Raw genomic sequence first — 224,776 nt, 5'->3', positions numbered from 1 at the left:
GCCGTCCGGGGTCGGATAGTCCTCGCCGTAGACGTTGATCGCCTCGCGCTTGCCGAGGGCGACCTGGAGGACGAGCGGGATGAGGTGCGACTCGGGGTCGTGCCGCTCACCGGCCACGCCGTAGGCGCCGGCCACGTTGAAGTAGCGCAGCGAGACGGCGGCCAGGTCGTGGGCGGCGCACTCGCCGCCGATCATGTGGTCGACGGCCAGCTTGGAGGCGCCGTAGGGGTTGGTGGGCGCGGTCGCCGCGGTCTCGGTGATCGGCACGGACGCCGGCTCGCCGTAGGTGGCGGCGGTCGAGGAGAACACCAGCCGGCGCACGCCCGCCTCGCGCATCGCGGCGAGCAGGGCCATCGTCCCGCCGACGTTGTTGTCCCAGTACTTGGAGGGGTTGACGACCGACTCGCCGACCTGCGAGAAGGCGGCGAAGTGGAGGACGCCGTCGTAGGAGGAGTCCAGCCAGCGGGCCGCGTCCTGGATGCGGCCCTCGATGAAGGTGGCCCCGGCGGGGACGCCTTCGCGGAAGCCGGTGGAGAGGTCGTCGAGAACGGTGACCTCGTGGCCCGCCTCCAGCAGGTGGGTGGCGACGACGCCGCCCACGTAGCCCGCTCCACCCGTCACCAGATATTTGCTCACTTGCTCGCAACCTCTCGAAGTCTGTCGGCCGCGGACTCCGGTGGCACGTCGTTCATGAACGCGCCCATACCGGACTCGGTGCCCGCGAGGTACTTCAGCTTGCCAGAGGCCCGGCGGACGGTGAAAAGCTCCAGGTGCAGCGCGAACTCCGCACGCCGCTCGTCCGTGAACGGCGCCTGGTGCCAGGCGGCGATGTAGGGCGTCGGGGGCTGGTCCGGTCCGAAGAGCCGGTCGAAGCGCCGCAGCAGTTCCAGGTAGACGTGGGCGAAGTCCGCGCGGGCGGCGTCGTCGAGCGCCCTCAGGTCGGGCACGCGCCGGACGGGGTAGAGGTGGACCTCGTACGGCCAGTGCGCGGCGTAGGGGACGAAGGCGATCCAGTGCTCGGTCTCCAGGACCACCCGGACACCGTCCGCGCGCTCGCGGGCGACGACGTCGTCGAAGAGGTTCCGCCCGGTGCGGGCCAGATGCTCGGCGGCGCTGCGCTGCATCAGGGCGGTGCGGGCGGTGGTGTACGGGAAGGCGTAGATCTGGCCGTGCGGGTGGCCAAGGGTGACGCCGATCTCGGCGCCCCGGTTCTCGAAGCAGTAGACCTGCTCGACCCCGGGCAGCTCGGCGAGCTCGGCGGTCCGGTCGGTCCAGGCGTCGAGGACGAGGGCGGCCTGTCCGGGGGCGAGGTCGGCGAAGGAGGCCTCGTGGTCGGAGGTGAAGCAGACCACCTCGCACCGCCCGGCGCCGCCCGAGAGGGAGGGGAAGCGGTTCTCGAAGACGGCGACCTCGTAGTCGGGGGACGGGATCTCGCTCAGCCGGCCGTCCCGGGAGGGGCACAGCGGGCACGCGTCGGCGGGCGGGTGGTAGGTCCGTTGCTGCCGGTGGGAGGCGATGGCGACGTGGTCCCCGAGCAGGACGTCGTGGCGCAGCTCGGAGGCGGACGCGACACGGTCGAGGGGGCGTGCGTCGACGGCGTCGCGCACGGCGTCGTCGGCCGCGTCGTAATAGATGAGCTCGCGTCCGTCGGCGAGGGTGGTGACGGTCTTCTTCACGGGGTGTCCTCAGGCGGGGAACCAAACAGAACCACGCACAAGGAACCACAATCAAACATAGGAGTCAACGCCGAGCACCGGACCGGGGCGTCGTCCCAGGTCCGGTGGGGTGAGAAGGAGGGACGCGCGCCCCATCGCGCCCGTATCGCGCCCTAGCCGTTCAGCGGTCCCCGGGGGCGCGGCGCGTGGTCGAGCAGGCCGGTGCGGGCGGCCAGCGCCGCCGCCTCCAGGCGGGAACCCACCGAGAGCTTCATCAGCACCCGCTGCACATGGGTCCGCGCCGTGCTCGGGGCGATCCCCATCCCGGCCGCGATGCCCCGGGTGTCCTCCCCTTCGGCGACCCGGACTAGGACCTCCACCTCCCGGGGCGTCAGCATCCCGAGCAGCCGCTGCCCCTCGTCGTCCGGCTGCGCCGCCGGGTGGAGCAGCTCCATGAACGCGCCCTGCAGCAGCTGCGGCGCCACGGCCGCCTCCCCCGCCCGCGCCTTGACCAGGGCGCGCTCGACGTTCTCGATGCGCTCGTCGTGCCGGACGTAACCGGACGCGCCGGCCGCGAAGGCCGCCGCGATCCCGCGCGGTGAGGGCACCGGGCCGAGGACGACCACGGCCACCTGCGGCCGCTCCCGCTTGATCCGTACGATCGGGTCGAAGGCGCCCGGTTCGGCCGGGGCGGCCGTGCCGAGCAGGCACACCTCCGGCGCCCGGCTCACCACGAGGTCGGCCGCGCCCGCCACCGGGGCGGCCGCCGCGAGCACCCGGTGCCCGCGCAGTTTCAATGCCGAGGCGAGCGCCTCGGCCAGCAGTCGGTGGTCGTCGACCACCATGAGCCGCACGCCCATGGAGCAACCCCTTTGTCCCCCCCCTGGAGCCGTCCCCGGCCCCAGCCAGCGTTGATGACCCGGCAAGTTACACGCTCGTGCCCCGGGACTGTCGAATTCTTCGCCCTTCGGGGCCTGCGCAAACGGCCCGGCGCGTCGAGTGAGTCGATGCGCCGGGCCGTCCTGGCCCCCGCCCCGGGGGCCCGCGGTCCGATCAGCGGATGACCGGCAGGTGATCAGCGGGTGATCAGTGGGTGGTGAACGCGAGCGCCAGGTACTCCTTGGTGGAGGAGGACGCCCGCGGCTTGCTCAGCATGGTGTCGGAGATGAACATCCGCCCGTTGCCGTAGAGGATCTCGGCGTAGTCCGTGCCGAAGCTGTTCTCGGCGTCGCGCACGGAGTCGTCCGAGGGGTTCTCCATCAGCGTGGTCGCCTGCATCGTGCCGCCGTCGATGGAGACGACCTGTCCGCCCTTGTCGTACGGGGGGATCTTGTACGCGATGAGGTTGCCGCCGTCCATGCGCAGCGGGACGAGGGTGTACTTGTCGCCCGCGTCCGCCTTGCCGGTCATCGGCTTCCCGGTGGCCAGGTCGAACGAGACGATCTCGTTGGTCTCGTCGCCGTACTCGCCGCTGCTGCCCTCGTGCTCCTCGGTCGGGACGTAGATCCGCCCGTTGCCGACGAGGACCTTGGTGCAGCTCTCCACCTCGGTGGAGCGGCAGCGGGCCGCGTACCGGTCGGCGTCCGCCGTGATCTTCGCCTTCAGCTTGCCGGTCTTCTCGTCGATGGAGAAGAAGTCGGAGATGCCGCTGCCGTCGCCCGCGGTGTCGCCGACGTCGGCGGCCACCACGAGCGGCTTGGTGGAGACGATCGACGCGTACTTCACGCCGGGCGGCATCTTGAACTGCGAGACCGGCGCGCCGGTGAGCGGGTTGAGGTTCTGGATGACGACGTACTGGCTGTCGTACGGCCCGCACTTGCGCGCCGCGACGAGGCCGGCGCCGCCGCCGTACCCCATGTCGTAGCAGTCCTGGGCGTTGGGCTTCGGCGACCAGCGCGGGTTGCCGTTGGCCACGTCGAAGGCGGCGCCGCCGTCGGTGCCGCCGGCCGCGACGGTGGTGCCGCTGAGCGTGACCTCGCTGAACCGGGCCTTGGTGTCACCGGCGGAGCCGCCGGTGACGGACTTGGACCACACCAGCTTGCCTGCCGTGAGGTCGATGACGCCGACCTCGGTGCACGGCTGGTAGAAGCGCGGTCCGACCCGCTTGGTCGCCTCGAAGAGGACGGCCGTCTTGTTGTCGGCGGTGACGTGCCGCGAGGCGCCGCAGACCTGTCCGGGCAGGGCGAGGGTCCAGGCCGCGGCGCCCTTGTCCAGGTCGTAGCCGACGATCGAGTCGACGCCGGTCTTGACGTACGCCTTGTCCGTCAGCCAGGAGCCGGACACGTCGGTGATGTCCTGCACCTTGGGCTGGGGCAGCTGGAAGGCCAGCTTGGCCTGCGGGTTGGCGGGGGCCTTCTCCTTGCCGTTGCCGCCCACGCCGTTGCCGCCGCCCTTGCCCTGGCTCGCGCCCGAGGTGGCGCCGGCGGTGTCGTTCTTCTCCTCGCCGCCGCCGGAGCTCGCGTACCAGATGCCGCCGCCGACGATCAGGGCGACGGCCACCACGGCCGCGATGATGATCTGCGCCTGCGCGGACAGCTTCTTGCCGCCGGAGGGCGGGGGCGTCTGCGCGTACTGCGGCTGCGTGGGATAGCCGTACGGCGGCTGGCCCGGCTGCTGCTGCTGCGGGTAGCCGTACTGCGGCTGCGTCGGCGGCTGCTGGGGATAGCCGTACTGCGGCTGGGTCGGAGGCTGCTGCTGCGGATAGCCGTACTGCGGCTGTCCGGGCTGCTGCTGGGGGTAGCCGTAGGGCTGCTGCGGCGGGGGCGTCGGAGCGCCGAAACCGCCCGGCGGGGGGTCCTGGGGGGCGCCGAAACCGCCCTGGGGGTCCCCAGGGGGAGGACCGGGCGGCTGGTTCGGCGGGGGCGGAGGTGGCTGCGTCATGGCGTGGGTACCTCTGAGTGTGGAAGGCGGGCGGGAAACGGTGTCACGTGCCGAAGGCCAACAGCGTCTCCCTCTTCATCTCCTCGGCGTCGTTCGAGCCGGCGACGACGTTCCGCACCAGGATGTACCGGCCCTTCACGTACAGCGCCCTCGATTCGTGGAAGCGTGACTCGAGGCGCCCGGTCACGCGCGGGAGGCGGAGCAGTTCCACGGGCCGCGTCGTGCCCGGCGCGACGGTGGCCAGCGAACCGGGCTCGTCGAGCAGCGCGGCCCGCCGGACGATCAGCGAACCGCCCTCCATCCGCAGCGGCCGGATCATGCGGTTCCGGAGCCCCGGGATGCGCCGCACGATCTCACCGGTACGGAGATCGAAGACGGCGATCTCGTTGGTCTTCGTCTTCGCGTCGGGCCGGGTCGCCAGGTAGGCGGTGTCACCGTCGGCCACGACCTGGCAGCGCTGGAGGTTGCCCTGGTGGGCGACGTCCTCCGTGCACCCCTCCTCGTACCAGCCGTCGCCCTTGAGCGAGGTGCGCTTCGTCCCGTCCTCGTTGAGGACGACGATGCCGTGGAGGCCGCGGGCCCGGTCGGTGGCCGAGACGATGAGCGGCCGTACGGACAGGACGTGGTCCACCCGGTAGCCGATCGGGAGGGGGTACTTCCAGCGGGACGCGCCGGTGACCGGGTCGACCTCGTGGATCTCCTCCTGCGGCTTCTTCTCGTCGGAGGTCGGGCAGGAGACCGCGGCGACGAGCTTCGGTCCGCCGGCGTAGGCGTACGGCTGGCAGGGGCTCTTGTCCCACTTGCCGAACAGCTGCTTGCCGTCGCTGAGGCGGTAGCCGGTCGAGTACTGGTGCCGGCCCGCGGTGACGGTGTCGCCGCTCATGGCGAGCGAGTAGTCGTTCATGAAGTCGAAGTTGCCCTCCTTCACGATCTTCCGCTGCCAGCCGGACGTGCCCGTGCGCAGGTCGACCGCCTGGAGGTTGCGGCACTCGTCGGCGTCGGAGTGGAGGCGTTCCTTGCGGGCGAGGACGATCTTCCCGTCCTGCGACACGTCGTTCGACGCGCGGCAGATCTCCGTGTCGAGCGTCAGTCGCCACTTCACCGTGCCGTCGGCGACCGAATGGGCCGTGACCGTGCGGTACATGGCGGTGACGACGGTGTCCCCGAACTGCCAGGGCCCGTAGACGTCGCCGGTGAGCGTGGTGACGTCGATGTCGTTCTTCCGGAGCCACAGGACCGAGGCGTCGCCGGGGGCGCGGCCCTTGTTGTAGGCGGCCGCGGCCGCGGTGTCGGGAGGGGTCGGACCGGCGGGCCCCGTCGGGCCGGTGGCCGTCGGCGGCACGGACGGGCTCGCGCTCGCCTTGCCGTCCGCACGGCCGCCGTCACCGGTCCCGCCGAGGGCGTACCAGGTCACCGCGCCGACGGTGAGGAGCGCCGCCACGGCGCCGGCGACCACCGCCCCGGCGCGGCGCGGGCCGCGCGGGGACGGCGGGGGCGGGGCGGTGTGCGGGGGCGGCGGGACGGGCGGTGCGCCCGCCGGGCCGGCGGGCCCGCCGCCGTACGGATTGATCGTGCCGTAGGGCCCGTACGACGGCGGGGGCGGCCCGGGTTGCTGCGGTGTCGTCATCGGAGTCGGACGGCCCTCACTTGCTGAAGGCCATCATCGTCTTGGTCTCCTTCTCGGCCTTGTCATTGCTGGCGCTCACCCGGCCGGCGGAGATGACGAAGATGCCGTTGCCGTAGGCGTAGCGGGCGTTGTAGAAGCTGCTCTCGACCTGGGCGGTGGAGGCCTGGTGCTGGAGCAGGGTCTTCGGCGCGCCTCCGGTGGGGGCGATGGTGGCGACGGTGCCGCCCTTGTCGTACGACGGCTCGGCGTACACCAGCACCTCCGAGCCCTCCATGCGCAGCGGGATCATGGTCTGCTCGCCGGGGGCCTTGGAACGCCACTTCGGCTTGCCCGTGTTGAGGTCGAAGGCGACGACCTCGTTCGGGGTGCCGTAGCTGGTCTCGGTGGCCATGTAGAAGGTGTTCGCGTCGGCCGCGACGCCGACGCACCCCGAAAGGTTCTTGCCGAAGATGACGAACGATCCGCCGCACTGGGGGGCGTACTTGTCGGTGCCGCCCTGGATCTGCGAGCGCAGCTTGCCATTGGCGGTCAGCGCGAAGATCGTCCACTTCTTCTCGTCGCGCTGGGTGGCGGAGATGACCAGCGGGTTGATCGAGTAGACCTTGTCGACCTCCCAGTTGGGCTGGAGCCGGAAACTCCACCGGGGCTTGCCGGTGTTCGGGTCGACCTCGCTGACCTGCTGCTGCTTCTTGTCGACGTCGCCGGTGGGGCAGCTGTCGGCGGCGATCAGCTTCTCGCCGCCCGCGTAGGCGAAGGCCTTGCAGCCGCTGGCGGGCGTGCCGAAGAGCTGCTTGCCGTCGGCGAGGGAGAAGCCGTACGAGCTGCTGGTGCCGGCCGCGGTGACGGTGTTTCCGCTGATGGCGAGGGTGTTGTCGTCGAAGGCGAACAGACCGGTGGCCTTGGGGACGGACCGCTTCCAGCCGGCCTTGCCGGTCTTGAGGTCGATCTTCTGCAGCGTCGTGCACTTGGCGCGGTCGCCGGCCTTGTCGTGGACGCCGATGACCATCGAGCCGTCGGCGGCCGGCGCCGACGGGGCGGCGCACATCTCGAAGGGCAGGTCGAGGTGCCACTTGAGCGCGCCGTCGGTGAGGCCGTAGCCGTCGAGGCCCTTGTACATGCCCTTGACGACGACATCGCCGACGACCCACGGGCCGTAGACGTCGGCGCCGTTCTTGGGCAGGTCGACGTTGTTCTTGAGCAGCCAGTTGATCTTCGCTTCGCCGGGCTGGCGCCCGCCGTTGAGGTCGTCCTCGCCGTTGCGGCCGTCCCCGTCACCGTTGCCGTCGCCCTGATCGACGGAGGGGGAGCCGGTCGGGGCGGTCGGGGTGGCGGTCGGCTTGGCGACCGGCTTCTCGTCGTCGCCGCCGCTGAGGGCGAACCAGGTGCCGCCGCCGATGACGAGCAGGGCCGCGACGGCCGCGGCGACGATGGCGCCGGGCTTGCCCTTGAAGGGGTTGTTGCCACCGGGCGGGGTGGGCGCGCCGGGGTACTGCGGCTGGCCGGGGTAGCCGCCGTAGGGGCCGGGCTGCTGGCCGTACGGTCCCGGCTGCTGGGCGTACGGGCCGGGCTGTCCCGGCTGCTGGGCGTACGGGCCCGGCTGGCCGGGCTGCTGCGGGTAGCCGTAGCCGGGCGCGGGGGCCTGCTGCGGGTAGCCGTAACCGGGCTGCGTCGGCTGGCCGTACGGGCCCGGCGCGGCCGGCGGGGACTGCGGCGCCGGCGGGGACTGCGGCGGGACGGGGGGCATCGGCGGGACGCCTTGGTTCCCCTCGTTCGGTTCCTGTGCGCCGAAGCCCGGCGGCTGGTTGCTGGGCGGCTGGGTCATCAGCGTTCCCCCTTGACGTGAGCGGGTTTTCTTTCTACCACTCGGGGGATGGCGCAAAAGTGACCGGTCCGCCCGTTGTACCCAAGGGAGGACCGGCCCGTGATGCCTCCGTTACGCGTCCTCGGCCAGTTCGAGCCAGCGCATCTCCAACTCGTCGCGCTCGACGACCAGTTCCCGCAGCTCCGCGTCCAGCTTCGCCACCTTCTCGAAGTCTGTGGCGTTATCGGCGATTTGCGCGTGGAGCTTCGTCTCCTTGTCCGAGATCTTGTCCAGCTGACGCTCGACCTTCTGCAGCTCCTTCTTCGCGGCGCGGGTGTCCGCGGCGGACACCGTCTTCGCGGCGCCGGCCGACTTCGACGCCGGGGCGGCGGGCGTCGGGACCGACGCCTCGATCATGCGCCGGCGCCGCTCCAGGTACTCCTCGATACCGCGCGGCAGCATCCGCAGGGTCTGGTCGCCGAGCAGCGCGAACGTCTTGTCGGTGGTCCGCTCGATGAAGAACCGGTCGTGGGAGATGACGACCATCGAGCCGGGCCAGCCGTCGAGGAGGTCCTCCAGCTGGGTGAGGGTCTCGATGTCGAGGTCGTTGGTGGGCTCGTCGAGGAAGAGGACGTTCGGCTCGTCCATGAGCAGGCGCAGGAGCTGGAGGCGGCGGCGCTCACCGCCGGAGAGGTCGCCGACCGGCGTCCACTGCTTCTCCTTGGTGAAGCCGAACTGCTCGCACAGCTGCCCCGCGGTCATCTCGCGGCCCTTGCCGAGGTCGACGCGGTCGCGGATCTGCTGGACCGCCTCGAGGACCCGCAGCGTGGCGGGCAGTTCGGTGACGTCCTGCGAGAGGTAGGCGAGCCGTACGGTCTTGCCGACGACGACCTTCCCGTCGGCCGGCTGGGTCTCGCCCTGGGTGACGGCGGCGTCGGCGAGGGCGCGCAGCAGCGAGGTCTTCCCGGCGCCGTTGACGCCGACGAGGCCGATCCGGTCGCCGGGACCGAGCTGCCAGGTGAGGTGCTTGAGGAGCGTCTTGGGTCCGGCGGTGACGGTGACGTTCTCCAGGTCGAAGACCGTCTTGCCGAGCCGGGCGTTGGCGAACTTCATCAGTTCGGAGGTGTCGCGCGGCGGCGGCACGTCGGCGATCAGCTCGTTGGCGGCCTCGATGCGGTAGCGGGGCTTGGAGGTACGGGCGGGGGCGCCGCGCCGCAGCCAGGCCAGCTCCTTGCGCATCAGGTTCTGCCGCTTGACCTCCTCGGTCGCGGCGATCCGCTCCCGCTCGGCGCGGGCGAAGACGTAGTCGGAGTAGCCGCCCTCGTACTCGTGCACGTCGCCGCGCTGCACGTCCCACATGCGGGTGCAGACCTGGTCGAGGAACCACCGGTCGTGGGTGACGCAGACGAGCGCCGAGCGGCGCGTCTGGAGGTGGCCGGCCAGCCAGGCGATGCCCTCGACGTCGAGGTGGTTGGTGGGCTCGTCGAGGACGATCAGGTCCTGGTCGTCGATGAGGAGCTTGGCGAGCGCGATGCGGCGGCGCTCACCGCCGGAGAGCGGGCCGATGACGGTGTCGAGGCCGTGCTCGAAACCGGGCAGGTCGAGGCCGCCGAAGAGACCGGTGAGCACGTCGCGGATCTTGGCGCTGCCGGCCCACTCGTGGTCCGCCATGACGCCGATGACCTCGTGGCGGACGGTGGCCTTCGGGTCGAGGGAGTCGTGCTGGGTGAGCACGCCGAGGCGGAGCCCGCCGCTGTGCGTGACGCGGCCGGTGTCCGCCTCCTCCAGCTTGGCGAGCATCCGGATGAGGGTGGTCTTGCCGTCGCCGTTGCGCCCGACGACACCGATCCGGTCCCCTTCGGAGACGCCGAGAGAGACACCGTCCAGCAGGGCACGGGTGCCGTACACCTTGCTGACAGCCTCGACATTGACCAGATTGACGGCCACTTTGACTCCTGTACGGGGGGATCGATCGACGTCCAAGGGTAGACGGCCCGGCAGGTGGGCCGGTGTGCGTGATCGTCCGGGGCCGCGCGGGCGCCCGCGGCGGGCGGGTGATCCCTACCGGTGGGTCCGCCCCGCCCGCTCGACGAGGAGCCAGCCGAGCAGGGCCGTGGCCACCGCGACGGGGGCGGTGACGGGGACGGCGACCAGGGTGGCCGCGTGGCCTTCCAGGAGCCCGCCGAAGCCGGTCATGGAGAGGCCGAGGACGCCGAAGAGGGCGAGGGTGGCACCGAGAGCGGCGAGCGGGGCGCGCCGGGGGCCCCTCGCCGGGGCGGAAGCGGAGGCGGTTGGGGCGGAGGCCCGGGCGGGCGGGGCGGAAGCGGAGGCGGCCGGAGCGGAGGCGCCGGCCTTCGGGGCGGAGGCGCGGGCGGGCGGCGAAGGTCGTTCGAAGCCGCGGAAGGCGGCCACCAGCAGGGCGGTGAGCAGTGCGGCGGCGACGATCCGCGGGGGCACCTGGGCCCACCAGGCGGCCGTGGCCGGCTCCGGCGGCTCCACGCCGAGCGCGAGCATCGCGCCGTACACGCCGAGCATCGCGGTCAGATGCCAGAGGAACGCCGTCATCGCGACCCCGTTCGCCAGCACCACCTTGTGCCAGACGCCGGCCCGGGCGGCGAAGCGCGCCCCGGGGCCCCGGCACAGCTCGACCGCGCCGACGAGCCACAGGCCGTGGCAGAGCAGGGCGAGGGTGGGCGGCGCCATGTTGGAGACCTTCTCCCCGGGCATCCCGACCATGGACAACGGATACGGCCCGAGGGCGACCAGGAGGCCCGCGCCCACCAGGCCCGCGGTGGCGAGGACGGCCGGGCGGCGGATCCGGCCGTCGGCGCGCAGGAAGCCGAGCTGGTGGACGGCGAGCCAGACGAAGGCGAAGTTCAGGAACTCCACGAACGGCACCCCCGCGGCGAACCGCAGCACGTCGACGGCGACCGCCCCGCCGACGAGGAGCGCGAACGCCCCCCAGCCGTACCGCTCGTGCAGCCTCAGCAGCGGCGGGGTGAGGGCGACCATCGCGAGGTAGATGCCGATGAACCACAGCGGCTGGGCGACCAGTCGCAGCGCGACCCCGGTCAGCCCGTCGTCGCCGCCGACGAGTGGGAGGAGGAGGGCGGCGGCGCCCCACACCCCGACGAAGACCATGGTGGGCCGCAGCAGCCGCTGCAGCCGGGCGCGCAGGAAGGCCGCGTACCGGGGCCGGGAGCGGTAGGCGAGGGCGTGCGAGAAGCCGCCGACGAAGAAGAACACCGGCATGACCTGGAGCCCCCAGGTCACCCCCTGGAGCCAGGGCACGACGGCGAGCAGGTTGTTTACTTGCCCGTCGGCCCCGACGACGGCCATCAGCCAGTGCCCGAGGACGACGACCCCGAGCGAGGCGACCCGCAACAGGTCGACGTACCGGTCCCTGGACGCGGGTGTGGCGGCGGCGAGCTCCCGAGCGCTGATTCCCATGGGGGTACGGTCCCGCGCGGCACCGGCGGCCCGTGAGGGCGCGGATACTCAACCGCCGGGTGAGTATCCACGCGTACGGGGCGGGGGCGGGGGCGTACGGCCCGGCCCGCGGCTGGTCAGCGCAGGATCGTCGCGCCCGGGGCCGGGGAGGTGGCGGGGCGGGCCGTACGGCAGGTGCCGGAGGCGAGCAGCGCGGAGGCCACCGCCTCCGCCGCCTGGGCGTCCTTGACCAGGAAGGCCGTCGTCGGGCCGGAGCCCGAGACCAGGGCGGCCAGGGCGCCGGCCGCCGTGCCCGCCTCCAGGGTGGCGGTCAGGGAGGGGCGCAGGGAGACGGCGGCCGGCTGGAGGTCGTTGGTCAGCGTCGCGGCCAGGGCGGCCGCGTCGCCGGTGCGCAGCGCCTCCAGGAGGGCCGGGGAGGCGACCGGCTCGGGGACGGTCACGCCCTCGTTGAGGCGGTCGAACGCGCCGTACACCGCCGGGGTCGACAGGCCGCCGTCGGCGACGGCGAAGACCCAGTGGAAGGCGCCGCTCACCGGCACGGCGGTCAGCCGCTCGCCGCGGCCGACGCCCAGCGCCGCCCCGCCGACCAGGCTGAACGGCACGTCGCTGCCGAGCTCCGCGCAGATCTCCAGGAGGTCGGCGCGCGAGGAGTCCAGGCCCCACAGCGCGTCGCACGCGAGGAGCGCGCCCGTGCCGTCGGCGCTGCCGCCCGCCATGCCGCCGGCGACCGGGATGTCCTTGGCGATGTGCAGGTGCACGTCGGGCGAGAGGCCGTGGCGGGCGGCGAGCAGCTCGGCGGCCCGCGCGGCCAGGTTGGTGCGGTCCAGGGGGACCTGGTCGGCGTCCGGGCCCTCGCAGGTGACCGTCAGCTCGTCGGCGGGGGTGGCCGTGACCTCGTCGTAGAGCGACACGGCGAGGAAGACGTTGGCCAGGTCGTGGAAACCGTCGGGCCGCGCTCCGCCGACCGCCAGCTGGACGTTGACCTTCGCGGGCACGCGGACGGTCACCCCGCCCGCCGGGCCTGACGTCCCGCCCGTCGCCGGGCCTTCCGCGGTGCCCGCCGCCGCCCCGTTCCGCGTACCGCCGGTCACTTCTTCGCCTCCGCGATCCGTGCGAACTCCTCCACCGTCAGCGCCTCGCCGCGCGCCTGCGGCGAGATGCCGGCCGCGACGAGCGCCTCCTCGGCGGCGGCGGGCGATCCCGCCCAGCCGGCGAGCGCGGCCCGCAGGGTCTTGCGGCGCTGCGCGAAGGCCGCGTCGACGACCGCGAAGACCGCCGCCTTGGAGGCGGTGGTCGCCACCGGCTCCGTGCGGCGCACCAGCGAGACCAGGCCGGAGTCGACGTTCGGCGCGGGCCAGAAGACGTTGCGGCCGATGGAGCCCGCCCGCTTCACCTCGGCGTACCAGTTCGCCTTGACCGACGGCACGCCGTAGACCTTGTTCCCGGGCCGGGCCGCGAGCCGGTCGGCGACCTCGGCCTGCACCATGACCAGCGTCCGCTCGATCGAGGGGAAGCGGTCGAGCATGTGCAGCAGGACGGGCACGGCCACGTTGTACGGAAGGTTCGCGACCAGCGCGGTCGGCGGCGGCCCCGGCAGCTCCTGGACGTGCATGGCGTCGGAGTGGACCAGCGCGAAGCGGTCCTTCTTCCGCGGCAGGCGGGCCTCGATGGTCGCGGGCAGCGCCCCGGCGAGCACGTCGTCGATCTCGACGGCGGTCACCCGGTCCGCGGCCTCCAGGAGGGCCAGGGTCAGCGACCCGAGTCCCGGGCCCACCTCCACGACCACGTCGTCGGGGCGCACCTCGGCCGTCCGGACGATCCGCCGGACCGTGTTGGCGTCGATGACGAAGTTCTGGCCGCGCTGCTTGGTCGGGCGTACGCCAAGCGCCGCTGCCAGTTCACGGATGTCGGCGGGGCCGAGGAGGGCGTCGGGATCGGTGGTGCTCACCGGTACAGCCTACGGCCGCAGTGGGGCCAGGGACTCGCCCCCCGCTGCACGTAGAGCTTCTTCGCCCGGTACGTCTGTTCCGAGGCGGACGCGTCCTGGGCGACCCCACTGCCGCCGAGCGAGCGCCAGGTGCCGGGGTCGAACTGGTAGAGCCCGCCGTAGGTCCCCGACGGATCGACGGCGTTCGGCCGCCCGCCGGACTCGCAGGCCGCGAGAGCGCCCCAGTCGAGCCCGTCGGCGCCGGCGACCGAGGCGGGCAGCGGGCGGGTGCCGACCTTCACCTGCTGGGTGACGGGCGCCCGGACGATCTCCTCGCCGATCTTCCTCGGCTTCTGCCGGACGCCGTTGACGGTCCGCAGCGCGTACGTGACCCGGCGCACGCCCTGCACGCCCTGCCGTTCGACGACCTCCGTGCCCGCGAACAGGTCCGGGTCGCGGACGCGCTCCACGGCGTACGGGACGGCCTCCTCCCGCACCTCCTTGCCGCCGGTGATCCGCATGACGGTGATGGTCTGACCGTCGCGCGGAAAGGAGTCGGGCGGTACGGAGGTGGTGTCCTGGCCGGAGAGGGTGATCCCGGCCTGCTCGACGGCCTCGCGGACGGTGGCGGCGTTGGTGCGCAGGGTCCGTTCGCGGCCGTCGGCGAGGAAGGTGACGGTGCGTTCGGTACGGACGTCCAGGGCGAGGCCCCGCCGGGAGATGGGCGCCGAGCGGGAGACGGAGAGGTACGCCCCCTCGGCCCGGACCCCGAGCTGGCGCAGGGCGCCGTCGACGGTGCGTGCCGTGGTCCACACCTGGCGGCGCTGCCCGTCGAGGGTGAGGGCGACGGGCCGGCCGTACCGGACGACGACCTCGTCGCCGCTGGCCAGCTCCTCGCCGGGGGCGGGGGCGACGATGTCGTGGGCGCCGACGGCGAGGCCCTCGTCGGCGAGGAGTTCGTCGACGTCGTCGGCGAAGGTGTGCAGGGTGCGCGGGACCCCGTCGACGGAGAGCCGGACGGCCTTGTCGCTGGCGACGAAGGCGCTGGTGCCGCCGGCCAGGAAGGCGACGACGAGGGCCTGCGGGACGATCCGCCGCAGGCCGTCGCCCGCGGGCGGGGCGGCCTTGCGGCGGCGGGACGCCCGCCGCGCCTCGGCCCGGGTCGCCGGCGGGGGCGCGGGGGCCGGGCCCTGGCCGGGCACGAGGGGCGCCACCACGGTCGGCTGCTCATGGAGGGAGATGTCCGGCCGGCGTCCGCCGCGCGCGGCCCGGTGGCTTCCCTGCGAGGTGCTCACGAGGCCGGGACCCTAGCGGCAGCGACGGTCACTCTCCAAAGCGCCTCGACCACGAAACGTAACCGTTACCGATCGGTGATCGGCACCGGCCCGGCGTTCGACAGGCGAAGCCAGGGGTGCCGTCGGGGGGCCGCCGGGGTCAGTAGTCGAAGGCGGTCGCGGTGTTGACGGCGATCGCCGCGCACAGTTCGTCCTCGCCGGTCCCGCGGACGGCGGCCATCGCGCGGACGGTGACGGGGATCAGGTAGGGCGCGTTGGGACGCCCTCGGTAGGGCGCCGGGGTGAGGAACGGGGCGTCCGTCTCGACCAGGACGAGCTCGGCCGGGGCGACCGCCAGGGCGTCGCGCAGCGGCTGGGCGTTCTTGAACGTCATGTTGCCGGCGAAGGACATGTAGTAGCCCTTGGCGGCGCAGATCCGGGCCATGTCGGCGTCGCCGGAGTAGCAGTGGAAGACGGTCCGCTCCGGGGCGCCCTCCTCGTCGAGGATCCGCAGGACGTCGGCGTGGGCGTCCCGGTCGTGGATGACGAGGGCCTTGCCGTGCCGTTTGGCGATCTCGATGTGGGCGCGGAAGGAGCGCTCCTGGGCGGCGACGCCGTCCGGCCCGGTGCGGAAGAAGTCCAGACCGGTCTCGCCGACGGCGCGGACGTGCGGCAGGGCGGCGAGCCGGTCGATCTCGCCGAGCGCGTCGTCGAGGGCCGCGTCCCCGCCGCCCTCGCGGGCGCCCTGGCGGGACCAGCCGTCGGGGTCGCCGAGGACGATCCGGGGGGCCTCGTTGGGGTGCAGGGCGACGGCGGCATGCACGTTGTCGTGTGCGGCGGCGGTCTCGGCGGCCCACTGGGAGCCCTTGATGTCGCAGCCCACCTGGACGACGGTCGTGACACCGACGGCGGCGGCCTTGGTGAGGGCCTCCTCGACGGTGCCGGACTGCATGTCCAGGTGGGTGTGCGAGTCCGCCACCGGCACGAGAAGCGGCTCGGGCAGGGGCGGCGGGGCGTCCTTGGAACTCATGCCCCGATCGTACGAGGGGCCGGGTGATCGCTCACGGCGGCCCGGGACGGCACAGCAGGGTGCGGTGGGATGCGGTGGCTCCCGGGGGCCGGGAGGCACCCGCCGGCGGGGAGGCGGCGGCGGGTGGCCCGCCCGGGCTCCGGGGTGGCGGACCGCCCGTCAGGAGGCAGCCGGGGGCTTGCGGTGGAACAGGTCCGAGAAGCGCCGGTGGCGGGGCTCCTCGGGGGCCCCCGGGTCCGGGAGCTCCGCCGGCCGCAGCGGCTCCTCGTGCGCCTCCGCGCGGACCGGCCCCGGAGCGTCCCGTCCCGGCCGGCCGGCCCGTTCCGTACGCCCGGCGCGGCCGGTCCGTTCCAGGTCCTGCCCGATCGGGCCCGCCAGGCCGATGGGTCCCGCGGGGGCGACCCGCCGGCCGGCCCTGGTCTCGTCCCGGTGGTGGGCCTGCTCCCACGAGTCGAGCACCGAGGACACCTGCCCCGCGCGCATGATGCGGACGACGTGTCCGCCGCAGTTCACACAGGTGGGACTGGACAACGGTGACGCGACCCGCTCCCCGTTGGCCTTGTAGACGACGAATTCCTGGCCGGTGGCGTCGACGTGGTGCTCGATGTCGTACGCCTGCTCCCAGCCGTATCCGCAGCGCATGCACGCGAATGCGTATGCCTCATGCGCGACGGTGATGCCGGTGCCGGTGATCTCGCTCATGCCAGCTCCTCTCCACTGATTCAGTGGACGCCTTTCAGGGCCGGAGCGCATCAGCGCCGGTCGAACAATGGAAAGCTCTTTGGCGTTCCCTTGCCCGAAGGCCCTCAGGAGGCCCGCCGCGCGGGTTTGGCTTTGCCTTTCACGATAGACCTTTACCGTCCGGAGGGCTTGACGCGGCCGCGTTCTTCGCGGCGACGACGGCGTCGAAGACCTCGCGCTTGGGCAGGCCGGCGTCGGCGGCGACGGCCGCGATCGCCTCCTTGCGCCGCTCCCCCGCCTCCTCGCGCACCCGCACCCTGCGGACCAGCTCCTCGGGACCGAGCTCGGCGGGGGCGGCGGCCGGGGCGCCCTCGACGACGACGGTGATCTCGCCGCGTACGCCGTCGGCGGCCCAGGCGGCCAGCTCGCCCAGGCCCCCGCGCTTGACCTCCTCGTACGTCTTGGTCAGCTCCCGGCAGACGGCGGCGCGCCGGTCGGCGCCGAAGACCTCGGCCATCGCGGCCAGGGTGTCGTCGAGCCGGTGCGGGGCCTCGAAGTAGACGAGGGTCCGCCGCTCGTCGGCGACCTCGCGGAGCCGCCCGAGGCGCTCGCCGGCCTTGCGGGGCAGGAACCCCTCGAAGCAGAAGCGGTCCACGGGCAGCCCGGACAGGGCGAGCGCGGTCAGCACGGCGGAGGGGCCGGGGACGGCGGTGACCTTGATGCCGGCCTCGACGGCCGCGGCGACCAGGCGGTAGCCGGGGTCGGAGACGGACGGCATGCCGGCGTCGGTGACCAGCAGCACCCGCGCGCCGCCGGTCAGCGCCTCGACCAGCTCGGGCGTACGGGCGGACTCGTTGCCCTCGAAGTAGGAGACGACCCGGCCCGAGGTGTGCACGCCGAGGGCGCGGGTCAGGCCGCGCAGCCGCCGGGTGTCCTCCGCGGCGACGACGTCGGCGGTCTCCAGTTCGGCGGCGAGCCGCGGCGGGGCGTCCGCGATCTCCCCGATGGGTGTCCCTGCAAGTACCAGCGTTCCTGTCACACGGGTCATCCTCGCAGCCCGGACAGGCGACTCGCACAGGCGCGTTCCCTACGATGGCGCGGTGACCAGTACCGCACCTGAGGCCCTGCAGGGTCCGCACGCCGTGGAAGAGCCCCCGCCGTGGCAGCAGCGCCTGCGGCGTTTCGGCTACACGCCCCTGGCCGGGGGCGCCGCCGGGCACGGGCTGCGGGAGCGTCTCGTACCGCCGTACACCCGGCCCTCGCGGCGGACCTGGTCGCTCCTGGGGATCTCCCCGGGCGGCGGGGACCGGCTGTGGCGGCTGGCCGGCTGGGGCGGTCCGCTGCTGGTGGCGCTGTTCGCCGGGGTGCTGCGGTTCTGGAACCTCGGCAAGCCGCACGCGGTGATATTCGACGAGACGTACTACGCGAAGGACTCCTGGGCCCTGATCAACCAGGGGTACGAGGGGGCATGGCCGAAGGACATCGACAAGACGGTCCTGAAGGACCCCGGTTCGGTCCTGATCCCGACGGATCCGGGCTATGTGGTCCATCCCCCGATGGGCAAGTGGGTCATCGGCGTCGGCGAGAAGCTCTTCGACTTCACGCCGTTCGGCTGGCGGTTCATGGTGGCGCTGCTCGGCACGCTGTCGGTGCTGATGCTCTGCAGGATCGGGCGGCGGCTGTTCCGCTCGACGTTCCTGGGCTGTCTGGCGGGCACGCTGCTCGCGGTGGACGGCCTGCACTTCGTGATGAGCCGGACGGCGCTGCTGGACCAGGTGCTGATGTTCTTCGTGCTCGCGTCCTTCGGCTGTCTGCTGGCCGACCGCGACTGGGCACGGCGACGGCTCGCGGCGGCGCTGCCGACGGGCGAGGACGGCGGGCTGCGGCCGGACGCGACGGTCGCCGAGACGCTGCGGCTCGGGTGGCGGCCGTGGCGGCTGGCGGCGGGGGTGATGCTGGGCCTCGCCTTCGCGACCAAGTGGAACGGCCTCTACATCATGGCCGCGTTCGGGCTGATGGCGGTGTTGTGGGACGCGGGCGGGCGGCGCACGGCGGGTGCGGTCCGTCCGTACCAGGCGGTGTTCAAGCGGGACCTGGTGCCGGCGTTCGTCTCGGTGGTCCCGGTGGCGGTCCTCACGTACATCGCCTCGTGGACGGGGTGGATCGCCTCGGACAAGGGCTACTTCCGCAACTGGGCGGCGGAGCAGGACAAGCTGACGGGCGGCGGCTTCTGGTCGTGGCTGCCGGACTGGCTGCGGAGCCTGTGGCACTACGAGACCGAGGTCTACGACTTCCACGTCAACCTGACCTCGCACCACACGTACCAGTCGAACCCGTGGAGCTGGATCGTCCTGGGCCGCCCGGTCTCGTACTTCTACGAAAGCCCCTCCCCCGGCGAGGCGGGCTGCCCCGCGGACGCCACGGAGAAGTGCGCCCAGGAGGTCCTGGCCCTCGGCACCCCGCTGCTCTGGTGGGCGGCGTGCTTCGCGATCCTCTACGTCCTGTGGCGCTGGCTCTTCCGCCGCGACTGGCGCGCGGGAGCGATCGCCTGCGGCATCGCGGCGGGCTGGGTGCCGTGGTTCCTCTATCAGGAACGCACCATCTTCCTTTTCTACGCGGTGGTGTTCGTGCCGTTCCTGTGCCTCGCGGTGACGATGATGATCGGCGCGATGGTGGGGCCCCCGGGCTCCTCGGAAAGACGCCGGACGTTCGGTGCGGTGGGGGCGGGAGTTCTCGTTCTGCTCATCGTCTGGAATTTCATCTACTTCTGGCCGATCTATACGGGGACGTCGATTCCGATGGACCAATGGCGCGGCCGGATGTGGCTGGATACGTGGGTCTGAGAGCCGGCGGGCCGGGGGTGGGGCGGTGAGGGGGGTCTCGCATAGCGTGGCCGTTCCAGCCGACGCCCCGTGACGAGGATCAGCCCATGCGCAGCAGCACCGCGATCCGCCTGATAGAGCCCGCCGATGCCGCCCCGATCGCCGCGCACCGGGTGCGTGACGTGGAGGCCTTCCGGCCGTGGGAACCGGCCCAGCCCGCCGGCTTCTTCACGCCCGAGGGCCAGGCGGAGCGTATCGACGGCCTGCTGGCCGGGCACCGGGCCGGCACCGTGTGGCCCGGCGTGGTGCTCGCCGACGATCAGGTGATCGGGCAGGTCACCGTCGGCGGCATCCTGCCGCAGCCGCACCTGCGCCGCGGCTCCGTCGGATACTGGATCGCGAGCGTCGCCCAGAACCAGGGGCACGCCGGGCGGGCCGTCGAGCTCGTGCTCCGGGTGATGCGGGACGAACTCCGACTCCACCGCGCCGAGGCGTCCACCAATCTGGAGAACCTTCCGTCGCAACGGGTCCTGCGCCGCAACGGGTTCACCCCGTACGGCGTCGCGCACTCCTCGATCTTCCTCGACGGGAGCTGGCGGGACGGCCTGCTGTGGGAGCGGATCCTCGGCGACTGACCCGCCCCTGAGCCGGGCCGGCGGGGCGGGGAGGCCCGGTGGTCACGGCTCCTCGGGGGCGACCGGGGTGATGTGGCTCAGGACGCACCGCCAGCGGCCGTCCCGTCGTACGAACACGTCCGTGGTCCATTCGTCCGCGTCGTGGCGTTCGCCGCGGTAGTGGGCGGTGTTGGTGACCCGGCCGGTGAACACCGCCGTGTCGCCGTAGACCCGGACGCGGGGCGGACTGATCAAATCCATGGCGGAGTGGGTGAGGTCCCCGGAGGAGACGAAGGAGAGGAACTGCTCCTTCGTCGCGATGCCCGACTCGGAGACGATCACCCACTCGTCGGCCATGAAGGCGCCCATGCGGTCGGCGTCGTCGGAGGTGATGGCCTCGGCCCACTCCTCGGCGAGGGCGATGAAACGGGCCTCCGTCGGGGCATCGGGACGGGGGTCCGGCGGAACTGCGGGGCGGGGGCCGGCCGGGGCGCCGGAAGGGGCCTCCGTCCGGGCGTCGGTACGAGCCTCCATCGGGGCATCGCCCTCGTCCGGAGGCGGCGGGTCCGGGGGTCGTGTGGCGTCCACACGTCGAACGTAGCCCCGCCGGGGCGGCTCGGCGAGTGGATCGCGGAACGGTAACAAGCATCCCCGTGGTCACACCTGTCACCTAGGTTGGGGGGATCGCCGGGGGAGGGGAGGCGCAGCCATGCGCAGCGGGGTGAAGGTCGCGATCGTCGGGGGCGTATTCGTCGTCGTGGCGAGCGGGGTGGGGTACGGGGGCTACAACCTCTGGAGCGGGATCAGCGGGGGCGCGGAGACGACGTCCCGGTCGGCGCCCCAGGAGAAACGGTCCGGCCCCGTCACCGGCGAGGAGGTGACGAACACGGCCGAGGAGTTCCTGGCCGCCTGGGCCGCCGGAGAGTCCGAGCGGGCGGGGCAGGCGACCAACAACCCCGTCGAGGCGGGTCCTGCCGTGATCAACCATCGCGAGGGGGCGAAGGTCTCCCGGGCCGTCATCACGCCCGGCGTGGCCGTCGGCGCGCGGGTGCCGTTCACGGTCAGCGCCACCGTGACGTACGAGGGGCGGTCGAAGCCCTGGACGTACGCCTCGGAGCTGACCGTGGTGCGCGGCCTGAGCACCGGCCGGCCGCTGGTCGACTGGAAGCCGTCCGTCATCCACCCCAAGCTGACCAAGGGTGCGACGCTGCGGACCGGCGAGGCGGAGACCGCCGCCGTGAAGGCCGTCGACCGCCGGGGCGTGGAGCTGACACCGGAGAAGTACCCCTCGCTCGGGCCGGTCCTGGACCAGCTGCGCGAGCGGTACGGGGACAGGGCCGGCGGCGAACCCGGCGTCGAGACCTGGATCGAGAGCGCCGGGGGAACCGCTCCCGCCACCACCCTGCTGACTCTCGCCGCCGGCAAGCCGGGCGAGCTGAGGACGACCCTCGACGCGGGCGTCCAGGCGGCGGCCGAGCGGGCGGTGAAACGGTACGCCGGGGCGTCGGTGGTCGCGATCAAGCCGAGCACCGGGGAGATCCGGGCCGTCGCCAACAACCGCGCGGACGGCTTCAACGCGGCCCTTGAGGGGCGGCAGGCGCCCGGCTCCACGATGAAGATCGTCTCCGCCGCGATGATGCTCGAGCGGGGTCTGGTCGACGGCCCGTCGAGCACGGTCGAGTGTCCGTCGACCGTCGACTGGGACGGCCGGACCTTCCACAACCTCGACGACTTCTCCCTGCCCTCCGGCACCACCCTCCAGCGGGCCTTCGCCCGCTCCTGCAACACCACCTTCATCAAGCCCGTCAAGCCGCTCGGCGCGGAGGCCGGCACCGCGCTCGGCGACACGGCCCGCACGTATTTCGGCATCGGCCTGGAGTGGAAGACGGGCGTGGTCTCGCAGGACGGGTCCGTTCCGCCGTCGACGGGCATCGAGACCGCCGCCTCGTACATCGGCCAGGGCAGGATCACCATGAACGCCCTCAACATCGCCTCGATCACCGCGACTGCGAAGAACGGTTCCTTCAGGCAGCCGATCATCGTGGCCAAGGAGCTGGACGGCCGCGAGCTGGCGAAGGCCGAGCCGCTGCCCGGCTCCGTCGGCAAGACCCTGCGCGAGCTGATGCGCGCGGCCGCGCGGGGCGAGGGCACGGGCGCCCGCGCGATGGCGGGCGTGGGCGGGGACAAGGGCGCCAAGACCGGTTCGGCGGAGGTCGACGCGGCGGCCTCCTCCAACAGCTGGTTCGCGGGCTTCGCCGACGACCTGGCGGCCGCCGCGGCGGTCGAGTCGGGCGGCCACGGCGGGGACGCGGCCGGACCGATCGTGGCGAGCGTGCTGAAGGCCCGCTAGGGCATGTCGACTAGCGTGCGCCGTTGTGATCCTGGCGGTGCCGGAGTCGGTGGGGTGAGCGCACGATCGGTCGGCCTGAGCGTTCGCGGTCCCCCTACAACCTCAGGTCGGCCCGAGCGTTCGCGGTCCCGCTCAGGCAGCCCAGAGGGGCCCGACTCCGGCGGCGAACTCAGTCGAGAACAGGCAGCTGCCGCGCGAAGCGACGGACAGCGTCGGTGAAGGCGTCCGGATCGTCGAAGTTCGCGAGATGTCCTGCCCGCGGGATCAGTTCGACGCGGGCGTGCGGATGCGCGCGGGCGAAGTCCGTCTCGCCGGAGCGGAAGACCGTGTCCTTCTCGCCGTTCAAGATCAGCACAGGAGCGTCCACATGACGCATCGCACCCGCGTCGAAGCGGCCCAGCACCTCACCCCAGGCAGCCGGCAGCGTGTGGAACGCGTAGCCGGAGGAGATGGTCGCCTCCACCACCTCGCGAGGATAGAGCCGGCGCAACAACCGGTCGTTCCATCGGGCCAACCGGTCCGCCGGGAGACGAGGGACGAGCCCGGCGACCCACCGGTACGGAGTTGCCCACGGGCCACGAGTCGAGGCGCTGGCCCCCGCGAGGACCAGCCCCCGCAGCTGCTCGGGACAGCGCCGCGCGAACTCCAGCGAGGCGTATCCACCGAGCGAGTGCCCGACGACGAGCGCCGGTCCACGGTCGAGCGAGTCCACCGCGGAAGCGATGATCTCCGTCGCCGCGTTCAGGCTCCAGGGTTGAGCGGAGCGGGCACCGTGGCCCGGGAGGTCGACAGCGGCTACCGGGAACTCCTCGGCGAGTGCGGCGAGCTGTGGGCTCCACTGTCCCGCGCTGAACCGCGTCCCGTGTACGAAGACAATGGGCGGCGCACCCGCTGCAGTCATGAATCCCCCAGATCAGCACGGTCCTCGAACCGACTCTACCGGCGGGCCACCGGCGTTGAGAGGCGGAGCCGCTGACCGGCGAGGACGCTCGGTCACCGTGTGACGCGCCGTCCGGGAGCTGTGCCGGGTGACGCGTGACCGTCATCCCGTCCGGGGCGGCAGGCGGGTCCGGGAGACGGCCGGGGGGCCACGAGGGGCGCGGCATGACGAGGTCGGAGGCCTTCACGACGTCGCGCGGCCCTCAGCCGGTCGCGTGGCTCATACACGTACCGGTACGGTGCGGGGCATGACCACATCGACCGCGCACGTCCTCGCCGCCGAGGCCCCGCGAGAGCGGGGCCCGGCCGTCGGGATCCGCCGCTTCCCGGACGAGGGCCGCACCGCCGCCGAGACCGTCGGTCGCGCTGTCTCGGACCACGAGGTGGTGCGGGCGGCGGCGATCCGGGTGCGGGTCGCGCCCGTCCGCGGGCGGGCCGCGTGACCCCGCTGGTCGCGGCGGCGGTGCTCACGGCCGCCGTGACGCACGCCAGTTGGAACGCGATCGCGCACCACATACGCGACCAGCTGCTCTCCTTCACGCTGATCGCGGGCGGCGGCGCCCTGATCGGCACGGTCCTCGCCTTCTTCGCACCGCTGCCGGCGGCCGGCGCGTGGCCGTACCTCGCCGCCTCCGCCGTGCTCCACGTCGGCTACTACGTCCTGCTGATGCGGTCGTTCACGCTCGGCGACTTCGGCCAGATGTACCCGATCGCGCGGGGTACGGCTCCGCTGGCGGTGACCCTGCTCGCCGCGGTCTTCGTCGACGAGATCCCGGACGGATGGCAGCTCACGGGCGTCGCGTTCGCCTGCGCGGGGCTGACGGGCCTGGCCCTCTGGGGCATCCGGGGCTCGGGCCGCCGCCCCGACTGGGCGGCCCTGCTCGCCGCGGGCGCCACGGGCCTGGCGATCGCCGGCTACACAGTCGTGGACGGCGTCGGCGTCCGCGCCTCCGGCACCCCGCTCGGCTACATCGCCTGGCTGATGATCCTGGAGGGCCTGGCGATCCCGGCGTACGCCCTCTACCGCCGCCGCTCCGCCCTCCTCCCCCAACTCCGCCCGCACGCGGCCCGCGGCCTCCTGGGCGCGGCCCTCTCGGTCGCCGCCTACGGCCTGGTCCTCTGGGCCCAGACCCGCGCGGCCCTGGCCCCGATCGCGGCGCTGCGCGAGTCCTCGATCATCGTGAGAGCGGCGATCGGCACCCTCTTCTTCAAGGAACGCTTCGGCGGCTCCCGGGTGGCGGCGGCGGGCCTGATGGTGGTGGGCATCGGGCTGATGCTGCACACGTCCTGAGTCCGGCTCCGACCGGGCCGCGCCCGGCAGCACGCTTCGAAACGGTCCGTGGCGGCGTAGGAATCGCGCAGCTCCAGGTATACGGCGGACCGCTCGCACCGGCCGAGCAGCTCACCGAAGCCGGGCACGCTCGACGGCATCACATGCCTCCCTGATCAACGGAATCGTGCGGGACGGGATCCTGACGATGGCCTCACCGTCGGGGGCCCCGGCGCCTGTGGGACGAGGTGGAAACGGCCTGCGCGTGGTGGACCCTGCATGGCCGCCCCGGGCCCGAACGGTTCGGGCTGACCGTGGCCGCGGAGGGCGAGACTCCGTGGCGCACGGTCACGTCACTACGGCGCACCGCTCACGGACAGCTCTGCCCACACGAGTTTGCCGGAGCCACGGCGGTCGTCGATGCCCCACTTCGCGGCAAGGGTGTCGACCAGCGGAAGCCCCCAGCCGCCGCAGGCGCCGTCGACCGGCAGCGCCATCAACGGCCGCCGCTCGGATGCGTCGTGGACCTCGATGCGCAACGCGCCCGGCACGCGGGCGAAGTGCGTCTCGATCTCCCGGCCTGGCACCCGGCCGTGGCGTACGGCGTTCGTCAGCAGCTCGGAAAGCACGAGCGAAGCCGCGTCCTCGACGGCCCCCCACTCCCACCGAGCCAGCGTCCGTCGCAGCTCCCGGCGGGCACGTGGCACGCTCCGTGCGGTCTGGGCCCAGCGCAGGACGACGGTGCCACCGTCCCGCGGGGCCGTCCCTGCGGACTCCATCAGGCCACCTCCACACCATGGATCGACCGTGGCCCTACGTCGACGCCGTGGACGGCCGGCCACAGAGCCCGCCGCCGCTGCCGCTGCGTTCGGCTTCGCTGCCGGGAGACTTCGTGGACGTCAAGGTAGGGACGTACAAGACGACTGTCCTCGCCCCGGAGCAGAGGAACTCGGGGGCGGCGAGGGGCCGTCGCCACAGCTCCGCCGCATGTGCGGAGGAGCGCTACGGGCAAGGGCTGATTCCCAGCCGACCGACGGCGGCCCGACGGCGGCAGTAACAGCCCCAGGGCCAGTGCAACCAGGCGGAGGATAGGGTTGATCACGTCGACGCTCCTTGTGCGCGTTGGCCATGCCCCCGGACCGGTCGCTCGGTCGCGGGGGTACTGCGTCATCACAGGGCGCTGTCCCAGGACTACGCTCCGCCGCCACACGATGGCGCACGGTCTTGAGCGTGTCAACAGTCCTGGGACTGTGGTTGACTTGGGTTCAGGGAGAGGAGCGCATGCATGGCAGCCAAATGGCGGGAGCTGGCAGACAGCCTGGCCGAGCGCATCAGCAACGGCGAGTACGCCCCCGGCCAGCGGCTTCCGCACATCCGAGACTTGGTGGAGGCCGGTGAGGGATCGAAATCCACGGTGCATGCGGCCTATAAGGCACTGGAGGCCGCGGGGCTGGTCACCTCGTCCCGAGGTCACGGCACCGTCGTGAGACAGCAGGCGCCCCTGAAGCGGCTCGGTATCGCCCGGTACGACAAGGCGAAGTGGCGTGACGGGGACGAAGTCGCGTTCATCGCGGACCGCATCGCCTCGGGCCGGGCGCACCGGAGAGGCGACCAGACGCAGACCGTCAGCCTCGTGACCGCACCCACGGTCGTCGCATCGGCGTACGGTCTGCCGGAAGGCGCCGAAGTCTACGCCCGCGCCCGGTTGGTCAAAGAGGGTGACGACCCGACACATACTCTGACCAGCTACTACCTCCCCGCGCACGTCGAAGGTACGCGGATCGTCGACCCCACGCCCGGGCCGGCGGGAAGGGGCGGCGGCTTCCGGGTGCTCTTCGAAGCAGGGTACGAGATCGACCACATACGAGAGGAACTGTTCGCCCGGGCGGCGAAGCCGGAGGAAGTCGCACAGCTCCGCTTGGCACCGGGCGAGTGGGTGGTCGAGCTCCACAGGACCGCGACCACGGCCGACGGCACCGTCGTGGAATTCGCCATAGGAGTCCACGCCGCCACGAGGTTTGCGTGGACGTACGACTTCGAGGTACCCGACACCGCTCGAAAGGAGCCCTCGTGATCTCCGCCCCGTCCTGGTCCGACGCCCGGCTGCTCTGGGACTTCCAGCGGATGGGGCATGAGCCGCGCCCCTGCTCCGTGGGCATCGGGCTCGGGAGTCACGATCTCGGGGTCGCCGATGTGGCGGTCGGGCTCTACCGGCGGGGGATGTTCCCGCTGATCGTCTTCACCGGGGCCACCAGCCGGACGACCCGGGAACGCATGCCCCGGGGGGAGGCGGAGCACTACCGGGAACGGGCACTGGAGTCGGGGGTGCCGGCGGACGCCGTCCTCGTCGAGCCGGGGGCGCGCAACACCGGGGAGAACGTCCGGTTCTCGCGGGCGTTGCTGGAGGAGCACGGTGTCGACGTGTCGTCGGTCCTGCTCGTCAGCAAGCCGTACGAGGAGCGCCGGGCGTACGCGACCGCCCGGAAGCTGTGGCCGGAGGTGGAGGTCGTCAGCGCCTCCTCCCCCATGGATCTCGCTGAGTACGCGGACTCGATCGGGGACCCTCGACTCGTCCTCGACATGCTCGTCGGGGCGCACCAGCGGCTGCTCGTCTATCCGGAACGGGGGTTCATGATCCGGCAGGAGATCCCCGACGCGGTCCAGGCGGCCTACGACCGCCTCCGCGACCAGGGGTTCACGGGCCGTCCGGTCGGCGCCTGACACGCGACGAGGCCCCGTCCCCCCGCGTGAGCGGGGGAACCGGGGCCTCGTCGCGTTCTTCCGGTGCGCTTACGAGTAGTAGCCGAACAGGTCGGCGATCACGTGCGCGCTGCCCGCGTTCGGGCGGAAGGCGATCTTGCCGTTGACGACCGGGACGGTGACCAGGTTGGCCACGGTCGCGCCCTTCGTCCAGTTGAGGTTGGACGCGTTGGGGAGCGGGGTTCCGTCCGGCCAGACCGTCAGGAAGCCGTTGCTCGTCGGGGCGGTCACGGTGACGTTGAGGACCACGGCCTTCGCCTTGGACAGCGTGTGGCCGTCGTTCAGGCTGAGGATGAGGTTCGCACCGCCGGGGACCGGGGTGTTGCGGGCCGTGCCGAGGGCGTAGCGGGTGTCGAGGAGACGGCTCGGGCCCGCGGTGTGGAAGGTGCCCCCGTCGGAGGTGGCCGTGTAGTAGCCGAAGACGTCCGCGATGAAGTGCACGGTGCCGAGGCCGGCGTTGTGCAGGTTCACCTTGCCGTCGGTGCCGATGGGCAGCACGACCATGTTCGGACGCGTCTGGCCCTTGAGCCAGTTGATGTTCGACGCGGTCGGCTGGGCGGTGCCGTTCGGGTACGCGATCAGGTGGCCGGTCGAGGCCGCCGCCGTGGCGGTGACGTTGAGGACCACCGCGGTCGCCCCCTCGGCGGGGACGCCGGCGGCGCCCGCGACCTTGAGGGAGACGGTGCCCTTGCCCGCGACGGGCGCGGTGCCCGGGCGGCCGGTGCCGTTGCGGGTGTCCAGGACACGCGACGGGCCCTTGGGCACGTAGGTGCTGCCGGCGGTGCCGGTGGAGAAGTAGCCGGAGACGTCGGCGACGAAGTGGGTCGTGCCGCCGCCCGCGTTGAAGAGGTCGACCGAGCCGTCCTTGCCGACCGGGACGGTCACCAGGTTCGGGACGATCTGGCCCTTCAGCCAGTTCATGTTGGACGAGGTCGGACGGGTGGTGCCGCTCGGATACGCGATCAGGTGACCGGTCGCGGAGGGCGAGACGGCCGTGACGTTCAGGACGACGGCGGTGACGCCGGCGGCCGGGACGCCGCCGTTGCCGGCGACCTTCAGCTTGACCGTGCCGTTGGCGGCGACCGGCGTGGTGCCGGGGCGGCCGATGGCGTACCGGGTGTCGAGGACCCGGCTCGGCGGAAGGGCGTCGAACGTGCCCGCCGGGGACTGCGGGACCGCCTGGCACAGGCCCTTGACGATCTCGCGGCCGTTCGGGGCGCCGAGGCCGGTGGCCAGGTCGTAGCCCGCGCCGGCCTTGTAGAGGCCGCTGTAGTTGCCGGACGCGGTCAGGTTGTTGTGACCGGTGGTCACGTCACGGAACGCGGTGGCCGGGAGCTTGTACAGCGCCTCGTGGACGTAGCCGACCGAGCCGTTGGCCTGGCAGGCGAGGTCCTGGTTGGCCTGCGCCATGAGCGCGGCCCAGACCGGGGCTGCGCCGCTGGTGCCGCCGATGATGTTCCAGTACTGCAGACCGTCGGCCTCGCGGCCGAAGGCGACCGGGTAGCCGGTGTTCGGGTCGCCGACGCCGGCGACGTCCGGGACCTGGCGGCAGGCGTTGCCGGCTCCGGCGACGCAGAGGTCGCCGTAGCCCGCGCCGGTCCGGCCGGTCTGGAAGCCGTCGGTGGGCACCTCGAAGAGGCGGGAGACACCGCCGCCGGAGCCGGTCCAGGTGGTCTGGCCGGTGATCGAGCCGCGCATCGTGGTGCCGCCGACGCCGAGGACGTACGGCGAGGACGCCGGGTTGTCGGTGTACAGCGTGGAGGCGTTGGAGTCGGGCTCGCCGTAGTAGCAGCCGGTGGAGCCGCTGTCGCCGGAGGCGGCGACGATGGTCTGGCCCTGCGCGGCGGCCTGCTGGAAGATCAGCTCCTCGCGGTCGAGGACGGCCTGCGGGGTGTACAGCTCGCAGCTGCCCCAGCTGACCGAGACGACCTTGGCGCGGTTGTCGTTGACGATCCGCTGGAAGACGTCGGTGCCGTCCTCCCAGGTGTTCTCACCCTGGTAGACGAGGATCTTCGACTGCGGGGCGAGACCGATGATCGTCTCGACGTCCAGCGCGGTCTCCAGACCGGCACCGGTCTCGATGCCCGCGGGCTCGGAGGGGCCGCCGTTGACGCGGACGGAGCTGACCGGGACCTTCGTGCCGTGGCACGCCTGGTAGCTCGCGATGTCCCGCAGGTCGTAGTTCTCCAGCGAGTACACGGCGATCGTGGTGCCGTTCTGCACGTTCGGCTGGTCCGCCATGCTGTACTGCGCCGCCAGGGACCTGGCGCTCCAGTAGTCCTGCTTGTCGTAGGCCGCCGGGTAGCCGGGGCCGGCGGTGGCGTACAGGTCCCGGATGCCGGCGCACATGGTCGGCGTCGTCCCGGTCAGCCGCGGCTGACGGGCGCCCTGGCCGGCCTCGGCCGTCTGCTGCTTGCGGGGCTTGCCCTGGGCGCCGCCGGTGTGGCGCGGCTCGTACGTCGACAGCGTGTTGAGGCCCACGACCGCGCGGACGGCGGCCGCCGCCTCGCCGCCGAACTCGGGGGCGCGGGTGTTGGTCACGCCCGTCACGCCGTTCGCCAGGCGGTAGCCGTCGAACTCGGTCTTGAACGCCTCCGCCGCCTCGCCGACCGTCGCGGTCACCGGCAGCGTGAGGCCGTCGGCCTCCAGCTCGCCGACGGTGAGCCCCTTCGCCTCCAGCTCCGCGCGGACCTTCGCCACCGCGCGCGGGTCGGCGCCGAAGGCGGTCGCGAACTCGCCCGTACCGAGGTACTGGCGGTACAGCGGCGACTTCGGGTCGGAGACCCCGGCGACGAAACGATCCAGCGCGGCCTGGTCGCGCGGCTCCAGGACGACGCTCAGGTCGAGCGTCCGGTCCGCCGCCGGGTCCGCCTGGCGGACGGCGTCACGCGGGACCTTCGGCGCGGAGCCGACCCGCTGCGGGGCGGGCTCGTCCGTGCCGGCCGCGTACGACGCCGGCATCCCGGTCGCGGTGACGGCCAGGGCGACGACGGCTGCCGCGCCCCATCTGCATGCCTTCTCACGGGCGGTTCGGCCCATGCACACTCCCTCTCACGATCCCCGTCGTCGGGGCCGCGAGGGCAAGGTGAGACCGCGGAAGGGTGCGGCCGCGCGCACGGTGTGCGGGTGCGGCGAAGCGAGGTGAATGCGTTCGTGGGGTCCCGGGCACGGCCCGGGGCCCGATGCGTGAGCCCCCCCGGCGGTGTCACCGCCCTTGCGCGGCGGACGACGGCCAGATGTGAATCTTTATCAGGCGCCGAAACGTCTCCGCACAACGGGTTCCTGTATTTATCGGACCGTGACCTTCACATGTCCTTCACACGGGGGACATTGAGGGATCTTCAGGTCCTTCCCGGCGGGGGGCGCCGTCCGGGGCGGGTCACAGCGACGCGCGGACCGCCCGTACCAACGACTGGGCGCGCGGGTCGGCCGTCACCGTCTTGCGCATCCCGTTCGTCACGTACCCGAAGGCGACGCCCGACTCCGGGTCCGCGAAGCCCAGCGAGCCGCCGCGGCCGGGATGGCCGAAGGAGGTGGGGCCGAGCAGCGGGGAGGCCGGGCCGTGGAGCATGTGGCCGAGGCCGAACCGGGTGGAGACGACGAGGACGCGGTCGGGGCCGGTGGACTCCTCGGTCCGGGCGAGGGTCAGCGTGGCGGGCGCGAAGAGCCGGACGCCGCCGTCGACGGGGCCGAGCGTCGAGGCGTAGAACCGGGCCAGCGCGCGGGCGGTGGAGACACCGGCGGAGGCGGGCAGTTCGGCCGCGCGGTAGACCGGGTCGTTCTCGTCGGGCCGGGGCTCGATCGCGGCGAAGGCGCGCCGGGTCAGCGAGCCGGGGTCGCGGTACGCCTCGGTGACGGACCGCTTGGGGCGCAGCTTCAGGGCCCCGCCGCCGGGCGGCTCGACCTCCTCGACCGGGCCGATGCGGCCGACCCGGTGCGCCTCGTCGGACGGCAGCCCGATCCACAGGTCGAGGCCGAGCGGGCGGGCGATCTCCTCGGCGACCCAGCGGCCGATGGTGCGGCCGGTCACCCGGTGGACGAGGCCGCTGAGCAGCCAGCTGAAGGTGTGGGCGTGGTAGCCGTGGGCGGTGCCGGGCTGCCAGACGGGGGCCTGCGCGGCGATCGCGGCCGTGGCGGTCTCCAGGTCGACGGCCTCGGCGAGGGAGAGCGGCCGGTCCAGGACCGGCACTCCGGCCTGGTGCGCGAGGAGCTGCCGTACGCTCACCCGGTCCTTGCCCGCGGCCTTGAACTCCGGCCAGTACGTCCCCACCGGGGCGTCGAGGTCGAGCTGTCCGCGCTGGTGCAGCAGCAGGGGTACGGCGGCGGCGACGCCCTTGGTCGCCGAGCGGACCACCTGCGCGGTGTCCACGGCCCAGGGGGCCTCCCCCGCGACGTCCTTCGTACCGGCCCACAGGTCCACGACCTTCACGCCGTCGCGGTAGACGGCGACGGCCGCGCCCCGCTCGCCGCGCTGTGCGAAGTTCCGCAGGAACGCGTCCCTGACCGGCTCGAATCCCGCCGCCACCGTGCCCCGGACGTCCACGTTCCACGCTCCCTCTCGCTCGCTGCTCCCGCACCGCTCCCGGTCCCGGTCCCGCTCCCCCATGGTGCAACGCGGGCCCTGAGTCCCGGATTCCGGGTGCCGGTTCCGGCCGTACGGGGGGCTGCGGGCGTCCGCGTCAGGTGACGGACTGCGGGACGAAGCCGTACGGCAGCTCCAGGCGGTTGCGCTCCATCAGCTCCGCGTCGGCCAGGATCCTCGCGGTCGGGCCGTCTCCGGCGATCACCCCGTCGCTGAGGATCACCGACCGGGGGCACAGCTCCAGGGCGTACGGCAGGTCGTGCGTGACCATGAGGACGGTGACGTCCAGGGAGCGCAGGACGTCGGCGAGTTCGCGGCGCGAGGCGGGGTCCAGGTTGGAGGAGGGCTCGTCCAGGACGAGGATCTCCGGCTCCATCGCGAGGACGGTCGCCACCGCCACCCGGCGCCGCTGGCCGAAGGAGAGGTGGTGCGGGGGCCGGTCGGCGTACTCCGCCATGCCGACGCGCTCCAGGGCGCGGTGGACCACGGCCTCCAGCTCCGCGCCGCGCACTCCGGCCGCGGCCGGTCCGAACGCCACGTCCTCGCGGACGGTCGGCATGAACAGCTGGTCGTCGGGGTCCTGGAAGACGATGCCGACCCGTCGCCTGATCTCGGCGAGGTTCCGCTTCTCGACGGGGAGCCCGGCGACGGTGACCGTGCCCGCGCCGCCGGTGAGGATGCCGTTCAGGTGCAGGACGAGGGTGGTCTTCCCGGCGCCGTTGGGGCCGAGGATGGCGACCCGCTCGCCGCGCCCGACGGTGAGGTCGACGCCGAAGAGGGCCTGGTGGCCGTCGGGGTAGGCGTACGCGAGGCCGCGTACGTCGAGGGAGGCGGGAGCGGTCACAGGGTCCATCCCAACAGGCAGATCAGCAGGGCGGCGGCGGGCAGGGAGGCGGCCTGGAGCCACTGGGTCCGGGTCGCGGTCGCCTCGTCGATGACCGGCATGGAGCCGGCGTACCCCCGGCTGACCATCGCCAGGTGGACGCGCTCGCCGCGCTCGTACGAGCGGATGAAGAGCGCGCCCGCGGACTTGGCGAGGACGCCCCAGTGGCGGACGCCGCGCGCCTCGAAGCCGCGCGAGCGGCGGGCGATGGACATCCGGCGCATCTCGTCGGTGATCACGTCCCCGTACCGGATCATGAACGAGGCGATCTGGACGAGCAGCGGCGGCAGCCGGAGGCGCTGGAGTCCGAGGAGCAGCTCGCGCAGTTCGGTGGTGGAGGCCAGGAGTACGGAGGCGGCGACGCCGAGGGTGCCCTTGGCGAGGACGTTCCAGGCGCCCCAGAGGCCGGGGACGGAGAGCGGGACGCCGAGGACGTCGGTCCGCTCGCCGGGGACGACGAACGGCATCAGGAAGGCGAAGGCGACGAAGGGGACCTCGATCACCAGGCGCCGCAGCAGGAAGCCGGCCGGGACGCGGGCCCGTACGGCGACGGCGCCGAGCAGGGCGGCGTAGAGGGCGAAGGCCCAGACGGCCTCGCGGGGCGTGGAGACCACGACGACCACGAAGCCGAGGACGGCGGCGAGCTTGGTGTGCGGGGGGAGCGCGTGGACCGGCGAGTCGCCCCGCCGGTACAGCTTGTGCGCGTGTCCGGCGCCCATCTCAGCCGCCGGGGGTGGTGGACGGGCGGGGGCGGGGGCGTGCGCTCGGGTGCGTGCTCGGGGTCAGGCCCGGGCGCGCGCTGGAACGCGGGCGTGCGCTCGGGCTCAGGCGCGGGCTTGAGCAGGCCGGCCGCGCGCTCGACCGGGGCAGGGCCGGGTCCGGACGGGCCGGCCGCGCGCCCGTCCCTGTCACGGTCGCGTGCCCGCCGGACGCCCGTGCCGTGGCAGGAGCGGTCCGCGCCGTCCGAGCCGTACCCATCTCAGACCCGCGCCCCCGTGCCGGTCCCGGAGTCGGCTCCGATCTCGGTCGCGGCGGCCCTGCGGCGGCGGACGACCCAGAACGCGCCGGTGCCGACGGCCAGGGTCGCGCCCACGCCGATGACGCCGGCCAGGCCGCCCGACAGGCGGGCGTTCTCGACGTCCCGGACGCCGTAGTCGGCGAGCGGGGAGTCGGCCGCGGCGTGTTCCTCGACCTGGGTGTCGATGCCCTTGTCGGCGGCGACCTTCTCCAGGCCGTCCGGGTCGGCGGAGGCGTAGAAGGAGACGAAGCCGGCCAGGACGAGGGCGGCGACCAGGCCGCCGATCCAGACCTTCTTCGGGGAGCCGCCGGCGGCCGGCGCCGGGGCGGCGGCCGGGGCGGCGTCGACCAGCTCGCCGTCGACGCGCAGCTTCAGCGGGGCGGTCAGGCCCCGGGCGCCGTACACGAGGTCGGGGCGGACGGCGATGACCGCGCCGACGGTCAGCATCGTGATCGCGGCCTCGCCGATGCCGATGAGGGTGTGGACCCCGACCATCGCGGTGAGCACCTTGCCGATCGGGACGTCCGTGGTGCCGCCGATCGCGTAGACCAGGGTGAAGGCGGCGGCCGCGGCCGGTACGGAGACGAGGGCGGCCACGAAGGAGGCGGCGGTCACCGAGCGGCGGGTGCGCGGCAGGACGAGGACGAGGCCGCGGAAGAGCGCGTACGCCAGGACGACGGTGACCACGCCCATGACGGTGATGTTCACGCCGAGCGCGGTGAGGCCGCCGTCGGCGAAGAGGATGCCCTGCATCAGCAGGACCACGGCGATGCAGAGCACGCCCGTGTAGGGCCCGACGAGGATGGCGGCGAGCGCGCCGCCGAGCAGGTGTCCGCTGGTCCCGGCGGCGACCGGGAAGTTCAGCATCTGCACGGCGAAGATGAAGGCGGCGACCAGGCCGGCGAGCGGCGCCGTCCGCTCGTCGAGCTCGCGGCGGGCTCCACGCAGGCTGACGGCGACGGCGCCCGCGGCGACGACTCCGGCGGCGACCGATACGGGGGCGTTGATGAATCCGTCAGGTACATGCACGTCCTCGATGATGACGCCACCTGCAAAGACCTCGCAAGAGCGGTGAGGTCACAGTAAGGGTCGGGGCCCACCATCCCCTTTATCGGAAAATATGGGACATTAGGGAAGTAACACCCTGAGTGTGAGGAGTCGCCCGATGCCCCCCGCCGCGGATGACCACGCAGTCGAAGATCACGCCAAAGGCAGGATCATCACCGACGCCCCACTCTCCCGACCCGTCCCCGTCGCCCTGCGCTTCGACCCGGACTCCGACCCCGCGACCGTGTGCTTCGCCTTTCCCGGCAACATCGAGTGGTCCTTCCCCCGGGCCCTGCTGGAGACCGGGATGCGCGCCCCGGCCCGCGGCGGCGATATCGGGGTGTGGCCCTGCGGCCGCGTCCAGACCATCGTCGAGTTCCACACGACGGACGGTGTCGCGGTCGTCCAGTTCGACGCCACCGTGCTGCTCCGCTTCCTCCGGCACACCTACGCCGTCACCGCGTCGAGCTCGACACGATGACGGCGTAGGTCCGCGTCGGCTCCCCGTCCCCACAGGTTCCGGCGCGATCCGGGCCGACCGCTCCGCTCAAGCGGGCGACCCGGGGTCCTTCGGGAGGCGGCCTCAGACCTTCACGAGCTCGCGCTCCGGGTCCTGGGGCGCGTCCTGGGACTTCGCGAGCCCCTCGCCCTCGACGTCCACGTTCGGCAGCGCCTTGTCCAGCCACTTCGGCAGCCACCACGCCTTGTGACCGAGCAGCGCGAGCACCGCCGGGACGATGGCCATGCGGACCACGAAGGCGTCGAAGAGGACGGCGACGGCGAGGCCGAAGCCGATCATCTTGATCATCTGGTCGGTCATGCCGATGAATCCGGAGAAGACCGCGATCATGATCACCGCGGCGGCGGTGACCACCCGGGCGCTGTGCCGGAAGCCGGTCACGATCGCCTCGCCGGGCCGCTCGCCGTGGACGTACGCCTCGCGCATCCGGGTGACGAGGAAGACTTCGTAGTCCATCGCGAGACCGAAGACGACACCCACCATGAAGATCGGCATCATCGACATGATCGGGCCGGTCTGCTCGACCCCGAAGAGCCCGCCGAGCCAGCCCCACTGGAAGACCGCGACGACCGCGCCGAGGGCCGCGACCACCGAGAGCAGGAAGCCGAGGGCCGCCTTCAGCGGCACCAGGATCGAGCGGAACACCACCATGAGGAGCAGGAAGGCGAGTCCGACGACCAGCGCCAGATAGGGCACGAGCGCGTCGTTCATCTTCTGCGAGAAGTCGATGTTCATCGCCGTGGCGCCGCTGACCAGGACGTTGTCACCGGTCGCGGAACGGATGTCGTGGACCAGTTCCTCGGTCGCGACCGAGGAGGGGCGGTCCTTCGGGATCACCGTGATCATCGCGGTGTCGCCGGCCTTGTTCGGCGTCGGCGGCGTGACGGCGACGACCCCGTCGAGGTCCTCGATCTTCTGCACGGTGGACTCGGCGACGGCCTTGTCACCGTCGACGACGACCATCAGCGGGCCGTTGAAGCCGGGGCCGAAGCCGTCCGACAGCAGGTCGTACGCCCTGCGCTCGGTGGCGGACACCGGCTTGGCGCCGTCGTCCGGCAGGCCCATCTCCAGGGAGGCGGCGGGCAGGGCGATCGCCCCGAGGCCGAGGACGCCGACGAGCAGGACCATGACCGGGCGGCGGAGGACGAACCGGGCCCAGCGGGCGCCCATGTTGGGCTTGCCGCCCTCGCCCTCGGTCTGCGCGCCCTGCCCCTTGCGCTGCTTGCGTCCCATGACCTTCTCGCCCGCGAAGCCGAGCAGCGCCGGGATCAGGGTGAGCGCGATCAGGACGGCGATCACGACCGTGCCGGCCGCGGCGAAGCCCATCTTCGTCAGCATCGGGATGTTGACGACGGCGAGGCCGACGAGGGCGATGACGACGGTCAGACCGGCGAAGACGACGGCCGAGCCGGCCGTACCGACCGCGCGGCCCGCGGCCTCCTCGCGCTCCCGGCCGTCGGCGAGCTCCGCGCGGTAGCGGGAGACGATGAAGAGGGCGTAGTCGATGCCGACCGCGAGGCCGATCATCATCGCGAGGGTCGAGGTGGTCGAGCCGAGGTCGAGGACATTGGCGAGGGCCGTGATCGAGGAGACGCCGATGCCGACGCCGATGATCGCGGTCAGCAGCGGGAGTCCGGCGGCGACCAGCGAGCCGAAGGTGACGACGAGCACGAAGCCGGCGATGACCACACCGACGATCTCGCCCGCACCGGTCTCCGGCATGGTCTGCAGCGCGTCACCGCCGATCTCGACGGTCAGTCCCTGCCCCTGGGCGTCGTGCCCGGTCTTCTCCAGGGCGGCGCGGGTGGCGTCCGTCAGCTCCATGCCGCTGACCTTGTAGCTCACCGAGACGTAGGCGGTCGAGCCGTCCTTGGAGACCGCCTGGGCGGTGTACGGGTCGGTGACCGAGGCGACCTCGTCGGAGCCGGACTTCAGCTCGCCGACGACCTTCTGGACCTTGGCCTTGTTGGCCGGGTCGGTCATCTTCTGGCCGTCGGGGGCCTGGAAGACGACCCGGGCGGTGGCCCCGTCGGCGTTGCCGCCGGGGAAGCGCTGCTCCAGCAGGTCGAAGGCCTTCTGGGCCTCGGTGCCGGGTATGGAGAAGGAGCTGGAGGTCGCGGCGGGCGCGGTGGCGGCGCCGACTCCGGCGAGCGCGAGCAGCGCCACCCAGAGCAGGGCGACGAGCCGTCGGCGCCGGAAGGCGGAGCGACCCAGCTTGTAGAGGAACGTGGCCACGGGGGCGTACTCCCATTTTTGTTGGACGGGACAAGGGCATGGGGAGCCGGCCCGACGGCGTGAGCGGTGCGACGTCAGGAACTGGGGACTACGAGTCGTACGGGGCGTACGGTGTGCGGCCGCGTACCGGGTGTACGGGTCCGCACGGGATGTACGGGTCCGCACGGGATGTACGGGTCCGCACGGGGGCGTGCGGGTCGTACGTCAGGCGCCGAGTGAGGGGAGCACGACGGCGTCGACGTAGGCGCTGAGGAAGGCGTGGTCGACCGGCTGATCCTCGATCAGCGGGCGGGCGATGAACGCCCCGATCAGCATGTGGGGGACGAGCTTCAGCGCCGGGTTGTCGGCGCTGACCTCGCCCCGGTCCACCGCTCGTCTCAGGACCTCCTCGAAGCCGCTCAACTCGGGATCGATGAGCAGTTCGCGGAGCGCCTGGAGCAGGTCGGGGTTGGTGTGGACGGCATGGGCCAGACTCCGGATCAGCGCGGAGTCCTTCTCCATCTGGCAGTCGTCGGTCCGCTCCAGCATCGCCCGGAAGTCGCCCCGCAACGAGCCGGTGTCGATCTCGTCGAGACCGGCCGGCTTGTTGTGGAGCATCGCCTTGACGACGAGCTCGGGCTTGCTCCCCCACTGGCGGTAGAGGGTGGCCTTGCTGGAGTGGGTGCGGGCGGCGACGGCGTCCATGGTGAGGGCGTCGTAGCCGACTCCGCGCAGGAGGTCGAGCACGGCCTCGTACAGCTCCGACTCACGTTCCGGGGTGAGTCTGCTGCGGGCCATGATCGGTCTCCATCCGAACGAAACGGTTTCGTACAGTAAGAAGGTACCCCGGGGCCCGGCGAAACGAAACCGTTTCGTACGTGTCGTGGCACACACCCGCCAGATCCAGCCCGGCACGCACGGCGCTCCCCACCGACTCTCCCGAACCTCCCCGAAGTCCCCCAAGGTCCCTCGAAAGATTCGGCTCCCCAAGTTGCCGCGCCCCCTCCCCGCGGAAAGCATTGGGGAGTGAGTGAAAGCGCCGCGTACCTCCGCTTCCCGCACCTCCACGACGATCTGCTGTGCTTCGCCGCCGAGGACGACCTCTGGGTCGCTCCCCTGGTGCCCGAGGGCCACCACCCGGGCCGCGCCTGGCGGATCACCGTCGACCGGACGAGAGTCGGCCACCCGCGCTTCTCGACGGACGGGCGCCACCTCGCGTACACGAGCTGGCGCAGCCTCGATCCGGAGATCCACCTCGCGCCGGTGGAGGGCGGCCCCTCCCGGCGCCTCAGCTACTGGGGATCGACCGACACCCGGGTCTGCGGCTGGTCGCCCCCCGACAAGGACGGCAAGTCCGACATCCTCGCCGTCTCCTCCCACGGCCAGCCCTTCTCGTACTTCTCCTGGGCCTACACCGTCCCCACGGACGGCTCCCCCGGCGGCCGCATGCCCTGGGGGCCGGTCTCCGACATCGAGGTCGCCGACATCGACGGCGAGCGCCGCACGCTCCTGCTCACCGGGAAGCCGCCGCACGAGCCGGCGTCCTGGAAGCGGTACCGCGGCGGGGCCATGGGCCGGCTCTGGTTGCACGGCCGGCAGCTGCTGCCCGACATCGGCGGCCACCTCGACTGCCCGATGTTCGTCGCCGGCCGGGTCGCGTTCCTCTCGGACCACGAGGGCATCGGGAATCTGTACTCCTGCCTGCCCGACGGCACCGATCTGCGCCGCCACACCGACCACGACGCCTTCTACGCCCGGCACGCCTCCAGCGACGGGCGGCGGGTGGTCTACCAGTGCGCGGGCGACCTGTGGATCGTCGACGAGCTGTCCGCCGACTCCGTCCCCCGCAAGCTGGAGGTACGGCTCGGGGGGCCGCGCGCCGGACGGCGCCGCTACCAGGTCCCGGCCGCCCACCACGTCGACGCCCTCTCGGTCGACGAGACGGGCCGGGCCAGCGCGGTCTCGGTGCGCGGCAGCCTGTACTGGCTCACCCACCGCGACGGACCGGCCCGGACGATCACCGACACCCCGGGGGTACGGGTCCGGCTGCCGGAGATGCTGGGCAGCGGCGGCCAGGTCGCCTACGTCACCGACGCGGACGGCGAGGACGCGATCGAGATCGCCTCGCTGCCCCGGGCGAGCGGGGAACGCCCGCCCCGGCGGCTCGCCTCGGGCGTGCTCGGCCGGGTCGAGGAACTGGTCTCCGACCCCGACGGCGAACGCCTCGCCATCGCCTCCCACGACGGCCGGCTGCTCCTCATCGACACGACCGAGGAGCCGGGTGCCGAGCCGCCCGGGGCCGGCCTACTGGAAACCGAGGAGCCGGGACCCGAGGAGCCCGGGGCCGGCCTACGGGAAACCGAAACGCCGGAGGCCGGAGCGTCCGGACCGCCGGAAGCCGTCGCACCCGCCGGCGCGGGGCCCGGCGGTCCCGCGCCCGACGCCGGGGAACCCCAGGGCACGGAGTCCGGCGGCGACGAGTCCCACGACCAGGAGCCCGAAGGCAGGGTCACCGAGCTGATCCGCTCGCTCAACGGCCCGGTGCGCGATCTCGCCTTCTCCCCCGACGGCGCCTGGCTGACCTGGTCCCACCCCGGCATCGGCCGCTCGCTGCGCCAGATCAAGATGGCCCGGATCGCCGGGCCGCCCGGGTCGCGGACGATCATCGACGTCACCAACGGCCGCTTCGAGGACGAGAACCCGGTCTTCACACGCGACGGCCGGTACCTCGCCTTCCTGTCCTGGCGCGGCTTCGACCCGGTGTACGACGTGCACACCGGCGACCTGTCGTTCCCGCTGGGCTGCCGCCCCTATCTCGTCCCGCTGTCCTCGGCGACCCCGTCCCCGTTCGCGCTGCTGCCCGACGGGCGCCCGGCGGCGGGCGGCCTCGACCCGGGCGAGAGCGAGACCGAGAGCGGCGAGGGCACCGCGATCGTGGAGGTGGAGGGGCTCCCCGACCGGGTGACGCCGTTCCCGGTCGCCGCCTCCAAGTACTCCGCGCTGCACCCGGTCAGCGGCGGCGGCCTCGTCTGGCTGCGCTGGCCCATCTCGGGCGCGCTCGGCGAGACGTTCGCCAACCCGGCCGACACCACCGGCCGGCCCACCCTGGAGTACTTCAACATCGCCAGGGCGCGTAAGAGCGAACTCGTCCAGCACCTCGACTGGTTCGCGGTCAGCGGCGACGGGTCCCGGCTGGTCGTGGTCGACGAGGGCGAGCTGCGGGCGGTCCCGTCGACCGAGACCGGGGACTCCGACTCGACCGTCTACATGGACCTGCGGCGGATCGTGCACGAGGTCGACCCGGAGGCGGAGTGGCGCCAGGCCTACGACGAGGCCGGCCGGATCATCCGCGCGTACTTCTGGGAGCCCGACATGGGCGGGGTGGACTGGGCGGCCGTCCTGGACCAGTACCGTCCGCTGATCGAACGGGTCGCCTCCCCGGACGAGTTCGCCGACCTGCTGCGCGAGGTCCTGGGCGAGCTGGGCACCTCGCACGCGTACGTCACCCCCGCCCGCCGCAACGAAGGACCGCCGCACTACCAGCGGCCGATGGGCCTGCTGGGCGCCAACCTCGTCGCCCGGGACGGGAGCTGGATGGTGAAGCGCATCCTGCCCGGCGACTCCTCCGACTCCAAGGCGCGCTCCCCGCTCGCGGGCACCGGCATCCGCCCCGGCGCGCTCCTGACGCAGGTGGACGGGCGCCCGGTGGACCCGGTGTGCGGCCCGTACCCGCTGCTCGCCGCCTCCGGCGGTACGACGGTGGAGCTGACGTTCCGGCCGCCGGAGGGCGAGGGCCGGGCGCGCCGGGTCGCGGTCGTGCCGCTGGTGGACGAGCGGCCGCTGCGCTACCAGGACTGGGTGGCCAAGCGGCGCGCGGTGGTGCACGAGGTCAGCGGCGGCAAGTGCGGCTATCTGCACATCCCCGACATGGGCGGCTCGGGGTGGGCGCAGTTCAACCGCGACCTGCGGATGGAGGTCTCCCGGCCGGCGCTGATCGTGGACGTACGCGGCAACGCCGGCGGTCACATCAGCGAGCTGGTCGTGGAGAAGCTCACCCGCAAGATCCTCGGCTGGGACCTGACGAGGAACGCCCAGCCCGTCTCGTACGCGTCCAACGCACCGCGCGGGCCGGTGGTCGCGCTCGCCGACGAGGCGACCTCCTCGGACGGGGACATGATCACGGCGGCGTTCAAGCTGCTCGGTCTCGGCCCGGTGGTGGGCCAGCGGACCTGGGGCGGGGTGGTCGGCATGACCGGCCGCCACCGGCTGGGCGACGGCACGCAGATCACGGTGCCGATGAACGCCGCCTGGTTCCCGGAGTACGGCTGGTCGGTGGAGAACCACGGCGTGGAACCGGACCTGGCGATCCTGCGCACCCCGCTGGACTGGGCGGAGGGCCGACACGCGCAGCTCGACGACGCGGTCGAGGTGGCCCTCGCGCTGCTCGCCGAGACGCCGGCGGCCACCCCGCCCGGCTACGCCGACGTGCCCGACCGCTCCCGGCCGAAGCTGCCGCCCAGGTCCAGTTCGTAGGCGGTCCCGGCCCGGCCGTCGATCGTCACGCTGCCGACGGCGCCGAAGCCGACGCGTCCGAGCACGGCCCTCGAACCGGCGTTGTCGAGGGTCGTGACGGCCGTCAGCCGCCGCAGCCCGTATCCGTCCACCGCCAGCCGGCACACCTCGCGCACGCCGGCCGTGGCGAGGCCGCGGCCGGTGGCGTTCTCGGCCACCCGGTACCCCAGTTCGGCGCTGTCGTCGGCCACGTCGACCAGGTTGAAGCGGCCGAGTATCTCCCCGCCGTCCCCGACGAGGACGTGGAAGTGGATGCCGCCGGTCTCCTGCTCGTCCAGCAGGGCCTGGTGCCGGGCCTCGAACTCCTCGAAGTAGGCGTCCCCGCGGTCGGGCACGGAGGCGGCGAAGTACCCACGGTTCTCCCGCTCGAACGCGAGCAGGGCCGGGGCGTGTTCGGGTCGGAGTCGCTGCAGCTCGGGCATGATCGCCAAGGTACGCGGCATCGCTCCCCCGGTCACCCCCCGTTCGCACGGCGCGGAACCGCCCCCGCTCGGCCCTGCCCCCACCCCGTGCTTACGACGCGCGAAAGGCGCACCCGGCGTCCCGGGTGCGCCTTCCGACGGACCGACGTCAGACGACGTCAGACGAGGTCAGACGACGTCGCGGTCCTGCTCGCGGCGGTCGCGGTCCACCTGCTGGGACCGGCGGATCTCCTCCTCGGAGCGGCCGCTCTTCGCACGCGACGCACGCTCGGACGCCTCGTCCTTCGCGTTCGTCATCTTCTGCTTCGCCTGCTGGGTCGCCTGCTGCGCCCGGTCCTTGAACTGCTCTGCCTTGCCCATGAAGATTCACTCCAGGTGGGGTGTAAGGGGAGGGGGCTTGTCGCCCCCTGGGCCTCGACCAGCGTGACACGCCGGAACACTCCACGCATTTCGATCAATACCCTCCGCAACTACCCCTGGCGCGTGCCCTCCGTGCGCTCCTGCTCGTCGGCCGCCCCTCCCGCGCCCACCAGACCCTTGGAGACACCGGCCAGCCGGGGCTCGAAGCGCCGCATCTCGCGCTGTCCGACGGTGGCGATGAGCCCCGGGAGATAGCCGCGGACCGACTGCATCCCGCGCAGCCACCATTGGGCGTACACGTGCGGCGCACGGCGCTCGATGCCGGCCACGATCCGGTCGACGGCGGGGCCGAGCGGGTACGTGCGGTTCGACGGCCAGGGCAGCCGCTGCCGCAGCTCCTTCATCACGTCGTCCCGGTCCGCGCCCCGGACCATGTCGGTGTCGGTCCAGGAGAGGTAGCCGACGCCGACCCGCACGCCCTTGTAGCCGACCTCGGCCCGCAGACTGTGCGCGAAGGCCTCGACGCCCGACTTGGAGGCGCAGTACGCCGTCATCATCGGCGCCGGGGTGATGGCCGCGAGCGAGGCGATCTGGAGGAAGTAGCCGCGTGACTCCATCAGGACGGGCAGGAACGCGCGGCCGGTCACCGCCCCGCCGATCAGGTTGACCTCGATGACCCGCCGCCAGGCGACCGGGTCGGAGTCCACGAAGGGACCGCCCGCCGCGACGCCCGCGTTGGCGACGACGATGTCGACCTTGCCGAAGCGCTCCTTCACCTCGGCCGCCACCCGGGCCATCGCCTCGTGGTCGGTGACGTCCGCGTGCCACCAGTCGGCCTCGGTGTGCAGCCGGCCGGCGACCGCCTTCAGCTCCTCGGGTTCCAGGCCGACCAGCGCGATCCGCGCGCCGCGCGCGGAGAGCTTGCGGGCGAGGAGTTCGCCGACGCCCCGCGCCGCCCCGGTGACGACCGCGACCTGTCCTTCCAGACTCACCCTGCTCACACGTCCTCCTTCAGCCGGACTTCGTTGGCGTACGTGGTGACGAGGTCACGGATCCGCGCGGTGACGGCCTCCGGTGCCTCCACCGGCGTCATGTGTCCCACGCCGGCGAGTTCGACGACCCCGACGCACCGGGGCAGGGCCTGCGCCATGGCGCGCGAGTGGACGGGTGGGGTGAGCCGGTCGGCCGTGCCGTAGAGCACGGCGACGGGCAGGTCGAGGCCCCGTACCCCCTCGTCGAGGTCGAGCTCCCCCAGCACGTGCGACCAGGCGACCCGGGCCTGCCGGGGGCAGGCGTGCACGATCCGGGCGCAGGCGTCGACCCGTGCGGGCGAGGAACCGGGGCCCATGGTGGCGTACTTGAGGATCTTCTTGGAGACGGGTGTGACCGGTCCGAGCGGCGCCTTAGCGCCGAGGATCGTCCGGGTGAGGCGGGTCCGCAGTCCGCCCGCCCGCAGCGGGAGGACGAGGGACTCGGCCGTCAGCCGGGCCGGTCCCGTGGAGCAGAGCAGGGCGGCGGCCGCGTGCTCCCGGAAGCCGGGCCTGCGGGCGGCGGCCATGAGGGTCATGCCGCCCATGGAGTGCCCCGCCAGGACGGCCTTCTCGCCGGGCGCGAGGGTCGCGGCGAGGACGGCTTCGAGGTCGTCGGCGAGGGCCTCGGTGGAGTAGCCGGAGCGGCCGACGACGGGCGTGCGGCCGTGGCCGCGCTGGTCGTAGGCGATGACCCGGTGGTCGGTGGAGAGCTCCCGTATCTGCTCGGCCCAGAAGGCGATGGAGCAGGTCCAGCCGTGGGCGAGGACCACGGCGGGGGCGCCCTCGGGCCCGTGGACCTCGATGTGGATCCGGGAGCCGTCGGCGGAGACGGCGGTCAGCTCCCTGGGGTGCGCGGGCCGGCTCATGTGACGATCTCCTTCGTCGCGCGGGCGGGCTGCGGCTCCGCCTTGGGGGCGGGGCGCAGGACCTCGTACTCCCCGAGGTCGACCCGGCGCGTCTCGCGCCGGAATTCGGCCGTGGTGCCGGGCCAGAGGGTGGTGTTGCGGCCGTTGGCGTCGAGGTACCAGCTGCTGCAGCCGCCCGCCTTCCACACGGTCCGCTCCATCCGCGCCTGCACCGTGCGGTTCCAGGCGCCGACGGCGGACGGCCGGGCGGCGAGGGCGGCGCGGCCGCCGAGGACGTCCAGCTGGCGGAGGTAGTCGGCCATGTAGTTCAGCTGGGACTCGATCATGAGGATCATGGAGGAGTTCCCGAGGCCGGTGTTGGGGCCGATGATCGTCATCCAGTTGGGGAAGCCGGCGGCGGTGGCGCCGCGCAGCGACTCCATGCCGTCCTTCCAGGACTCGGCGAGGGTGTTCCCCTCGGCGCCGACGACCCGTTCGGCGATCGGCATGTCCGTGACGTGGAATCCCGTACCGAAGATGATCGCGTCGACCTCGGTCTCGGTGCCGTCGGCCGCCACGACGGTCGAGCCGCGGACCTCGCGGAGGCCGGAGGCGACGACGTCGACGTTGGGGCGAGTGAGGGCCGGGTAGTACTCGCTGGACAGCAGGATGCGCTTGCAGCCGATGCGGTACGACGGGGTGAGTTTGGCCCGCAGGGCCGGGTCCTTGACGGCCCGGGCCATGTTGGCCTTGGCGAGCGATTCGACGAGGCCGAGCTCGTTCGGGCGCTTGGTGAAGGCGCTGACCTGCAGCTCCCGGATGCCCCAGAGGAGGCCCCGGCGGGCGGTCGCGGTGGAGGGGAGCGCGCGGTGCAGCCAGCGTTCGGGGCCGGTGATGGCGCGGTCCATGCGGGGCATCACCCAGGGGGGTGTGCGCTGGAAGAGGGTCAGCCGGGCGACCTGGGGCTGGATGGCGGGCACGATCTGGATGGCGGAGGCGCCGGTCCCGATCATGGCGACGCGCTTGCCGGCGAGGTCGTAGTCGTGGTCCCAGCGGGCGGAGTGGAAGACCTTGCCGGGGAACTCGGCGAGCCCGGGGATCTCGGGGATCTTGGGGTCGGAGAGCGGTCCGGTGGCCGAGACGACGACATCGGCGGTGAAGGAGCCCCCGCTGGTCTCGATCTCCCAGCGCAGTTCGTCGGTGTCCCACCGCATGACCCGTACCTCGTGGTTCAGGCGCAGGTGCGGCCGGATCCCGAAGGTGTCGGCGACGTGCTCCAGATAGGCCCGGATGTGGCGCTGGCCGGAGAAGGTCCGCGGCCAGTCGGGGTTGGGCGCGAAGGAGAAGGAGTAGAGGTGTGAGGGGACGTCGCAGGCGCAGCCGGGGTAGCTGTTGTCCCGCCAGGTGCCGCCGACGGAGTCGGCCCGCTCCAGGACGACGAAGTCGGTGATCCCCTCGCGGCGCAGCCGGACGGCCGCTCCCAGGCCACCGAAACCCGATCCGATCACCGCCACTCGTACATGCTCGTGCTTCGCCATGCCGCCTCCCGTGCGCCCGGCCAAGATTCCGCCAGCAATCACTGGCACGGTTGGGAGCGTAGAGCAGCTCCTTACCGAGCGGTAGGGGTTGGGCAAGGGAAAGTTACCGGCGGTACGACATAGGCTGGCGGGCGTGGCAGAACGATCGGAGCGGATGACGGACCGGGGAGACGGCCGGGTGACGGACGGGGCGAGGGGCGTGCGCGAATACCGCATGGAGGAGCTGGCGGCCGCCGCCGGCATCACCGTGCGCACCCTGCGCTTCTACCGCGAGCGCGGCCTGATCCCGCCACCCCGCCGCGAGGGCCGGATCGCCTGGTACGACGACCACCACCTGGCCAAACTCCGTACGATCGCCGCCCTGCTGGAACGCGGCCACACCCTCAACGGCATCGCCGACCTCAACACCGCCTTCGAGAGCGGCAAGGACGTCAGCGAGGTCCTCGGCCTCGGCGAACCGTCCGAGGAGGAGCCCGTCCGCCTCACCCCGCAGGAGCTCGCCGACTACTTCGCCGGCGAGGTCACCCCCGAGAACCTGCTCGCCGCCCTCGACCTCGGCTATCTCGCCACCGACGGGGACGCGATCGTCCACATCAGCCGCCGCCTGCTGGACGTCTCGGCGGCCCTGGTGAAGGAGGGCGTCCCGCTGGCGGCGGTCCTGGAGGCGGGCCGGGCGGTGCGCGCGCACGCGGACGCGATGGCGGCCCTCTTCACGGAGCTGCTGCGGACCCACGCGGAGGAGAAGGACGTGGAGCGGCTGCGACCGCTGGCGAAGAGCGTGGTGGAGGCGGAGCTGTCGATGGCGCTCGACCGGCGGCTCAGAGACCGCTCCTGAGGGGGCGCCGGGCGCCCGGGGGCCGGCCGGCTCAGGGACCGCTCCTGAGGGGGGCGCCGGGCGCCCGGGGGGCCGGGCGCGAGGGGCGCGCACCCCCCGCGCGAGGGGCGCGCACCCCCGGCCCGTACCACCGGCCCGCACCCCGCCCCGGACGCGTCAGTCCTGACGCGTCAGGACTGATAGACGGCGGTGACGGGCGCGTGGTCGCTCCACCGCTCGCCGTGGGTCGCGGCCCGCTCGACCCACGCCTTCACGGCCCGCCCGGCGAGGCCGGGGGTGGCGATCTGGTAGTCGATGCGCCAGCCGGCGTCGTTGTCGAAGGCGCGCCCGCGGTACGACCACCAGGAGTACGGCCCCTCCTGGTCGGGATGGAGGGCGCGGACCACGTCGACGTACCCCGCCTCGTCGAGGACGCGGGTCAGCCAGGCGCGCTCCTCGGGGAGGAAGCCGGCGTTCTTCCGGTTCGCCTTCCAGTTCTTGAGGTCGGCCTCGCGGTGGGCGATGTTCCAGTCGCCGCAGACGACGACCTCCCGCCCGTCGGCGGCGGCGCGCTCCCGCAGCTCCTTGAGGTAGGGCAGGAACGCGTCCATGAAACGGATCTTCTCGTCCTGCCGCTCGGTGCCCACCTCACCCGAGGGCAGGTAGAGGCTGGCGACGGTGACGCCGGGCAGGTCGACCTCCAGATAGCGGCCGCTGCCGTCGAACTCGCTCGACCCGAAACCGATCCGCACCTGGTCGGGCTCGCGCCGGGTGTAGAGGGAGACGCCCGCGCGCCCCTTGGCGGCGGCCGGGGCGTGCGCGGTGAACCAGCCCTCCGGGGCACGGACCTCGGCCGGGAGCTGGGACTCCTCGGCGCGCACCTCCTGGAGGCAGACCGCGTCGGCGGCGGTGCCGGCCAGCCACTCCACGAACCCCTTCTTGGCGGCGGCTCTGAGACCATTGACATTGACGGACGTCACAGTGAGCATCCCGGGAGAATACCGACGCCACGGGTCCGCATACATGTACGATACTCCGCATGGATATTCGCCCCACGCCGTATGACCACCCTGACGCGGTCAAGCTCAACGACGCCGTCCAGCTGGAATACGCCGTCCGCTACGGTGACGAGGGCGATGCCACCCCCCTGGACGCGGGCATGTTCGTCCCGCCCGCCGGCCTCTACCTCCTCGCGTACGACCCCCTGGACCGCCCCGTCGCCACCGGCGGCTGGCGGACGCAGGACGAGAACGAGGAGGGGTACTCCGACGGCGACGCCGAGCTGAAGCGGATGTACGTCGTCCCGGAGGCGCGCGGCCTCGGCCTCGCCCGGCGGGTCCTGGCCATTCTGGAGGCGGACGCGCGGGCGGCCGGCCGGACGCGGATGGTCCTGGAGACCGGCGACATGCAGCCGGAGGCCATCGCGCTCTACCGGTCGAGCGGCTACGAACCGTGCGCCAAGTTCGGCCACTACCGCGCATACGAGAGCAGCCGCTGCTTCGCCAAGCCGCTGATCTGATTTCCGACACTCCCGGCACCAGGAGCGTGACACGGTCCTGACAAGTCACGTCCCTTCTGGCACGCTGCCTCACGCACGTCGATCCGCACCGTTCTCATCCCCCACCTGCCCCGGCAGAAGGAGACATGCGTGAGACGCCATCGCACAGCCGCAGCCGTCCTGTTGTCCGTCGGAACCCTGCTCACCGCCGCCCTGTCCGCGACGACGGCGCAGGCGGCCCCCGCGCCGGGCGCCGAGGCGCCGGCCGCCCGCTCGGTCGGCGCGCCGGAGCAGCAGCGGGCGACCGACTTCTGGACCCCCGCCCGCATGCGCGCGGCGACCCCCCTGGACCTGACGGCCGCCCCGGGCGCCCCCGCCCGGGTCGCCGGCGCGGCCACCCCGACGACGATCGCCCCCACCGCCGCGGCGGCCCCGGGCGCCCCGTCCGCCGCCGCCGTATCACCGAGGGCCTTCCCGCAGGCGGGCGGCCCGTGGACGGGCGGCGGAGCGGTCGTGAAGACCTCGGGACGGGTCTTCTTCACCCTCCAGGGCCGTACGGCCTCCTGCTCCGGCAACGCGGTCACCAGCCAGAACGCGAGCACGGTGATCACGGCGGGGCACTGCGTGAAGTACCAGGGCGCCTGGCACACCGACTGGGTCTTCGTCCCGGCGTACGACAACGGCAACGCGCCGTACGGCCGGTGGACGGCGACCAAGCTGCTGACCACCCCGCAGTGGGAGGCGAGCGAGGACATCAACTACGACGTGGGCGCGGCGGTCCTGGCCCCCCTGAACGGCCAGAAGCTCACCGCGGTCACCGGCGCCCAGGGCATCCAGTTCAACGGCGGCTACAACAAACCGATGTACGCCTTCGGCTTCCCGGCCGCGTCGCCCTACGACGGCACCAAGCTGATCCACTGCTCGGGGAACTCCTCGAAGGACTTCCTCTTCTCCCAGGACCACAGCCTCGGCTGCAACATGACCGGCGGCTCCAGCGGCGGCCCCTGGTTCACCGGCTTCAACGAGGCTACGGGCACGGGCCTCCAGGTCTCGGTGAACAGCTTCGGCTACACCTTCCTGCCCAACCGCATGTTCGGCCCGTACTTCGGCAACGACGCGAAGGCCCTGTACGACCGGGCCCAGACGTCCTGACCCCTCGTCACGACGCCCTCGGCGCAACGCACGGGATCCCATGGGTTGCGCCGAGGGCGTCGGCCGGTACTCAGTCGACACCGCTGAGATAGACCCGGCTGGTGCGGTCGTCGACCCGTGCCACCGCGACCTTCAACCAGTTGAGGTCACCCTCGCACGGCGCGCACACCTGCCCCTCGCGGACCCCCGCCAGCAGATCGGGCTCCGGCAACCCGAGATGCGCGAACGGCGTCGACGGGTTGGTGTTCCGGGCGAGCGGCCGCTCCCGCAGGCCGAGCGGCCGCTCCGGCTCCAACTGGGCGACGAACTCGTCCACCTCGTCCGCGGGAAGGACGAACGCCAGGATCAAGCCGTCGTCCTGCAGCCCCTCCCAGTGCGCCGCCTTCACCTCCGTCGCCCCCGCGGGCACGCGCACACGCAGCGTCCCGGCGACCGACTCCACGGTGGCCCCGGCCACCCAGTGCGCCACTCCCCCCGACGAGCGATCCGCCACCGGACCGCCGTTCCCACCCACCCCCGAACACCCGACTACCAACGAGGCGGCAAGCACGCCCACCCCGCCGACGACCGCCGGACGCCACGCGCTTCGCGGCTCCAGCCTCATCGGGCGTCTCCGTTCCGGCCGATGTCGGTACGCGTCCCGTCCCGTCCTGGTTCCTTCGGCTCGGGCCAGGCGCCACCCGTACTCATGTCGTGCTGCTGCACGGAACTGCTTCCCCTCATGTCGAACTCCCTGGCCTGCCCCGTCGTATGCATGCGGGCCATATCGGCGTCGGTCACCGTGGTCGGCCCGATGGGCGTGACCTTCCCGGGGTCCCAGTTGTACCGGTCCCACACATTGACCTGATAGTCGATGGTGACCTGCGGCTTGCCATCCGGCCCCGGCACCGCCGTCACGACCCCCGTGGTGTTCGTCATGGCGCTGCCCACGGCCAGATACCAGTTCGCTGTGCCGTCCGGACCCTTGTCGTGGGTGTATCCCTCACCCGCGGTCTCCACGGGGAGCGCGACGGGCTTGCCGCCCGACTGCGCGAAAGCGTCCAGTGCCTGGCGGCGCCACTCGTCCTCCTGCCTGCCGCGCGTCGCCGCCGACACGTCCCGAAGGACCGCGTCGCCCTCGTCGCTCAGCATCCTGTCGACATCGAGGTCGAGAGCCTTGCCGGTCCCGTTCAGGTAGTGGTCCATATGCAGGGCGGCATCCGGTTCACGACGAGGTCGGCCTGCCCACCGCCCCCTGGACCGCTCGGCAGTTGGTCGAGTCTCATCGAGGCTTGCCGTTGGGCAGTCACGTCCGCTTTCGCGCTGTCCCATTCATCCCATGCCAGCACACCATTGGATCTTGACCTCATGGTGGGCAAAGAGGGGTCAATTCCCCTGTGTCTGCGACGGGTCGCGATCAGGGCGCCGACCGATGGAACCGGAGACATGATCTCACTCGAGTTCGGGCGAGATCGCTTCGTGATCCGACGGAGATCATTTCCCACTCCGCCGGCGACCGGGTGCCGTCCGCTGTCGGACGCGGGGCGAGAATGGGCGGCATGACGACGACCGCAGCGGACTACGCCTGGTTCGAGGAAGACTTTCCGGACATCGCCGAGGCGTACTGCTTCACCCTGGTGCGGGATCTGACGCCCGCCGAGGTGACGTCCCGGCTCGAAGGGCGGCCGGAGGCGCCCCTGCGAGGCATATCCGCGGTCGTCGACGCCGCCTTCGCCCAGTACGACCTGGAGAAGGGGGACCGGCAGCTGCTCGCCATGACGACCGCGGGTGACTGGACACTGCTGATCGAACCCAATGGCTACCTCGGGGTCACCGAGGAGCGAGCACTGCCGGCCTCCGCCGGGACGAGCTGGGTCTCCCACTTCGTCAACATCAACGGCGTCGGCTCGTTCCTCCAGGCAGAGAACCAGGTGCTGCGCCTGTGCTTCGACCCCATGTTCCCCGAGGACCGGTGGGGCACCGCGCCCGACGAACTCCTCGGTGCCATGGAACGAATCGGCTTCCACCTCGAAAAGGACGATCCGGAGACGGATCTGTCCTCACCCGCGGCGTTCGCCCTGGCCGAGCACCTGACGGACGTCGCCGTCACCCCGGCGCTGCTCCGGGACACGACGTTCACCTGCGCCACCGTACGCATTCGGTAGCGCCCTGACGCCCTCCAGGCAAAGCCGAGCGGTGCCCTCGAAGTGGCGTAGGGGAGACCGGAAGTCCCCGTGCGCGCACGGGTGATCCGCCCGGCCTACGCGGGCGGCGTGCACGGCCCATCGCCTCACTGAGAGGTCCCGACCACTCGATCGCGGAACTGCTGGAAAGCGTGCCAGCCCGACGTCTGCCCCGGATTGAGCACCGCTCCTTGAGCGCAGTCAAGCGCTTTGCACCGCAGGGCCTCGGCAAGCCGGAGGACAGGCGTCAGCACGTCGTCACCGGAGCCCCGGATGTGGAGCATGACGGAATCCACCGGGTCTTCCGAGCCGATGTTGAGCTCGACGGACCACGTGGGGCCGGACAGTTCGCCCCAGGCGGGATCCGAGAGGTCGACACCTGGGACGGCCCGGGTGACGGCCGCGAGGACGTCGAGTCGCGTCCCGAGCGGGTCCGGGGCGTAGTCGGCGGGGATGTCCTGCGCCGAGGTGACGTCGTCGGGCAGGCGAAGGAGGAGCACGTCCCAGCTCATGATGGCCTTCCGGAGAGCAGCTGCGCAGCGGTTACGGCGGGTCAGCTCAGGCTGTGTCCTGTGGGAATCACGGGGTTGCTCAGAACTGCTCCCTGTTCATGGCCGTGAGGATCCCATGACGTACTGACATCGACCTTCGGGGACGGAGCTGTCAGTGGTCGCGCCTACTGTGCTGACGTGGCGAACTCCTACACGACGTTGTGGACCGACGGCTTGTGCCGAGAGCTTGAGCGGTCCGGCCGTACCGGGCAGCGACTCACGATGCTGTTCGGCGGGCCGTACCAGTCGCTGCCGAGTTTCCTGCGTGCGGGAGTACAGCATGGCGAGAGCGTCCCGCAGGTCAGGAACCGGAAGTGACGCGGGGGCAGTGGGGCTGTGTGGTCGCCCCCGTGGCCGGTGTGGCCACCGGTGTGCTCGGGTCGGTGTTGCTGGCAGCCGTCTGGCGGGCGTGCGACGTCGGGGTGAACGGCGCGGCCAACGGGCTTGCGTTGATCTTCTACGGAGCCCTGCTCACGATCATCGCGACGGCGTGGTGGGGGGTGCTCATCGGGTACGTAGGGCGGTGGAACCTGCCGGTCGCTCTTCTGGGCGGCATGGCCGGCGGGGCGGTCATGGTGTGGATCTTCGTTGCGCTGCTCCAGGTCCCCCACGGCTACAGATGCTGACGAGGCCGCCCGGACGCGGCTACTGCCTTTCGGACGCGGGTGCTTCGCGGTGGACTCTGGTGGCTCGGTGCCTTATCCGCGTCTCGCAGGCCGTCTGCGATCCGAGCCAAACGCCAAGATCCCGCCCAGCCTCTCGGCTGAACGGGATCTCGTGACGATTCTCGAGGGCTACTCGAGAACTGCCGCTGGTGGACCTGTGGGGATTTGAACCCCAGACCCCCTCGATGCGAACGAGGTGCGCTACCAGACTGCGCCACAGGCCCTTGCGACGTGTGAAACATTAGCATCCCGATCGGCGTACTCGGAAATCCGCCTCACTCGTTGGCCGCGCGCGGGCGGTCCTCGTCCGCGTACTGGTCGAAGAGGGGGGTGCGGCCGCCGTCGCGGGTGCGGGGGTTGGGGGAAGTGCGCTGGCGGGGGGCCGGGGGCGGGGTGGAGGAAGGGGCCGGGGTCGGGTCCGTCGCCGCCGTGGAGGAGCGGGCCGAGCTCCAGGTTTCCGGGTCCGTGATGTCGACGCCGCCCGTCGCGCGCGGAGCGACCGGGGCCGTGACGTAGGTGGGCAGCGGCACCGGAACCGGGTCCCAGCTGTCGCCGCGGGCCGGGCCGCGCTCGCGCTGCTGGTCCACCCACTCCGCGTGGTCCGTCTGCTCGACGAGCGCGCGGCGGCCGGCCTCCTGCGGGGAGACCGCCGGGGCCGGTTCCGGTTCGGGCCGGGACGTGTCGCCGTCCGGCTCGGCCGGGGCCTGCCGGCGCTGCGGGCGGCTCTCGCGCAGGCGCGCGGCCGCCGCCTCGGCGCGGCGCCGGTCCATGACGTAGACGAACCGCCGCCGCTCCTGGGTGCGCAGATGCACGATGTACGCGCTCAGCAGGACCGCCGGGACGGCGGGCGCCCAGAGGAACGCCAGGCCGCCGACGGCCGCGACGATCGCGCCCAGGGTGAAGGCGAGGAAGAGGACCACCGTCGTGCGCCGGCGCCGGGCGAGGACCTTGCCGCGCCGGGCGCGCTCGGCGGCCGCCTTCGACGAGCGCCGGGCCTGGGCCTGGGCCGGTGCCGGGGCGGGGTCGGGAAGCTCCAGGCGGGCTTCCGTCCTGGCCGCGGGCGCGGAGAAGGCCCGGACGTCGACCGAGCTGAGATGCTCGGTCGCCGCGTCCGGGTCCACGTCGGGTACCGCGTCGTCCGCCGTACGGTCCCGGTCCCTCAGCTCCTTGGCGTACCGGCGCTCCATTCCCGCCCGTCCGGACAGCAGCCGGATGGCGGTGCTGAAGCGTTCCGTCGGACGGGCTTCGTTGAGCTCGTCCTGCCTGCGGAGCCACATCGGCACCAGGTAGGCGGCCCAGGCCCCGACGATGACTGCGTAGATGAGGCCGCTGCTGCTCACGTCTCACACGGTAGAGGGGTTCGCGCGAGGGCATCGGCCAATTGGCCCGGTGTGTCGCACGATCTGCCTGATATCACTGAACTTTTTTGTGATTGTTCGGATCGATTGACGTTCGATCAGTGGTCGAGTGTCGATCGAATTCGAACATCTTTTTTATTTCTCGGGGTTCGCCGACTGCTGCCGACGCGTCCGTTGCCAGCGGCGCAGCAGCCCTTCGGGCACTTCCTCGACGGTGAGGGCGAAGACGAGATGGTCCCGCCATGCCCCGTCGATGTGGAGGTAACGGGGCCGCAGCCCTTCCTCCCGGAATCCCAATTTCTCCACGACCCGGCGCGAGGGGCCGTTCTCGGGCCGAATGCAGACTTCCATCCGGTGCAGTCCGACCACCCGGAAGCAGTGGTCGACCGCGAGCGCGACCGCCGTCGGCATGACGCCCCGCCCGGCCACGGCGCTGTCCACCCAGTAGCCGACGTGTCCCGAACACATCGAACCCCAGGTGATCCCCGCCACGGTGAGCTGGCCGACCAGCCGCCCCTGGTACTCGATCACGAACGGCAGCATCCGGCCCGCGTTGGCCTCGGCGCGCAGATGGCGGACCATCTGCCGGTACGTGGGGCGCTGCGCGACCGGGCCGCCCGGAGCGACCGGGGGCACGGTCGCCTCCCAGGGGCGCAGCCAGTCGCGGTTGCGCCGGTTCACCTCGCGCCATTCCCGCTGGTCGCGCAGCTTTATCGGGCGGAGGACCACGTCGCCGTCCGCCAGGACCACGGGCCAGGGCGAGATCACGACGCCCGGCCCGGATCCGGTTCCGGTCTCGGGTGGTCACCGCCCCGGAGCTGGTCGACGGCGTGGACGAGCAGCGGCTCCAGGACCGCGAGGCCGTCGCGCACTCCGCCCGTCGAGCCGGGCAGGTTCACGATCACCGTGCCGCCCGCGACCCCCGCGAGGCCGCGCGAGAGGGCGGCGGCCGGGACCTTCTCCCGTCCGTACGCGCGGATCGCCTCCGGGATGCCGGGGATCTCGTGGTCGAGGAGCCGGCGGGTGACCTCGGGGGTCGCGTCGGTCGGCGAGATGCCGGTGCCGCCGGTGGTGAGGATGACGTCGTAGCCCGCCTCGACCCCGGCCCGCAGCGCCGCACCGACCGGTTCGCCGTCCGGGACGACCTGCGGTCCGTCGACGGCGAAGCCCATCCGCCGCAGGCCCTCGGCGAGCAGCGGCCCGCCCTTGTCCTCGTACACGCCGGCGGCGGCACGGTTGGAGGCCGTCACCACAAGGGCGGCGTACGGGGCCGACAGGGCGCCGCCCAGGCCGGGGACCTCCGGCGCCGGAGCGGGAACGTCCCCTTCGGCGCCCGCGTGCCCGGCCCGGTCCCCCCGGCCCTCGTCCGAGGGACCGTGGTGCGACTCGGAGACCCGCCCCGCCCGCACCCGCGGCACGGCCGCCGTCCGGCCCGCGGGCTCCTCGGCGGTGGCGAGGCCCGTCGCGCCGCCGTCGGGGAGATCCGTCGCGGCCGTCATGACCCCTGCTCCGCCCGGGTCCACGTCCCCGACTTGCCGCCGGTCTTCTCCTCCACCCGCACGTCGGAGATGACCGCGCCCTTGTCGACCGCCTTGATCATGTCGACGACCGTCAGCGCGGCCACCGAGACCGCCGTCAGGGCCTCCATCTCGACGCCCGTGCGGTCCGTGGTCTTCACGGTCGCCAGGATCTCGACCGCGTCGTCCGCGACCGTCAGGTCGAGCGTCACGCCCGAGACGGCGAGCGGGTGGCAGAGCGGGATGAGGTCGGGGGTCTTCTTGGCGCCCATGATCCCGGCGATGCGGGCGGTGGCGAGCGCGTCGCCCTTGGGGACCCCCTCGCCCCGCAGCAGTTCGATCACGCGCGGCGAGACGAGGACGCGGCCACTGGCGCGCGCGGTCCGCGCGGTCACGTCCTTCGCGGAGACGTCGACCATGCGGGCCGCACCCGCCTCGTCGATGTGGGTGAGTCCTTGCTGCGTGCTCATGGCTGTGACGCTCCCGGTCGCTGTGTGGAACGCCACGCTACCGCCACCGGGCCCTCCTCAGCCGATGAGGACCACTTCCAGCTCACTGCCGGGTTCGACCGCTTCCCGCTCCTCCGGTACGACGAGCAGGGCGTCGGCGTGCGCGAGGGCGGCGATCAGGTGGGAGCCGGCGCCGCCCACAGGAGTGACGGTGCCCGACTCGGCGTCGTACGTCCCGCGCAGGAACTGGCGCCGGCCGGCCGGCGAGGTCAGCGCCCGGTCGGCCTTGAGGACGGCACGCACCCGGGGGCGGTGCAGGTCGTCGAGGCCCATCAGGGCGCGGATCGCCGGGCGGACGAACAGCTCGAAGGAGACGTACGAAGAGACCGGATTGCCCGGCAGGGCGAGCAGCGGGGTGTGCTCGGGGCCGATCGTGCCGAAACCCTGGGGCTTGCCGGGCTGCATGGCCAGCTTGCGGAAGTCGACCTCCCCGTCGGCGGTCAGCGCCTCCTTGACGACGTCGTACGCGCCGACGCTCACCCCGCCCGTGGTGACCAGGAGGTCGGCCCGGATCAGCTGGTCCTCGATGGCGGCCCGCAGGCTCTCCGCGTCGTCGGTGACGGCGCCCACGCGGTAGGCGATGGCCCCGGCGTCGCGGGCGGCGGCGGCGAGCGCGAAGCTGTTGGAGTCGTAGATCTGGCCCTGGCCCAATTCCTCACCGGGCTGAACCAGTTCACTGCCCGTGGAGATCACGACCACACGGGGGCGGGGACGCACCCGCACGGTGCCGCGGCCGATCGCGGCGAGCAGCCCGATCTGCGGGGGCCCGAGGACCGTCCCGGCCTCCAGGGCCAGGTCGCCCGCCTGGACGTCGCTGCCCCGCGCCCGGACATGGGCCCGCGCCTCGGCGGGGCGGTGGACGCGGACCTCGCCGCCCGCGCCCTCCGGGGCGGAGCTGGCGGAGAGCATGCCGCTCGCCGCTCCCCCGCCGGTGCCGCCGTCGGTCCACTCGACCGGGACGACGGCCTCGGCGCCGGGCGGCAGCGGGGCGCCGGTCATGATCCGGGCGGCCTGACCGGGGCCGACGACGGGCAGCCCGTCGGCGCCCGCGGCCACGTCGCCGATCACGGTCAGTACGGCGGGGAACTCCTCGGTGGCCCCGGCGACGTCGGCGACCCGGACCGCGTACCCGTCCATCGAGCTGTTGTCGAAGGGGGGCAGCGCGACCGGCACCGTCACGTCCTCGACGAGGACGCAGCCCTGGGCGTCGGGCAGTTGCAGCTCGATGGGCTCGAGCGGGGAGACCGCCGCGAGGATGTCGGCCAGGTGCGCGTCCACGGACCACAGGCCGTGCGACGGCCCGCCGCACGCGTCGCCCGCCGGGCCGTGGGCCGCATCACCCGCCGGGCCGTGGGCCGAGTCGCCCGAAGGATCGCTGGACGCCGGTGCCGTACTGCTGCTCAAGGTGCTACATCTCCTCGCTGACGTAACTGCGGAGCCAGGCCCGGAAGTCCGGCCCCAGGTCTTCACGTTCGCACGCGAGTCTGACAATGGCACGCAGATAGTCGCCACGGTCACCGGTGTCATAACGGCGCCCCTTGAACACCACCCCGTGCACCGGCCCGCCGACCCGCTCGTCCTGCGCCAGCTTCTGCAGCGCGTCCGTCAACTGGATCTCTCCGCCGCGGCCCGGCTCGGTCTCGCGCAGTATCCCGAAAACGGCCGGATCGAGCACATAGCGGCCGATCACCGCGTAGTTGCTGGGCGCCTCGCCCGGATCGGGCTTCTCCACCAGGTCCCGCACCTTCACCACGTCCGCGTCGACCGTCGCGTCCACCGCCGCGCAGCCGTACAGCCCGATCTGCGACGGCTCGACCTCCATCAGCGCGACGACGCTGCCGCCCTCCCGCTCCTGGACCTCCACCATCCGCGACAGCAGCGGGTCCCGCGGGTCGATCAGGTCGTCGCCCAGCAGCACCGCGAAGGGCTGGTCGCCCACGTGCGGGGCGGCGCACAGGACCGCGTGTCCGAGACCCCGGGGATCGCCCTGCCGGACGTAGTGCATGGTCGCCAGGTCGTTGGACTCCTGGACCTTGGAGAGCCGCTCCCCGTCGCCCTTGCGGGTCAGCGCCTCCTCCAGCTCGTAGTTCCGGTCGAAGTGGTCCTCCAGGGGACGCTTGTTGCGGCCGGTGACCATCAGCACGTCACCGAGGCCGGCCTTCACGGCCTCCTCGACGACGTACTGGATCGCCGGCTTGTCGACGACCGGCAGCATCTCCTTCGGCGTCGCCTTCGTAGCCGGGAGGAACCGGGTGCCGAGGCCCGCGGCGGGGATGACAGCCTTGCTGATCCTGGGGAGCGACTGAGTCATGCGGAGCACCTTAGTCGTTCGGTTTGAGAGGAAGATGGGGCTCCATGGCTCGTATCGACTTCCTGTGGATAGGGCCCGGTACGAGAGGTTCGTGAGGCCGCGTGCGTCCGTGCGAGTCGGAAGCGAAGGATGAGATGTCCGGAAAGATCGACCTGCGCCGGCGGCTGCTCGCCGCCCGCGCGCTGCTGAGCCGCCAGGACACCGACGCGGCGGCCGAGCGGCTCGCCCGGGGCGCGCTGGAACTGGCCGAGATGGCGGGGGCGTCGACCGTCGCCGCCTATGTGTCGGTGGGCCGCGAACCGGGCACGCGCGCGTTGCTGGACGTCCTGCGGGCGCGGGGGGTGCGTGTCCTGCTGCCGGTGCTGCTGCCCGACAACGACCTGGACTGGGCCGTGTACGAGGGCGCGGACGGGCTGGCGAAGGCGGGCCGGGGCCTGCTGGAGCCGACGGGTCCGCGGCTGGGTCCCGAGGCGGTGTGCGGGGCCGATGTGGTGCTGCTGCCGGGGCTCGCGGTCGACGAGCGCGGGATGCGGCTCGGCCGGGGCGGCGGGTCGTACGACCGGGTCCTCGCCCGGCTCGCGCGGGCGGGGGCCGATCCGGCGCTGGTGGTGCTCCTCTACGCGGACGAGGTGGTCGCCCGGGTCCCGGAGGAACCGCACGACCACCCCGTGCACGCGGTGGTGACCCCGGAGGGGGCCCGGCGCTTCACGCCGTAGCCCCCCGTGCGGCCGTCAGGGCTTCAGGACTGACGGCCGCTTCAGGGCTCCAGGGGACTGACCGCCGCTTCAGGGCTTCAGGACCAGCGTGTCCTGGGTCGCGGCGTCGACCGCCGCCTTGCCGTAGGGCCAGTCGAGGAGCTCGCCCCTCGCCCACTTGTCGGTCTGGTCGGAGTAGTTCGAGTGGTACGCGTGCCCCGAGGCGCCGGTCAGGTTGATCCAGCGGGACCTGTCCCAGTCGCCGACGTTGACGACCATCCGCATCGACGGCACCCAGACGACCTCGTAGCCGCCGGCCGCGTTCCAGCCGGTCGCGTTGACCGCGGCCTCCCCGCCGCCGAGGTTCCACGGGCCGCGGTTGAGCATCGACCGGACGAAGCCCGGTCCCGCGGTGCCGAGGGTCTGGTTCTCCAGCGTCAGCTGGTGCAGCCGGCCCCAGCTCCAGGTGGAGACGTCCTTGCCGAGCTTGGCGGTCAGCTCCCAGCGGGCGTCCTCCATGGCGCGGGCGAGGAGCTGGTCGCGGTTCTCGGTGGCCTGGTCGGTGCGGTTGGCCTCGGTCTTCCACCAGGCGTTGTCCGCGTCCTTCAGGAGCGGGCGGACCACCTCGTACCACCGGTCGCCGCCGTCCGGCTGCGCCGATTCGGCGTCCCGCTGGCCGCACTCCCGCACCAGCTTGTTCTGCTCGTCGACCGGGCCGGTGGAGTCGGCCGGGCGGACGTTGATGCAGTCGCCCTCGGCCCGCAGCTCCTTGGGCAGCTTGTCGCCGAAGGCGAGCTTGAGGACGTTGCGCCAGACCGCGTTGAAGTACGCGGCGGCGGCCGAGTCGGGCTCCTGGGTGTAGTCCCAGCCCTCCAGGAGCTTCTGCGCCTCGCGGACGTACGGATCGGAGATGTCGATCTTCAGCAGGAGCGGGTTGAGCAGGGTCGCGATCTCGCTGCGGTTGTCGATCTGCATCGTCCGCATGTCGTCCGGCGAGATCTTCCCACCGTCCTTGATCTTCGACTCGATGAGATCGTTGATCCGCTGGCTGCGCGAGCCGTAGCCCCAGTCCCGGGTCAGCAGGTTCGGGTACGAGCCGTCGACGACGGCCTGGTTGGCGGTGACGATGTAGCCGCGGTCGGGATCCTCCTCGTAGGGCAGCTCCTCGTAGGGGATGTAGCCCTTCCACTTGTACGCGGAGTCCCAGCCGGGCGCCGGGAGCGTGCCGTCGCCCTTCGCGCGCTCCGGGATCCTGCCGGGCGCCTGGTAGCCGATCTTGCCGGAGGTGTCGGCGTAGATCAGGTTCTGGGAGGGGACCTCGAACTTCTTCGCGGCGGTGCGGAACTGCTTGAAGTCCTTGGCGCGGTTCAGTTCGAAGACGGCGTCCATGGAGGTGCCGGGCTGCAGGGCGGTCCACTGGAGGGAGACGGCGTAGCCGCTGCCGCGGTCGGGGGCGGCGTTGCCGACGGGGGCCGTCTGGCCGACCTTCTCCAGTTCGCCCGAGCGGTCGGAGACCACGGGGCCGTGTCCGGTCGAGCGGATCGTGATCAGGCGGGTGCCGCCGCCGGCGATCTTGATCGTCTCCTGGCGGGTGGTGAACGGCTTGGTGCGGCCGTCGACCAGGTACCCCTCGCCGCTGACCTTCTCCAGGTACAGGTCGGTGACGTCGGCGCCGAGGTTGGTGAAGCCCCAGGCGATGGAGTCGTTGTGGCCGATGATCACACCGGGCAGGCCGGAGAAGGTGTATCCGGCGACGTCGTAGCGGCAGGTCGCGGAGACCGAGCGGCAGTGCAGGCCCATCTGGTACCAGAGGGAGGGCATCTGCGGCGCGAGGTGCGGGTCGTTGGCGAGCAGCGGCTTGCCGGAGGTCGTGTAGCGGCCGGAGACGACCCAGGAGTTCGAGCCGATGCCGTTGCCGTTGGGGCCGAGCAGGGCGGGGATCGCGTCGAGGGACTCGGACAGGTCGCCGAGCTGCGAGCGCATCCCCTGGAGCGCGTCGCCGGCGGAGCCGTTGGGGGAGGTGCCCGAGCCGCCGCCGGTCCCGTCGCCGCTCGTCCCGCTGCCGCTCGTCCCGCTGCCGCTCGTCCCGTCGCCGTTCGTCCCGCTGCCGTCCGTGGTGCCGTCGCCGGTGCCGTTCGCCTCGGCGCCCGGGTCGAACTCGCCCTTGTCCTCGTCGACCGCGCCCTTGTCGACGATCGGCTGGTGGAGCTCGTACGGGTACTGCGGGTACAGCTGCTTGATCTGCTCCGGGCTCAGCCGGCTCGTCATCAGCGAACGGTCGATCTCGTCCTGCATGTTGCCGCGCAGGTCCCAGGCCATCGCCTTGAGCCAGGCCACCGAGTCGACCGGCGTCCAGGGCTCGATCGTGTACTCGTGGGAGAAGGCGAGCGCCGCGTACTCGACGGAGACGTCGGACGGGTCGCGGTCCTTGAGATAGGCGTTGACGCCCTCCGCGTACGCCTGGAGGTTCTTCTTCGTCTCCGGCGTGAGGACCTTGTCGTACTCCTGCTGCGCGACCCGGTGCCATCCGAGGGTGCGCAGGAAGGCGTCGGTGTCGACCTGGCTGTCGCCGAACATCTCCGAGAGGCGCCCCGACGTCATGTGGCGCCGGACGTCCATCTCGTAGAAGCGGTCCTGGGCCTGGACGTAGCCCTGGGCCCGGAAGAGGTCGGCCTCGGTGTCGGCGTAGATCTGCGGGACGCCGTACGCGTCCCGCTTGACGTCGACCTGGCCGGAGAGCGCGTCGAGCCGGATCGTCCCCGTGGTCTGCGGGAACGAGGCCCGGACGGTGCTGACGCCCCAGTACCCGCCGTACCCGATGCCCGCGACCAGCGCGAGGACCAGGACGAGCACGATCAGGCGGGCGCGTCGCCCCTTCTTCTTCGCGGGGGGCGCGGTCGTGTTGGAGGGCATCGCTGTCCTTCGAGGGGCAGGGTGGTCCTGGAGTACGGGAGCAACCTTAGGCGCAGGGGCGCGGCGGCCCGGACGCGGTGTCGGTGAGAGCGGCCGCGGGGAGCCGTCGGGCGGCGGCGGGACGGCGTCAAGGAAACGTTAAAGATTAGGTAAGGTAACGAAGTGTCGGCTGCTGGAGGAACGATCCGGCTGCATGCGAGGGGAAGGATCGGCCACTGACTGTCCACCAGCTCAACGAACTCCTGCTCATCTGCTCGCTCGTGCTGCTCATCGCTGTCGCGGCGGTGCGGATCTCGTCCCGGAGCGGGCTCCCCAGCCTGCTGCTGTACCTCGGGATCGGGATCGCCATCGGGCAGGACGGCATCGGCAACGTCGCCTTCGACAACGCCGAACTGACCCAGGTGATCGGCTACGCCGCCCTGGTCGTGATCCTGGCCGAGGGCGGCCTGGGCACGAAGTGGAGGGAGATCAAACCCGCGCTGCCCGCGGCCGTCGTGCTGTCGACGGTCGGCGTCGCGGTGAGCGTGGGCATCACGGCGGCCGCCGCGCACTATCTGGTGGGCCTCGACTGGCGCCAGGCGATGATCATCGGCGCTGTCGTCTCCTCGACCGACGCCGCCGCCGTCTTCTCCGTCCTGCGCAAGGTGCCGCTGCCCGCCCGGGTCACCGGCGTCCTGGAGGCCGAATCCGGCTTCAACGACGCCCCCGTCGTCATCCTCGTCGTCGCCTTCTCGACGGTCGGCCCGGTCGACAGCTGGTACGTCCTGGTCGGCGAGATCGCCCTGGAGCTGGCCATCGGCGCGGCCATCGGCCTGGCGGTCGGCTTCGTCGGCTCCTTCGGGCTGCGGCACGTGGCCCTGCCCGCCTCCGGCCTCTACCCGATCGCCGTCATGGCCATCGCGGTCGTGGCGTACGCGGCCGGCGCGATGGCCCACGGCTCCGGCTTCCTCGCCGTCTACCTCGCCTCGATGGTCCTCGGCAACGCCAGGCTGCCGCACGCGCCGGCCAACCGCGGCTTCGCCGAGGGGCTCGGCTGGATCGCGCAGATCGGCATGTTCGTCCTGCTCGGCCTGCTGGTGACCCCCTCCCAGCTGGTCGACGACTTCTGGCCGGCGGTGATCATCGGCCTGGTCCTGACGGTGGTCGCCCGGCCGATGGAGGTCCTGCTCAGCCTGCTGCCGTTCCGCATCCCCTGGCAGGAACAGGCCCTGATGTCCTGGGCCGGCCTGCGCGGAGCCGTCCCCATCATCCTGGCCACCATCCCCATGGTCTCCGGGATCGAGGGCAGCGAACGCGTCTTCAACATCGTCTTCGTCCTGGTCGTGGTCTACACCCTCGTCCAGGGGCCGACCCTGCCGTGGTTGGCCCGCGCCCTGAAGCTGGGCGCCTCGTCGGAGGCGGCCGACCTCGGCGTCGAGTCGGCGCCGCTGGAGCGGCTGCGCGGGCACCTGCTGTCGGTGGCGGTCCCGGCCGGGTCGAAGATGCACGGCGTAGAGGTCGCGGAGCTGCGTCTCCCGGCCGGAGCGGCGGTCACCCTGGTCGTCCGGGACGACAAGAGCTTCGTACCCGGTCCGACCACGGTCCTGCGGCGCGGGGACGAACTCCTCGTCGTCGCCACCGACCCGGTCCGGGACGCCGCCGAGCGGCGGCTGCGGGCCGTGGGCCAGGGCGGCAAGCTGGCCGGATGGCTGGGAACCGGCGGTTCCACGGCGGTCACCGCGCACCGGCGGCTCGGCACCGGCGCACGACCCGGCGCGGGCTCGCGGCTCGGCGCGGGGTCGCGGCTCGGCCACGGCAGCGGCGAAGGCCACGGCGAGGGCGACGCGCGCCGGCACAACCGCAAGCGAACGTCCGGTTAATCACAGGCACGGATTGCGAAGGGTGGGCGTTTTCCCAGGCGGGAAGGCGCCCTTCCCTGTACCATGAAGGCACACTTAGATCGAACCAACTCTGCCTGACGCAGAGCTGGCGCGACCGTATGGCGGTCGACCCCCCACAAGAGGGCTGGGCTCGGCATCTACCGCAGTTCCGCGCATGAGGACAGCTCTCGGCGATACCCGCACTACCGTGCACGGGGCGCGCTACCAGGCGGCAGAAAGGCAAGGACCGTGGTGTCCACGGTCACTTCTGACACGCTTGAGGCGTCTGCGACGACTGCGACGGCTTCGACGACCGCTACGGCGGTGACGGCCAGGGCCGACGAGAACAGCAAGGCCGGCCAGGCCGGCGAGGCCTCGCGGAACACGAAGGCCCCCGAGGCCACGAAGGCTCCGAAGCGTGCCGGTTACGGACAGCTGCTGCGTACCCCCGGCGCGCTGTCCTTCCTGCTCCCCGGCTTCGCCGCCCGGCAGCCGTTCGCGATGCTGACGATCGGCATCGTCCTGCTCGTCCAGCACACCACCGGCTCGTACGGCAGCGCCGGCGCCGTCGCCGCCGTCACCGGCGTCTCCATGGCGATGTTCGCCCCGCAGAGCGGCAAGCTCGCCGACCGCTTCGGCCAGCGGGCCGTCCTGGTCCCCGGCGTCCTGATCCACGCCGCCGCCGTCGTCACCCTCACCGTGCTCGCCCTGGCCGGCGCGCCCCTGTGGGCGCTGTTCCTGGCCGCGGTGCCGGCCGGTGCCTCCGTGCCGCAGGTCGGGCCGATGGTCCGGGCCCGGTGGGCGGCGAAGCTGGACGGCTCGCCCCTGATGCCGACGGCCGCGGCCTTCGAATCGGTCACCGACGAGTTCACCTTCGTCGTCGGCCCGGTCCTCGCGACCGCGCTCTGCACCGGCGTCCACCCCGCCGCCGGTCTGATCGCCGAAGCCTCGCTGACGCTCTTCGGCGGCCTGTTCTTCGCCGCCCAGCGGCGCACCCAGCCCGTCCACGGCCTGGCGGCCGCCGCCGGCGCCGGACCGCGCGTCTCGGCGCTCTCCATCCCCGGCGTACGGGTCCTCGCCGTCGCCTTCCTGGGCATCGGCTCCGTCTTCGGCGGCATGCAGGTCTCCCTGACCGCCTTCTCCGAGGAGATCGGGAACCCCGGCGCCAACGGCCTGCTCTACGGCGTCTTCGCGGCCGGCAACATGCTCGCGGGCATCGCCTGCGGTGCCATCGCCTGGAAGATCGGTCCGCGCAAGCGCCTGATCCTGGGTTACGCCGGACTCACCGTGGCGGCCTCGCTGCTCTGGTCCGTCCACTCCGTGCCGCTGCTCGCCGCCCTCGGCCTCCTCGTCGGCCTGTGCATCGCCCCGGCCCTGATCACCGGCTACACCATCGTCGAGACCCTCGTCCCGGCCACCGCCCGCACCGAGGCCTTCACCTGGCTCACCGGCGCCGTCGCGCTCGGCCAGGCCGCCGCCGTGACCGTCGCCGGACGCCTGGCCGACGCGCACGGCGCGAGCACCGGATTCCTGGTGCCGCTGGCCGGCACCGCCCTCGCCCTGGCCACCCTCCTCGCGCTGCGTTCCCGCCTGGCACCCCGGGCGCCCGGGCGACTCGCCGCACGTGGTATCGGTCACCGAGTGCCGGTGACGGTGGACTGATCCCGCGGAATACGTCACTATGGATCGTCGTTAGCACTCGATGAGTGTGAGTGCCAGGAGGAAGACAAGTGCCGACCTACCAGTACCAGTGCACCGAGTGCGGCGAGGGCCTCGAGGCGGTGCAGAAGTTCACCGATGACGCGCTGACCGAATGCCCGAACTGCAAGGGACGCCTGAAGAAGGTGTTCTCCGCGGTCGGCATCGTGTTCAAGGGCTCCGGGTTCTACCGCAACGACAGCCGCGGCTCGTCGTCCAGCAGCACGCCCGGCTCGACGTCCAAGCCGGCCTCGGCCCCCTCCTCCGGCGCGTCGTCCTCGGACGCCAAGCCGGCCGCGTCGTCGAGCACGGCCTCCAGCACGTCGGGCTCTTCCGGCTCCGGCAGCTCCAGCTCGGCCGCCTGAGCGAGAAGCACCGCCCCCGCGCCTCGGCGGGTGGCCGCTCCACGCACATCCGACGCAAGCCCCACCGCCCACCGCGGTGGGGCTTTCGCCGTTCCGGGACCGGCAGCCCGGCGCCCGTTAGTGTGATCGTCATGGCGAACGAGGCGAACACGGCTTACGCGGGCATCGGCGTGATCGGCGGATCGGGGTTCTACTCCTTCCTGGAGGACGTGACGGAGGTCCCCGTCGAGACCCCGTACGGCAGCCCCAGCGACTCCCTCTTCCTCGGCGAGGTCGCCGGACGGCGGGTCGCGTTCCTGCCCCGGCACGGCCGCACGCACACGGTGCCGCCCCACCGCATCAACTACCGCGCCAACCTGTGGGCGCTGCGCTCGGTGGGCGTGCGGCAGGTGCTCGGGCCGTGCGCGGTGGGCGGCCTGCGGGAGGAGTACGGCCCCGGCACCCTCGTCGTACCGGATCAGCTGGTCGACCGGACGAAGACGCGGGCGCAGACGTACTTCGACGGGGAGCCGCTGCCCGACGCCTGGGGCGGCGCCGTGCCGAACGTCGTCCACACCACCTTCGCCGACCCGTACTGCCCCGACGGGCGGCGGACGGCGCTGAAGGCGGCCCGCGGGCGGGGCTGGGAGGCGGTGGACGGCGGCACCATGGTCGTCGTCGAGGGGCCCAGGTTCTCGACCCGCGCCGAGTCGCGCTGGCACGCGGCGGCGGGCTGGTCCGTGGTCGGGATGACAGGGCACCCGGAGGCGATCCTCGCCCGGGAGCTGGGGCTCTGCTACACCTCGCTCGCGCTGGTCACGGACCTGGACGCGGGCGCCGAGACAGGCGAGGGCGTCTCCCACACGGAGGTGCTGCGCGTCTTCGGCGAGAACGTGGAGCGGCTGCGGGAGGTGCTGTTCGACGCGGTGGGCGCGCTGCCGGAGACGGCGGACCGGGACTGCCTCTGCACGCATGCGCACGACGGGTGGGACCTGGGGATCGAACTTCCCTGAGGCAGGGTGGGGCGGGCCGACTGCCGGTTTGTGGGGGGGGCGGGCGTCTCGCCCCCCACGGACGGGGCGGGCGGGCCGACTGCCGGTCCGGGGGGGCGTCTCGCGTCCCCCTCAGGGGTGAGCGGGTTGTCCACAGGGGGGCGGCGGTCCACAGGCGGGAGCGGGAGGCGGAGAGAGCCGGGAAGGTGGGAGCGGTTCTCCGGGCGGTCCGGGGGACGGCACTCGGCTTCGGTTCCTGACAGGTGGTGTCCGCCATGACGGCTTCTCCTCTCTCCTCCTCCCCTTCGTTCCCCTCCGCGCCTTCCTTCCCTTCCTCCGCCGGCTTCTCCTCGCTGCCCGCTCTCTCCTCCCCGCTCCCTTCCCTGCCCTCCCTCCGGGGCCCTTCCCCGCTCTCGCCCGTGCCCGGGACGTGCGAGGTGCCGCTCTTCGAGCCGCTGCGGCCCCGGGGAGGTCCGCAGCGGCTGCGGCGGGCGCTGCGGCGCCGGCGGCGGGCTCCGGCCGCCGTCCTCGCGCTGGCCGCGGCGGCGCTGGCGGTCGCGGCCGGGGCCGGGGAGGTGTCGGCCGACCCGCCGCCCCGGCAGGCCACGGCGTCGGCCGCGGAGGCGAGGGAGCGTCACGGTCCGCCCGTGGTACGGCTGGTGTCGGCTCCGGTACGGATCGCGGACGCGGCGGCCGTACGGCTGTTGCGCCCCGGAGACCGGGTCGACGTGATCGCGGCGGCGCCCGACTCTCCGGCCGGCGGGGACGGGAAACCGCGCGTGGTCGCCGCCGGCGCACGCGTGGCCGAGGTCCCGCGCGCCGATACACCCCGTCCGGACGGTGGCGCCCTGGTTGTGCTGTCCGTGCCCCGGACGACGGCGACGGCGCTCGCCGCCGCCGGGATCAGCTCACCCCTGGCGGTGACCTGGTGCTGAATCGCACTGACGGGCTGTCAAGTCACCGCCGGGTGTGTACCGATTGGACGCCCTCGCGCCGATCACGGCGTAATGGAGGCACCAACTGCACACGCGACGAAAGGCATCCGGGTGACCCCGAAGAAGGAGAGCGTGCTGGCGGGCTTCAAGGCCTTCCTCATGCGCGGGAACGTGATCGACTTGGCGGTGGCGGTCGTCATCGGTGCCGCCTTCACCAACATCGTGAACGCCGTGGTGAAGGGCGTCATCAACCCGTTGGTCGGCGCCTTCGGCACCAAGGACCTGGAGAGCTACAAGTCCTGCCTCAAGGACCCGTGCAAGATCGTCGACGGCGAGATGCAGGGCATCGAGATCCAGTGGGGCCTCGTCCTCAGCGCGGTCCTGAGCTTCCTGATCACCGCGGCCGTCGTCTATTTCCTGATGGTCCTGCCGATGGCCAGGATCCTGGCCAGGCGGGCGGCGCACGACAAGGCGAAGGAAGGCGTCCAGGAGACCCTGGAGGTCAGCGAGCTGGAGGTCCTGAAGGAGATCAGGGACGCGCTCGTGGCTCAGCGCGGGCCCGGCTCGGGCCCCGACGCGGGCGCGGGCCCGGGTGCGCCCTCCGGCTCAGGAGGCGGTTCCGGCTTCGGGGGCGGCTCCGGGCCCGGGGGCGGAGCGGGGACCGGCACGGGGACGCACAACACCCCCTAGCCGACGGCTCGCGCCGGTGTCAGAGGTGGTGCGGCGGCTTCTCGTCGAGGAAGCGCGCGAGATCGGCGGCGCTGTCACCGCCGCCGGGAGGCCGCTCGCCCCACCCGCGGTCCGTATCGTCCGCGGACTGCCGGTCCAGCGGATCGTCGAAGATCAGTGCCGACGCGGGTCGCGTTCGAGGCTCGTCGTCGGACTGCTCCGCTGCTCGCGGGCCGTGGGCGGGGGCGGTACTCATACCTTCAGGGTACGCCGGGGCTCCGGGCGCGGGCCCGGGTGATCAGCGGTCCTTCGGGTCGAGCGCCCACAGCCCGAGCACGACGAGGAACGACAGCACCAGGAAACCCGCGCCCCACCAGGCGGTGCCGGTGTCGCCGGACATCCACTCGTCGACCACGATCGTCAGCCCCCACAGCTGGCCGACGACCACCGACAGGGCGAGGACCAGGCGCGCCGTCAGCTTGGACGCGCGCTCCGGTTCCTGCTCGGTGCCGGCGCCCGGGCCGGGGCCGGTGTGCCGGACCCGTGGGTCGCCGTAACCGCTGGTCGGCCGGATCTGGGGGTAGCGCTCGTGGACCGGGCGGTTCAGCCGCGGCCGGCCGCTGCCCGGGGTGTAGACCGGGCCGGACGGCACGTCCGGGCGGTCGGGGGCTGCCGGATCCCGGGGGAAGGGGGTGTCGCTGTCGCTCACGTCCGCGCCTTCCTCTCCACGGCCCCGCCGGCCGAGACCCCCGGGCAGCCGAAGCGCTCGGCGAGGTCCGGGCGGTCCTTCACGAGGCCGCGGCAGAGCCCTTCCTCCACGCTCTCCCCCGAGCGGGTGGTGCCCATGGCCCAGACGCTTCCGTCGGCCTCCTCGATGAGGATCACCTTCGGCAGGCCCCGGGGCGGCGGGCCCGCCGTCACCTCTCCCGTACGGGCGTCGAAGACCCCCTCGTGGCAGGGGCAGTACAGCTCGCCCTCGCTGCCCCGGTCCTTGCGCCAGAGCACGGCGCAGGCGAGGTGGGTGCAGACGGCGGAGTAGCCGGCGAGGGTGCCGTCCTCCAAGCGGATCGCGACCGCCCGGTCCTCTTGCCCGGGGTAGCGGAAGGCGAGCGACTCCCCGGGCGGCAGCCGGTCGGCGATCTTCTTCGGTTCGGGTGTGCCGTCGCTGTCGCCGTGGCGGTGCAGGATGCCGGCGGCGACGCCGACGCCGCCGACGGCCAGTCCGCCGGAGACGGTGGCGACGATCCGCAGGTAGTCGCGGCGGGTGGTGAGGGCATCGGCGGCGATGCGGTCGTGGAGCGCCTCCTGGGCGGCGTCGGTCGCCCTGGGGCCTTCGGCGGGCGGCGGGGTGGTGACGCTCATCGGACGTCCACCCGGTGCGCGCCGCCGTCCTTGCCGGTGTTCGCCTCTCGCACGTCCACTCCGTTGATCTCGACGACGGGAAGGCCGCCGGGGACCGGCCACCGGACCTTGTCGGCGGGGACGACCATCGCGACTCCGGTGGTGACGGTGGTGGTGCCGAAGGTGAAGGAGTCGGCGACCTGGACGCCGGGGCGCTCCGCCTGGAGCTCCTCGAGGGTGCCGTAGAAGAGGGCGCCGGTGGGGCAGACGGTGGCGCACATCGGGGCGAGGCCGTAGGCGGTGCGGTCGTAGCAGAGGTTGCACTTCATCTGCAGCTTCGCCTGGAGGTCGATCTTGGGGACGCCGAAGGGGCAGGCGTTGACGCAGTTGGCGCAGCCGATGCAACGGGTGGTGTCGGCCTGCTGCACCACGCCGTCGGCGGTGACCAGGATCGCGTCGGCGGGGCAGACCTCGGCGCACGGGGCGACGGGGTCCTCGCAGTGCATGCAGACGGTGGGAAGGGAGGCGACGGAGTGGCCCTCGTCGGGATAGTCGAGGTGGATCATCGACTTGCCGCGGTGCGAGTCGCATTCGCGGCAGGCGGAGACACACGCCTGGCAGCCGATGCAGCGCCCCGGGTCGATGAAGATCGTGCGGCCCATCATGAGCGGATTCAGCTCCTCTCCGAGGTGCCACGGCCCTGCGGGGACGTGGGGGGCAGGGGGTCGGTGCGGGAGACCTGGGTCTCGGGGTAGGCGTGGTGCCCGGGGGCGGTGGGCGGTTCGGGGACCTCGTCGATCCGTTCGGCGGCCTCGATCCGGGCGGCGCACACCTTGTACTCGGGGATCTTGGAGCGGGGGTCGAGGGCGTCGATGGTGAGCGCGTTGGCCGCGGTGGGGACGGGCCAGTGGTAGGGGACGAAGACGGTGTCGGGGCGGATCGCCTCGGTGACGAGGGCGGGGAAGACCTCGCTGCCTCGGCGGGTGACGACCCGCACGGGGTCGCCGCTGCGGAAGCCGTGGGAGGGGTGGACCTCGACCCAGGGGCGGGGGGTCTGCTCGACGAGGGCGCCCAGTCGGCGGGTCTGGTTGCCGGAGAGGAAGTGGGCGACGGTGCGGCCGGTGGTGAGCGAGAGGGGGTACTCCTCGCTGTACGGGTCCATGGGCGGGTGCCATTCGACGACCTGCAGGTGGATCCTGCCGTCCGGGTGGTAGGTCCTGCCGTCCTCGAAGAGGCGGGGGGTGCCCGGATGGTCGGTGGTGGGGCAGGGCCAGGCGATGCCGCCGGTCTCCTCCAGGCGCTCGTAGGTGATGCCGTAGTAGTCGTTGACCGTGCCCGCGGAGGCGACGCGGAGCTCCTCGAAGACGGAGCGGGAGTCGGGGAAGGCGAACTTGTCGCCGGCGCCGAGGCGTTTGGCGAGTTCGCAGATGACCCAGGTGTCGGTGCGGACCCCGGCGGGCGGTTCCTGCGCCTTGTTGTGCTTGACGACCCGGGCCTCGGCGTTGGCCATGACGCCTTCGTCCTCGGCCCAGACGGTGACGGGGAAGACGACGTGCGCGTTGGCTGCGGTCTCGGAGAGGAAGAAGTCGAACTGGGCGTGGAACTCGGTGGCGTCGTAGCCCTGTTTGACGGTGGCGTAGTTCGGGAGGGAGACGAAGGGGTTGTTGCAGATGCCGATCAGTCCGCGGATCTCGCCGCGCTGCATCTGCCAGACCATCTCCATCATGGAGGTGCCGGCGGCCGGGAGTTCGGACTCCTCGATGCCCCAGATCTCGCAGATCTGGCGGCGGTGCTCGGGGTTCATGATCGAGCGTCCGCCGGGCAGGAGGTCGGACTTCTGGCCGTGCTCGCGGCCGCCCTGGCCGTTGCCCTGGCCGGTGATGGTGCCGTAGCCGGCTCCCGGCTTGCCGATGTTCCCGGTGGCGGCGCAGAGGTTGATGATCGTGAGGCAGTTCTCGACGCCCTGGGAGTGGTGTTCGACGCCGCGGGCGTGCCAGGCCATGGCCCGGTCCGCGCCGGCGAACATCCGGGCCGTCCGTACGATCTGCTCCTGCGGGACCCCGCAGATCTCGGCGGACCGGGCCGGGGGGTAGTCGGCGACGGTCTCCTTGACCTCGTCCCAGCCGGTGGCGTGGGCGGCGAGATAGGCCTCGTCGGCGAGGCCCTCCTGGACGATCACGTGCAGGACGGCGTTGAAGAACGCGGAGTCGGTGCCGGGCTTGAGGGCGACGTGGAGGTCGGCGGTGCGGGCGATCGCCGTCTCCCGTGGGTCGACGACGATCAGGGTGGCGCCCCGGTCGCGGGCGCCCCAGAGGTACTGCGTCATCACGGGGAAGCACTCGCCGACGTTGGAGCCGGCGATGAGGAGGCAGTCGGTGAGGAGGATGTCGGAGAAGGGGTTGCCGGCCCGGTCGATGCCGAAGGCGAGCTTGTTGGCCCCGGCGGCGGAGACCATGCACAGGCGCCCGTTGTAGTCGACGTGCTTGGTCTTCAGCGCGACGCGGGCGAACTTGCCGACGAGGTAGGTCTTCTCGGAGTAGAGGCTGGCCCCGCCGAGCAGGCCGAAGGCGTCGTGGCCGTACTCGGTCTGGATGCGGCGGATCTCGGCGACCGTGAAGTCGAGCGCCTCCTCCCAGCTCGCCTCGCGGAACGGCTCGTCGCGGTTGCGGCGCATGAGGGGGGCGGTGAGCCGGTCGGGGTGGTTGACCTGCTGGTAGGCGTTGATGCCCTTGGGGCAGAGCCGCATCCGGTTGATGTCGTGGTTGCGGGGCTCGACCCCGAAGACCTTGCCCGCCCGGTCGACCCGCAGGTACATGCCGCACTGGACGCCGCAGAAGCAGCAGTGGGTGGGGACGAGCGTCTCGCCGTCCTGGTCGGCGCGCCAGCGGTCCGCGGGGATCCCGCCGGCGTCGCGGAAGCTGCGGGTGCCGGGCGGGGCGATGGAGGGATCGAGCGGAAGGTGCCGCCGGCCGGCGTGCTGCTGCGTCACTTGTACCCCTTCTTGACGTGGGTGAGGTAGGCGTTGCCGCGCAGGACGCGTTTGCAGCGGGGGCAGTACTCGGCCCAGGCGTCGAAGCCGAGGTCGAGGTCGCGCATGGTGCCCCGGAGGTTCTCGACGTAGGGGGCGGTGTCGATCGGCTCCCGGCAGCGGCGGCAGGCGAGGACCTCCTCGTCCCCGCCGCGGGAGGTGTACTTGAACAGCTGCATGCCGACGGCGGCGGGCCGCTGGACGATGTGGAAGAACTTCCCGAAGGGGATGTAGATGAGGGTGAAGACCACCGAGACCATGTGCAGGATCGCCAGGAACTCGTAGCCGCCGCCGTGCAGGAAGATCGACGAGAAGGTGAGGAGGAGCCCGGTCACGGAGATGACGATCAGGGCGATCAGCGGGACCAAGTCGTAGGCGAAGCGCTGACCGGTGATCGCGCCGCGGTCCTTCATCCGGCGCCACAGGAAATAGGAGGCGCCGGGGATGACGAGGACGGCGGCGATGTCGAGGCCGTGGAACATCAGCCAGCCGACGATGTTCAGCGAGTCGAAGCCGAGGATCTTGAAGCCCCAGATCCGCATCTCGTACCCGGGTCCCGAGCCGCTGCCCGAGGTGAAGGTGAACCACCCCCAGGTCAGCGGGAAGGTGATCAGGGCGGCCAGGATGCAGCCCCAGAAGATCAGCTGGTGGGCGGCCCAGCGGGCGTGCGAGCGCGCCCCGAGGAACTTCTGGAAGCCGAGGTAGGTGGCGATCATTCTCGGCAGGGCGGTGGGGGCCTTGCGGAAGTTGGCGGCCGAGAAGAAGGAGCGCCACCCCTGCCTGAAGAGCCGTCGGGCGCCGGGGGCGGAGACCCAGACCGTGTAGCGGTAGGCGACGCCGAAGGCGAGGAAGACGGTGGCGACGGCGTACGGCAGGAGCGCCGAGTCGAAGTCGCGCAGGAACCGGCTGCCGAGGACGATCGCGACGATCAGCAGGGCGGAGACGACGGCACCCGCGAGGGCGGCCCGGCGGCGCACCTCGGAGAGGGTCTGGACGACGGGCGCGGGGGCCTGGGGTGGCTCGGTCACCCGGTCACGGTAGGGCGATATAACCGGTCTGGTCCCGTTCTGCGGGGCGGGTGGGTGAGTGTGTCGCTCAGATGGCGTTCAGGCCGTACGACCGGAGGACCGCGCGGGCCTCGGCGGCTCGTTCGGGGGTCGGGGAGGGCGTGCCACCGCGCCCCCGGCCGCCCGGCTCTGGTGGGGTGGGGCGCATGAGCCAACCGTTCCTGCCGCTTGTCGCGCGCTCCCGCACCGAGACGCACCGCGCCGCCACACCGCTCGAGCTCTTCTTCGACCTCTGCTTCGTCGTCGCCGTCGCCCAGGCCGGCGCCGAGCTGGTGCACGCGGTGGTCGAGCACCACGCCGCCGACGGCATCACCCACTACGCGATGGTCTTCTTCGCGATCTGGTGGGCATGGATGAACTTCACCTGGTTCGCCTCCGCCTACGACAACGACGACGTCCTCTACCGCGTCGCCACCTTCGTCCAGATCGCCGGTGTCCTCGTCCTCGCCGCCGGTGTCTCCCGCGCCTTCGAGGACGACTTCCTCGTCACCGTGCTCGGCTACGTGGTCATGCGGCTCGCCCTCTCCTTCCAGTGGCTGCGCGCCGCCCACCACGCGACGGACCCCGCCGAGCGGACGATGTGCCACCGGTACGCGGGCGGTGTCGTCCTCTGCCAGATCGGCTGGACCGCCCTGCTCTGGGCGCCCGAGGCGGCCCGCCCCTGGATCTTCCTTGTGATGATCGGCGCCGAACTGGCCGTCCCCGCCTTCGCGGAGAAGGACACCAACACCCACTGGCACGCACACCACATCGCCGAGCGGTACGGCCTGTTCACGATCATCGTCCTCGGCGAGACGATCGCGGCGGCGACCGTCGCGGTGAAGGCGGGGATCAGCGAGTACGACGCCCTGGGCGAGCTCCTTCCCATCGCCACCGGCGGCCTGCTGATCGTCTGCGCCGCCTGGTGGATCTACTTCGCCGTCCCCGCCCACATCCGCCTCGTCTCCAACCGGCAGAGCTTCCTCTGGGGCTACGGCCACTATCTGATCTTCGCCTCCGCCGCCGCCATCGGCGCCGGCCTCGAGATCGCCGTGGAGCAGGCCGTGGGCAAGGCCCACCTCTCCACCCTCGCCGCCTCCTCGGCGGTGACCATCCCCGCCGCGCTCTTCCTCCTCTGCGTATGGCTGCTCCACGCCCGCTACTTCAAGGTCGGCATCGCGCAGCAGCTCGTCCTGCCCGTGGCGGCCCTGGCGATCCTGATGTGCACGTTCTCCGGCCGCTGGGCGGTGCTCCGCGGCCGGGGTGGTCGCGGCGGCGACGATCGCGGTCGGGGTGACGCTGTCCACCCGCCGTCCGGCAGCGCACCCGCAGGGGTGAGAGCGGAGGGCCAGCCGCGGTCGGCCCCCGGGGCGCCGGCCGCCGGGCGGCACCGATGATTTCCGGACACGTGCCGGGGCGCGTGATACGCAAGGGGCCATGACGAAGCACGACGCACTCACGGACGTGGCGGGGCTTCGGGTCGGCCACGCGCGCGTGGCCGGGCCCCACGCCCTCAGCGGCACCACCGTCGTCCTCGCCCCGGAGGGCGGGGCCGTGGCGGCCGTCGACGTACGCGGCGGCGGCCCCGGCACGCGCGAGACCGACGCGCTCGACCCCCGTAACGTCGTCCAGCGGATCGAGGCCGTGGTCCTCACCGGCGGCAGCGCGTACGGGCTGGAGTCGGCGGCCGGGGTGATGGCCTGGCTCGAGGAGCGGGGCCGTGGGGTACGGGTCGGTCCCGACCCCGCGCACGTGGTCCCCGTCGTCCCGGCCGCCTGCGTCTTCGACCTGGGCCGGGGCGGCGACTTCAGGGCCCGGCCGGACGCCGGAACGGGACGGGCGGCGGTGGAGGCCGCGGCGGCGACCGGCCTCCACGCGCGCGTGGAGACCGGCGCGGTCGGCGCCGGCACCGGGGCCGTCGTCGGCGGCCTCAAGGGCGGGATCGGCACGGCGAGCACGGTTGTCGGGCCGGGCATCACCGTCGCCGCGCTCGTCGTCGTCAACGCGGTCGGCTCGGCGGTCGATCCGGAGACGGGCGTGCTGTACGGGCGGTACTTCGCGGGGCGGGCCGAGTACCCGGAGCCGGCCGTCCACGCGGCCGCGCGGCGGCGCCTCGCCGAGGCCGCGGCCACCGCCCCGGCTCCGCCCCTGAACACGACGCTCGCGGTCGTCGCCACGGACGCGGTCCTCACCCGCGCCCAGGCGCAGAAGCTCGCGGGCACGGCGCACGACGGCATCGCGCGCGCCATCCGGCCCGTGCACCTCCTCAACGACGGGGACACCGTCTTCGCCCTCGCCACCGGGGAGCGGGAACTGCCCGCCGAGGCCGGGCCGCTCGCCCTGAACGACGTGCTGGCGGCGGGCGCGGACACGGTGACCCGGGCGATCGTGCGGGCGGTGGAGGAGACGGCCGCGGGCGTGTCCGGGCCAGGGGGAGTGTTTCCGGCCTACCGCGAGCTGTACGGGACCGGCGCGGCCGACTCCGTTGGCAGCGCCGGAAGTTGATCGGCCGTCGGCGGGGGCGTGCGGGAACTCGCCATGCGCCCCCGTCGTTTTCCCGAACGCCGGACACGATGTCAGACCCAGGGACTACGTTAAGCAAGCACCAAGTGACATGCGGCGACGGCCTGCCTGGAGACCCCCTTGAACGATCCGCGGGATCCACACGATCCGTACGAGACGACCGAGACGCACGTGGAGCGCCTGCTCGGCCGTGCGCTCAACTCCTTCGATCTGCCCGACACGACGGTCGAGCGCCTGGAGACGGCGCTCGCCCACTCCACCGCGCTGCACTCCTCGCACCACAGCGCGTCGCTGCACCGCACCACCCACCGCCATACGTATCTGCTCGCCGACGGCTCGGCCCTGACGCTGTGGGAGCTGGTGCACAACGCCGGCCGGGACGGCACCGAGCACCACGAGGTGTACGCCGAGGAGGCCGAGGCGCGGCTCTCCGCGTCCCGGCTGCCGGCCGCCCTGGACCCGGGCTGGGGCGCGGACCGGGCGGACGGCTCGGACCTCGGTCTCGGGCTCGGTACCGACGACGACCTGGAGTCGCTGAGCGCGCTGCTCTCCCGCCCCATACCCGCCCAGCCGCGGACGTACGTCCCGGACAACTCCGCGGACCACGCGCGCCGGGTGCTGCGGCGCGCGGAGAACGCGGACCGCCCCGGCGAGGAGACGGCGCGGCGGCTGCGGGTGGCCTTCGCGCACCACATCACCCAGGCGTTCGGACGCCAGTGCGCGGTGGAGAACAGCGGCCGGGGCCCCGGGTTCACGCTCTACGAGCACGCGTTCCTGCTGCTCGACGGCAGCGAGCTGAGCCTCTGGGAGGTGGAGCACACGGCGACCCCGGACGGCCGCCACATGTGCGAGGTGTACGAGAGCGAGCACACGGCCCGCGAGGCGATGGAACACCGGGCACGGGTCCGCTGACGGGTGCCGGGCGCCTCGGGGGCGCCCGCGCTCGGCTGCCCCCGGGGCGCCCGCTGTCCGGGGCCGGGCGCCCGCCGTTCAGCCGTGGGCCCGGGGCGTCCACTGCTCGGCTGCCCCTGGGGCGCTTGCCGCGATCCGGCGCGGCGGGTTCCGCGGGGTCAGGGCGTGCGGACCAGGAGGGCGACCGTCACTCCGGTGAGGCGTTCCGCCCCGGTCGCGGTGTAGTGGGCGCGCAGGGCCTTGGCCTGCGGGCCCGGGAGGGCGTCGAGCGGGTCGGCCCGGCCGGCGGGTACGACGAGCCAGACGCGGGGCTCCTCGCCCACGCAGGCCGCCGGATCGGGGCACTCCGCCGACCACAGGTCGGCGCGGTCGGCGCCCGAGGCGGCCTGGAAGACGTCGCGCGGCCGCAGCCCGTCCGCGAGGTAGTGGCGGACCCCGACGTCGAGCATGCGCCAGTAGTCGTCCCCGCGGGCGTAGACGACGGCGTCCCCGGGCCGGTGGTACCTCTCGATGGTCCGTGCCGCGCCCGCGTAGTCGATGCCGTGCCAGAAGTGCGCGTACGGCCGGCGCAGCGCCTGCTGGTCCGGGAGGGTCAGTACGGCCAGGACCGCCAGCACCCCGGCGGCGGCCCCTCGGGAGCGGATGGCCGCGTCCAGCCCGGCGCCCGCGAGGACCGCCCAGGCCGGGAGGGTGAACAGCAGGTACCGGAAGTAGAAGTACGAGACGTCGCCGTGCGAGGCCGTCCAGACGAGCAGCGGGGGCAGCACGGCCAGGGCGGACAGCGCGAGCAGGGGGCCCCGACGGGCGGGGCTCCGCCCGCTCCACGCCAGGAGGGCCAGGACGGTCACCGCGCCGGCGACCGCCCCGGAGGCGTACAGCTGCGGCCAGAAGGCGGCGAGGCTCCACAGGTCCGGGGCGGGGATCCAGGAGATCTGGCGCCGGGCCTGCGCCGTGCCGAGGAGGGCGACCGGGGCGGCGGCGAGCACCCCGGCCCCGGCGGCGAGGCCGAACCGCCACACGATCGGCCGCCCACCGGGTGCCGAAGCCGCGCGGGCGCGGACGGCGACCCCGACCAGATGCCCGGCGAGGACGGTGAGCGCCACCAGATGGAGCAGCCCGACGGCGGCCACGCACAGGGCGTACCCGGTCCAGCGCCACCCGCTGCCGGGCCGGTCCAGGGCGCGGAGCAGCGCCAGCGTGGCCAGGGCGACGGCCAGGACCACCAGCGCGTAGGGGCGGGCCTCGTGGGCGTAGCGGGTGACGACCGGCGTGAGCGCGAGGAGCAGTCCGGCCGTGGCTCCGGCGCGGCGCCCGAAGAGGCGCTGCCCGATCAGCGCCGTACAGGCCGCGGCGCCGGCCATCGCCAGCGCGGAGGGCAGGCGCAGGACCGCGGCGGAGTCCCCGAGGACGGCCGTCCAGCCGTGCAGGAGGAGGTAGTACGCGCCGAGGACGGCGTCCACGCGCCGGACCGTGGCGAGGAGGTCGCCGGTGGACCGGGTGGCCACGTCCCAGGTGTTGAGCTCGTCCTCCCAGAGGAGCGGGCGGCCGATCCCGTACACCGTCAGGACCAGGGTCAGGAGGACCGGCCACAGCCAGACGGGGCGAAGGGAGCGCTGCTCTCCGGCCGGGTCCGGGTCCCGCTTCAGGTACGGGGCGGGGGCGGCGGCGGCCGGAGCGTGCGGACGCCGGTCCTGGTCCAGGTCCCGATCCAGGTCCAGGTCCAGGTCCCGGTCCGCCGGATCCGGGGCCGGGGCACTGTCCGGGCCTTGGCGCGTGGGAGGGGAGGCGGGGAGCATCGTCGTCTCACTCCCCCGCCGGTACGGCCGCGACGGCGGCGGGCGCGTGGGGGATCGAGGAGAGCCTGCGGACGGCGAACTCCCGGTTGACGCGGGTCTGCTCCCGGTGGGCTTCGGGCAGGTCCGGCATCGCGAGCAGCCGGTCGCAGGCGGCGAGCGAGCCCGCGGTGTCGCCGACCCAGTACGCGGTGATCGAGAACTCGAACAGCAGGCCCCAGCGGTAGATCCACGGCTGGAGGAAGAGCAGGTCGTCCGGCGGTTCCCGGTCGAGGGCGGCGGTGACGACGGCGTGGGCGCTGTGGTGGCGGCCCATGCGGCGGAGCCGGGAGGCCAGTTCCCAGCAGGCTTCGAGGCGCTGCGGCCGGGCCTCCCAGGCGCGCGAGAGGGTGTCCATCGCCGACGGCCAGTCGCCGGCCTCGGCCTTCAGGATCCCGGCCTGGAGCAGCGCATAGGAGACCTCCTCGTCCCAGCCGCCCATCCGGGCGCGGCGCTCGTAGAGGTCGACGGCCTCGGCCGAGCGGCCGAGGTCGCGCAGGGTCTGGGCGAGGTAGAAGACCGTCCGGGGGTCGTCGGGGTCCCGTTCGAGTTCGGCGCTCAGCAGCCGGGCGTCGCGCTCGAACTTGTCGTGCCGGGACCCGCCGTCGGCGAAGTCCTTGACGACGAGCGCGTCCAGATGCGCGCTGACATGGCTCTGCGGATGGCCCGGCTCGATGGTCAGGTACTCGTGGGTGACGCCTTCGTACCGCCATGGGAGATCGCCTCTGACCAGGCGTTTGATGCGGTACTCCAGCGCTCCGGCGTGCCGCAGCAGATACGCGTCGGCGGTGAGCGGCGGCAGGGGCCCGGCCCGCTCGATCACCAGGTCGGCGTCGAGGAGGAGCAGATAGTCGGCCCGGCCGCGGGCGTGCCGGATGTTGAGGGTCCGGTTGTGGCCGAAGTTCACCCAGGGCTCCTCGTGCAGCTCGCCGGGGATGCCGTCGAGCGCGTCGCGGACGAGCTGCTGGGTCCCGTCCGTCGAGCCGGTGTCGGAGATGACCCAGGTGTCCACCAGGTCACGGACGGAGGCGAGGCATCGCTCGATGACGCGCGCCTCGTTCTTGACGATCATGCAGAGGCAGATCGAGGGCTTCACGGCAACACGGCTCCGGGGGGATCGGTGCGGACGACCTCATGACCGGCCGACCTTACGAACCGGGCGTGGGAGCCCTCCCGCGGCACGCCGCGCACGGCCGTGGCGTTCGCTCCCGCGTACGCGTCCATTCGGGATCGGCCGTAGGCCAGGGAGTTGATAGCTCCGCGGGACCCTCAAGGCTTCGTGATCGTGACCCGATGACCCGAGGGGAAGTCCGAAGCCCGAACACACTTCCCACTCATCACTCGAACCGGTTACGAAGGAGCACATGTATGCGTCCTGATCCCCGGACCAGGTCCTCTCTTGGCCCGCTCGCCCGCCGTCGTTCCTGGCTCACCGGCGGGGCCGTCGCCTCGCTCGCCCTGGTGCTCACGAGCGTGGCCGCTCCCGCGGTCGCCGTGACGCAGCTGCCGGCGGGCCTCGCGGGTGTGAACGCGAACGCGGGTCCCTCGCCCGAGGAGTGCCAGGACGGTCCGCCGCCGCACCACGAGGACGGACCGCCGCCTTACGCCCAGGACGGCCCGCCGCGGCACGACCAGGAAGGGCCGCGGTTCCACGAGGACGGTCCGCGGTTCCACGAGGACGGCCCGGCGCCGTACGACAGGGAGCGGATCCGGGAGTACGTCGAGCGGCACCTGGGCGAGTTCGCGCCCTACGGTCCGCAGCGGGCGACCCGAGCCCTGCACGCCGAGTGCGAGGACGGGCCCACCGGACCCACCGGACCGACCGGACCCACAGGCCCCGAGGGGCCGACCGGCGACACCGGACCCACGGGTCCGGAGGGGCCGACGGGTGACACGGGTCCGCAGGGACCGACGGGTGACACCGGCCCGGCGGGTCCCGCGGGTGGTGACACCGGCCCGACCGGACCGACCGGACCGACCGGGCCCGAGGGACCGGCAGGAGCGGACGGCGAGCAGGGTCCGGTGGGCCCCCAGGGCCCGGAGGGAATCCAGGGACCGACAGGAATCCAGGGACCTCAGGGCCCGCAGGGACCCCAGGGACCGATGGGTGCCGACGGTGAAGAGGGCCCCGAGGGGCCCGAAGGACCGCAGGGGCCCCAGGGCCCGACCGGAGCGACGGGTGCCACCGGTGCGACCGGCGCCGCCGGCCCCGCCACGTGTGTGGACATCGACGCCTCCCGGGACGAGTCCAGCCGCGAGGTCAAGGGCGTGGTCGACAATGGCGCGGTCTACGCCGGCATCCGGGATCAGACCCCCGACACCACGGACTTCGTCTGGACCCCGCTTCCCGGGGCCCCGGCCGGCGCGTGCTCCGTCTCCATCGCCGAAGGGAACGACGACGTCTCGGTGGAGGTGCTCACCACCGGTGGCGAGGTGTGGGAGTTCCGGTGCGAGGTGGACTCAGGCAACCCGAACGAGCTCGACTGCGCCACAATCACCGATGACCCGACCAGCCCCAACTACGGCCGGGGCCGCTGGATCGAGCTGACCACGCCCGGCGGCGCGGCGACCAACCGGGTCAACCGGTTCCTGGGCAGGCTGGGCGCCTCCGGCGGGCTGAACGAGGCCGCGAAGTCCCAGAAGTGACCTGATCCGGGGAAGTGACCTGATCCGGGTGCGAGCCGGCCCGGAAGACGCCCGAGGGGCGGTGCGCGCCCCATGCGCACCGCCCCTTGAGGCGTCGAGAACACCCGACCGTACGGTCAGGCCCTCTCGGCCACCCACCCGCTGTCCGGCTACCCGCCTTTCGCGTCCCTACGCCCCTCGCCTCGGCCGCGGCTCGGCTCAGCGGCTGAGCGCCGGCTCGGCTCAGCGGCTGAGCGCCGGCTCCTTCGTGGGTTCGTCGGTCGCCGGGCCGGGGCCCTGCTCGTCCGCCGGGCCGTCCTCGGCCGCTTCCGCGCCCTCGACGTGCTGCTTCGGCTTGGCCGGCAGCGCGAACATCAGCAGGAAGATCACGGCGAGCACCGCCACCACCCAGCCGAGCGCGTTCTGGAACGCGTCCGCGAACGCCGTCCCCACCTCGCCCGGGACCCGCGCCAGACGCTCCTCGTCGATCACGCCGTAGAAGACGACCGACACGAGCCCGAGTCCGAGCGCGTTGCCCATCTGGCCGGTGGTGTTGATGAGGCCGGAGGCCGAACCCGCGTGCTCACGGGGGACGTCGGAGAGCACCGCGTCCGTCAGCGGGGCGACGATCAGCCCCATGCCCAGGCCCATGACCACCAGCGGGGCGATCATCTGCCAGGAGTGGATGGCCGTGCCGTACCGACCGGCCTCCCAGAGGTAGAGCAGCACGCCCGCCGCCATCGTCAGCGCGCCCGCCTGCAGCACCTTCCGGCCGAAGCGCGGCACCAGCTTCTGCACCGACAGGCCGGCCGCCATCGAGACGGCGATCGAGAACGGCACGCCGGTCAGACCGGCCTTCAGCGGGCTCCAGCCGAGCCCGATCTGCATGTACAGCGTCCAGACCAGGAAGAAGATGCCCATCACGACACCGAAGGTGAGCTGCACCGCGATGCCGGCGGCGAAGCTCTTCACCCGGAACAGCGACAGCTCGACCAGCGGCGAACCGTCCTTCCGCGTCTTGTACTTCTCGTACGCGACGAGGGCGGCGAAGACGACGAGGCTGCCGGCCATGCAGAGGTGGCCCCACAGCGGCCAGTCCAGCTCGCGGCCGCGCGTCAGCGGATAGATCAGCATCAGCAGCGCGAGGGTGACGAGCAGGACGCCGACCAGGTCGAGCCGGAGCGCCTTGGGCGCCTTGGACTCGATGATGAACTTCCGGCCCAGGAGCAGGCCCGCGATGCCGACCGGCAGGTTGATCAGGAAGATCGGCCGCCATTCCAGACCGAAGAGGTTCCACTGCGTCAACAGCGCGCCCAGCAGCGGTCCGGAGACGGCGCCGAGCCCGATGATCGCGCCGAAAAGGCCGAAGACCTTGCCGCGTTCGTGCGCCGGGAAGGTGACGTGGACGATCGAGAGGACCTGCGGCACCATCATCGCCGCCGCGGCGCCCTGGAGGAGCCGGGAGGCGACCAGCATCTCCGGGCTCGCGGCGAAACCGCAGAGCGCGGAGGCGAGGGTGAAGCCCGCCGTGCCGAGGAGGAACAGCCGCTTGCGGCCGTAGATGTCACCGAGACGGCCTCCGGTGATCAGACCGGCGGCGAACGCGAGGGCGTACCCGGCGGTGATCCACTGGATGGCCCCGAAGGAGGCGCCGAGGTCGCGCTCGATGCTGGGGATCGCGATGTTGACGATCGTGGCGTCGACCAGGTCCATGAAGGCGGCCGTCATGACGATGGCGAGGGCTATCCAGCGCCTGCGATCGGTGCTCGGATCGGTACTCGGCTCGGTACTCGGGGCGGTGCCCGGCTCGGTACCCGTGCCGCTGCCCGGGACGGAGGCGTCGTGTGAACTCATGCTCAGAAGATAGACAGCATGTAGGACAGATCATGGCCTAGTTCGGCGGCATCCTGGAACGCATGACGGATACTCCCGCACGACTGCTGACGTTGCTGTCGCTTCTCCAGACCCCGCGCGAGTGGCCGGGCAGCGAGCTGGCGGACCGGCTCTCGGTCTCGCCCCGCACGATCCGCCGTGACATCGACCGGCTCAGGGAGCTGGGGTACCCGGTCGAGGCGTCGAAGGGGGCGGTGGGCGGATACCGCCTGGTCGCCGGGGCGGCGCTGCCGCCGCTGGTCCTGGACGACGAGGAGGCCGTGGCGATCGCGGTGGGCCTGCGGGCGGGGGCCGGCCATGCGATCGAGGGGGTGGAGGAGGCGTCTGTACGGGCCCTGGCGAAGCTGGAACAGGTGCTTCCGTCCCGGCTGCGGCACCGGGTCTCCACGCTGCAGAACGCGACGATGCCGCTGGCCAGGGGGGACGGCGCCACGATCGACCCGTCCACGCTGACGGCCCTGGCCGGGGCGGTCACGGGGCAGGAGAAGGTGCGCTTCGGCTACCGCGCCGGGGACGGTACGGAGTCGAAGCGGCTGGTGGAGCCGTACCGGCTGGTGTCGACGGGGCGGCGGTGGTACCTCGTGGCGTACGACCTGGGGCGCGAGGACTGGCGTACGTTCCGGGTCGACCGGGTGGCGGAGCCCTTCGCCACGGGCGCCCGTTTCGCGCCGCGCGAGCTGCCGGAGGGCGGCGCGGCGGAGTACATGGCCCGTTCGATGGCCCGGTCGCAGGCCCAGCCGGACCTCGATCTGGACGTCGCCTTCGACGCGCCCGCCGCGTTCGTGGCGGCACGGCTCCCGGCGCATCTGGCGCCCACGCCGACGGGTCCGGACACCTGCCGCCTCCGGGCGCGCTGCACCGACTCCCTGGAGTGGGTGGCCCTCCGGCTGGCCCTGGTCGACTGCGACTTCACCGTTCACGCGCCGGACCCGCTGGTCACCTACGTGAGGGAGCTCGCGGCCCGATTGGGGGCGGCGGTGCGCTGAGGGCGCGGGAGGGCCTCGGGGCGGGCCTCGGGACGGGCAGGGCTGCGCGGCTCGGGGCCGCTCGCGTGCCACCCAGAGCGCGGAGCCGCGGTGTGACGGCGCCGCGGCGGGGAGCCGCCTCCGACCGGTCCGGCTCCCGTCCGCCGCTACGCGACCGCGTCGAAGCCGGTGTCGCGGGCCATCTTCTTCAGCTCCAGCAGGGCGTGCTTCTCGATCTGCCGGATGCGCTCACGCGTGAGGCCGTGTTCCTTGCCGACCTCCGTCAGGGTCCGCTCGCGGCCGTCCTCGATGCCGTACCGCATCCGGATGATCGACGCCGTGCGGTGGTCGAGCTTGTCGATCAGGTCGTCGAGCTCCTCGCTGCGCAGCAGCGTGAGCACCGACTGCTCCGGCGAGATCGCCGAGGTGTCCTCGAGGAGGTCGCCGAACTGCGTCTCGCCCTGGTCGTCCACCGACATGTTGAGCGAGACCGGGTCCCGCGCCCAGTCCATGACGTCCACGACGCGCTCGGGCGTCGACCCCAGCTCGGCCGCGATCTCCGCGGGCTCCGGCTCGCGGCCGTTCTCCCGGTTGAACTCGCGCTGCACGCGCCGGATCCGTCCCAGCTCCTCGACGAGGTGGACGGGCAGCCGGATGGTGCGGGACTGGTCGGCTATGGAGCGGGTGATCGCCTGGCGGATCCACCAGGTGGCGTACGTGGAGAACTTGAAGCCCTTGGCGTAGTCGAACTTCTCGACCGCGCGCACCAGGCCCGCGTTCCCCTCCTGGATCAGGTCGAGCAGCGGCAGCCCGCTGCGGGGATAGCGCCGGGCGACGGCGACGACGAGGCGCAGGTTGGACTTGATGAAGAGGTCCTTGGCGCGCTCGCCCGCGGCGACCAGCGCCTCCAGCTCCTCGCGGGACGCTCCGCCCCCCTCGCTCTCCACCTCGCCTTCGAGGATCTGCCGGGCGTACACGCCCGCCTCGATGTCCTGGGAGAGCTCGACCTCCTTGGCGGCGTCGAGCAGGGGGGTGCGCGCGATCTCGTCGAGGTACATGCCGACCAGGTCGCGGTCGGCGATCTCCCCGCCCACGGCGCGAACGCTGCTTGCCCTCGAGCTGCTGCCGCTGGAGGCGGACGAACGACGGGCGACGGCACGGGTTGCCATGCGTGCTCCCTTGCTGAGTAGGTCGCGACACCTTTTCGGGTGCCCTGCATCCGACGGAAACAACGACTGGAATCAGGACAGAATTCCCACGCGGCACATCGATTTTCGCGATCATGCAGTACCCTGTCCGGCCACCCAGGGCTACGCCTGCTCCCGCAGAGCGCATCAGCGCAGGTCAGAGGGGGCGCGAAAGGCATGGCACGCGACCGCCGTCGGGGCCACGCCGCCCCCGCGTCCGCTTCACCCGGAGAGACGGCACGCGGCGCCACCCGGTTGCTCGCACTGCCCGAAAAGACCCGAAAGACCGGAAAGTGTGTGGATGGGCACTGCCGCCGGTCCTACGTCCGCACACGGACCCGTCTACGCCGCGGCCTAGGTCTCCAGGCCGTTACGGGCGGCCCGGACCCGCGCCTACGGTCGGCGCCATGACCGAGACCGCAGGCACCGCAGGCACCGCCGACATCACCCGGACCCCCGACTCCACCGCCCACACCAGCACCGCCAACCCCTCCGGCCTCCCCGACTCCACTGCCCACACCGGCACCGCCGACACCTCCGGGACCCTCGACGAAGCCCTCCAGCGCCTCCATGCCAGCGGCCCCGAGCGCCTGGGCCGGCTCACCAACCACGCTCCGATGGCCGTCGAGGCGCTGGTGCGCCGCGGCCAGGCCCGGGCCGTGCACCGCTGGCTCGACCACTACCGGGCCAAGCTGGAGGACATGCCCGCGCCCCACTCCCCCGTCACGGCGGCGAACTGGCGCGAGGCGCTCGGCGACCCGGTGCGGATCACCGACTGGGCGCGGTACTTCGACCGGGAGACCCGGGAGCGGCCCTGGCGGGAGGTGCTGGCCGAATGGTGGCCGCGCCTGCTGCCCGGCATCGCGGGCGGGTCCACGCATCCCGTGATCCGCACCGGCCATGCCGTACGCACCCTCCTGACGTCCGAGGAGACGGAGCCGCGCCGGGTCGAGCTGGCCCACGCCCTCGGCTACTGGGCGGCCCGCCACCACCCGCTCCCGCCCCTGCGGGACCTGGGGCCCGCGCCGACGGCCGCCGCCGCGTTGGACGCCGTGCCGCCGATCCCCGACCAGGACGGCCCCCTCCCCGCCCGCCTCGCCCGGCTGACCGCGCGCCCCCGCTGGGGCGCCGCCACCGACCCGGACACCGCGCACGCCCTGCTCACCGAGCTGGTGACGGCCGCGACCCACCGCTACGCCACGCACGGCCACGGTGAACCGGTCATGCTCGTCCACGCCGCGACCGCGCCCAACGCGGTGCTCCGCACGCTGCCCGCGCTGCCGCGCGACCTGTGGGCGCCGAGCGTCGGCGCCGCCTGGGCCGCCTCGGCCGCGGTGACCGCCGCCTACACCCCGGCCGAGCCCGTCCCGTACCGCCCAGTCCCGCTGATCGCGGAGGAGGTCTTCGAGCGGGCGGCGGCGCACGGCGACGACCACACCATCAAGTTCACCGACACGGCTCTGGACGTCGGCGACCCGCGCGCGCTGGCCGCCGCCGCCCGCTCGATCACCCTCAACCCGCCGGTGTTCTGACCCCAGCCGCCCCGCCCCGCCCCGCGCCGCCCCGCTCCGGAGGCTCAGCCGAACTGCACCGAGCGTTTCGCCAGCCCCATCCAGAAGCCGTCGATCACGCTCCGCCCGCCGTCCAGGTCCCCGGCCGCCTCGGCCGCGCCGAGCGTGACGAAGAGCGGTGCGAAGTGCTCGGTACGCGGGTGGGCGAGCCGGCCGGCCGGTGACGTGTGGACGAAGTCGAGGAGCGCGTCGACGTCCCGCGCCTCCAGGGCCCGGCGCCCCCAGTCGTCGAACTCCGCCGACCAGCCGGGTACGCCTCCGCCGGTGTGCCGCAGCGCCGCCAGGTTGTGGGTGAAGAAGCCGCTGCCGACGACGAGCACGCCCTCGTCGCGCAGGGGCGCGAGCCGGCGCCCGATCTCCATCAGCGCGCGCGGGTCGAGCGTCGGCATGGAGATCTGGAGTACGGGCACGTCGGCGGCGGGGAACATCTCCACCAGCGGTACGTACGCGCCGTGGTCGAGCCCCCGGTCCGGGATGTCCTGGACCGGCGTGCCGGGCCGGCGCAGGAGCTTGCGTACGGCCGCGGCGAGCGCGGGGGCGCCGGGGGCCGGGTAGCGCACGCGGTAGTAGTGCTCGGGGAAGCCCCAGAAGTCGTAGACGAGCGGGACGGTCTCGGTGGCGCCGAGGGCGAGCGGGGCCTCCTCCCAGTGCGCGGAGACCACGAGGATCGCCGCCGGCCGGGGCAGCTCGGCGGACCAGGCGGCGAGTTCGCCGGTCCAGACGGGGTCGTCGGCGAGCGGCGGGGCGCCGTGGGAGAGGTAGAGGGCGGGCATCCGGCCACCCGGCGGGCGCCCTTCCCGCGCGGGGTCCCCCGGCGCGAGCGGGCCCCCCTCCCCCTGGCCGTGGGGCGGGCGCCCGGAAGCGCGCTGCCCTTCCACCAGCGGTCCCTGTTGTCCGGCGCCCATGACGACCGCCTCCCGAGATCCTTTAAGTTTCAAGTTCAACTGACATGATGAGCTTAGACCCGATGTAGTTCAACTTTCAAGGATAGGTCGTAGGATCGGTACATGAACACGGCACCGAAGGCCACGGCGACCGGCCCCCGCTGGCTCAGCGACGAGGAACAGCGCGTCTGGCGCGCGTACCTCCACGCCACCACCCTCCTCGAGGACCACCTCGACCGCCAGCTCCAGCGCGATGCCGGCATGCCGCACATCTACTACGGGCTCCTCGTCCAGCTCTCCCAGGCGCCCCGCCGCCGCCTGCGGATGACCCAACTGGCCAAGGACGCCAAGATCACCCGCTCCCGGCTCTCGCACGCCGTCGCCCGCCTGGAGAAGAACGGGTGGGTGCTGCGCGAGGACTGCCCCTCCGACAAGCGCGGCCAGTTCGCGTATCTGACGGACGAGGGCTTCGCCGTCCTGGAGCGGTCCGCGCCGGGGCACGTCGCCGCCGTACGCCAGGCTATCTTCGACCGGCTCAGCCCCGAGCAGGTGGAGCAGCTCGGCACGATCATGTCGGTGATGGCGGAGGGCCTCCAGCCGACCGACCCGAACGCGGACCTGCCCTGGCTCCGCTGAGGCGGAACGCGGACGCGGATCTGCCCTGGCCCGGCTGATGAAAGCGGAACCCGGACGTGAAACTGCCCTGGCTCCGCCGAGGCGGAACCAGGGCAGAGGGCCGAGGGGGCATCGGCCCGTTCGGAGGCCCGACGGTCAGTGCATGACGACCGGGATCTTCACCTCGTCGCGCACGCCTTCACCGGCGCCGGCATCCGCGCCGTCCCCGGCGCCCGGGCCGGCCGGGGCGGACATCTGCGGCTTGCCGGTGTTGATGAAGGTGACGGCGATCGCGGCCGAGACGGCCAGGATGCCGACCGCCCACCAGATGGCCGCCGCGTAGCCCTCGACCATGCCCTGGAGCTGGAGCAGCTTCTGGGCGGCCGGGGTGGTGGCGCCGGCCGCGTGGTCGGTGAGGAACGCGGTCGTGGCCGAGGCGGCGATGGTGTTGAGCAGCGCCGTACCGATCGCGCCGCCGACCTGCTGCGAGGTGTTGACCATCGCGGAGGCCACACCGGCGTCCCGCGGGTCCACGCCGTGCGTCGCCAGCGACATCGCCGGCATGAAGGCCGTACCCATGCCGAGGCCGAGCAGCAGCTGCGCGGGCAGGATCAGACCGGTGTACGAGGTGCCGATCTCCAGCTGGGTGAGCAGCAGCATGCCGACGGCGGCCGTCAGGAAGCCGGGGCCCATCAGCCAGCGCGGGGGGACCCGCGTCATCAGCCGCGTACCGATCTGGGTGGAGCCGATGATCATGCCCGCGATCATCGGGAGGAAGGCGAAGCCCGTCCGGACCGGCGAGTACCCCTTCACGATCTGGAGGTAGTACGTCAGGAAGAGGAACAGGCCGAACATCGCGATGACGGCGAGTCCGAGGGAGAGGTAGACACCACCGCGGTTGCGCTCGGTCAGGACCCGCAGCGGCAGCAGCGGGGACTTGACCTTCGCCTCGGTGAGGACGAACGCGGCGAGCAGCACGGCCGAGGCGACGAAGAGGCCGATCGTGGTGGCGTCGGACCAGCCCTCGGACTCGGCGCGGGTGAAGCCGTAGACCAGCGAGACCAGACCCAGGGTGGAGAGGACGACGCCCGGGATGTCGAGCGGCGAGCGGTTGCGGCCGCCGGCCGGCTCACGGATCACGAAGTACGCGCCGACAGCGGCGACGATCGCGAAGGGGATGTTGACGAAGAAGGTCCAGCGCCAGTTGAGGTACTCGGTGAGGAAGCCGCCGAGGATGAGGCCCACGGCGCCACCGCCACCGGCGATCGCTCCGTAGATGCCGAAGGCCTTGGCGCGCTCCTTGGCGTCGGTGAACATCACCGCGAGCAGCGACAGCGCGGCCGGGGCGAGCAGCGCGCCGAAGGCGCCCTGGAGGCCGCGGGCCCCGAGCATCATCGCCTCGCCGGTCGCGGCCCCGCCGAGCGCGGAGGCGGCGGCGAAGCCGATCAGACCGACGACGAAGGTCCGCTTGCGGCCCCACAGGTCGGCTATGCGGCCGCCGAAGAGCAGCAGACCGCCGAAGGCGAGGGCGTAGGCCGTGATGACCCACTGGCGGTTGCCGTCCGAGATCCCCAGGTCCTGCTGGGCGGAGGGCAGCGCGATGTTCACGATCGTCGCGTCGAGCACGACCATCAGCTGGGCGAGGGCGATGAAGACCAGCGCTTTCCAGCGCCGGGGATCTGTTTCGGACATGGGGGCAGCCACCTCTTGGTGCGTAAAGGAGAAAACGGACGTACGACGTGCGGCGTACGGAAGGCGGGGGCCGTCGCACGGGTCGACGGACGGGGTCGCCGGGCTGGTCGCCCGGCTCAGGGAGAGGTCGGGGTCACTCGCGGGAGGCGCCCCGCAGATCCTCCAGAGTGGCGGCCGACCCGGGCAGCACGGAGCGCGCGGGCGCTTCCAGGCCGTCCAGGAACAGCTGCAGATGGCGGTGGACGAAGCGGTCCATGTCCAGGCATCCGGTGCCCGGGAGCGGGCGGGTGAGCTGGGAGACGGCCACCATCAGGTCCCCGACGCCGACGTCGGCGCGGAGCCTGCCGGCCCGCTGCGCCCGGTCGACGAGGGCCTGGACGGCCTCCTCCAACCGGTCGCGTTCGGCGTGCAGTTCGGGGTGGTCCTGGTCGAAGGTGCCGTCGAGCATCGGACAGAGCGCGCCGATCCGCTCGTCGGCGGCGGCGTGGGTGAAGCGGCGGAGCGCGTCGAAGGTGTCGGCCTCCTCGGCGGCCGCCCGTTCCGCCAGGTCCGTGGTGCGGCACATGACGGAGACGACGACCTCGCGGACGAGGTCGGCGCGGTCGGGGAAGTTCCGGTAGAGGGTGGCGTTGCCGACGCCGGCGCGGCGCGCGATCTCGTCGAGCGGCACCTGGGGGCCGAACTCGACGAACATCTCGCGGGCCGCCGTCACGATCCGCTCGCGGTTGCGCAGGGCGTCGGCCCGCGGGCGCGGTGCGCGGCGGACGGCGGGCGCGGTGTCGGCGGTGGAGCTCACGCCACCCTCCTTCGAAGTCATCCGGGGACCAGGTCCCCACTTTCCGGAACACAGGCGTAAACGGGGACACCGTCCCCGGTTATTTCCGCGCCGCGATGTGACCTGCGCCACACCCCGCCGCCCCGGCCGCGCACCCGTACCTCCGGGCCGCGAAATCCCACGATCGGGCCACCCGGCGCGCGCCCCCGCGCCCCCCGACACAGGCTGATCGGACAGCGAGAGCGAGAGCGCGGACGAGAGAGGCGACCGTATGCAGCACACCTGCCGTCGGATATGCAGACCCCTCACCCTGGCCGCGGCGGCGGCGCTCTCCCTCGCCGCCCTGACCTCGTCCACGTCGACCCTGCCCGGGCCCGCACCGGCCACGGCGGGTCCGGTGGCCGCGGCGCCCGGGACCTCGCAGCTGGGGCCGTGCCGCATCGCGACGACGCTCGGTGTGCAGATGTCCGAGGGGCTGCCCACCCCGCCGGGATACGCCCGGGCCACGGGCCGCCTCACGGCCTTGAACCTCATGATCGACTTCCCTGACGCGGAGGGCGAGGGGACCGCCCTCGGCCGCTACCGCGAGTTCTTCCCGCAGACGACGGACTGGTTCCGCGTCAGCTCCTACGGGCGGCTCGCCTACCACCCGGAGACCCCGATACCCGAGTGGCTGCGGATGCCCAAGCCCTTCTCCTCGTACGGGATAGAGCGCGGCTCACCGTACGAACCGGGCTACCGCGCGCTCGTCGAGGACCTCGTCAAGGTCGCCGACGCGAAGATCGACTTCAGCGCGTACGACCTGGTCAACGTCCTGGTCACGCCGAACGCCGGGCCCTCGGCCCTGGACACGGTCCTCTCCGTCACCTTCTCCGGGAACGACGAGGCCCCCTACGCGGACGGGGTTCCGCTCTCCAACACGTCCTTCGTCTACAGCCGCCAGGACGACGGCTCGGGGACGTACGGCCAGACCGGCTACCGCGTGCTGCCGCACGAGAACGGCCATGTCTTCGGCCTTCCCGACCTCTACACCGTCGACGGCGGCGGCACGGTGGGGCACTGGGACATCATGTCCGAGGACTGGGGGGCCAACAACGACCTCCTCGGCTGGCACAAATGGAAGCTGGGCTGGCTCGACGACGAGCAGGTCGGCTGCGCGTCCGGGGCGGGCATCAGCGATTTCCTCCTCACCCCGCTGGCCACCACGGGCGGCGCGAAGCTGGCTTTCGTACCGCTCTCCGGCACCTCCGGCTACGCCGTCGAGGTGCGCACCCAGCGCGGCAACGACGCCGCCGTCTGCCGGCCGGGCGTCCTGATCTACCGCGTCGAGTCGGACGTGGACACCGGGCACGGGCCGGTGACCGTGTCGGACAGCCGACGCGACAGCGGCGGCTGCACGCGGCGCCCGAACGTCCACGCGGAGCTGTCGGACGCGACGTACCGCCCGGGCGAGACCTTCACGGACCGGACGAACGGCATCCGGATCACGGTGCTGAAGGAGGACTCCGCCGGCCGCTACCGCGTCCGCGTCACCCGCACCTGACCGGCGGGGGCGGAGCCGTACCCCTCAGTGCGCGAGCGTCGCCCGCAGCTCCCTCTTCAGGATCTTCCCGGCCGGATTGCGGGGCAGTTCGGTGTCCCGTACGAGCACATGGGCGGGCACCTTGAACGCCGCCAACGACGCCCCGACGTGCGCGCGCAGCTCGTCGGCGGTGACGGCGGCGTCCGCGCGCAGGCGCACCACGGCCGCCACCTCCTCGCCGAGGACGGGGTGCGGCACGCCGAGGACGGCGGCGTCGAGGACGGCGGGGTGGTCGTGGAGGACGGCCTCGACCTCGACGCAGTACACGTTCTCGCCGCCGCGGATCACCATGTCCTTGAGACGGTCGACGACGGTGACGCGCCCGTCGCGGATCCGGGCGAGGTCGCCGGTGCGGAACCACCCGTCCTCGGTGAAGGCGAGCCGGGTCGCCTCCTCGTCCCTCCAGTAGCCCCGCGCGAGGGACTGCCCGCGGAGCAGCAGCTCTCCGACGCCGTCGGCGTCGGGCCGGTCGACGCGGACCTCGACGGCCGGGGCGGGGCGGCCGACGCTGCGCGGGTCCGCGCGGTACTCGGCGCCGAAGTTGGCGAGGACGCCACCGCAGGTCTCGGTGAGGCCGTAGCCGTTGCGCGGCTCGATGCGGTCCCCGTGGCGGGCGGTGATCCGGGCGACGATCTCCGGCGGGGCGGCGGCGCCCCCGGTGTTGAGCATGGTGAGGCTCCGGAGCGGGTCGCCGGTGCGCTCGGCGAGGTCGAGCAGCTGAAGGGCGGTGGTGGGCACGCCCGCGTAGTGGGTGACGCGGTGCCTGCCGATGAGCTCCAGCGCCTCGGCGGGGTCCCACTTCCGCATGAGGACGAGGGAGCCGCCCGCCGCCATCACGGCGTACAGCGAGGTAAAGGCGGCCACGTGGAAGAAGGGGAAGGTGGTGAGCGAGACGGGAGCGGGGCCCTGCCCCGGGATGCCGCCGCGGGCGAGGGCGGAGGCGGCGGCGAAGTAGCGGGGGTTCGTCGCGGCGGCGGCCTGGGCGAGATGGGTGGCGACGGCACCCTTGGGCCGGCCGGTGGTGCCGGACGTGTAGACGATGGTGGCGTCGTGCTCGGGCAGGACGTCGACGAGGGGCGGGCCGAGCAGGGGGTCGGTGTCGGGCACGTACGCCCGGAACCCCTCGCTCGCCTCCCCGTGGAAGACGATGCCGGGCACGCGGTGCTCCCGGGCCCAGCGGCGGACCCTGCCGACCCGTTCCCCGTCGACGAGGAGGACGCGGGGCGAGCAGTCGTCGAGCGCGTACGCGAACTCCTCCTCGGTCCACCAGGCGTTGAGGGGGACGGCGACGAGGCCGGCGAGCTGCGCGGCCCAGAAGGCGATCTGCCACTCCGGGTGGTTCCGCATGGCGACGACCGCCCGGTCGCCGGGCCGCAGCCCGTGCTCGCCGACGAGGCTCCGCGCGAGTCCGCAGGCGGCGTCGAAGAACTCCCGGTAGCTCATCGTCCCGCCGCCGTGGAGGAGGAAGGGCCGGTCGCCGTACGCCCAGGTGACCTCCACGAACTCGCGGAGGGTGCGGGGCCCGTCGACATAGACGCCGTCCTCGACGGCGAAGGGGGCTCCGGGGCCGGTGAGCCGCGCGGCGGCGGCTTCGGCGGCGAGGGCTGTGGCGGTGGCGGCGGTTGTGGCGGTGGCGGTGGCGGTGGCGGGGATCGGACCACGCGCGCCCGGGTCGCCCTCCGGTGTACGGGAGTTGGGTGTACGGGTGCCGGGTGTACGGGTGCCGGGTGTACGGGTGGGCACACGGGCGTCGTCCGTCGCCTCGACCGGCTGGTCGCCCGGCCCGCCGCGCTCCCACCCGCTGCTGTCCCGCCCGCTCCTGTCCGGCCCGCTGTTCTCCGGCCCGCGCACGTTCGCCTCTTTCCCGGGCGTTCGCTCGGCCCGGCGGCCGACGCTATGCCGGTCCGGGGAACCGGTCAATCCTGCGCCGGGCAGCCACCGACGGCCCTACCCGGCCCCGCTTGACGCCACCTCGATGACACATTGGCGCACCATGGCACATGATGGCGCCATGGAACTTGCAATGGCGCCACGATGGTGCCACTATCGGTTCATGGACCTCACGCCCTATGTCGACAATCTCCGTCACGAACTCGGCGTGGCCGCCGAAGCCGGTGGCGACGAAGCCCGCGCCCTGGCCGACCGGCTCACCGGCACGCTCGAGTCCGCCGCCCGGCTGACGCTGCTCAACGCCCTGTCCGACGCGATGGACGAGGTCACCCGTGACCTGGCCCCCGGCTCGGTCGACCTGCGGCTGCGCGGCATGAACCCCGAGTTCGTGGTGACGGCACCGCCGACCGCCGAAGCCTTCGACGAGGCCGAGGCCCCGGTGCAGGCCCCGCCGCCCCCGGCGCCGGCCCTGGTGGAGGCCGAGGACGGCGCCACCTCCCGGATCAACTTCCGGCCGCCGGCACAGCTCAAGGTCCGCGTCGAGGAGGCCGCGAGCCGCGAGGGCCTCTCGGTCAACGCCTGGCTCGTCCGTGCCGTGGCCGCCGCCCTGGAGCCCGGCACGGCGGCCCGCGGCCGCAAGGGCGCGACGGCCTCGGGCAACGCCGTAGGGCAGGGCTTCACCGGCTGGGTCCGCTAGGGCCTTCCGAAACTCCCGGCCGCTCGCCCCCTCCCCAGGCACCTCACCCCGCACTCACCACCCTCCAGTCAAAGGACGGCACAGGCATGCCTACTTTCCCGACACCCGAACCCCTCTCCGCCACCGTCGAGCTCGAGATCGGCCGGGCCCGGATCGTCGCGGGCAAGCGCGAGGACACTGTGGTCGAGGTGACCCCGAGCGACCCCGGAAACAAGCTCGACGTCCAGGCCGCCGAGGAGACCAACGTGACCTGCTCCGGCGGGAAGCTGCTGGTCAAGGGCCCCAAGCGGCGCTCCCTCTTCGGCAAGGTGGGGGCCGTCGACGTGACCGTCGAGCTGCCCGCGGGCTCGGAGCTCAGCTGCACCACCGGCCTCGGCGAGGTGATCGGCGAGGGCCGGTTCGGAGACTGCCGTCTCACGACCGGCGCCGGCGACATCCGGCTCGAAGAGGCCGAGGCCGTACGCCTGAAGACCTCGCACGGCGACGTCCTGGTGGACCGTACGACGGGCGAGACCGAGATCCAGGGGTCGGGCCGGGTCCGGGTCGGCCGGATCGACGGAGCGGCGACCATCAAGAACCTCAACGGCGAGACCGCGATCGGCGAGATCGGCGGCGAGCTGCGCGTGAACTCCTCCAACGGCCCCATCGGCGTGGCCCGCGCGGAGTCCTCGGTCACCGCCAAGACGGCGAGCGGCTCCATCCGCCTGGACGAGGTGGTGCGCGGGCGCATCACCCTGGACTCCTCCGCGGGGGTCCTGGAGGTCGGGATCGCCGAGGGCACGGCGGCCTGGCTGGACGTCCGTTCCAAGGCCGGTCGGGTCCGCAACGAGCTGGGGACCGCGGAGGGCCCGGGGCAGTCCGAGGAGACGGTCGAGGTCCGGGGCCGTACGAGCGTCGGCGACATCGTCATCCGCCGCGCCTGAGAATCCCCTCTCCGGGCGGTGCGCCCCGTTCAGGCGGTGCGCCCGCGCGAGCGACGCGCCCCCGCTGCCCGCCGGCGCGCCCCGCCCAGGTGGCGCGCCCCGCCTCGGTCCACCTCGCGCCGGTTCACCTTGCGCCGGCGCACCCCGCCGGTGGTCGCCCCTCCCGGCGCACCCCCTTCCCCCGGCTCTCCTCCAGGCGACGCACCTGGTTTCCCATAGCGCAACCCCGTGCCGCCCGCCGTTCCAGCGGCCCACCCCTCCAGGCGGCGCACCTCGTACAGGCGGTGCGCCTGCCCCCGCGCCCCCGGCGCCCCCCTGCCCCCAGCGCCCCTCCCGGTTCCCGACGGGCCCGCACGAAGGGCGACTTGACGAGCCGGCTGCCTGCGGAGGCGTAGGAGCGTCGTCTCCGCCGCCCCGCCCGGGAGCCGCGCCCCCTGGCGCCTGCTGACCGCCGCGCGCCTCTTCGCGCCCTCCCGCGCGCCCGCGCCCCGTCCGGCCCGCCGGACCCCTCGTACCACCGCGCACGCCCCCCGCGAGCACCGTCCCCGCGCCGCCAAGGCGCCATGTCGCGCTGCCCCTCGACCCCACAGACCCCCCGCGGACCCCATCCGCCTCCCCTCACCCCTCACCCCTGCATGCCGATCCGACAGGAGCCCCACCGTGGCTACGTTCCTCTCCAGACTGGGCCGCCTCGCCTTTCGACGACGGGGGGTGGCGCTCCTGCTCTGGCTGCTGGTCTTCGGCGGCATGGGCTTCGCCGCCTCCTCCGCTCCGCCGCCTCCCGCCGATACGTTCTCGATGCCCGGCACCGAGTCGCAGGAGGCCTTCGACCTGCTGGCCGAGAGGTTCCCGGACGCGCGCGCCGACGGCGCGGGTGCGCGGGTCGTCGTGCGGGCCCCCGGCGGCGCGAAGATCACCGCGGCCCCGCACCGGGCCGCGGTCGAGCGCCTGGCCGCCGAGTTGGGGAGGTCGTCCCCGCAGGTGGTGGCCGTCGCCGACCCGTACCGGGCACCCGACGTCAGCATCAGCGAGGACCGTACGACCGCCTACCTGGCGGTGACGTACCGGGTCCCCGCGCCGGAGGTCGACCGGAAGGCGCACGACGCCTTCGACGCGGCCCTCGCACGGGCCGGAACGTCCGGGCTCACCGTCGAGGCCGGCGGTGACGCCGTACGGATCGAGCAGGCGGCGATGGGCGGTACGGGCGAGAAGATCGGCATCCTGGTCTCCGCGATCGTCCTCGTCCTGACCTTCGGCTCGATGATCGCGGCCGGAATGCCGCTGATCACCGCGCTGATCAGCGTCGGCATCGGCATCTCCGGCATCACGGCGCTCGGCTCCACGCTGGGCCTGTCCGGCACCACGTCGACCCTCGCGATGATGATCGGCCTCGCGGTCGGCATCGACTACGCGCTCTTCATCGTGTCCCGTTTCCGCGCCGAGCGGATGGAGGGGCGTACCCCCGAGGAGGCGGCAGGACGGGCCGTCGGCACCGCCGGCTCGGCCGTCGTCTTCGCCGGCCTGACGGTCGTCGTCGCCCTCGCCGGGCTCGCCGTGGTGAACATCCCGATGCTCACCACGATGGGCCTGGCCGCGGCCGGCACCGTCACCGTCGCCGTACTCGTCGCGATCACCCTGGTCCCTGCCCTCCTCGGCTTCGCGCCGGTCAAGGTGATGCCCCGTAAGGGACGCCTGGCGTACGCGGTCAAGCCGCTGTCGGCGCGCCGGCAGCGCAGGGCCGCCCGCCACGCGGCGAAGCAGGCCCGGAGGACCGCCAAGCCCAACCTGGGCTCGCGCTGGGCCGGTTACGTCCTGCGCCACCCGGTCGCCGTCCTCCTGGTCGGTGTGATCGGCCTCGGCACGATCGCCGTGCCGGCCGCGAGCCTGGAGCTCGGCCTGCCGGGCGAGGGCCAGATGTCGACGGAGACCACCCAGCGCAAGGCGTACGACCTGCTCTCGGAGTCCTTCGGGCCCGGCTTCAACGGACCCCTGATGGTCACCGTGCAGGCCGAGGACGCCAAGGCCGCCGGCGACGCGGTCGGCGGGACCCTCCGACGGGCGGACGGCGTGGCCTCCGTCTCCCCGGCCACCGCCAACACGGCGGGCGACACCGCCATCCTCACCGTCGTCCCGGAGACGGGTCCGACCGACCGGAGGACCGAGGAACTGGTCCGCGAACTCCGCTCCCTGGCCCACGGGATGGAGGGGCGGGCCGCCGACCGGATCCTGGTGACCGGCCAGACGGCCATGTTCATCGACTTCTCGCAGACCCTCGACGACGCGCTGCTGCCCTATCTGGGCCTGGTCGTCGGCCTCGCCTTTCTGCTCCTGATGGTGGTCTTCCGCTCGATCCTGGTCCCGCTGAAAGCGGCCCTCGGCTTCCTGCTGTCCGTGACCGCGGCCCTCGGCGGCGTCGTGGCCGTCTTCCAGTGGGGCTGGCTCGCCGACGTCCTCGGCGTCGACGCGCCCGGCCCGATCATGAGCACGATGCCGATCTTCATGATCGGCGTGGTCTTCGGCCTCGCGATGGACTACGAGGTCTTCCTCGTCAGCCGGATGCGCGAGTCGTACGCCCACGGGGCGCGCCCGGGCCAGGCGGTCGTCGACGGCTTCCGCCACGGCGGCCGGGTGGTCAGCGCGGCGGCGATCATCATGATGAGCGTCTTCTCCGGCTTCATCGTGGAGGACAACGACTTCGTCAAGATGATCGGCTTCGCTCTCGCGATCGCCGTCCTCTTCGATGCCTTCGTCGTCCGCATGGCGATCGTGCCGGCGCTCTTCGCCCTCCTCGGCCCGTCCGCGTGGTGGCTGCCGAAGTGGCTGGACCGGTTCCTTCCCCGGGTGGACGTGGAGGGCGAGAAGCCGGGCCCCGACGCGGCGCGGGGGACGCCGGGTTCGCGGAGGGAACGCTCCCTGACCGGCTGAGAGACAGCCCCTCGCAGGTCACATCGTGTCCCGTGGCACCGAAGGCGCCTCCGCACCGGCTCCGGCCGGAAGCGGGGGCGCCTTTCGCCGTACGGGAGCCGCGCCGCCGGCGCCGTAGCGCCCCGCGCGACACCTTCGTACGGGCGCATCACCCCAGCTCAGCCGTTTCCAGCGCCATCACACCCCACCCATGGCGCCACGATGACTCGACATGGCGCCATGCGTGTGCCACGATAAGGGCGCAAGCACGGCAGGGGTGGCGCCAAACAAACGCCAACCCCTTCCGGCCCCGCCCTCGGATCACGGGAATCCACAGCGCATCCACGGGACTCCCCCCAAGAGAAAGGCCGCCCACCATGAACACCGCGACCACAGCGGCGACCAGCACGCCCACCGCGGCGATCTCCGCGACCGGACTGCGCAAGTCGTACGGCGACAAGGTGGTGCTCGACGGCATCGACCTGCGGATCCCCGAGGGCACGGTCTTCGCTCTGCTCGGCCCCAACGGAGCGGGCAAGACCACCACCGTGGAGATCCTCTCCACCCTCATCACGGCCGACGCGGGCCAGGCGCTGGTCGGGGGCCACGACGTGGCCGCCGACGCCGACTCCGTACGCCGCCGGATCGGCGTCACCGGCCAGTTCGCCGCCGTCGACGGGCTGCTCACCGCCGAGGAGAACCTGCTCCTCATGGCCGACCTGCACCACCTGAGCCGCGGCGAGGGCCGGCGACGGGCCGCCGAACTCCTGGAGCGCTTCGAGCTGACCGAGGCGGCCCGCAAGAACGTCGCCACCTTCTCCGGCGGCATGCGCCGCAAGCTGGACCTGGCGATGACGCTGGTCGGCCGGCCGCGGATCATCTTCCTCGACGAGCCGACCACCGGTCTCGACCCGCGCAGCCGCCGTGTGATGTGGGAGCTCATCCGGGACCTGGTCGCGGATCAGGGCGTGATGATCTTCCTCACCACCCAGTACCTGGAGGAGGCCGACCAGCTCGCGGACCGCATCGCGGTGCTGGACCACGGCAAGCTCGTCGCCGAAGGCACCGCGGACGAGCTGAAGCGGCTGGTCCCCGGCGGCCACGTCCGCGTCCGGTTCGCCGACCAGGCCCAACTCACCACCGGGGCCGCGCTCTTCGGGACGGCCACCCGCGACGACGAGTCGCTCACCCTGCAGGTCCCCAGCGACGGCTCCCTCGCCAATCTCCGGGCCATCCTCGACGTCCTCGACCACAGCGGCGTGCACGCCGAATCGCTCACCGTGCACACCCCGGACCTCGACGACGTCTTCCTCACCCTCACCGGCCGGCCGACCACCACCCCCACCGTCCCCGCCCCGGCCGCCACCTCCGCCACGTCCGCCAACGCCCAGAAGGAGTCGAACCGATGAGCACCACGCGCACCGCCACCCTCGCCCCGGCCAAGCCCGCCGCGCCCACCCGCTCGTACGCCGTGCGCGACTCCCTCACGATGCTGCGCCGCAACATCAAGCACATGCAGCGCTACCCCTCGATGACGATCTCGATCCTCGTGATGCCGCTGCTGATGCTGCTGCTCTTCGTGTACGTCTTCGGCGGCGCGCTCGGCGCCGGCATCGGGGCGGGCGGCGACCGGGGCGACTACATCAACTACCTGGTGCCCGGCATCATCCTGATGTCCGCGACCTCGGGGGCCGTCGCGACGGCCGTGTCCGTCTGCACCGACATGACGGAAGGCATCGTCAACCGCTTCCGCACGATGTCGATCTCCAGAGGCTCCATCCTCACGGGCCACGTCCTCGGCAGCGTCATCCAGGTCGCGGCCGTCCTCGCCCTGATCACCGGCGTCTCCCTCGCGATCGGCTTCCGCCCCGACGCCTCGGCCGTCGAATGGCTGGCCGCCGCCGGCCTGCTCCTCTTCCTCGCCTTCGGCATGGCGTGGCTGTCCGCCGCGATGGGCATGGGCGCGAAGACCGTCGAGGCCGCGAGCAACGGCCCGCTGCCGCTGACCTTCCTGCCCTTCCTCGGCAGCGCGATCGTCACCCCGGACTCGATGCCGACGGCCCTGCGGTGGTTCGCCGAGTACCAGCCCTTCACCCCGATCAACGAGACCCTGCGCGGCCTGCTGCTCGGCACCCCGATCGGCAACGACGGCTGGATCGCCCTGGCCTGGTGCACGGCCCTGGCCCTGATCGGCTACGTCTGGTCCCGCGCGGTCTTCAACCGCGAGGTCACCCGCTGATCCTCAACGGCCTGAACCCCCTGGGCAGGCAGACGACGGACACGCGGACAGGCGGCTCCCGAACCGATTCGGGAGCCGCCTTCGGCGCATTTCCGGAGCGGACGGATCGAGGTCAGGTGGTCACTGCCGCTGTCGCGGGATGCGCGCCGCGCGCCCGAGCCTGGTTTTGAAACGAGACAGGGTGGAGGGGACCGGCTGGATCTGCAGGGCGAGCTTGCCGTCGCTGGGACCGACGCTGACGGTGTGCGGGCAGCCGTCGGCCGGGGACAGGTCCACCGTCCGCCGTTCCGTCCGTTGGGGCACGTCGGGTCCGAGCGCACCACCGAGCCCTCCGCTGGCGGTCATCCCTCGCGCCGTGCAGCGCAGGAAGACCTCCCAGGTGCCCGCGCCGAGGGAACGGCCGCCGTCCGCCGCCGCGAGGTCGAACGACGCACGGAACCCGGCCAGGCCGTAGTCGTACGTCTCCCTGCCGCGGCTGACCGTCAGATGCGGGGAACCCTCGCGCTGGGCCGGCACCACGATCTCCTGCTTGGTGGCGGCGTGCCGCAGCACCACCTCGGTCTCCAGACCGTCGGTGTCCACCTGGTCGAGGTAGGCGTAGCCGGAGAGTTCGAGGACGCTGCCCCGCCACGTGAGGTCGTCCACCCGGCGGCGTGGGCTGGCACCGAGGGCGACGTCGGTGATGTCGCAGAGCTCCTCGTACACGGCCGAGGAGACGGGCGGGTACGGCACGGCCGCGTACAGACGGCCGTCACGCAGCAGCGCCTTGCCCGGGCGCCCCGCCAGATCCCACTCGACGACCCGGGCCAGCTCGTCGAGGAGACCTTCCCGCAGACAGTGCACCCGCAGCCGCTCCGCGACATCGAGCCGTGCCAGGACACCCGGCGTCACCCACGCCTCCGCATGCGGCCGGGCCAGCTCTACGAGCGCCTTGCGCTCCGCCTCGTCCGCCCGCAGATAGCGCCGGTCGAAACGCCGCAGCAGCTCGGCCTTCACGTGCCGGGCCACCATCCGGTCCCGCATCGCGCCCGGCTCGGTGAGCTCCGTGAGGATGCCGACCAGCTCGGCCGCCTGCGCCACCATCGTCGGATAGTCGAGACCGCCGCTCGTGATGTTGCCGTCGTCCCCGCGCCGCACGAGGTAGTAGCAGTCGTAGTCGGCGAGGATCGATATGACCCTGCTGTGCAGATAGGCGCGTGCGACGAAGTGCTGGTCCTCGCTGATCCGCATGTGCTCGGGGAAGCGCAGCCCGTGCTCCTCGATCATGCTGCGCCGGAACAGCTTGAACGGCATGAGGGTGTAGTAGACGGTGGCCGCGTCCGCCCGGTCCACGTTCCGGGCGAAGACCTGCTGGACCTCCTTGCGGATCACCCGCCCCACGCCCACGAGCTTGGCCAGGACGGTGTCCGCGCCGTTCTTCTCGGCCATCTTCACCAGCCGCTCCAGGGCCTGCGGCCCCAGGCAGTCGTCCCCGTCCAGGAAGAACACGTACCGGCCGGTGGCCCGGTCCAGCCCGGCGTTACGCGGACGGCTCGGGCCGCCGGACGCCTCCTGGTGGACGACGGTCATCGCCCAGTCCTTACGGGCCCATTCGTCCAGGACGTCACTACTGCCGTCCGTGCTGCCGTCGTCGACGGCGATGACCTCGATCACGTCCGTGCCGATGCTCTGCCGGGCGACCGACGCGAGGGCCTGCTCCAGGTACGGCATCGCGTTGTACACGGGGATGACCACGGAGACGATCGGCGTAGTCGCATCGTTCATCGACTGGTTCCCCCCAAGGCGACGCTGTGAATGACCGGACCAGATTCAGAGGACCGGCATTATGCCGCAGGGTCCTCGGATCACGAAGGGGACGCGATCTGTCACGGCACCGGCGGTGCCATGTGTGCCTCCTCGCAGAAGCGATTACGCGTCCGGGCGGCCCGGGGCGCCCCGCATCCGCGAGGCCATCCCACCGAGGTCAGAAGGCATCGCGCGAACCCGCAGCGGCACTCCGGGGAAACGGGGGCGACCTCCACAACCCCGATCGGCTAGGCTGTCAGCGGTCAGTCGGCCTCTGCGCCCCTGCCCGGGATGGCGTCCCTCCGGACCCCGCCCCGGCACCGCTTCGAGAAAGTCTGACCAGGGCGTTTGTCCCGCTCTGCTCGGCATCCCCCGACAGGGGTTTCCGACAGGGCCACGACAAGCCCCGCCTTCGTAGCTCAGGGGATAGAGCACCGCTCTCCTAAAGCGGGTGTCGCAGGTTCGAATCCTGCCGGGGGCACAAGGGAAAGGCCACCTACCGATCTTGGTAGGTGGCCTTTGACATCTACTTCTGACATCAACGACGACGGTCGGCCGAGGACGGCCGCGAACGCGCGAAGCGAAATACGGGTGCCGGCTCCCGGGCCTGGCGGGCAGGATCACGCCATGTCGACCGATGCCAGCGGAATGATCGAGTGCCGACCGGGGGCCCGACTGTGGGGTCCGGATGATGAGGACACAGTCTGGGAAGCGGGCATCGACCTCTTCCTGCTGAACAGGGGCAACGCTTACGACGGCCTGGCATGTCTCTTCGGTATCCGCAACTCCTTCGGCTTCCGTCCGCTTGCTGAGGACCGTGGCTTCCCGGATGACGCGTCGGAAGGGCTGCGTCGTGAGTTCGTCGGTCAGCCACAGTCGGAGCGGCCCCCAGGCCGCTTTCGCCTAAGGCGCTACACCGAGTGCGCTCAGCGGTCATCCCGCGGTTCGTTCACTCCGCGATCCGAGAGGCGGCCATTTCCCACGGGGCCGGCTCCGCCACGTCTTCGTACTCATCGGCGTCTTCCCGGTACCACCCTGTTCCGGCGAGCCAGACTTCGAGCCACTCGGCAAGGCTCCCGGTGTCGACGAACCAGGCGGCGGCTCCTTCGTCTGCCATGGCGTTCGGGTCGAAGAGAAGGACCGTGGCGGTCTCGCTGAGGCAGTCCACCGCGGCGTACATGGCGCAGCCCCAGTCGAGGATCGGCAGCACGCCCGCCGGCCAGTACGGTGCTTCTCCCTCGGCCGAGGCGGATCGTTCGGATTGATACGCGCTCAGCGCCGTACGCCCTGGCCCGACCAGCGGAAGAAACTGGTAATCGGGGCCGTAGCCACCGTTGGCCACTTCCCGATACAGGCTCGCCAGCAGGGGCGGGAGGGCGAAGCCGAGAACTGCCTCTGCCTCGGCAACCTCCTCGGCAGTGGCGGCGGGAGGCAAGGCCGTGGAAGTGGCCCTGGCCTCCACCGCTACGCGGGGAACGAGATCTTCGATGGCTATCACGTTCGGGATCCTCTCAGGCACCTACGACAGAGAGCACCGTCCTGTCGGGTCTCCCCTTGCAGGTGCCGTCAGACGCACAACGCCCTGAATACGGCATTAGACGTCCCGCACTGAGATCGCACCGATCCGAGGAATCGACCGGTAGGCGGCGAACGGAATGACGGAGAATTCAGAATATTGCGGCAAGTCAGTGAAGCCGACCCTGCCCAGTTTCGCATCTGCGCGTTCAGGCACTCTGCGAAATCTCCTCGATTCACACTGCCGTCGGCGGAAGCGGACGCACTGATCGACGTGCGGAACCTAGGGAGTGAGGTTGTCATCGAGGCGAATACAACGGGCCGCAGGACACTGGCTGGGCATCCGCTCGTGCTGGCGGGCGAGGGCGTCTCCGACGGAGCGCACCTGCACCTCGAAGACAGCAACGGCCTGGAGGACGGTTCCGTCGGCCTAGTCCTGGAGCACAGCGATGAGGAGTAGCACCGCCAGTTCGCAGACCGGCCGGGGCGTGCTCAGGCCGTCGCGCTGCGGGAATTGACGGTCCCATTAGAGTGCCGTGCGTGATCACTTCTCCCGAGTACGTCAACAGCAGAGAAGACCTGGCATCCTTCGTCCGTTCCCTGCACGCCAGCAATGTCGACGGCGGTGAGTCATGGGAGAGCACGGACCTTGCTGGTTTCCTGGAGGCGTTGGCGGCCTGGATCGATGACGCTGACGGTTTGTACCGCAACACCGGCCACGATCTGGCGGCCAACGGTGACTGGCGCTTCTTTGCCCGAGCGCTCCGAGCAGCAACCGTGTACGAGTAGTCGCAGGTCTCCCAAGCTCGCGGCGCGGACCGAGCAGAGCAGCCCCGGGGCGTGATCCGGGGCTGCTCTGTCGTTGGATGCGCGTCGCCGCTAGCCGAAGGCCGCCGCCGGTAGTCGAGGGCCCTCGTCATCTCCCTTGAGAGGCCGGTAGTGGCGGCGCATCTGGCCAAGATCGAGCGGGCAGTCAGGCGCACCCGTTCCTCTCACGCTGGGCAGCCGTACCCCGCCGCCCGGCAAGCTCTCGTCGAAGCGCTGCGGGACGAAGGCACCCAACGTGTCGTACCTCAGGTCGTCGACGAGTTCGCCCGGCGTATCTCCGAGGACCCGGAGGGGCTTCCCTTCTGACATCCGACCGGGCCGGCGGGCCGTCAGCGGAGTTCTTCCGGGCAGGCCGTGCCACGGGGGAAGAGTTTGTACGGGGCCGCCAGGCGGTAGACGCCCGCCTTCGGGGCCAGGAGTTCGGTCCACTCGTCGCCCTCCGCGTCCGCTTCCGTCTTCAGGAGGCATCCCTCGGCGTTGTGGAACACCTTCGGCAGCTCCGTATCCGACTCCTCGCGGTCCCGCTTCGACTCCTCCGTCTCCTGCGGCGGTTCGATCTTGTCGCCGTTCTCGTCCACGAGCGCCAGCCACGGGGAGTACGGGACCCGGATCAGGATGCGGCCCGGGGCGTCGAGGCGGATGACGACCTCCTCGGCGGCCGCGCGGCGGACGTCGGCCGGCGGGGCCGCGAGCGGGGTGGGGTCCTCGACCGCGTACAGGCGCCAGTTCGCGTCCGACCACACCTGCTGGAGGTACGGCAGACCGCCCTGGACCAGCTCCGCCTCGCGCTCCGCCCCCGAGTCGGGCGCCCCGGTCGGCAGCACCACGTAGTGCACCGCCCAGCGGTCGAGCCAGTCCTGGTAGTTGGAGGCGTTGAGAGTGTCGTCGTAGAAGAGCGGATTGCGCTCCATGTCCGCCTGGCGGTTCCAGCCGCGCGCCAGGTTGATGTACGGCGTCAGGGCCGACGACTCGCGGTGGCTGGAGGCCGGTACGACCTCCACGCGCGCCTTCTCCGCTCCCCGTACCTGCAACTGGTTGATCAGCGGCGCGACCTCCCGCGCCCAGGAGGCGTCGGGCGCGGTACGGATGACGTCGTCGACGCCCTTGAACCCGATCCAGAAGTTCAGCCCCGCGAAGGCGATCACCAGCGCGTACCAGCGGCGCGAGCGCGGGACCGCGTACGGCAGGGCGGCGAGGAGGACGACACCCGCGAAGACCATCACCAGGCGCGAGACGTTCGACCCGATCTGGGAGTCGACCAGCCAGGTCAGCAGCGTGCCCGCGGAGTACACGGCCGCACCGGTGCGCACCGTGCGCCACTCGCGCGGTACGAGGACGAGGACCAGGACCCCGAAGAGGAACGGCAGCGCCGTCGACGCCCACGACATCGGCTGCGTACCGGAGAAGGGGAACAGCCAGGAGGAGAGGGCGACGACCGCCACCGGGGCGAGGCCCAGGGCGTACGCGCCCGGGCGCCGCTTGTTGAGGAAGAGGGCCGCGGCGGCGACTCCGAGGAAGAGGCCGGCGACCGGGCTGCACGCGGTCGCGAGACCGGCGAGCGGGGCGGCGACGGCGGCCTTCGCCCAGCGCTTGTGGCGCCAGCGGTGCGGCCAGCAGAAGACGGCGGCGACCGCGCCCAGCGCGAACATCATGCCGAGCCCGAACGTCACCCGCCCCGACAGCGCGTTGCACAGGAACGCGAAGACCCCCGCCAGCGCGCACGCGAGCGGATTGCGGACCGCCCGTACCCGTACCAGGATCAGCGCCGTCAGCCCCGCCGAGAGCGTCCCGGCGATCATCATCGTCGTACGGACGCCGAGGACCGACATCACGTACGGCGACACCACGCTGTACGAGACCGGGTGCATCCCGCCGTACCAGGCCAGGTTGTACGCGGAGTCCGGGTGCCGGCCGACGAACTCGGCCCAGGCGTCCTGGGCGGCGAGGTCGCCCCCGCTGTTCGCGAACAGGAAGAACCACAGGATGTGGGTGAGCGCCGCGACACCCGTGGCGATCATGACGGGGTAGCGGCGCTTGCGGCGCGCGGGGCGCGGGCGGGGTGCCGCCGCGGGGGCCGAGGGGGCCGTGCCGGAGGGCGGCCGGGGGGCCGGGAGGTTTATTCGCGGCGCGGCGTCGGGCGAGACGGAGGTGAGGGCGGGGGCCGGGGCCGAAGCCTCGGGGCCCGTCGTCGCCGTGGCTCCGGCTGACGCCTTCGTACCGGACGCCTTCGTACCGGACGCCTCGGTTCCGGCCGGCTCGGTTCCGGTTCCGGTTCCGGTCCCGCCCTCGTCGGCGCGTGTCGGCTCGGCGGTGGTCACTGCGGCCCTTTCCCGTGCTGCCCGTCGCGCGTGCTCGTTCCTCGGAACGCTAACAGTCGGGCGCCCCGGAGAACCGGGGCGCCGTCACGCGTCAGCCGATGCGCGTCAGCTTCTTGTCGAAGCCCGGCTCCACCAGGTCCGCCTGGAGGGCGACCGGGGCGCTGACCTTGCCCGTTCCCGTACCGATCGACACCTGGCCGACGATCGCGCCCGCCTTGGCGGCGTGCGGGACGGCCGTGCCGCCGTCGGTCAGCTCCAGGTCGACCTTCAGGCCCGGCCAGCCGATCGCCTTGAGCTCCTTGGTCGCGATCACCGGCGTCCGGCCGCCGAGGCCGTCGTCGACGTAGCCGACGACCTGGCCCTTGCGGACGACGGGGGCGGAGGTCACGTCCTTCTGCGCCTGCTGGATCAGCTTCAGGCTGTAGTCGATCGCCAGCTGGAGCTTCTGGTAGAGCTGGTCGGCGTCCTTCGCCCCCATCACGACACCGAGGATGCGGCGGCTCTTGCCGTCGATCACGGTGTTCGCGGACCAGAGGAGGTTGCCGCCCGCGGGCGTGGAGGAGCCGGTCTTGATGCCGCCGACACCCGGCTTGAGCAGGATGTTGTTGTTGTTCTCGATCTGCCCGGGGATGCCGTCCACCGTCAGGTTCGGCATGTTCACGATCTCCCGGAACACGTCGTACTGCATCACCGCCTTCGCCAGCTTCAGCTGGTCCAGCGGGGTGGAGACGGTGGTCGCCTGGAGGCCCGACGGGTCGGTGTAGACCGAGCCCGTCATGCCGAGGTCCTTGGCCGCGGCGTTCATCTTGTCGACGAACGCGGCCTCCGTACCGGCGTCCCAGCGGGCCAGCAGCCGGGCCACGTTGTTGCCGGACGGGATCATGAGGAGCTGCAGCAGCTCCTTCTCGGAGTACTTCTGGCCCTCCTCGATCTGCGCGGTCGACTCGTCCTTGGCCTTGGCCTGCTCGCCGGCCTTCTTGTCGACCGTGATCTCGGGGCCGTTCGCGTTGCCCTTGATGGGGTGGTCACGGAGGATCACGTACGCGGTCATGGTCTTCGCGACGCTCGCGATCGGCGCGGGCTTCTGCGCGCCGTACGTCCCCAGCGAGCCGACGCCCTCGACCTCGGCGGCGCCCTGGCCCTCGGCGGGCCACGGCATGTTCAGCGCGCCGCCCGCGAACGTGTAGGTCGGGGCCGTGGAGAGGGCCAGCGCGGGGGCCGGGAGCGGTCGCACGAACTGCACGATCGCAAAGATGATCAGCAGCAGGATGACCAGCGGCGTCCAGATGCGCACCCGGCGGACCGTGGTGCGCAGCGCGGTCGGCTGCGGGGGCGGGGTGTTCGTCAGCTCCGCGAGGAGATCCAGCGGGGGCAGCGGCGGCATGGGCTGCTGCCTGGTCCGCTCGGCCTCCGTGAGGGAGGCGGGCGGGGTGGCGGCAGCGGGGGCCGAGGGGGCGGCCGCGGCCGCCGGCTTCGGCTCGGCCGGCCGCTGCGGCGCCGGGGCCGGGGCTGCCGCGGCCTCGGGGAGGTCGCGGCGCAGGGGGATGAACTGGCTGGTCCGCTCGGCGTCGGACTCCGTCGGCTTGGGGGCCTGGGGGGTCGAGGGGGCCTTCGCCATGGAGGGCGAAGGACCGGCGGTCGCCTCGGACGCCTTCGCGGATTCCGGCGCCTTGGCGGATTCCGGGGTGGGCTTCGCGGCAGGCGTGACCGGCGGGAGCTTCAGCGCGGTCGTCGGCTGGTCCACGACGGGCGGCCGCACGGCCTTGAAGACGGCGGTGGGCTGATCCAGGGCCGGCTCGGCGGGGGCGGCGTCGGCCTCCGGCTCGGCCTCGGGCTGCTCGTCCACGGCGGCAGGGGCGTCCTCGGCGGCGGGCGCGTCTGCCGGGTTCTCGGCCTTGCCGGGCTTGCGGGAGGCGAACCAGTCCTTCGCGGGGCCGGCGTCGGCGTCCGTCCCGGCCTCGGGGGCCTCGGCTCTCTCAGGCGCCTCACCTGCCTCAGGAGCCTCCGAGGTGACATCCGCATCAGCCTCGGGCTCGGCTTCGGCGGCCACGGGCTCACCGGCCTCGTCAGCGACCGCCTCGCCATCGACCACCGTCTCGACCGCCGTCTCGGGCCCCTCGGCGCCGTCGGCGGCCTCGGCGTCCGTCGTCGCCGCCTCGTCGCCCGAGGCGACCCACGCCGCCACGGCCGCCCGCAGGCGGTCCTCCCCGCCCTCGCCACCGTCCTCGGCAGCCGGGGTCTCAGCATCCGGGGTCTTGGGTTCCGGGGTCTGCGTCTTCGGGGCCTCGGCGGCCGGAGCGTCGTCCTCCGGGGCGCGCGGGGTGAGCGTCTTGAAGACCGCCGTCGGCTGGTCCACCCGAACCGCACCCGACTCGGACTCCGCCTCCGCGCCCGATCCCGAGCCCGAGCCCGCGCCCGACGCCTCACCGGCCGATGCCGAAGAAGGCGACGCCGAAGACCGCGACGCCGAAGACCGCGACGCCGAAGACCGCGACGCCGAAGACGCCGAAGACGCCGACGAGGAGCTCGACTCGCGGAACACGGAGAGCCGCGGGTCCCGCCCGCCGCCACCCGGGGTCGCCTCCTGCGAAGACTCCTGCTGCTCCGCCTTTTCGGGGGACTCGCCCGCCACCGTGCCTCCTCCATGCGTCATGCGTACGTCCGAACCATGTACCAGTGTCCTGTGTGAACCCCTTGGCTCCCGTGCTAGACGAGAACGACATACCTGCCGGTTCCCGTACGAACCACCCAGGCGCTCTCGACAGATGAATGTGAGAGGGGTCACCCTGTGACTCATCCACGCGGGGAGGCATGGATGGGCAGGAGCCGCAGAACAATTCCGGAGGAGCTTCTGCTGCTCGCTCTGGACCCGGCCACGGGTACCACAGCGCAGCCGCAGTCGCTCGACCTCGGCCTCGCCGGAGCACAGCTAGTGGAGCTGGCTCTGGCAGGACGGATAGCCCCTGACGGGGATCGTATCGCCGTGGTGATGCCACGGCCGACCGGAGATCCGACTCTGGACTCCGCACTGGAGCTGCTGCGAAGGCGTGGCAGCCCGGTCCGGGCGGTCCACTGGATCGGCGGGCCCCGACTGGGGCTGCGTCAGATCTATCTCGCTCATCTGGAGCGATGCGGCATGGTGCATGCCGTGGAGGGCCAGATGTGCGGAGTGCTGCCGACGACTCGCTACCAGGCGACGGAGACAGCGATCAGCCGGGACATCAGGTCCCGGCTGGACAGTGCGATCCGCACCGGTGTACCGCCGGACCCGCGGACCGCGGCGCTCGCCGCGCTGGCCCACGCGGTCGGTCTCGGCAAGCACCTGTACCCGGGGAACGAAGGACGGTCGTCGCGGTCCCGGCTGCGCGATCTGATCCGGCACGACCCCATGGGCGGCCTCGTGGCGCACGCCGTGATGGACGTCCAGAACGGCGTGGCGGCCCAGCCGCGCCGTAACGCCGCCGCGGGAGGCGGGCGCCCGGCGGGCGTCCCCGAGCAGCCCCGTCGCGGCAGCATGGCCCGCGCGGCCGCGCACTGAGCAGCCGCGCACCGCGACGCACCACCCCGATCCCTTCCGGGAGCCGCACAGACGTGTGCGGGACGGCCCACACGGCCGTCCCGCACACGCGCGTCGCCGCCCCCCGTACACGTGCGTCGCGCACCCGCCCAGGGGCACCGCCCGCCCCGCCCAGGGGCGTTCGCACGCCGGGGCCGCTCGCCCGCGGTGTCATCGTTTTCCAGCGCACACCCGGCCTTTGGTGGCAGTCTGCCAAGCAGTAGATACTCACAGCTACGCAGCCGACAGCCGGAGGTGCAGTTTCCGTGGCGTCCAACGTCAATCCCACCGTCAGGCGACGCCGATTGGGCCAGGAGCTGCGCCGGCTCCGGGAGCAGAAGAACATGACGGCCGAACAGGTCGCCGAGCGTCTCCTGGTGTCCCAGTCGAAGATCAGCCGCCTCGAGAACGGCCGCCGCTCCATCAGCCAGCGTGACGTCCGCGACCTGTGCGGCGTGTACGAGGTGGAGGACGAGCGGGTCGTCGAGTCGCTGATGCAGATGGCCAAGGACTCCCGCCAGCAGGGCTGGTGGCACGCCTTCGGCGACATTCCGTACAGCGTCTACATCGGCCTGGAGACCGACGCCGAGAGCCTGCGGGTGTACGAACCGCAGATCATCCCCGGCTTGTTGCAGACGCACGGCTACGCCGAGGCCGTCATCAGCGGCGCCCTGCCCGAGACCACGCCCGTCGACATCGACAAGCGGGTCACCGTCCGCACCCGCCGCCAGGACCGGATCAAGGACGACGAGCGTCCGCTGCGGCTCTGGGCGGTCATCGACGAGGGGGCGCTGCGCCGGGTCGTCGGCAACAAGCAGCTGATGATCCAGCAGCTGGAGCACCTCGTCGAGCAGTCGCACCTGCCGCACGTCACCGTGCAGGTCCTGCCCTTCGAGATGGGTGCCCACCCCGGCATCAGCGGGCACTACGCGATCCTGGAATTCCCGGACGCGTCCGACTCCAGCGTCGTCTACATCGAGGGCGTCACCAGCGACCTGTATCTGGAGAAGGCGCAGGACGTCGCGAAGTACAGCGTCATGTACGAACACTTGCGGGCGCAGGCGCTCAACGTGGAACAGACCCGGGACTTCATCTCCGACATCGCCAAAAAGTACGCCGACGGCAATCAGGGATGAATGCGTCCTAAAGGCCATGCCGTCGAGGGAGGGGCCGGTACGGTACACCCCGGCCTTGTCGCGGCGGAAGAGCGCGTGGAATATGCCATCCGGTCGAGTGAACGCCCGCCCCACGCGGCGGGACCGGCGAGTAGCGTCGATCACGCCAGCAAGAAGGTTGGCGCGACACCCCCACCGGCAGAACCGGAGCTCAGATCATGGCGATTATTCAGGGCGCTACGGACACGTGGACCAAGTCCTCCTACTCCGGCGGGAACGGGGCCTGCGTTGAGGTCAAGTCCCCCGTCGTGGCCGCGATCGCGGTGCGCGACTCGAAGGCCCCCGAGGGCCCGTCCCTCGCCTTCGGACCCGGCTCCTGGAACGCCTTCGTCAGCGAAGTGACCACCGGCACCCTCTGAAAACCCGCGCGCGGACGCCGAGCGGCTCGCAGCGAGCACGCTGCACCGACCGGCCGACATCAGCAGGCGTCACGCAACAGCACCACGCAGCAGCCCTCTCGACCGGTCCGCCGTCCTGGCCGAGGGGGCTCGGCATGTCCGGAGCCCCTCCCCACCCGGAGCCCCCCGCCCGGGCACGCCCGAAGCCCCTCCCCGCGCCGTCGGCCCCCGCGTTCCTCCCCCGCCCCCTCACCTCAGTTCGTCGACGTACCGGTCCGTTCCCGGGAGCGTCGGGAGGAACGGGGCCACCAGCTCCACGCGGCCGAGCTCGCCGGCCGTCGTGTGCAGGTCCGCGAAGTGGTCCGGCCAGGTGGTGCGGGGGTCGGCTTCGAGGAACCAGAGGAGGGTGAGCCGGGTGTCGGTGCCCTCGACCTGCTTCACGTACGTCATGCGGTCGCCGGGCAGTGGGGTGGGGCGGAAGACCGTCACCATCGCCGCCGGGGAGCCGGCCAGGCGGCGTGGCAGTTCGCGGGCGCGCAGCCACTCCAGCAGCTCCGCGCGCCGCTCCGGGCCGTCGGCGTCGATCACCTGGAGGATCAGGCCGGCGTAGGGGTGGTCCAGGGCGTGGACGTCCCGGGGTCCGGCCGCGCCGTCGCGGTACACCGTCGCCTCGTGGTCCTGGAAGGCCGTGAAGACGTGCGTACGGTCGCGGTAGACCCGCCCGTCGCGGTTCAGGCGCTTGTTGATGGAGACGGTCCACTTCATGTGCTCGTCGTAGCGGCCCTCGGTGATCCAGTACGTGGAGAGGTAGCAGCCGGCCGTCACCGGCTGGGCGATCGCGGACTTCTCCGGGGTCCGCAGCTCCTGGAGCGCGCGGGTGGCGACCCAGCGGCGGCCCGCGTACATCCAGGGCATCGCCATGGCTCCGGCGTAGTAGTGGTCGTCCTCGTACCAGCGGTTGTAGGCGTACTCGTGGCCCGGGTGCGGCTCGACCATCGTGATCAGGGCGTGCCCGGGGCGCACCCCGTACGGTCCGGTCGCCGCCAGCTCCGCGTACGCGTCGGCTCCTGTCCCCTCGCTCATCTCCGTGCCCCTTCCCTTGTCGGTGACGCGGTCCTACTCTGACGGGTCGTCAGATCGATGGCCAGAGTCGGGAGGCACCCGGATGCTGCTCCAGGGGAAGACCGTGATCGTGTCGGGCGTCGGCGACGGGCTGGGTCACCGGGTCGCCGAGACGGTGGTGCGGGACGGGGGCAACGCGGTCCTCGGCGCGCGGACCGAGGCCCGTCTCGCCAAGGCGGCGGCCGAGATCGACCCCGACGGCCGGCGCACCGCGTTCCTGCCGACCGACATCACGGACGAGGCGCAGTGCGAGGCGCTGGCCGCGCTCGCGGTCGAGCGGTTCGGGGCGGTCGACGCGGTCGTGCACGTGGCGGCCTGGGACAGCTACTTCGGTGGTGTCGAGGACGCCGACTTCGCGACCTGGCAGGGCGTCCTGGACGTCAATCTGCTGGGCACCCTGCGGATGACCCGGGCCTGCCTGCCCGCCCTGAAGGCGCGGGGCGGTTCCGTCGTCCTCATCGGTACGCAGTCGGCTGTCGCCGCGCCCTCGCAGGTCCGGCAGGCGGCGTACGCGGCCTCGAAGGGGGCGCTGACCTCGGCGATGTACTCGATGGCGCGGGAGCTGGGGCCGTACCGGATCCGGGTCAACACCGTCCTGCCGGGCTGGATGTGGGGGCCGCCGGTGCAGGCGTACGTCCGGTTCGCAGCGGACACGGAAGGGGTGGCGGAGGCCGAGGTGCTGGGCCGGCTCACGGAGCGGATGGCGCTGCCCGACCTGACCACCGACGGGGACGTGGCGGAGGCGGCGGCCTTCCTCGCCTCGGACCGGGCGCGGGCCATCACCGGGCAGTCGCTGCTCGTCAACGCGGGCGAGCTGATGCGGTAGCGCCCAGGTGGTGGCCCCCGGCGCCCCGGGGCGGCCGCTGCCACCGATCGCCCTCCGGCCGCACGGCACCTTCGCCGTGCGGCCCTTTTTGACCCCATCTGAGTTCATGAATATGAATGCAGGTCAAAAACTCGAACGATTTTACTCCCTCTTGACCCTCCAGTCCGTTGTCGCGGCCGGTCACGTCGCCACACCATGAACGGCGTTCACAAGGCGGACCGGACCCCTGGAGGGGGCGCAATGAACAGTCTCGACTGGGCCGTGCTCATCGGCTACTTCGGCGTGATGGTCGCGATCGGCGTCTGGTCCCACAAGCGCGTGGACGACGTCTCCGACTACTTCACCGCCGGAGGCAAGATGCCCTGGTGGCTCTCCGGCATCTCGCACCACATGTCGGGCTACAGCGCCGTGATGTTCACCGGCTACGCCGGCATCGCGTACACCTACGGCGTCACGTCGTACGTCACCTGGTCCTTCCCCATCGCGATCGGCATCGCGATCGGAGCCCACCTCTTCGCGCCCCGGCTCAACCGGCTCCGGTCGCGGCTGCACGTCGCCTCCCCGCTGGAATACCTGAAGAACCGCTACAACCTGCCCACCCAGCAGGCCCTCGCCTGGTCGGGGGTGCTGCTGAAGATCGTCGACGTGGGCGCCAAGTGGGCCGCCATCGCCACCCTGCTCTCCGTCTTCACCGGCATCTCCCTCAACGAAGGCATCCTCATCACCGGTGTCATCACGGGCATCTACTGCACCGTCGGCGGGCTGTGGGCCGACGCGCTCACCGAACTGGGGCAGTTCGTCATCCAGTTCTTCGCCGGCATCGCGATGCTCGTCGCCGTCCTGGCCGAGCTGGGCGGGTTCAGCGCCCTGTGGACCGTCTGGGACCGGCCGGAGCTGCAGGGGCACACCGCGCCCACCGCCGGCCCGTACACGATGACGTTCCTCCTCGCCTACCTCTTCATCAAGACCTTCGAGTACAGCGGCGGCATGTGGAACCAGGCCCAGCGCTACATGGCGACCCCCACCGCCCGCGAGGCCACCCGCTCCGGGCGGCTCTCCGCCGTGCTGTGGTTCGTCTGGCCGCTCGTCCTCTTCTTCCCCATGTGGGTCGCGCCGCTGCTCGTCGACCCGAAGAAGCCCGACGCCTCCGACAGCTACGCCCTGATGACCGAGCAACTGCTGCCGCACGGTCTGCTCGGCCTGGTCATCGTCGGCTTCTTCTCGCACACCATGGCCATGTGCTCCTCCGACGCCAACGCCATCGCGGCGGTCTTCACCCGGGACATCGCGCCCGTGATGAGCAAGGCCGCGCGGAGCTGGACGCACCGGGCCGGGCTGCTCGCGGCCCGCTGGTCGACGATCGCGTTCCTCGCGCTGTCGATGGCGGTCGCGACCCAGGTCAACTCCCCCGCCTTCAAGGACATCATCACCGTCGTCATCAAGTGGGTGGCCGGTCTGATGGGGCCGATCGCGATCCCGTTCATGCTCGGCCTGCTGCGCACCTTCCGGAAGTCCGGGCCGACGGCGGCGCTGGTCTCCTGGGCCGCCGGACTCTTCGCCTTCTGGCTGACCAACTACGGCCTGGACGGCGTCGAGCTGCAGATCCAGATCGTCTCGCCGCTCGCCACCTCCCTGATCCTCTACGTCCTCATCGGCTTCCTCCGGCCGGAGGACACCCCGGAGCGGGACGCGGTCCTGGACAAGCTCCACTCGGACGGCGGCAGCCCGGCCGGAGCCGCCGCCGTCCCCGCGCAGCGCGACGGCGACCGGGCGGATCAGCCCCTCGGGTAGCGCGCCAGCCAGCCGGGCGAGGACTCGGAGGGGCTGTGCAGGGCGGCGCCCTGCGTCATCTCCATCGCGAAGTCGTCCGCGATCTCCAGGACCGTCGCACGGCCCTCCAGCTCGGCCAGCCAGGCCGGCGGGAGGGCCGTCTCGCCGTGCAGGGCGCCGAGCAGCGCGCCCGTCACCGCTCCGGTCACCGCCGACGGCCCGTCGTGGTTGACCGCGAGGCGCAGGCCGTGGCGGATGTCCTCGCCGACGAGGGCGCAGTACACCGCGACGGCGAGCAGGTTCTCGGCCCGGTCCTCGTCCGCGCCGAGCGCGGTGACCCGGGCGGCGTTCGGCATGCCCTGGCGTACGGCTCCGAGGGCCTGCTGGAGGGCCGCGGTGACGGGTTCGTGGCCGGGGCGCGGGGCGAGCTGCGCGAGGGCCCGCTGTACCGAGGCGTCGACGCTGTCGCCGCGCGCGAGGCCGTGGACGACGACGGCGAGGGCGCCGGCCGCGAGGTAGGCGGCCGGGTCGCCGTGCGACTGCGCCGCGCACTCCACGGCCAACTGGCACACCAGCTGGGGCTCCCAGCCGACCAGGAGCCCGAAGGGAGCGGAGCGGACCAGCGCGCCGGAATCGGTCGCGTCCGGGTTCTTGGGCTTGTCGAGGGTGCCGAGGAGTTCGTCGCCGAAGCCGGTCAGACAGGCGCGGGCGGGGTCCCGGCGGGCGTAGAGCCACTCCTCGCGGGCGAGCCAGCCGTTGTCCTTGCGCCGTTCGTCGGGGCCCCAGTCGCGCTGGGTGGCCGCCCAGCGCAGATGGGCGCGGTGGACGTCGGTGGGCGGGTGCCAGGCGCCGGTGTCCCGGCGGACCTGGGCGCGTATCAGGCCGTCGACGGTGAACAGGGTCATCTGGGTGGCGGCGGTGACGGCCCCGCGTCTGCCGTAGGCGGGGACGGGCTCGGTCAGGCCCTCCGGTCCGTGCGCGGCCCTGATCTCCGCCAGGGACCGCCCCGCGACCCCCGCGCCGAACGCGTCCCCGACGGCCCCGCCGAGGAGACAGCCGCGCACCCGGGCCCGAAAGTCCTGCTGTTCGGCGCGGCCCCACACGGCCGCGGCGGTTGTGGTCACGACGTGCCCTCTCCCGGAAAGCCCTCGGCGCACAGGTCTCGGAGCACTGTAATGGACCGCGTTCGCACGTTCGCGGGGCGGAACCTTTTGCGATCGGAGGCCTTTCTGTCCGCTTTCGACCGCGGTGCGCCCGAAGTGCCGTCACGAGGGGGCTTCGGGCGGGGCGGTCACTGCGGCAGCACCGGCAGCAGCTCCGGCAGGTGCCCGTCGGAGGCCTTCGCCGCCCGGACCCGCTCCTCGGGCACCTCGCCGTAGAGCGTCGTCCGGGGCCGCGACGGGCGGCCCGCCGCCTCCGCGATGGCGACCAGGTCCCGGACCGAGCGGTACGAGCCGTAGCCCGAGCCCGCCATGCGGGAGATGGTCTCCTCCATCAGCGTGCCGCCGAGGTCGTTGGCGCCCGAGCGGAGCATCTCCGCCGCGCCGTCCGCCCCCAGCTTCACCCAGCTGGTCTGGATGTTCGGGATGTAGGGGTGCAGCAGCAGCCGGGCCATCGCCGTGACCGCGCGGTTGTCGCGGACGGTGGGCCCGGGGCGGGCGATCCCCGCGAGGTAGACGGGCGCGTTGGTGTGGATGAAGGGGAGCGTCACGAACTCGGTGAAGCCGCCGGTCCGCTGCTGGATCCCGGCCAGCGTGCGGAAGTGGCCGAGCCAGTGCCGGGGCTGGTCGACATGGCCGTACATCATCGTGGACGAGGAGCGGATGCCCAGTTCGTGAGCGGTGGTGACGACCTCGATCCAGGTCGCCGTGGGCAGCTTGCCCTTGGTCAGGACCCAGCGGACCTCGTCGTCCAGGATCTCGGCGGCCGTGCCGGGGATCGAGTCGAGCCCGGCCTCCTTGGCCGCCGTCAGCCACTCCCGGATGGAAAGGCCGGTCCGGGTCGCGCCGTTGACGACCTCCATCGGCGAGAAGGCGTGCACGTGCATGCCGGGGACGCGTTCCTTCACCGCCCGCGCGATGTCGAAGTAGGCCGTGCCCGGCAGGTCGGGGTGGATGCCGCCCTGCATGCAGACCTCCACCGCGCCGACCTCCCACGCCTGCTGGGCCCGGTCGGCGACCTGGTCGAGGGAGAGGGTGTAGGCGTCGGCGTCGGTGCGGCGCTGCGCGAAGGCGCAGAAGCGGCAGCCGGTGTAGCAGACGTTGGTGAAGTTGATGTTCCGGGTGACGACGTAGGTGACGTCGTCGCCGACCGCCGCCTTGCGGACGTCGTCGGCGATCCGGGTCAGCGCGTCGAGGGCGGGGCCGTCCGCGTGCAGCAGGGCCAGGGCCTGGTCGTCGGTGAGCCGGGTCGGGTCGTCGGCGGCCACGGCGAGGGCGTCGCGGACATCGGTGTCGATGCGCTGCGGGACCATGCCGGGGGCGGCCGCCTCGCGTAGCGCCTCCCAGTCGCCGTAGACCTCGTCGAAGTCCTCGCGGCGGTCGTGGGTGCGGCCGGTGGTGTCGATGGTGCGGTGCAGGTCGGTGCGGCCGGCGGCGGTGAAGGCCTCGTCCGGCTCCTGCCAGGGCAGCCCGCGCACCTCCGCGTCCGGGTTCGCGAGGCCGGTCTCCGGATCGGCGAGGGCGCGGACGTGCGGCAGCAGCCGCGGGTCGAGCCAGGGCTCGCCGCGGCCGACGAACTCGGGGTACACGCAGAGGCGTTCGCGCAGCTCGAAGCCGACGGCGCGGGACTTCTCGGCGAGGGTGTCGATCTGCGGCCAGGGCCGCTCCGGGTTGACGTGGTCGATGGTGAGGGGCGAGACGCCGCCCCAGTCGTCGATGCCGGCGGCGATGAGGCGGCCGTACTCCTCGTCGACGAGGTTCGGCGGGGCCTGGAGGCAGGCGCTCGGGCCCATGATGTGGCGGGCGACGGCGACGGTGGCGATCAGGTCGTCGAGCTCCGCGTCCGGCATGCCGCGCATCGCCGTGTCCGGCTTCGCGCGGAAGTTCTGGATGATCAGCTCCTGGACGGAGTGGTAGGCGCGGGAGACCTTGCGCAGCGCGAAGAGGGAGTCGGCCCGCTCCTCGTGGGTCTCGCCGATCCCGATGAGGAGGCCGCTGGTGAAGGGGACGGAGGAGCGTCCGGCGTCCTCCAGGACCCGCAGCCGCACGGCGGGGTCCTTGTCGGGGGAGCCGTAGTGCGGTCCGCCGGGCTCGGACCACAGGCGGGTGGCGGTCGTCTCCAGCATCATGCCCATCGACGGCGCGACCGGCTTGAGGCGCTGGAAGTCGGTCCAGGAGAGCACGCCGGGGTTGAGGTGGGGCAGCAGCCCGGTCTCCTCCAGGATCCGGATCGCCATGGCCCGTACGTACGCCAGGGTGTCGTCGTAGCCGTGCGCGTCGAGCCATTCGCGCGCCTCGGGCCAGCGGTCCTCGGGCTTGTCGCCGAGCGTGATCAGGGCTTCCTTGCAGCCCAGTTCGGCGCCGCGGCGGGCGATGTCGAGGACCTCGTCGGGGGACATGAACATCCCGTGCCCGGCGCGGCGCAGCTTGCCGGGGACGGTGACGAAGGTGCAGTAGTGACACGTGTCCCGGCAGAGCCGGGTGAGCGGGATGAACACGCTCTTGGAGTAGGTGATGACTCCGGGCCGCCCGGCGGCCTCGAGACCGGCGTCCCGGACCCGGCCGGCGGAGGCGACGAGGTCGTCCAGGTCGGCGCCGCGCGCCCGGAGCAGCACGGCGGCCTCGGTGACGTCGAGCGCCACCCCGTCCCTGGCCCGCTTGAGGGCGCGGCGCATGGCGTTCTCGGTGGGCCGTGGTGCCGGGCCGGGCTGCTGATCCGTCATGGACCGAGCATACGAGTGCCCCCGCGCGGACAGGAGGCCCCGTCCGGCCTCGGCAGTGGCGCCCTCCCGGCCCGGCCCTACAGGTACGGGGCGTACGCGTCGAGGACGCCCAGGACTTCCGCCTCCCCCGCCGGGGGCAGCTGCAGGACGACCTCCTCGCAGCCCAGTTCGGCGTAGTGCGCCAGCTTCCCGGGGTTCGGCAGGACCGCGTACGGGACGATCCGGAGGGTCCGCGGGTCGCGGCCGGCCTTCTCCCAGACCTCGCGGAGCGCCGGGACGGACTCCGAGAGGCCGCGGCCGCCGATGGGCATCCAGCCGTCGGCGTACTCGGTGATGTGCGCGAAGAGCGTGGGGCCGGCCGCGCCGCCGACGAGGGTGCGGGGGGCGCCGCCGAGCGGCTTGGGCCAGGCGTAGGAGGCGCGTACCGACACCCCGTGCCCGCCCTCGTACGCGGTGGGTTCGGCGGCCCACAGGGCGCGCATCAGCGCCATCCGCTCCCGGGTCAGCTCGCGTCGGGTGGACCACTCCACGCCGTGGTCGGCGGCCTCCTCCTTGTTCCAGCCGAAGCCGACGCCGAGGGTGAAGCGCCCGCCGGAGAGGTGGTCGAGGGTGGCGATCTGCTTGGCCAGGGCGATCGGGTCGTGCTGGGTGACCAGCGTGATGCCGGTGCCGAGCCCGAGGCGGTCGGTGACGGCGGCGGCCTGGCCGAGGGCGACGAAGGGGTCGAGGGTGCGGCCGTACTCCGGGGGCAGTTCGGTGCCCGCGGCCGGGTAGGGCGTGGTGCGCTCGATCGGGATGTGGGTGTGCTCCGGGAGGTAGAGCCCGGCGAAGCCGCGCCGCTCCAGCTCGCGGGCGAGGCGCACGGGGGAGATGGTCTCGTCGGTCAGGAAGATCGTGGTCGAGATCCGCATAGCGGCACGGTAGGGGGTGCGGCCGTGATTTCCGAGAGGTGCGGCACCGCGGGCCTCTTGTGTTGTCCGGCGGTTCATGCGCTCCTACGAAGGTGCCGGACATGAGCGAACCGACCCGACGAACGCTCCTGGCGACGAGCGTCGCCTCCGCCTTCACCGTGGGGGGCGTGAGCTTCGCGCACGCCGCGGGCACCCCCGGCGGCGACCGTACGGAGACGGTCGGCGGCACCCTGCCGCCCGGCTCCCCCGACTACGTCTACCTGCCCGTCGAGGTCCCGCGCGGGGTGCGCGAGATCCACGTGTCGTACGCGTACGAGCGCCCCGCCGCCCCCGCCGGGACGCAGGGCAACGCGCTCGACATCGGCCTCTTCGACCAGCGCGGCACCGGCCTCGGCGGGGCCGGGTTCCGGGGCTGGTCGGGAGGGGCGCGGACGGAGTTCTTCCTGCGGGCCGACGCGGCCACCCCCGGCTATGTGGCCGGGCCGCTGAGAGCCGGGACCTGGTTCGTGGTGCTCGCGCCGTACACGGTGGCGCCGCGGGGGCTGACGTACACGGTGACGGTCACCCTCCGTTTCGGCGACCCGGCGCCCGCCCCCGCGGTCGTGTACCCGCCGGAGCGGGCGAGGGGGCGCGGCCGGGCCTGGTACCGGGGCGACTGCCACCTCCACACGGTGTACTCGGACGGGCGGCGCACGCCCGCGGAGGTCGCCGCGCTCGCCCGCGCCGCCGGGCTCGACTTCCTGACCGCCACCGAGCACAACACGCACGGCGGGCACGGGGCGTGGGCCGGGCACGCCGGGGACGACCTGCTGGTCCTGCTCGGCGAGGAGGTCACCACCCGCAACGGTCACGTGCTGGCCGTGGGCACGGACCCGGGCACCTTCGTGGACTGGCGCTACCGGGCCCGGGAGAACCGTTTCGGGCGCTTCGCGCGCGAGATCCGGCGGGCGGGCGGGCTGGTCGTCCCGGCGCATCCGCACGCCCCCTGCGTGGGCTGCGCCTGGAAGTTCGGCTTCGGCGACGCGGACGCGGTGGAGGTGTGGAACGGCCCGTACACCCCGGACGACGAGGTCGCGCTGGCCGACTGGGACGCGGCGCTCGCCCGGGGCCGCCGGATCCCGGCGATGGGCGGCAGCGACGCCCACCGGGACCCGGACCGGGTCGGCACCCCGCAGACCGTGGTCCTGGCCGACGAGCTGAGCCGGACGGCGATCCTGGCGGGCCTGCGCGCGGGCCGTTCGTACGTCGCCGAGTCCTCGGCGGTCGCCCTGGACTTCACCGTGACGGACGGGCGGGGGCGGACGGCCGGGATCGGCGAGCGGCTCGCGGTCCCGGCGGACGCGCCGGTCAGGGTCCGGCTGGCGGTGCGCGGGGCCCCGGCGGGCGGCACGGTCCGCTTCGTCACGGACCAGGGCGTGCTGCACACGGCGCCGGCCGCCGCGGGTCCGGTGGAGTGGGTGACGACGGCGGCGTACGCGACCTACGTACGGGCGGAGGTCCGCCATCCGGCGATGCTGCCCCCGCTGCCGGGCGCGCTCGCGGGCTTCACCAATCCGGTGTTCCTGGAGGCCCGGGGGGTCAGCCCTGGTACTCGCTGAGGTCGATGGCGTGGATGCGCAGGGGGACGCCGAAGTCCGGGTGGTCCGTCTCGCGTTCCGGGGTCATGCCGAGCTTGCGCAGGACGTTCTCGGAGGCCTCGTTGGAGATGTGGGTGACGGCGACGACCCGGTCGAGGGCGCGGTCCTGCAGGGCGAACTCCAGGACCGCGTGCGCGGCCTCGGAGGCGTATCCCTGTCCCCAGAAGGGCCGTCCGAGCCGCCAGCCGATCTCGACCTCGTGGCGCAGGTCGGGCAGGAACGCGGGGACGGAGAGGCCGGCGAAGCCGATCAGCTCGCCGGAGCCGAGGAGTTCGACGGCGAAGAGCCCGAAGCCCTCGTCGTCCCACTCCTCCTCCCACCGCTCGATGTCCTCGGCGGTCTGTTCCAGATCCCGGACGGACCCGTCGCCGATCCAGCGCATCACCTCGGGGTCGGCGTTGATCTCGGCCATGGGCACGAGGTCGTCGTCGGTCCAGCGGCGGAGGAGGAGGCGGGGCGTGAGGATCTCGGTCATGGCCCCATCGTCTCGCACCCGGCCGGCCGGAGACGTCACGGCCCGGCCCTTGACCTCGACCTTGGTCGAGGTACCAAGCTCGTGGGCATGGACACGGACACCACGAGCACCACCGATGACACGGCCTCCCCTACGGGTGCGGCCTCCCTCGCCGACAGCGCCGCCGTCACGCGCCTCTTCGATCGCTACCTGCGCTCCCTCGACGACCGGGGGCCGTACGACGCGGCCTGGGCGGCGGACTTCTTCACCGAGGACGCCACGACCTCGACACCGGCCGGGGACGTCCGCGGGCGGGAGGCGATCGCCGCGAACATACGGATGGCGATGGGGCTCTTCGAGCGGACGGTGCACTTCGGCTCGAACTACCTCGTCGACGTGGAGGGCGACCGGGCCACGCTCGTGGGCAACCAGCTCTCCACGCACGTACGGGCCGGCAGCGGGAAGCTCTTCGTCTCCGGCGGCCGGACGGAGAACGCGCTCGTCCGAACCCCCCGGGGCTGGCGGCTGTCCCGGGCGGACCTGCGCGTCGTGTGGACGCAGGGCGACCGGCCGGTGATCCCCGGCGCGGGCGCCGCCCCGCACTGAGTCGCCGTCCGGAGACGTCACGGTCCGGCGGGCGGGCGCACCGGCGCGGCGGGACCCCGGCCGGTCCCGCCGCGCCGGCGGTCGTGTGCGTGCCGTGCGGTCAGTCGGCGACGACCAGCGCCGGCGTCTCCTTGGTCAGCACCTCGCCGCGGAAGAACGCGGGGCTCCTGCGCTGCATGACCAGCATGATCACCACGCCGAGGAGCAGCAGTCCGACGCCGATGACGAAGACCGAGCCGACGCCGAGGACCGAGGAGCCGCTGCCGTAGGCCGGGTCCCACATGTCGTACAGCGTCTTGCCGAAGACCGCGGTCAGCAGGATGCCGCCGAGGACCGGGCAGACGCCCTTGTAGAGGAGGTTCCGGCCGGAGTGGAAGAGCTCCTTGCGGAAGTACCAGGCGCAGGCGAACGCGGTGAGCGAGTAGTAGAAGCAGATCATCAGGCCGAGCGCGTAGATCGTGTCGACCAGGACGTTCTCGCTGACCAGGGTCATGACGGTGTAGAAGACGCCGGTCGCGACGCCCGCGATGATCGTGGCCTTGCCGGGGACCTTGAAGCGGGGGTGGACCTTGGCGAAGGAGGCCGGGAGGGCCTCGTACGCCGACATCGCCAGCACGGTGCGGGCCACCGGGATGAACGTCGTCTGGAGGCTGGCCGCCGCCGAGGCGAGGACGGCGACGAAGAGCAGGATGCCGAGGGCCGGGCCCATGACCGGGCCGGCGAGGGCGGCGAAGACGTTGTCGGAGGTCTCCGGGTTGGCGAGGCCGAGGCCGGAGTCGCCGGAGCCGACGGCCATCTGCGCGGCGATGCCGGTGGCCAGGTAGGAGGCGACCAGGACGACCATCGCGATGAGCGCGGCGCGGCCGGGGGTCCTGGTGGAGCCGGAGGTCTCCTCGTTGGTGGCGAGACAGGCGTCCCAGCCCCAGTACATGAAGATCGAGAGGGAGAGGCCGGCGGTGAAGGCCGCGAAGGACTGGACCGCGAACGGGTTCATCCAGGACCAGGAGAAGCTCAGTCCGGTGTCGAAGGCGCCGCTGCCGGCCTTCTGGAAGGCCATCGCGACGAAGACGACGAGCACCACGAGCTGGAGGCCGACGAGGGCGTACTGCACGCCCTTGGTGGCGGTCATGCCGCGGTAGCTGATCGCGGTGGCGAGGGCGATGAGCGCGAGGCAGGTGACGATGTGGACGGCCTTGTTGTCGTCCAGGGCCGCGATCGACGGATCGCCCGTGATCTCGCCGGCCAGCAGCCAGAAGTAGGAGGTCGCGACGCCTGCCAGGTTGGAGAGCACGATGATCGTCGCGATGACGAGGCCCCAGCCGCACATCCAGCCGATCCGGGGGCCGAAGGCCTTCACGGTCCACGTGAAGGAGGTGCCGCAGTCCGGCATGACCTTGTTGAGCTCGCGGTAGGCGAAGGCCACCAGGAGCATCGGGAGGAAGCCGGCGAGGAAGATCGCGGGCATCTGGAGTCCGACCTCGCCGGCCGTGGAGCCGAGGGTGGAGGTCAGGCAGTAGACGGGGGCGACGGTGGAGATGCCGATGACGGCACTGCCCATCAGCCCGACGGAGTTCCCGCCGAGCCCCTTGCGCCGTACGCCCTGGGTGTCGCCCGGAGCGACGACGCCCCTTACCGTGTCTCCGGCCTGGGGCCGTGCATCCACCTGAGTCATGAACAGGACGTTAAGTGCTGCGGTTTCCACATCTGGAAGATCACAATCCACTCACAGCGCGGATCTTCACCTTGCAATGCGAGGCGAAATCCGGACGATCACCGATGATTGAAAGATCGATGATCCGGCATACCGACCGATTGGTTGGAGCGCCGGTCAATGTCCGATATGCGGGAACCGCAGCACCATCCGAAATGTCCGTTTCCAAAATTTCCCGTGCCGTTTTTCCGGCCGTCCCGCCCGGGCCTCCGGGGACCCTCCCGAAGGCCCCGTCCGGTGATCAACCGGGCCAGACCACCGCCTGCGTCTCGCTGTACGCGTGCAGGGCGTACGAGCCGACGTCGCGCCCCACACCGCTCTTCTTGAACCCGCCGAACGGCGCCTCCATGTTCCGTCCGACGGTGTTCACCCCGACGCCCCCGGCCCGCAGCCGGGCAGCGACGCGGAAGGCGCGGGCCACGTCGCCCGACCAGACGTAGTCGATGAGGCCGTAGTCGCTGTCGTTCGCCAGCGCGATCCCCTCCTCCTCGTCGTCGAAGGGGACGACCACCACGACCGGGCCGAAGATCTCCTCCCGGACGACCCGCATGTCCGGGGTGCACTCCGCGAGCAGGGTGGGGGCGACGTAGAAGCCGCGGGGAAGGTCCGGCCGCTCGCCGCCGGCGACGACCCGGGCGCCCTCCTTCCGCCCCAGGGCGACGTACGCCTCCACCCGGTCGCGGTGGGCCGCCGAGATCACCGGGCCGACCACCGTGCCCCGCGCCGCCGGGTCGCCGACCTTCATGTACGCCAGACAGCCGGTGAGCTTCTCGATCAGCCGGTCGTGGATCCCGCGCTGGGCGAGGACCCGGGTCGGGGCCGTGCAGATCTGGCCGCTGTAGAAGGAGAAGGTGGTGCCGATCCCCGCCACGGCGGAGTCCAGGTCGGCGTCGTCGAAGACGAGCGCCGCCCCCTTGCCGCCCAGCTCCATGAGCTGTCGCTTCAGCTCCCGGCCGCAGACCTCGCCGATCCGCTGGCCGACGGCCGTCGAGCCGGTGAAGGAGACCATGTCGACGTCCGGGGAGTCGACGGCCGCCTCCCCGACGGCGGCGCCCGCCCCGGTGACCACGTTGACGACGCCCGCCGGGACGCCCGCCTCCGCGAGGGCCCGGGTCATCGCGTAGACCGAGAGCGGGTCCTGCGGCGCCGGTTTCACCACGACGGTGTTCCCCATGGCGAGCGCGGGGGCGATCTTGCCCGCCGGATTGGCCCAGGGGTTGTTGTACGAGGTGATGCAGGTGACCACCCCGACCGGGCGGCGGACGGCGACCGCGCCGAAGACCCCGGCCCTGCCCATCGGGCCCGCCTCGTTGACCTGCGGGGGCAGCGCCCGCTCGACCGGCTCCAGGGCGCCGCGTGCGTACCGCCGGAAGCGGGAGGCGCCGACGGCGACCTGCATCCCGCGCGCGGTGGCGGTGGTCGCGCCGGTCTCGGCCCGGGCGAGGGCCACGTTCTCCTCGGCGTCCCGGGCCATCAGATCCGCGGCCCGGTCGAGGATCGCGGCCCGCTCCTCCGGTTTCGTACGGGACCAGGTCGCGAAGGCCTCCCGGGCCGCGGCCGCCGCCTCGTACACCTGGCTCCGGGAGGCCTCGGGCGCGAGGCCGACGACCTCCTCGGTGGCCGGGTCGACCACGTCGTAGTGCCCGCCCTCGGGCTCGACCCACTCGCCGCCGATGAACAGTCGCTGCGTCACCGTGTGGACACCGTCCTCGTGTCGCGGCCCGAGCGCAGCACCCTGCCGGGGATCGCGCCGGTCACCTCGTCGTCGCGGATGGTCTCGACGCCGTTGACGCGGACGGAGACGACACCGATCGCCCGCGAGTCGAGCCGGGGACTGTCCCCGGGCAGGTCGTGCACCAGGGTGGCCGGGCCCGCGTCGATCCGCTCGGGGTCGAAGAGGACCAGGTCGGCGTGGAAGCCCTCGGCGATCCGCCCGCGCTCGCGCAGCCCGAAGAGCCGGGCCGGGTCGTCGCTGAGCATCCGCACCGCCCGCTCCAGCGGGACCAGCTTCCGGCCGCGCAGGCAGTCGCCGAGGAAGCGCGTGGTGTACGGGGCGCCGCACATGCGGTCCAGGTGCGCGCCGGCGTCGGAGCCGCCCAGCAGCACGTCCTCGTGCTCCCAGGTCTCGCGGCGCAGCGCCCAGGAGGCCGGGTCGTTGTCGCTGGGCATGGGCCACAGCACGGTCTTCAGGTCGTCGTTGGCACAGATCTCGACGAGGCACTGGAAGGGGTCCTGGCCGCGTTCGGCGGCGATGTCGTCCACGACCCGACCGGTGAGGCCCGCGTTCTCGCGGCTGTAGGTGTCGCCGATGACATAGCGGCCGAAGTGCGCGAGGCGGCGGAAGACGCCGGCCTCCTTGGAGTCGGCGCGCCGCAGCATCCCGGCCCGCACGTCCGGGTCGCGGAGCCTGGCGATCCGCTCGGGGACGGGCAGCCCGAGGATCTCGCCCCAGCCGGGGATGAGGTTGAGGGCGCAGAAGGTGCCGAGCGACATGTTCATGGGGGTGAGGATCGGCATGGTGAGGGCGACGATCCGGCCGCCGGACTTGCGGGCGCGTTCGGAGGCGAGGAGCTGGCGCGGGACGCGTTCGGGGACGGTGGCGTCGATGGTGAGGACGTTCCAGTTGAGCGGGCGTCCGGCGGCGGCCGTCATCTCCACGAAGAGGTCGATCTCCGCGTCGGAGAACTGGTCGAGGCAGCCGGCGAGGATCGCTTCGAGCTGGGTGCCCTCGTGCTCGCCGACCGCCCGGGAGAGGGCGATCAGCTCCTCGGGGGCGGCGTGCCGGGAGGCGACGGGGGCGCCGTCGCCGTCGGAGTGGGTGGACGACTGGGTGGTGGACAGGCCCCAGGCGCCGGCGGCCAGGGCGTCGTGGAGCAGCGCCGTCATCCGGTCGAGCTGCTCGGGCGTCGGCCGGCCGCCGACGGCGTCCGCGCCCATCACGTACCGGCGCAGGGCGCAGTGGCCGACCATGAAGCCGGCGTTGACGGCGATCCGGCCTTCGAGGGCGTCGAGGTACTCGCCGAAGGAGGACCAGCTCCAGTCGACGCCCTCCTCCAGGGCCTTGAGGGCCATGCCCTCGACCTTGGACATCATGCGGCGGGTGTAGTCGGCGTCCTCGGGCCGCTCCGGGTGGAGGGGGGCGAGGGTGAAGCCGCAGTTGCCGCCGGCGACGGTGGTGACGCCGTGGTTCATGGAGGGGGTGGCGAAGGGGTCCCAGAAGAGCTGGGCGTCGTAGTGGGTGTGGGGGTCGACGAAGCCGGGGGCGAGGACGAGCCCGGTGGCGTCCTCGGTGCTCGCGGCCTCCTCGGTCACGGTCCCCGGCGCGGCGACGACGGCGATCCGCCCGTCGCGCAGGCCGACGTCGGCGGTACGGGCGGGGGCGCCGGTGCCGTCCACGACGGTGGCGCCCTTGATCAGGTGATCGAGCATGACGGTCCCTTCACTCGGTCCTCTCCACGGGGACGGGCCCCGGCCCGGGACGGGGCAGCCGGCCGCGGCTGCCGCGCCCCCGACCGGGGCCGGTGCGGGGCGGCGGTCCGGGAAGACACCGCCCCGGGTACGGGGGTCCGCCCGCCCTACTCGCCCGCCGCCTGGCGGAAGCGGGTGGTGCGGTGGACGGGGTCGGTGTCGATCCTGGGGATCACGTGCTCGCCGATCAGCCTGATCGAGTTCATCGTGTCCTCGTACGAGATCCCGATCGGCAGCCCGAAGGAGAGCTGGTCCGCCCCGGCCTGCTCCCAGCGCTTGCACTGGCGGGTGACCTCCTCGGGGTCGCCGCAGATCATCAGCTCCTCGGCGATGAGGAGTTCGATGATCTCGGCGCTGTACTCCGGGAGCAGCTCGGGCCACTCCGGGACGCCCTCGGGCCGCGGGAAGGTGTCGTGGTAGCGGAAGAGCAGCGACTGGAGGTAGTTGAGCCCGCCGCCGACGGCGATCTCGACGGCCTTGTCGTGGGTCTCGGCGCAGATCGCCGTCGAGGTCACCATGACGTTGTCGTTGACGAAATCGCCGACCGCCTTGGCCTCCTTGATCGCGGTCTTGTAGGACTCGACGACCCACTCCATGTCGGAGACCTTCTGCACGCTGAACCCGAGGACGCCGAGCCCCTTGCTGCCCGCCATGGCGTACGAGGACGGCGAGCCGGCCGCGTACCACATGGCGGGGTGGGACTTGCCGTACGGCTTGGGCAGGACCTTGCGCGGCGGGAGGGACCAGTGCTTGCCCTGGAAGCCGGCGTACTCCTCCTGGAGCCACATCTTGGGGAACTCGGCGATCGTCTCCTCCCAGATCTCCTTGGTGTGGTTCATGTCGGTGATGCCCGGCATGAACCCGAGGATCTCGTGGGAACCGGCGCCGCGGCCGGAGCCGAATTCGAAACGGCCCCGGGAGAGGTGGTCGAGCATGGCGACCTTCTCGGCGACCTTGACCGGGTGGTTCACGGGCGCGAGGGGGTTGAAGATGCCGGAGCCGAGGTGGATCCGGTCGGTGGCGTGGGCGAGGTAGCCGAGGTAGACGTCGTTCGCCGAGAGGTGGGAGTACTCCTCCAGGAAGTGGTGCTCGGAGGCCCAGGCGTACTTGAACCCGGACCTGTCCGCCTGGATGACGTACTCGGTCTCCTCCATCAGCGCCTTGTGCTCGGCCTCGGGATCGGTCTCGGCGCGCTTGCCGACGTATCCCTGTACGAAGATCCCGAATTCCAAGGGGGTTCACCGTCCTCGTTGTTTCTGACATACCGTCAGATTCTCGATGGCCCGACTCTCGCACCGCCGCGCGGAGGCGTCAATAGCTGACGAAGCGTCAGAACAGGCTGACGCCGGCCAGCCAGCCGCCGTCGATGACGAACGGCTGCCCGGTGATGTACGCCGAGTCGTCGCCGGTCAGGAAGAGCGCGAGCGCCGCGACCTCCTCGGGCCGGCCGATCCGGCCGAGCGGCACGAGCTTGCGGTACAGCTCCGCCGTCGCCGCCGGGTCCACGCCCTCCGGATGGCTCATGGGGGTGTCGATGGCGCCCGGGCAGACGGCGTTGACCCGGACGCCCGAGGCGGCCAGCTCCAGGGCCGCGACCCGGGTCAGGCCGAGGACGGCGTGTTTGGTGGCGGCGTAGGCGCCCACCCCCGCCATGCCCGTCAGCCCGGTGTACGAGGCGGTGTTCACGATCGTCCCGCCGCCGGCCGCCGCGATCTCGGGCGCCATGGCCCGGATCCCGAGGAAGCAGCCCACCTGGTTGACCGAGACGATCGCCTGGAACTCCTCCAGGGGCGTGGAGACCAGCTCGTTGAAGCGCAGGATGCCGGCGTTGTTCACCAGTCCGTCGATCCGCCCGAAGCGCTCCGTGGCGACGGCGACGGCGGCCGTCCACTCCTCCTCGCGCGTCACGTCGAGGTGGACGTAGACGGCCCGCTCCTCCCCCAGCTCCTTGGCGAGCGCCTCGCCGGGGTCGTCCAGGACGTCCCCGAGGACCACCCGGGCCCCCTCGGCGGCGAAGAGCCGCGCCTCCTGCTCGCCCTGCCCGCGCGCCGCGCCCGTGATGACGACGACCCGCCCGTCCAGCTTGCCCATGCCTGCCACGCTCCTCAGTTCAGGTGGGGGGCGACCTCGGCGGCGAACGCCGCCATCTGGTCGGTGAGCTCGCTCCGGCTCCGGGAGCGGAACCGGACCTGGATCTGGTCCACGCCCATGGCGCCGTAGGCGTTCAGCGACTCGGCGAGGGCCTCCGGCTTGCCCGACAGCGTGCGGCGGCCGACCTCCCAGCCGGCCTCGCCGACGTAGAGGGGCTCGACGATCGCCCCGACGGTGATCGGGTCCGCGATCCCGGCCTCGGCGCGCAGCTCCCGCAGCCGGGCGATCTGCGCGGCCAGCTTCTCCCGCGGGTCGCCCTGCGGCAGCCAGCCGTCCCCCTTGCGCGCGGCCCGGCGCACCGCGGCCGGTGAGGAGCCGCCGACCCAGACCGGCACCCGCTCCTGGGCGGGCCGGGGCAGCTGGCCGAGGTCCTTGAAGGCGAACCGCTCGCCGCTGTGCTCCGGGTACTCCTCGGGGCCGAGGGCCACCCGGAGCGCGTCGATCGTCTCGTCGAGGACGCCCCCGCGCCCGGCGAAGTCGGCGCCGACCGCCTCGAACTCCTCCTGGACGTGGCCGGCCCCGACCCCGAGGACCAGCCGGCCACCGGAGAGGTGGTCGAGCGTCGCGTACGCCTTGGCGGTCACCAGCGGGTGGCGCAGCCCGACGACGGCGACGTGGGAGAGCAGCCGTACGCGCTCGGTGGCGGCGGCGAGGAAGGAGAGGGTCGCGACCGGGTCGTACCAGACCGTGCTCATCGGCCCGGCGAGCCGGCGCGGGATGGCGACGTGGTCGCAGCTCGCGATGTAGTCGAAGCCGGTCCGGTCGGCGACCCGGGCGATCTCCACCAGATCGGCCGGGCCCGCGGCCGCCTCCCAGGGCTCGGCGTAGATCGTGCTCTGGGACTGGACCGGGAGCTGCATCCCGTAGACGACCATGGCGACCCCTTAACTGACGAACCGTCAGATGCCGAAGGGCCCCATAGTCGGGGCCCGCCCGCCATCAGGCAAGGGTTGCGCCGGAACAAGGGCGCGGCCGGAGGTCGCGAGCTCGATGTGGGCGACGTATAGTTTCTTGTACATGACCAACATCGCGGGAGGTGCGGCATGGCCGTCACGCAGATCGACATAGACGATGACGCGCTGCAACGGGTGATGGCGCTGTCCGAGGCCAGGACCAAGAAGGAGGCCGTCAACCTCGCCCTCCGGTTCTACGCCGACCGGCGGGAGCGTGCGGCGCGCATCGGCCGCCACTTCGACCGCGCACGCACATGGGGCGCGGTCGAAGACGCCGAGCGGCTGCACCAGGCCGAGAAGGACAGTCGTTGATCTACCTGCTCGACACGTCCGGCCTCGTCCGGCTGCTCGGCGACCCCGCGCTCCAGTCGGCCTGGTGGGACGCCGTCGACGCCGAGGCGATCGCCTCCTGTTACCCGCAGCGCACCGAGTTCCTGCACAGCGCTCGAAGCGCTCGGGAGTACGACGAGATCACGGAGATGTTCACCGACCTCTACCCCGACGTGGCGGTGCCCAAGAACGCGGGGCGGTGGATCGGCTCCGTGCAGCATCGGATGGCGAGGGCCGGGGAGCACAGGAGCGCCTCTGCCGTCGACCTGCTCATCGCCGCCACGGCGGCCCACCATGGGCTCACCGTCCTGCACGACGACGCCGACTACCGCACGGTCGCCCGACACGCGGCCGACCTCGGCGAGCACAACGTCAACGACATCCCATAGGGGCCGTGGAGGCCGCCGCCCCGGGAGCGGCCTCCCGCCCTAGGGCACCCAGAGCCCCTCCGGGGTCAGGCCGAGCAGGTCGATCGCGTTGCCGCGGACGATCCGCTCGACGACGTCCGGTGCCAGGTGGCCCATCTGGGCCTCGCCGACCTCGCGGGACTTGGGCCAGGTGGAGTCCGAGTGGGGGTAGTCCGTCTCGTACAGGACGTTCCCGACGCCGATCGCGTCGAGGTTGCGCAGCCCGAAGGCGTCGTCGAAGAAGCAGCCGTAGACGTGGTCCGCGAAGAGCTCCGACGGCGGGCGCAGCACCTTGTCGGCGACCCCGCCCCAGCCGCGGTTCTCCTCCCAGACCACGTCCGCGCGCTCCAGGATGTAGGGGATCCAGCCGATCTGGCCCTCGGCGTACATCACCCGGAGGTTCGGGAAGCGCTCGAACTTGCCGCTCATCAGCCAGTCGACCATCGAGAAGCAGCAGTTGGCGAAGGTGATGGTGGAGCCGACGGCGGGCGGGGCGTCGGCGGAGGTGGAGGGCATCCGGCTGGACGAGCCGATGTGCATGGCGACCACGGTGCCGGTCTCGTCGCAGGCGCGCAGGAACGGGTCCCAGTAGTCGGTGTGCACCGACGGGAGCCCGAGGTGGGGCGGGATCTCGGAGAAGGCGACGGCGCGCACGCCCCGGGCGGCGTTGCGGCGGACCTCGGCGGCGGCGAGTTCGGCGTCCCAGAGCGGGATCAGCGTGAGGGGTATGAGCCGGCCGCCCGCCTCCGGCCCGCACCACTCCTCGACCATCCAGTCGTTGTAGGCGCGCACCCCGAGGAGGCCCAGCTCGCGGTCGCTCGCCTCGGTGAAGGTCTGCCCGCAGAAGCGGGGGAAGGTCGGGAAGCAGAGCGCGGACTGGACGTGGTTGACGTCCATGTCGGCCAGCCGGTCGGGCACCGCGTAGGAGCCCGGCCGCATCTGTTCGTAGGTGATCACTTCGAGTCTGATCTCGTCGCGGTCGTAGCCCACGGCGGTGTCGAGCCGGGTGAGCGGCCGGTGCAGGTCCTCGTACACCCACCAGTCGCCGATCGGCCCGTCGTCGCCCTTGGCGCCCATGACGGGCGCGAACTTCCCGCCCAGGAAGGTCATTTCCTTCAGGGGCGCGCGGACCACCCGGGGCCCGGAGTCGCGGTACCGGGACGGGAGCCGGTCCCGCCAGACGTGCGGGGGCTCCACGGTGTGGTCGTCCACCGAGATGATCCTGGGGAAGGTCTCCATGCGCTTCACGGTAGCGCTGATCTGACGGGTCGTCAGCTAGTCTGGGCGGGGTTCCTTCGGCGGGTCTTGTGCAGAGGGTCACCCGATGCTGACGCGCTCGCTCCGGACAAGGCAGACTGTCCAGGGCGAAACCAGCGGCAGGGCAGGGGGAGCTATGGACCGTGGAAACGGCCCGCGAGTTCCGGAGCAGCGGGCTCCGTCGACAGGTGGTCCCGACGACGTCGGCAACGACCTGCGCTTCGGCGTGCTCGGCCCGGTCCGCGCCTGGCGGGCCGGCGAAGCGCTCCCCTCCGGATCACCGCAGCAGCGGGCGCTCCTCGCGGCGCTGCTGCTGCGCGACGGGCGCACGGCCACGGCCGCCGAGCTGATCGACGCCATCTGGGGCGACGAACCGCCCTCGCAGGCGCTGGCGGCGGTCCGGACGTACGCCTCGCGGCTGCGCAAGGTCCTTCCCGCAGGCGTGCTGGTCAGCGAGTCCGGCGGCTACGCCGTACGCACCGGGCACTCCGCCGTCGACGTGAACGTCGCGGTCGACCTCGCCGCCGAGGCCGAGAAGCTGCGGGCGGCCGGGGACCGCCGCGGGGCCCGCGCCCTGATCGACAAGTCGCTCGGACTGTGGGACGGCGAGGCGCTCGCCTCCGTCCCGGGGCCGTACGCCGAGAACCAGCGCACCCGTCTCGAGGAGTGGCGCCTGCAGCTCCTGGAGACCCGGCTCGACATGGACCTGGAGGTCGGCGCGCACGCGGAGGCCGTCTCCGAGCTGACCGCGCTCACCGCCGCCCACCCGCTGCGGGAGCGGCTGCGCGAACTGCTCATGCTCGCGCTCTACCGCAGCGGACGGCAGGCGGAGGCGCTGGCCGTGTACGCGGACACCCGCCGGCTCCTCGCCGACGAGCTGGGGGTCGACCCCAACCCCGAGCTCTCCCGCCTCCAGCAGCGGATCCTGCGGGCGGACACCGAGCTGGCCCGCCCGGTCGAGGAACCGGCCCCGGCCCCCGCCGTCGCCCGGCCCGCGCAGCTCCCCGCCACCGTCCCGGACTTCACCGGCCGCGCCTCCTTCGTCCGCGAGCTGGGCGACCGGCTCGCCACGGCGGAGGGCTCCGTGATGGCGGTCTCGGCCCTCGCCGGCATCGGCGGCGTCGGCAAGACGACCCTCGCCGTCCACGTCGCGCACGAGGCCCGCCCGCACTTCCCCGACGGACAGCTCTACGTCGACCTCCAGGGCGCCGGCGCGCGGGCGGCGGCCCCGGAGACCGTCCTCGGCGCGTTCCTGCGCGCCCTGGGCACCCCGGACTCCGCCATCCCGGACTCCCTGGACGAGCGGGCGGCGCTCTACCGCTCGGCGCTCGACGGCCGCCGGATCCTGGTGCTCCTGGACAACGCCAGGGACGCGGCCCAGATCCGCCCGCTGCTGCCCGGCACGGCCGGTTGCGCCGCCCTGGTGACCAGCCGGATCCGGATGCTCGACCTGGCCGGCGCCCACCTGGTGGACCTGGACGTGATGTCCCCCGAGGAGGCGCTCCAGCTCTTCACCCGGATCGTCGGCGCGGAGCGGGTCTCCGCCGAGCGCGAGGCGGCCCTGGACGTGGTCGCCGCCTGCGGCTTCCTCCCCCTCGCCATCCGCATCGCCGCCTCCCGCCTGGCGGCCCGGCGCACCTGGACCGTCGCCACCCTCGCGGCCAAGCTCGCCGACGAGCGCCGCCGCCTGGACGAGCTCCAGGCGGGCGACCTCGCGGTCAAGGCCACCTTCGAGCTCGGCTACGGCCAGCTGGAGCCCGCCCAGGCGCGCGCCTTCCGCCTGCTCGGCCTCGCGGACGGGCCCGACATCTCGCTCACGGCCGCCGCCGCGGTCCTGGACCTTCCGGCACGGGACACCGAGGACCTGCTGGAGGCCCTGGTCGACACGTCCCTGCTGGAGTCCGCGGCCCCGGGCCGCTACCGCTACCACGACCTGGTCCGCCTCTACGCCCGCGCCTGCGCCGAGCGGGACGAACAGCCGCCCTCGGAGCGCGGTGCGGCGCTCACCCGCCTGCTCGACTTCTACCTCTCGACGGCCTCACGGGTCTACGCCCTGGAACGGCCGGGCGACCGCCTTGTCGACCACCTGGAGCCGACGGAGTACCCCGGTCTCGCCTTCACCGACCGCCACACCGCCCAGGACTGGCTGTACGCCGAGGCGAACTGCCTGCTGGCGTGCGTGCGGCAGGCGGCCGGGGCGGGAGCGCCCCGGCGCGCCGTCGACCTGCTCTGGGTCTGCCTGGACCTCGGCGAGTCGGGCGCGAACGCGAAGGAGTTCGAGGCGGTGGCCGCCGGCGTCCGGGACGCGGCCCGCGCCGGGGGCGACGGGCACGCGGAAGGCCGCGCGCTCATGGTCCTCGCGGGCATCCACCACACCGCGGGCCGCTTCCAGGAGGCGGACCGGGACGCCGAACTGGCCCTGCCCCACGCCGAGGCGGCCGGGGACCCGCTGCCGGCCTGCTGGTCCGCCAACGCGCGGGGGATCATAGCCCTGTACCAGAACCGCTTCGAGGAGGGCGAGCGGCACCTCGCGCAGGCCATCGAGAGGTTCCGCGCCATCGGGGACCGGCCGGGCGAGGCCAGCGCGCTGTGCAACCTCTCCCGCATCCACCTGGCCACGGACCGGACGGCGAGCGCGATCACCCTCGCCGAGCGGGGCACCGAGATCTACGACTCCATGGGGCACGCGCTGCGCGGTGCCAACGGCCGGTACGCCCTGGGGCTCGCGCTCACCCAGGACAACCAGCTCGTCGCGGCGGGCGAGCGGCTGCGGCAGGCCCTGGCGGTCTTCGAGGACAGCCGGCAGCGGCTCTGGGAGGGCATGACGCTCTTCCGGCTGTCGGAGGTCGACCTGGCGGCCCGGCGCCACGCCCAGGCCGCGTCCAACGCCGAGATGGCGCTGACCGTCCTGCGCGGCATCGGCGGCGAGTGGCGGCGCGGCAACGTCCTGACCGTGCTGGGCCGCGCCCTCTTCGGGATCGGCCAGACCGGGCGCGCACAGGTCTGCTGGCGGGAGGCGCTGGAGATCTTCGACGGGATCGGAGCCGCGGAGGCGGGCGAGGTGCGGGCCCTGCTGGCCCCGGTGGCCGCGGCCTGAGAGCCGCCGGACCCGCCTCCGGGCCGGCCTCGGGCCGGCCGGCGCGCCGCGTCCCGGCCGCGTACCGAACGCCTCCCAGCCCCTCCCGGCCCTCGGGGCCTGCGCGTTCATCGTTCGTTTATCGCCGCCCGGCAGTCTTCTTCTCATCGATCCGTCGCGTCGGGGGGCAGACGGGTCGGCGATGAGGCCGTCACTCGGACGCATTAGGGTGAGCGGCCCTGAGAGGCCCGTCCGGCCGTCCACGGGGGAACAGCCGGACGGGCTTCCCGAACCATCCGTCTATGCACAGGAGTTGACGAGCATGAGCGACGCCACCGAGAAGGAACCGGTCATCAAGCCGCAGGACATGCACGCCACGGGCGGCACCGAGGGCGACGTCACCACCAAGGACATGCACGCCACGGGCACCGGCGACGGCCTCGTCACCAAGGACATGCACGCCACGTCCGAGCCGTTCAAGCCGGTCAAGAACACCTGAGACCTTCGCGCGGGGGGAGCGGCCGCGGCGGCGCCATCGGGGGAGCCGCCGGGGCCGTGAAGGTCCGGACGCCACACCGCGCGCGCTCGGGGGACGCCCGACGGGCCCTGGGGGGACCCGCCGGGTCGGGCGCGCCACGCGGCGACCGGACACGGGACGGAGGGGCCGGGCATCACGCCCGGCCCCTCCGTCCCGTGCGTGTCCCGCGCGGGATCCGGGGTCACCCCACCGCGCCCCGCAGCACCCCCTTGACCACCTTCCCCGAGGCGTTGCGCGGAAGTTCGGGCACGAACTCGACCTGCCGGGGGACCTTGTAGTTCGCCATCTCCCGCCGCGCCCAGGCGATCAGGTCGTCCCCCGTCACGCGCGCCCCCGCTCGCCGGACCGCGAAGGCCTTGCCCACCTCGCCGAGGCGCGCGTCCGGGACGCCGATGACCGCCACGTCGGCGATGTCCGGGTGCAGACCCAGGAGTTGCTCGATCTCCGCCGGATAGGCGTTGAAGCCGCCGACGATGAACATGTCCTTCACCCGGTCGGTGATGCGCAGATTGCCCGCCTCGTCGAGGACGCCCACGTCGCCGGTGCGGAGCCAGCCGTCCGGGTCGACGGCCCGGGCGGTCTCCTCCTCGTCCTCGAAGTACCCCCGCATGACGTGGTGGCCGCGGACCAGGATCTCCCCGGTCTCCGAGAGCCGGACCTCGGTGTCCGGGATCGGCCGGCCCGAGGTGGTCGCGATCACCTCCGCCGGATCGCCCCGGCGGCACATGGTGACGATGCCGCTCGCCTCGGAGAGGCCGTACGCCGTGAGGACCGTGCCGACGCCGAGTTCGCCGCGCAGCCGCTCGACCAGCCGGAGCGGGACGACGGCGGCGCCGGTCACGACGAGCCGGAGCGCGGAGAGGTCGTACGCCGAGCGGGACGGGTGGTCCAGGAGGGACTGGTGCAGCGTCGGCGGGCCGGGAAGCACCGAGACGCGCTCCGCGGCGATGTGGGCGAGGACCGTGTCCACGTTGAAGACGGGCTGCGGGATCATCACGGCGCCGCGCATCAGGCAGGCGATGATCCCGGCCTTGTAGCCGAAGGTGTGGAAGAACGGGTTCACGATCAGATAGCGGTCGCCGGTCCGCAGACCGGCGAGGTCCGACCAGACGCCGTAGCAGCGCAGGGTCTGGGCGTGGGTGATCACCGCGCCCTTCGGGGCGCCCGTGGTGCCCGAGGTGTAGATGATGTCGGAGGGCGCCGAGGGGTCGATGGCGTCGGCGCGCCGCCGCACCTCCGAGGACGGGACGCCGTCTCCCAGGGCCAGGAAGGACTTCCAGGTGAGGTAGTCGTCCGGGGCGGCGTCGCCGAGGACCACCACCCGTTCCAGGTGCGGGAGTTCCACCGCGGCCCGCCGCAGGGAGGCGACGTAGGAGGTGCCCAGGAAGGTGCCGGTGACGAAGAGCAGCCTGGCCCGGGAGCGGGCCAGGACGGAGGCCGCCTCCGTCCCTTTGAAACGGGTGTTCAGCGGGACGAGGACGGCTCCCGCGGTGACCGCGCCGAGGGCCGAGACGATCCAGCCCAGGGTGTTCGGCGCCCAGACGGCGACCCGGTCGCCCGGCGCGACCCCGGAGGCCATGCAGGCGGCCGCCGCGCGCTCGACCCGGTCGCCCAACTCCGCGTAGGAGACGCGGGTCCGGCCCTCGACGACCGCCTCGGCGGGTCCGTACCGCTCGGCCGCCGAGCGCACCAGCCTCGGGATCGTTCCCCACTCCAGGTCTCCGCGCATGCGCCGTCCTCCCGGCTCGCCAGTAGCTGACTATCCGTCAGATTAGCGGTAGCCTGACGCGCTGTCAGCAGCTCGCGATCGTGGAGGTTGCAGTGCTCAAGGACGCCACCGCCATCGTCGGAATCGGGCAGACACCGTTCGCCAGACAGCTCCCCGAATCCGAGAAGACCCTCGCCTGCCGGGCGATCCTCGCCGCCCTCGACGACGCGGGCATCGCGCCCTCCGAGGTCGACGCCTTCGCCTCGTACACCATGGAGGAGACCGACGAGGTCGAGGTCGCCAAGGCCGTCGGCGCCGGCGACGTCACCTTCTTCAGCAAGGTCGGCTTCGGCGGCGGCGGTTCGTGCGCCACCGTCGGCCACCTCGCCGCCGCCCTCGCCACCGGCCAGGCCACCGTCGGCGTCGCCTGGCGGTCCCGGAAACGCGGCTCCGGGCCCCGGCCCTGGAAGAACACCCGGGCGCAGCTCCCGACCCCGGGACAGTGGACCCGGCCGTTCGGGCTCCTGCGCCCCTCCGACGAGATCGGCATGCTCGCCCGCCGCTACATGCACGAGTACGGCGCCACCCGCGACCACCTCTTCAACGTCGCCCTCGCCTGCCGCAACCGCGCCAACCAGAACCCGGCGGCCGTCATGTACGACCGCCCCCTGACCCGCGAGATGTACATGACCTCCCGCTGGATCAGCGAACCGCTCTGCCTCTTCGACAACTGCCTGGAGACCGACGGCGCCCTCGCCTGCGTCCTCGTCTCCGCGGAACGGGCGCGGGACTGCCGGCGGAGACCGGTCTACGTCCACTCCGTCGCCCAGGGCCTGCCCGCCCAGCACCACGGCATGGTCAACTACTGGAACGACGACCCGCTCACCGGCCCCGCCTGGACCGCCGCCCGGCAGCTGTGGAAGCAGGCCGACTTCGGCCCCGAGGACGTCGACGTCGCCCAGATCTACGACGCCTTCACCCCGCTCATCCCCCTCTCCCTGGAGGGCTACGGCTTCTGCGGGCGGGGCGAGGGAGCCGCCTTCACCGAGGGCGGCGCCCTGGAGACCGGCGGCCGGCTGCCCCTCAACACCGGCGGCGGCGGCCTCTCCGAGGCGTACGTCCACGGCTTCAACCTCATCACCGAGGGCGTGAAGCAGCTCCGCGGCACCTCCACCGCCCAGGTCCCGGACGCCGCCACCTGCCTGGTCACGGCCGGCGAAGGCGTCCCCACCTCCGCCCTGCTCCTGAGGAGTTGATCCCGTCATGCTCACACCCGTCGTCGACGAGGACGGCGCGCCCTTCTGGGAGTACGCCGCCCGGGGCGAGCTGCGCGTCCAGGCATGCGCCGGCCCGGCCTGCGGCGAATTGCGCTTCCCGCCCCGGCCCTGCTGCCCGCACTGCCACTCCTTCGACAGCGAGTGGCGGCTGATGTCCGGCCGGGGCCGGATCTGGTCGTACGTCCTGCCCCATCCGCCCCTGCTGCCCGACTACGCCGCCCAGGCCCCGTACAACGCCGTCCTCGTCGAGCTCGCCGAAGCGCCCCGCATCCGCCTCGTCGGCAACGTGGTCGCCGCCCCGGACGCCCCGCTCGACTCGGTCGACCCGGCGCGGCTGCGGATCGGGGCCGCCGTGAAGGTCGCGTTCACCGAGACCGGCGGCGTCACCGTGCCGCGCTGGCTCCTGGAGCGCGGATGAGCGTCACCGTCGACCTCGACAAGGAGGCCGGCGTCGCCGTCGTCACCCTCGACCGGCCCGCGAAGCACAACGCGATCACCGTGGAGATGGCGCGCCGGCTGGGCGCGGTGTGGCGGGGCTTCCGGTACGAGGACGAGGTGCGGGCCGTCGTGGTCACCGGCGCCGGCGGCCGGGCCTTCTGCACCGGCATCGACCGCGCGGCGGCCGCCGAGGTCCCCCAGCCCTCCTCCCCGTACACGATCGACGATCCGCTCCTCGCCATCGGACCGAAGGCGAACGACCTGTGGAAGCCGGTCGTCGCCGCCGTGGAGGGCATGGCCTGCGGCGGGGCGTTCTACCTGCTCGGCGAGGCGGAGTTCGTCGTCGCCGGCGAGGGGGCGACCTTCTTCGACCCGCACACCGCCTACGGCATGGTCAGCGCCTTCGAGACCGTCCACATGGCCCAGAAGATGCCGTACGGGGAGGTGGCGCGGATGGCCCTGATGGGGACGGCCGAGCGGACCTCGGCCCGCCGGGCGTACGAGACGGGGCTCGTCTCCGAGCTGACCGAGACCGGCGGGGCGCTGGCCGCCGCCGTCCGGGCCGCCGCCGTCATCGCCTCGTACCCGACCGAGGCCGTCCAGGGCACGGTCCGCGCCCTCTGGTCGGCCCACGAGGCCGCCCGCGCCCAGGCCCTCGCCCACGCCCCGCACCTGGTGGCGCTGGGAAACCTGCCCCCGGAGCGGCAGGCGGAGCTGTTCACCCGACGGAGGGACGGCCACCGGACGCGGTAGCCGCCCCGGGGCCGGGGCTGCCGGGCCGGGGGCTGCCGGCCGCTACTGCTCGCGGACGGAGCCGACGACGCAGCTACGCACCTTGTCGACGGCCTTCGGGGTGTCCATCTCCACCTCGAAGGTCTTCGTCTCGCCCGGCTCGACCGTGACCCTGGTGTCGGCGTCGTCGACCTCGGCGCCGCCGGCGTCCACGAAGCCCAGCTCGACGTCGAAGGTCTCGGTGAAGGTCTCGCGCGAGGTGATCCGCACCGTGGCGGTCGTGTCCGCCTTGCGGGCCGGCTTGCCCTTGCGCTTCTTCCGCGCCGGCTCGACGCAGTCCACGACCACGACCTCCACCGCCGAGGTGGAGGAGGCCGAGGCGGTGACGGTGGGCGTCGGCTCGTAGGTGGAGGTGTCGCCGCCGGAGTCACCGCTCCCGTCGTAGTCGTCGTTCTTCTTCTTCGAGCTGGAGCAGCCGCCGCCGCTGTCGCCGCTCCCGCCGCCCGAACTGCTGGAGCCACCCCGGCCCTTGCCGCTGCTCTTGCCCGCGTGTGCGCTCGTCTGGAAGCCCGTCAGCGCGAGCACCACCACCGTGAGCACCGCCGCGAGCCTGAGCCGTCGCCGCACCATCGTCTCTCCTGTCCCCCGCTGATTCTGTCGTGTCCGCGCCACCCTAGGGCATCTCCCGGGGACGCCCCGCCCCGCGTGGCGTGGCGGGCGCCCGGTACCCGGCGTAGCGTCGAGACCGAGAGCCGGACCGAAGGAGGCCGATCGATGGTCCGCAACGTCATCGGTTCGATCCTGGCGCTCGCCGGAGCGACGGCCGCCGTCTGGAGCCCCTTCCGTGCCTGGTACGACGGCCGTCACGGCAGCGATTACCGCATCGAGGACCTGTTCGGCGGCATCACCGACGCGCGCGCCGACTTCTATGTGTCGCTCCTGCTCCCGTTCGCTTTCGCCGCGCTGCTGACCCTCATCGGGCTGGTCCTGCGCTCCCGCCCGCTGGTGGCGATCGCCGGCGTGGTCACGCTCGGCTTCGCCGTCCTGTGGATGGTGCGGGTCGCGCAGGTCGAGGACGGCCTGTCGGTCGACACCGACGGCACGGGGCTGGGCATCGGGGTCGCCCTCGCCCTGGCGGGCGGCGTGCTGCTCCTGCTGGCCTCGGCGGTCATGTCGGGCCGCCGCACCCGCCGGATCCGGGTCGACGACCACCGGGACGGCCAGGACCGCCACCCCTATGACGACGGCCGGGACCGCCACCCCTATGACGCGGACGAACCGCGCTGGGACCAGGGACAGCAGCCGCACGGCCCGTACCCCGACCAGCACGGCCATCCCGACCAGGGCGGCTACGGCTATCCCGACCAGGGAGGCCAGGGACCGCATCCGGGGCAGGGCAGCCCCTACCCCGACCAGCACGGCTACCCCGACCAGGGTGGTCAGGGGCCGTACCCGGACGAACCGCCGCCCCCGCGCCGGTGACCCTGAGCACCGCCCCGACCCTGAACCCCGACCCGGCGCCCGGTGCGCCGGGTCAGGCGCGCGGGGCCGCCGCGCCCCGGCCCGTCGCCGTGCCCTTCACCGCGTCCAGGGCGTAGACGCAGCGGTCCTTGCTGCACGCGTACACCACGCCGCCCCGCGCCACCGGCGAGCCGGTGATCTCGCCGCCGGTCGCGAGCTTCCAGCGCAGCTGGCCGCCGGACGCGTCCAGGGTGTACAGGACGTGGTCCGCCGAGCCGAAGTGCACCCGGCCGTCGGCGACGACCGGGGAGCCGATCAGTTCGCCGCCGGCCGCGAACCGCCACTTCGGCGTGCCCGTCACCGCGTCCAGGGTGTAGAGCGCGCTGCCGCTGCCCACATGGACGTTGCCGTCGACGACGAGGACGGGCTCGACCGACTGGCGGGCCTCCGTCGCGATCCGCCAGCGGTCCTGGCCGGTGGTCGCGTCGAGCGCGTACACCGTGCCGAGGTAGTCGGCGAGGTAGACCCCGCCGCCGGTGACCGCCGGTCCCGGGGCGAAGGCCGGCGGCGAGAGGAAGACGGCGGGCGCCTCGAAGTGCCAGCGGACGTGCCCGCTCGCGACGTCGACCGACAGCACGCGCGTACCGGCCGCGACGTACACGCAGCCGTCCTCCGCCTGGGTCACCCGGACCGGGACGTTGCCGCAGGAGGCCGCGTCGCCGATCGGGTACGACCAGCGCTCCACGCCCGTGCGCGCGTCCAGCGCCTGGAGCCGGGCGTCCCGCCACACGTACACCGTGTCGCCGTGCACCGCGGGCCCCGCCTCCGGGGTCTCGAAGTCGCTCTGCGCGCCGGTGACCTCCCACAGCTTGGCGCCGTTCGAGGCCTCCCAGCCCTGTACCCCGCCGCCCCGGGTGCCGGTGACGACCGTGCCCCGGTCGACCTTCAGCGAGTACACCCAGGCGTCCGTCTGGAGCCGCCACCGCTCGCCGCCGTCGGTCGCGTCCAGCGCGTAGAGCGTCGGTCCGTCGGAGGCGTGGATACGGCCCTGCGAGACGGCCATGGCCCAGGCCACGTCCCGTGTCTTGAACTGGCGGCGGCCGCTCGCCACGTCGAGGGCGTGCACCTCGAAAGAGGTGACGTACAGCAGGTCGCCGGCGACGACCGGGGTGCCCCAGACGTCGTTCGACATGCGGAAGCGCCAGGGCCGCCAGTGCCCCGGCTCGGGCGCGGCCTGGGCCCCGGGGGCGGCCGAGGGCGCGGGCAGCGGGCGGGAGCCGGGCGGCGGACCGGGTTCGGTGCCGTTCGCCCCGCCGGGCGGCCGGATCCAGCCGGTGGCCGGGCCCGCGTCGGCGCCGCGGCCGACACCGACGGCGGCCCGGGTGTCGACGACCCGGGGGCCGGGACCGATCGGGACGGCCGCGCCCGCGAGACGTACCGGACCGCCGGACTCGGCCGGGCCGGCGTGCCGTCCGCCGCCCTGGGCGGGCCCCGCCTGCCCGGGGCCGCCCTGGCCGCCGCGCGGGTCGGCGCCCCACTCGGGCACCTGGCGCGGCGGACGCGGCGGTGCGGGAGGGGCGGGCGGTGCCGGGGCGGGCGCGGGGAGGCTGGTGCGGCCGCCGCGCCGGTGCTCGATCATGGCCGTGGCGCTCTGCGGCAGCCAGGCCGACGCCGTACCGCTGTCGTCGCTGCCCGAGCCGAAGAGATGCGGCGCGAGTTGTGCCTGCAGGTCGGCCGGGGAGGGGCGGCGCGAGACGTCCATCTGCATGCAGGAGTCGATGAGCGGCCGCAGCTCGTCCGGCAGGCCCTCCAGGTCGGGGCCCTCCCGGAGCAGCATGAAGACGGTCTCGACCGGGTTCGCGCCGTGGAAGGGCGCGTGGCCGGTGGCGGCGAAGACCAGCATGGAGCCGAGCGAGAAGACGTCGCTGGCGCCGGTGACGCTGCGCGAGTCGCGGGCCTGCTCGGGTGACATGTACGCGGGCGTGCCGACGGCGACGTTGGTCATGGTCAGCCGGGTGTTGGAGACGCCGGAGGCGATGCCGAAGTCGATCACGCGCGGTCCGTCCTCGACGACGAGGACGTTCGACGGCTTCAGGTCACGGTGGACCAGGCCCGCGCCGTGGATGGACTGGAGGGCCTCTGCGACCCCGGCCGCCAGCCAGCGCACCGCCTGCGCCGGGAGCGGCCCGCACTCGTTCACTATCTCTTCGAGGGAGGGCGCGGGGACGTACGCGGTGGCCAGCCACGGCACGGCGGCCCGGGGGTCGGCGTCGACGACGGCCGCGGTGTAGAAGCCGGAGACGGCCCGCGCGGCCTCGACCTCGCGGGTGAAGCGGACACGGAACAGCTGGTCCTCGGCGAGCTCGGTCCGGACCGTCTTGATCGCCACGCGCCGGCCGGACGCCGAGCGCGCGAGATAGACCAGACCCATGCCGCCCGCGCCGAGCCGGCCCAGCACCTCGAAGGGCCCGATCCGTCTCGGGTCGTGCTGCGTCAGCTGCTCCACTTGCCTGCCACCTCCCCGTACGGGCCATGAGGGTACGGCCCCGTGGCCCTGATTCTTCCTGTCCGAGGCGGTGGTTGCGAACCCGGGGGCGGATCGGGGTGTCTCAGGTCATATACCCAGGGTCCGGGACACGCTCGGCATCGGGGTCGCCTGCGGGTCCGCCCGCGGGCCGCTCGGCGGGCTCACCAGGGGGTCGCCCGGCGTCTTCGCCTGCGGGCTCACGGGCGTCGCGCCCCTCGTGGGGCTCCTCCCCGGCGGGCTCGGCGGCGGCGTGCCGGCCGGCGGGTTCCTCCTTCGGCTCGGCCAGGACGGCGAAGCGGGCGCCCTGGTCGTCGCGCAGGACGGCGATCCGGCCGTGCGGGGTGTCGAAGGGCGGATTGAGGACGCGTCCGCCGAGGCGGACGGCGGTCTCACAGGTGTCGTCGCAGTCGTGGACGGCGAAGTAGACCAGGACGTGGCCGGGCATCTCGGCCGGGACGGCGCCGGTGAGGACGGCTCGGCCGCCGAAGGAGGAGTCCTGGCCGGGCCGGGACCCGGGCGGCGACCAGACGCGGTAGTCGAAGTCGCTCTCCCGCCCCTCGTCGGCCGGCTCGACCCGGCGGCCCAGGTAGCCGAAGACGGTGGCGTAGAAGGTGTCGACCGCGTCCCGTTCCCTCGTGTAGACCTCCATCCAGCAGAAGGAGCCGGGGAGCATCGTCTTCTCGAAGCCCTCGTCCTCACCCGCCTGCCGCAGGCCGAAGACCGCGCCGCCGGGGTCGGCGGCGAGCGCGAGGACCCCGAAGGGGCCGACCGGGTACGGCTCCATCACCATCTGTCCGCCGGCGGCCTTGATCCGTGCCGCGAGCACGCCGGCGTCCTCGGTGGCGAGGTAGACCGTCCAGGTGGTGGGCATCCGGCCGTCCCGCTTCGGTACGAGCCCGGCGACGCGCCGCCCGTCGCTGAGGGCCTCGTCGCGGTCGGGGTCGAAGGTCCAGCCGAAGAGTTCGCCGTAGAACCGCTTCCCCGCCTCGAGGTCGGGGAGCTGCGCGTCCACCCAGCAGGGGGTGCCCTCTGTGAATGCGGCCATGGCACCACGCTAGGGCGGCGGACACCACCCCGCACGCCCCGTAATAGAACATATGCGCATGAATGACCTGGGCGCCCCTTGATTTCCTTGGGTTATCCACCGAAGTTGTCCACAGGCTGTTAATAAGCCTATCGGGGGAGCGTGACGGCCGGAGGGACGGGCGGACGAGGGGCGGGCGCGGAAGCGGGCGAGGGGCGGAGCCGGGAGTCGACGAGGGGTGGACGACGGGCGGGGGCGGGCCGGAGGGGCCGCAGGAGGGCCGCACCCCATTTGCAGTCGGCCGAATCGCGCGCCGATCACCCGTCGGTAAGCTGACGGCATGACAGGACAAGTACGCACCGTCGACGGCCGCGTGGCCGGACGACGCGGCCAGGCGACGCGGCAGAAGCTGCTCGACTGCCTCAGCGAGATGCTCAGCTCCTCGCCGTACCGGGACGTCAAGGTCATCGACGTGGCCCGGAAGGCGGGCACTTCACCCGCGACGTTCTACCAGTACTTCCCGGACGTCGAGGGCGCCGTCCTCGAGATCGCGGAGGAAATGGCCAAGGAGGGTGCCGCGTTGACCGAGCTGGTCTCCGGCCGCTCCTGGGTCGGCAAGGCCGGCTGGCAGACCTCCGAGGAACTCGTCGAGGGATTCCTGGACTTCTGGCGGAAGCACGACGCGATCCTGCGGGTCGTCGACCTGGGCGCCGCCGAGGGCGACAAGCGCTTCTACAAGATCCGTATGAAGATCCTGAACTCGGTCACCAACTCCCTCACCGACTCGGTGAAGGAGCTCCAGTCGAAGGGCAAGGTCGACAAGGACGTCAGCGCCGCGGCGATGGCGGGCTCCCTGGTGGCGATGCTGGCCTCGGTGGCCGGCCACCAGAAGGGGTTCCAGACCTGGGGCGTGAAGCAGAACGAACTCCGCCCGAATCTTGCCCTGTTGGTGCATCTGGGGATCACCGGCAAGAAGCCGACCAAGTAGCCGCGCCCTCCACTCCGTCCTGTCGCGCCGACGGCGGTCCCCCGGGACCACCGTCGGCGTTCCCCTTTTCTGCGCGCCCGCGCTCCGGGAACCGGCACCCGCGCTCCGGGACCCGGCACCCGCGCCCGGCTCCACGAAGCGCCCGCCGCCCCCGCGGCCACCCCCGCACCCGCCCTCGCCGTCACTCCGGCGGACGCCCGCGGGTGAGCCGGAAGAGCCGGATCTGCCGCTCCACCCGTGCCTGGTAGGTCGCGTACGGCGGCCAGAACACGAGCGCCGCCCGCCAGGCCGCCTCCCGCTCCTCCCCCGCGAGCAGCTCGGCCCGTACGGGAACGACCTCCCCGCGCCAGTCGATCTCCGCGTCCGGGTGCTTGAGCAGGTTCCCGGTCCACGCCGGGTGCCCCTCCCGGCCGAAGTTGGAACCGACGAGCAGCCAGGTCCCGCCGGGCTCCGGCATGCAGGCCAGCGGCGTCGCGCGCGGAAGGCCCGACCTGGCGCCCCGTACGGTCAGGATCACACCCGGCAGCATCCGGGCGCTGAGCAGGACCTTTCCCCGGGTCAGCCGGTGGACGGTCCGGTCGAGCGCCGGGATGACGTGCGGGGCGACCTTCGCGAAGGCCCGCGTGGACGACACCCGCTGGATCAGACGCGTGCCGACGGCCATGGCGCCCCCACCTCCCCGCCCTCGCCGAAGAGCCCCGTCGACTCCGCCGCCCGCGCCCGCAACCGTCGCGCGGGCCCGAAGAGCAGCTCGTCCGCCGTCGCCCGCTTGAAGTACAGGTGCGCCTCGTGCTCCCAGGTGAACCCGATGCCGCCGTGGAGCTGGATCGTCTCCCCCGCCACCGCCCGCAACGCCTCCAGGGCCGCCGCGAGGGCGAGGCCGGGACCGCCCGGACCGCCGCCCGCGTCCGGCTCGCGCGCCGCGCAGTACGCCAGCGAGTGCGCCGCCTCCACCTGCACGTACAGGTCGGCGAGCCGGTGCTTGACGGCCTGGAAGGAGCCGATCGGGCGCCCGAACTGTTCGCGGGTCCCGACGTGGTCGACCGTGCGGTCCAGGGCCGCCCGGGCCGCGCCGATGGCCTCGGCCGCGAGCATCACCGCCGCCGTCCGCCCCGCCCCGGCGAGCGCGCCGGGCACGTCGGCCGGCTCCTCGCCGAGCAACTCCGCCTGCACATCCCGCAGTTGCACGGACGCCTGTGAGCGGGTGAGGTCGAGCGTGGGCTGCCGGTGGCGTACGACTCCGGCCTGGTCGCCGCGTACGAGGAACAGCAGCGTACGGCTGCGCGCGAAGCCTCCGGCGTGCGCGGCGACCAGGAGCAGGCCGGCGCTGTGCCCGTCGAGGACCTGCGCCGCCTCCCCGTACAGCCGCCACCCCCCGTCGGCCGACCGCGCCTGGACGCCGCCGGCCCGGCCGCCGCCGGCCCACCCGCCGTCCGTGTTGTCGCCGGTGAGCCTGAGGGCGAGCGCGAGGGAGGAGCCCGGCACGACGAGCGCGCAGGTCAGGGCTCCGTCGGCGAGGCGGGGCAGGAGGGCGGTCCGCTGCGCCGTGGTGCCGAGGGCGGCGATCAGGGGTGCGGCGAGGCCGGTGGTGGCCAGGAGCGGCGAGGGCGCGAGGGCGCGGCCGGTCTCCTCGCAGACGAGGGCCAGCTCGACCGGGCCGCAGCCGACCCCGCCGTACTCCTCGGGGAGGGTGAGGCCGGGCAGTCCGAGCGCGGCGGACATGCGGTGCCACAGGTCGGTGTCGTACCCCTCGGGGGTCGCGAAGGCCGCGCGCGTCCGGCTCGGTCCGGCCCTCTTGGCGAGCAGGTCCCGCAGCGTGCGACGGATCTCCAGCTGCTCTTCGGTGACGGCGGCGTGCATGGGGCTCCCCTCCGTATCTGACGGGCCGTCATGCTAGGGCGGGGCGGCACGGAAGCACAGAGGCGGGGCCGAACGGATCACGACACCGGCCCCGCGCACCACCCCGCGCCTCGCCTCGCACGCCACCCCGCGCACCGCCTCGCACGCCACCCCGCGCGCCGCCCGCATCATCGGTCCGCCGCGCCGCCGGGCCTCCCGACCCCAACCCCGGCCCCCCCCACTATCTGATGTACCGTCAGATTCATGCCCTCCTCTTCACGGAACCGCGCCGGGCGCCGCGTCGCCGTCGTCGGCATATCCCTCTCCGACTGCGGCCGCGTCGACGACGCCACCCCCTACTCCCTGCACGCCCAGGCGGCCCGCCGGGCCCTCGCGGACAGCGGGCTCGACCGCTCGCTGATCGACGGCCTCGGCTCCGCGGGCCTCGGCACCCTCGCCCCGGTCGACGTGGCCGAATACCTGGGCCTGCGCCCCCGCTGGGTGGACTCGACCGCCGTCGGCGGCGCCACCTGGGAGGTCATGGCCGCCCACGCGGCGGACGCCATCGCGGCGGGCCACGCCAACGCCGTCCTCCTCGTCTACGGCTCGACCGCCCGCGCCGACATCCGGGCCGGCCGCCGCACCTCGAACCTCTCCTTCGGCGGACGCGGCCCGCTGCAGTTCGAGGTCCCGTACGGCCACACCCTCGTCGCCAAGTACGCGATGGCCGCCCGCCGCCACATGCACACGTACGGCACCACGCTGGAGCAGCTCGCCGAGGTCGCCGTTCAGGCCCGCGCGAACGCCGCGCACAACCCGGAGGCGATGTTCCGCGACCCGATCACCGTGGACCAGGTGCTCGACGGCCCGATGATCGCCGACCCCTTCACCAAGCTGCACTGCTGCATCCGCAGCGACGGCGGCTGCGCGGTGCTGCTGGCCGCCGAGGAGTACGTACCGGACACGGCCAAGGCGCCCGTGTGGATCCTCGGCACCGGCGAGCACGTCTCGCACACCACGATGTCGGAGTGGGAAGACTTCACCGTCTCCCCGGCGGCGGTCAGCGGCCGGCTCGCCTTCGAGCGGGCCGGGGTGCGGCCCGAGGACGTCGACCTCGCGGAGATCTACGACGCCTTCACGTACATGACGCTGGTGACCCTGGAGGACCTGGGCTTCTGCGCGAAGGGCGAGGGCGGGGAGTTCATCGGGAAGGGCCGGCTGACCGTGGACGGCGGCGGACTCCCGGTGAACACCGACGGCGGCGGCCTGTCCGCCTGCCACCCGGGAATGCGAGGCCTGTTCCTGCTGGTGGAGGCGGTACGCCAGCTCCGCGGCGAGGCCCCGGGCGCCCAGGTCCGCCGAGCTGACGGCAGTCTTCCGGAGCTGGCGGTGGCCTCGGGGACGGGCGGCTGGTTCTGCTCGTCGGGGACGGTGGTCCTGGGCCGGCACTGACCACCGGGGGGGGGCCGCGGACCGGAGCGCGGGGCCGACGGCCCGCGGGGCGTTTGAACGAGTTCGAATGGGACTTCCGAGGCGTGAGAGGCCGCTGTTACGATCCAGGTCCCGGCGGGGGGCCGCAGGAGCGGCCGAGCGAACGGCCGCGGGGAAGCCGCGCAGGCCACCGCACCACGAGCCCTCCCACGCCGGTCCAGGCATTCATGGGGAGGGACCCACCCTTGCAGTCCTTGCATCGCCCTGCGCGCACGCGCAGAACCGTGGCCGCGACCACCGCGTTCGGCATCGCCGCCGGCCTGTGCGTCGCGGGCGGCGCCGCCACGCCCGCCGTCGCCGACGAACCCGCCGCGACCGAGATCGTCGTCCCGGACCCGGGGAGCTACACCCCGCGCGAGGACCTCCTGAAGCACGCCGGCGCCACCGGCTACGCCCACACGCTGCAAGGCACCGGCACCGTCTGGACCGACTACGCCACCGGTACCGACACCCCGATCACCCCCGAGCTCGCGACGGGCCACTCCGGCCTCTCCGCCACGATCAGCGGCGAGTCCCCCGACCAGCCGCGCACGGTCACCGTCACCGCCCCGGCGACCGGGGCCGGGAAGACCGTCACGCTCCCCGGCGGCTGGATCTGGGCCAAGGCCTACACCGCCGACAGCGCCCTCGCGTACACCCAGGACGCGGACGGCGGGCTCACCTCGCTGAGCCTGTGGCGGGCGTCGGCCGACGGCGCCGCGACGGAGCGTCCGATAGCCGACCCGCCCGCCGCGTCCGGCCCCCCGGTCGTCGTCCAGCAGGACACCCGGGGCGCGGTGATCCGGGCCAGGACCACCGACGGGACCGGCCTCTACCTCCTCGACTACGCCTCCGCGAGCCTGAAGCGGCTCCCGGACGCCTTCGCCGCCAACGCCTCCGTCGTCCTGGGCGAGCGCCACGTCGTCGCGCACGCGCCCTTCGCCCCGGAGGTCCACTCCGTCCCCCGCGACACCCCGGCCGCGGCCCCCGTCAGGACGCCGCTGCCCGCGGCGACCGGCGCGGAGGGCCCCGGCCTGTCGTTCTCGGTCGTGGGCGACTCCCTGCTCTTCCAGCGCCCGCTGACGTCGCCGCACAACGAGTTCGAGCGGGGCAACGCGGTCCGCGCGGTCCCGATCGGCGGCGGCACGGTGACCGATCTGCTCGGGCGCGCCCAGGAGAAGGGCTTCGTCCTCACCCCCGGCGGCGCCGTCCTCGTCGCGGGCGGTACGAACGCCCGCGACTGGGCCGTCCGCCGCATCGTCCCCGGCACCGTCGGGACCGGCGGCACGGTCGGCGCGCCGCAGGTGGAGACCGTACGGAAGATCCCGCAGATCCCGGCGACGTACCGCGGCCTCGCCCTGGGCGGCGGACGTCTGAGCTACCTCGCCGACACCGAGTCCTACGGCATGACCGGCCTCTACGACGTCGACACCACCTCGGTCTTCCCCACCACCGCGAGGCTGCGGACCAAGGCGATCTCGCCGCGCCCCGGCCTCGTCTCCCTCGGCGACGGCTACACGGCCTACGCGCAGGACAACTCCCTCTACTCCCCCCTCACCGCCACGTCGACCCGCATGGCGGGCCTGCCGGGCCCCGGTGAGGTCGTCGACGCGGCAGGGCGTTACGCACTCGTCCGCAGCGGCGGCACCATCTGGGTCGCCGACCTGGAGAACCACCACGTCTCCACGCCGGACGTGCCGCTCACGCTCACCGACCCGGCCGCCGCGCTGTGGGACGCCAAGGTCTGGAAGCCCGCCGCCGCCGTCGGCCAGGTCAACTCCTACGACCTGACGACGAAGGCCACCTCCGCCCCCGTCGACCTCGGCTCCGGCTGCAAGCCCACCGAACTCCAGGCCGTGGGCCGCTGGCTCTACTGGGCCTGCGGCGCCGGCAAGGCGGGTGTCCACGACCTGACCCTGAAGAAGGGCGTCACGGTCCCGACCGGGGAGGCCCTCCTCGGTGACGGCTTCGTCGTCCGCTACGAGGGCGACAAGCTCCGGCTCACCGACGCCGCCACCGGGCAGACCGCGGACTTCGCCGACCTGCCCGCCTCGGCGTCCGGCTCGGGCCGCCGCGCCACCTGGACCGTCGACAAGTTCGGCGGCGACGTCGCGTACGTCGACGCCCAGAGCCGCATCCACGTCAGGAAGGTCGAGCTGCCCCGCCAGCCGATGACCGCCCTGCGCTCGTCCGTTCCCCCCGTCCTGTCCTTCACGGACCAGGTCGGCCTGGAGCCGGAGGTGTCCTGGGCGCCCGTGTGGCGGTTCTCCCGCCCGGTCGGCCCCTGGCGGATCGAGGTCAAGGACCGGAACGGCCAGATCGTGCACTCCACCGGCGGCTCCGTCGGAGACGGCGCCGGCGTCGAGACGAAGTGGAACGGTACGGGCGCGGGCCGCGGCCTGCTCGACGGCGACTACACCTGGTCGCTGCGGGTCCTCCCGGTCGGCGGCGTCGCCCCCGGCGACGAGCGGACGCTGACCGGCACGGTCCGGCTGGAGGGCAGCTCGCTGACGTCCGACCGGGGTACGTACGTGCCGATCACCCCGACCCGGATCATGGACACCCGCAGCGGCCTCGGCGTGCCCCAGGGCAAGCTCGGCGCCGGCGGATGGGCACGGCTGAAGGTCGCGGGCGCAGCCGGCCTCCCCAGCCTGACGGTCGCCTCCGTCGTCCTGAACGTCACCGCCACCAACCCGACGGCGTCGAGCTTCGTCTCCGTCTACCCCGACGGCACACCCGTCACCAGCGCCTCCAACCTCAACTTCAAGGCGGGCAGGACCGTCTCGAACCTGGTGAAGGTCCCGGTGGTCAACGGCTACGTCGACTTCTACAACAAGAGCGGTGAGGTCGACCTGGTCGCCGACATCGCCGGCTACTACTCCAGCCGCTCCGGCGGCTCCACCTACCAGCCGGTCACCCCGCGCCGCCTGATGGACACCCGGGCCGGGCTCGGCGTGCCGAAGACCAAGGTCGGCGCGGGCGGCACGGTGACGCTCGCCGTCAGCGAGCCCGGCGCCACCGCCGCCGTGCTCAACGTGACCGCCACCAACCCGACGGCGTCGAGCTTCGTCTCGGTCTACCCGTACGGGACGACCCGCACCGCCGCGTCGAACCTCAACTTCACCGCCGGCCAGACCGTGCCCAACCTGGTCGTCGTGCCGGTGAAGGACGGCAAGGTCACCTTCTACAACCGGGCCGGCACGGTCGACCTCATCGCCGACGTCGCCGGCTACTACAAGCTCGGGGGCGGCGCCTCCTTCACCGGCATGCAGCCCAAGCGGCTGATGGACACCCGGGCCGGGCTCGGCGTGCCGAAGGCCAAGGTCGGCGCGGGCGGCACGGTCACCCTGACCGTCGGGACGAAGTACACCGCCCTGGCCATGAACGTGACCGCGACCAACCCGACGGCGTCCGGCTTCGTCTCGGTCTACCCCTACGGGACCCAGCGGACCTCCGCCTCGAACCTCAACTTCACCGCCGGCCAGACCATCCCCAACCTGGTCGTCGTCCCGGTGAAGGACGGCAAGGTCACCTTCTACAACCACGCCGGCACGGTCGACCTCATCGCCGACGTCGCCGGCTACTACACCCACTGACCCACCCACGCAGAGCCGCAGGGCCTCATGATGAACGCCATGAACGATGCGCGTTTCCACGAGGCCCTGCGGTCTCTTCGTGTCTGGGACACCGAGCTGCCCGCCTTTGACCCCGAGGCCGCCCCCGACGCCCCCCTGGACCTCTTCCACCACTGGTTCGTCGAGGCCGCCGACGCCGGCGCCGTCGAGCCGCAGACGATGTCCCTGGCCACGGTCGACACGGCCGGCCGGCCCGACGTCCGGATCGTCATGCTGCACGACGCCGACGCACGGGGCTGGCACTTCGCCTCGCACGTCACCAGCGCCAAGGGCCGCCAGCTCGCCGCCCGCCCCGACGCCGCGCTCCTCTTCTACTGGCCGAAGCTCGGCCGCCAGGTCCGGCTGCGCGGCCGGGTGACGACCGGGACGCCGGAGGAGGCGTACGCCTCCCTCCACGCCCGCACCACCGGCGCCCTCGCCTCCGCCCTGGTCGGCAGGCAGAGCGAGGTCCTGCCCTCCCTGGACACCCTCGCCGAGGCGAGCGCCGCCGCCTGGGAGCGGGCGAGCGCCGAGCCGGAGGCCGAGGCGAAGACCTGGACGCGGTACGTCCTCGACCCGACCGAGGCCGAGTTCTTCCAGGGCGACGTCCGGCGACGGCACGTCCGCCTGCGCTACCGCCGGGAGGGCGCGGCCTGGGTCCGCGAACTGCTCTGGCCGTGACCCGGAGCGGGGCGTACGGACGAGATCCACCCCGTGCCGCTCATGGTGCGAGGGAGCATCGGCGCCCCCGCCTCACCAGGCGTGGCGCCGTGCCGACCCGGCACCGGCGAGCGGCCGCACCCGACCGGCTCCGCCGGGCTCAACGCGGAGACCAGCGCTCGTTCTTCATGAGGTTGCCGAGGCCCGCCCAGGAGAAGTTCATCAGCGTGGTCGCCGCCTCCCTGGCCGTCATCCCGGACGTCTCGTTGACCCACCCGGCCAGCGACTCCGCCGCACCGGCGAGCGCCTGCGCGAGCCCGGCCACGTCCCGCTCGGCCAACTCCGGGTCGCGATGCGTCTCGCGGTGCGTCTCCCGCGCCGCGGCCCCGATCAGCGTCCCCACGTAGGCCACGATCTCCCCCCGCATCCGCGCCGCCTCCCCGGCGAACGGCTCCCCCTGAGTGCGCGCCTGCCGGTTCAGCACCGCCCAGCCGTAAGGGTGCTCGGCGGTGTGCGTGAAGAAGGCGAGCAGCCCGGCCCACAACTGCTCCTCGGCCGTCAGCTCCGGATCGACCGCACCGGCCACGGCCTCCAGCAACGCCTGTGCCTCGCGCCGGATGCAGGCGGTGAAGAGGTCTTCCTTGGAGTTCAGATACAGATAGACGAGCGGCTTGGAGACCCCGGCCAGCTCGGCGATGTCGTCCATGGACGCCGCCTGGTACCCCCGCTGCCCGAACGTCTGCACGGCAGCGTCCATCATCTGCCGCTCACGCACGGCGCGCGGCAGCCGCTTCGCCTTCGTGGCACCCACGTCGGACATCCTTCCACCCCCGGCTGGCTGACTCGCGGGCTAGAGCCTACGTCTCCTCACGCCGGCCGGGTGCGGGCCAGGAGAGGCGGGCTTTTCGGAACGGGTCCCGGAACGCCGCGATGCCCGCACCCCCGAGGGGCACGGGCATCGCACTGCGGAAACGGTCAGGCCGTGACCGGGACCGGGACCTTCCGGTCGGTCTCGCGGGACTCGGGCTCGTCCACCGGGGACGAGGTGGCCGCGTTGTACTTCTCGACGTCCAGGATCTTCTCCCGGGCGGCGACCACGACGGGAACCAGCGCCTGACCTGCGACGTTCGTAGCCGTCCTCATCATATCCAGGATCGGGTCGATCGCCATCAGCAGGCCGACGCCCTCCAGCGGGAGGCCAAGGGTCGAGAGGGTCAACGTCAGCATGACCGTCGCGCCGGTGAGGCCCGCGGTGGCCGCGGAGCCGACGACCGAGACGAAGGCGATCAGGAGGTAGTCCTGGATGCCGAGCTGGACGTCGAAGATCTGCGCGATGAAGATCGCGGCGAGCGCCGGGTAGATCGCGGCGCAGCCGTCCATCTTGGTGGTGGCGCCGAACGGGACGGCGAAGGAGGCGTACTCCTTCGGTACGCCGAGGCGCTCGGTGACCTTCTGGGTGACCGGCATGGTGCCGACCGAGGAGCGGGAGACGAAGGCCAGCTGGATGGCCGGCCAGGCGCCCTTGAAGAACTGGATCGGGTTGACCTTGGCGACCGTGGCGAGCAGCAGCGGGTAGACACCGAAGAGGACCAGGGCGCAGCCGATGTAGACGTCGGCGGTGAAGGTCGCGTACTTGCCGATCAGCTCCCAGCCGTAGTCGGCGATGGCGAAGCCGATGAGGCCGATGGTGCCGATGGGGGCGAGGCGGATGACCCACCAGAGGGCCTTCTGCAGCAGCTCCAGGACGGACTCGGAGAGGTTCAGGATCGGCTGGGCCCGGTCGCCGAGCTTCAGTGCGGCGATGCCGGCGACGGCGGCCATGAAGACGATCTGCAGGACGTTGAGCTCGGTGAACGGGGTGATGACGTCGGTGGGGACGATCCCGGTCAGGAAGTCGATCCAGGTGCCCTCGCGCTTCGGCAGCTTGCCGTCCTGCGGGGTGAGGCCGGTGCCGGCGCCGGGGTTGGTGAGCAGGCCGATGGCGAGGCCGATGGCGACCGCGATCAGCGAGGTGATCATGAACCAGACGAGGGTCTGGGCCGCCAGCCGGGCGGCGTTGTTGACCTTGCGCAGGTTGGTGATCGACACCAGGATCGCGAAGAAGACGAGCGGGGCGACGGCCAGCTTCAGGAGCTGGACGAAGATGTCGCCGACCTGGCCGAGGGTCTCCTTGAGCCAGCTGATGTCCTGGCTGCGGGCGAGCCAGCCGAGCAGGACGCCGAGGACGAGACCGGCGACGATCTGGGCCCAGAAGGGGACCTTGGGTATGCGGGACGGGGACTTCGTCTCGGACGTGGTCGCGGACGCGGACACAGACACACTCCACAGGTGCGTATCGGGGTAATACGGGGACGGGGGTGCGGTACACACGCGCTCGGGCGGTACCGCTGCATGATGCCGGGGTCAGAGCTCGCGGCAACAGACCGCGGACATACAGCGGCACAGATCGACATGCAGGCGCGCCACGAGCGGGACGCTCACGGCATCGGGGAGGCGCACTGCGGTCTTCATGCCGAACACGTTAACACTTGAACTTTGAGAACCTCAAAGCACTTCTTTGGGGGTAGGACCCCGGCTCGGGCCTGGGAAACGAAGAACACCCCGATCAGGAGCCTTCGAAGCTCTCGATCGGGGTGTGCTCGTGTGGTGCTGTGAGGAACCTTACGGCGGGCCGTGCGGCCGGCGGGGGCTCGTTATGCCGCGTCCTCCTGCGACCGGTTCGCCTCCAGGCGCCCCTTGGCGCGGTCGACCTTGGCGACGATCTGCGCCGACATCGCGTCCCGCTGCCGGCGCAGCAGCACGAAGCTGAGCGGCGCGGAGATCACGACGGAGAGGGCGAGGACCCAGAGGAGGTTGGAGTCGCCGAGGCCGCGCGGCAGGACGCCGAGGTAGACCAGGCCCCAGAGGGCGAGGAAGCAGCCGGCGAAGACGCCGAGCCGCATGAGGGTGTAGCGGAAGGTGGCGGCACCCGTCCCGTTCTCGGACACGACGGCCCCTTTCTCTGCTTGCCCGGCTGCACGGGAGTGCCCGGAGCGCTGGATTGCCCGACTAGTGAAGCACGCTACGAAATGGCGGGGTCCAGCGGGAGCAGCATGAGGATGTCGTCGCGGTCGTCGCCGTCGGCCACGCGGATCGCGCCGGGCACCCGTCCGACCTCCTTGTAGCCGCAGGAGGCGTAGAAGTGCTCGACGCCGGTGCCGCCGCGGCAGGAGAGCCGGATGGCGTCGATCCCGTCGAAGCCGCGGACCTCGCGTTCGGCGGCCGCCATGAGGTCGCGGCCGTATCCCTTGCCCTGGTGGGAGGGGTGGACCATGACGGTGTAGAGCCAGACCCAGTGCTTCATCAGCCGGTGGGTGTTGTACGCGACGAAGGCGGTGGCGGCGACGGTGCCGTCCCGCTCGAAGCCGACGACGACCCGCATCCGCCCCTCGGCCATGGCGACCAGGTGCTTGACCAGCTGGGGCCGCACCTCGTCGGGCGTGACCGGCGGCACGAAGCCGACGGCGCCGCCCGCGTTGGAGACGTCCGCCCACAGGCGCAGGATGCCGTCCCGCAGGGCGGGGGTGACCGGGGGATCCAGCTCAAAGGTAAGGGGCATGAAAAAAGATTAGCCATTACCTCCCGGCTCGCTCAAGAGCCGCGGGACCCGCCCGGGCAGAGGCGCGGGGCCACCCGGGCGGATCCACAGGACCCGCCCCGGTCGTCCCGGCCGCCCCCCGGCCGTCCCGGCCGCGCGTCAGACCCGCATCGGCTGCGGCGACTCCCGGAGCCCGGCGTCCGGACCCGGGTACTCGCGGATGATCTCGTACCGCGTGTTCCGCTCCACCGGCCGGAAACCGGCGTCCCGGATCAGTTCGAGCAGATCGTCGCGGGTGAGCTTGTTCGGCGTGCCGTAGTTGTCGGCGTCGTGCGTGATCTTGTACTCGACGACCGAGCCGTCCATGTCGTCCGCGCCGTGCTGGAGCGCCAGTTGGGCGGTCTGGACGCCGTGCATCACCCAGAAGACCTTGACGTGCGGCACGTTGTCGAAGAGGAGCCGGGAGACCGCGAAGGTCTTCAGGGCCTCGGCGCCGGTCGCCATGGTCGTGCGCGCCTGGAGCTTGTTGCGGACCTTGCCGTCCTGCATGTCCACGAAGTCGTGCTGGTAGCGCAGCGGGATGAAGACCTGGAAGCCGCCGGTCTCGTCCTGGAGTTCCCGCAGCCGCAGCACGTGGTCGACGCGGTGACGGGGCTCCTCGATGTGCCCGTACAGCATCGTCGAGGGGGTCTTGAGGCCCTTCTCGTGCGCGAGGCGGTGGATCCGGGACCAGTCCTCCCAGTGGGTGCGGTGGTCCACGATGTGCTGCCGGACCTCCCAGTCGAAGATCTCCGCGCCGCCGCCGGTCAGGGACTCCAGGCCGGCCTCGATCAGCTCGTCGAGGATGTCCGAGGCGGACATGCCGGAGATCGTCTCGAAGTGGTGGATCTCGGTGGCGGTGAACGCCTTGAGCGAGACGTCCGGCAGCGCCTTCTTCAGCTCGGAGAGCGAGCGCGGGTAGTAGCGCCAGGGGAGGTTGGGGTGGAGCCCGTTGACGATGTGCAGCTCGGTGAGGTTCTCGCCCTCCATCGCCTTGGCGAGGCGGACGGCCTCCTCGATGCGCATCGTGTACGCGTCCTTCTCGCCCGGCTTGCGCTGGAACGAGCAGTACGCGCAGGACGCGGTGCACACGTTGGTCATGTTGAGGTGGCGGTTGACGTTGAAGTGGACGACGTCGCCGTTCTTACGGGTCCGGACCTCGTGCGCCAGGCCGCCGAGCCAGGCCAGGTCGTCGGAGTCGTAGAGGGCGATCCCGTCCTCACGGCTCAGCCGCTCACCGGCGCGGACCTTCTCCTCCAGCTCGCGCTTGAGCCCAGCGTCCATGAACGGCCGCCTCCCATGTATCAATCGTCAAACAGGCTCCACCACCGTACTCCCCCGCCCTCCGGCCGAGGTGACCCCCATGGAGGCTCCGTGTCGCTCCCCCGGGAAGCTCCGCGTCGCCCGGCCACGGCGGCCCGGTGTCACTCCTCCTCGGGGAGGTCTCCGACCCGGTTCTCCCACTTGGTGGAGAGGACGATCGTCGTACGGGTCCGGGAGACGCCCTTGGTGCCGGAGAGGCGGCGGATCGTCTTCTCCAGGCCGTCGACGTCGTTGACCCGCACCTTGAGCATGTAGGAGTCGTCGCCGGCGATGAACCAGCAGTCCTCGATCTCGGCGAGGTCCTTCAGCCGGCGCGCCACGTCCTCGTGGTCGGCGGCGTCGGAGAGGGAGATGCCGATGAGGGCGGTGACGCCGAGGCCGAGCGAGGCGGCGTCGACGGTGGCGCGGTACCCGGTGATGACGCCGGCCGCCTCGAGACGGTTGATGCGGTCGGTGACGGAGGGGCCGGAGAGCCCGACGAGCCGGCCGAGCTCGGCGTACGAAGCCCTGCCGTTCTCGCGCAGAGCCTGGATGAGCTGCCTGTCCACGGCGTCCATGAGTATGAAGCCTTCCATTGTCCAGCGATACCGCGAGTTAAGTATGAAATCTAAGGTACACAGGATGTATCACCCTGCGATCTTTCAAGCGTGGCGATCTTTCACCCGTGACGAAGCGTAAGGAAGAGCGCCGAAGCGCGAGCGGGCGGGCGGGAGCGGGTGGCAGCGGGACGGCCGGCTCCGGCCGCCCGGGGGCTAGTCGGGGCGGGAGGCCCCTCCGAGCTCTCCCTCCCAGCGGCGGTACAGCCGGTGGGGCACCCCCGCCGCGTCGAGGACCCGCCCGGCGACGAAGTCCACCAGGTCCTGGATGTGCGTGGCCCCCGCGTAGAACGCCGGGGACGCGGGCAGCACCACGGCGCCCGCCTCGTCCAGCGCGACCAGGGCCTTGAGCGTCTGCCCGCTCAGCGGGGTCTCCCGTACGGCCACCACCAGCGGCCGCCGCTCCTTGAGCGTCACGCTCGCCGTCCGCTGCAGCAGGTCCTTGGAGAGGCCCAGGGCCACCCCCGCGACCGAGGCGGTCGAGGCCGGGACGATGAGCATGCCCTTCACCGGATACGACCCCGACGAGGGGCCGGCGGCCAGGTCCCCGGCCGCCCAGTACCGGACGTCGCCCAGGTCGAGCGCGTCCCCCGCGAAGGTGTCCGGCTTGCCGTCGGCGCCCCGGGCCAGCCACGTCGCCAGGTCCTCGCGCCAGTGCGCGTCCCGGAACGCGATCCCCGTCTCGTCGAGCAGCGTCAGCCGCGACGCCCGCGACACGACCAGGTCGACGCTCTCCCCCGCTGCGAGCAGCCCCCTCAGCACGGCGGCGGCGTACGGGGTCCCCGACGCGCCGGACACCCCCACCACCCAGGGACGACGCTGCTGTTCCTCTACCGGCTCCACACCCACGAGCCTATCCGGCCCGCCCGGCACGGAACTGAGTAAGGTGGCCCGGACGTTTCCGGGGGGAAGCGCACGACCGCAGGGGGGCTGCGATGACCGACCCGCACACCCGTCGCTGGACCTCCGCCGACCGGGGCAAGGCCGCCGGCAAGATGATGCTCGTCTGGGTGGCCGCCCTCTGGCTGCTCGAAGCCGTCGACCACGCCACCGGCCACGCCCTCGACGCGTACGGCATCGTCGCCCGCGACCCCGACGGGCTCGGCGGGATCATCACCGCCCCGTTCCTGCACTTCGGCTTCGACCACGTCGCCTCCAACAGCGTGCCGCTGCTGGTCTTCGGCTTCTTCGCCGCCCTCGGCGGCATCCGCCGCTTCCTCGCCGTCTGCGCCCTGATCGTCGTCGCCGACGGCCTGGGCGTCTGGCTGCTCTCCCCGACGGACTCCATCACGGCGGGCGCCTCGGGCCTCGTCTTCGGCCTCTTCGGCTATCTGGTGATCCGGGGCTTCGTGGAGCGCAGGATCCTCGGCATCGCCGTGGGCGTGACCATCGCCGCGATCTGGGGCGGCACCATGCTCCTCGGCGTGCTGCCCAGCGACAGCGCGGTGAGCTGGCAGGCCCACCTCGTCGGCCTGGTGGCCGGCGTGGGCGCGGCCTTCCTCTTCCGCCCGGCCGACCGCAGCCCGGCCCTCGCCCCCTGAGGCTCGGCCCCCGAGGCCCTAGACCGTCAGGCCGCGCACCATCAGGTCGAGCAGCGCGCACACGAAGAGCGAGATCCCGATGAAGCCGTTCGTGGTGAAGAAGGCCCGGTTCAGCCGGGACAGGTCGTGCGGCTTCACGATCGTGTGCTCGTAGCAGAACGCCACCACCACGATCACCAGGCCCGCCCAGAAGAACAGCCCCGCCTGTGTGAGCAGCGCGTACCAGACGAGCAGCCCCGTCGTCACGACCGCCGAACCCCGCGCCCCCCAGAGCGCCGCCGGGATGCCGAAGCGCGCCGGGACCGACTTCACGCCGTGGGCGCGGTCGGCCTGGACGTCCTGGCAGGCGAAGATCAGGTCGAAGCCGCCGATCCAGACCCCGACCGCGAGGCCGAGGACGACCGCGTCCCAGGACCACTCCCCGGTCACCGCGATCCAGGCTCCGATCGGCCCCATGGCCTGGGCGAGTCCCAGGATCGCGTGCGGGAAGTCCGTGAACCGCTTCCCGTACGGATAGATCACCATCGGCACGACGGCGAGCGGCGCGAGCGCCAGGCAGAGCGGGTTGAGCAGCGCCGCCGTCCCGAGGAACACGACGACGGCGATCCCCGCGCCGGTCCATGCGGAGCGCACCGAGACGGCTCCGGTGACCAGTTCCCGGCCGGCCGTACGCGGGTTCCGGGCGTCGATCTCCCGGTCGATGATCCGGTTGCAGGCCATCGCGAAGGTCCGCAGACCCACCATGCAGACGGTGACGAGCAGCAGCGTGACCCAGTGGACGCTCCGGTCCAGCCGGAACATCGCCGTGAGGGAGGCGATGTACGCGAAGGGCAGCGCGAAGACCGAGTGCTCGATCATCACCAGTCGGAGGAAGGCCTTCGTGCGTCCGGGGGCCGGGACGGCGGCGGCGGCGCCGGTCACAGGCCGTACTCCTTCCAGCGCCGGTCCACGAGGGCCGCCGTCGCCGGGTCGGACTCGACCATGTCCGGCCAGCCGCCGTCGCGGGTGTAGCCCTCCTCGGGGAGCTTCCTGGTCGCGTCGATGCCGGCCTTGCCGCCCCAGAACTGCTGGTAGGAGGCGTGGTCGAGGTGGTCCACCGGGCCCTCCACGACGGTGAGGTCGCGGGCGTAGTCGGTGTTGCCGAGCGCGCGCCAGGACACCTCGTGCAGGTCGTGGACGTCGCAGTCCTTGTCCACGACGACGATGAGCTTGGTCAGCGACATCATGTGCGCGCCCCAGATGGCGTGCATGACCTTCTGCGCGTGCTTCGGGTACTTCTTGTCGATCGAGATGATCGCGCAGTTGTGGAAGCCGCCCGACTCCGGCAGGTGGTAGTCGACGATGTCCGGCACGATGATCTTGAGCAGGGGGAGGAAGAAACGCTCCGTCGCCCGCCCCAGCGGCCCGTCCTCGGTCGGCGGCCGGCCGACCACGATCGACTGGAGCAGCGGGCGCTTCCGCATCGTCACGCAGTCGATCTTCAGCGCCGGGAAGGGCTCCTGCGGGGTGTAGAAGCCGGTGTGGTCGCCGAAGGGGCCCTCCGGCAGCATCTCGCCCGGCTCCAGCCAGCCCTCGACGACGACCTCGGCGTGCGCCGGGACCTGGAGCGGGACCGTCTTGCAGTCGACCATCTCGATCCGCTTGCCCTGCACGAAGCCGGCGAAGAGGTACTCGTCGATGTCGCCGGGCAGCGGCGCCGTCGAGGCGTACGTCACGGCCGGCGGGCAGCCGAAGGCGATGGCGACCGGCAGCCGCTCGCCGCGCTCGGCGGCCACCGCGTAGTGGTTGCGGCTGTCCTTGTGGATCTGCCAGTGCATGCCGATGGTGCGCTTGTCGTGCCGCTGGAGTCGGTAGAGACCGAGGTTGCGCACGCCGGTCTCGGGGTGCTTGGTGTGCGTGAGGCCGAGGTTGAAGAAGGACCCGCCGTCCTTGGGCCAGGTGAAGAGCGCGGGCAGCGCGTCCAGGTCGACGTCGTCGCCGGTGAGGACGACCTCCTGGACGGGGGCCTGGTCGGACTTCACCTTCTTCGGCGGTACGTGGACCATCGAGCCCAGCTTGCCGAAGGCCTCCCGGACACCGACGAAGCCGTGCGGCAGCTCGGGCTTGAGCAGCCCGCCGATCTTCTCGCCGATCTCGGCGTACGACTTCAGACCGAGCGACTTCAGGAGCCGCCGGTCCGTGCCGAAGACGTTCATCGCGAGCGGCATGGCGGAGCCCTTGACGTTCTCGAAGAGGAGCGCCGGGCCTCCCGCCTTGTTCACCCGGTCGACGATCTCCCCGACCTCCAGGTACGGGTCGACTTCGGCCTTGATGCGCTTGAGGTCGCCTTCGCGTTCCAGGGCCCTGAGCAGCGAGCGGAGATCGTCGTAAGCCATAGGGGTCAGTATCCGCCACCGGCTAGGCTGGGCTCGTCACCGGGGCCGTCGAAACGGGCCCCGCCATTGCTTCCAGGGGGCTGTCCCACATGCTCAGGGCACTGATGTACATCCTGCCGCTGGCGCTGACGATCTACGCCTTCATCGACTGCCTCAACACCCCCGAGGACGAGGCCAAGCACCTGCCCAAGGTCGTCTGGGTCATCATCATCCTGCTGTTCTGGATCGTCGGACCGATCGTCTGGTTCGCCGCCGGCAAGACGCGCCGTGCCCGCGCCGGAGGCCGGACGCCCTCCGAGTGGCACCGCGAGCACCGCTCGGAGTGGGTCGCCCCCGACGACAACCCCGACTTCCTCGCCTCCCTCCGCGAGGAGAACCAGAAGGACGAGGCCGTCCTCAAGGACTGGGAGGCGGACCTGCGCCGCCGCGAGGAGGAGCTGCGCAAGCGCGAGCAGGGTGACGAGGGCGAGAAGTCCTGACATGGAGTTGCGGCTCCTGGCCACCTTCGAGAAGGTCGCGACGGTCCTCTCCTTCACCCGCGCCGCCTCCGAGCTGACGTACGCCCAGTCCAGCGTGACCGGCCAGATCCGCTCCCTGGAGGACTCCCTCGGGGTGGAGTTGTTCGAGCGGCTGGGCAGCCGGATCCGGCTCACCGAGGCGGGCGAGCGGCTGCTGCCGTACGCCCGCCGGATGCTGGAGCTCGCCGAGGAGGCGCGGGCGGCGGTCGTGGCGGCCGACGAGCCGTCGGGGACGATCGCCGTCGGCACGATGGAGTCGCTGACCTCCTACCGTCTGCCGCCGCTCCTGGAGCTCTTCCACCACCGCTATCCGCGGGTGCGGCTGACCCTGCGCCCGACGCTCGGCGACGAGACCCGGCAGGCGCTCCGCCAGGGGACGTACGACATCGGTTTCCTCATGGAGCCGGAGACCGCCCACGCGGGCCTGGAGAGCGAGGTCCTCGCGGCGGAGCCGCTGGTGCTGGTGGCCGCGCCCGGCAGTCCGCTGGCCGGGCGGGCGGGGCTGACCGGCGCGGATCTCGCGGCGGCGCGGCTGGTCGGCACGGAGCCGGGCTGCCCGTACCGCGACCTCTTCGAGGAGGAGCTGCGGCAGTGGGCGCCGCCGTTCATGGAGTTCGGCACGATCGAGGCGACCAAGCGGGGGGTGGCGGCGGGCCTGGGGATCGCCCTGCTGCCCCGGGTCGCCGTCTCCGAGGAGCTGGCGTCCGGGGCGCTGGTGGCGCTGGACTGGGAGCCGCCGTTCACGCTGTTCACGCAGATCGCGTGGCGGCGGGGGAAGCGGCTTCCGGCGCATGTGCGGCTGTTCGTGGAGCAGGCGCGGCGGCTGGTGTCCGAACAGCGAGGGTGACCTTGAGGCTGGCGAGGACGATCAGCGGGACGCCGAGCGCCTGGACGAGGCCGATGTGGTGCCCGTACACCGCCCAGTCGGCGACCATCGCGACGGCCGGGTAGGTGAAGGCGAGCACGGCGATCTTGGCGGTGGGCAGCTTCTGGTAGGCCGCGTACATCAGGACGTACATCAGGCCGGTGTGGATCAGCCCGAGGCCGACGAGCCAGCCCCAGCCGCCGCCGAGCCGGGAGGCGGCGCCGAAGTCGGCGAAGGGCAGCAGCAGGGGAAGGCCGACCAGGACCTGGATCAGGGCGATCAGGTGGGGCCGGACCCCGGTGATCCGCTTGGTGACGATCGTCGACAGCGCGTAGAGCACGGCGGCGGCGAGGGCGAGCCCGAGGCCCTTGAGGGAGGCGGTGTCCCCGGGGCGTATCCCGGAGACGAGGACCAGCCCCACGAACGCGACGGCGAGCCAGCCGACCTTGCCGGCGGTGATCCGCTCCCGGAACAGCACGGCGCCGAGGACCACCAGGAAGAACGGCTGGGTGTGGTAGACGACGGTGGCGAAGGAGATCGAGGTGGCCTCGTACGCCTCGAAGAGGAACACCCAGTTGAAGACGATGAAGACCCCGCCGAGGGCGGCGAGCCCGAAGGTCCTCGGGGTGAGGCCGTGCCCGGTGAAGTACCCGCGTGCCAGGCTGTACGCCCCGAGGGCGACCGCCCCGAAGAGGCACCGGAAGAACACCACGTCGAAGGGCGAGGCCCCGGACTCGACGACGAAGATGCCGAGGGTGCCGGAGAGCACCATGGCGAGGGTGAGTTCGAGGGTTCCCCTGGTTTCGTTTCGCATGCCCATGACGCTACGAAGGGGGACGGGGGCGGTCCACGGGCCAGTGGGGCGTCCTGCCGATGGGGGCATCGGCGGAGCCGATGGCTTTCCCGTTCCGGAAAGCCGAAAGCCTTGACCTTGATCACGAGAGGTCGGGAGCATCGAGCCCGGGGCAACCTACGACAAGAGGGGGAAGCCGTGACCGCCGAGCCGCTGCGCAAGCTCTCCGGAGACCCGGGCTGCAAGAACGGCACCTGTCCCACCCTGTGGGCCAAGACCGCCACGGGAGACTACGTGGTGCAGGGCTATGCCATCACCGACCCTTCGGAGCTGGCACAACTCGGTCTCCCGGAGGGGGAGTCCGCCGTACGCATCCCCGCCGCCCTGCTCGAGGACTACTTCCGTGCCCGCGGATAGGGGAGAGTCGCCGCAGCTCCTGGAGGGCGAAGAGTTCGGCCGTCTCTTCGAGACGTTCGAGCGAACCGCGTTCCGGCTCGAGACCCTCGCCGTGTACGACGTCGAGGGCGAGCGCGAAGAGATGGCCCGGTTCTTCGCCGGCGAGGACATGGGCCCTGAATGGGTCGACAATCCTTGGGTCCGATCGATGACCGACCGGGGCAAACAGGTGGCCCGGGTCCACGTCCTCACGTCACCACTCACCGAATACCTGCGCTACGAGCTGGCCGCCTACCCCGGCAACATCGCGGCCGGGGAGACCATCGGCATCATCGATCTCGCCGAAAGGACAGTGGAAGGTCTGCCGGACCACGACTTCTGGCTCTTCGACGAACGTCAGGTGTATCGCATGCACTACACCCCCCAGGGCGTCTTCCTCGGCGGCGAGTTGCTGCCACCCGACCGTCTGGCGGACTACCTGGGCCATCGGGACACGGCCATGGCCTTGGCGGTGCCGTTCGCGGACTACTGGGAGCGGCGCCGCTGAGTACGGAATCCCTTGGTAGGGCCCTACGGGCGCTTCGGGAAGCGTCGGCCATGACCGGCGACGCCGTCGCCCGCAGGGCTTCCATGTCTCCGGGCAAGCTCTCGAAGATCGAGAACGACAAGGCTCGGCCGACCGTCCAGGATGTCGACCTGATCCTGAGCGCACTCGGGGTCTCCGACGCGGTGAAGAACGAGTTCGTGGTCGCCGCCCGCGCGGAAGCCACGGAAGCCACTGCGTGGCGGCTCTTGCGCCGCATGGGCGCGTGGAAACACCAGAACACCATCCGAGCCATCGAGGCCGGCACCACCAGACTCCGGCTGTTCCAGGGGCAGCTCGTTCCCGGGCTGCTTCAGACACCGGAGTACATGGCAGCAGTCTTCGGGCTTCCCCCGGCCCTGCCGGAGGAGACCCTGGCACGAACCATGACCGCACGGATCGGGAGACAGGCGGCTCTGCACGAGCCAGGCCGGTCCTTCCACTTCTTGGTGTGCGAGCACGTCCTGCGGTGGATGGTCTGCGAGCCATCCGTGATGGCGCTCCAGCTGGACCGGCTCGTCTCCCTGTCCCGGCTCCCCAACGTCTCCCTCGGAGTCGTTCCGGCCGGTCCCCGCATGCCCGACTTCCCTATGAACTGCTTCAGCCTGCACGACGACCGCCTGGCGATCATCGAAACGTTCCACGCCGAATACACCACCCGCGACCCGAAGGACGTACGGACATACGCCGACACCTTCCACAGGTTCGCTTCCGTGAGCTTGCACGGCGACGCCATGCGTGCCCTTGTCGAAAGCATCCGGGACGAGTTCTTGCCCCCACGGGAAAGCCACTAGATCTCGCCTCTTGCCGCGGCCACGCTCTCAGGAGCAACGGACGACCGACGAGAGGGAGTTCCATCACATGTCCAGCAACAGCGGGAAGGGCAGCGGGGGCAGCGGAAGCGGAGGGAGTCACGGTGGCGGGTCGGCGCCGATCTCCACACCTCCTCCGCCGCCCCCGCCCAACCCGGACACCAGCACGCCGGCCGGTGGCGGGAAGCACCGGTAACCCGTGACCTCGACAGCACGTCAGGAGCGCCCCGGCCGCACCGAGCTGGGGCGCCACCTCATCGCCTCCGGCGCCCTGCGGACGGACTGGGTGCCCACGTTCACCGCCGTCGACCGGGCCGCCTTCCTGCCCGCCGTGATGTGGCCGTTCACCCCGGCCGACCGTCCGCTACGACCCGGCGGCAACGCTTCGGCCGCCACCGTGGATCGCCGCACGGACCCGGCAGCCTGGTACGCATACGCCGACTCCGACCTGTCGATCGTCACGCAGTGGGATGACGGCGATCACCTGGGCCCCGATCCCGGCATCGTGCCGACGTCCTCAAGCTCCCAACCGACCACGGTCTACACACTCCTGCGCGAGCTGGGCCCCGACGACGGCATGCGCGTCCTGGACGCCGGCACCGGAACGGGTGAGACCGCCGGGCTTCTCGCCCACCGCTGCGGCGCCGCGAAGGTGACCACCGTCGATGTCGACCGGACCGTTTCAGCGGCTGCGCGGGAACGCCTTCGCCTGGCAGGGCTCTCTGCGGACGCCCACGTCGCCGACGCCCTGACGGGCCACCCCGCGGGTGCCCCGTACGACCGGCTGCTGTGCACCTTCGGAGTGCGTTCCATCCCCGGGGCCTGGTTGCGGCAGGTACGCCCCGGCGGCCGCATTGTCGTCCCGTACGGCACACACTTCGGCAACCGGGACGCCATCGTCCGCCTCGACGTCCGCGCCGACGGAACCGCCGCCGGTCCGTTCGTCGTGCCGGTGGAGTTCATGAAGGCGAGGGCACACCGCCTTGCATGGCCGGACCTCGGCGAGTACGTCCGCGCATGGCCCAGGCCGATCCGCACGGACGTACGGCCCGACCGGCTCACCGCCGCCGCGTTCGCCCTCAGTCACGCCGTGCCCGACGTCGCCCATGCCGCCCACACCGATCCCGAAGGTGCCCCGACCATCTGGTTCTGCTCCCTCACCGACCGCTCGTGGGCGGCGGCACGGTGGCCCGACGGCGACGGACCGGGCCAGGTGTACCAGCAGGGGCCACGGCAGCTCTGGGGTGCCATTGAGGACGCGCACGACTGGTGGGAGGAGCAAGGCTGTCCAGATCTCGACCGCTTCGGCCTCACGGTCACCGCACAGGGTGTTACACCTTGGCTGGACGCTCCGGGAAACCTCCTCCCCTGGGTGCGGGTGACGAAAGGGAGGCGCTGTGGGTGAGGAACCGCTTGAGGTGTGGGCCGCGCGTCGGGAGCGGAGGCGGGCGGGCGAGCTCCGGATCACGGGAACGCGCCGGGTCGTGCCCCTCGCGCCCGGAGCGCGCGCCGCGCACCTCGCCCCCGACGCGCCGCGGCTCCTCCTCGCACGCGACGAGACCGGCACGTGGGTGCCGGTCGGCGTCGCCGCGAACGCCGTCGAGGCCGCCGCCTTCCTGCACGACCTACAGCGTCCGTAGGGGCCCCGCCCCGGTCGGCGCGTGGCAAGGGCAGTCGCACGGGAGGTGGCGCACTCCCGGTACGTCCGTCTCGCGCGGCACGCCGTCCCGGCAGCGGTCGTGGCGGCCGACGACGCAGCGCGGGGAGCGGAACTCCGGCTCGGGATCAGCCGCGAGGGCCCGGGTCGTAAGGGACGCGTTCAGCGCCCACCAGCCGTCGCCCGCGCGGTCGCGGTGCTGGCCGTCGTGTCCCGCGTCGAGGACGCAGACCGCACCGGCCCACACCGGCCGCACCACCTCCCCCACCGCGAACACGGACCGCCGGATACCGCAGCGGCTCGTCCGGCGCTGCCGGCGTGGATGTTCCGCTGGTCGACGTCCACACCGACCGTGGCCAGCCACAACGCCCGTCGGCGCCTGCGCTGCGCGCGTGCGGCGGCCCCCGGCAGGTACGGGCGCTCCAGCGGCGACCGTGCGCCGTCGAGGAGCGTCGCCTGCTCCCGGGCGTAGGGAGAGCGGCGGGCGGGGGCGGCGCGATGGCGTGGTGCCGGAGGGGGCGGCAGCGCGGCGGCGCGGAGAAGGGGGCGAGGGCGAGGGCGGTGCTTGCCGGTGGGGGGCAGCGCCAGCATGAGCAGCCAGAGGACGACCGGGATCCAGGCCCGGCCCAGCACGCGCGCGATAGGGTTCCGCACGTCATCAACTCCTGTGTCAGTTGGTGGCCATGCCCCGGGACCGTTCCAGCGGTCGCCGGGGTCTTGCGTCCGCCCAACGTAGACCGTGATGCACAGTGATGCATCACTGTGCATCTAGAGCCACCCCATCGTGTATTTGTACGACTATCTACTGTGGAACGATGAGCCTTGATCCGCAGTCGGCACGCCCGCTCTACACGCAGCTGGCCGATGTGATCGCCGCGAAGATCGCCTCCGGGGAATTCGCCCCGGACCGGATGATCCCCACGCCCGTCCGCCTCTCCGAGGAGTACGGCATCGCCGTACTGACCGCCCGACGCGCGATGCGGGAGCTGCGCGAACGCGGACTGATCGTCACCGTGCCGGGCAAGGGCTCCTACGTCCTGCCCACCCCTGGAAAAAACCACTCCTCCGCCGACGGGTGACACCCCCACCCCACCGGAAAAGATCCCCCGTGGACCTGGAACTCGCACGGCAAACCGACGGAACGCTGCTCGGGCGTGGGCGCAACCGGCGGGTGCAGGACGGGGACCCCTCCGCGCACGGGGAAGGGGGCGGGGCCTGCCGGAGCGGAGCAACGCCAGCATGCGCAGCCAATGCATAGCTCTGCATAGCTCGCCAGTGGTTCGCACAGGTCTTCGATGCTTACGTTGGTCGGGTGACCGACCGCAGCCAGATCCCCGAGTTCGACCCGCAGGGCCCGCAGCTGGTCTACGTCGCGGTGGCCGACCACCTCGCCGCCCGCATCGCGGCCGGGGAGCTGACCCCCGGCGCACGCCTGCCCGCCGAGCGGGACCTCGCCGAGGAGTACGGCGTCGCGTACCTGACCGTGCGTCGCGCGGCGCGGGTCCTGCGTGAGCGGGGCCTGATCCTGACCGTCCACGGCAAGGGCACGTTCGTCGCCGATCCGCTCCCGACGGACGAGGGTCCGCAACCGGTGTGACACCCCCACCCCACCGGGAAAGACTCCCCCGTGGACCTGGAACTCGCACGGCACTGGCTCGGCACCGCCCTCGGTGAGGCGCGGGCCGGGCGGGGCGAGGGCGGGGTTCCCATCGGGGCCGCGCTCTACGGCGCCGACGGGACGCTGCTCGGGCGTGGGCACAACCGGCGGGTGCAGGACGGGGACCCCTCCGCGCACGGGGAGACCGCCGCCTTCCGGGCGGCCGGCCGGCAGCGTTCGTACCGGGGGACGACGATGGTGACGACCCTCTCCCCCTGCTGGTACTGCTCCGGGCTCGTCCGGCAGTTCGGGATCTCCCGGGTGGTCGTCGGTGAGGCCCGGACCTTCCACGGTGGTCACGAGTGGCTGGAGGAGCACGGGGTCGAGGTCCTCGTGCTCGACGATCCGGAGTGCGTCGCTCTCATGCGGGAGTTCGTCGCCGCCCGTCCGGAGCTGTGGAACGAGGACATCGGCCACGAGTGAGACGCGCCGTCCGGCACCGGCCCGGATCCGCCCGTCCGGCGGAATAGCCCTGGCCACAGGGAGGTTGGAAGCGTGGCACCCACCGATTCCCCCGGTGGCGGCCGGGCGACCAGCCCGCCGGCGGCCGGGGGTCCGAGCCCGGAGCGGACATGACCACGGACACGCCTGCCACAGCAACGATCTCCGTCACGACCGGCGCGAAGCCCACGACCGACGCGCCGCGGCCCACCACCACGCCCGTCCCGACCGGCGCCCCGTCCGCCGCGCCGGGCCGCTCGTTCCTCTTCGTCCTCGGCAGCTCACGCTCCGACGGCAACACCGAGATCCTCGCCCGCGCCGCCGCCGCGCATCTGCCCCCCGGCACCCCGCAGCGCTGGGTGGACCTGAACCGGCTGTCGCTCCCCGACTTCCAGGACGGGCGGCACGAGACCACCGGGTGGCCCTCCGAGGGGGACGAGGAGCTGCTGAGGCAGGCCACGCTGGAGGCCACCGACATCGTCATCGCCTCGCCCCTGTACTGGTACACCGTCTCCGCGCAGACCAAGCGCTACCTCGACTACTGGTCGGGCTGGCTGAACGTGCCCGGCTCGGACTTCGCGGAGCGGATGGCGGGCCGGACCCTGTGGGGTGTGACGGCCATGGCGCACGACGAGCACGTCGTCACCGACGGCCTGACGACCACCCTGCGCTTCTCGGCGGCCTACCTGCGGATGCGCTTCGGCGGAGTCCTGGCCGGAACCGGCTCCCGCCCCGGCCGGGTGCGCGCCGACGAGGAGGCGATGCTCCGCGCCGAGACCTTCTTCCAGAGCGAGACCCCCCTCGCCCTCTTCCCGTACGAGCGGGAGACCGCCGGAGTCTGACCCCCGCCCCCACCCGTCCCGCTTCCCCCACGGCGTCCCGCCCGACACCCCGTGGAGAGCGACACGTTCGCCACAGGACGACAACACCCGCACAACAGTGTCGAAAAGCCTGACGCTTTGCCAACAACCTGTCGATACCCTGGACTTGGGATGTGACGGGGCACGTCTGGTGGGGATGCGGGGGCGCGGTGGACAGAGAGCTGTACGGCAGGGAAGCGGTTCTGCACCCGGCCGGGCTGGCGGCCCGGCTGACCGGGCTGGCGCCCGAGACCTTCGAGCGGGTCGCCTACGAACACGGCGACGACCCGCCGGTCACCGTCTTCACCGGCAGCCGGGGCATGGGCAAGACGGCCCTGCTCAAACAGGTGCGCAACGCCTACCGGGGAGCGACACCGCTCGCCCTCCTGGACTGCGCGCACATCGACCGCCCCGCCGACCACGGCCCCGGCTGGAACCCGCTGACCGGGGCCCTCGCCGAGCTGGCCGTACAGCTGGCGCCAAGGGTGCACGCCGCCAGGCCCGTGCAGTTCCCGCGCCTCTCGCTCGGCCTGGTCGCCGTCGCCTCCATCAGCTGGTCGCAGGAGGACGACGAGCGGGCCCGGCGCGATCTGCAGCGGCTCGGCCCGGTCCTGGCGACCGTCGACGCCGCCAAGGGCACCGCGTCCACCTGGGTCAGCAAGGTCCTCACCAAGCTCGCCGCCAACTTCGCCGAGGCGACCGCGCCGATGGCCGGCCTCCTCGCCGAGGCGACCGTCGAGACCGTCCTGGAAGAGGTCTTCGGCCGCTTCCAGCAGAAGTCCGAGAGCTGGTACGGCAGTTACCGCAACGCCGGCGGACGGGGCAAGGCCGGGCTCCAGCAGCTCGCCGTCGACTTCGAACAGGGCGGCCGGCGCCGCGGCGAGGCCGAGGACTTCCTCGTCGGCGCCCTCATCGAGGACCTGTGCCGCGCCTACACCGGCCTCACCCGCCTCGGCACCCGCCGCGGCCGGCCCGTCCTCCTCCTCGACAACGCGCACGAGCCACTCGGCCGCCGCCTGGTCGAACCGATTCTGCGCGCCCGCGCCGCCGGCCGCAGGGACCACGTCGTGGTCATCGCCGCCTCCCGGGTCCGCGACCACGAGGGCGTCCGGCACGCCACCCGCGTGCGGCTCCCCGAGACCGCCCACCGCGCGCCCTGCCTGCGCGGCACGGACGTCACCTCGGGCATCCTCGCCGTCGAGCTGACCCCGCTGAGCGCCGCCCAGACACAGAGCGCCTTCGACCGCTTCGACCCGGCCGGCCGGACGCCCGCCGAACTGGCCCGGGGCGTCCACCGGCTGACCGGCGGCCGGCCCCTCGGCGTGGCCCTGCTCGGCCGCGCGGCCGGCGAGGCACCCGCCCGGCTGGCGTCCTCGCTGACCCCGGGCGCCCTGCTCGACCTCACCGTGGAACTGCGCGAGGACGCCCCTCCGGTGCCGGTCGCCCCCACCCTCCTCGCCGAGCTGCTGCCCGGCCGCAACCTCGGCCCCTTCTCCGTCCTCGCCGCCGCCCACGACGAGGAGTCGGCGCGGCTCCTGGCCCGGACCCGGCTGCGCGGCGAGTCCCTCGACGGGGACATGGCGCTGCGCGTGCGCGACCGGCTGCGCGCCGAGGACTGGCCGGAGAGCCCCGACCACTTCGTCGCCGATCCGCTGCTGCGGGCGCTGCTGCTGCACCGGCTGCGCTTCCACGACGCCGACCACCCCGCCTACGCCGCGTGGCGGGCGGTCCACGAGACGCTGCACCGGCACTACGGCCCCGAACCGGACCCGTACCGGCTGCACCAGGAGCTGGCGCTCGGCCGCACCGAGGAGGCCGTGGCCCATCTGCGCTCCACCTTCCCCGAGCCGGACGTGGTGGGCTGGCTGGGGCGCCTGCGGTTCATCGCCTCGGCGCCGTACCCGCGCGAGCAGCACCACGCCGGACCCGATCCGCGCCGCGCGATCGCCCTCGGCCAGGAGCCGGCCGAGCGGCTGCCCGCGGGGCTCGACGACGAGCGCACCGAACTCCACCTCTGCGTCCGGCGGTTGCTGCACGCCGCCTGGCTGCTGACCGACCCGCTCGCCCTGCCCGACGACGAGGTGACCGACAAGCTGGCGCACGAGCTGCGCCAGCTCTCCGGGCGCCACCGCACGGGCAACAGACCGCTGTGGGACGCGGCCACCCACTGGCCGCGAGACATCCGTGCCTGGCGGAGCCTTTCGCTCCCGCCGGGCGCGGAGAACGGAGGCTGAGGTTCCCATGGCCAACCGGCTGCGCTACCGCGTCTTCTACACCACCCGTCAGAAGCTCCTCACCTCGCTGGTCGCCCTCGCGGTCGTCGGCGCCCTCATCGGGTACGCCGTGAACCGCGTGACCACCCCGGAGGACCGTTCCTGCGCCCCGGGCGTCGAACGGCCCGCGGGCAGTACCGAGTGCATCGGCGTCAACGGCTCCGGATACGACTTCGGCGTCCCCTCCCTGACGGACGTGGCTCGCGCCGTCAGCCGGGAGAACGCCACCCTCAAGGAGGGCGAGTACGCCACGGTCGCCCTGCTCCTGCCGCTGACGTCCACCGACACCGGGATGCGGGTGAAGGTCCGGCACGAGGTGCTGGGCGCCCTCGCCCGGCAGTACCGCGCCAACCACGAGTCCAACAGCGAGACGCCCAAGATCCGTCTCGTCCTCGCCAACACCGGCAAGGGCAACGCCCACTGGAGCACCACCGTGGAGCGGCTGAAGACGATGACGGCCGCCCCGGACCGGCTGCGCGCCGTCTCCGGCGTCGCCACCAGCTCCACCGAGGTACGGCTGGCGGTGGGCGCCCTGACAAGCGCCGGGATCGCCGTCGTCGGCACCACCATCACCGCCGACGACATCGCCAACGGACCCGGCCCGGGCAACAACCGCTACCCCGGCCTCGCCAGGGTCTCCCCCACCAACGGCGACGAGGCGAAGGCGCTGGCCCACTTCGGCCGGGTGGAGGCGTCGAAGGCCCTGCTCGTCCAGGACACCCGGACCGGCGACCACTACACCGACACGCTCAAGGCGGCGTTCACGGCCTCGCTCAAGGGCGCGCCGTACGAGCCGCAGCTCTTCACCTCCCCGGCCGACCCGACGGAGGAGGGCACGACGGCGAACACCTTCCGGCAGATCACCCACCTCATCTGCGACACGCGGGCGGAGACCGTCTTCTTCGCGGGCCGCCACACCCAGCTGCGGCAGTTCATCAACGCGCTGGGGGCCCGGGGCTGCGCCGAACGCGCCTTCACCGTCCTGACCGGCGACGAGGGCTCCTACCTCGGCGCCGACGTCCGTCTGAACAAGGCCGCGCTGAAGGCGAAGCTGACCGTCCGCTACGCCGCGCTCGCCCACCCGGACGCCTGGAAGCCGGCGGCGGGCCGGCCGGTGCCCCGGACGGGCGGCGGGACGGCGGCGTACGGGACGTTCCTCGCGGACCTCGCCCGGGTGTCGAAGACGCCGGTGCCGCTCGCCGACGGGCAGGCGATCGTCTCGTACGACGCGATGGCGACGGCGGTCCACGCGATCCGGCAGGCGACCCCGCAGGGCAGGCAGTACCCGGCCCTGGCGGACGTGGTCACCCAGTGGCCCCAGGTGAAGGGGTCCCTCCGGGTCGAGGGCGCGAGCGGCTGGATCTGCCTGGACAACTTCGGCAACCCGTTCAACAAGGCGGTCCCGATCGTCGAACTCGCCCCGGACGGCACCCAGAGGTTCGTCCAGATCGCCTGGCCGGAGGGCCGCCCGCCGACGGACGACTGCCTTCCGCCGCGCAGGGGATGACCGTCCGCGCGCATGAGTGAGGGCCCGCCCGGCGGGCGGGCCCTCGGCTCGGCTCAGACTCCGGCGTACGAGTGCTTGCTGCTCACGAAGATGTTGACGCCGTAGTAGTTGAAGAGGAAGCAGCCGAAGGCGATCAGCGCGATGTACGCGGCCTTGCGGCCCTTCCAGCCCGCCGTCGCGCGCGCGTGGAGGTACGCCGCGTAGCCGACCCAGGTGATGAAGGACCAGACCTCCTTGGCGTCCCAGCCCCAATACCGGCCCCACGCGTCACCGGCCCAGATCGCGCCCGCGATGATCGTGAAGGTCCACAGCGGGAAGATCGCCGCGTTGACCCGGTAGGAGAACTTGTCCAGGGAGGCCGCCGACGGCAGCCGCTCCATCACGGACCGGGCGAAGGCGCCCGGCTTGCCGCCGGTCACGAGCTTGTTCTCGTAGGAGTCGCGGAAGAGGTAGAGCAGGGTGGCGACCGCGCCGAGGTAGAAGACGGCGCCGCAGAAAATGGCGGTGGAGACGTGGATCCACAGCCAGTAGGAGTCGAGTGCCGGGACGAGCTGGTCGCTGTCGGTGTACAGCCAGGTGGTGGCCAGGCCCAGGTCGAGCAGGACCGTCGTCACCAGCGGCAGACCGATCCACCGGACGTTCTTCTTCGCGACCAGGAAGCCGAGGTACGCGCCGACCGCCACCGTGGAGAAGGTGGTGGAGAACTCGTACATGTTGCCCCAGGGGGCGCGCTGCACGGCGAGGGCGCGGGAGACCACGCCCGCCGCCTCGACCAGGAACGCGAGGACGGTCAGCGAGACGGCGATACGGCCGTACAGATCGCCCTTGACGGTGCCTCCGGCCGCGCCGGGGCCGTCGGGGACGTCACGGGCGCCGGAGGCGGAGCGGGTGACGACCGTCGGCTTGTCCAGGACGGCGGTGGATCCGGCCGCGCCGCGCACGGTGACCGCCGGGGCGGCGGTGGTCGCCGCCGCGGGCCGGGTCAGCGCGGCGGCCGTCCGGCCCACCTTGCTGCGGCTGCCGAACACCCACTCGGCGATGTGGGCCAGGAAGGCCAGGGTGTAGACGGCCATCGAGGAGTAGATGAGCGTGTTGCTCATCTGCGCCAGGCTCTCGTTGGTCTCGGCGGCGAGCATCACTTGGTCTCAGCCCCTTCGGCAGGTACGTCGGCAGGTTCTTCCGCGGGTTCTTCCGTGCGCGCCCCAAGGTCGCCGTCCGGCGCGGCGGGGGCGGTCGGCGCCTGGGCGTGCAGGGTGGCGGCGAGGTCGGCCAGCTCCTCGGGGAGCTTCGCGGACTCGCTCCGGCCGAGGCCCGCCATCTCGACGACGGTGACGCCGTCCTTCCCCCGGACGGCTCGGACCCAGACCCGGCGGCGCTGGATGAACAGCGACCCGGAGAGTCCGGCGATCGCGGCGATCGCGCCCGCGAGGGCGAGGCCGTTGCCGGGCTGCTGGGAGACCTGGAAGCTCGCCCACTCCTTGATCTCCTTCTCGAAGGTGATCGAGCCGGCGCCGTCGGGCAGCGTCATGGTCTCGCCCGGCAGCATGCGCTGCGCGAGCTTGTTGCCGTGCGGGTCCTTGAACTGGGTCATCTTGGACTTGTCGAGCTGGTACACGTTCTGCGGCAGCCCGGAGTTCACGCGCAGATCGCCGTGGAAGCCGGTGAGCGCCATGACCGGGAAGTCCAGCGCGGGGAACTGCGAGAACATGTCGCCCTTGCCGGCGCCCGCGAAGGTCGGCACGAAGAAGGCCTGGAAGCCCAGCTGCTCCTTCTTGCCGTTCTTGTCGCGGTAGCCGTCCATCACCTTGATCGCGCCGGTGGAGGTGATGTTGTTGTCGAACGGCAGCAGCGGGACGGCGCCGTGGAAGACGACCTTGCCCCGGCCGTCCTTGACGGTGACGACGGGCGCGTAGCCGTGGGAGATCAGATAGACCTTCGAGCCGCCGACCTCCAGCGGCTCGTTGACCCGGATGACCGCCTTCTTGTCCGGGCCGCCGGCCTCCGCGTAGGTGACGGCCGCCTCGAAGGTGCGCGGGGTGCCGCGCTGCGGGCCGTTCTTCTCGTACGTACCGGTGAAGCGGTCCAGCTGGAAGCCGAACGGCGCCAGTTCGTCGGTGTCGTAGAGGGAGCCGCGCTTGAAGTCGTCGTACTGCGTGAGCGTGTTGGAGAAGCCGTCGCCCTCGACGATGAGCTTGCCGCCCTCGGACTTGAACAGCTGGCCCCAGGCGAAGGCGACGAGCATCACGATCAGCGCGATGTGGAAGAGGAGGTTCCCGGTCTCGCGCAGATAGCCCTTCTCGGCGGCGACGGCGTCCCCGGCGGTGTGGGCGCGGAACCGGCGTCCCTTCAGCATCGAGAGGGCCGCCTCGCGGACCTGTTCGGGCTCGGCCTCCGTCCGCCACGTCGTGTACGCGGGCAGCCGGTCGAGGCGCTTGGGCGCGCGCGGCGGGCGGCCGCGGAGCTGGCCGACGAACTGCCAGGTGCGGGGCACGATGCAGCCGATGAGGGAGACGAACAGCAGTATGTAGATCGCCGAGAACCACACCGAGCTGTAGACGTCGAAGAACTGCAGCTTCTCGTAGACCGGCGCCAGGGTCGGGTGGGCCTCCTTGAAGGTCCGCACCTTCAGCTCGTCCGCGCTGTTCTGCGGGATGAGGGAGCCGGGGACGGCGCCGAGGGAGAGCAGGAAGAGCAGGATCAGCGCGACCCGCATGGACGTCAGCTGCCGCCAGAACCAGCGGATCCAGCCGACCACCCCGAGGGCGGGGCCGCCGACGGCGGTCTCCTCCCTGGGGGCGGTGGAGAGCTGCGCTCCGGCCTCGCCGAGATCGTGTGTTTCGGTTTCGGTCTTGCTCATCGGAACTCTCAGATCCCCACCGTGAAGCCGTTGGACCAGCCCTGCATCGTGGACACCATGCTGTCCCACACGCCTGTGAGCATGAGCAGCCCGGTCAGGATCATCATGCCGCCGCCGATCCTCATCACCCACGCGTAGTGCTTCTTGACCCACCCGAACGCCCCGAGCGCCTTGCGGAAGGCGACCGCCGCCAGGATGAAGGGCAGGCCGAGACCCACGCAGTACGCGAAGGTCAGCAGCGCCCCGCGGCCGGCGCTGGCCTGCTCGGTCGCGAGCGCGTTGACGGCGGCGAGCGTCGGGCCGATGCAGGGCGCCCAGCCGATGCCGAAGAGCGCGCCGAGCAGCGGCGCGCCGACCAGGCCCGCGGCGGGCTTCCGGTGGATGCGGAACTCTCGCTGGGTCGCCCACGGCATCAGACCCATGAAGAAGACGCCCATGAGGATCATGAGGACGCCGAGGACCTTGCCGAGGACGTCCCGGTGCTCCTGGAGGGTCCAGCCGAAGTAGCCGAAGAGCGCGCCGCCGGAGACGAAGACGGCGGAGAAGCCGAGGACGAAGAGGGAGGCGCCCAGGGCCATCCGGCCGCGCCGGGCCTCGGCCAGGTCGGTGCCGGTGACGCCGGTCACGTACGAGAGGTAGCCCGGCACGAGAGGCAGGACGCAGGGCGAGAAGAAGGAGACCAGGCCGCCGAGCACGGCGATGGGCAGAGCCAGCAGCAGGGCTCCGCTGAAGACCGTCTCGTTCACCGGATCACTTCTCCGCGAGAAGCGGCTCGATCATCGAGCGCAGCTTCTTCTCGTCGAGTGCCATGAGCGAGCGGGCGGCGATCTTGCCGTCCTTGTCGAGCACGACGGTGGACGGAATGGCCTGCGGGTTCAGCGTGCCCTTGGGGAACCCGCCGAGGATCAGCTTGCCGGAGGGGTCGTAGAGGCTCGGGTACGGAACCTCGTAGTCCTCCTCGAAGGTGATCGCCTGCTGCTTGTTGAAGTCACGGGTGTTCAGGCCGACGAACTCCACGCCCTTGGGCTTGAGGTCGTTGGCGACCTTCGTGAAGTGGGACGCCTCGGCGCGGCAGGGGCCGCACCACGAGCCCCAGACGTTGAGCACCACGACCTTGCCCTTGAGGTCGGCGACGTCGAGCCGCTCGCCCTCGATCGTCTCGCCGGCGATCGTGTGGGGGGCCGTGCGCTCGCCCTTGGCGACGGTGGAGATACCGCCCGTGTTGGTGACGAAGTTGGTGTCACCGCCGCCACCGGAGGTGCCGTTGGTGGACGAGCCGCAGGCCGACAGAGCGAGGGCGGCCGACAGCGTTCCGACGGCGAGCAGGGTGCGTCGAGGGGCACGGTCAAGGCTCATGTGAAAAGTTTCGCATGGACGTTTGGGAGATCTTGGGCGCCCCCCTACGTGCCCGGAAAGCCGCTTGTCAAGGTTGCCTAAACACCCGGCCGGGACGGGAGGGGGGCCGGGTGGGGGCCCGCTGGGAGTCGGGTGGGGGCCGGCCGGGAGCCGTCGGGCGGGGCCCTGGCCTGGGTGTCAGGCGGGGCGGAGGAAGGTGTTCCAGCCGCCCGCCGGCGCCTGTCCGACCTCCAGCGTCCGGAGCTTGGCGAGGATCTTGGGGTCCTGCACGTCCAGCCAGTCCGTGAACTGCCGGAAGGAGACCAGCCGGACATCCTTCTTCCCCGCCATCCCCTTGAGCGCCTCTTCGACGGCATCCATGTAGATGCCGCCGTTCCACTGCTCGAAGTGGTTGCCGATGAAGAACGGCGCCCGGTTGGACTCGTACGCCCGCTTGAACCCGGCGAGGTAGGCCCCGGCGGCCTGCTTGCGCCAGCCCGGGTAGCGCGAGGGCATGCCCTTGGTGGAGTTCTTCGACTGGTTGGCCAGCATGTTGTAGTCCATGGAGAGGACCTCGAAGGAGTGGCCGGGGAACGGCACGGCCTGAAGCGGAAGGTCCCAGACGCCCTGCCGCTTGGCCGGCCACATCTGGCGGCCGCCGGGCGAGCTGGCGTCGTACCGCCAGCCGAGGCGCTTGGCGGTGGGCAGCAGCTTGTCCTGGCCGAGGAGGCAGGGGGTGCGGCCGCCGACGAGCTCCTTGGAGTAGTCGAAGGGCAGCGGGTCGAGGTCGGTCCAGCCGCTGTTCGTCTTCCACTCGGTGACGAACTTCATCGCCTGGTCGATCTCGTTCTGCCACTGCGCCGGGGTCCAGTTGCCGACGGAGCCGGAGCCGCCGCAGAAGTGGCCGTTGAAGTGCGTGCCTATCTCGTGCCCGTCGAGCCACGCCTGGCGGACGTGCTTGAGGGTGTCCTTGATGTGGTCGTCCGTGAGATAGCCGATGTCGGAGGCGCCGACGCGGTTGTTCGGGGGGCGGTAGAGGTGCTTCTTCGACTCGGGCAGGAGGTAGATCCCGGAGAGGAAGAAGGTCATCGCCGCGTCGTGGTTCTTCGCGAGTTCGAGGAAGCGCGGGAAGAGCCCGTTGCCGACCTCGCCCGCGCCGTCCCAGGAGAAGATCACGAACTGCGGCGGGGTCTGGCCGGGCTGGAGGGGCACCGGGGCGTCGGGCTGGTGCGGCTGCTTGCCGGTGTCGGCGGTGGAACCGTCACCGATGAGCTTGACGTCGTCCTCGGTCGGGGCGGGGCTGCTCGGTCCGCCCGATGCGTCGCCCCCCTTACCGGGAGCAGAACCTCCGCTTTTGTCCGGATTGTTGGTGCTGCACCCGGCGATCCCGATCGCCGCGGCGGTCCCTACGCCCGCCCCCAGAAGTCCCCTTCGAGTGATCCCGCGCATGTCGTTCCCCATTCGCGCCTACGTATGACCCGAAGGTCATCCAAACCGACAATCAGTGAGATGCCGGGAGGAACGCGAAGGTTCCGGTTATTCGCACAAAAATTTCAGGGCGACCGGATGACGTCCTGTCATCCGATCGCCCTGGGGGGTGTACCCACCGCACGAAACTCGAACACACTCGCGCCGATGGCGCGGATCACCGAGGCGACGAAGCCCGAGGCGGCCGGGTCGCGCGCCTGGGAGCCGTAAGTCCGAGGCGGCGGCCGGGTCGCGCGCCTACGCGCCGAACGCCTTCGACTTCCCCTTCACCGGCTTCGCGCCCGCGAGCAGATGCGGCGGTACGAGATCCCGGGCCGGCTCGCTGTACCCGACCGACACGATCCGGTCGCCCTGGTACGTGAACGAGGTCAGCGAGGCGAGCGTGCACTGCCGCCGCCGCGGGTCGTGCCACAGCCGCCGCTTCTCCACGAAGCTGCGCACGATCCAGATCGGCAGCTGGTGGCTCACGCAGACCGCCTCGTGCCCCCGGGCCGCGTCCTTCGCCGCGTCCAGCGCGCCCATCATCCGGACGACCTGCTCGACGTACGGCTCGCCCCAGGACGGCTTGAACGGGTTGGTGAGGTGCTTCCAGTTGCCGGGCTTGCGCAGCGCGCCGTCTCCGACGCCGAAGGTCTTGCCCTCGAAGACGTTCCCCGCCTCGACCAGCCGGTCGTCCGTGGCGAGGTCCAGGCCGTGGCTCTTGGCCACCGGCTGGGCCGTCTCCTGGGCGCGCTCCAGCGGCGAGGCGACAACGTGGGTGACGTCCCGCCCGGCCAGGTGGTCGGCGACCCGGTCGGCCATCCGCCGCCCCAGCTCGGACAGGTGGTAGCCGGCGCGGCGGCCGTAGAGGATGCCGTCGGGGTTGTGGACCTCGCCGTGCCGCACCAGGTGGACGACGGTGATGTCACTCGCGGAGCCGGTCATGCGGTGGCCTCCGCGGCGGCGCGGGCGGCGGCGGGCAGCGCGGCGGCGATCCGCTCGACCGCGCGCTCGTCGTGGGCCGTCGAGACGAACCACGACTCGAAGGCGGACGGCGGGAGGTACACCCCGTCGGCCAGCATCGAGTGGAAGAACGCGTTGAAGCGGAACGCCTCCTGCGTCTTCGCGTCGTCGTAGTTCCGCACCTCGTCCGCGGTGAAGAAGACGGAGAACATGTTGGAGGCCGTCTGCAGCCGGTGCGCCACGCCCTCCTTGGAGAGCGCGTCGGTGACCAGGTTCTGGATCTCCTTCGACACCGCGTCGACCGTGTCGTACGCGGCCTGGTCGAGCAGCCGGAGCTGCGCGAGCCCGGCGGCGGTCGCGATCGGGTTACCGGAGAGCGTGCCGGCCTGGTAGACCGGACCGGCCGGGGCGAGGTGGCCCATCACGTCGGCGCGGCCGCCGAAGGCCGCGGCCGGGAAGCCGCCGCCCATGACCTTGCCGAAGGTCATCAGGTCGGGCGCGACGCCGTCCACGCCGTACCAGCCGGCGCGGGAGGTCCGGAAGCCCGTCATGACCTCGTCGGAGATGTACAGGGCGCCGTTGTCGGCGCACAGCCCCTTCAGGCCGGCGTTGAACCCGTCCGCCGGCGGGACGACGCCCATGTTGCCGGGCGAAGCCTCGGTGATGACGCAGGCGATCTCGCCCGGGTGCGCGGCGAACGCGGCCCGGACCGCCTCCAGGTCGTTGTACGGCAGGACGATGGTGTCCCCGGCCTGGGCTCCCGTCACGCCGGGCGTGTCGGGCAGGCCGAAGGTGGCGACGCCGGAACCGGCGGCGGCGAGCAGCGCGTCGACGTGACCGTGGTAACAGCCGGCGAACTTCACGACCTTCGCCCGGCCGGTGAAGCCGCGGGCGAGCCGGATCGCCGACATCGTCGCCTCCGTACCGGAGGAGACCAGCCGGACCTGTTCGACCGGCTCGATCCGGGCGACGATCTCCTCGGCGAGCGCGACCTCGCCCTCCCCCGGCGTACCGAAGGAGGTGCCGCGGGCGACGGCGGCCTGCACCGCCGCGATCACCTCGGGGTGGGAATGGCCGAGGATCATCGGCCCCCACGAGCAGACGAGGTCGACGTACTCCCGACCGTCCGCGTCGGTGAGGTACGGACCCGTACCGGACACCATGAACCGGGGCGTTCCACCCACGGCCCGGAAGGCGCGCACCGGTGAGTTCACGCCGCCGGGCGTCACAAGGGAGGCGCGGTCGAAAAGCGTCTGTGAGACTGGGGCTTCGTATGAATACGGCACTGTGGTCCTGACCTGCGAGTACGGCTGCGAGTACGGAGGGAAGGCGTGGGCTCCCTGTGTGCTACGCCGAGGCGTCGCTCCTCCGGGTCTGCGAAACTGGGGCGTCATAGGGATGGCTCACGGAATCCATGGTGTCAGAGCGTCGGACGTTCTTGCGGACAGGTGTTTCACCGCGAGAGCGTGGGGGAGGTCACTGACACGATGATCGGGTTGCGCGGCGGGGGTCGTGCTGCCTAAAAAAGCAGTCGGGTGGAGATATGCATCGCGGTGGCGGACTGGGCGAGGGGACCGACGACCTGGGTCCCGAGCCTGCCCGGCGGGGGAGGCACCGGCGACGGCGTACGGAGGAGACCGCCGAATCCACGGGGCCGACCGGGTCGGCAGGATCCATGGGGCCGCTGGGGCCGACGGGATCGACGAGTTCCACAGGATCGATGTCAGGGAGCGGGAGTGGCCGGTTGGGGGTGACGTACAAGTACTTCGGCGCACCCGACGGCGCCACGGCGGCCCGCGTCCCGATCTCGATGCGCCCCGAGGAGCTCGGCGGCGACGAGCTGGGCATGGGCGGCATGTTCACGAAGATCAAGCCCGAGACCATAGCCGCCATGGTCCTCACGGGCATCCAGGGCATGCCCCTGCACAAGGTGCCCCCGCTGGAACTGGTCGTCCTGCACCCCGACTACGCCGTGGTGAAGCTGCCCATGACCGTGGTCGACCCGCTGCGCGGCATCGGCGAGGAATCGGTCGGCGCGGCCGCCTTCATCTGGTCCACCGTCCCCGACCGCGGCGGCCCGCGCGACGCCTTCAACGTCTACCAGCTGCTGCACGAGTGGCAGGACTTCTCCCACCGGCTGCACGAGGCGGGACACCAGCCGTACTGCCTGGTCTGGCCCTGACCGAAGGCCCGACCCCCCGCCACTCCCAGCCGGGGCCGCCCCGTACCGGACGCCTCGCACGCGCAAGCGCCCCGCACACGCAGGCGTTGCGTCGCACTTCGCGGTCACATAAGTGATGAAGTGAGACAAAACGGTTTGCGGTGCGCGGAGTCGTGTCCGGTGGCGCGCGCCCGCGCGAGGAAGGACGGACGACGTGAGCGGTATGCGCGGTGTGCGCGTGGCGGACGAGCCCATGCAGATCGGAGAGGTCGCCGCACGGACGGATCTCTCCCTGCGGGCCATCCGCCAGTACGAGGACAGCGGCCTGGTGGTCCCCTCGGCCGCTTCGCAGGGCGGCTTCCCGCTCTACACCGAAGACGACGTGGACCGGCTCCTGGTGATCCGCCGGATGAAGCCGCTCGGCTTCACCCTGGAGGAGACCCGCGAACTGCTGCAGGCCATGGACCGGCTCACCGCGGACCGCCCCGGGACCGACGGTGAGCTCTCCCCCGAGGACCGGTCCGTGCTGGTCACGCGGGTCCGCCGCTACGAACGCGCCGCCACCGAGCGCGTCGCCGAACTCCGCGCCCAGCTCTCCCACGTCGAGGAGTTCGCCGGCTCCCTCCGCTCCCGCCTCGCGGCGACCGCGGCGGACGCCACGGCGTGAGCGAGGGAGGCGGGGGCGGAGGGGGACACGGGCGGGGTCGGCTCAGTTCGGCCGTGAGACCGGGGCGGGGTGGGACGTCCGGGACCGCAGGGCCTGAGCGGGGTGGGACGCTCGGGACCGCAGGGCCTCGGCGAGGTCGTGGAAGAAGCGGGCGTACGCCGCCGGGCTCGGCGGGGTCTCCGGGTTCCAGGGCGCCACGCGCGCGTCGCCCACGGGCGGGAGGTCGGCGCCCACGACGGCGTGAGCCCGGTTGTCGGAGAGCACCAGGCCCGGCCCGAGCCGTGCGGCGTGCTCCCAGTCGGCGGTGAGCCAGTTCGCGCCGGGACCGGGGCCGGGGTCGAGGAGCCGCACCCCGAGGTCGACGAGGCGCGCCAGCTCGGGCCAGGCCTGCGGACGCGCCAGATGGACCTGGTCGGGCCCCGCGCCGGAGAGCGCGACGACGGCGACATCCGCCCCGCCCTCGGCGACGGCGGCCCGCACGACGCTCTCGGCCACCGCCATTGGATCGGCCTCCGGGCCGGTCGCCGCGCGTTCCCAGTCCGCGCCCAGGGCGGCGCCCAGCTCGGCGAAGCGCCCGATGATCGCCGCCAGTCCCGGCTCGTTGCCCACGGACAACGCGACCAACGGCACCCCGAGCCGCTCTGCGACCGCCTCGTCCAGCGCGTAGGCGCTCTTCCCGTCGTACGTCACGTCGACCAGCAGGTCCGGGCGCAGGCTCCGCAGCGCCTCCTCGTCCGGGCTCCGCCCGGGACCCAGGTACGGCACACCGGCCGCCGTCAGGTCGCCCCCCTTGACCGGATCCGGTACGGCCCCGTCGTGCCCGGAGCCGTACACCGCCACCGGCGTCACCCCGAGGTCCCGCAGTGCCGCCCCCGCCCGTATGTAGGCCGCCACCCGCTGGGGCCTGCGCGCGGCCGTCACCGCCGCGCCTCTGTCGTCCACGAACTCCCACACCCCTGCGTCCGACATGCGGTCGCTCCCTCCCGGCCGGAATTCTCCCTTTCTCCCGCCACCTTGGAGCGCTTCCCCCACCGGCACAAGGGCGCCTCCCGCGATGCCCGCGGGGCCTGTTCGAAAGCCGTGGGGCGGGTGTTTACTGAACGAGTCGGGAGGAAGCGGGAGGAAGAGCCTCGCGCGGGCGCGCGGGCCCGTACGGCCGCGTGTCCGTACGACGTGGCCGTGACGGCCTTGTCCGTCGACGACATGTCCGTACGACCGCGTGGCCTGTTCGCCGCCGCGTACGGGTCCTGCGCCCGCTCCGCCCGCACGGTTCACGGGCCGTGGCGCGTCGGCGTACCGGCCTTCTCGCCCTGGAGTCAGCCATGTCGCCATCCCCCGGCCCCTTCCCGGACCGTCGTCTGATCCCGTTCCTCGGCCTGCTCGCCGTGTCGGCGGTGGTGGGGGTCTCCGCCGGTCTCCGCTTCCGCGCCCGCCGCGCCCGGGCGGGGGCGCCCCTGGACCGGGTCTGGCACCCGAGGGAGACGATTCCGCTCACCGCCGCCGAGGAGGACGCGTTCGGCCAGGTCGTCTCGCGCCTCTCCCTGGGCTCGGCGGGCCGACTGCGCTGATCATCCGACGGGACCCCGGACGGCACGATCGGCTCCGGCCCAGGCCGCCCGGGGGCGCTCGTCCGGGTCCGCTCGGTCGCCGTCCGGGCCCGCTCGGTCGCCCCTGGCGAGAGGTTCCGGAGACGGCCTAGAGTCCCGGCATGGATCCGGACCTTCCCGCCTCACCCGTACGCCTCGAGCCGTGGGCCGCCTCCGACTTCGGGCTGCTGCGCGCCATGAACGCGCCGGAGCTGATGGAGCATCTCGGCGGCCCCGAGACGGAGGAGGCGCTGGTCACGCGGCACCGGCGGTACGTCGATCTGAGCGCCGACACCACCGGCGCGGGGCGGATGTTCCGGATCGTGTTGCTCCCCGAGGAGGTCGCGGTCGGCGGCATCGGCTTCTGGAAGAAGGAGTGGCGCGGGGAGACGGTGTACGAGACCGGCTGGACGGTCCTGCCCGGGTTCCACGGTCGGGGGGTGGCGACCGCCGCCACGCGCGTGGTGGCCGAGCACGCCGGGGCCGAGGGCACGTACCGCTTCCTGCACGCCTTCCCCGGGACGGACAACGGCCCGTCGAACGCGGTCTGCCGCAAGGCCGGCTTCGAACTGCTCGGCGAGGAGCCCTTCGAGTACCCGCCGGGCCGCCCGATGCGCTGCAACGACTGGCGCCTTGAGCTGCGCGCCGTCGCCTAGGAGTTCTGTCCCTCTAGGAGTTCTATACCTCCTGGGTGCCCAGGGCTTTGCTGAAGTGGAAGGCGACGATGTCGAGGCGCTCGCGGAGGTAGAAGCGGTGGGCGCCGGTGCGGTGGGTGCCGGAGTCGAGGCTGAACTCGTGGCAGCCCTCCACGCGCGCGTGCGCCTCCAGATGGGCGAGGAGGCGGCGGCCGACGCCGGTGGAGCGCGTGGAGGCGGCGGTCACCAGGTCGTCGACGTACAGCTTGCGCAGCGTGCTGGTGGTGTCCATGATCCGCCAGCCGGCGACGCCGACGCAGGTGCCCGTGTCGTCGTAGGCGGCGGAGAAGCGCAGCCCCTGGACGTGGCCGCGGTCGTACACCTCGGCGAAGAGCCGCGGGGTCAGGTGCGGACGCAGCTCGCGCAGGACCGGCAGCAGCTCGGTCTCCAGACGCGGGTCACCGGGCGGGAGGTCGACGATCTTCATGCCGGGACGGTACCGCAGGGGCCCGGAGGGCCGGTGGCGGTATCGCAGGGGCACGGAGGGCCGGTGGCGGTACGGGACGGGGGCGCGGACGGCCGGTGGCGGGTGGCTCGCGGAGCCGGTCCCGGGAAGGCGGCCCGAGGGAATTCCTGGCCGGAGGCGGGCGCCGGTGACATCCTGTCACCGTGAACGGACCGGAGATCCAGATCAGCTTCGCCCCCGGCCTGCGGATCTTCGTCTCGGCGGAGCGACGCCCGGGGCGCACCACCGTGGTGACCGACGGCGTCTCGACGCTCGGCCACGTCGTGGAATCGCTCGGCATTCCGCTCACGGAGGCGGGGCGGCTGTTCGTGGACGGGGTTCCGGTCGAGGTCTCCCACGTCCCGGCGGCGGGCGAGACGGTCGAGGTGGAGAGCGTCGACCGCCCCCAGGCGGTGCCGGGCGCCCCGCTCCGTTTCCTGCTGGACGTCCACCTCGGGACGCTGGCCAGGCGGCTGCGGCTCCTCGGGGTCGACGCGGCGTACGAAAGCGAGGACATCGGCGACCCCGCGCTCGCCACGCTCTCCGCGCGGGAGCGACGGGTGATGCTCTCCCGGGACCGCGGCCTGCTGCGGCGCAGGGAGCTGTGGGCCGGGGCCTATGTGTACAGCGACCGGCCGGAGGACCAGCTCCGGGACGTCCTGGAGCGGTTCGCTCCGGCCCTGCGGCCGTGGACGCGCTGCACGGCCTGCAACGGCGAACTGACCGACGCCGACAAGGACTCGGTCCGCGAGCGTCTGGAGCAGGGCACGGAGAAGACGTACGACGTCTTCGCCCGGTGCACGGCCTGCGAGCGGGTGTACTGGCGGGGCGCCCACCACGCCCGCCTGGAGGCGATCGTCACCGACGCCCTGCGCGAATTCGGCGGCGCGACGGCACGCTGATCGGCGCCGGCACGGGGGCGGGCATCCCTAGGGCGCCTCGGCGGTGAGGTAGCGCTGAACGGTCGGCGCGAGCCACGCGATGATCTCGTCGCGGGACAGCTCGACGGCCGGCGGCAGCCGCAGCACGTAGCGGGTCAGCGCCATGCCGAGGATCTGGGAGGCGACGAGCGCGGCGCGCCGGGGCGCCTCGGCGGGGTCGGGGCAGACGCCGCGCGTCACCGGGCCGAGCTGCTCGGCGAAGATCGTCTGCATGCGCTCGGCGCCGGTGGCGTTGGTGGCGCAGACCCGGAGCAGCGCGGTGAGGGCCTCGTCCTGCTCCCACCGGTCCAGGAAGTGCGTGACGAGGACGGCGCCGATGTGCCGGTCGGGCAGCGCGCCCAGCTCGGGCAGGCGCAGGTCGAACGCGGACGCGGCCGCGAAGAGCCCCTCCTTGTTGCCGTAGTAGCGCATGACCATCGAGGGGTCGATGCCCGCGTCACGGGCGATGGCCCGGATGGTGGCGCGCTCGTACCCGTCGGAGGCGAAGCGCTCGCGGGCGGAGTCGAGGATCGCGGCGCGGGTGGCGTCGGAGCGGCGGGCGGTCGTCATGTCCACAAGTGTAGGCCTACGGGTGTTGACACCGGCGAGGGCCGGACCTAGCGTTGCCAACAAGCGTTGACCAACAACCGTTGGCCTACGCCTGTTGGCCACGTCCGTTCGCCCTGCACGGCGACGGGTCGCCGCGCCCCGGTTCCCGGCCTTGGGAGGCAGCCATGAATCACCAGCTGGACACGGACGTGCTCGTCGTCGGAGCCGGCCCCACCGGCCTGCTCCTCGCCGGCGACCTCGCCGCCTCCGGACTGCGCGTCACCCTGATCGAGCGGCGCCCGCCCGGCGTCGGCAACCTGACCCGCGCCTTCGCCGTCCACGCCCGCACCCTGGAGCTGCTCGACGCCCGCGGCCTCGCCGACGACCTCGTCGCCACCGGCAGCCGGATCACCCGGATGCGGCTCTTCCGCCGCCTCACCCTCGACCTGGGCCGGCTGCCCACCCGCTTCCCGTACCTCCTCGTCACCCCGCAGTACGAAGTCGAGAGACTGCTCGAACGGCGCGCAGTCGACACGGCGGTGGACCTCCGCCACGGCACCGAGCTGCACGGCCTGCGCCAGGACCCCGACGGCGTGACCGCCGAGGTCACCGGACCCGACGGGACGGCCACCACCCTCCGCGCCCGGTACGCGATCGGGACCGACGGCTTCCGCAGCTCCGTGCGGACCGCGCTCGGGCTGCCCTTCCCCGGCGCCTCGGTACTCCGCTCCCTCGTCCTCGCCGACGTCCGCCTGTCCGAGGCACCGGCGGAGCTCTTCACGGTCAACGGCTCGGGGGACAGCTTCGCCTTCATCGCCCCCTTCGGCGACGGCTGGTACCGCGTGATGGGCTGGGACCGCACCCGCCAGGTCCCGGACAGCGCCCCCGTCGACCTAGAAGAGATGCGCGCCCTCACCCGCCAGGCGTTCGGCACCGACTTCGGGATGCACGACGCCCGCTGGATCTCCCGCTTCCACAGCGACGAACGCCAGGCCCCCGCCTACCGCGTGGGCCGTGTCTTCCTCGCCGGGGACGCCGCCCACGTCCACTCCCCCGCCGGAGGACAGGGCATGAACACCGGCCTCCAGGACGCCGCCAACCTCTCCTGGAAGCTCGCCGCCGTCCTGCGCGGGGAGGCCCCCGACCCGGAGGCACTGCTCGACAGCTACCAGTCCGAACGGCACCCGGTGGGCGCCGCGGTGCTGCGCAGCAGCGGCGCGATCATCCGTCTCGCCATGGCCCGGGGCCCGCTGCTGCGCGCCGCCCGCGCCGTCGTCCCCCGCGTGGTCACGGCGGTGAGGCCGGCCTCCGCCAAGGTGATGGGGATGATCAGCGGCATCGGCATCGGGTACGGCCGGGAGGGAGCGCGCGTCCCCGACCTGGAGCTGCGCGAGGGGAGGCTCTACGAACTGCTGCGGCGGGGCGAGTTCGTCCTGATCGCCCCCGAGTCCGCCCGCCCGGCCCTCCCGCCGGCCGCCCCCGTCGCGCCGTCCCGTCTCGTACGGGCCACCTGGGCCGAGCCGTCCCGCCGCACGGCGCTGCTGGTCCGGCCCGACGGGTACGCCTTCTGGAGCGGCGGCGCGAGCGACTGAGGCCCGAGCCGCCGAGGGAGCCGCGGCGGGCGTCAGAACACGTACCGGTCGCCCGTCGCCAGGACGAGCACGCGGTGCCGGTCGTTCCGCGGGTTCCGGTCGGCGACTCCGTCGCTCCAGACGGTGCCGACCTCGACGGTCAGCTCGTCCGGGGCGCCCGCCGTCCGCAGGTCGAGCGTCAGCTCACCGGCCGCCCCGGCGGCGCGTAGCTCGCCGGTCCGGCAGGCGATGATCCGGTCGCTGACCCACAGACAGGACGCCGGCAGCCGCTGCCCACCGGCCAGCGGGTGCGAGAAGCCGAGCCGCACGGTCGCCTGGGACACATGGGCCGGCCCGTGGTTCTCACTCACCAGCCGGAGACCGAGCCGGCCGTCCCAGAGGGAGGCATGACCGTGATGGGCCAGATCCGCCTCGGGCACACCCGCCGGACCGAGGTTGGCGCCGACGCCGGCAGCAGTTCCCGAACCGCCGTCCGGACCATCGTCCGGAACGCTGCTCACACCGCCCTCCGGACCGCCCTCCAGGCCGTCCTCCGGACCGACGACCGGGACGACCTCCAGCCCGGCCACCGGACCGGCCACGGGACCGGCCATCGCGGCCACCGGGCCGACCATCGGACCGGCCACCGGACCGGCCACCCGACCGACCAGCGGGCCGGCGACCGGAGCCACCGCACGGGCGGTCCCGCCCGCACCGACCACCACGAAGGCCACCAAGACCGCCACCAAGGCCGCCACCAGGACCGCCGGGGCCGCACCCGGCAACGCCGCACGCTTCGCACTCATGCCCCGAAGATACCGATAGATCCGCATATGGTCTGACTATCCATCAGTCCGCGTGTCCTCGTGGCACTCTGACCCCATGCTCATCGCCCGCTCGGCCGCCCTGTTCGGCCTCGCCGCCCTGTTCGAGATCGGCGGCGCCTGGCTCGTCTGGCAAGGCGTCCGCGAACACCGCGGCTGGGTCTGGATCGGCGCCGGAGTCATCGCCCTCGGTGTCTACGGCTTCGTGGCCACCCTCCAGCCCGACGCCGAGTTCGGCCGCATCCTCGCCGCCTACGGCGGGGTCTTCGTCGCCGGCTCGATCGCCTGGGGCATGGTCGCCGACGGATACCGCCCGGACCGGTGGGACGTGATCGGGGCCCTCGTCTGCCTCGTCGGCATGGCCGTGATCATGTACGCGCCCCGCGCGCGCTGACACCTCCCCGCAGCCGCGCCCCACACCCCCCGCCTATCCTGATCAGGCGATCGACCTCATCGAACCCACGCACGAGGAGCACGCCATGACTGCCGCCGGTACCCCTATCGCCGTCGTCACCGGAGCGAGCAGCGGTATCGGCGCGGCCACGGCCAGGCAGCTCGCCGCCGCCGGGTACCGCGTGGTCCTCACCGCCCGCCGCAAGGACCGCATCGAGGCCCTCGCCGCCGAGATCAACGAGGCCGGCCACCAGGCCACCGCCTACGCCCTCGACGTCACCGACCGCGCGGCCGTCGACACCTTCGCGACCGCGTTCCGCACGATCGCCGTCCTGGTCAACAACGCGGGCGGCGCCCTCGGCGCCGACCCCGTCGCCACCGGCGACCCCGAGGACTGGCGCCGGATGTACGAGGTCAACGTCATCGGCACCCTCAACATCACCCAGGCCCTGCTGCCCGCCCTCACCGCGAGCGGCGACGGCACGGTCGTCGTCCTCTCGTCCACCGCGGGCCACTCCACCTACGAAGGCGGCGCGGGTTACGTCGCCGCCAAGAACGGCGCCCGCGTCCTCGCCGAGACCCTCCGCCTGGAGATCGTCGGCACCCCCGTCCGCGTCATCGAGGTCGCCCCCGGCATGGTGAAGACGGACGAGTTCGCGACCACCCGCTTCCGCGGCGACGCCGACAAGGCCGCCAAGGTCTACGCGGGCGTGGCCGAACCCCTCACCGCGGACGACGTCGCCGACACCATCACCTGGGCCTGCACCCGCCCCCCGCACGTCAACATCGACCTCCTGGTCGTCCGCCCCCGCGCCCAGGCCTCCAACACCAAGGTCCACCGCGAGCTCTGACGCCCGACGCCCTGCCGCTCCGCGGCGGAAGGGCCGGGGACGCGGAAGGGGAGGGGCCGGCGCACCGCGCCGGCCCCTCCCCTTCCCCGCTCGTGACGTCCCCGCTCAACCCTTCACGCAGATGACCTGCTTCAGCTTGGCGACGACCTCGACCAGGTCCTTCTGCTGGTCGATGACCTTCTCGATCGGCTTGTACGCCCCCGGGATCTCGTCCACGACGCCGGAGTCCTTGCGGCACTCCACGCCCCGCGTCTGCTCCTCCAGGTCCCGCGTCGAGAAGCGCCGCTTGGCCGCGCTGCGGCTCATCTTCCGGCCGGCGCCGTGCGAGGCCGAGTTGAACGAGGCCGCGTTCCCGAGGCCCTTCACGATGTAGGACCCGGTGCCCATCGAGCCCGGGATGATCCCGAACTCGCCGGACCCCGCACGGATCGCGCCCTTACGGGTCACGAGCAGGTCCATCCCGTCGTACCGCTCCTCCGCCACGTAGTTGTGGTGGCAGGAGATCACCGGGTCGAAGGTGACCCTCGCCTTGCGGAACTCCCGGCGGACGACCTCCTGGAAGAGCGCCATCATGATCGCGCGGTTGTACTTCGCGTACTCCTGGGCCCAGAAGAGGTCGTTCCGGTACGCCGCCATCTGCGGGGTGTCCGCCACGAAGACGGCCAGGTCGCGATCGACCAGCCCCTGGTTGTGCGGCAGCTTCCGCGCCTCGCCGATGTGGTGTTCGGCGAGCTCCTTGCCGATGTTCCGCGAGCCCGAGTGCAGCATGAGCCAGACAGAACCGGTCGAATCAAGACAGAATTCGATGAAGTGATTTCCCGAGCCGAGCGTTCCCATCTGCATCGCGGCCCGTTCACGACGGAATTTGACCGCATCGGCGACATGGTCGAACCGCGACCAGAAGTCGTCCCACCCCGCCGTCGGGAACTGGTACAGCCGGCTCGGATCCACCTCGTCCCGGTGCATCCCCCGCCCCACCGGAATCGCCTGCTCGATCTTCGACCGCAGCCGCGAGAGGTCCCCCGGCAGATCGTTCGCCGTCAGCGAGGTCTTGACCGCCGACATGCCGCAGCCGATGTCCACCCCCACCGCCGCCGGACACACCGCCCCGTGCATCGCGATCACCGAACCGACCGTCGCACCCTTGCCGAAATGCACGTCCGGCATCACTGCCAGGCCCTTGATCCACGGCAGCGTGGCCGTGTTGTGGAGCTGCTGCATGGCGCCGCCGTCCACCGTGGAAGGATCGGTCCACATCCGGATCGGCACCTTCGCGCCCGGCACTTCGACGTACGACATAGCCCCTCGATTCCCCCGAAAAGTCTGAAAACGCAAAAACCGGCACCAAGGCCCGTACAGGTGACGACGGACCGGCAACGACGGCAGTGCGTGCGATACACATTGTGTCCATCGGCCGACATCCGGCGGCAAACAGTTTTCGGGGGTGACCCCGGGAGAAGGGAGCCTGGGAGCGTGCAGCGACAGGCGTACGGCCCCGGCCGCACACGGCCCGCGGCGTTCACGGCGGCCGCGCTCGCGCTCGGGATCGGGATCGGGGCGGGCCTCACCGGATGCTCCTCGGGCGGCGACGGCGGCGACGCCTCCGTCGACTCCAAGGCCGGCCCCGTCACCGCCGTCGCACCCCCGGGCCGGTACCGCACCCTCTTCGAGCCCTGCCGAGCCGTCTCGCCGGCCACGCTCAAGGACTTGTTGCCGGGCGCCGCCGAACTCCCCGAGCTGGAGCGGAACAAGGCGTACCGCGGCGCGGCGACGGTCACGTACGACACCGACCGCCGTGTCGGCTGCACGTGGAAGGCCGACGCGCCGGACGCCTCGCACCGCCTCGTCCTCGACATCGAGCGGGTGGTGTCCTACGACCCCGCGATCAGCGACGACGACCGTGCGCAGCAGGTGTTCGACCGCAAGCAGGCGGCGGCCGACCTCCCCCAGCCCGCTCAGACCCAGCCCTCCCCGCAGACCCCTGCCGGCACGCCGGGCACAGCGAGCGCACCCGCCCCAGCGGGCACGGCGGGCACACCGGGAACGGCCGGCACACCGAAGACGAACCCCACGCACCCCACCACGCCCGCGGGAACCCCCGCCGGCACCCCGTCAGGCACCCCGTCCGGGACCCCCTCGGGTGCGCCCACCGGCACGCCCCCGGGAGCACCGACCGCCCCCGGCTCCCCCACCGGGCTGGAGCCCCGCCTCCTGGACGGTCTCGGGGACATCGCCTTCCTCGACGACGTCCTCGCCACCGGCGGATCCAGCGACCGTCACCGCACGGTGAGCGTGGTGTTCCGCACATCGAACGTCATCGTGACGGTCGAATACCTGGAGCAGGCGACCGACCCCGCGGTGGCGCCGGACAGCCGGGAGCTGCAGGAAAAGGCCCAGAATCTGGCCCGGCTGCTCGCCGAGCGGCTGGAGGAGTAGCCGCCCGGACGCGCTCCGTGAGCCCGCGTCGACCACGTACCGTGTCGACGTACCGTGGCCGCCGCCCGGGCCGTCAAGCGACCGACCCGTACGACAAGCGACTGAAGGAACCATGCACCGATCAGCCCCGCGACTCACCCGCATACTCGCCTGCGCAGCCGTCCCGGTGATGCTCGTCGTCGCCGGCTGCTCCTCGGACTCCGACGGCGGTTCCGGTTCCGCCCCCGACAAGGGCCAGGGCTCGGCCTCCGCCGCCCCGAAGCCCACGCCGTCGAAGCCGAAGGTCGAGCCCGCGAAGTACGCGAAGCTGCCCGACTTCTGCAAGTCGATCTCGTCGAAGACGACCGCGGCCCTGGTGCCCAAGGCGAAGACCAAGAACGGCACGGCGGCCGCCTCCAAGGACCTCACCCGCCGCGGCGGGTGCTCGTGGAACGGTCTGGACGAGAAGGGCGTGAAGGGCTCGCAGTACCGCTGGCTCGACATCACCTTCTACCGCTACGACTCGGACGACTCCCTCGGCAGCGGCCAGGACCGCGCCAAGGAGAACCTCGCCAAGGAGCTGACCAAGGTCCAGGCCACCGAGGGCGCCAAGAAGCTGCGGACGACGGCCGCCGGCGGCATCGGCGACGAGGCGAGCGCCGTCACGTACGAACTGCGCAAGACGGACGAGGACTTCGAGTACGCCTCGATCGTGGCGCGGACGGGCAACGTCGTCGTGCTGCTCACGTACAACGGTGCCGGTTACGCCGGGTCGGCCACCCCGAGCGACAAGACGATCCTGGACGGCGCGGTGAAGGCGTCCCGCGAGGCCGTTGCGGCCGTCGCGGCGGCCAACAAGTAGCCGAAAGGCAGCCGGCACGGGTCGACGGGGAGCCGGCGGGGGCCGACGAGCGGCCTCCGACTCACCCTGAACAACCGCATATACGCAGGTTTCTGCGGAGCCCCGCCCTCCCCCGAGGGCCGGGCTCCGCACACATGTGCCACGCTGTGCCCGCGAGATGTCGAATAACGGGAGGGGATCGCGGGTGGCCGCGGTGCAGCTGACACGCACGCACAAGATTCTGATCGGGGTGGTGGTCGCCGGTGCGGTGATCATCGCCGGGATCGGTTTCGCGGGTTCGTACGCCGCCGTGCGCGAGCTCGCCGTGGAGAAGGGCTTCGGCGACTTCTCCTACTTCTTCCCCATCGGCATCGACGCCGGCATCTGTGTGCTGCTCGCACTCGACCTGCTGCTGACCTGGATCCGGATCCCGTTCCCGCTGCTGCGGCAGACGGCGTGGGTCCTGACGGCGGCGACGATCGCGTTCAACGGCGCGGCAGCCTGGCCGGACCCGCTGGGCGTCGGCATGCACGCGGTGATCCCGGTGCTGTTCGTGGTCGCCGTGGAGGCGGCCCGGCACGCGGTGGGCCGCATCGCGGACATCACGGCCGACAAGCACATGGAGGGCGTCCGGCTCACCCGCTGGCTGCTGTCCCCGATACCGACGTTCCGGCTGTGGCGCCGGATGAAGCTGTGGGAACTGCGGTCGTACGAGCAGGTCATCAAGCTGGAGCAGGACCGGCTGATCTACCAGGCGCGGCTGCAGGCCCGTTTCGGGCGGGCGTGGCGGCGCAAGGCGCCGGTGGAGGCGCTGATGCCGCTGCGGCTGGCGAAGTACGGCGTGCCGCTGGCGGAGACGGCCGCGGCCGGTCTCGCCGCGGCGGGCGTGGAGCCGGCGCTGATACCGGCGGCGCCGTCGGCGTCCGATCCCCTGGGGGCGCTCGCGACCGCGGCCCGGCCCCAGGCTCGGGTGCAGGGGCAGCAGCCGACTCCGGAGCTGGTGCGCGCTCCGCAGGGTCCGCCCGGTCAGGGCGGTGGCTTCCCGGCCCAGGGCGGGATGGACGCACAGGCGGCCCAGGCGGCCCAAGCCGCGCAGATCGCGCAGGAGCAGGCGGCCGCGAACCACGAGAGCCCGTGGTTCCAGGCCCAGCAGCTTCCCCCGGAGGCGTACGAGAACGCCTACGCCCCGCAGTACGTCGAGGGCCTGGAGCCGACGCCCGTGGCGGTGCCGCAGGGCCCCGAGGACGTGCCGGCGGGTCCGCGCCAGGAGGGCCCGGAGCAGTTCGAGGAGTACGCGGAGTACGTCGAGCCGGATCCGCCTCTGGAGGAGTTCGCGGAGGTCGCGTACAAGGCGATGTGGACATTCGTCGAGGAGAACCAGCAGCCGCCGAGCGTGGAGCAGCTCGACATACTGCTGAGCGACCGGTACGGCGTCCAGCACCCCCGCAGCGCCTCGATGCTGCGCCAGTTGATGCCCCGCCTGCGGCAGCGCATGGAGCATGAACTGGCGGAGAACCACATCGCCTGACCGGCCCACCTGCCTGACCGACCACGTGCCTGATCGGCTACCTGCCTGACCGGCTATCCGGCTGACCTGCCATCTGGCTGCCCGCTCAGGCGCCGCGCGGAACCCGCCATCCGGAACCCGCAGTCCGGAATCCACAGGTCGCCGGTCGCCGCCCCTCGGTCTGGCCCGTCGCCCGGAACCCGGCAGGACGCGGCGGTCGTCACCGGCCGTCAGGCCTTGGCACGCTTCTTCGTCACCTCGCCCCACGCGGCGATCGCGACGCCGACGACCGCGAGGGCGATGTAGCCGGCGGTCGGGATGTCCCACCATTTGTGGAGCAGCCCCCAGGGCTGGTCCCCGAACATCCGCCCGCCTGCGCCGAGCACGCCCTGCACGAGGGTGACCCAGCCGATGACCGCGATGGTTTCGTTCTTCATGCCTCCACGGTCTCCCGCGCCCCGCTTGAATTCGTCATGCCCACGGCCGAACCGCGTCTCATCCGAAGGATGCAGAAGCGTGCGGCGACGCGGAAGGCCGCCGCCCGGCATCCGGGCGGCGGCCTTCTCGGTCGCCGGCGGGCACGTCGCTCGCGGTACGTCGCGGGACGTGCGGGCGGTCAGGCCCCCAGCAGCTTGCGCACCCGGCCGGCGCCGACGGCCAGCAGCAGCGTGGGCAGACGCGGGCCGGTCTCGCGGCTGACCAGCAGCTTGTAAAGCAGGGCGAAGAAGGCGCGCTGGGCGACCTTCAGCTCCGGGGTCGGCTTGGCCTCGGGGTCGAGGCCCGCCATGATCTTCGGGACGCCGTAGACGAGCGTGGTCAGGCCGTCGAGCGACCAGTGCGTGTCCAGGCCCTCCAGGAGCAGGCGCAGCGACGCGCGCCCCTCGTCGTCCAGCGAGCCGAGCAGCTCGGTGTCGGGCTCCTCGCGGACGATGGTGCGCTGGTCGGCCGGGACCTGGGTGGTGATCCAGTTCTCCGCGCGGTCCAGCCGCGGCCGGACCTCGTCCAGGGAGGTGACGGGGTTCTCCGGGTCCAGCTCGGTCAGGATGCGCAGGGTCTGCTCGTCGTGGCCGGCCGTGATGTCCATGACCGAGGCCAGCGTCCGGTACGGAAGCGGGCGCGGGGTGCGCGGCAGCTCGCCGGCCGCGGTGCGCGCGGCACGGGCGTGCGCGGCGGCGTCGGCGGGCAGCACGGTCCCGTCCTGGACCTTGGCCTCCAGCTTGTCCCACTCGTCGTAGAGCCGCTGGATCTCCTGGTCGAAGGCGATCTTGAAGGACTGGTTGGGCTTGCGGCGGGCGTACAGCCAGCGCAGCAGCGGCGCCTCCATGATCTTCAGCGCGTCGGCGGGCGTCGGGACGCCGCCGCGCGAGGAGGACATCTTGGCCATGCCGCTGATGCCGACGAAGGCGTACATCGGGCCGATCGGCTGCACGCCGTCGAAGATCTGCCGCACGATCTGGCCGCCGACGACGAACGAGGAGCCGGGCGAGGAGTGGTCCACGCCGGACGGCTCGAAGATCACGCCTTCGAAGGCCCAGCGCATCGGCCAGTCGACCTTCCAGACCAGCTTGCCGCGGTTGAACTCGCTCAGCTTGACGGTCTCGGCGAAGCCGCAGGCCGTGCAGGTGTAGGCCAGCTCGGTCGTCTCGTCGTCGTAGGACGTGACGGTCGTCAGGTCCTTCTCGCACTGGCCGCAGTACGGCTTGTACGGGAAGTAGCCGCCGGAGCCGCCGGAGCCGTCGTCCTCGCTCGCCGCGCCGGATCCCTCCTCGGCCTCCAGCTCGGCTGCGTCGACGGGCTTCTGGGACTTCTTGCCCGGGGCCTTCTTCGTCCGGTACTGGTCGAGGATGGCGTCGATGTCGCCGCGGTGCCGCATGGCGTGCAGGATCTGCTCGCGGTAGGTGCCCGCGGTGTACTGCTCGGTCTGGCTGATGGGGTCGTACTCGACGCCCAGTTCGGCCAGGGCCTCGACCATCGCGGCCTTGAAGTGCTCGGCCCAGTTCGGGTACGCCGAGCCGGCCGGGGCGGGCACGGACGTCAGCGGCTTGCCGATGTGCGCTTCCCAGGACGCGTCGACGCCCTCGACGCCGTTGGGCACCTTGCGGTACCGGTCGTAGTCGTCCCAGGAGATGAGGTGACGGACCTCGTGCCCGCGGCGCCGGATCTCGTCGGCGACCAGGTGCGGGGTCATGACCTCGCGGAGGTTGCCCAGGTGGATCGGGCCGGAGGGGGAGAGTCCGGAGGCGACGACGACCGGTTTGCCAGGCGCACGTCGCTCCGACTCGGCGATGACCTCGTCCGCGAAACGGGAGACCCAGTCGGTCTCGGTGCTGCTCTGAGCCACGGTCGGTACGTCCTTCTTCCTGAGGGGTGCTGCTTCGCCAGCCCTACGCGAGCCATTCTCCCAGACGAAAGAGGCCGCTTCAGGGTTGTCCACAGCCGGAGATCCGTGGTGCCCGGAGTTGTCCACAGGCGGGGAAATCGCATTGCGCTCCCATGGGACACTTGACAGGCGAATCAGACCTGACGAACTCAACAGGAACGGAAGCTCATGGCCTCGGTCCCTTCCCTCGCTTCGACCGTGCAGCAGCGCCTCGCGGAAGGCCTCTCGGCAGCTCTGCCGGAGGCCGGTTCCGCCGACCCGCTGCTGCGACGAAGCGACCGGGCCGACTTCCAGGCGAACGGCATCCTGGCGCTCGCCAAGAAGCTCAAGGGGAACCCGCGCGAGCTGGCGACGCAGGTCGTCGCCGCGATTCCGGAGAACGACGTCCTGAAGGAGATCGAGGTCTCCGGCCCCGGCTTCCTGAACATCACGGTCACCGACGAGGCGATCGTCCGGACCCTGGCGGCCCGCGCCGCCGACGCCCGGCTCGGCGTGCCGTTCAACGAGTCCGCGGGCACGACGGTGATCGACTACGCCCAGCCGAACGTGGCGAAGGAGATGCACGTCGGGCACCTGCGGTCCGCCGTGATCGGCGCCGCGATGGTCGAGATCCTGGAGTTCACGGGCGAGACCGTGGTCCGCCGCCACCACATCGGCGACTGGGGCACCCAGTTCGGCATGCTCATCCAGTTCCTGATCGAGCACCCGCACGAGCTGGACCACTCTTCGGGCGAAGAGGTCTCCGGTGAGGAGGCCATGTCGAACCTGAACCGGCTCTACAAAGCTTCGCGGGCCCTCTTCGACTCCGACGACGAGTTCAAGACGCGGGCCCGGGCCCGGGTCGTGGACCTCCAAGCCGGCGAAGAGCGGACCCTCGCCCTGTGGCAGCGGTTCGTCGACGAGTCGAAGATCTATTTCTACTCCGTCTTCGACAAGCTCGACATGGACATCCGGGACCCGGACGTCGTCGGCGAGTCCGGCTACAACGACATGCTGGTGGAGACCTGCCGCATCCTGGAGGAGTCGGGCGTCGCGGTGCGCTCCGAGGGCGCGCTGTGCGTGTTCTTCGACGACGTGAAGGGCCCGGACGGCAACCCGACGCCGTTGATCGTCCAGAAGTCCGACGGCGGCTTCGGCTACGCCGCGACGGACCTGTCCGCGATCCGCGACCGGGTGCGGAACCTGAAGGCGACGACCCTGCTGTACGTGGTCGACGCCCGCCAGTCGCTGCACTTCAAGATGGTCTTCGAGACGGCCCGCCGGGCCGGCTGGCTGAACGACGACGTGAAGGCCGTCCAGCTGGCCTTCGGCACCGTCCTCGGCAAGGACGGCAAGCCGTTCAAGACCCGTGAGGGCGAGACGGTCCGGCTGGTGGACCTGCTGGACGAGGCCGTGGAGCGGGCTACGTCGGTGGTGCGCGAGAAGGAGGAAGACTTCCGCGAGAAGACCGGCAAGTCGCTCCTGACCGAGGCGGAGATCGTCGAGAACGGCCAGTACGTGGGCATCGGCGCGGTGAAGTACGCCGACCTGTCGACATCTGCCGCGCGCGACTACAAGTTCGACCTGGACCAGATGGTCTCGCTCAACGGCGACACCTCGGTGTACCTGCAGTACGCGTACGCGCGGATCAGGTCGATCTTCGGGAAGGCGGGAGACCGCATGCCGCTCGCCCACCCCGAACTGGAGCTGGCCGCAGCGGAGCGTGCGCTCGGCCTGCACCTGGACACCTTCGGCGAGACGGTGTCGGAAGCCGCCGCGGAGTATGCGCCGCACAAGCTCGCCGCGTACCTGTACCAGCTGGCTTCGCTGTACACGACGTTCTACGACCAGTGCCCCGTCATCAAGCCGGAGCCGGCGCAGGACGTCGCGGAGAACCGTCTCTTCCTCTGCGATCTGACCGCCCGCACGCTCCACCAGGGCATGGCCCTGCTGGGCATCCGGACGCCCGAGCGCCTCTGACGCGAAGCGCGGCCGCTCCCGCCCCGAGCGCACGAAGGCCCCGGCACCGTCTCGTACGGCGCCGGGGCCTTCGCCGTACCCCGGGAAGTCCGCAGGCCCACGACGTCCGCAGCACCCGACGTCCGGAGGTCCGTGGCTCTACTGGGCCTGGGCCGCCCAGGTGCCCGTGTCGGGCCGGTAGCCGTAGGTCTTCTTCCCTTCGATCGCACTCGTCCGGAAGGGCTCGCCGTCGTCGTCGATGCGCACCTTCCCGTGCCGTTCGCCGCTGCTCCAGTCCAGCTCCAGGTACCAGCCGACGACATGGGCGTCTGTGTGCACGTCGAGGTTGAGGACCTGGGGGTCGCTGGTGGAGACCTTGTACGGGAAGTCCTTGGCCGGCACGGGCGCGTCGCCGTCATGGCCGGCGACCGGCTTCGCGTAGGGCCGGGGGGCGTCGAGGTCGATGTCGAAGGACTGCGGGGTGACGATGCCGCCGCAGCCGTCGCCCATGGCGTAGGCCGCCCGGTCCAGGGGGTCGGCGCGCTCCACGACCCGTACGTGCAGGGCGTTGATGACCACCGCCGCCTCCGTCCTGCCGACCGCGGTGAGCTGGAGCATCATCCGGCCGCCGTCCACCCCGTCGAGGGCGCGCGCCCAGCCGCGGGTGTCCTGCGGGGTGGGCGGGGGCGGGACCTGCCCCGGTTCCTTGTCGAGGGCGTAGTACTGGCCGCAGGGGGCGTCCCAGTTGTACGAACTGACGCCGACGCTCAGCGGCGCCGCGGCGGCCGGCGCCCCCTTCGGCGACGTGGGCGGGGAGTCGGAGGCCGAGACCATCGAGTACCCGACGGGCACGGCGACCGCGACGACGACGGCGGCCGCGGCGGCGGCGACAGCGAGGCGCACGCGCGTACGGGACGACCCGCGAGGGGCGTCACCGACCGGCCGCGGGGCAGCCGCTTCCACCACGGTCGGTGCAGCGACGGTCGCTGCAGCGACGGTCGGTTCAACGGCAGCGGGTTCGACAACGGCCGGTTCCACGGCGACCGGCCCCACGGCAGTCGGCTCCGGGAGGTCCGCCGGCTCGGTCCCCGCGGGGGCGGCCTTCCCGCGCCGACGGGCTTCGTCGGCCAGGATCCAGCTCCGGTGCAGTTCGACGAGCTCGTTCCGGGTGGCCCCGCAGAGCCGCCCCAGCCGTTCCACCGGAGCGAACTCCGTCGGTACGGCGTCGCCGTTGCAGTACCGGTGCAGGGTCGACGTGCTGACGTGCAGCTTCTTCGCCAACGCCCCGTAACTGAGCCCGGATCGTTCCTTAAGACCGCGCACCAGCTCCGCGAAATCGCCCGTCTCCGCTGCCACCCGCCCCGTCCCCCTCGTCCGCCGTCCCAGGAACGCGTTCCAGGGAGGGGTCGTTCCCCCAGGCCACAGCATGTGCGGACGTTCCGGCTTCCCTCATTCTCCCGTGCCGATTGCACCGCCCCGGACCACCCCGCAGGGTGGACGCCATGCGAATCAGCCACTTCACGGACCTCGTCGCCTGGGCGGTCCTGATCACCAGCGCGGTGATCGTGATCGTTCTGATCAACCGTCAGTGACGGGACGGGACCGGCGCGGTGGCGGCGCCGCGTTCGACGCCGCCACCGGCCCGGCGGACCTCCACGCCCGTGCCGTCGGTCAGCGGAGCGGGTGCGAGGTCCTGCCGGACACCTCGTCGATCTCCATGTGGGCCTTCTGCAGCATCTGGGAGGCGAGGTCCATGAGCGCGCGGGCGCCCGCGATCTCCTCTCCGACGCGCAACTGATCCGGATCGGAGGGGTGCCGGTGGGCATTGCCATGGGCGCGGAACTCGGTGCCGTCACCGAGCCGCACCATGGCGGCGGCTCTGGTCCGGTCGCCTTCCTCCTGGAACTCCATCTCGATGTGCCATCCGACGAGCGTGTGCATGAGGACCACCTCCAGCGGTACTACCAGGGTGCGCCGCCCGGTCATTCCTCACCAATCGGTGCGTGGCCGACCGGAGAAGCCCGACGACAGGCGGCGGTGGCGAGGCCGCTCGTGACCATCCGTCCACCGACGGACGGCCTCCCCCGGCCGCCCTCATGCTCACCGTCCGTTAATTCGCTTGCACGGTCGGTTCCCAAGCCCGAAACTGTTAGACATGACTAACGTTTTAGTGGAGTCCTCGTCGTTCCCCGACTTCGGCCGCCCTGACGCCGGCCTCGTCCTGATCTCGGAGTGGCGGACACCGGACGCGGAGCGCCGGCAGGCCGTCATGGACGGTGTCATCGACGCCTGGGCGGAAGCCCGGCTGCCCGAGTCGTTCCTCGGTCGCTACTGCCTGGCGGGCACCGACGGGCTCTCCGTCCTCAACTACGCCCAGTGGACGGACGCCGCGGCCCAGCACGCCTTCGCCGCCGACCCGGCCAACCATCGGGCGATCGCCGACTCCGTCCAGGCCCTGATCTCGGTCGGCCCGCCCGGCCGGTATCGGTACGAGCGCTCGGTCCTCCTCCGGGAGGGACCCATACGCACCCTCGGCACCACCGCGTCCGACGCGGGCATCGCCCAGTACGTCCATCGCGGTGAGGACGGCAAGGGCGTGCGCGTCCTCACGGCCCACGACGACGACGACGACGGAGAGGGACGCGGGGAGGACGCCGGGGACGGAACCGGCGTCCGGTTCCGTCCCTATCGAGGGATTGTCAGACCCCGCGGCTGAGCTTCTGCGCGGCCTCGGTGGCCCAGTACGTGAGGATCATGCGGGCGCCCGCGCGCCTGATGCCGGTCAGGGTCTCCAGGATGGCCTTGTCCCGGTCGATCCAGCCCTTCTCGGCCGCCGCCTCGACCATCGCGTACTCACCGCTGATCTGGTAGGCCGCGACGGGCACGTCCACGGCCTCGGCGACCTTCGCCAGCACGTCCAGGTAGGGACCCGCCGGCTTCACCATGACCATGTCGGCACCCTCCTCCAGGTCGAGCGCCAGCTCGCGCATCGACTCGCGGAGGTTCGCGGGGTCCTGCTGGTACGTCTTGCGGTCGCCGGTCAGCGACGAGCCGACGGCCTCGCGGAAGGGCCCGTAGAAGGCGGAGGAGTACTTCGCGGTGTACGCCAGGATCGACACGTCCTCCTTGCCGATGGTGTCCAGCGCGTCACGGACCACCCCGACCTGGCCGTCCATCATCCCGGAGGGCCCCACGACGTGGACGCCGGCGTCCGCCTGGACCTGGGCCATCTCGGCGTAGCGCTCGAGGGTGGCGTCGTTGTCGACCCGGCCGCTCGCGTCCAGGACCCCGCAGTGCCCGTGGTCGGTGTACTCGTCGAGGCAGAGGTCGGACATGATCACGAGTTCGTCGCCGACCTCGGCCCGCACGTCCCTGATCGCGACCTGAAGGATCCCGTCCGGATCCGTGCCCGCCGTACCGGCGGCGTCCTTCTTCGCGTCCTCGGGGACACCGAAGAGCATGATCCCGGAGACACCGGCCTCCAGCGCCTCCACGGCGGCTTTCCGCAGGGTGTCCCGCGTGTGCTGGACGACGCCGGGCATCGCGGCGATCGGCACGGGCTCGCCGATGCCCTCCCGCACGAACGCGGGAAGGATCAGATCGGCCGAACTCAGCCGCGTCTCGGCCACCATCCGCCGCATGGCGGGAGTCGTCCGCAGCCGCCTCGGCCGCGCCCCGGGAAAGGATCCGTACGAGTTCATGCCCCGAGGCTACGCCCGCCCGCCCCCTCCACTTACCGACACCCTGTTGCCCCACCCCACCCGCTGTGGCCCACGTCCCGCCCCCATCCCCACCTCCCCCCGTTGTGGGCATTCGTCCCGCTGGGGCGGGACGGGTGGGCACAACGGGACGGCGCCCTCGCGGGTGCCTCCGCCCCGGCCCCCCGCCCACCACGACCCCGGCGCCCCCTCAAGGCCCAGCGCCCCGGCCCCCCAAGGGCCAAGGCCCCAGGCCCCCCAGAAACGCCAATGGGGCGCGGAGCCCCGAAAGGCCCCGCACCCCATGCGCACACGTCACGCCACAACCGCGGCGTCACGTCACAACGGCCACGTCACGCAGTCACGCCACGACCGTCACGCCGCACGACTCACGTCGTCCGCCGCCTCCGCGCCCCCGGCCTCCGCTCGCTCGGCCGCGTCACCGGATCCCCCGCCTCCAGCGCCGCCTCCCGGCGCCGGAGACCGAAGTCCGCCAGCGCCTCCGCCAGCTTGTGCACCGACGGCTCCGGCGACAGCACGTCGACCCGCAGCCCGTGCTCCTCCGCCGTCTTGGCGGTCGCCGGGCCGATACAGGCGATGACCGTCACGTTGTGCGGCTTCCCGGCGATACCGACCAGGTTCCGCACGGTCGACGAGGACGTGAAGAGCACCGCGTCGAAGCCGCCGCCCTTGATCGCCTCCCGCGTGTCCGCCGGCGGCGGCGACGCCCGCACCGTCCGGTAGGCGGTCACGTCGTCGACCTCCCACCCGAGCTCGATCAGACCCGCGACCAGCGTCTCCGTCGCGATGTCCGCACGCGGCAGGAAGACACGGTCGATCGGGTCGAAGACCGGGTCGTAGGGCGGCCAGTCCTCCAGCAGCCCCGCCGCCGACTGCTCCCCGCTCGGCACGAGGTCCGGCTTCACACCGAAGTCGACGAGCGCGGCCGCCGTCTGCTCGCCCACGGCCGCGACCTTGATCCCGGCGAAGGCCCGCGCGTCGAGCCCGTACTCCTCGAACTTCTCCCGCACCGCCTTCACCGCGTTGACCGACGTGAAGGCGATCCACTCGTAGCGGCCGGTCACCAGACCCTTGACCGCCCGTTCCATCTGCTGCGGCGTGCGCGGCGGCTCGACGGCGATCGTCGGCACCTCGTGCGGCACGGCGCCGTAGCTGCGCAGCTGGTCGGAGAGCGACGCGGCCTGCTCCTTGGTACGCGGCACCAGCACCCGCCACCCGAAGAGCGGCTTCGACTCGAACCACGCCAGCTGGTCCCGCTGCGCCGGAGCGCTGCGCTCGCCGACCACGGCTATGACGGGCCGGTGGCCCTCGGGCGAGGGGAGCACCTTGCCCTGCTTGAAGACCTGCGCGATCGTGCCGAGCGTCGCGGTCCACGTCCGCTGCCGCGTCGTCGTACCGGCGATGGTCACGGTGAGCGGGGTGTCCGGCTTACGGCCAGCCGCCACCAGCTCTCCGGCCGCCGCCGCCACCGAGTCCAGCGTGGTGGAGACGACGACGGTGCCGTCCGAGGCGCCGACCTCGCTCCAGCACCGGTCGTCGGCGGTCCGGGCGTCCACGAAACGCACGTCCGTGCCCTGCGCGTCACGCAGCGGAACACCGGCGTACGCGGGTACGCCCACCGCCGTCGCGACACCGGGCACGACCTCGAAGGGGATGCCCGCCGCGGCGCAGGCGAGCATCTCGCTCCCCGCGCCCCCGTCGAGCCCGGGGTCGCCGGTCACCGCACGGACGACCCGCTTGCCGCCCCGCGCGGCCTCCATGACAAGATTGGTCGCGTCCCTCAACACGGGGACCCCGGCGGTTGTTGACGCCTCGTCGACAACCGTCAGCTCAGGCGTGCTCACGCCCGTGCGCGCATGGCCGCGGACGACCTCGAGGACTTCCGGCTCTGCGATCAGGACGTCCGCCCCGGACAGGACCTCGACGGCCCGGAGGGTCAGCAGTCCGGGATCGCCTGGGCCGGCACCGAGGAAGGTGACGTGCCCGTGGCCGGCGAAGACCGGGGACAGGGGGCTGGTGGTCGGGCTGGTGGGGCTCAAAGTGCTCGCTCCCCCATAAGACCGGCCGCACCCTTGGCGAGCATCTCGTCCGCGAGTTCGCGTCCGAGCGCCATCGCCTCGTCGTACGACGTGGGTACGGGACCGGTGGTGGACAGCTGCACCAGCGTCGAGCCGTCGGTGGTGCCGACGACGCCGCGCAGGCGCATCTCGGTGACAGTCTGCCCGCGGCCGGAATCCTCGGCCAGCAGGTCGGCCAGCGCACCCACGGGTGCGGAGCAGCCGGCCTCCAAGGCGGCGAGCAGGGATCGCTCGGCGGTCACGGCGGCCCGGGTGTACGGGTCGTCGAGCTCGGCGAGCAGGGCGATGAGGTCGGTGGCGGAAGCCGCGCACTCGATCGCCAGTGCCCCCTGGCCGGGGGCGGGCAGGACGGAGTCGACCGACAGGAACTCGGTCACCTCGTCGGTCCTGCCGATGCGGCTGAGTCCGGCCGCGGCGAGAACCACCGCGTCCAGCTCGCCCTTGTGCACGTATCCGACGCGGGTGTCGATGTTCCCGCGGATCGGCACGGTCTCGATGGTCAGCCCGTGGCTGCGCGCGTACGCGTTGAGCTGGGCCGTGCGCCGCGGGGAGCCGGTGCCGATCCGGGCGCCGTCCGGCAGCCGGTCGAGCGTCAGGCCGTCGCGGGCGACGAGGACGTCGCGCGAGTCCTCCCGCGGCGGGATCGCGGCCAGCACCAGGTCCGGGTGGGGCGTGGTCGGCAGGTCCTTCAGGGAGTGGACGGCGAAGTCCACCTCGCCGGCCAGGAGCGCATCGCGCAGGGCGGCGACGAACACGCCCGTACCGCCGATCTGCGCGAGGTGCTCACGGGAGACGTCCCCGTACGTCGTGATCTCCACGAGCTCGACGGGCCGGCCGGACAGCTGCCGGACGGCGTCGGCCACATGCCCGGACTGGGCCATGGCGAGCTTGCTGCGCCTGGTCCCGAGCCTCAGTGCCCTCTCGGTCATACTCGCCCTCGGTTCTTGACGTCGGCGTCATTCAGGTCGGCCCGGGAGACGGAGGCGACCGTCTCCGGGTCGAGGTCGAAGAGTGTCCGCAGCGCGTCGGCGTACCCGGCGCCGCCGGGTTCACCGGCCAGCTGCTTGACCCGTACGGTCGGCGCGTGCAGGAGCTTGTCGACCACACGTCGCACGGTCTGGGTGATCTCGGCCCGCTGCCGCTCGTCGAGGTCGGGCAGCCGGCCCTCGAGCCGGGCCACCTCTCCCGCGACGACGTCGGCGGCCATGGTGCGCAGGGCGACCACGGTCGGGGTGATGTGCGCGGCGCGCTGGGCGGCGCCGAAGGCGGCCACCTCGTCGCCGACGATCGAACGGACCCGGTCGACGTCGGCGGCCATCGGGGCGTCGGCCGAGGCCTCGGCCAGCGACTCGATGTCGACGAGGCGCACGCCCGGGATCCGGTGGGCGGCGGCGTCGATGTCGCGGGGCATGGCGAGGTCGAGCAGTGCGACCGCCGGGGCGCCCGCGCCCTGGGTCCCGGCCTCCGGGGAGGTACGGCCCTTCAGGGCGCTCTGGACGGCCTCGGCGGTCAGGACGAGGCCGGTGGCGCCGGTGCAGGAGACGACGATGTCGGCACGTGTCAGTTCGTCGCCGACGGCAACCATCTCGACCGCGCGGGCGGCCACGCCCGTGCCTCCGGGCTCGGTCAGGATCTGGACGAGCCGGTCGGCGCGGGCCGCGGTGCGGTTCGCGATCACTATCTCGGAGACCCCGGCGCGCGCGAGCGTGGCGGCGGCCAGCGAGGACATCGATCCGGCGCCGATGACGAGGGCGCGCTTGCCGGCGGCCCAGACGTCGACGTCGGTGCCGTCGGCGAGCTGCTCGAGGCCGAAGGTGACGAGCGACTGCCCGGCGCGGTCGATGCCGGTCTCGCTGTGGGCGCGCTTGCCGACCCGCAGGGCCTGCTGGAACAGGTCGTTGAGGAGCCGGCCCGCGGTGTGCAGTTCCTGGCCGAGCGCGAGGGCGTCCTTGATCTGCCCGAGGATCTGGCCCTCGCCGACGACCATGGAGTCGAGCCCGCAGGCCACCGAGAAGAGGTGGTGGACGGCCCGGTCCTCGTAGTGCACGTAGAGATAGGGGGTGAGCTCGTCGAGTCCGACGCCGCTGTGCTGGGCGAGCAGCGTGGACAGCTCGGCGACACCGGCGTGGAACTTGTCCACGTCGGCGTAGAGCTCGATGCGGTTGCAGGTGGCCAGGACCGCGCCTTCGGCGGCCGGCTCGGCGGCGAGGGTGTCCTGCAGCAGCTTGGCCTGGGTGTCCGAGGCGAGCGAGGCCCGCTCGAGGACGCTGACCGGGGCGCTGCGGTGGCTCAGCCCGACGACGAGGAGACTCATGCCGGCATCACGGCGGGGACGTCCCCGTCGGGTCCCTTCCGGGCCGGTCCCGTGGCACCGCCGCGGACGGCGGGCGGCGCGACGGCGGCGCCCTCGGCGTCCGCCTCCTCGCCGGCCTTGCGCTGCTCGTGGAAGGCGAGGATCTGCAGCTCGATGGAGAGGTCGACCTTGCGCACGTCCACGCCGTCGGGCACGGACAGCACGGTCGGGGCGAAGTTGAGGATCGAGGTGACCCCGGCGGCCACGAGCCGGTCACAGACCTGCTGGGCGGCGCCGGCCGGGGTGGAGATGACGCCGATGGAGACGTCGTTGTCCTCGATGATCTTCTCGAGCTCGTCGGTGTGCTGGACGGGGATCCCGGCGACCGGCGTGCCGGCCATGGCGGGGTCGGCGTCGATCAGCGCGGCGACCCGGAAGCCGCGGGAGGCGAACCCGCCGTAGTTGGCGAGGGCGGCGCCGAGGTTACCGATACCGACGATGACCACGGGCCAGTCCTGGGTCAGGCCCAGCTCGCGGGAGATCTGGTAGACGAGGTACTCGACGTCGTAGCCGACGCCGCGCGTCCCGTACGAACCGAGGTAGCTGAAGTCCTTGCGCAGCTTCGCGGAGTTGACCCCCGCGGCGGCTGCGAGTTCCTCGGAGGAGACCGTGGGTACGGAGCGCTCCGACAGTGCGGTGAGCGCACGCAGATACAGCGGAAGGCGGGCGACGGTGGCCTCGGGAATGCCTCGGCTGCGGGTCGCCGGTCGGTGAGTTCGGCCAGTTGCCACGGTGCTCCTGCGGGATGAGCGGGGCTGTAGGCGGCCTTGTGTCCCTCGACCGCCCCGTCGAATGCAGGCTATGTCTTTGTGAACGCGTGCACAAAGATGGTGTCCGTTTTGTCCGGCCAAAGTGACCGGGGTCACGCGACCGGTTCGCGCCACGAAGGAACCGCGCGGCGCGTCAACCCGTTGGAAACACGAAGGGGGCAAAACCGCACACTCTCCTTACGATCATGCCCCCGGAACCCACCAAAACGTCCATGATGGTAGCCCTCTTCCGGTCAGCCACCCAGTTCGCGCCGCAGACGCGCGGGGTCCACCCGCCAGAAGGTGTGCTGCTCGCCGTCGACCAGGACCACCGGAATCTGCTCCCAGTACTCCTGATGGAGCTCCTCGTCCTGCGTGATGTCCTTCTCCTCCCAGCGCGCCCCCGTCTCGGCGCAGACCGCCTCGATCACCGCGCGCGCGTCGTCGCAGAGGTGGCAGCCCGGCTTGCCGATCAGCGTCACGGTCCGCGAAGCGGAGGCGACGGGAGCGGCCGGGTTGTCCTTCTTCTTCGTCCGTCCGAACATCCCTCCATTCTGCGCCGACCGAGGCCCGCGCGGCCCCGCCCCCGCCGGACCCGCTCCACCATCCGTCGACAGGAGGGACGCGGAGTGTTCACTCCTCCGCGACCTCACGGGTCGGGATTGACCGAACAGACTGGCTATGCTCACGCCATGGCCGCACTGGGATGGCTCACCTCTCACCGGCGCTCCGCCACCGCGCGCAGCGTCCTGGCAGGCGAGGCCGCTGCCGAGGCAGCGCGCAAGACCTCACAGCAGCTCGAACGCGAGCGGGAGGAGGCGGCCGCCGCCGGCCTCATCGCGCCGCCGGAGCCCGACTTCCCCGTCATGGGGGACGTCCGGGCCGCCGCCTTCTTCGACCTCGACAACACCGTCATGCAGGGCGCCGCGATCTTCCACTTCGGCCGCGGTCTCTACAAGCGGAAGTTCTTCCAGCGCCGCGAGCTCGCCCGCTTCGCCTGGCAGCAGGCGTGGTTCCGGCTGGCCGGCGTCGAGGACCCCGAGCACATGCAGGACGCCCGCGAGAGCGCCCTGTCGATCGTCAAGGGCCACCGCGTCTCCGAGCTGATGTCGATCGGCGAGGAGATCTACGACGAGTACATGGCGGACCGGATCTGGCCCGGCACCCGCGCCCTCGCCCAAGCCCACCTGGACGCCGGACAGAAGGTGTGGCTGGTCACGGCCGCCCCCGTCGAGACCGCCACGATCATCGCCCGCCGCCTCGGCCTGACCGGCGCGCTCGGCACGGTCGCGGAGTCGGTGGACGGCGTCTACACCGGCAGGCTGGTCGGCGAACCCCTGCACGGACCGGCCAAGGCCGAGGCCGTGCGCGCCCTGGCCGCCGCCGAGGGCCTGGACCTGAACCGCTGCGCCGCCTACAGCGACTCCCACAACGACATCCCCATGCTGTCGCTGGTCGGCCACCCCTACGCCATCAACCCCGACACCAAGCTGCGCCGCCACGCCAAGTCCCTCGAGTGGCGGCTGCGCGACTACCGCACGGGCCGCAAGGCGGCCAAGGTCGGCATCCCCGCCGCGGCGGGCGTCGGCGCGCTGGCGGGCGGCACGGCCGCCGCGGTCGCCCTGCACCGCCGCCGGCGCTGACGAAACGACCCTCCCCGGTCCTGGGCGCCCCTCGGCCGCCCTCCCGTGCCGATACGTTTCGGCCGCGATCACCTGCGACAACCCGAGACCAGCGCGCCTCACCCGTACGTGGTCGAACAGTGCCGCACAGGTCGACTACCGGGCATTCGCGGCTCCCTACCCAGCAGCGGCCCAGATCACTCCACAGCTCTGGACTCGACCACAACAGAGCGTGCGCGTAGTCACACTCGGAAGCAATCCGATCAACAAGCGGTCACGAAGTGCGACGCGATCCGCCCGCAAGCGGTAACAGAAGCGTCGGAATCGATGATTTGAGCAACTGGGTGTAGCGCTGCCTGTACGAAGCGTTATTCTCCTCAGACGCACAACGGAACCCACACGTCGCCACGACGAGTGAACGGTCCCGCACTGCTCGTGATGGAAGCTCTGCCTCTGGGAGTCCCGTGTACCCACACGTCGGGGTTGACGCCTCGGGCCTGGCTACGCTGCGCGCAACGGTCCTCGACCACTTGCGCGGCTTCGTCCCCACCGCGTATGCCGTCCCTGTCCCCGCCTTTGCCTTCGCCGCACCGGCACCCGCCGGTCCCTGCTATGCCCTGGCCGAGAGCGGTGCCGCTGTCGGCAGAAGGGGCAGCCGCAGCGGCACCGGAACCTCGACCGCCGCCCGCCGCCCCACCGCCGACAGCGACAGCGCTCGCATGATGGACCTGGTCGAACGCGCCCAGGCCGGCGAGGCCGAAGCCTTCGGCCGCCTGTACGACCAGTACAGCGACACCGTCTACCGCTACATCTACTACCGCGTCGGCGGAAAGGCGACGGCGGAGGACCTCACCAGTGAGACGTTCCTGCGCGCCCTGCGCCGGATCTCCACCTTCACCTGGCAGGGCCGCGACTTCGGCGCCTGGCTGGTCACGATCGCGCGGAACCTGGTCGCCGACCACTTCAAGTCGAGCCGTTTCCGACTGGAAGTGACCACGGGCGAGATGCTCGACGCCAACGAGGTCGAGCGCAGCCCCGAGGACTCCGTCCTGGAGTCCCTCTCCAACGCGGCCCTCCTGGACGCGGTCCGCCGGCTCAACCCCCAGCAGCAGGAGTGCGTGACCCTGCGCTTCCTGCAGGGCCTCTCCGTCGCCGAGACCGCCCGGGTCATGGGCAAGAACGAGGGTGCGATCAAGACCCTCCAGTACCGGGCGGTGCGCACCCTGGCGCGCCTCCTCCCGGACGACGCCCGCTGACCGCACCGCGCCCCCCACACGCGCTCCCACCCCCCGCTCACCCCACCCGTCCCCTCCACCTCCCCCCACGCCCCCCGACCCCCGTCCAACTCACAGTCGGTGACGCCTCGATGACGCACTGGTCCGATCATCTTTCGCGCGTAACCCAAGTGCCGCGCCGCTCGTTGTGCGGAATGCAGGCTCCCTGCGGTCACGCCTCGCCCACAGCCACTCACTCTTTCGTGTGGATGTGTTCAAGGTGTGCAACCTTCCGGACACCCCGGGGAGTCGACCGTCATGACGAGAGGAGGTGCCGCCAGTGATCGCGAACGTATCGGCGCACCGGCGGGCGAACGCCTTCGCCCATGCCCTGGAGGATCAGGCGTCCGAGGGCGCGGCGGCCGAGCAGCCCGAGGCGACGGCCGAACCGGCCGAGCAGGGGCGGCTGTTGGCGCTGGCGAACGGTCTCGGCGAACTGCCGAGACCGAAGATGGACCCCGAGGTCAAGGTGGTGCAGCGAGCCCAGCTCGTCGCCGCCATGGAAGCGATGCTCGCGGAGGGGAGCGCTGCCGCGGGCCCTACCGTGCCGGAGCAGCGGACCTCGAGCGGACGGGGAGCCCACCGGGCCTCCCCGCTGCGCAAGCTGCGCCCCCGCTCCCGCTGGTCGAAGGGAATCGCCGCGGGCGGGCTCACGGTCGGTGTCGCGGCCGGCGCCTTCAGCGGCGTCGCCGCCGCCAGCAGCGACGCCCTCCCCGGTGACTCGCTCTACGGGCTGAAGCGCGGCATGGAAGACATCAAGCTCGGGATGGCGGACGACGACGCCGACCGGGGCGGGATCTATCTGGACCAGGCATCGACCCGGCTCAGCGAGGCCCGCAGACTGATGGAGCGCGGACGCGCCGGCGCACTCGACCACGAGTCCCTCGGCGAGATCCGACGCGTCCTCGGCGGCATGAAGCACGACGCCTCCGAAGGCCACCGGCTGCTCCGCCAGGCGTACGAAAGAGACGGAGCCATCGCCCCGATGGCCCGGCTCAACTCCTTCGCCCAAGCCCACCGCACCACGTGGAACGGCCTGCGCGAGCGCCTGCCCGTCCAGCTCGCCGACGTCGGCAACGAAGTCAACGACGTCTTCGTCGCCATAGACCAAGAGGTCGAGCCACTCCAATCCATGCTCCCCCGCACCCCGGAGAAGGGCGCCGCCGGCACCGGCACACCCACCACCGGCCACAGCTCCCCCGGCCCGAGGACCCAACACCCGTCGTCCTCCCCGGCCGCCCCCTCCACCGGCGCCGGCACCACCCGGCCGCAGCCCTCCGGCTCCGGCAGCGGCACCGCGGAGAACGACGGCCTGCTCGGCGGCAACACCGGCGGACTCCTCGACCCCCCGCCGACCGGCACCGCCCCGGCCCCGTCGGGCGACCAGTCACCACCCCCCATGCCGGACGTGACCATCCCGCCGCTGCTGCCCGACCTCCTCCCAGGTCTCGGCATCGACAGCGAAGACGCACGCTGACACCAGAGCGGGGCGCCCCCTTCACCTCGGGGGGCGCCCCGCTCTCGTACCACCGACACCACCGGCCCACGGCCGGTCGGAGACGGCCGACGGTCAGAAGAACACCGACCGGCGCTGCACCAACAGCTTGTACAGCGTGTGCTGGATCTGCTCCCGCACCTGATCCGTCAGATTGAACATCAGCATCGGATCCTCCACCGCCTCCAGCGGATAGCCGTCCGTCGGGATCGGCTCACCGAACTGGATCGTCCACTTCGTCGGCAACGGCACCGCGCCCAGCGGCCCCAGCCACGGGAACGTCGGCGTGATCGGGAAGTAAGGAATCCCCAGCACCCGCGCCAGCGTCTTCGCGTTGCCGATCATCGGGTAGATCTCCTCCGCGCCCACGATCGAACACGGCACGATCGGCACCCCCGCCCGCAACGCCGTCGAGACGAACCCGCCCCGGCCGAAACGCTGCAGCTTGTACCGCTCCCCGAACGGCTTCCCGATGCCCTTGAACCCCTCCGGCATCACGCCCACGATCTCCCCGGACCGCAGCAGCCGCTCCGCGTCCTCCGCGCACGCCAGCGTCGACCCCGCCTTCCGCGCGAGCTCGTTGATCACCGGCAGCATGAACACCAGGTCGGCCGCGAGCAGCCGGAGATGACGGCCCGCCGGATGGTTGTCGTGCACGGCGACCTGCATCATCAGGCCGTCCAGCGGCAGCGTCCCGGAATGGTTGGCGACCACCAGGGCGCCCCCCTCGGCCGGAATGTTCTCGATGCCCTTCACTTCCACCCGGAAGTACTTCGCGTACAGCGGCCGCAGCATCGACATCAGGACCTGGTCGGTCAGCTCCTTGTCGTAGCCGAACTCGTCGACCTCGTACTCGCCCGTCACCCGCCGGCGCAGGAACGCGAGCCCGCCCGCGAGCCGCCGCTCCCAGCCGCCCCCGCCCCCGCTCTCCGACGCGCCCCGCGCGCCGCTCTCCGCCTCCTCCGGGCCGTCGGAGCCCCCGGAGCCCACCGGACCCCGCCGGCCGTCCGCCAGATGCTCCTCAGGGCCCTGCTGACCCGGCAGAGCCCGCACCGCGGCCTCCTGCCCGGCCCGGGCAGGGCGCCGCCGCGCCCGCGAACGGTCGTCGTCGAACGGAATGACCTTGGCGTCCGCCATGGTTACGTGGGCTCCTTAGTCGCCGCTCTCAACAGGGGTATGCGTCACCGGGGTGGACGTCAGCCGGTCCGCGACCCGGTCCACCGCCCCGGCCAGCCGCTCGGGCGGCAACAGCCCCGGCCCGCGACCGGCCGCGAAGTCCGCGAAGGCCTCCGCCGTGGTGAACCGTGGCACGAACCCGAGCGTCTCGCGCATCTGGACCGTGGAGACGACCCGGCCGTGCGTCAGGAGACGGATCTGCTCGGGCGAGAAATCGGTGACACCGACCGTCCGCAGCGCCGAACCGACCCAGGTGACCGCGGGCATGGGCACCGGCACCGTCGGCCGCCCCAGCCGCCGCGCGCACTGCGAGAGCAGCAGCACCCCGTCACCCGCCACATTGAACGTGCCGCTGTTCAGCGTCGCGCGCCGCGGCTCCTTCGATCCGACGTGCAGGACGTCGATCACATCGTCCTCGTGGACGAACTGCAGCCTCGGGTCGTAGCCGAAGACCGTCGGCATCACCGGCAGCGACAGGTACTCCACGAGCGGCGACTCCACCCGCGGGCCCAGGATGTTCGCGAACCGCAGCACACACACGGCCACGTCCGGGCGGCGCCGGGCGAAGCCCCGGACATAGCCCTCGACCTCGACCGCGTCCTTGGCGAAGCCCCCGCTCGGCAGCGACTTGGGCGGGGTGGTCTCCAGGAAGACCGCCGGATCGCGCGGCGCGGAGCCGTACACGCTCGTACTGGACTTGATCACCAGCCGGCTGACCCGGGGCGACTTCTGGCAGGCCCCGAGCAGCTGCATGGTGCCGATGACGTTGGTCTCCTTGACCGACGTACGGCCCCCGGCGCCCAGCGCCGTCCCGGTGACGTCCAGATGGACGACCGTGTCCACGTCGTACTCGGCCAGCACCTTGGCGATGGCGGGCTGGCGGATGTCCGCCCGGACGAACGCCGCGCCGCCCAGATCGTGCGCGGGCGCCACCGCGTCCAGGGCGACCACATGGTCCACCTCGGGGTCGCGCTGGAGGCGCCGTACGAAACGGCCCCCCAGATAGCGGGCCGCACCGGTGACGAGCACGACCTTGCCCAAGATCCGCGCCTTCCGTCGGTTCGATCCCCCGGGTCCTCCCTCAGGGGCCTCTGCGCCACCGTAGCGCCTCGCCGCCGCCCCGCAACGATCGGCGTGGGCAACAGGACGAAAAAGGCGTGGCCCCCCACCGAACCGGTGGGGGGCCACGCCCGACGCACAAACAGCCGTCGTACAGCCGTCGCTTACTTCTTGTTGCGACGCTGAACGCGGGTGCGCTTGAGCAGCTTGCGGTGCTTCTTCTTGGCCATCCGCTTGCGCCGCTTCTTGATAACAGAGCCCACGACTACCCTCGCTCACTTCTCTTCACTGGTGCGGGGCGTCTGGGCCCACACGACCTACGTCGGCCTAGCCTACCGGATGTAATCCGGCGGCCTGCCGAGGTCCTGAGCCATCGGCCGCGCGCTCGCTACGCGGTCTCCACCCCCACGAAGGACTCCCTGAGGTACTCGTGCACTGCCTGTTCCGGGACCCGGAAGGACCTGCCCACCCGGATCGCCGGCAGATGACCGCTGTGCACCAAGCGGTACACGGTCATCTTCGACACTCGCATCACCGAGGCGACTTCCGCCACGGTAAGAAACTTGACCTCGTTGAGAGGCCGATCGCCAGCAGCCATGACCCACCTGTACCTTCCGCACACGACGCCCACCGGCTTCCCCTCCGGTGACCCTGCGTCGCTGTGCGCTCACGCTCCAGACTAGGGGCGGGTGGTACGAGTGGGGAAGAGGAGCAGCCATCGGCCGTTTACCGTGACAGACGCGCTCGATTGAGTACATAGCGAGTGAGCGGGCGGTAGTAGTAGGACCGTACGGCGTCATCAAGCGGAACCGCCACGGACACCTGCCCCTCCGCCTCTCCGACGAAGAGCGCGGGATCGTCCGTATCCGCCAGCCCGATGGCCTCGATACCCAGCTGACCTGCGCCGCAGACCCATCCGTGGTCGCCGACGACAAGCTCGGGAAGGGGCCAACCGCCCTCCACGGCGCCCTCCAGAGCGGCCCGAACCGGCAGCGGGGAATGCGAGTGCGCCCCCGTTTCACGCCCGGTCGCCGACAGACCGGGTTCTCGCACCAACGCGACACCCCGTACGTAGTCGAGAAGGTACGTGCGTAGACCGAACCGGGTCGTTATGTCGACACATCTCCCCTGCGCGGGTGTGAGGACAAGACATCCCACCGCCGACAGAGCGTCTGCGAGCGCTGCGTAGAACCCCAGCAGACGGTGCGGATGTCCCGTCCCGAACAGCACCGGAGCCCTCCGCGCGGCGACCTCGCCCAACCGCGCCGCGAACGCGTCGAGCCCGCTCAACGTCCGCTCCGGATCGATCACATCGGGCCCGGCGCGGTGCGCCGGATCCGGCGACACCCCGCACTTGTCGGCCATGAGGTGCAATAACTCCGCCTCGCCCCACGCGTAATCGGGATCCAGCCCCAGCATCACCCGCGGGTCCCGCGCGGCGAACAGCCGATAGCTGCGCAGGCTCTCCTCCCGCGAGGTCGCCACCGTCCCCGCCAACCCCGCCGCCAACAGATGCGCCCGCAACGCCCCGGTACTCAGCACCCTCTCGATGCTGCCTGAGCGAAGCCTCCGGCGGGCCAAAAGCGGTCCGAGACCGCACAGTTGGCGTAACCACGCATGTCGCCGAGGACCGCGCGGACAGCCCGCGAGGCGACGAGGACGAGGACGGGGTTACGCCAGCAGCCCCCGCAGCGGGAACGCCGCCCGCCGCGTCGCCAGCACCGACTGGTCCAGCCGGTCCGCCGGGTCGTACCCCTCCGCCCAGTCCCGCCACTCCACCGGCCACCGGCCGTCCGTCATCCGCGCCGGCCCCAGCTGCCGCGTCCGCGCGTACACCTCGTCCCGCCACGACGACGGGATCACCGACTCCGGCTCCACCGGAGCGTGCGCCGCGATCCCCACCAGGTGCGTCCACGACCGCGGTACGACGTCCACCACCGCGTAACCGCCCCCGCCGAGCGCGACCCACTTGCCGCCCTCGACGTGTGCGTGCGCCAGGTCGTGACAGGCCGCCTGCACGGCCCGCTGCGCGTCCAGCGACACGGCCAGGTGCGCCAGCGGGTCCTCGAAGTGCGTGTCCGCCCCGTGCTGGGTCACCAGCACCTGCGGCCGGAAGTCCGCGATCAGCTCGGGCACCACCGCGTGGAAGGCCCGCAGCCATCCCTCGTCGCCCGTCCCGGCCGGCAGCGCCACGTTCACCGCCGACCCCTCCCCCGGCCCGGCCGCGCCCGTCTCCTCGGGCCATCCGGTCTGCGGGAACAGCGTCCGCGGATGCTCGTGCAGCGAGATGGTCAGGACCCGCGGGTCCTCCCAGAACGCGGCCTGCACGCCGTCCCCGTGGTGGACGTCCACATCCACGTAGGCGACCCGCTCCGCGCCCAGTTCGAGCAGCCGGGCGATCGCCAGCGACGCGTCGTTGTAGATGCAGAACCCGGAGGCGCTGCCCGGCATCGCGTGGTGCAGCCCGCCGGCGAAGTTCACGGCGTGCGCGGCCTCGCCCCGCCAGACCGCTTCCGCGGCCCCCACGGACTGTCCGGCGATCAGCGCGGAGACCTCGTGCATCCCGGCGAACGCCGGGTCGTCGACGGTCCCCAGGCCGTACGCCTGGTCGGCGGCCCTCGGCCGCTCCGAGGCGGCCCGCACCGCCGCCACGTAGTCCTCGCGGTGCACCAGCCGCAGCGTCGACTCACCGGCCGGCTTGGCGGCCACCACGTCGACGGCGCGATCGAGCCCGTACGCCCGCACCAACCCCATGGTCAGCGCGAGCCGCACGGGGTCCATCGGGTGCTCGGACCCGAAGTCGTACCCGGTGACAGCTTCATCCCACATCAACAGTGCGCGGCCGCTCATGCCCGTCACCGTATCGGGCCGGTTGAGAACCGAACGACGTGGCGTACGCCACCGTCACCAGGACCAGCACCATCGGCACGAGCATCGCCCCGCGGTAGCTCCAGGCGTCCCCGAGCGCCCCGACGAGCGGGGATCCGATCAGGAACCCGACGTAGTTGAAGACGTTGAGCCGGGCCACGGCGGCGTCGCTGGCGCCCGGGAACAGTCTCCCGGCCGCGGCGAAGGTCTGCGGCACGATGACGCTCAGTCCGAGCCCGAGGACGGTGAACCCGGCCACGCCCGTCCAGGCCCCCGGCGCCAGCGCGACCACGGCGAACCCGAGCGCCGCCAGCACCGCCCCGCCCCGCACGACCGCCGCCGCACCCAGCCGCCGCACCCCGAAGTCCCCTACGGCCCGGCCGAGGAGCGTGGTGACCATGTACGCGTTGTACGGCACGGTCGCCAGCTCCTCCGAGCTGCCGAGCACGTCCTGCAGGTACTTGGCGGACCAGTTCGACACCGTCGAGTCCCCGATGTAGGCGAAGGTCATCACGAGGCACAGCGGCAGCAGCAGCGCGAAGCCGAGCCGGGGACCCCCCGCGCCCCCGGCTCCTTCGACGGCCGGCCCCGGCTTCCCGTCGACGTACCACCGGCCGCCGATCCAGGCGACGGGCAGCAGCACGGCCACGACCGGCAGGTACGAGACGACCAGCGAGAGGTCCCAGTGCGCCCCCGCCCAGGCGAGCGAGGCCCCCACGATGCCGCCCAGGCTGTACGTGGCGTGGAAGCCGAGCATGATGCTCCGGCCGTACTCCCGCTGGAGGCTCACCCCCAGCATGTTCATCGACGCGTCCAGGGCGCCGACCGCGAGCCCGAACACCCCGAGCGCGACGGCGGCCTGCCACATCGCGCTTCCCGCGCCGACCGCCAGGAGGGCGAGGAGCACGACGGGTTGCGAGGCCCGCAGGACCTTACCCGGACCGATCCGCGCCACGATCTTCTCGGTGGCCACGCTGGCCACACCGGCGAGGATCGGCACGGCGGCCAGGAACGCCGGGAGCAGGGCGTCGGATATCCCGTACCGGTCCTGGATGGCGGGTATGCGTGTCACCAGGAGCGCGAAGGTCACCCCTTGCACGAAGAAGCTGACCGCCAGAGAGCCCCGCCCACGCCGCAACCGCGCATCCGTCATGGCGGCACAGCGTAGGACGCGGCTCTACCCATGGGTAGATGGATCACCGACCCAAATCCGCGGGGTCTCTCAGTCGAGCAGGGGGAGGAGCTCCGGCATGCTGTCGAAGAGACCGCGGGACCCTGTCAGCTTCTCCGCGGGTGTCATGGCCGTGAAGCCGTAGACGTCCATCCCGGCGGCGAGGGCGGCCTGGACGCCGAGCCGGCTGTCCTCGATGACGACGCACCGCTCGGGGGCGGTTCCCATGCGGGTGGCGGCGTGGAGGAAGAGGTCGGGCGCGGGCTTGCCCCGGCCGACGTCCTCGGCGCTGAAGGTGTTCTCGTCGCGGAACCACTGGTCGAGGCCGGTCTTGCGGTGTCCGACCCGGATCCGCTGGTGGCTTCCGGAGGAGGCGACGCAGTAGGGGATGCCGGCGTCCACCAGGTGCTTGAGCACGTCGGTGGCTCCGGGGACGGGCTCCAACTCCCGCTGGAAGGCGGCGAAGACGCGTCCGTGGAAGATCTCGTCGAAGTCCTCGGGCAGCCGCTGCCCGGTCCGCTCCTCGATCAGGTCGTGTACGCGATGCATGGCGGCCCCCATGTAGTCGCGCAGGGACTCCTCGTACGAGGTGGGGTGCCCGAGCTCGGTGAGGTAGCCGGCCAGGAGGGTGTTGGAGATCGGCTCGCTGTCGACGAGCACCCCGTCGTTGTCGAAGATGACCAGGTCGTATCGCATGTTCGTACCCTAAACGCAGAAAAGCCCCGCACCATAAGGTGCGGGGCTTTCCCACAATGATTGTTCGGCGGCGTCCTACTCTCCCACAGGGTCCCCCCTGCAGTACC

The 224,776-nt window shown here is 72.3% G+C and carries 201 protein-coding genes, 2 tRNA genes and 3 pseudogenes (1 of these 206 cut by a window edge); 87 read left to right on the top strand and 119 right to left on the bottom strand.

The features are described 5' to 3' along the window. The 14 genes from galE to rsmI form a co-directional block, all read right to left on the bottom strand. Positions 1 to 636 carry the 5' portion of a UDP-glucose 4-epimerase GalE gene (gene galE, locus ACZ6RC_RS27175; protein ID WP_469587906.1) on the bottom strand. Its footprint begins 333 nt before the window's first position, so the window shows 636 of its 969 coding nt (coding positions 1-636); it begins with the start codon at positions 634 to 636; its stop codon lies off the left edge, out of view. Next, positions 633 to 1,676, bottom strand: a complete 1,044-nt coding sequence (galT, locus tag ACZ6RC_RS27170; protein WP_469587904.1) for a galactose-1-phosphate uridylyltransferase — start codon at positions 1,674 to 1,676, stop codon at positions 633 to 635. Before galT ends, galE begins: the two co-directional genes overlap by 4 nt. A 152-nt stretch (positions 1,677 to 1,828) precedes the next feature. After that, the gene (locus tag ACZ6RC_RS27165) at positions 1,829 to 2,515 is read right to left on the bottom strand and encodes a helix-turn-helix transcriptional regulator (protein ID WP_453617388.1); all 687 of its coding nucleotides are present in this window, start codon (positions 2,513 to 2,515) and stop codon (positions 1,829 to 1,831) included. A 226-nt stretch (positions 2,516 to 2,741) separates the two neighbouring features. Beyond that, positions 2,742 to 4,535 (bottom strand): outer membrane protein assembly factor BamB family protein, encoded by a 1,794-nt coding sequence (locus ACZ6RC_RS27160; protein ID WP_469587900.1) that lies wholly within the window; start codon positions 4,533 to 4,535, stop codon positions 2,742 to 2,744. Between the two features lie 43 nt (positions 4,536 to 4,578). Beyond that, positions 4,579 to 6,162, bottom strand: a complete 1,584-nt coding sequence (locus ACZ6RC_RS27155) for an outer membrane protein assembly factor BamB family protein (protein WP_469587897.1) — start codon at positions 6,160 to 6,162, stop codon at positions 4,579 to 4,581. Between the two features lie 16 nt (positions 6,163 to 6,178). Further along, the gene (locus ACZ6RC_RS27150) at positions 6,179 to 7,984 is read right to left on the bottom strand and encodes an outer membrane protein assembly factor BamB family protein (RefSeq protein WP_469587894.1); all 1,806 of its coding nucleotides are present in this window, start codon (positions 7,982 to 7,984) and stop codon (positions 6,179 to 6,181) included. A 111-nt stretch (positions 7,985 to 8,095) separates the two neighbouring features. Beyond that, entirely contained in the window at positions 8,096 to 9,910 is a 1,815-nt protein-coding gene (locus ACZ6RC_RS27145; RefSeq protein WP_469587891.1) for an ABC-F family ATP-binding cassette domain-containing protein, read from the bottom strand. 114 nt (positions 9,911 to 10,024) lie between these two features. After that, complete coding sequence (locus ACZ6RC_RS27140; protein ID WP_469587889.1) at positions 10,025 to 11,413, bottom strand: acyltransferase family protein; 1,389 nt, start codon at positions 11,411 to 11,413, stop codon at positions 10,025 to 10,027. Positions 11,414 to 11,529: 116 nt separating this feature from the next. Beyond that, positions 11,530 to 12,420, bottom strand: a complete 891-nt coding sequence (locus ACZ6RC_RS27135; RefSeq protein ID WP_469588123.1) for a 4-(cytidine 5'-diphospho)-2-C-methyl-D-erythritol kinase — start codon at positions 12,418 to 12,420, stop codon at positions 11,530 to 11,532. 80 nt (positions 12,421 to 12,500) lie between these two features. Further along, positions 12,501 to 13,361, bottom strand: a complete 861-nt coding sequence (rsmA, locus tag ACZ6RC_RS27130; protein WP_469587886.1) for a 16S rRNA (adenine(1518)-N(6)/adenine(1519)-N(6))-dimethyltransferase RsmA — start codon at positions 13,359 to 13,361, stop codon at positions 12,501 to 12,503. Next, the gene (locus tag ACZ6RC_RS27125; protein WP_453617399.1) at positions 13,358 to 14,635 is read right to left on the bottom strand and encodes a ubiquitin-like domain-containing protein; all 1,278 of its coding nucleotides are present in this window, start codon (positions 14,633 to 14,635) and stop codon (positions 13,358 to 13,360) included. Before ACZ6RC_RS27125 ends, rsmA begins: the two co-directional genes overlap by 4 nt. A gap of 139 nt (positions 14,636 to 14,774) precedes the next feature. After that, positions 14,775 to 15,644, bottom strand: a complete 870-nt coding sequence (locus tag ACZ6RC_RS27120; RefSeq protein WP_453617401.1) for a TatD family hydrolase — start codon at positions 15,642 to 15,644, stop codon at positions 14,775 to 14,777. A 159-nt stretch (positions 15,645 to 15,803) separates the two neighbouring features. Beyond that, positions 15,804 to 16,346: a hypothetical protein gene (locus ACZ6RC_RS27115; protein ID WP_469587882.1), complete on the bottom strand. Its 543-nt coding sequence runs from the start codon at positions 16,344 to 16,346 to the stop codon at positions 15,804 to 15,806. Between the two features lie 139 nt (positions 16,347 to 16,485). Then, complete coding sequence (gene rsmI, locus ACZ6RC_RS27110) at positions 16,486 to 17,373, bottom strand: 16S rRNA (cytidine(1402)-2'-O)-methyltransferase (RefSeq protein ID WP_391145683.1); 888 nt, start codon at positions 17,371 to 17,373, stop codon at positions 16,486 to 16,488. Positions 17,374 to 17,425: 52 nt separating this feature from the next. Between rsmI and ACZ6RC_RS27105 the strand changes: the two genes are divergently transcribed. Beyond that, positions 17,426 to 19,168, top strand: coding sequence for a dolichyl-phosphate-mannose--protein mannosyltransferase (locus tag ACZ6RC_RS27105; protein WP_453617405.1), 1,743 nt, complete (start codon positions 17,426 to 17,428; stop codon positions 19,166 to 19,168). 86 nt (positions 19,169 to 19,254) lie between these two features. Continuing rightward, positions 19,255 to 19,782 carry a GNAT family N-acetyltransferase gene (locus ACZ6RC_RS27100; protein ID WP_469587876.1) on the top strand — a complete coding sequence of 176 codons (528 nt, stop codon included), beginning with the start codon at positions 19,255 to 19,257 and terminating at the stop codon, positions 19,780 to 19,782. A 42-nt stretch (positions 19,783 to 19,824) separates the two neighbouring features. Here ACZ6RC_RS27100 and ACZ6RC_RS27095 read toward each other — a convergent pair whose 3' ends face one another. Beyond that, positions 19,825 to 20,295, bottom strand: a complete 471-nt coding sequence (locus ACZ6RC_RS27095) for a nuclear transport factor 2 family protein (protein ID WP_469588120.1) — start codon at positions 20,293 to 20,295, stop codon at positions 19,825 to 19,827. A 175-nt stretch (positions 20,296 to 20,470) separates the two neighbouring features. Between ACZ6RC_RS27095 and ACZ6RC_RS27090 the strand changes: the two genes are divergently transcribed. Then, a complete protein-coding gene (locus tag ACZ6RC_RS27090) occupies positions 20,471 to 22,111 on the top strand; it encodes a penicillin-binding transpeptidase domain-containing protein (protein ID WP_469587873.1) in 1,641 nt (546 codons plus the stop codon). Positions 22,112 to 22,280: 169 nt separating this feature from the next. On the opposite strand, the gene ACZ6RC_RS27085 is transcribed toward ACZ6RC_RS27090, so the two are convergent. Next, the gene (locus ACZ6RC_RS27085; RefSeq protein WP_469587868.1) at positions 22,281 to 23,012 is read right to left on the bottom strand and encodes an alpha/beta fold hydrolase; all 732 of its coding nucleotides are present in this window, start codon (positions 23,010 to 23,012) and stop codon (positions 22,281 to 22,283) included. Positions 23,013 to 23,298: 286 nt separating this feature from the next. Here ACZ6RC_RS27085 and ACZ6RC_RS27080 point away from each other — a divergent pair, with 286 nt between their 5' ends. Beyond that, positions 23,299 to 23,493: a hypothetical protein gene (locus tag ACZ6RC_RS27080; protein WP_469587866.1), complete on the top strand. Its 195-nt coding sequence runs from the start codon at positions 23,299 to 23,301 to the stop codon at positions 23,491 to 23,493. Continuing rightward, on the top strand, positions 23,490 to 24,341 hold the full coding sequence (locus ACZ6RC_RS27075) for an EamA family transporter (RefSeq protein WP_469587863.1): 852 nt from the start codon (positions 23,490 to 23,492) through the stop codon (positions 24,339 to 24,341). Before ACZ6RC_RS27080 ends, ACZ6RC_RS27075 begins: the two co-directional genes overlap by 4 nt. A 32-nt stretch (positions 24,342 to 24,373) precedes the next feature. Here ACZ6RC_RS27075 and ACZ6RC_RS27070 read toward each other — a convergent pair. Together ACZ6RC_RS27070 and ACZ6RC_RS27065 are read right to left on the bottom strand one after the other, a co-directional pair. Further along, positions 24,374 to 24,481, bottom strand: a pseudogene (locus tag ACZ6RC_RS27070) (DUF6879 family protein); the annotation flags it as partial. A 195-nt stretch (positions 24,482 to 24,676) separates the two neighbouring features. Continuing rightward, positions 24,677 to 25,099: an ATP-binding protein gene (locus tag ACZ6RC_RS27065; RefSeq protein WP_469587860.1), complete on the bottom strand. Its 423-nt coding sequence runs from the start codon at positions 25,097 to 25,099 to the stop codon at positions 24,677 to 24,679. A gap of 506 nt (positions 25,100 to 25,605) precedes the next feature. Between ACZ6RC_RS27065 and ACZ6RC_RS27060 the strand changes: the two genes are divergently transcribed. Together ACZ6RC_RS27060 and ACZ6RC_RS27055 are read left to right on the top strand one after the other, a co-directional pair. Further along, on the top strand, positions 25,606 to 26,394 hold the full coding sequence (locus tag ACZ6RC_RS27060; RefSeq protein ID WP_469587857.1) for a GntR family transcriptional regulator: 789 nt from the start codon (positions 25,606 to 25,608) through the stop codon (positions 26,392 to 26,394). Then, positions 26,391 to 27,041, top strand: coding sequence for a YdcF family protein (locus ACZ6RC_RS27055; RefSeq protein ID WP_469587854.1), 651 nt, complete (start codon positions 26,391 to 26,393; stop codon positions 27,039 to 27,041). The genes ACZ6RC_RS27060 and ACZ6RC_RS27055 overlap by 4 nt, the downstream gene beginning before the upstream one ends. 69 nt (positions 27,042 to 27,110) lie before the next feature. Here the strand turns inward: ACZ6RC_RS27055 and ACZ6RC_RS27050 are convergent, their stop codons facing one another. The 5 genes from ACZ6RC_RS27050 to ACZ6RC_RS27030 all read right to left on the bottom strand — a co-directional run bounded on the left by ACZ6RC_RS27050 (position 27,111) and on the right by ACZ6RC_RS27030 (position 34,592). Next, positions 27,111 to 30,119, bottom strand: coding sequence for a S53 family peptidase (locus ACZ6RC_RS27050; protein WP_469587851.1), 3,009 nt, complete (start codon positions 30,117 to 30,119; stop codon positions 27,111 to 27,113). 340 nt (positions 30,120 to 30,459) lie between these two features. Then, positions 30,460 to 31,623, bottom strand: coding sequence for a serine hydrolase domain-containing protein (locus ACZ6RC_RS27045; protein WP_391145717.1), 1,164 nt, complete (start codon positions 31,621 to 31,623; stop codon positions 30,460 to 30,462). Between the two features lie 136 nt (positions 31,624 to 31,759). Next, on the bottom strand, positions 31,760 to 32,515 hold the full coding sequence (locus tag ACZ6RC_RS27040) for an energy-coupling factor ABC transporter ATP-binding protein (RefSeq protein WP_469587847.1): 756 nt from the start codon (positions 32,513 to 32,515) through the stop codon (positions 31,760 to 31,762). Beyond that, a complete protein-coding gene (gene cbiQ, locus ACZ6RC_RS27035; RefSeq protein WP_453617424.1) occupies positions 32,503 to 33,264 on the bottom strand; it encodes a cobalt ECF transporter T component CbiQ in 762 nt (253 codons plus the stop codon). Before cbiQ ends, ACZ6RC_RS27040 begins: the two co-directional genes overlap by 13 nt. Positions 33,265 to 33,524: 260 nt before the next feature. Further along, complete coding sequence (locus ACZ6RC_RS27030) at positions 33,525 to 34,592, bottom strand: energy-coupling factor ABC transporter permease (RefSeq protein WP_469587843.1); 1,068 nt, start codon at positions 34,590 to 34,592, stop codon at positions 33,525 to 33,527. 136 nt (positions 34,593 to 34,728) lie between these two features. On the opposite strand from ACZ6RC_RS27030, the gene ACZ6RC_RS27025 reads away from it, so the two are divergent. Further along, the gene (locus tag ACZ6RC_RS27025) at positions 34,729 to 35,091 is read left to right on the top strand and encodes an SsgA family sporulation/cell division regulator (RefSeq protein ID WP_391145725.1); all 363 of its coding nucleotides are present in this window, start codon (positions 34,729 to 34,731) and stop codon (positions 35,089 to 35,091) included. Positions 35,092 to 35,193: 102 nt separating this feature from the next. Here ACZ6RC_RS27025 and ACZ6RC_RS27020 read toward each other — a convergent pair whose 3' ends face one another. Then, entirely contained in the window at positions 35,194 to 37,365 is a 2,172-nt protein-coding gene (locus tag ACZ6RC_RS27020) for an MMPL family transporter (protein WP_469587839.1), read from the bottom strand. Between the two features lie 204 nt (positions 37,366 to 37,569). Then, positions 37,570 to 38,142, bottom strand: coding sequence for a TetR/AcrR family transcriptional regulator (locus ACZ6RC_RS27015; RefSeq protein WP_391145732.1), 573 nt, complete (start codon positions 38,140 to 38,142; stop codon positions 37,570 to 37,572). A gap of 228 nt (positions 38,143 to 38,370) precedes the next feature. Here ACZ6RC_RS27015 and ACZ6RC_RS27010 point away from each other — a divergent pair, with 228 nt between their 5' ends. Continuing rightward, on the top strand, positions 38,371 to 41,877 hold the full coding sequence (locus ACZ6RC_RS27010) for a S41 family peptidase (protein ID WP_469587834.1): 3,507 nt from the start codon (positions 38,371 to 38,373) through the stop codon (positions 41,875 to 41,877). On the opposite strand, the gene ACZ6RC_RS27005 is transcribed toward ACZ6RC_RS27010, so the two are convergent. The 5 genes from ACZ6RC_RS27005 to ACZ6RC_RS26985 all read right to left on the bottom strand — a co-directional run bounded on the left by ACZ6RC_RS27005 (position 41,820) and on the right by ACZ6RC_RS26985 (position 46,112). Further along, positions 41,820 to 42,338 carry a GNAT family N-acetyltransferase gene (locus tag ACZ6RC_RS27005; protein WP_391145737.1) on the bottom strand — a complete coding sequence of 173 codons (519 nt, stop codon included), beginning with the start codon at positions 42,336 to 42,338 and terminating at the stop codon, positions 41,820 to 41,822. The genes ACZ6RC_RS27010 and ACZ6RC_RS27005 overlap by 58 nt on opposite strands. Before the next feature lie 168 nt (positions 42,339 to 42,506). After that, a complete protein-coding gene (locus ACZ6RC_RS27000; RefSeq protein ID WP_391145740.1) occupies positions 42,507 to 42,698 on the bottom strand; it encodes a hypothetical protein in 192 nt (63 codons plus the stop codon). 110 nt (positions 42,699 to 42,808) lie between these two features. Then, positions 42,809 to 43,699 carry an SDR family oxidoreductase gene (locus ACZ6RC_RS26995; protein WP_453617431.1) on the bottom strand — a complete coding sequence of 297 codons (891 nt, stop codon included), beginning with the start codon at positions 43,697 to 43,699 and terminating at the stop codon, positions 42,809 to 42,811. Then, positions 43,696 to 44,595 (bottom strand): alpha/beta fold hydrolase, encoded by a 900-nt coding sequence (locus ACZ6RC_RS26990; RefSeq protein WP_391145745.1) that lies wholly within the window; start codon positions 44,593 to 44,595, stop codon positions 43,696 to 43,698. The genes ACZ6RC_RS26995 and ACZ6RC_RS26990 overlap by 4 nt, the downstream gene beginning before the upstream one ends. Continuing rightward, positions 44,592 to 46,112 carry a flavin-containing monooxygenase gene (locus ACZ6RC_RS26985; protein WP_469587828.1) on the bottom strand — a complete coding sequence of 507 codons (1,521 nt, stop codon included), beginning with the start codon at positions 46,110 to 46,112 and terminating at the stop codon, positions 44,592 to 44,594. Before ACZ6RC_RS26985 ends, ACZ6RC_RS26990 begins: the two co-directional genes overlap by 4 nt. A 154-nt stretch (positions 46,113 to 46,266) precedes the next feature. On the opposite strand from ACZ6RC_RS26985, the gene ACZ6RC_RS26980 reads away from it, so the two are divergent. After that, entirely contained in the window at positions 46,267 to 46,947 is a 681-nt protein-coding gene (locus tag ACZ6RC_RS26980; protein WP_469588118.1) for a MerR family transcriptional regulator, read from the top strand. Between the two features lie 170 nt (positions 46,948 to 47,117). On the opposite strand, the gene ACZ6RC_RS26975 is transcribed toward ACZ6RC_RS26980, so the two are convergent. Further along, entirely contained in the window at positions 47,118 to 47,915 is a 798-nt protein-coding gene (locus tag ACZ6RC_RS26975) for an exodeoxyribonuclease III (RefSeq protein ID WP_469587826.1), read from the bottom strand. A 50-nt stretch (positions 47,916 to 47,965) separates the two neighbouring features. Between ACZ6RC_RS26975 and ACZ6RC_RS26970 the strand changes: the two genes are divergently transcribed. After that, the gene (locus ACZ6RC_RS26970) at positions 47,966 to 48,445 is read left to right on the top strand and encodes a GNAT family N-acetyltransferase (protein WP_391145753.1); all 480 of its coding nucleotides are present in this window, start codon (positions 47,966 to 47,968) and stop codon (positions 48,443 to 48,445) included. Positions 48,446 to 48,574: 129 nt separating this feature from the next. Next, complete coding sequence (locus tag ACZ6RC_RS26965; protein WP_469587823.1) at positions 48,575 to 49,576, top strand: trypsin-like serine peptidase; 1,002 nt, start codon at positions 48,575 to 48,577, stop codon at positions 49,574 to 49,576. A 70-nt stretch (positions 49,577 to 49,646) separates the two neighbouring features. Here ACZ6RC_RS26965 and ACZ6RC_RS26960 read toward each other — a convergent pair whose 3' ends face one another. Both ACZ6RC_RS26960 and ACZ6RC_RS26955 read right to left on the bottom strand, forming a co-directional pair. After that, positions 49,647 to 50,033, bottom strand: coding sequence for a hypothetical protein (locus ACZ6RC_RS26960; protein WP_469587820.1), 387 nt, complete (start codon positions 50,031 to 50,033; stop codon positions 49,647 to 49,649). Between the two features lie 143 nt (positions 50,034 to 50,176). After that, positions 50,177 to 50,761 carry a hypothetical protein gene (locus ACZ6RC_RS26955; protein ID WP_469587816.1) on the bottom strand — a complete coding sequence of 195 codons (585 nt, stop codon included), beginning with the start codon at positions 50,759 to 50,761 and terminating at the stop codon, positions 50,177 to 50,179. Between the two features lie 353 nt (positions 50,762 to 51,114). Between ACZ6RC_RS26955 and ACZ6RC_RS26950 the strand changes: the two genes are divergently transcribed. Continuing rightward, a complete protein-coding gene (locus ACZ6RC_RS26950) occupies positions 51,115 to 51,720 on the top strand; it encodes a DUF6461 domain-containing protein (RefSeq protein ID WP_469587813.1) in 606 nt (201 codons plus the stop codon). 125 nt (positions 51,721 to 51,845) lie between these two features. Here ACZ6RC_RS26950 and ACZ6RC_RS26945 read toward each other — a convergent pair whose 3' ends face one another. Further along, complete coding sequence (locus ACZ6RC_RS26945) at positions 51,846 to 52,250, bottom strand: hypothetical protein (RefSeq protein WP_469587811.1); 405 nt, start codon at positions 52,248 to 52,250, stop codon at positions 51,846 to 51,848. A gap of 353 nt (positions 52,251 to 52,603) precedes the next feature. On the opposite strand from ACZ6RC_RS26945, the gene ACZ6RC_RS26940 reads away from it, so the two are divergent. Continuing rightward, positions 52,604 to 52,915: a hypothetical protein gene (locus ACZ6RC_RS26940; RefSeq protein WP_469587808.1), complete on the top strand. Its 312-nt coding sequence runs from the start codon at positions 52,604 to 52,606 to the stop codon at positions 52,913 to 52,915. A 186-nt stretch (positions 52,916 to 53,101) separates the two neighbouring features. On the opposite strand, the gene ACZ6RC_RS26935 is transcribed toward ACZ6RC_RS26940, so the two are convergent. From ACZ6RC_RS26935 to galU, 7 genes are all read right to left on the bottom strand, one after another. Then, a tRNA-Ala gene (locus tag ACZ6RC_RS26935) sits at positions 53,102 to 53,178 on the bottom strand. 51 nt (positions 53,179 to 53,229) lie between these two features. Next, positions 53,230 to 54,294 carry a divisome protein SepX/GlpR gene (gene sepX / locus ACZ6RC_RS26930; protein WP_469587805.1) on the bottom strand — a complete coding sequence of 355 codons (1,065 nt, stop codon included), beginning with the start codon at positions 54,292 to 54,294 and terminating at the stop codon, positions 53,230 to 53,232. A 153-nt stretch (positions 54,295 to 54,447) separates the two neighbouring features. After that, positions 54,448 to 55,080, bottom strand: a complete 633-nt coding sequence (locus ACZ6RC_RS26925; RefSeq protein ID WP_391145776.1) for a GNAT family N-acetyltransferase — start codon at positions 55,078 to 55,080, stop codon at positions 54,448 to 54,450. After that, positions 55,077 to 55,601: a MogA/MoaB family molybdenum cofactor biosynthesis protein gene (locus ACZ6RC_RS26920; RefSeq protein ID WP_469588115.1), complete on the bottom strand. Its 525-nt coding sequence runs from the start codon at positions 55,599 to 55,601 to the stop codon at positions 55,077 to 55,079. The genes ACZ6RC_RS26925 and ACZ6RC_RS26920 overlap by 4 nt, the downstream gene beginning before the upstream one ends. 206 nt (positions 55,602 to 55,807) lie before the next feature. Then, a complete protein-coding gene (gene moaC / locus ACZ6RC_RS26915) occupies positions 55,808 to 56,299 on the bottom strand; it encodes a cyclic pyranopterin monophosphate synthase MoaC (RefSeq protein ID WP_391145780.1) in 492 nt (163 codons plus the stop codon). Positions 56,300 to 56,356: 57 nt separating this feature from the next. Next, positions 56,357 to 57,616, bottom strand: coding sequence for a molybdotransferase-like divisome protein Glp (gene glp, locus ACZ6RC_RS26910; protein ID WP_391146139.1), 1,260 nt, complete (start codon positions 57,614 to 57,616; stop codon positions 56,357 to 56,359). Between the two features lie 130 nt (positions 57,617 to 57,746). After that, positions 57,747 to 58,649 (bottom strand): UTP--glucose-1-phosphate uridylyltransferase GalU, encoded by a 903-nt coding sequence (gene galU, locus ACZ6RC_RS26905; protein ID WP_391145782.1) that lies wholly within the window; start codon positions 58,647 to 58,649, stop codon positions 57,747 to 57,749. Between the two features lie 134 nt (positions 58,650 to 58,783). Between galU and ACZ6RC_RS26900 the strand changes: the two genes are divergently transcribed. Beyond that, on the top strand, positions 58,784 to 59,365 hold the full coding sequence (locus ACZ6RC_RS26900; RefSeq protein ID WP_469587800.1) for a 5-formyltetrahydrofolate cyclo-ligase: 582 nt from the start codon (positions 58,784 to 58,786) through the stop codon (positions 59,363 to 59,365). Between the two features lie 69 nt (positions 59,366 to 59,434). On the opposite strand, the gene ACZ6RC_RS26895 is transcribed toward ACZ6RC_RS26900, so the two are convergent. Further along, positions 59,435 to 62,257 (bottom strand): penicillin acylase family protein, encoded by a 2,823-nt coding sequence (locus ACZ6RC_RS26895; protein WP_469587797.1) that lies wholly within the window; start codon positions 62,255 to 62,257, stop codon positions 59,435 to 59,437. Positions 62,258 to 62,517: 260 nt separating this feature from the next. On the opposite strand from ACZ6RC_RS26895, the gene ACZ6RC_RS26890 reads away from it, so the two are divergent. From ACZ6RC_RS26890 to mscL, 6 genes are all read left to right on the top strand, one after another. Next, on the top strand, positions 62,518 to 64,116 hold the full coding sequence (locus ACZ6RC_RS26890) for a potassium/proton antiporter (RefSeq protein WP_469587794.1): 1,599 nt from the start codon (positions 62,518 to 62,520) through the stop codon (positions 64,114 to 64,116). 435 nt (positions 64,117 to 64,551) lie between these two features. Continuing rightward, positions 64,552 to 65,778, top strand: a complete 1,227-nt coding sequence (locus tag ACZ6RC_RS26885) for an MFS transporter (protein WP_469588112.1) — start codon at positions 64,552 to 64,554, stop codon at positions 65,776 to 65,778. A 68-nt stretch (positions 65,779 to 65,846) separates the two neighbouring features. Next, positions 65,847 to 66,179, top strand: coding sequence for an FmdB family zinc ribbon protein (locus tag ACZ6RC_RS26880; protein ID WP_453617444.1), 333 nt, complete (start codon positions 65,847 to 65,849; stop codon positions 66,177 to 66,179). Between the two features lie 131 nt (positions 66,180 to 66,310). Then, positions 66,311 to 67,171, top strand: a complete 861-nt coding sequence (locus ACZ6RC_RS26875; protein WP_469587790.1) for an S-methyl-5'-thioadenosine phosphorylase — start codon at positions 66,311 to 66,313, stop codon at positions 67,169 to 67,171. Positions 67,172 to 67,425: 254 nt separating this feature from the next. Further along, positions 67,426 to 68,085 carry a hypothetical protein gene (locus ACZ6RC_RS26870; RefSeq protein ID WP_391145796.1) on the top strand — a complete coding sequence of 220 codons (660 nt, stop codon included), beginning with the start codon at positions 67,426 to 67,428 and terminating at the stop codon, positions 68,083 to 68,085. 111 nt (positions 68,086 to 68,196) lie between these two features. Continuing rightward, positions 68,197 to 68,775 (top strand): large conductance mechanosensitive channel protein MscL, encoded by a 579-nt coding sequence (gene mscL, locus ACZ6RC_RS26865; protein ID WP_469587785.1) that lies wholly within the window; start codon positions 68,197 to 68,199, stop codon positions 68,773 to 68,775. Between the two features lie 19 nt (positions 68,776 to 68,794). Here the strand turns inward: mscL and ACZ6RC_RS26860 are convergent, their stop codons facing one another. Genes ACZ6RC_RS26860 through ACZ6RC_RS26835 form a run of 6 tightly spaced genes read right to left on the bottom strand, consistent with a single transcriptional unit; the run spans position 68,795 to position 74,151 of the window. Then, complete coding sequence (locus ACZ6RC_RS26860) at positions 68,795 to 69,010, bottom strand: hypothetical protein (protein WP_391145800.1); 216 nt, start codon at positions 69,008 to 69,010, stop codon at positions 68,795 to 68,797. 42 nt (positions 69,011 to 69,052) lie between these two features. Continuing rightward, a complete protein-coding gene (locus ACZ6RC_RS26855) occupies positions 69,053 to 69,463 on the bottom strand; it encodes a hypothetical protein (protein WP_391145803.1) in 411 nt (136 codons plus the stop codon). Next, on the bottom strand, positions 69,460 to 70,116 hold the full coding sequence (locus tag ACZ6RC_RS26850; RefSeq protein WP_469587781.1) for a QcrA and Rieske domain-containing protein: 657 nt from the start codon (positions 70,114 to 70,116) through the stop codon (positions 69,460 to 69,462). The genes ACZ6RC_RS26855 and ACZ6RC_RS26850 overlap by 4 nt, the downstream gene beginning before the upstream one ends. Then, complete coding sequence (locus ACZ6RC_RS26845) at positions 70,113 to 70,760, bottom strand: 4Fe-4S dicluster domain-containing protein (RefSeq protein WP_391145807.1); 648 nt, start codon at positions 70,758 to 70,760, stop codon at positions 70,113 to 70,115. Before ACZ6RC_RS26845 ends, ACZ6RC_RS26850 begins: the two co-directional genes overlap by 4 nt. 8 nt (positions 70,761 to 70,768) lie before the next feature. Then, the gene (locus tag ACZ6RC_RS26840) at positions 70,769 to 73,084 is read right to left on the bottom strand and encodes a molybdopterin oxidoreductase family protein (RefSeq protein ID WP_469587778.1); all 2,316 of its coding nucleotides are present in this window, start codon (positions 73,082 to 73,084) and stop codon (positions 70,769 to 70,771) included. Beyond that, the gene (locus ACZ6RC_RS26835) at positions 73,081 to 74,151 is read right to left on the bottom strand and encodes an MFS transporter (protein WP_469587774.1); all 1,071 of its coding nucleotides are present in this window, start codon (positions 74,149 to 74,151) and stop codon (positions 73,081 to 73,083) included. Before ACZ6RC_RS26835 ends, ACZ6RC_RS26840 begins: the two co-directional genes overlap by 4 nt. 185 nt (positions 74,152 to 74,336) lie before the next feature. On the opposite strand from ACZ6RC_RS26835, the pseudogene ACZ6RC_RS26830 reads away from it, so the two are divergent. From ACZ6RC_RS26830 to ACZ6RC_RS26820, 3 genes and pseudogenes are all read left to right on the top strand, one after another. Beyond that, positions 74,337 to 75,507: pseudogene (locus ACZ6RC_RS26830) on the top strand (low temperature requirement protein A). Positions 75,508 to 75,606: 99 nt separating this feature from the next. Beyond that, a complete protein-coding gene (locus ACZ6RC_RS26825) occupies positions 75,607 to 76,674 on the top strand; it encodes a P1 family peptidase (protein WP_391145817.1) in 1,068 nt (355 codons plus the stop codon). A 138-nt stretch (positions 76,675 to 76,812) separates the two neighbouring features. Further along, positions 76,813 to 77,604, top strand: a complete 792-nt coding sequence (locus ACZ6RC_RS26820; protein ID WP_391145820.1) for a DUF6227 family protein — start codon at positions 76,813 to 76,815, stop codon at positions 77,602 to 77,604. A gap of 158 nt (positions 77,605 to 77,762) precedes the next feature. On the opposite strand, the gene ACZ6RC_RS26815 is transcribed toward ACZ6RC_RS26820, so the two are convergent. Continuing rightward, positions 77,763 to 79,400, bottom strand: coding sequence for a glycosyltransferase family 39 protein (locus ACZ6RC_RS26815; RefSeq protein WP_469587770.1), 1,638 nt, complete (start codon positions 79,398 to 79,400; stop codon positions 77,763 to 77,765). Positions 79,401 to 79,407: 7 nt separating this feature from the next. Further along, the gene (locus tag ACZ6RC_RS26810) at positions 79,408 to 80,532 is read right to left on the bottom strand and encodes a glycosyltransferase (protein WP_469587767.1); all 1,125 of its coding nucleotides are present in this window, start codon (positions 80,530 to 80,532) and stop codon (positions 79,408 to 79,410) included. A 272-nt stretch (positions 80,533 to 80,804) separates the two neighbouring features. Between ACZ6RC_RS26810 and ACZ6RC_RS26805 the strand changes: the two genes are divergently transcribed. Then, positions 80,805 to 82,082, top strand: coding sequence for a hypothetical protein (locus tag ACZ6RC_RS26805; RefSeq protein WP_469587763.1), 1,278 nt, complete (start codon positions 80,805 to 80,807; stop codon positions 82,080 to 82,082). A gap of 222 nt (positions 82,083 to 82,304) precedes the next feature. Here the strand turns inward: ACZ6RC_RS26805 and ACZ6RC_RS26800 are convergent, their stop codons facing one another. Then, complete coding sequence (locus tag ACZ6RC_RS26800) at positions 82,305 to 83,789, bottom strand: MFS transporter (RefSeq protein WP_469588109.1); 1,485 nt, start codon at positions 83,787 to 83,789, stop codon at positions 82,305 to 82,307. Between the two features lie 188 nt (positions 83,790 to 83,977). Between ACZ6RC_RS26800 and ACZ6RC_RS26795 the strand changes: the two genes are divergently transcribed. After that, positions 83,978 to 84,940, top strand: coding sequence for a helix-turn-helix transcriptional regulator (locus ACZ6RC_RS26795; RefSeq protein ID WP_453617461.1), 963 nt, complete (start codon positions 83,978 to 83,980; stop codon positions 84,938 to 84,940). Positions 84,941 to 85,086: 146 nt separating this feature from the next. Here the strand turns inward: ACZ6RC_RS26795 and ACZ6RC_RS26790 are convergent, their stop codons facing one another. Beyond that, complete coding sequence (locus ACZ6RC_RS26790) at positions 85,087 to 86,088, bottom strand: sigma-70 family RNA polymerase sigma factor (protein ID WP_469587759.1); 1,002 nt, start codon at positions 86,086 to 86,088, stop codon at positions 85,087 to 85,089. Positions 86,089 to 86,513: 425 nt separating this feature from the next. Between ACZ6RC_RS26790 and ACZ6RC_RS26785 the strand changes: the two genes are divergently transcribed. Then, positions 86,514 to 87,638 carry a questin oxidase family protein gene (locus ACZ6RC_RS26785; RefSeq protein ID WP_469587757.1) on the top strand — a complete coding sequence of 375 codons (1,125 nt, stop codon included), beginning with the start codon at positions 86,514 to 86,516 and terminating at the stop codon, positions 87,636 to 87,638. Between the two features lie 44 nt (positions 87,639 to 87,682). On the opposite strand, the gene ACZ6RC_RS26780 is transcribed toward ACZ6RC_RS26785, so the two are convergent. After that, entirely contained in the window at positions 87,683 to 88,450 is a 768-nt protein-coding gene (locus ACZ6RC_RS26780; RefSeq protein ID WP_469587753.1) for a dioxygenase family protein, read from the bottom strand. A gap of 234 nt (positions 88,451 to 88,684) precedes the next feature. Between ACZ6RC_RS26780 and ACZ6RC_RS26775 the strand changes: the two genes are divergently transcribed. Continuing rightward, a complete protein-coding gene (locus ACZ6RC_RS26775; protein ID WP_469587751.1) occupies positions 88,685 to 89,197 on the top strand; it encodes a MarR family winged helix-turn-helix transcriptional regulator in 513 nt (170 codons plus the stop codon). Between the two features lie 135 nt (positions 89,198 to 89,332). Here the strand turns inward: ACZ6RC_RS26775 and ACZ6RC_RS26770 are convergent, their stop codons facing one another. Both ACZ6RC_RS26770 and ACZ6RC_RS26765 read right to left on the bottom strand, forming a co-directional pair. Then, the gene (locus tag ACZ6RC_RS26770; protein ID WP_469587748.1) at positions 89,333 to 90,868 is read right to left on the bottom strand and encodes an MFS transporter; all 1,536 of its coding nucleotides are present in this window, start codon (positions 90,866 to 90,868) and stop codon (positions 89,333 to 89,335) included. Positions 90,869 to 91,001: 133 nt separating this feature from the next. Further along, a complete protein-coding gene (locus ACZ6RC_RS26765; protein ID WP_453617469.1) occupies positions 91,002 to 91,664 on the bottom strand; it encodes a TetR/AcrR family transcriptional regulator in 663 nt (220 codons plus the stop codon). A gap of 250 nt (positions 91,665 to 91,914) precedes the next feature. On the opposite strand from ACZ6RC_RS26765, the gene ACZ6RC_RS26760 reads away from it, so the two are divergent. Continuing rightward, positions 91,915 to 93,186 (top strand): M6 family metalloprotease domain-containing protein, encoded by a 1,272-nt coding sequence (locus tag ACZ6RC_RS26760; protein WP_469587746.1) that lies wholly within the window; start codon positions 91,915 to 91,917, stop codon positions 93,184 to 93,186. Positions 93,187 to 93,210: 24 nt separating this feature from the next. Here ACZ6RC_RS26760 and ACZ6RC_RS26755 read toward each other — a convergent pair whose 3' ends face one another. Next, the gene (locus ACZ6RC_RS26755; RefSeq protein ID WP_469587743.1) at positions 93,211 to 95,076 is read right to left on the bottom strand and encodes a class I adenylate-forming enzyme family protein; all 1,866 of its coding nucleotides are present in this window, start codon (positions 95,074 to 95,076) and stop codon (positions 93,211 to 93,213) included. A gap of 202 nt (positions 95,077 to 95,278) precedes the next feature. On the opposite strand from ACZ6RC_RS26755, the gene ACZ6RC_RS26750 reads away from it, so the two are divergent. The 5 genes from ACZ6RC_RS26750 (at position 95,279) to ACZ6RC_RS26730 (ending at position 101,878) form a co-directional block, all read left to right on the top strand. Beyond that, a complete protein-coding gene (locus tag ACZ6RC_RS26750; protein ID WP_469587740.1) occupies positions 95,279 to 95,812 on the top strand; it encodes a hypothetical protein in 534 nt (177 codons plus the stop codon). Between the two features lie 86 nt (positions 95,813 to 95,898). Then, entirely contained in the window at positions 95,899 to 96,735 is an 837-nt protein-coding gene (locus ACZ6RC_RS26745; protein WP_469587735.1) for a DUF4097 family beta strand repeat-containing protein, read from the top strand. Between the two features lie 660 nt (positions 96,736 to 97,395). Further along, entirely contained in the window at positions 97,396 to 99,660 is a 2,265-nt protein-coding gene (locus tag ACZ6RC_RS26740) for an MMPL family transporter (protein WP_469587732.1), read from the top strand. 356 nt (positions 99,661 to 100,016) lie between these two features. Continuing rightward, positions 100,017 to 101,048: an ATP-binding cassette domain-containing protein gene (locus ACZ6RC_RS26735; protein WP_469587729.1), complete on the top strand. Its 1,032-nt coding sequence runs from the start codon at positions 100,017 to 100,019 to the stop codon at positions 101,046 to 101,048. Next, positions 101,045 to 101,878 (top strand): ABC transporter permease, encoded by an 834-nt coding sequence (locus ACZ6RC_RS26730; protein ID WP_453617478.1) that lies wholly within the window; start codon positions 101,045 to 101,047, stop codon positions 101,876 to 101,878. The genes ACZ6RC_RS26735 and ACZ6RC_RS26730 overlap by 4 nt, the downstream gene beginning before the upstream one ends. A 120-nt stretch (positions 101,879 to 101,998) precedes the next feature. On the opposite strand, the gene ACZ6RC_RS26725 is transcribed toward ACZ6RC_RS26730, so the two are convergent. Continuing rightward, complete coding sequence (locus ACZ6RC_RS26725; protein WP_469587725.1) at positions 101,999 to 103,642, bottom strand: glycosyltransferase family 2 protein; 1,644 nt, start codon at positions 103,640 to 103,642, stop codon at positions 101,999 to 102,001. Between the two features lie 429 nt (positions 103,643 to 104,071). On the opposite strand from ACZ6RC_RS26725, the gene ACZ6RC_RS26720 reads away from it, so the two are divergent. Further along, positions 104,072 to 104,144: transfer RNA gene (locus tag ACZ6RC_RS26720), tRNA-Arg, on the top strand. A gap of 468 nt (positions 104,145 to 104,612) precedes the next feature. On the opposite strand, the gene ACZ6RC_RS26715 is transcribed toward ACZ6RC_RS26720, so the two are convergent. Beyond that, the gene (locus ACZ6RC_RS26715) at positions 104,613 to 105,161 is read right to left on the bottom strand and encodes an SMI1/KNR4 family protein (protein ID WP_469587722.1); all 549 of its coding nucleotides are present in this window, start codon (positions 105,159 to 105,161) and stop codon (positions 104,613 to 104,615) included. A gap of 291 nt (positions 105,162 to 105,452) precedes the next feature. Here ACZ6RC_RS26715 and ACZ6RC_RS26710 point away from each other — a divergent pair, with 291 nt between their 5' ends. Both ACZ6RC_RS26710 and ACZ6RC_RS26705 read left to right on the top strand, forming a co-directional pair. Further along, positions 105,453 to 105,638: an Imm32 family immunity protein gene (locus tag ACZ6RC_RS26710; protein ID WP_469588107.1), complete on the top strand. Its 186-nt coding sequence runs from the start codon at positions 105,453 to 105,455 to the stop codon at positions 105,636 to 105,638. An 80-nt stretch (positions 105,639 to 105,718) separates the two neighbouring features. Then, positions 105,719 to 105,967, top strand: a complete 249-nt coding sequence (locus ACZ6RC_RS26705; protein WP_469587719.1) for a DUF7660 family protein — start codon at positions 105,719 to 105,721, stop codon at positions 105,965 to 105,967. Positions 105,968 to 106,335: 368 nt separating this feature from the next. On the opposite strand, the gene ACZ6RC_RS26700 is transcribed toward ACZ6RC_RS26705, so the two are convergent. Both ACZ6RC_RS26700 and ACZ6RC_RS26695 read right to left on the bottom strand, forming a co-directional pair. Beyond that, the gene (locus ACZ6RC_RS26700; protein WP_469587714.1) at positions 106,336 to 108,324 is read right to left on the bottom strand and encodes an MFS transporter; all 1,989 of its coding nucleotides are present in this window, start codon (positions 108,322 to 108,324) and stop codon (positions 106,336 to 106,338) included. A gap of 91 nt (positions 108,325 to 108,415) precedes the next feature. Beyond that, complete coding sequence (locus tag ACZ6RC_RS26695) at positions 108,416 to 110,977, bottom strand: D-alanyl-D-alanine carboxypeptidase family protein (RefSeq protein WP_469587711.1); 2,562 nt, start codon at positions 110,975 to 110,977, stop codon at positions 108,416 to 108,418. A 162-nt stretch (positions 110,978 to 111,139) separates the two neighbouring features. On the opposite strand from ACZ6RC_RS26695, the gene ACZ6RC_RS26690 reads away from it, so the two are divergent. The 3 genes from ACZ6RC_RS26690 to ACZ6RC_RS26680 all read left to right on the top strand — a co-directional run bounded on the left by ACZ6RC_RS26690 (position 111,140) and on the right by ACZ6RC_RS26680 (position 113,414). After that, positions 111,140 to 111,862, top strand: coding sequence for a GOLPH3/VPS74 family protein (locus tag ACZ6RC_RS26690; RefSeq protein ID WP_391145869.1), 723 nt, complete (start codon positions 111,140 to 111,142; stop codon positions 111,860 to 111,862). A 284-nt stretch (positions 111,863 to 112,146) separates the two neighbouring features. Beyond that, on the top strand, positions 112,147 to 113,016 hold the full coding sequence (locus tag ACZ6RC_RS26685) for a helix-turn-helix domain-containing protein (protein WP_469587709.1): 870 nt from the start codon (positions 112,147 to 112,149) through the stop codon (positions 113,014 to 113,016). Positions 113,017 to 113,213: 197 nt separating this feature from the next. Then, positions 113,214 to 113,414, top strand: coding sequence for a DUF397 domain-containing protein (locus tag ACZ6RC_RS26680; protein ID WP_469587704.1), 201 nt, complete (start codon positions 113,214 to 113,216; stop codon positions 113,412 to 113,414). Between the two features lie 228 nt (positions 113,415 to 113,642). Here the strand turns inward: ACZ6RC_RS26680 and ACZ6RC_RS26675 are convergent, their stop codons facing one another. After that, a complete protein-coding gene (locus ACZ6RC_RS26675) occupies positions 113,643 to 114,476 on the bottom strand; it encodes a hypothetical protein (protein ID WP_391145881.1) in 834 nt (277 codons plus the stop codon). Positions 114,477 to 114,558: 82 nt separating this feature from the next. On the opposite strand from ACZ6RC_RS26675, the gene ACZ6RC_RS26670 reads away from it, so the two are divergent. Together ACZ6RC_RS26670 and ACZ6RC_RS26665 are read left to right on the top strand one after the other, a co-directional pair. Next, complete coding sequence (locus ACZ6RC_RS26670; RefSeq protein ID WP_469587702.1) at positions 114,559 to 115,341, top strand: SDR family oxidoreductase; 783 nt, start codon at positions 114,559 to 114,561, stop codon at positions 115,339 to 115,341. A gap of 240 nt (positions 115,342 to 115,581) precedes the next feature. Beyond that, the gene (locus ACZ6RC_RS26665; protein ID WP_391145888.1) at positions 115,582 to 117,132 is read left to right on the top strand and encodes a sodium:solute symporter family protein; all 1,551 of its coding nucleotides are present in this window, start codon (positions 115,582 to 115,584) and stop codon (positions 117,130 to 117,132) included. On the opposite strand, the gene ACZ6RC_RS26660 is transcribed toward ACZ6RC_RS26665, so the two are convergent. The 3 genes from ACZ6RC_RS26660 to ACZ6RC_RS26650 all read right to left on the bottom strand — a co-directional run bounded on the left by ACZ6RC_RS26660 (position 117,117) and on the right by ACZ6RC_RS26650 (position 121,905). Then, the gene (locus ACZ6RC_RS26660) at positions 117,117 to 118,235 is read right to left on the bottom strand and encodes an ADP-ribosylglycohydrolase family protein (RefSeq protein WP_391145891.1); all 1,119 of its coding nucleotides are present in this window, start codon (positions 118,233 to 118,235) and stop codon (positions 117,117 to 117,119) included. The genes ACZ6RC_RS26665 and ACZ6RC_RS26660 overlap by 16 nt on opposite strands. A 167-nt stretch (positions 118,236 to 118,402) precedes the next feature. Then, positions 118,403 to 120,994: a bifunctional FO biosynthesis protein CofGH gene (locus tag ACZ6RC_RS26655; RefSeq protein WP_391145893.1), complete on the bottom strand. Its 2,592-nt coding sequence runs from the start codon at positions 120,992 to 120,994 to the stop codon at positions 118,403 to 118,405. Positions 120,995 to 121,071: 77 nt separating this feature from the next. Next, positions 121,072 to 121,905, bottom strand: a complete 834-nt coding sequence (locus ACZ6RC_RS26650) for an LLM class F420-dependent oxidoreductase (RefSeq protein ID WP_469587697.1) — start codon at positions 121,903 to 121,905, stop codon at positions 121,072 to 121,074. Positions 121,906 to 122,006: 101 nt separating this feature from the next. Here ACZ6RC_RS26650 and ACZ6RC_RS26645 point away from each other — a divergent pair, with 101 nt between their 5' ends. Then, on the top strand, positions 122,007 to 123,503 hold the full coding sequence (locus ACZ6RC_RS26645) for a CehA/McbA family metallohydrolase (RefSeq protein WP_453617504.1): 1,497 nt from the start codon (positions 122,007 to 122,009) through the stop codon (positions 123,501 to 123,503). Here the strand turns inward: ACZ6RC_RS26645 and ACZ6RC_RS26640 are convergent. Then, the gene (locus tag ACZ6RC_RS26640; RefSeq protein ID WP_453617506.1) at positions 123,484 to 124,017 is read right to left on the bottom strand and encodes a GNAT family N-acetyltransferase; all 534 of its coding nucleotides are present in this window, start codon (positions 124,015 to 124,017) and stop codon (positions 123,484 to 123,486) included. The two genes, ACZ6RC_RS26645 and ACZ6RC_RS26640, sit on opposite strands and share 20 nt — an antisense overlap. Before the next feature lie 87 nt (positions 124,018 to 124,104). Here ACZ6RC_RS26640 and ACZ6RC_RS26635 point away from each other — a divergent pair, with 87 nt between their 5' ends. Beyond that, the gene (locus ACZ6RC_RS26635) at positions 124,105 to 124,602 is read left to right on the top strand and encodes a nuclear transport factor 2 family protein (RefSeq protein ID WP_391145903.1); all 498 of its coding nucleotides are present in this window, start codon (positions 124,105 to 124,107) and stop codon (positions 124,600 to 124,602) included. A 100-nt stretch (positions 124,603 to 124,702) separates the two neighbouring features. On the opposite strand, the gene ACZ6RC_RS26630 is transcribed toward ACZ6RC_RS26635, so the two are convergent. The 6 genes from ACZ6RC_RS26630 to ACZ6RC_RS26605 form a co-directional block, all read right to left on the bottom strand. Next, positions 124,703 to 126,274, bottom strand: coding sequence for an APC family permease (locus tag ACZ6RC_RS26630; RefSeq protein WP_391145906.1), 1,572 nt, complete (start codon positions 126,272 to 126,274; stop codon positions 124,703 to 124,705). 280 nt (positions 126,275 to 126,554) lie between these two features. After that, positions 126,555 to 128,006, bottom strand: coding sequence for an aldehyde dehydrogenase family protein (locus ACZ6RC_RS26625; RefSeq protein ID WP_391145909.1), 1,452 nt, complete (start codon positions 128,004 to 128,006; stop codon positions 126,555 to 126,557). After that, positions 128,003 to 129,742 (bottom strand): N-acyl-D-amino-acid deacylase family protein, encoded by a 1,740-nt coding sequence (locus ACZ6RC_RS26620; RefSeq protein ID WP_391145912.1) that lies wholly within the window; start codon positions 129,740 to 129,742, stop codon positions 128,003 to 128,005. Before ACZ6RC_RS26620 ends, ACZ6RC_RS26625 begins: the two co-directional genes overlap by 4 nt. A 146-nt stretch (positions 129,743 to 129,888) precedes the next feature. After that, on the bottom strand, positions 129,889 to 131,013 hold the full coding sequence (locus ACZ6RC_RS26615; RefSeq protein WP_469587691.1) for an LLM class flavin-dependent oxidoreductase: 1,125 nt from the start codon (positions 131,011 to 131,013) through the stop codon (positions 129,889 to 129,891). Between the two features lie 97 nt (positions 131,014 to 131,110). Beyond that, the gene (locus ACZ6RC_RS26610) at positions 131,111 to 131,872 is read right to left on the bottom strand and encodes an SDR family NAD(P)-dependent oxidoreductase (RefSeq protein ID WP_469587689.1); all 762 of its coding nucleotides are present in this window, start codon (positions 131,870 to 131,872) and stop codon (positions 131,111 to 131,113) included. A 14-nt stretch (positions 131,873 to 131,886) separates the two neighbouring features. Continuing rightward, positions 131,887 to 132,807: an LLM class F420-dependent oxidoreductase gene (locus ACZ6RC_RS26605; RefSeq protein WP_469587687.1), complete on the bottom strand. Its 921-nt coding sequence runs from the start codon at positions 132,805 to 132,807 to the stop codon at positions 131,887 to 131,889. Between the two features lie 168 nt (positions 132,808 to 132,975). On the opposite strand from ACZ6RC_RS26605, the gene ACZ6RC_RS26600 reads away from it, so the two are divergent. Both ACZ6RC_RS26600 and ACZ6RC_RS26595 read left to right on the top strand, forming a co-directional pair. Then, positions 132,976 to 133,197 (top strand): type II toxin-antitoxin system VapB family antitoxin, encoded by a 222-nt coding sequence (locus tag ACZ6RC_RS26600; RefSeq protein ID WP_391145922.1) that lies wholly within the window; start codon positions 132,976 to 132,978, stop codon positions 133,195 to 133,197. Beyond that, entirely contained in the window at positions 133,194 to 133,604 is a 411-nt protein-coding gene (locus tag ACZ6RC_RS26595; RefSeq protein WP_391145925.1) for a PIN domain-containing protein, read from the top strand. The genes ACZ6RC_RS26600 and ACZ6RC_RS26595 overlap by 4 nt, the downstream gene beginning before the upstream one ends. 39 nt (positions 133,605 to 133,643) lie before the next feature. Here ACZ6RC_RS26595 and ACZ6RC_RS26590 read toward each other — a convergent pair whose 3' ends face one another. Then, positions 133,644 to 134,861, bottom strand: coding sequence for an amidohydrolase family protein (locus tag ACZ6RC_RS26590; RefSeq protein WP_453617514.1), 1,218 nt, complete (start codon positions 134,859 to 134,861; stop codon positions 133,644 to 133,646). Between the two features lie 154 nt (positions 134,862 to 135,015). Here ACZ6RC_RS26590 and afsR point away from each other — a divergent pair, with 154 nt between their 5' ends. Then, positions 135,016 to 137,976: an SARP-family global regulator AfsR gene (gene afsR, locus ACZ6RC_RS26585; RefSeq protein ID WP_391145930.1), complete on the top strand. Its 2,961-nt coding sequence runs from the start codon at positions 135,016 to 135,018 to the stop codon at positions 137,974 to 137,976. 301 nt (positions 137,977 to 138,277) lie between these two features. Continuing rightward, positions 138,278 to 138,454, top strand: coding sequence for a hypothetical protein (locus tag ACZ6RC_RS26580; protein ID WP_391145931.1), 177 nt, complete (start codon positions 138,278 to 138,280; stop codon positions 138,452 to 138,454). Between the two features lie 220 nt (positions 138,455 to 138,674). On the opposite strand, the gene ACZ6RC_RS26575 is transcribed toward ACZ6RC_RS26580, so the two are convergent. Further along, a complete protein-coding gene (locus ACZ6RC_RS26575) occupies positions 138,675 to 140,222 on the bottom strand; it encodes a FadD3 family acyl-CoA ligase (RefSeq protein WP_469587681.1) in 1,548 nt (515 codons plus the stop codon). Positions 140,223 to 140,302: 80 nt separating this feature from the next. Here ACZ6RC_RS26575 and ACZ6RC_RS26570 point away from each other — a divergent pair, with 80 nt between their 5' ends. Genes ACZ6RC_RS26570 through ACZ6RC_RS26560 form a run of 3 tightly spaced genes read left to right on the top strand, consistent with a single transcriptional unit; the run spans position 140,303 to position 142,669 of the window. Continuing rightward, a complete protein-coding gene (locus tag ACZ6RC_RS26570; protein ID WP_391145937.1) occupies positions 140,303 to 141,457 on the top strand; it encodes a lipid-transfer protein in 1,155 nt (384 codons plus the stop codon). A 7-nt stretch (positions 141,458 to 141,464) separates the two neighbouring features. Further along, positions 141,465 to 141,896 (top strand): Zn-ribbon domain-containing OB-fold protein, encoded by a 432-nt coding sequence (locus ACZ6RC_RS26565; protein WP_391145939.1) that lies wholly within the window; start codon positions 141,465 to 141,467, stop codon positions 141,894 to 141,896. Then, a complete protein-coding gene (locus tag ACZ6RC_RS26560) occupies positions 141,893 to 142,669 on the top strand; it encodes an enoyl-CoA hydratase/isomerase family protein (RefSeq protein WP_453617518.1) in 777 nt (258 codons plus the stop codon). Before ACZ6RC_RS26565 ends, ACZ6RC_RS26560 begins: the two co-directional genes overlap by 4 nt. Positions 142,670 to 142,711: 42 nt before the next feature. On the opposite strand, the gene ACZ6RC_RS26555 is transcribed toward ACZ6RC_RS26560, so the two are convergent. Beyond that, positions 142,712 to 143,278, bottom strand: coding sequence for a hypothetical protein (locus ACZ6RC_RS26555; RefSeq protein WP_469587677.1), 567 nt, complete (start codon positions 143,276 to 143,278; stop codon positions 142,712 to 142,714). A 144-nt stretch (positions 143,279 to 143,422) separates the two neighbouring features. On the opposite strand from ACZ6RC_RS26555, the gene ACZ6RC_RS26550 reads away from it, so the two are divergent. After that, complete coding sequence (locus tag ACZ6RC_RS26550) at positions 143,423 to 144,130, top strand: hypothetical protein (protein WP_453617521.1); 708 nt, start codon at positions 143,423 to 143,425, stop codon at positions 144,128 to 144,130. A 52-nt stretch (positions 144,131 to 144,182) separates the two neighbouring features. On the opposite strand, the gene afsK is transcribed toward ACZ6RC_RS26550, so the two are convergent. Together afsK and ACZ6RC_RS26540 are read right to left on the bottom strand one after the other, a co-directional pair. After that, positions 144,183 to 146,615: a protein serine/threonine kinase AfsK gene (gene afsK, locus ACZ6RC_RS26545; RefSeq protein ID WP_469587673.1), complete on the bottom strand. Its 2,433-nt coding sequence runs from the start codon at positions 146,613 to 146,615 to the stop codon at positions 144,183 to 144,185. Between the two features lie 103 nt (positions 146,616 to 146,718). After that, the gene (locus ACZ6RC_RS26540) at positions 146,719 to 147,681 is read right to left on the bottom strand and encodes a VOC family protein (RefSeq protein WP_469587670.1); all 963 of its coding nucleotides are present in this window, start codon (positions 147,679 to 147,681) and stop codon (positions 146,719 to 146,721) included. A 319-nt stretch (positions 147,682 to 148,000) separates the two neighbouring features. On the opposite strand from ACZ6RC_RS26540, the gene ACZ6RC_RS26535 reads away from it, so the two are divergent. Beyond that, positions 148,001 to 148,648: a TetR family transcriptional regulator gene (locus ACZ6RC_RS26535; protein WP_391145952.1), complete on the top strand. Its 648-nt coding sequence runs from the start codon at positions 148,001 to 148,003 to the stop codon at positions 148,646 to 148,648. Positions 148,649 to 148,829: 181 nt separating this feature from the next. Here ACZ6RC_RS26535 and ACZ6RC_RS26530 read toward each other — a convergent pair whose 3' ends face one another. Then, a complete protein-coding gene (locus tag ACZ6RC_RS26530; RefSeq protein WP_453617526.1) occupies positions 148,830 to 149,312 on the bottom strand; it encodes a nitroreductase family deazaflavin-dependent oxidoreductase in 483 nt (160 codons plus the stop codon). Continuing rightward, positions 149,291 to 150,508: an acyl-CoA dehydrogenase family protein gene (locus ACZ6RC_RS26525; RefSeq protein ID WP_469587664.1), complete on the bottom strand. Its 1,218-nt coding sequence runs from the start codon at positions 150,506 to 150,508 to the stop codon at positions 149,291 to 149,293. The genes ACZ6RC_RS26530 and ACZ6RC_RS26525 overlap by 22 nt, the downstream gene beginning before the upstream one ends. A 243-nt stretch (positions 150,509 to 150,751) precedes the next feature. Between ACZ6RC_RS26525 and ACZ6RC_RS26520 the strand changes: the two genes are divergently transcribed. The 3 genes from ACZ6RC_RS26520 to ACZ6RC_RS26510 all read left to right on the top strand — a co-directional run bounded on the left by ACZ6RC_RS26520 (position 150,752) and on the right by ACZ6RC_RS26510 (position 156,252). Further along, positions 150,752 to 151,939 (top strand): thiolase C-terminal domain-containing protein, encoded by a 1,188-nt coding sequence (locus ACZ6RC_RS26520; protein ID WP_391145960.1) that lies wholly within the window; start codon positions 150,752 to 150,754, stop codon positions 151,937 to 151,939. 263 nt (positions 151,940 to 152,202) lie between these two features. Next, positions 152,203 to 155,553 (top strand): hypothetical protein, encoded by a 3,351-nt coding sequence (locus ACZ6RC_RS26515; protein ID WP_469587661.1) that lies wholly within the window; start codon positions 152,203 to 152,205, stop codon positions 155,551 to 155,553. Positions 155,554 to 155,592: 39 nt separating this feature from the next. Continuing rightward, entirely contained in the window at positions 155,593 to 156,252 is a 660-nt protein-coding gene (locus ACZ6RC_RS26510) for a pyridoxine/pyridoxamine 5'-phosphate oxidase (protein WP_453617532.1), read from the top strand. A gap of 139 nt (positions 156,253 to 156,391) precedes the next feature. On the opposite strand, the gene ACZ6RC_RS26505 is transcribed toward ACZ6RC_RS26510, so the two are convergent. From ACZ6RC_RS26505 to ACZ6RC_RS26475, 7 genes are all read right to left on the bottom strand, one after another. Continuing rightward, the gene (locus ACZ6RC_RS26505) at positions 156,392 to 157,042 is read right to left on the bottom strand and encodes a TetR/AcrR family transcriptional regulator (protein ID WP_391145969.1); all 651 of its coding nucleotides are present in this window, start codon (positions 157,040 to 157,042) and stop codon (positions 156,392 to 156,394) included. Positions 157,043 to 157,206: 164 nt separating this feature from the next. After that, entirely contained in the window at positions 157,207 to 158,544 is a 1,338-nt protein-coding gene (locus ACZ6RC_RS26500) for a dicarboxylate/amino acid:cation symporter (protein WP_469587656.1), read from the bottom strand. Between the two features lie 380 nt (positions 158,545 to 158,924). Beyond that, on the bottom strand, positions 158,925 to 159,173 hold the full coding sequence (locus ACZ6RC_RS26495) for a DUF4229 domain-containing protein (RefSeq protein WP_391146150.1): 249 nt from the start codon (positions 159,171 to 159,173) through the stop codon (positions 158,925 to 158,927). Positions 159,174 to 159,292: 119 nt separating this feature from the next. Continuing rightward, positions 159,293 to 159,829, bottom strand: coding sequence for a GNAT family N-acetyltransferase (locus tag ACZ6RC_RS26490; protein WP_453617535.1), 537 nt, complete (start codon positions 159,827 to 159,829; stop codon positions 159,293 to 159,295). A 138-nt stretch (positions 159,830 to 159,967) separates the two neighbouring features. Then, positions 159,968 to 161,131: an aminofutalosine synthase MqnE gene (gene mqnE / locus ACZ6RC_RS26485; protein ID WP_391145973.1), complete on the bottom strand. Its 1,164-nt coding sequence runs from the start codon at positions 161,129 to 161,131 to the stop codon at positions 159,968 to 159,970. A 140-nt stretch (positions 161,132 to 161,271) separates the two neighbouring features. Beyond that, on the bottom strand, positions 161,272 to 161,727 hold the full coding sequence (locus ACZ6RC_RS26480) for an Lrp/AsnC family transcriptional regulator (protein ID WP_391146152.1): 456 nt from the start codon (positions 161,725 to 161,727) through the stop codon (positions 161,272 to 161,274). 195 nt (positions 161,728 to 161,922) lie between these two features. Further along, entirely contained in the window at positions 161,923 to 162,609 is a 687-nt protein-coding gene (locus tag ACZ6RC_RS26475; protein ID WP_469587651.1) for a UbiX family flavin prenyltransferase, read from the bottom strand. A gap of 92 nt (positions 162,610 to 162,701) precedes the next feature. On the opposite strand from ACZ6RC_RS26475, the gene ACZ6RC_RS26470 reads away from it, so the two are divergent. Further along, positions 162,702 to 163,307, top strand: coding sequence for a rhomboid family intramembrane serine protease (locus ACZ6RC_RS26470; protein ID WP_469587648.1), 606 nt, complete (start codon positions 162,702 to 162,704; stop codon positions 163,305 to 163,307). Positions 163,308 to 163,325: 18 nt separating this feature from the next. On the opposite strand, the gene mqnP is transcribed toward ACZ6RC_RS26470, so the two are convergent. Then, on the bottom strand, positions 163,326 to 164,228 hold the full coding sequence (gene mqnP, locus ACZ6RC_RS26465; RefSeq protein WP_469587644.1) for a menaquinone biosynthesis prenyltransferase MqnP: 903 nt from the start codon (positions 164,226 to 164,228) through the stop codon (positions 163,326 to 163,328). After that, positions 164,225 to 165,682, bottom strand: a complete 1,458-nt coding sequence (locus tag ACZ6RC_RS26460) for a menaquinone biosynthesis decarboxylase (RefSeq protein ID WP_391145981.1) — start codon at positions 165,680 to 165,682, stop codon at positions 164,225 to 164,227. Before ACZ6RC_RS26460 ends, mqnP begins: the two co-directional genes overlap by 4 nt. 89 nt (positions 165,683 to 165,771) lie before the next feature. Here ACZ6RC_RS26460 and ACZ6RC_RS26455 point away from each other — a divergent pair, with 89 nt between their 5' ends. Together ACZ6RC_RS26455 and ACZ6RC_RS26450 are read left to right on the top strand one after the other, a co-directional pair. Further along, the gene (locus ACZ6RC_RS26455) at positions 165,772 to 166,161 is read left to right on the top strand and encodes a PLD nuclease N-terminal domain-containing protein (RefSeq protein WP_391145984.1); all 390 of its coding nucleotides are present in this window, start codon (positions 165,772 to 165,774) and stop codon (positions 166,159 to 166,161) included. 1 nt (position 166,162) lies between these two features. After that, the gene (locus ACZ6RC_RS26450; protein ID WP_469587640.1) at positions 166,163 to 167,047 is read left to right on the top strand and encodes a LysR family transcriptional regulator; all 885 of its coding nucleotides are present in this window, start codon (positions 166,163 to 166,165) and stop codon (positions 167,045 to 167,047) included. Here the strand turns inward: ACZ6RC_RS26450 and ACZ6RC_RS26445 are convergent. Further along, on the bottom strand, positions 166,950 to 167,879 hold the full coding sequence (locus ACZ6RC_RS26445) for a DMT family transporter (protein ID WP_391145990.1): 930 nt from the start codon (positions 167,877 to 167,879) through the stop codon (positions 166,950 to 166,952). The two genes, ACZ6RC_RS26450 and ACZ6RC_RS26445, sit on opposite strands and share 98 nt — an antisense overlap. 177 nt (positions 167,880 to 168,056) lie before the next feature. On the opposite strand from ACZ6RC_RS26445, the gene ACZ6RC_RS26440 reads away from it, so the two are divergent. The 5 genes from ACZ6RC_RS26440 to ACZ6RC_RS26420 all read left to right on the top strand — a co-directional run bounded on the left by ACZ6RC_RS26440 (position 168,057) and on the right by ACZ6RC_RS26420 (position 171,289). Continuing rightward, the gene (locus tag ACZ6RC_RS26440; protein WP_469587638.1) at positions 168,057 to 168,275 is read left to right on the top strand and encodes a hypothetical protein; all 219 of its coding nucleotides are present in this window, start codon (positions 168,057 to 168,059) and stop codon (positions 168,273 to 168,275) included. Beyond that, on the top strand, positions 168,262 to 168,801 hold the full coding sequence (locus ACZ6RC_RS26435; RefSeq protein WP_469587634.1) for a DUF6879 family protein: 540 nt from the start codon (positions 168,262 to 168,264) through the stop codon (positions 168,799 to 168,801). The genes ACZ6RC_RS26440 and ACZ6RC_RS26435 overlap by 14 nt, the downstream gene beginning before the upstream one ends. Beyond that, positions 168,783 to 169,631, top strand: coding sequence for a helix-turn-helix domain-containing protein (locus ACZ6RC_RS26430; protein ID WP_469588102.1), 849 nt, complete (start codon positions 168,783 to 168,785; stop codon positions 169,629 to 169,631). Before ACZ6RC_RS26435 ends, ACZ6RC_RS26430 begins: the two co-directional genes overlap by 19 nt. Before the next feature lie 217 nt (positions 169,632 to 169,848). Beyond that, positions 169,849 to 171,054: a methyltransferase domain-containing protein gene (locus ACZ6RC_RS26425; protein ID WP_469587631.1), complete on the top strand. Its 1,206-nt coding sequence runs from the start codon at positions 169,849 to 169,851 to the stop codon at positions 171,052 to 171,054. After that, a complete protein-coding gene (locus ACZ6RC_RS26420; protein WP_469587629.1) occupies positions 171,047 to 171,289 on the top strand; it encodes a DUF6087 family protein in 243 nt (80 codons plus the stop codon). Before ACZ6RC_RS26425 ends, ACZ6RC_RS26420 begins: the two co-directional genes overlap by 8 nt. Here ACZ6RC_RS26420 and ACZ6RC_RS26415 read toward each other — a convergent pair. Next, on the bottom strand, positions 171,275 to 171,583 hold the full coding sequence (locus tag ACZ6RC_RS26415; protein WP_469587626.1) for a hypothetical protein: 309 nt from the start codon (positions 171,581 to 171,583) through the stop codon (positions 171,275 to 171,277). The two genes, ACZ6RC_RS26420 and ACZ6RC_RS26415, sit on opposite strands and share 15 nt — an antisense overlap. Positions 171,584 to 172,121: 538 nt before the next feature. On the opposite strand from ACZ6RC_RS26415, the gene ACZ6RC_RS26410 reads away from it, so the two are divergent. The 7 genes and pseudogenes from ACZ6RC_RS26410 to ACZ6RC_RS26380 all read left to right on the top strand — a co-directional run bounded on the left by ACZ6RC_RS26410 (position 172,122) and on the right by ACZ6RC_RS26380 (position 178,044). Further along, positions 172,122 to 172,385: a GntR family transcriptional regulator gene (locus tag ACZ6RC_RS26410; protein WP_469587623.1), complete on the top strand. Its 264-nt coding sequence runs from the start codon at positions 172,122 to 172,124 to the stop codon at positions 172,383 to 172,385. A 56-nt stretch (positions 172,386 to 172,441) separates the two neighbouring features. Continuing rightward, a pseudogene (locus tag ACZ6RC_RS26405) lies at positions 172,442 to 172,510 on the top strand (nucleoside deaminase); the annotation flags it as partial. Between the two features lie 108 nt (positions 172,511 to 172,618). Beyond that, positions 172,619 to 172,903 (top strand): GntR family transcriptional regulator, encoded by a 285-nt coding sequence (locus tag ACZ6RC_RS26400; RefSeq protein ID WP_453617544.1) that lies wholly within the window; start codon positions 172,619 to 172,621, stop codon positions 172,901 to 172,903. 30 nt (positions 172,904 to 172,933) lie between these two features. Continuing rightward, positions 172,934 to 173,386 (top strand): nucleoside deaminase, encoded by a 453-nt coding sequence (locus tag ACZ6RC_RS26395; protein ID WP_469587619.1) that lies wholly within the window; start codon positions 172,934 to 172,936, stop codon positions 173,384 to 173,386. Between the two features lie 149 nt (positions 173,387 to 173,535). Next, on the top strand, positions 173,536 to 174,246 hold the full coding sequence (locus tag ACZ6RC_RS26390) for a flavodoxin family protein (protein ID WP_469587616.1): 711 nt from the start codon (positions 173,536 to 173,538) through the stop codon (positions 174,244 to 174,246). 188 nt (positions 174,247 to 174,434) lie between these two features. Next, a complete protein-coding gene (locus ACZ6RC_RS26385) occupies positions 174,435 to 176,498 on the top strand; it encodes a hypothetical protein (RefSeq protein WP_469587613.1) in 2,064 nt (687 codons plus the stop codon). 7 nt (positions 176,499 to 176,505) lie between these two features. Further along, positions 176,506 to 178,044, top strand: coding sequence for a hypothetical protein (locus tag ACZ6RC_RS26380; protein ID WP_391146008.1), 1,539 nt, complete (start codon positions 176,506 to 176,508; stop codon positions 178,042 to 178,044). A 53-nt stretch (positions 178,045 to 178,097) separates the two neighbouring features. On the opposite strand, the gene ccsB is transcribed toward ACZ6RC_RS26380, so the two are convergent. The 7 genes from ccsB to hemL form a co-directional block, all read right to left on the bottom strand. Beyond that, a complete protein-coding gene (gene ccsB, locus ACZ6RC_RS26375; RefSeq protein ID WP_453617551.1) occupies positions 178,098 to 179,183 on the bottom strand; it encodes a c-type cytochrome biogenesis protein CcsB in 1,086 nt (361 codons plus the stop codon). Further along, positions 179,180 to 180,901, bottom strand: a complete 1,722-nt coding sequence (gene resB, locus ACZ6RC_RS26370; protein WP_469587609.1) for a cytochrome c biogenesis protein ResB — start codon at positions 180,899 to 180,901, stop codon at positions 179,180 to 179,182. The genes ccsB and resB overlap by 4 nt, the downstream gene beginning before the upstream one ends. Before the next feature lie 8 nt (positions 180,902 to 180,909). Continuing rightward, positions 180,910 to 181,647: a cytochrome c biogenesis CcdA family protein gene (locus ACZ6RC_RS26365; protein ID WP_391146016.1), complete on the bottom strand. Its 738-nt coding sequence runs from the start codon at positions 181,645 to 181,647 to the stop codon at positions 180,910 to 180,912. A 4-nt stretch (positions 181,648 to 181,651) separates the two neighbouring features. Next, positions 181,652 to 182,257: a TlpA family protein disulfide reductase gene (locus ACZ6RC_RS26360; protein WP_391146018.1), complete on the bottom strand. Its 606-nt coding sequence runs from the start codon at positions 182,255 to 182,257 to the stop codon at positions 181,652 to 181,654. 177 nt (positions 182,258 to 182,434) lie between these two features. Continuing rightward, the gene (locus ACZ6RC_RS26355) at positions 182,435 to 183,685 is read right to left on the bottom strand and encodes a polysaccharide deacetylase family protein (RefSeq protein WP_391146154.1); all 1,251 of its coding nucleotides are present in this window, start codon (positions 183,683 to 183,685) and stop codon (positions 182,435 to 182,437) included. Positions 183,686 to 183,961: 276 nt separating this feature from the next. Next, positions 183,962 to 184,648 (bottom strand): histidine phosphatase family protein, encoded by a 687-nt coding sequence (locus ACZ6RC_RS26350; protein WP_391146020.1) that lies wholly within the window; start codon positions 184,646 to 184,648, stop codon positions 183,962 to 183,964. Next, positions 184,645 to 185,952, bottom strand: a complete 1,308-nt coding sequence (gene hemL / locus ACZ6RC_RS26345; protein WP_469587603.1) for a glutamate-1-semialdehyde 2,1-aminomutase — start codon at positions 185,950 to 185,952, stop codon at positions 184,645 to 184,647. The genes ACZ6RC_RS26350 and hemL overlap by 4 nt, the downstream gene beginning before the upstream one ends. 257 nt (positions 185,953 to 186,209) lie before the next feature. On the opposite strand from hemL, the gene ACZ6RC_RS26340 reads away from it, so the two are divergent. Further along, the gene (locus tag ACZ6RC_RS26340) at positions 186,210 to 186,848 is read left to right on the top strand and encodes a hypothetical protein (RefSeq protein ID WP_391146026.1); all 639 of its coding nucleotides are present in this window, start codon (positions 186,210 to 186,212) and stop codon (positions 186,846 to 186,848) included. A gap of 202 nt (positions 186,849 to 187,050) precedes the next feature. Continuing rightward, positions 187,051 to 187,494 (top strand): MerR family transcriptional regulator, encoded by a 444-nt coding sequence (locus ACZ6RC_RS26335; RefSeq protein WP_391146157.1) that lies wholly within the window; start codon positions 187,051 to 187,053, stop codon positions 187,492 to 187,494. A gap of 42 nt (positions 187,495 to 187,536) precedes the next feature. Here ACZ6RC_RS26335 and ACZ6RC_RS26330 read toward each other — a convergent pair whose 3' ends face one another. Further along, a complete protein-coding gene (locus ACZ6RC_RS26330; protein WP_469587600.1) occupies positions 187,537 to 188,463 on the bottom strand; it encodes a TroA family protein in 927 nt (308 codons plus the stop codon). A gap of 353 nt (positions 188,464 to 188,816) precedes the next feature. Between ACZ6RC_RS26330 and ACZ6RC_RS26325 the strand changes: the two genes are divergently transcribed. Beyond that, complete coding sequence (locus ACZ6RC_RS26325) at positions 188,817 to 189,062, top strand: hypothetical protein (protein WP_391146030.1); 246 nt, start codon at positions 188,817 to 188,819, stop codon at positions 189,060 to 189,062. Positions 189,063 to 189,202: 140 nt separating this feature from the next. Beyond that, positions 189,203 to 189,736, top strand: a complete 534-nt coding sequence (locus ACZ6RC_RS26320) for a GNAT family N-acetyltransferase (RefSeq protein WP_469587595.1) — start codon at positions 189,203 to 189,205, stop codon at positions 189,734 to 189,736. 22 nt (positions 189,737 to 189,758) lie between these two features. On the opposite strand, the gene ACZ6RC_RS26315 is transcribed toward ACZ6RC_RS26320, so the two are convergent. Beyond that, positions 189,759 to 190,202 carry a GNAT family N-acetyltransferase gene (locus ACZ6RC_RS26315; protein ID WP_469587592.1) on the bottom strand — a complete coding sequence of 148 codons (444 nt, stop codon included), beginning with the start codon at positions 190,200 to 190,202 and terminating at the stop codon, positions 189,759 to 189,761. 182 nt (positions 190,203 to 190,384) lie between these two features. Here ACZ6RC_RS26315 and ACZ6RC_RS26310 point away from each other — a divergent pair, with 182 nt between their 5' ends. Continuing rightward, positions 190,385 to 191,122, top strand: a complete 738-nt coding sequence (locus ACZ6RC_RS26310; RefSeq protein ID WP_469587589.1) for a Mut7-C RNAse domain-containing protein — start codon at positions 190,385 to 190,387, stop codon at positions 191,120 to 191,122. Between the two features lie 27 nt (positions 191,123 to 191,149). Here ACZ6RC_RS26310 and ACZ6RC_RS26305 read toward each other — a convergent pair whose 3' ends face one another. Then, a complete protein-coding gene (locus ACZ6RC_RS26305) occupies positions 191,150 to 191,710 on the bottom strand; it encodes a TetR/AcrR family transcriptional regulator (protein WP_391146038.1) in 561 nt (186 codons plus the stop codon). 164 nt (positions 191,711 to 191,874) lie between these two features. Between ACZ6RC_RS26305 and ACZ6RC_RS26300 the strand changes: the two genes are divergently transcribed. Further along, positions 191,875 to 193,281, top strand: a complete 1,407-nt coding sequence (locus ACZ6RC_RS26300; protein WP_469587584.1) for an FAD-dependent oxidoreductase — start codon at positions 191,875 to 191,877, stop codon at positions 193,279 to 193,281. Positions 193,282 to 193,313: 32 nt separating this feature from the next. Here the strand turns inward: ACZ6RC_RS26300 and ACZ6RC_RS26295 are convergent, their stop codons facing one another. Beyond that, positions 193,314 to 194,066 (bottom strand): hypothetical protein, encoded by a 753-nt coding sequence (locus tag ACZ6RC_RS26295; RefSeq protein ID WP_469587581.1) that lies wholly within the window; start codon positions 194,064 to 194,066, stop codon positions 193,314 to 193,316. Positions 194,067 to 194,142: 76 nt separating this feature from the next. Between ACZ6RC_RS26295 and ACZ6RC_RS26290 the strand changes: the two genes are divergently transcribed. Together ACZ6RC_RS26290 and ACZ6RC_RS26285 are read left to right on the top strand one after the other, a co-directional pair. After that, entirely contained in the window at positions 194,143 to 194,478 is a 336-nt protein-coding gene (locus ACZ6RC_RS26290) for a YnfA family protein (RefSeq protein WP_391146045.1), read from the top strand. An 85-nt stretch (positions 194,479 to 194,563) separates the two neighbouring features. Then, the gene (locus ACZ6RC_RS26285) at positions 194,564 to 195,328 is read left to right on the top strand and encodes an SDR family NAD(P)-dependent oxidoreductase (RefSeq protein WP_469587578.1); all 765 of its coding nucleotides are present in this window, start codon (positions 194,564 to 194,566) and stop codon (positions 195,326 to 195,328) included. 105 nt (positions 195,329 to 195,433) lie between these two features. Here the strand turns inward: ACZ6RC_RS26285 and ACZ6RC_RS26280 are convergent, their stop codons facing one another. Further along, positions 195,434 to 196,627, bottom strand: a complete 1,194-nt coding sequence (locus ACZ6RC_RS26280; protein ID WP_469587575.1) for an RtcB family protein — start codon at positions 196,625 to 196,627, stop codon at positions 195,434 to 195,436. Positions 196,628 to 196,801: 174 nt separating this feature from the next. Here ACZ6RC_RS26280 and ACZ6RC_RS26275 point away from each other — a divergent pair, with 174 nt between their 5' ends. The 3 genes from ACZ6RC_RS26275 (at position 196,802) to ACZ6RC_RS26265 (ending at position 200,112) form a co-directional block, all read left to right on the top strand. Next, positions 196,802 to 197,764 carry a DUF3558 domain-containing protein gene (locus ACZ6RC_RS26275; protein ID WP_469587572.1) on the top strand — a complete coding sequence of 321 codons (963 nt, stop codon included), beginning with the start codon at positions 196,802 to 196,804 and terminating at the stop codon, positions 197,762 to 197,764. Positions 197,765 to 197,876: 112 nt separating this feature from the next. Continuing rightward, complete coding sequence (locus tag ACZ6RC_RS26270) at positions 197,877 to 198,605, top strand: DUF3558 family protein (protein WP_391146055.1); 729 nt, start codon at positions 197,877 to 197,879, stop codon at positions 198,603 to 198,605. 184 nt (positions 198,606 to 198,789) lie between these two features. Beyond that, complete coding sequence (locus tag ACZ6RC_RS26265) at positions 198,790 to 200,112, top strand: DUF2637 domain-containing protein (RefSeq protein ID WP_469587569.1); 1,323 nt, start codon at positions 198,790 to 198,792, stop codon at positions 200,110 to 200,112. 209 nt (positions 200,113 to 200,321) lie between these two features. Here the strand turns inward: ACZ6RC_RS26265 and ACZ6RC_RS26260 are convergent, their stop codons facing one another. Further along, entirely contained in the window at positions 200,322 to 200,528 is a 207-nt protein-coding gene (locus ACZ6RC_RS26260) for a hypothetical protein (protein ID WP_453617573.1), read from the bottom strand. 179 nt (positions 200,529 to 200,707) lie between these two features. Continuing rightward, positions 200,708 to 202,432, bottom strand: a complete 1,725-nt coding sequence (lysS, locus tag ACZ6RC_RS26255; protein WP_469587563.1) for a lysine--tRNA ligase — start codon at positions 202,430 to 202,432, stop codon at positions 200,708 to 200,710. Positions 202,433 to 202,639: 207 nt separating this feature from the next. Here lysS and argS point away from each other — a divergent pair, with 207 nt between their 5' ends. Further along, entirely contained in the window at positions 202,640 to 204,430 is a 1,791-nt protein-coding gene (argS, locus tag ACZ6RC_RS26250; protein ID WP_469587561.1) for an arginine--tRNA ligase, read from the top strand. Between the two features lie 138 nt (positions 204,431 to 204,568). On the opposite strand, the gene ACZ6RC_RS26245 is transcribed toward argS, so the two are convergent. After that, complete coding sequence (locus ACZ6RC_RS26245) at positions 204,569 to 205,765, bottom strand: helix-turn-helix domain-containing protein (protein ID WP_469587558.1); 1,197 nt, start codon at positions 205,763 to 205,765, stop codon at positions 204,569 to 204,571. 315 nt (positions 205,766 to 206,080) lie between these two features. Continuing rightward, complete coding sequence (locus ACZ6RC_RS26240) at positions 206,081 to 206,350, bottom strand: DUF1876 domain-containing protein (protein ID WP_391146069.1); 270 nt, start codon at positions 206,348 to 206,350, stop codon at positions 206,081 to 206,083. Between the two features lie 214 nt (positions 206,351 to 206,564). Here ACZ6RC_RS26240 and ACZ6RC_RS26235 point away from each other — a divergent pair, with 214 nt between their 5' ends. After that, on the top strand, positions 206,565 to 207,125 hold the full coding sequence (locus ACZ6RC_RS26235) for a hypothetical protein (protein WP_469587553.1): 561 nt from the start codon (positions 206,565 to 206,567) through the stop codon (positions 207,123 to 207,125). Here the strand turns inward: ACZ6RC_RS26235 and hemB are convergent. From hemB to ACZ6RC_RS26205, 6 genes are all read right to left on the bottom strand, one after another. Continuing rightward, entirely contained in the window at positions 207,109 to 208,110 is a 1,002-nt protein-coding gene (gene hemB / locus ACZ6RC_RS26230) for a porphobilinogen synthase (RefSeq protein ID WP_469587551.1), read from the bottom strand. The genes ACZ6RC_RS26235 and hemB overlap by 17 nt on opposite strands. 386 nt (positions 208,111 to 208,496) lie before the next feature. Beyond that, positions 208,497 to 210,167: a bifunctional uroporphyrinogen-III C-methyltransferase/uroporphyrinogen-III synthase gene (locus ACZ6RC_RS26225; RefSeq protein ID WP_469587548.1), complete on the bottom strand. Its 1,671-nt coding sequence runs from the start codon at positions 210,165 to 210,167 to the stop codon at positions 208,497 to 208,499. Beyond that, a complete protein-coding gene (hemC, locus tag ACZ6RC_RS26220) occupies positions 210,164 to 211,135 on the bottom strand; it encodes a hydroxymethylbilane synthase (protein ID WP_391146081.1) in 972 nt (323 codons plus the stop codon). The genes ACZ6RC_RS26225 and hemC overlap by 4 nt, the downstream gene beginning before the upstream one ends. Beyond that, positions 211,132 to 212,520 carry a glutamyl-tRNA reductase gene (locus ACZ6RC_RS26215; protein ID WP_391146082.1) on the bottom strand — a complete coding sequence of 463 codons (1,389 nt, stop codon included), beginning with the start codon at positions 212,518 to 212,520 and terminating at the stop codon, positions 211,132 to 211,134. Before ACZ6RC_RS26215 ends, hemC begins: the two co-directional genes overlap by 4 nt. Further along, positions 212,517 to 213,290, bottom strand: a complete 774-nt coding sequence (locus ACZ6RC_RS26210) for a redox-sensing transcriptional repressor Rex (protein WP_391146084.1) — start codon at positions 213,288 to 213,290, stop codon at positions 212,517 to 212,519. The genes ACZ6RC_RS26215 and ACZ6RC_RS26210 overlap by 4 nt, the downstream gene beginning before the upstream one ends. A gap of 272 nt (positions 213,291 to 213,562) precedes the next feature. Then, positions 213,563 to 213,853: a glutaredoxin family protein gene (locus ACZ6RC_RS26205; RefSeq protein WP_453617586.1), complete on the bottom strand. Its 291-nt coding sequence runs from the start codon at positions 213,851 to 213,853 to the stop codon at positions 213,563 to 213,565. Between the two features lie 147 nt (positions 213,854 to 214,000). On the opposite strand from ACZ6RC_RS26205, the gene ACZ6RC_RS26200 reads away from it, so the two are divergent. From ACZ6RC_RS26200 to ACZ6RC_RS26190, 3 genes are all read left to right on the top strand, one after another. Beyond that, on the top strand, positions 214,001 to 214,951 hold the full coding sequence (locus ACZ6RC_RS26200) for an HAD family hydrolase (protein ID WP_391146089.1): 951 nt from the start codon (positions 214,001 to 214,003) through the stop codon (positions 214,949 to 214,951). Positions 214,952 to 215,394: 443 nt separating this feature from the next. Continuing rightward, positions 215,395 to 216,186 (top strand): ECF subfamily RNA polymerase sigma factor, BldN family, encoded by a 792-nt coding sequence (locus ACZ6RC_RS26195; protein ID WP_391146091.1) that lies wholly within the window; start codon positions 215,395 to 215,397, stop codon positions 216,184 to 216,186. Between the two features lie 298 nt (positions 216,187 to 216,484). Further along, positions 216,485 to 217,681: a DUF5667 domain-containing protein gene (locus ACZ6RC_RS26190; RefSeq protein WP_453617588.1), complete on the top strand. Its 1,197-nt coding sequence runs from the start codon at positions 216,485 to 216,487 to the stop codon at positions 217,679 to 217,681. 93 nt (positions 217,682 to 217,774) lie between these two features. Here ACZ6RC_RS26190 and ACZ6RC_RS26185 read toward each other — a convergent pair whose 3' ends face one another. The 8 genes from ACZ6RC_RS26185 to ACZ6RC_RS26150 form a co-directional block, all read right to left on the bottom strand. After that, complete coding sequence (locus ACZ6RC_RS26185; protein WP_391146097.1) at positions 217,775 to 218,836, bottom strand: lysophospholipid acyltransferase family protein; 1,062 nt, start codon at positions 218,834 to 218,836, stop codon at positions 217,775 to 217,777. 15 nt (positions 218,837 to 218,851) lie between these two features. Further along, positions 218,852 to 219,916, bottom strand: a complete 1,065-nt coding sequence (locus ACZ6RC_RS26180; RefSeq protein ID WP_469587538.1) for an NAD-dependent epimerase/dehydratase family protein — start codon at positions 219,914 to 219,916, stop codon at positions 218,852 to 218,854. Between the two features lie 182 nt (positions 219,917 to 220,098). Beyond that, the gene (locus ACZ6RC_RS26175) at positions 220,099 to 220,197 is read right to left on the bottom strand and encodes a 30S ribosomal protein bS22 (RefSeq protein ID WP_003948845.1); all 99 of its coding nucleotides are present in this window, start codon (positions 220,195 to 220,197) and stop codon (positions 220,099 to 220,101) included. Between the two features lie 125 nt (positions 220,198 to 220,322). Continuing rightward, entirely contained in the window at positions 220,323 to 220,532 is a 210-nt protein-coding gene (locus ACZ6RC_RS26170) for a helix-turn-helix domain-containing protein (protein WP_158988220.1), read from the bottom strand. A 128-nt stretch (positions 220,533 to 220,660) separates the two neighbouring features. Continuing rightward, positions 220,661 to 221,476, bottom strand: a complete 816-nt coding sequence (locus ACZ6RC_RS26165) for a phosphatase (protein ID WP_469587534.1) — start codon at positions 221,474 to 221,476, stop codon at positions 220,661 to 220,663. A gap of 129 nt (positions 221,477 to 221,605) precedes the next feature. Further along, complete coding sequence (locus ACZ6RC_RS26160; protein WP_469587531.1) at positions 221,606 to 222,784, bottom strand: acetoin utilization protein AcuC; 1,179 nt, start codon at positions 222,782 to 222,784, stop codon at positions 221,606 to 221,608. Beyond that, positions 222,753 to 223,955, bottom strand: coding sequence for an MFS transporter (locus ACZ6RC_RS26155; RefSeq protein WP_469587528.1), 1,203 nt, complete (start codon positions 223,953 to 223,955; stop codon positions 222,753 to 222,755). The genes ACZ6RC_RS26160 and ACZ6RC_RS26155 overlap by 32 nt, the downstream gene beginning before the upstream one ends. Before the next feature lie 69 nt (positions 223,956 to 224,024). Beyond that, positions 224,025 to 224,669: an HAD family hydrolase gene (locus ACZ6RC_RS26150; protein ID WP_469587526.1), complete on the bottom strand. Its 645-nt coding sequence runs from the start codon at positions 224,667 to 224,669 to the stop codon at positions 224,025 to 224,027. Positions 224,670 to 224,776: the final 107 nt, after the last annotated feature.

Source organism: Streptomyces sp. NPDC048353 (genome assembly GCF_055587165.1).
This window is presented reverse-complemented; position numbering and strand designations above follow the sequence as displayed.

Bases quoted from the DNA above. Each gene is read 5' to 3' on its own strand.
- ACZ6RC_RS27165 (WP_453617388.1), bottom strand. From the start codon at position 2,515: ATGGGCGTGCGGCTCATGGTGGTCGACGACCACCGACTGCTGGCCGAG.
- ACZ6RC_RS27160 (WP_469587900.1), bottom strand. From the start codon at position 4,535: ATGACGCAGCCACCTCCGCCCCCGCCGAACCAGCCGCCCGGTCCTCCC.
- ACZ6RC_RS27155 (WP_469587897.1), bottom strand. From the start codon at position 6,162: ATGACGACACCGCAGCAACCCGGGCCGCCCCCGCCGTCGTACGGGCCC.
- ACZ6RC_RS27150 (WP_469587894.1), bottom strand. From the start codon at position 7,984: ATGACCCAGCCGCCCAGCAACCAGCCGCCGGGCTTCGGCGCACAGGAA.
- ACZ6RC_RS27140 (WP_469587889.1), bottom strand. From the start codon at position 11,413: ATGGGAATCAGCGCTCGGGAGCTCGCCGCCGCCACACCCGCGTCCAGG.
- ACZ6RC_RS27120 (WP_453617401.1), bottom strand. From the start codon at position 15,644: ATGAGTTCCAAGGACGCCCCGCCGCCCCTGCCCGAGCCGCTTCTCGTG.
- ACZ6RC_RS27115 (WP_469587882.1), bottom strand. From the start codon at position 16,346: ATGAGCGAGATCACCGGCACCGGCATCACCGTCGCGCATGAGGCATAC.
- rsmI (WP_391145683.1), bottom strand. From the start codon at position 17,373: ATGACCCGTGTGACAGGAACGCTGGTACTTGCAGGGACACCCATCGGG.
- ACZ6RC_RS27100 (WP_469587876.1), top strand. From the start codon at position 19,255: ATGCGCAGCAGCACCGCGATCCGCCTGATAGAGCCCGCCGATGCCGCC.
- ACZ6RC_RS27095 (WP_469588120.1), bottom strand. From the start codon at position 20,295: ATGGAGGCTCGTACCGACGCCCGGACGGAGGCCCCTTCCGGCGCCCCG.
- ACZ6RC_RS27090 (WP_469587873.1), top strand. From the start codon at position 20,471: ATGCGCAGCGGGGTGAAGGTCGCGATCGTCGGGGGCGTATTCGTCGTC.
- ACZ6RC_RS27085 (WP_469587868.1), bottom strand. From the start codon at position 23,012: ATGACTGCAGCGGGTGCGCCGCCCATTGTCTTCGTACACGGGACGCGG.
- ACZ6RC_RS27080 (WP_469587866.1), top strand. From the start codon at position 23,299: ATGACCACATCGACCGCGCACGTCCTCGCCGCCGAGGCCCCGCGAGAG.
- ACZ6RC_RS27065 (WP_469587860.1), bottom strand. From the start codon at position 25,099: ATGGAGTCCGCAGGGACGGCCCCGCGGGACGGTGGCACCGTCGTCCTG.
- ACZ6RC_RS27060 (WP_469587857.1), top strand. From the start codon at position 25,606: ATGGCAGCCAAATGGCGGGAGCTGGCAGACAGCCTGGCCGAGCGCATC.
- ACZ6RC_RS27050 (WP_469587851.1), bottom strand. From the start codon at position 30,119: ATGGGCCGAACCGCCCGTGAGAAGGCATGCAGATGGGGCGCGGCAGCC.
- ACZ6RC_RS27040 (WP_469587847.1), bottom strand. From the start codon at position 32,515: ATGGACCCTGTGACCGCTCCCGCCTCCCTCGACGTACGCGGCCTCGCG.
- cbiQ (WP_453617424.1), bottom strand. From the start codon at position 33,264: ATGGGCGCCGGACACGCGCACAAGCTGTACCGGCGGGGCGACTCGCCG.
- ACZ6RC_RS27025 (WP_391145725.1), top strand. From the start codon at position 34,729: ATGCCCCCCGCCGCGGATGACCACGCAGTCGAAGATCACGCCAAAGGC.
- ACZ6RC_RS27015 (WP_391145732.1), bottom strand. From the start codon at position 38,142: ATGGCCCGCAGCAGACTCACCCCGGAACGTGAGTCGGAGCTGTACGAG.
- ACZ6RC_RS27005 (WP_391145737.1), bottom strand. From the start codon at position 42,338: ATGCCCGAGCTGCAGCGACTCCGACCCGAACACGCCCCGGCCCTGCTC.
- ACZ6RC_RS27000 (WP_391145740.1), bottom strand. From the start codon at position 42,698: ATGGGCAAGGCAGAGCAGTTCAAGGACCGGGCGCAGCAGGCGACCCAG.
- ACZ6RC_RS26990 (WP_391145745.1), bottom strand. From the start codon at position 44,595: ATGAGCCGGCCCGCGCACCCCAGGGAGCTGACCGCCGTCTCCGCCGAC.
- ACZ6RC_RS26985 (WP_469587828.1), bottom strand. From the start codon at position 46,112: ATGGCGAAGCACGAGCATGTACGAGTGGCGGTGATCGGATCGGGTTTC.
- ACZ6RC_RS26980 (WP_469588118.1), top strand. From the start codon at position 46,267: ATGACGGACCGGGGAGACGGCCGGGTGACGGACGGGGCGAGGGGCGTG.
- ACZ6RC_RS26975 (WP_469587826.1), bottom strand. From the start codon at position 47,915: ATGCTCACTGTGACGTCCGTCAATGTCAATGGTCTCAGAGCCGCCGCC.
- ACZ6RC_RS26970 (WP_391145753.1), top strand. From the start codon at position 47,966: ATGGATATTCGCCCCACGCCGTATGACCACCCTGACGCGGTCAAGCTC.
- ACZ6RC_RS26955 (WP_469587816.1), bottom strand. From the start codon at position 50,761: ATGGACCACTACCTGAACGGGACCGGCAAGGCTCTCGACCTCGATGTC.
- ACZ6RC_RS26950 (WP_469587813.1), top strand. From the start codon at position 51,115: ATGACGACGACCGCAGCGGACTACGCCTGGTTCGAGGAAGACTTTCCG.
- ACZ6RC_RS26945 (WP_469587811.1), bottom strand. From the start codon at position 52,250: ATGAGCTGGGACGTGCTCCTCCTTCGCCTGCCCGACGACGTCACCTCG.
- moaC (WP_391145780.1), bottom strand. From the start codon at position 56,299: ATGAGCACGCAGCAAGGACTCACCCACATCGACGAGGCGGGTGCGGCC.
- galU (WP_391145782.1), bottom strand. From the start codon at position 58,649: ATGACTCAGTCGCTCCCCAGGATCAGCAAGGCTGTCATCCCCGCCGCG.
- ACZ6RC_RS26900 (WP_469587800.1), top strand. From the start codon at position 58,784: ATGTCCGGAAAGATCGACCTGCGCCGGCGGCTGCTCGCCGCCCGCGCG.
- ACZ6RC_RS26895 (WP_469587797.1), bottom strand. From the start codon at position 62,257: ATGCCCTCCAACACGACCGCGCCCCCCGCGAAGAAGAAGGGGCGACGC.
- ACZ6RC_RS26875 (WP_469587790.1), top strand. From the start codon at position 66,311: ATGGCGAACGAGGCGAACACGGCTTACGCGGGCATCGGCGTGATCGGC.
- ACZ6RC_RS26870 (WP_391145796.1), top strand. From the start codon at position 67,426: ATGACGGCTTCTCCTCTCTCCTCCTCCCCTTCGTTCCCCTCCGCGCCT.
- ACZ6RC_RS26860 (WP_391145800.1), bottom strand. From the start codon at position 69,010: ATGAGTACCGCCCCCGCCCACGGCCCGCGAGCAGCGGAGCAGTCCGAC.
- ACZ6RC_RS26850 (WP_469587781.1), bottom strand. From the start codon at position 70,116: ATGAGCGTCACCACCCCGCCGCCCGCCGAAGGCCCCAGGGCGACCGAC.
- ACZ6RC_RS26845 (WP_391145807.1), bottom strand. From the start codon at position 70,760: ATGATGGGCCGCACGATCTTCATCGACCCGGGGCGCTGCATCGGCTGC.
- ACZ6RC_RS26825 (WP_391145817.1), top strand. From the start codon at position 75,607: ATGACGAAGCACGACGCACTCACGGACGTGGCGGGGCTTCGGGTCGGC.
- ACZ6RC_RS26815 (WP_469587770.1), bottom strand. From the start codon at position 79,400: ATGCTCCCCGCCTCCCCTCCCACGCGCCAAGGCCCGGACAGTGCCCCG.
- ACZ6RC_RS26805 (WP_469587763.1), top strand. From the start codon at position 80,805: ATGCGTCCTGATCCCCGGACCAGGTCCTCTCTTGGCCCGCTCGCCCGC.
- ACZ6RC_RS26800 (WP_469588109.1), bottom strand. From the start codon at position 83,789: ATGACGGCCGCCTTCATGGACCTGGTCGACGCCACGATCGTCAACATC.
- ACZ6RC_RS26795 (WP_453617461.1), top strand. From the start codon at position 83,978: ATGACGGATACTCCCGCACGACTGCTGACGTTGCTGTCGCTTCTCCAG.
- ACZ6RC_RS26790 (WP_469587759.1), bottom strand. From the start codon at position 86,088: ATGGCAACCCGTGCCGTCGCCCGTCGTTCGTCCGCCTCCAGCGGCAGC.
- ACZ6RC_RS26785 (WP_469587757.1), top strand. From the start codon at position 86,514: ATGACCGAGACCGCAGGCACCGCAGGCACCGCCGACATCACCCGGACC.
- ACZ6RC_RS26780 (WP_469587753.1), bottom strand. From the start codon at position 88,450: ATGCCCGCCCTCTACCTCTCCCACGGCGCCCCGCCGCTCGCCGACGAC.
- ACZ6RC_RS26775 (WP_469587751.1), top strand. From the start codon at position 88,685: ATGAACACGGCACCGAAGGCCACGGCGACCGGCCCCCGCTGGCTCAGC.
- ACZ6RC_RS26770 (WP_469587748.1), bottom strand. From the start codon at position 90,868: ATGTCCGAAACAGATCCCCGGCGCTGGAAAGCGCTGGTCTTCATCGCC.
- ACZ6RC_RS26760 (WP_469587746.1), top strand. From the start codon at position 91,915: ATGCAGCACACCTGCCGTCGGATATGCAGACCCCTCACCCTGGCCGCG.
- ACZ6RC_RS26750 (WP_469587740.1), top strand. From the start codon at position 95,279: ATGGACCTCACGCCCTATGTCGACAATCTCCGTCACGAACTCGGCGTG.
- ACZ6RC_RS26745 (WP_469587735.1), top strand. From the start codon at position 95,899: ATGCCTACTTTCCCGACACCCGAACCCCTCTCCGCCACCGTCGAGCTC.
- ACZ6RC_RS26735 (WP_469587729.1), top strand. From the start codon at position 100,017: ATGAACACCGCGACCACAGCGGCGACCAGCACGCCCACCGCGGCGATC.
- ACZ6RC_RS26730 (WP_453617478.1), top strand. From the start codon at position 101,045: ATGAGCACCACGCGCACCGCCACCCTCGCCCCGGCCAAGCCCGCCGCG.
- ACZ6RC_RS26725 (WP_469587725.1), bottom strand. From the start codon at position 103,642: ATGAACGATGCGACTACGCCGATCGTCTCCGTGGTCATCCCCGTGTAC.
- ACZ6RC_RS26695 (WP_469587711.1), bottom strand. From the start codon at position 110,977: ATGACGCATGGAGGAGGCACGGTGGCGGGCGAGTCCCCCGAAAAGGCG.
- ACZ6RC_RS26690 (WP_391145869.1), top strand. From the start codon at position 111,140: ATGGGCAGGAGCCGCAGAACAATTCCGGAGGAGCTTCTGCTGCTCGCT.
- ACZ6RC_RS26680 (WP_469587704.1), top strand. From the start codon at position 113,214: ATGGCGATTATTCAGGGCGCTACGGACACGTGGACCAAGTCCTCCTAC.
- ACZ6RC_RS26675 (WP_391145881.1), bottom strand. From the start codon at position 114,476: ATGAGCGAGGGGACAGGAGCCGACGCGTACGCGGAGCTGGCGGCGACC.
- ACZ6RC_RS26670 (WP_469587702.1), top strand. From the start codon at position 114,559: ATGCTGCTCCAGGGGAAGACCGTGATCGTGTCGGGCGTCGGCGACGGG.
- ACZ6RC_RS26665 (WP_391145888.1), top strand. From the start codon at position 115,582: ATGAACAGTCTCGACTGGGCCGTGCTCATCGGCTACTTCGGCGTGATG.
- ACZ6RC_RS26655 (WP_391145893.1), bottom strand. From the start codon at position 120,994: ATGACGGATCAGCAGCCCGGCCCGGCACCACGGCCCACCGAGAACGCC.
- ACZ6RC_RS26650 (WP_469587697.1), bottom strand. From the start codon at position 121,905: ATGCGGATCTCGACCACGATCTTCCTGACCGACGAGACCATCTCCCCC.
- ACZ6RC_RS26645 (WP_453617504.1), top strand. From the start codon at position 122,007: ATGAGCGAACCGACCCGACGAACGCTCCTGGCGACGAGCGTCGCCTCC.
- ACZ6RC_RS26640 (WP_453617506.1), bottom strand. From the start codon at position 124,017: ATGACCGAGATCCTCACGCCCCGCCTCCTCCTCCGCCGCTGGACCGAC.
- ACZ6RC_RS26635 (WP_391145903.1), top strand. From the start codon at position 124,105: ATGGACACGGACACCACGAGCACCACCGATGACACGGCCTCCCCTACG.
- ACZ6RC_RS26630 (WP_391145906.1), bottom strand. From the start codon at position 126,274: ATGACTCAGGTGGATGCACGGCCCCAGGCCGGAGACACGGTAAGGGGC.
- ACZ6RC_RS26620 (WP_391145912.1), bottom strand. From the start codon at position 129,742: ATGCTCGATCACCTGATCAAGGGCGCCACCGTCGTGGACGGCACCGGC.
- ACZ6RC_RS26610 (WP_469587689.1), bottom strand. From the start codon at position 131,872: ATGGGCAAGCTGGACGGGCGGGTCGTCGTCATCACGGGCGCGGCGCGC.
- ACZ6RC_RS26605 (WP_469587687.1), bottom strand. From the start codon at position 132,807: ATGGTCGTCTACGGGATGCAGCTCCCGGTCCAGTCCCAGAGCACGATC.
- ACZ6RC_RS26600 (WP_391145922.1), top strand. From the start codon at position 132,976: ATGGCCGTCACGCAGATCGACATAGACGATGACGCGCTGCAACGGGTG.
- ACZ6RC_RS26590 (WP_453617514.1), bottom strand. From the start codon at position 134,861: ATGGAGACCTTCCCCAGGATCATCTCGGTGGACGACCACACCGTGGAG.
- afsR (WP_391145930.1), top strand. From the start codon at position 135,016: ATGGACCGTGGAAACGGCCCGCGAGTTCCGGAGCAGCGGGCTCCGTCG.
- ACZ6RC_RS26580 (WP_391145931.1), top strand. From the start codon at position 138,278: ATGAGCGACGCCACCGAGAAGGAACCGGTCATCAAGCCGCAGGACATG.
- ACZ6RC_RS26575 (WP_469587681.1), bottom strand. From the start codon at position 140,222: ATGCGCGGAGACCTGGAGTGGGGAACGATCCCGAGGCTGGTGCGCTCG.
- ACZ6RC_RS26565 (WP_391145939.1), top strand. From the start codon at position 141,465: ATGCTCACACCCGTCGTCGACGAGGACGGCGCGCCCTTCTGGGAGTAC.
- ACZ6RC_RS26560 (WP_453617518.1), top strand. From the start codon at position 141,893: ATGAGCGTCACCGTCGACCTCGACAAGGAGGCCGGCGTCGCCGTCGTC.
- ACZ6RC_RS26555 (WP_469587677.1), bottom strand. From the start codon at position 143,278: ATGGTGCGGCGACGGCTCAGGCTCGCGGCGGTGCTCACGGTGGTGGTG.
- ACZ6RC_RS26550 (WP_453617521.1), top strand. From the start codon at position 143,423: ATGGTCCGCAACGTCATCGGTTCGATCCTGGCGCTCGCCGGAGCGACG.
- ACZ6RC_RS26540 (WP_469587670.1), bottom strand. From the start codon at position 147,681: ATGGCCGCATTCACAGAGGGCACCCCCTGCTGGGTGGACGCGCAGCTC.
- ACZ6RC_RS26535 (WP_391145952.1), top strand. From the start codon at position 148,001: ATGACAGGACAAGTACGCACCGTCGACGGCCGCGTGGCCGGACGACGC.
- ACZ6RC_RS26530 (WP_453617526.1), bottom strand. From the start codon at position 149,312: ATGGCCGTCGGCACGCGTCTGATCCAGCGGGTGTCGTCCACGCGGGCC.
- ACZ6RC_RS26525 (WP_469587664.1), bottom strand. From the start codon at position 150,508: ATGCACGCCGCCGTCACCGAAGAGCAGCTGGAGATCCGTCGCACGCTG.
- ACZ6RC_RS26520 (WP_391145960.1), top strand. From the start codon at position 150,752: ATGCCCTCCTCTTCACGGAACCGCGCCGGGCGCCGCGTCGCCGTCGTC.
- ACZ6RC_RS26510 (WP_453617532.1), top strand. From the start codon at position 155,593: ATGAACGATGCGCGTTTCCACGAGGCCCTGCGGTCTCTTCGTGTCTGG.
- ACZ6RC_RS26495 (WP_391146150.1), bottom strand. From the start codon at position 159,173: ATGCGGCTCGGCGTCTTCGCCGGCTGCTTCCTCGCCCTCTGGGGCCTG.
- ACZ6RC_RS26490 (WP_453617535.1), bottom strand. From the start codon at position 159,829: ATGCCCCTTACCTTTGAGCTGGATCCCCCGGTCACCCCCGCCCTGCGG.
- mqnE (WP_391145973.1), bottom strand. From the start codon at position 161,131: ATGGACGCTGGGCTCAAGCGCGAGCTGGAGGAGAAGGTCCGCGCCGGT.
- ACZ6RC_RS26480 (WP_391146152.1), bottom strand. From the start codon at position 161,727: ATGGACGCCGTGGACAGGCAGCTCATCCAGGCTCTGCGCGAGAACGGC.
- ACZ6RC_RS26470 (WP_469587648.1), top strand. From the start codon at position 162,702: ATGACCGACCCGCACACCCGTCGCTGGACCTCCGCCGACCGGGGCAAG.
- ACZ6RC_RS26460 (WP_391145981.1), bottom strand. From the start codon at position 165,682: ATGGCTTACGACGATCTCCGCTCGCTGCTCAGGGCCCTGGAACGCGAA.
- ACZ6RC_RS26455 (WP_391145984.1), top strand. From the start codon at position 165,772: ATGCTCAGGGCACTGATGTACATCCTGCCGCTGGCGCTGACGATCTAC.
- ACZ6RC_RS26450 (WP_469587640.1), top strand. From the start codon at position 166,163: ATGGAGTTGCGGCTCCTGGCCACCTTCGAGAAGGTCGCGACGGTCCTC.
- ACZ6RC_RS26445 (WP_391145990.1), bottom strand. From the start codon at position 167,879: ATGCGAAACGAAACCAGGGGAACCCTCGAACTCACCCTCGCCATGGTG.
- ACZ6RC_RS26410 (WP_469587623.1), top strand. From the start codon at position 172,122: ATGAGCCTTGATCCGCAGTCGGCACGCCCGCTCTACACGCAGCTGGCC.
- ACZ6RC_RS26390 (WP_469587616.1), top strand. From the start codon at position 173,536: ATGACCACGGACACGCCTGCCACAGCAACGATCTCCGTCACGACCGGC.
- ACZ6RC_RS26380 (WP_391146008.1), top strand. From the start codon at position 176,506: ATGGCCAACCGGCTGCGCTACCGCGTCTTCTACACCACCCGTCAGAAG.
- resB (WP_469587609.1), bottom strand. From the start codon at position 180,901: ATGAGCAAGACCGAAACCGAAACACACGATCTCGGCGAGGCCGGAGCG.
- ACZ6RC_RS26360 (WP_391146018.1), bottom strand. From the start codon at position 182,257: ATGAGCCTTGACCGTGCCCCTCGACGCACCCTGCTCGCCGTCGGAACG.
- ACZ6RC_RS26355 (WP_391146154.1), bottom strand. From the start codon at position 183,685: ATGCGCGGGATCACTCGAAGGGGACTTCTGGGGGCGGGCGTAGGGACC.
- ACZ6RC_RS26350 (WP_391146020.1), bottom strand. From the start codon at position 184,648: ATGACCGGCTCCGCGAGTGACATCACCGTCGTCCACCTGGTGCGGCAC.
- ACZ6RC_RS26340 (WP_391146026.1), top strand. From the start codon at position 186,210: ATGCATCGCGGTGGCGGACTGGGCGAGGGGACCGACGACCTGGGTCCC.
- ACZ6RC_RS26335 (WP_391146157.1), top strand. From the start codon at position 187,051: ATGCGCGGTGTGCGCGTGGCGGACGAGCCCATGCAGATCGGAGAGGTC.
- ACZ6RC_RS26330 (WP_469587600.1), bottom strand. From the start codon at position 188,463: ATGTCGGACGCAGGGGTGTGGGAGTTCGTGGACGACAGAGGCGCGGCG.
- ACZ6RC_RS26325 (WP_391146030.1), top strand. From the start codon at position 188,817: ATGTCGCCATCCCCCGGCCCCTTCCCGGACCGTCGTCTGATCCCGTTC.
- ACZ6RC_RS26320 (WP_469587595.1), top strand. From the start codon at position 189,203: ATGGATCCGGACCTTCCCGCCTCACCCGTACGCCTCGAGCCGTGGGCC.
- ACZ6RC_RS26315 (WP_469587592.1), bottom strand. From the start codon at position 190,202: ATGAAGATCGTCGACCTCCCGCCCGGTGACCCGCGTCTGGAGACCGAG.
- ACZ6RC_RS26305 (WP_391146038.1), bottom strand. From the start codon at position 191,710: ATGACGACCGCCCGCCGCTCCGACGCCACCCGCGCCGCGATCCTCGAC.
- ACZ6RC_RS26300 (WP_469587584.1), top strand. From the start codon at position 191,875: ATGAATCACCAGCTGGACACGGACGTGCTCGTCGTCGGAGCCGGCCCC.
- ACZ6RC_RS26295 (WP_469587581.1), bottom strand. From the start codon at position 194,066: ATGAGTGCGAAGCGTGCGGCGTTGCCGGGTGCGGCCCCGGCGGTCCTG.
- ACZ6RC_RS26290 (WP_391146045.1), top strand. From the start codon at position 194,143: ATGCTCATCGCCCGCTCGGCCGCCCTGTTCGGCCTCGCCGCCCTGTTC.
- ACZ6RC_RS26285 (WP_469587578.1), top strand. From the start codon at position 194,564: ATGACTGCCGCCGGTACCCCTATCGCCGTCGTCACCGGAGCGAGCAGC.
- ACZ6RC_RS26280 (WP_469587575.1), bottom strand. From the start codon at position 196,627: ATGTCGTACGTCGAAGTGCCGGGCGCGAAGGTGCCGATCCGGATGTGG.
- ACZ6RC_RS26270 (WP_391146055.1), top strand. From the start codon at position 197,877: ATGCACCGATCAGCCCCGCGACTCACCCGCATACTCGCCTGCGCAGCC.
- ACZ6RC_RS26260 (WP_453617573.1), bottom strand. From the start codon at position 200,528: ATGAAGAACGAAACCATCGCGGTCATCGGCTGGGTCACCCTCGTGCAG.
- argS (WP_469587561.1), top strand. From the start codon at position 202,640: ATGGCCTCGGTCCCTTCCCTCGCTTCGACCGTGCAGCAGCGCCTCGCG.
- ACZ6RC_RS26240 (WP_391146069.1), bottom strand. From the start codon at position 206,350: ATGCACACGCTCGTCGGATGGCACATCGAGATGGAGTTCCAGGAGGAA.
- ACZ6RC_RS26235 (WP_469587553.1), top strand. From the start codon at position 206,565: ATGACTAACGTTTTAGTGGAGTCCTCGTCGTTCCCCGACTTCGGCCGC.
- hemB (WP_469587551.1), bottom strand. From the start codon at position 208,110: ATGAACTCGTACGGATCCTTTCCCGGGGCGCGGCCGAGGCGGCTGCGG.
- hemC (WP_391146081.1), bottom strand. From the start codon at position 211,135: ATGACCGAGAGGGCACTGAGGCTCGGGACCAGGCGCAGCAAGCTCGCC.
- ACZ6RC_RS26215 (WP_391146082.1), bottom strand. From the start codon at position 212,520: ATGAGTCTCCTCGTCGTCGGGCTGAGCCACCGCAGCGCCCCGGTCAGC.
- ACZ6RC_RS26205 (WP_453617586.1), bottom strand. From the start codon at position 213,853: ATGTTCGGACGGACGAAGAAGAAGGACAACCCGGCCGCTCCCGTCGCC.
- ACZ6RC_RS26200 (WP_391146089.1), top strand. From the start codon at position 214,001: ATGGCCGCACTGGGATGGCTCACCTCTCACCGGCGCTCCGCCACCGCG.
- ACZ6RC_RS26185 (WP_391146097.1), bottom strand. From the start codon at position 218,836: ATGGCGGACGCCAAGGTCATTCCGTTCGACGACGACCGTTCGCGGGCG.
- ACZ6RC_RS26170 (WP_158988220.1), bottom strand. From the start codon at position 220,532: ATGGCTGCTGGCGATCGGCCTCTCAACGAGGTCAAGTTTCTTACCGTG.
- ACZ6RC_RS26160 (WP_469587531.1), bottom strand. From the start codon at position 222,784: ATGAGCGGCCGCGCACTGTTGATGTGGGATGAAGCTGTCACCGGGTAC.
- ACZ6RC_RS26155 (WP_469587528.1), bottom strand. From the start codon at position 223,955: ATGACGGATGCGCGGTTGCGGCGTGGGCGGGGCTCTCTGGCGGTCAGC.
- ACZ6RC_RS26150 (WP_469587526.1), bottom strand. From the start codon at position 224,669: ATGCGATACGACCTGGTCATCTTCGACAACGACGGGGTGCTCGTCGAC.